This window comes from Streptomyces sp. NPDC006332, from assembly GCF_040612855.1.
GTDB lineage: Bacteria > Actinomycetota > Actinomycetes > Streptomycetales > Streptomycetaceae > Streptomyces.
On the sequence record NZ_JBEXRA010000010.1, the window covers coordinates 1 to 205,730 of the forward strand.

At 70.7% G+C, this 205,730-nt stretch carries 184 protein-coding genes, 1 tRNA gene, 2 pseudogenes and 1 riboswitch; of the genes and pseudogenes, 78 read left to right on the plus strand and 109 right to left on the minus strand.

Going from position 1 to position 205,730, the window contains the following annotated elements; all coding sequences use genetic code 11:
• The 5 genes from ABZ027_RS11600 to ABZ027_RS11620 form a co-directional block, all read right to left on the minus strand.
• A partial coding sequence (locus ABZ027_RS11600) for a TerC/Alx family metal homeostasis membrane protein (RefSeq protein ID WP_356766895.1) occupies positions 1–755 on the minus strand: 755 nt, incomplete at its 3' end.
• A 225-nt stretch (positions 756–980) separates the two neighbouring features.
• Positions 981–3,050: a TerD family protein gene (locus ABZ027_RS11605; RefSeq protein WP_356766897.1), complete on the minus strand. Its 2,070-nt coding sequence runs from the start codon at positions 3,048–3,050 to the stop codon at positions 981–983.
• A 53-nt stretch (positions 3,051–3,103) separates the two neighbouring features.
• A complete protein-coding gene (locus ABZ027_RS11610) occupies positions 3,104–3,670 on the minus strand; it encodes a TerD family protein (protein ID WP_356767242.1) in 567 nt (188 codons plus the stop codon).
• Positions 3,671–3,874: 204 nt separating this feature from the next.
• A complete protein-coding gene (uvrB, locus tag ABZ027_RS11615; protein WP_356766899.1) occupies positions 3,875–6,007 on the minus strand; it encodes an excinuclease ABC subunit UvrB in 2,133 nt (710 codons plus the stop codon).
• 107 nt (positions 6,008–6,114) lie between these two features.
• A complete protein-coding gene (locus ABZ027_RS11620; protein ID WP_356766901.1) occupies positions 6,115–6,984 on the minus strand; it encodes an MHYT domain-containing protein in 870 nt (289 codons plus the stop codon).
• 280 nt (positions 6,985–7,264) lie between these two features.
• On the opposite strand from ABZ027_RS11620, the gene ABZ027_RS11625 reads away from it, so the two are divergent.
• Positions 7,265–8,140, plus strand: a complete 876-nt coding sequence (locus ABZ027_RS11625; RefSeq protein WP_356766903.1) for a glycerophosphodiester phosphodiesterase family protein — start codon at positions 7,265–7,267, stop codon at positions 8,138–8,140.
• Positions 8,141–8,223: 83 nt separating this feature from the next.
• Positions 8,224–8,778, plus strand: a complete 555-nt coding sequence (locus ABZ027_RS11630) for a methylated-DNA--[protein]-cysteine S-methyltransferase (protein ID WP_356766905.1) — start codon at positions 8,224–8,226, stop codon at positions 8,776–8,778.
• 55 nt (positions 8,779–8,833) lie between these two features.
• Here ABZ027_RS11630 and ABZ027_RS11635 read toward each other — a convergent pair whose 3' ends face one another.
• On the minus strand, positions 8,834–9,262 hold the full coding sequence (locus tag ABZ027_RS11635) for a VOC family protein (RefSeq protein WP_356766907.1): 429 nt from the start codon (positions 9,260–9,262) through the stop codon (positions 8,834–8,836).
• Positions 9,263–9,360: 98 nt separating this feature from the next.
• Here ABZ027_RS11635 and ABZ027_RS11640 point away from each other — a divergent pair, with 98 nt between their 5' ends.
• Both ABZ027_RS11640 and ABZ027_RS11645 read left to right on the plus strand, forming a co-directional pair.
• Positions 9,361–10,269: a pseudouridine-5'-phosphate glycosidase gene (locus ABZ027_RS11640; protein ID WP_356766909.1), complete on the plus strand. Its 909-nt coding sequence runs from the start codon at positions 9,361–9,363 to the stop codon at positions 10,267–10,269.
• Positions 10,270–10,346: 77 nt separating this feature from the next.
• Positions 10,347–11,288, plus strand: coding sequence for a sugar kinase (locus tag ABZ027_RS11645; RefSeq protein ID WP_356767244.1), 942 nt, complete (start codon positions 10,347–10,349; stop codon positions 11,286–11,288).
• Here ABZ027_RS11645 and ABZ027_RS11650 read toward each other — a convergent pair.
• Positions 11,285–12,079 carry a methyltransferase gene (locus tag ABZ027_RS11650; RefSeq protein ID WP_356766911.1) on the minus strand — a complete coding sequence of 265 codons (795 nt, stop codon included), beginning with the start codon at positions 12,077–12,079 and terminating at the stop codon, positions 11,285–11,287. The genes ABZ027_RS11645 and ABZ027_RS11650 overlap by 4 nt on opposite strands.
• 242 nt (positions 12,080–12,321) lie before the next feature.
• On the opposite strand from ABZ027_RS11650, the gene ABZ027_RS11655 reads away from it, so the two are divergent.
• Positions 12,322–13,449, plus strand: coding sequence for a magnesium and cobalt transport protein CorA (locus ABZ027_RS11655; RefSeq protein WP_356766913.1), 1,128 nt, complete (start codon positions 12,322–12,324; stop codon positions 13,447–13,449).
• Positions 13,450–13,519: 70 nt separating this feature from the next.
• On the opposite strand, the gene ABZ027_RS11660 is transcribed toward ABZ027_RS11655, so the two are convergent.
• The gene (locus ABZ027_RS11660) at positions 13,520–13,951 is read right to left on the minus strand and encodes a CBS domain-containing protein (RefSeq protein WP_356766915.1); all 432 of its coding nucleotides are present in this window, start codon (positions 13,949–13,951) and stop codon (positions 13,520–13,522) included.
• A 121-nt stretch (positions 13,952–14,072) separates the two neighbouring features.
• The gene (locus ABZ027_RS11665; protein WP_356766917.1) at positions 14,073–14,705 is read right to left on the minus strand and encodes a uridine kinase; all 633 of its coding nucleotides are present in this window, start codon (positions 14,703–14,705) and stop codon (positions 14,073–14,075) included.
• Positions 14,706–14,834: 129 nt separating this feature from the next.
• Here ABZ027_RS11665 and ABZ027_RS11670 point away from each other — a divergent pair, with 129 nt between their 5' ends.
• From ABZ027_RS11670 to ABZ027_RS11690, 5 genes are all read left to right on the plus strand, one after another.
• Positions 14,835–15,548: a DUF2293 domain-containing protein gene (locus ABZ027_RS11670; RefSeq protein ID WP_356766919.1), complete on the plus strand. Its 714-nt coding sequence runs from the start codon at positions 14,835–14,837 to the stop codon at positions 15,546–15,548.
• Between the two features lie 117 nt (positions 15,549–15,665).
• A complete protein-coding gene (locus ABZ027_RS11675) occupies positions 15,666–15,812 on the plus strand; it encodes a hypothetical protein (RefSeq protein WP_356766921.1) in 147 nt (48 codons plus the stop codon).
• Positions 15,809–16,288 carry an anthrone oxygenase family protein gene (locus tag ABZ027_RS11680; protein ID WP_356766922.1) on the plus strand — a complete coding sequence of 160 codons (480 nt, stop codon included), beginning with the start codon at positions 15,809–15,811 and terminating at the stop codon, positions 16,286–16,288. Before ABZ027_RS11675 ends, ABZ027_RS11680 begins: the two co-directional genes overlap by 4 nt.
• Before the next feature lie 269 nt (positions 16,289–16,557).
• Positions 16,558–18,045: a glutamate synthase subunit beta gene (locus tag ABZ027_RS11685; RefSeq protein ID WP_356766924.1), complete on the plus strand. Its 1,488-nt coding sequence runs from the start codon at positions 16,558–16,560 to the stop codon at positions 18,043–18,045.
• An 88-nt stretch (positions 18,046–18,133) separates the two neighbouring features.
• Positions 18,134–19,594, plus strand: coding sequence for a PLP-dependent aminotransferase family protein (locus tag ABZ027_RS11690; RefSeq protein WP_356766926.1), 1,461 nt, complete (start codon positions 18,134–18,136; stop codon positions 19,592–19,594).
• Between the two features lie 116 nt (positions 19,595–19,710).
• Here the strand turns inward: ABZ027_RS11690 and ABZ027_RS11695 are convergent, their stop codons facing one another.
• The 3 genes from ABZ027_RS11695 to ABZ027_RS11705 all read right to left on the minus strand — a co-directional run bounded on the left by ABZ027_RS11695 (position 19,711) and on the right by ABZ027_RS11705 (position 21,734).
• On the minus strand, positions 19,711–20,523 hold the full coding sequence (locus ABZ027_RS11695; protein ID WP_356766928.1) for an SAM-dependent methyltransferase: 813 nt from the start codon (positions 20,521–20,523) through the stop codon (positions 19,711–19,713).
• Between the two features lie 95 nt (positions 20,524–20,618).
• A complete protein-coding gene (locus ABZ027_RS11700; protein WP_356766930.1) occupies positions 20,619–20,873 on the minus strand; it encodes a DUF397 domain-containing protein in 255 nt (84 codons plus the stop codon).
• Complete coding sequence (locus ABZ027_RS11705; RefSeq protein ID WP_356766932.1) at positions 20,874–21,734, minus strand: helix-turn-helix transcriptional regulator; 861 nt, start codon at positions 21,732–21,734, stop codon at positions 20,874–20,876.
• A 252-nt stretch (positions 21,735–21,986) separates the two neighbouring features.
• Here ABZ027_RS11705 and ABZ027_RS11710 point away from each other — a divergent pair, with 252 nt between their 5' ends.
• From ABZ027_RS11710 to ABZ027_RS11720, 3 genes are all read left to right on the plus strand, one after another.
• Positions 21,987–22,766, plus strand: coding sequence for an ATP-binding protein (locus tag ABZ027_RS11710; protein ID WP_356766934.1), 780 nt, complete (start codon positions 21,987–21,989; stop codon positions 22,764–22,766).
• Complete coding sequence (locus ABZ027_RS11715) at positions 22,757–23,200, plus strand: hypothetical protein (RefSeq protein ID WP_356766936.1); 444 nt, start codon at positions 22,757–22,759, stop codon at positions 23,198–23,200. Before ABZ027_RS11710 ends, ABZ027_RS11715 begins: the two co-directional genes overlap by 10 nt.
• A 331-nt stretch (positions 23,201–23,531) precedes the next feature.
• A complete protein-coding gene (locus ABZ027_RS11720) occupies positions 23,532–25,427 on the plus strand; it encodes an ABC transporter ATP-binding protein (protein ID WP_356767246.1) in 1,896 nt (631 codons plus the stop codon).
• A gap of 25 nt (positions 25,428–25,452) precedes the next feature.
• Here the strand turns inward: ABZ027_RS11720 and ABZ027_RS11725 are convergent, their stop codons facing one another.
• The 3 genes and pseudogenes from ABZ027_RS11725 to ABZ027_RS11735 all read right to left on the minus strand — a co-directional run.
• Positions 25,453–25,635, minus strand: coding sequence for a hypothetical protein (locus tag ABZ027_RS11725; RefSeq protein ID WP_356766938.1), 183 nt, complete (start codon positions 25,633–25,635; stop codon positions 25,453–25,455).
• Positions 25,636–25,919: 284 nt separating this feature from the next.
• Positions 25,920–26,702 (minus strand): annotated as a pseudogene (locus ABZ027_RS11730) (amidohydrolase family protein); the annotation flags it as partial.
• 198 nt (positions 26,703–26,900) lie between these two features.
• A pseudogene (locus ABZ027_RS11735) lies at positions 26,901–27,473 on the minus strand (amidohydrolase family protein); the annotation flags it as partial.
• 136 nt (positions 27,474–27,609) lie between these two features.
• Between ABZ027_RS11735 and ABZ027_RS11740 the strand changes: the two are divergent.
• A complete protein-coding gene (locus tag ABZ027_RS11740) occupies positions 27,610–28,560 on the plus strand; it encodes an endonuclease/exonuclease/phosphatase family protein (RefSeq protein ID WP_356766940.1) in 951 nt (316 codons plus the stop codon).
• Between the two features lie 45 nt (positions 28,561–28,605).
• Here ABZ027_RS11740 and ABZ027_RS11745 read toward each other — a convergent pair whose 3' ends face one another.
• Positions 28,606–30,573, minus strand: coding sequence for an FUSC family protein (locus ABZ027_RS11745; protein ID WP_356766942.1), 1,968 nt, complete (start codon positions 30,571–30,573; stop codon positions 28,606–28,608).
• 311 nt (positions 30,574–30,884) lie between these two features.
• Here ABZ027_RS11745 and ABZ027_RS11750 point away from each other — a divergent pair, with 311 nt between their 5' ends.
• Together ABZ027_RS11750 and ABZ027_RS11755 are read left to right on the plus strand one after the other, a co-directional pair.
• Positions 30,885–31,256, plus strand: a complete 372-nt coding sequence (locus tag ABZ027_RS11750) for a DUF4440 domain-containing protein (protein WP_356767248.1) — start codon at positions 30,885–30,887, stop codon at positions 31,254–31,256.
• Positions 31,257–31,371: 115 nt separating this feature from the next.
• Positions 31,372–31,812, plus strand: a complete 441-nt coding sequence (locus ABZ027_RS11755; RefSeq protein WP_356766944.1) for a RidA family protein — start codon at positions 31,372–31,374, stop codon at positions 31,810–31,812.
• Positions 31,813–31,827: 15 nt separating this feature from the next.
• Here the strand turns inward: ABZ027_RS11755 and ABZ027_RS11760 are convergent, their stop codons facing one another.
• Positions 31,828–32,574 (minus strand): aspartate/glutamate racemase family protein, encoded by a 747-nt coding sequence (locus ABZ027_RS11760; protein WP_356766946.1) that lies wholly within the window; start codon positions 32,572–32,574, stop codon positions 31,828–31,830.
• Positions 32,575–32,578: 4 nt separating this feature from the next.
• Positions 32,579–34,057, minus strand: coding sequence for an NCS1 family nucleobase:cation symporter-1 (locus tag ABZ027_RS11765; RefSeq protein ID WP_356766948.1), 1,479 nt, complete (start codon positions 34,055–34,057; stop codon positions 32,579–32,581).
• Between the two features lie 140 nt (positions 34,058–34,197).
• Between ABZ027_RS11765 and ABZ027_RS11770 the strand changes: the two genes are divergently transcribed.
• The gene (locus ABZ027_RS11770; protein WP_356766950.1) at positions 34,198–34,866 is read left to right on the plus strand and encodes a GntR family transcriptional regulator; all 669 of its coding nucleotides are present in this window, start codon (positions 34,198–34,200) and stop codon (positions 34,864–34,866) included.
• Between the two features lie 206 nt (positions 34,867–35,072).
• On the opposite strand, the gene pip is transcribed toward ABZ027_RS11770, so the two are convergent.
• Positions 35,073–36,035 carry a prolyl aminopeptidase gene (gene pip / locus ABZ027_RS11775; RefSeq protein ID WP_356766952.1) on the minus strand — a complete coding sequence of 321 codons (963 nt, stop codon included), beginning with the start codon at positions 36,033–36,035 and terminating at the stop codon, positions 35,073–35,075.
• Positions 36,036–36,125: 90 nt separating this feature from the next.
• Complete coding sequence (locus tag ABZ027_RS11780; RefSeq protein WP_356766954.1) at positions 36,126–36,881, minus strand: uracil-DNA glycosylase; 756 nt, start codon at positions 36,879–36,881, stop codon at positions 36,126–36,128.
• Positions 36,882–37,065: 184 nt separating this feature from the next.
• On the opposite strand from ABZ027_RS11780, the gene ABZ027_RS11785 reads away from it, so the two are divergent.
• Complete coding sequence (locus ABZ027_RS11785; protein WP_356766956.1) at positions 37,066–37,665, plus strand: RNA-binding S4 domain-containing protein; 600 nt, start codon at positions 37,066–37,068, stop codon at positions 37,663–37,665.
• Between the two features lie 8 nt (positions 37,666–37,673).
• Here the strand turns inward: ABZ027_RS11785 and ABZ027_RS11790 are convergent, their stop codons facing one another.
• Together ABZ027_RS11790 and ABZ027_RS11795 are read right to left on the minus strand one after the other, a co-directional pair.
• Positions 37,674–38,351 (minus strand): class I SAM-dependent methyltransferase, encoded by a 678-nt coding sequence (locus ABZ027_RS11790; RefSeq protein ID WP_356766958.1) that lies wholly within the window; start codon positions 38,349–38,351, stop codon positions 37,674–37,676.
• 117 nt (positions 38,352–38,468) lie between these two features.
• Positions 38,469–39,383, minus strand: a complete 915-nt coding sequence (locus tag ABZ027_RS11795) for an acyltransferase domain-containing protein (RefSeq protein WP_356766959.1) — start codon at positions 39,381–39,383, stop codon at positions 38,469–38,471.
• 97 nt (positions 39,384–39,480) lie between these two features.
• Between ABZ027_RS11795 and ABZ027_RS11800 the strand changes: the two genes are divergently transcribed.
• Positions 39,481–39,747: a DUF6343 family protein gene (locus ABZ027_RS11800; protein WP_356766961.1), complete on the plus strand. Its 267-nt coding sequence runs from the start codon at positions 39,481–39,483 to the stop codon at positions 39,745–39,747.
• A gap of 132 nt (positions 39,748–39,879) precedes the next feature.
• On the opposite strand, the gene ABZ027_RS11805 is transcribed toward ABZ027_RS11800, so the two are convergent.
• The 4 genes from ABZ027_RS11805 to rpsA all read right to left on the minus strand — a co-directional run bounded on the left by ABZ027_RS11805 (position 39,880) and on the right by rpsA (position 43,628).
• Positions 39,880–40,260, minus strand: coding sequence for a tetratricopeptide repeat protein (locus tag ABZ027_RS11805; RefSeq protein WP_356766963.1), 381 nt, complete (start codon positions 40,258–40,260; stop codon positions 39,880–39,882).
• Positions 40,261–40,310: 50 nt separating this feature from the next.
• Positions 40,311–40,928, minus strand: coding sequence for a dephospho-CoA kinase (gene coaE / locus ABZ027_RS11810; RefSeq protein WP_356766965.1), 618 nt, complete (start codon positions 40,926–40,928; stop codon positions 40,311–40,313).
• A gap of 55 nt (positions 40,929–40,983) precedes the next feature.
• The gene (locus tag ABZ027_RS11815) at positions 40,984–41,922 is read right to left on the minus strand and encodes a PAC2 family protein (RefSeq protein WP_356766967.1); all 939 of its coding nucleotides are present in this window, start codon (positions 41,920–41,922) and stop codon (positions 40,984–40,986) included.
• A 197-nt stretch (positions 41,923–42,119) separates the two neighbouring features.
• Positions 42,120–43,628 (minus strand): 30S ribosomal protein S1, encoded by a 1,509-nt coding sequence (gene rpsA / locus ABZ027_RS11820; RefSeq protein WP_356766969.1) that lies wholly within the window; start codon positions 43,626–43,628, stop codon positions 42,120–42,122.
• A 318-nt stretch (positions 43,629–43,946) separates the two neighbouring features.
• Here rpsA and ABZ027_RS11825 point away from each other — a divergent pair, with 318 nt between their 5' ends.
• The gene (locus ABZ027_RS11825) at positions 43,947–44,816 is read left to right on the plus strand and encodes a class I SAM-dependent methyltransferase (RefSeq protein WP_356766971.1); all 870 of its coding nucleotides are present in this window, start codon (positions 43,947–43,949) and stop codon (positions 44,814–44,816) included.
• Between the two features lie 46 nt (positions 44,817–44,862).
• Positions 44,863–47,394, plus strand: a complete 2,532-nt coding sequence (gene hrpB / locus ABZ027_RS11830) for an ATP-dependent helicase HrpB (RefSeq protein WP_356766973.1) — start codon at positions 44,863–44,865, stop codon at positions 47,392–47,394.
• On the opposite strand, the gene ABZ027_RS11835 is transcribed toward hrpB, so the two are convergent.
• The 3 genes from ABZ027_RS11835 to ABZ027_RS11845 form a co-directional block, all read right to left on the minus strand.
• Positions 47,384–48,379 carry a DUF3068 domain-containing protein gene (locus tag ABZ027_RS11835; protein WP_356766975.1) on the minus strand — a complete coding sequence of 332 codons (996 nt, stop codon included), beginning with the start codon at positions 48,377–48,379 and terminating at the stop codon, positions 47,384–47,386. The two genes, hrpB and ABZ027_RS11835, sit on opposite strands and share 11 nt — an antisense overlap.
• Before the next feature lie 21 nt (positions 48,380–48,400).
• Positions 48,401–48,535, minus strand: coding sequence for an SPW_0924 family protein (locus tag ABZ027_RS11840; protein WP_356766977.1), 135 nt, complete (start codon positions 48,533–48,535; stop codon positions 48,401–48,403).
• A gap of 137 nt (positions 48,536–48,672) precedes the next feature.
• Entirely contained in the window at positions 48,673–50,469 is a 1,797-nt protein-coding gene (locus ABZ027_RS11845; protein ID WP_356766978.1) for a lytic transglycosylase domain-containing protein, read from the minus strand.
• A 317-nt stretch (positions 50,470–50,786) separates the two neighbouring features.
• On the opposite strand from ABZ027_RS11845, the gene ABZ027_RS11850 reads away from it, so the two are divergent.
• Positions 50,787–51,641: a DUF4184 family protein gene (locus ABZ027_RS11850; RefSeq protein WP_356766980.1), complete on the plus strand. Its 855-nt coding sequence runs from the start codon at positions 50,787–50,789 to the stop codon at positions 51,639–51,641.
• A gap of 72 nt (positions 51,642–51,713) precedes the next feature.
• On the opposite strand, the gene polA is transcribed toward ABZ027_RS11850, so the two are convergent.
• Positions 51,714–54,440: a DNA polymerase I gene (gene polA / locus ABZ027_RS11855; protein ID WP_356766982.1), complete on the minus strand. Its 2,727-nt coding sequence runs from the start codon at positions 54,438–54,440 to the stop codon at positions 51,714–51,716.
• 231 nt (positions 54,441–54,671) lie between these two features.
• On the opposite strand from polA, the gene ABZ027_RS11860 reads away from it, so the two are divergent.
• The 7 genes from ABZ027_RS11860 to ABZ027_RS11890 all read left to right on the plus strand — a co-directional run bounded on the left by ABZ027_RS11860 (position 54,672) and on the right by ABZ027_RS11890 (position 64,166).
• The gene (locus ABZ027_RS11860; protein WP_356766984.1) at positions 54,672–56,975 is read left to right on the plus strand and encodes an FdhF/YdeP family oxidoreductase; all 2,304 of its coding nucleotides are present in this window, start codon (positions 54,672–54,674) and stop codon (positions 56,973–56,975) included.
• 76 nt (positions 56,976–57,051) lie between these two features.
• Entirely contained in the window at positions 57,052–57,540 is a 489-nt protein-coding gene (locus tag ABZ027_RS11865; RefSeq protein ID WP_356766986.1) for a hotdog fold thioesterase, read from the plus strand.
• A gap of 961 nt (positions 57,541–58,501) precedes the next feature.
• Positions 58,502–59,722, plus strand: coding sequence for a branched-chain amino acid ABC transporter substrate-binding protein (locus ABZ027_RS11870; protein WP_356766988.1), 1,221 nt, complete (start codon positions 58,502–58,504; stop codon positions 59,720–59,722).
• Positions 59,723–59,834: 112 nt separating this feature from the next.
• Complete coding sequence (locus ABZ027_RS11875) at positions 59,835–60,767, plus strand: branched-chain amino acid ABC transporter permease (RefSeq protein ID WP_356766990.1); 933 nt, start codon at positions 59,835–59,837, stop codon at positions 60,765–60,767.
• Between the two features lie 5 nt (positions 60,768–60,772).
• Positions 60,773–62,560 carry a branched-chain amino acid ABC transporter permease gene (locus ABZ027_RS11880; RefSeq protein WP_356766992.1) on the plus strand — a complete coding sequence of 596 codons (1,788 nt, stop codon included), beginning with the start codon at positions 60,773–60,775 and terminating at the stop codon, positions 62,558–62,560.
• Positions 62,557–63,453 carry an ABC transporter ATP-binding protein gene (locus tag ABZ027_RS11885; protein ID WP_356766994.1) on the plus strand — a complete coding sequence of 299 codons (897 nt, stop codon included), beginning with the start codon at positions 62,557–62,559 and terminating at the stop codon, positions 63,451–63,453. The genes ABZ027_RS11880 and ABZ027_RS11885 overlap by 4 nt, the downstream gene beginning before the upstream one ends.
• The gene (locus ABZ027_RS11890; RefSeq protein ID WP_356766996.1) at positions 63,450–64,166 is read left to right on the plus strand and encodes an ABC transporter ATP-binding protein; all 717 of its coding nucleotides are present in this window, start codon (positions 63,450–63,452) and stop codon (positions 64,164–64,166) included. The genes ABZ027_RS11885 and ABZ027_RS11890 overlap by 4 nt, the downstream gene beginning before the upstream one ends.
• Positions 64,167–64,246: 80 nt before the next feature.
• On the opposite strand, the gene ABZ027_RS11895 is transcribed toward ABZ027_RS11890, so the two are convergent.
• A complete protein-coding gene (locus tag ABZ027_RS11895; protein WP_356766998.1) occupies positions 64,247–64,903 on the minus strand; it encodes a response regulator in 657 nt (218 codons plus the stop codon).
• Between the two features lie 101 nt (positions 64,904–65,004).
• On the opposite strand from ABZ027_RS11895, the gene ABZ027_RS11900 reads away from it, so the two are divergent.
• A tRNA-Leu gene (locus ABZ027_RS11900) sits at positions 65,005–65,090 on the plus strand.
• Between the two features lie 84 nt (positions 65,091–65,174).
• Positions 65,175–65,963, plus strand: coding sequence for a helix-turn-helix domain-containing protein (locus tag ABZ027_RS11905; RefSeq protein ID WP_356767000.1), 789 nt, complete (start codon positions 65,175–65,177; stop codon positions 65,961–65,963).
• 8 nt (positions 65,964–65,971) lie between these two features.
• Here ABZ027_RS11905 and pyk read toward each other — a convergent pair whose 3' ends face one another.
• Together pyk and ABZ027_RS11915 are read right to left on the minus strand one after the other, a co-directional pair.
• Positions 65,972–67,402 (minus strand): pyruvate kinase, encoded by a 1,431-nt coding sequence (gene pyk, locus ABZ027_RS11910; RefSeq protein ID WP_356767002.1) that lies wholly within the window; start codon positions 67,400–67,402, stop codon positions 65,972–65,974.
• A 178-nt stretch (positions 67,403–67,580) separates the two neighbouring features.
• Positions 67,581–68,297, minus strand: coding sequence for an SIMPL domain-containing protein (locus ABZ027_RS11915; RefSeq protein WP_356767004.1), 717 nt, complete (start codon positions 68,295–68,297; stop codon positions 67,581–67,583).
• 153 nt (positions 68,298–68,450) lie between these two features.
• On the opposite strand from ABZ027_RS11915, the gene ABZ027_RS11920 reads away from it, so the two are divergent.
• Complete coding sequence (locus ABZ027_RS11920) at positions 68,451–70,268, plus strand: 5'-nucleotidase C-terminal domain-containing protein (protein WP_356767006.1); 1,818 nt, start codon at positions 68,451–68,453, stop codon at positions 70,266–70,268.
• An 89-nt stretch (positions 70,269–70,357) separates the two neighbouring features.
• Here ABZ027_RS11920 and ABZ027_RS11925 read toward each other — a convergent pair whose 3' ends face one another.
• From ABZ027_RS11925 to ABZ027_RS11955, 7 genes are all read right to left on the minus strand, one after another.
• Positions 70,358–71,782, minus strand: coding sequence for a SidA/IucD/PvdA family monooxygenase (locus tag ABZ027_RS11925; protein ID WP_356767008.1), 1,425 nt, complete (start codon positions 71,780–71,782; stop codon positions 70,358–70,360).
• The gene (locus tag ABZ027_RS11930; protein WP_356767250.1) at positions 71,779–73,137 is read right to left on the minus strand and encodes an aminotransferase class V-fold PLP-dependent enzyme; all 1,359 of its coding nucleotides are present in this window, start codon (positions 73,135–73,137) and stop codon (positions 71,779–71,781) included. The genes ABZ027_RS11925 and ABZ027_RS11930 overlap by 4 nt, the downstream gene beginning before the upstream one ends.
• A gap of 131 nt (positions 73,138–73,268) precedes the next feature.
• A complete protein-coding gene (locus tag ABZ027_RS11935; RefSeq protein WP_356767009.1) occupies positions 73,269–74,102 on the minus strand; it encodes an NAD(P)H-binding protein in 834 nt (277 codons plus the stop codon).
• Between the two features lie 106 nt (positions 74,103–74,208).
• The gene (gene pepN, locus ABZ027_RS11940; protein ID WP_356767011.1) at positions 74,209–76,710 is read right to left on the minus strand and encodes an aminopeptidase N; all 2,502 of its coding nucleotides are present in this window, start codon (positions 76,708–76,710) and stop codon (positions 74,209–74,211) included.
• A gap of 56 nt (positions 76,711–76,766) precedes the next feature.
• A complete protein-coding gene (locus tag ABZ027_RS11945) occupies positions 76,767–77,318 on the minus strand; it encodes a response regulator (RefSeq protein WP_356767013.1) in 552 nt (183 codons plus the stop codon).
• Between the two features lie 178 nt (positions 77,319–77,496).
• The gene (locus ABZ027_RS11950; protein ID WP_356767015.1) at positions 77,497–77,838 is read right to left on the minus strand and encodes a chorismate mutase; all 342 of its coding nucleotides are present in this window, start codon (positions 77,836–77,838) and stop codon (positions 77,497–77,499) included.
• Between the two features lie 11 nt (positions 77,839–77,849).
• Positions 77,850–78,737 (minus strand): AraC family transcriptional regulator, encoded by an 888-nt coding sequence (locus ABZ027_RS11955; RefSeq protein ID WP_356767017.1) that lies wholly within the window; start codon positions 78,735–78,737, stop codon positions 77,850–77,852.
• 238 nt (positions 78,738–78,975) lie between these two features.
• On the opposite strand from ABZ027_RS11955, the gene ABZ027_RS11960 reads away from it, so the two are divergent.
• Positions 78,976–79,854, plus strand: a complete 879-nt coding sequence (locus ABZ027_RS11960) for a hypothetical protein (protein WP_356767019.1) — start codon at positions 78,976–78,978, stop codon at positions 79,852–79,854.
• A gap of 236 nt (positions 79,855–80,090) precedes the next feature.
• Here the strand turns inward: ABZ027_RS11960 and ABZ027_RS11965 are convergent, their stop codons facing one another.
• Together ABZ027_RS11965 and ABZ027_RS11970 are read right to left on the minus strand one after the other, a co-directional pair.
• A complete protein-coding gene (locus tag ABZ027_RS11965; RefSeq protein ID WP_356767021.1) occupies positions 80,091–80,996 on the minus strand; it encodes an SDR family oxidoreductase in 906 nt (301 codons plus the stop codon).
• A 1-nt stretch (position 80,997) separates the two neighbouring features.
• Positions 80,998–81,738, minus strand: coding sequence for an SDR family oxidoreductase (locus ABZ027_RS11970; protein WP_356767023.1), 741 nt, complete (start codon positions 81,736–81,738; stop codon positions 80,998–81,000).
• Positions 81,739–81,792: 54 nt separating this feature from the next.
• On the opposite strand from ABZ027_RS11970, the gene ABZ027_RS11975 reads away from it, so the two are divergent.
• From ABZ027_RS11975 to ABZ027_RS11990, 4 genes are read left to right on the plus strand one after another with little or no spacing between them, the layout of a single operon-like run.
• Entirely contained in the window at positions 81,793–82,560 is a 768-nt protein-coding gene (locus ABZ027_RS11975; RefSeq protein ID WP_356767025.1) for an enoyl-CoA hydratase family protein, read from the plus strand.
• Entirely contained in the window at positions 82,561–83,478 is a 918-nt protein-coding gene (locus ABZ027_RS11980) for a CoA-transferase (RefSeq protein WP_356767027.1), read from the plus strand.
• Entirely contained in the window at positions 83,475–84,206 is a 732-nt protein-coding gene (locus ABZ027_RS11985) for a CoA-transferase (RefSeq protein ID WP_356767029.1), read from the plus strand. The genes ABZ027_RS11980 and ABZ027_RS11985 overlap by 4 nt, the downstream gene beginning before the upstream one ends.
• Complete coding sequence (locus ABZ027_RS11990) at positions 84,206–85,255, plus strand: nitronate monooxygenase (RefSeq protein ID WP_356767031.1); 1,050 nt, start codon at positions 84,206–84,208, stop codon at positions 85,253–85,255. Before ABZ027_RS11985 ends, ABZ027_RS11990 begins: the two co-directional genes overlap by 1 nt.
• A gap of 6 nt (positions 85,256–85,261) precedes the next feature.
• On the opposite strand, the gene ABZ027_RS11995 is transcribed toward ABZ027_RS11990, so the two are convergent.
• Genes ABZ027_RS11995 through ABZ027_RS12005 form a run of 3 tightly spaced genes read right to left on the minus strand, consistent with a single transcriptional unit; the run spans position 85,262 to position 87,902 of the window.
• Positions 85,262–86,419, minus strand: coding sequence for an acetyl-CoA C-acetyltransferase (locus tag ABZ027_RS11995; RefSeq protein ID WP_356767033.1), 1,158 nt, complete (start codon positions 86,417–86,419; stop codon positions 85,262–85,264).
• A gap of 35 nt (positions 86,420–86,454) precedes the next feature.
• Positions 86,455–87,090: a TetR/AcrR family transcriptional regulator gene (locus ABZ027_RS12000; protein WP_356767035.1), complete on the minus strand. Its 636-nt coding sequence runs from the start codon at positions 87,088–87,090 to the stop codon at positions 86,455–86,457.
• A 26-nt stretch (positions 87,091–87,116) separates the two neighbouring features.
• Positions 87,117–87,902: an SDR family oxidoreductase gene (locus ABZ027_RS12005; protein ID WP_356767037.1), complete on the minus strand. Its 786-nt coding sequence runs from the start codon at positions 87,900–87,902 to the stop codon at positions 87,117–87,119.
• A gap of 59 nt (positions 87,903–87,961) precedes the next feature.
• Between ABZ027_RS12005 and ABZ027_RS12010 the strand changes: the two genes are divergently transcribed.
• Positions 87,962–89,101, plus strand: a complete 1,140-nt coding sequence (locus tag ABZ027_RS12010; RefSeq protein WP_356767039.1) for an acyl-CoA dehydrogenase family protein — start codon at positions 87,962–87,964, stop codon at positions 89,099–89,101.
• On the plus strand, positions 89,101–90,126 hold the full coding sequence (locus ABZ027_RS12015) for an acyl-CoA dehydrogenase family protein (RefSeq protein WP_356767041.1): 1,026 nt from the start codon (positions 89,101–89,103) through the stop codon (positions 90,124–90,126). The genes ABZ027_RS12010 and ABZ027_RS12015 overlap by 1 nt, the downstream gene beginning before the upstream one ends.
• Here ABZ027_RS12015 and ABZ027_RS12020 read toward each other — a convergent pair.
• Positions 90,114–91,772, minus strand: coding sequence for a cytochrome bc complex cytochrome b subunit (locus ABZ027_RS12020; protein ID WP_356767043.1), 1,659 nt, complete (start codon positions 91,770–91,772; stop codon positions 90,114–90,116). The genes ABZ027_RS12015 and ABZ027_RS12020 overlap by 13 nt on opposite strands.
• A gap of 246 nt (positions 91,773–92,018) precedes the next feature.
• Here ABZ027_RS12020 and ABZ027_RS12025 point away from each other — a divergent pair, with 246 nt between their 5' ends.
• A complete protein-coding gene (locus ABZ027_RS12025; RefSeq protein ID WP_356767045.1) occupies positions 92,019–92,969 on the plus strand; it encodes a chitosanase in 951 nt (316 codons plus the stop codon).
• A 17-nt stretch (positions 92,970–92,986) separates the two neighbouring features.
• On the opposite strand, the gene ABZ027_RS12030 is transcribed toward ABZ027_RS12025, so the two are convergent.
• Positions 92,987–94,024 (minus strand): hypothetical protein, encoded by a 1,038-nt coding sequence (locus tag ABZ027_RS12030; protein WP_356767047.1) that lies wholly within the window; start codon positions 94,022–94,024, stop codon positions 92,987–92,989.
• Positions 94,021–95,874 (minus strand): polysaccharide deacetylase family protein, encoded by a 1,854-nt coding sequence (locus ABZ027_RS12035; protein WP_356767049.1) that lies wholly within the window; start codon positions 95,872–95,874, stop codon positions 94,021–94,023. The genes ABZ027_RS12030 and ABZ027_RS12035 overlap by 4 nt, the downstream gene beginning before the upstream one ends.
• Positions 95,875–96,168: 294 nt before the next feature.
• Between ABZ027_RS12035 and ABZ027_RS12040 the strand changes: the two genes are divergently transcribed.
• The 4 genes from ABZ027_RS12040 (at position 96,169) to ABZ027_RS12055 (ending at position 99,659) form a co-directional block, all read left to right on the plus strand.
• A complete protein-coding gene (locus tag ABZ027_RS12040; RefSeq protein ID WP_356767050.1) occupies positions 96,169–96,396 on the plus strand; it encodes a hypothetical protein in 228 nt (75 codons plus the stop codon).
• Positions 96,386–97,630: a glycosyltransferase family 2 protein gene (locus ABZ027_RS12045; RefSeq protein ID WP_356767052.1), complete on the plus strand. Its 1,245-nt coding sequence runs from the start codon at positions 96,386–96,388 to the stop codon at positions 97,628–97,630. Before ABZ027_RS12040 ends, ABZ027_RS12045 begins: the two co-directional genes overlap by 11 nt.
• 149 nt (positions 97,631–97,779) lie before the next feature.
• The gene (gene wecB / locus ABZ027_RS12050) at positions 97,780–98,943 is read left to right on the plus strand and encodes a UDP-N-acetylglucosamine 2-epimerase (non-hydrolyzing) (protein ID WP_356767053.1); all 1,164 of its coding nucleotides are present in this window, start codon (positions 97,780–97,782) and stop codon (positions 98,941–98,943) included.
• Positions 98,940–99,659 carry a calcium-binding protein gene (locus tag ABZ027_RS12055; protein WP_356767054.1) on the plus strand — a complete coding sequence of 240 codons (720 nt, stop codon included), beginning with the start codon at positions 98,940–98,942 and terminating at the stop codon, positions 99,657–99,659. Before wecB ends, ABZ027_RS12055 begins: the two co-directional genes overlap by 4 nt.
• Before the next feature lie 196 nt (positions 99,660–99,855).
• Here ABZ027_RS12055 and ABZ027_RS12060 read toward each other — a convergent pair whose 3' ends face one another.
• The 3 genes from ABZ027_RS12060 to ABZ027_RS12070 all read right to left on the minus strand — a co-directional run bounded on the left by ABZ027_RS12060 (position 99,856) and on the right by ABZ027_RS12070 (position 107,015).
• Positions 99,856–101,319, minus strand: a complete 1,464-nt coding sequence (locus ABZ027_RS12060) for a glutamate synthase subunit beta (protein WP_356767056.1) — start codon at positions 101,317–101,319, stop codon at positions 99,856–99,858.
• Entirely contained in the window at positions 101,312–105,913 is a 4,602-nt protein-coding gene (gltB, locus tag ABZ027_RS12065; protein ID WP_356767252.1) for a glutamate synthase large subunit, read from the minus strand. The genes ABZ027_RS12060 and gltB overlap by 8 nt, the downstream gene beginning before the upstream one ends.
• A gap of 370 nt (positions 105,914–106,283) precedes the next feature.
• Positions 106,284–107,015 (minus strand): VIT1/CCC1 transporter family protein, encoded by a 732-nt coding sequence (locus tag ABZ027_RS12070; RefSeq protein ID WP_356767058.1) that lies wholly within the window; start codon positions 107,013–107,015, stop codon positions 106,284–106,286.
• 258 nt (positions 107,016–107,273) lie between these two features.
• Here ABZ027_RS12070 and ABZ027_RS12075 point away from each other — a divergent pair, with 258 nt between their 5' ends.
• From ABZ027_RS12075 to ABZ027_RS12100, 6 genes are read left to right on the plus strand one after another with little or no spacing between them, the layout of a single operon-like run.
• A complete protein-coding gene (locus ABZ027_RS12075) occupies positions 107,274–108,347 on the plus strand; it encodes an ADP-ribosylglycohydrolase family protein (RefSeq protein WP_356767060.1) in 1,074 nt (357 codons plus the stop codon).
• Complete coding sequence (locus ABZ027_RS12080; RefSeq protein ID WP_356767062.1) at positions 108,344–109,633, plus strand: ADP-ribosylglycohydrolase family protein; 1,290 nt, start codon at positions 108,344–108,346, stop codon at positions 109,631–109,633. The genes ABZ027_RS12075 and ABZ027_RS12080 overlap by 4 nt, the downstream gene beginning before the upstream one ends.
• Positions 109,634–109,641: 8 nt before the next feature.
• Positions 109,642–110,817: an ADP-ribosylglycohydrolase family protein gene (locus ABZ027_RS12085; RefSeq protein WP_356767064.1), complete on the plus strand. Its 1,176-nt coding sequence runs from the start codon at positions 109,642–109,644 to the stop codon at positions 110,815–110,817.
• Positions 110,805–112,205, plus strand: coding sequence for an ADP-ribosylglycohydrolase family protein (locus ABZ027_RS12090; RefSeq protein ID WP_356767066.1), 1,401 nt, complete (start codon positions 110,805–110,807; stop codon positions 112,203–112,205). Before ABZ027_RS12085 ends, ABZ027_RS12090 begins: the two co-directional genes overlap by 13 nt.
• A complete protein-coding gene (locus ABZ027_RS12095) occupies positions 112,202–113,419 on the plus strand; it encodes a CoA transferase (RefSeq protein ID WP_356767068.1) in 1,218 nt (405 codons plus the stop codon). Before ABZ027_RS12090 ends, ABZ027_RS12095 begins: the two co-directional genes overlap by 4 nt.
• On the plus strand, positions 113,416–114,246 hold the full coding sequence (locus tag ABZ027_RS12100) for a CoA ester lyase (protein WP_356767070.1): 831 nt from the start codon (positions 113,416–113,418) through the stop codon (positions 114,244–114,246). The genes ABZ027_RS12095 and ABZ027_RS12100 overlap by 4 nt, the downstream gene beginning before the upstream one ends.
• Before the next feature lie 67 nt (positions 114,247–114,313).
• Here ABZ027_RS12100 and lgt read toward each other — a convergent pair whose 3' ends face one another.
• The 10 genes from lgt to hisI all read right to left on the minus strand — a co-directional run bounded on the left by lgt (position 114,314) and on the right by hisI (position 123,461).
• Positions 114,314–115,303 (minus strand): prolipoprotein diacylglyceryl transferase, encoded by a 990-nt coding sequence (lgt, locus tag ABZ027_RS12105; protein ID WP_356767072.1) that lies wholly within the window; start codon positions 115,301–115,303, stop codon positions 114,314–114,316.
• Positions 115,304–115,396: 93 nt separating this feature from the next.
• The gene (locus tag ABZ027_RS12110) at positions 115,397–116,173 is read right to left on the minus strand and encodes a thioredoxin domain-containing protein (protein WP_356767074.1); all 777 of its coding nucleotides are present in this window, start codon (positions 116,171–116,173) and stop codon (positions 115,397–115,399) included.
• A gap of 89 nt (positions 116,174–116,262) precedes the next feature.
• A complete protein-coding gene (gene trpA / locus ABZ027_RS12115; RefSeq protein ID WP_356767076.1) occupies positions 116,263–117,081 on the minus strand; it encodes a tryptophan synthase subunit alpha in 819 nt (272 codons plus the stop codon).
• Positions 117,078–118,367 (minus strand): tryptophan synthase subunit beta, encoded by a 1,290-nt coding sequence (gene trpB / locus ABZ027_RS12120; RefSeq protein WP_356767078.1) that lies wholly within the window; start codon positions 118,365–118,367, stop codon positions 117,078–117,080. The genes trpA and trpB overlap by 4 nt, the downstream gene beginning before the upstream one ends.
• A 328-nt stretch (positions 118,368–118,695) precedes the next feature.
• Positions 118,696–119,505 carry an indole-3-glycerol phosphate synthase TrpC gene (trpC, locus tag ABZ027_RS12125; RefSeq protein WP_356767080.1) on the minus strand — a complete coding sequence of 270 codons (810 nt, stop codon included), beginning with the start codon at positions 119,503–119,505 and terminating at the stop codon, positions 118,696–118,698.
• A gap of 175 nt (positions 119,506–119,680) precedes the next feature.
• A complete protein-coding gene (locus ABZ027_RS12130; protein ID WP_356767082.1) occupies positions 119,681–120,136 on the minus strand; it encodes a DUF2752 domain-containing protein in 456 nt (151 codons plus the stop codon).
• A gap of 104 nt (positions 120,137–120,240) precedes the next feature.
• Positions 120,241–120,492 carry an HGxxPAAW family protein gene (locus ABZ027_RS12135; RefSeq protein ID WP_356767084.1) on the minus strand — a complete coding sequence of 84 codons (252 nt, stop codon included), beginning with the start codon at positions 120,490–120,492 and terminating at the stop codon, positions 120,241–120,243.
• 363 nt (positions 120,493–120,855) lie between these two features.
• Entirely contained in the window at positions 120,856–121,494 is a 639-nt protein-coding gene (locus ABZ027_RS12140; protein ID WP_356767086.1) for a TIGR02234 family membrane protein, read from the minus strand.
• 69 nt (positions 121,495–121,563) lie between these two features.
• Positions 121,564–123,051 (minus strand): anthranilate synthase component I, encoded by a 1,488-nt coding sequence (locus tag ABZ027_RS12145; RefSeq protein WP_356767088.1) that lies wholly within the window; start codon positions 123,049–123,051, stop codon positions 121,564–121,566.
• Between the two features lie 11 nt (positions 123,052–123,062).
• Positions 123,063–123,461, minus strand: coding sequence for a phosphoribosyl-AMP cyclohydrolase (gene hisI / locus ABZ027_RS12150; protein WP_356767090.1), 399 nt, complete (start codon positions 123,459–123,461; stop codon positions 123,063–123,065).
• 83 nt (positions 123,462–123,544) lie between these two features.
• Here hisI and ABZ027_RS12155 point away from each other — a divergent pair, with 83 nt between their 5' ends.
• Together ABZ027_RS12155 and ABZ027_RS12160 are read left to right on the plus strand one after the other, a co-directional pair.
• Complete coding sequence (locus tag ABZ027_RS12155; RefSeq protein WP_356767092.1) at positions 123,545–124,180, plus strand: TIGR03085 family metal-binding protein; 636 nt, start codon at positions 123,545–123,547, stop codon at positions 124,178–124,180.
• 11 nt (positions 124,181–124,191) lie between these two features.
• Positions 124,192–124,590, plus strand: a complete 399-nt coding sequence (locus ABZ027_RS12160; protein WP_356767094.1) for a VOC family protein — start codon at positions 124,192–124,194, stop codon at positions 124,588–124,590.
• A gap of 36 nt (positions 124,591–124,626) precedes the next feature.
• Here the strand turns inward: ABZ027_RS12160 and ABZ027_RS12165 are convergent, their stop codons facing one another.
• From ABZ027_RS12165 to hisD, 10 genes are all read right to left on the minus strand, one after another.
• Complete coding sequence (locus tag ABZ027_RS12165; RefSeq protein WP_356767096.1) at positions 124,627–125,874, minus strand: MFS transporter; 1,248 nt, start codon at positions 125,872–125,874, stop codon at positions 124,627–124,629.
• A gap of 15 nt (positions 125,875–125,889) precedes the next feature.
• Entirely contained in the window at positions 125,890–126,471 is a 582-nt protein-coding gene (locus tag ABZ027_RS12170) for a helix-turn-helix domain-containing protein (RefSeq protein ID WP_356767098.1), read from the minus strand.
• A 146-nt stretch (positions 126,472–126,617) separates the two neighbouring features.
• Complete coding sequence (hisF, locus tag ABZ027_RS12175; protein WP_356767100.1) at positions 126,618–127,373, minus strand: imidazole glycerol phosphate synthase subunit HisF; 756 nt, start codon at positions 127,371–127,373, stop codon at positions 126,618–126,620.
• Complete coding sequence (locus tag ABZ027_RS12180) at positions 127,370–127,768, minus strand: RidA family protein (protein ID WP_356767102.1); 399 nt, start codon at positions 127,766–127,768, stop codon at positions 127,370–127,372. The genes hisF and ABZ027_RS12180 overlap by 4 nt, the downstream gene beginning before the upstream one ends.
• Complete coding sequence (gene priA, locus ABZ027_RS12185) at positions 127,765–128,514, minus strand: bifunctional 1-(5-phosphoribosyl)-5-((5-phosphoribosylamino)methylideneamino)imidazole-4-carboxamide isomerase/phosphoribosylanthranilate isomerase PriA (RefSeq protein ID WP_356767104.1); 750 nt, start codon at positions 128,512–128,514, stop codon at positions 127,765–127,767. The genes ABZ027_RS12180 and priA overlap by 4 nt, the downstream gene beginning before the upstream one ends.
• The gene (gene hisH, locus ABZ027_RS12190; RefSeq protein ID WP_356767106.1) at positions 128,514–129,167 is read right to left on the minus strand and encodes an imidazole glycerol phosphate synthase subunit HisH; all 654 of its coding nucleotides are present in this window, start codon (positions 129,165–129,167) and stop codon (positions 128,514–128,516) included. The genes priA and hisH overlap by 1 nt, the downstream gene beginning before the upstream one ends.
• Entirely contained in the window at positions 129,158–129,322 is a 165-nt protein-coding gene (locus ABZ027_RS12195) for a hypothetical protein (RefSeq protein WP_356767108.1), read from the minus strand. Before ABZ027_RS12195 ends, hisH begins: the two co-directional genes overlap by 10 nt.
• Positions 129,319–129,912, minus strand: coding sequence for an imidazoleglycerol-phosphate dehydratase HisB (gene hisB, locus ABZ027_RS12200; protein WP_356767110.1), 594 nt, complete (start codon positions 129,910–129,912; stop codon positions 129,319–129,321). Before hisB ends, ABZ027_RS12195 begins: the two co-directional genes overlap by 4 nt.
• On the minus strand, positions 129,909–131,027 hold the full coding sequence (locus tag ABZ027_RS12205; protein ID WP_356767112.1) for a histidinol-phosphate transaminase: 1,119 nt from the start codon (positions 131,025–131,027) through the stop codon (positions 129,909–129,911). The genes hisB and ABZ027_RS12205 overlap by 4 nt, the downstream gene beginning before the upstream one ends.
• Entirely contained in the window at positions 131,024–132,346 is a 1,323-nt protein-coding gene (hisD, locus tag ABZ027_RS12210) for a histidinol dehydrogenase (RefSeq protein WP_356767114.1), read from the minus strand. The genes ABZ027_RS12205 and hisD overlap by 4 nt, the downstream gene beginning before the upstream one ends.
• A gap of 190 nt (positions 132,347–132,536) precedes the next feature.
• Here hisD and ABZ027_RS12215 point away from each other — a divergent pair, with 190 nt between their 5' ends.
• The 4 genes from ABZ027_RS12215 to ybaK all read left to right on the plus strand — a co-directional run bounded on the left by ABZ027_RS12215 (position 132,537) and on the right by ybaK (position 136,653).
• Positions 132,537–134,114: an oxidoreductase gene (locus ABZ027_RS12215; protein ID WP_356767116.1), complete on the plus strand. Its 1,578-nt coding sequence runs from the start codon at positions 132,537–132,539 to the stop codon at positions 134,112–134,114.
• A 154-nt stretch (positions 134,115–134,268) separates the two neighbouring features.
• Positions 134,269–135,366 (plus strand): hypothetical protein, encoded by a 1,098-nt coding sequence (locus ABZ027_RS12220; RefSeq protein WP_356767118.1) that lies wholly within the window; start codon positions 134,269–134,271, stop codon positions 135,364–135,366.
• Positions 135,367–135,377: 11 nt separating this feature from the next.
• Entirely contained in the window at positions 135,378–136,118 is a 741-nt protein-coding gene (locus tag ABZ027_RS12225; RefSeq protein ID WP_356767120.1) for an LON peptidase substrate-binding domain-containing protein, read from the plus strand.
• A 34-nt stretch (positions 136,119–136,152) separates the two neighbouring features.
• The gene (ybaK, locus tag ABZ027_RS12230) at positions 136,153–136,653 is read left to right on the plus strand and encodes a Cys-tRNA(Pro) deacylase (protein WP_356767122.1); all 501 of its coding nucleotides are present in this window, start codon (positions 136,153–136,155) and stop codon (positions 136,651–136,653) included.
• Between the two features lie 57 nt (positions 136,654–136,710).
• Here the strand turns inward: ybaK and ABZ027_RS12235 are convergent, their stop codons facing one another.
• From ABZ027_RS12235 to ABZ027_RS12250, 4 genes are all read right to left on the minus strand, one after another.
• On the minus strand, positions 136,711–137,415 hold the full coding sequence (locus ABZ027_RS12235; RefSeq protein ID WP_356767124.1) for an AAA family ATPase: 705 nt from the start codon (positions 137,413–137,415) through the stop codon (positions 136,711–136,713).
• Positions 137,416–137,449: 34 nt separating this feature from the next.
• A complete protein-coding gene (locus ABZ027_RS12240) occupies positions 137,450–138,271 on the minus strand; it encodes an ABC transporter permease (protein ID WP_356767126.1) in 822 nt (273 codons plus the stop codon).
• An 82-nt stretch (positions 138,272–138,353) separates the two neighbouring features.
• Positions 138,354–139,328 (minus strand): ABC transporter ATP-binding protein, encoded by a 975-nt coding sequence (locus ABZ027_RS12245; RefSeq protein ID WP_356767128.1) that lies wholly within the window; start codon positions 139,326–139,328, stop codon positions 138,354–138,356.
• Positions 139,329–139,452: 124 nt separating this feature from the next.
• Complete coding sequence (locus tag ABZ027_RS12250; protein ID WP_356767130.1) at positions 139,453–140,676, minus strand: NYN domain-containing protein; 1,224 nt, start codon at positions 140,674–140,676, stop codon at positions 139,453–139,455.
• Between the two features lie 222 nt (positions 140,677–140,898).
• Between ABZ027_RS12250 and ABZ027_RS12255 the strand changes: the two genes are divergently transcribed.
• Positions 140,899–141,063 carry a hypothetical protein gene (locus tag ABZ027_RS12255; protein ID WP_356767132.1) on the plus strand — a complete coding sequence of 55 codons (165 nt, stop codon included), beginning with the start codon at positions 140,899–140,901 and terminating at the stop codon, positions 141,061–141,063.
• Positions 141,064–141,182: 119 nt separating this feature from the next.
• Here ABZ027_RS12255 and dnaE read toward each other — a convergent pair whose 3' ends face one another.
• The gene (gene dnaE / locus ABZ027_RS12260) at positions 141,183–144,722 is read right to left on the minus strand and encodes a DNA polymerase III subunit alpha (protein ID WP_356767134.1); all 3,540 of its coding nucleotides are present in this window, start codon (positions 144,720–144,722) and stop codon (positions 141,183–141,185) included.
• Between the two features lie 276 nt (positions 144,723–144,998).
• Between dnaE and ABZ027_RS12265 the strand changes: the two genes are divergently transcribed.
• From ABZ027_RS12265 to ABZ027_RS12280, 4 genes are all read left to right on the plus strand, one after another.
• The gene (locus ABZ027_RS12265; RefSeq protein ID WP_356767136.1) at positions 144,999–146,339 is read left to right on the plus strand and encodes a DUF2252 domain-containing protein; all 1,341 of its coding nucleotides are present in this window, start codon (positions 144,999–145,001) and stop codon (positions 146,337–146,339) included.
• A gap of 79 nt (positions 146,340–146,418) precedes the next feature.
• Positions 146,419–147,117, plus strand: coding sequence for a hypothetical protein (locus tag ABZ027_RS12270; protein ID WP_356767138.1), 699 nt, complete (start codon positions 146,419–146,421; stop codon positions 147,115–147,117).
• Positions 147,118–147,249: 132 nt separating this feature from the next.
• On the plus strand, positions 147,250–148,059 hold the full coding sequence (locus ABZ027_RS12275) for a thioredoxin domain-containing protein (protein ID WP_356767140.1): 810 nt from the start codon (positions 147,250–147,252) through the stop codon (positions 148,057–148,059).
• 93 nt (positions 148,060–148,152) lie between these two features.
• Positions 148,153–149,823, plus strand: coding sequence for an alkaline phosphatase D family protein (locus tag ABZ027_RS12280; protein ID WP_356767142.1), 1,671 nt, complete (start codon positions 148,153–148,155; stop codon positions 149,821–149,823).
• Between the two features lie 32 nt (positions 149,824–149,855).
• On the opposite strand, the gene ABZ027_RS12285 is transcribed toward ABZ027_RS12280, so the two are convergent.
• On the minus strand, positions 149,856–150,425 hold the full coding sequence (locus ABZ027_RS12285) for a dienelactone hydrolase family protein (RefSeq protein ID WP_356767144.1): 570 nt from the start codon (positions 150,423–150,425) through the stop codon (positions 149,856–149,858).
• 143 nt (positions 150,426–150,568) lie between these two features.
• Here ABZ027_RS12285 and ABZ027_RS12290 point away from each other — a divergent pair, with 143 nt between their 5' ends.
• The gene (locus tag ABZ027_RS12290) at positions 150,569–151,708 is read left to right on the plus strand and encodes a mechanosensitive ion channel domain-containing protein (RefSeq protein WP_356767146.1); all 1,140 of its coding nucleotides are present in this window, start codon (positions 150,569–150,571) and stop codon (positions 151,706–151,708) included.
• A 118-nt stretch (positions 151,709–151,826) separates the two neighbouring features.
• Here ABZ027_RS12290 and ABZ027_RS12295 read toward each other — a convergent pair whose 3' ends face one another.
• From ABZ027_RS12295 to ABZ027_RS12315, 5 genes are all read right to left on the minus strand, one after another.
• A complete protein-coding gene (locus ABZ027_RS12295) occupies positions 151,827–153,416 on the minus strand; it encodes a Na+/H+ antiporter (RefSeq protein WP_356767148.1) in 1,590 nt (529 codons plus the stop codon).
• A gap of 119 nt (positions 153,417–153,535) precedes the next feature.
• Positions 153,536–154,006: a GNAT family N-acetyltransferase gene (locus ABZ027_RS12300; RefSeq protein ID WP_356767150.1), complete on the minus strand. Its 471-nt coding sequence runs from the start codon at positions 154,004–154,006 to the stop codon at positions 153,536–153,538.
• Positions 154,003–154,947: an RluA family pseudouridine synthase gene (locus tag ABZ027_RS12305; RefSeq protein ID WP_356767152.1), complete on the minus strand. Its 945-nt coding sequence runs from the start codon at positions 154,945–154,947 to the stop codon at positions 154,003–154,005. Before ABZ027_RS12305 ends, ABZ027_RS12300 begins: the two co-directional genes overlap by 4 nt.
• 75 nt (positions 154,948–155,022) lie before the next feature.
• Entirely contained in the window at positions 155,023–155,634 is a 612-nt protein-coding gene (lspA, locus tag ABZ027_RS12310) for a signal peptidase II (RefSeq protein WP_356767154.1), read from the minus strand.
• 70 nt (positions 155,635–155,704) lie between these two features.
• Positions 155,705–156,814, minus strand: a complete 1,110-nt coding sequence (locus ABZ027_RS12315) for a TraR/DksA C4-type zinc finger protein (protein WP_356767156.1) — start codon at positions 156,812–156,814, stop codon at positions 155,705–155,707.
• 599 nt (positions 156,815–157,413) lie between these two features.
• Between ABZ027_RS12315 and ileS the strand changes: the two genes are divergently transcribed.
• Entirely contained in the window at positions 157,414–160,551 is a 3,138-nt protein-coding gene (gene ileS / locus ABZ027_RS12320; RefSeq protein WP_356767158.1) for an isoleucine--tRNA ligase, read from the plus strand.
• Between the two features lie 165 nt (positions 160,552–160,716).
• Here the strand turns inward: ileS and ABZ027_RS12325 are convergent, their stop codons facing one another.
• The 16 genes from ABZ027_RS12325 to rsmH all read right to left on the minus strand — a co-directional run bounded on the left by ABZ027_RS12325 (position 160,717) and on the right by rsmH (position 178,796).
• Complete coding sequence (locus tag ABZ027_RS12325; RefSeq protein WP_356767160.1) at positions 160,717–161,913, minus strand: DivIVA domain-containing protein; 1,197 nt, start codon at positions 161,911–161,913, stop codon at positions 160,717–160,719.
• A gap of 52 nt (positions 161,914–161,965) precedes the next feature.
• Entirely contained in the window at positions 161,966–162,256 is a 291-nt protein-coding gene (locus ABZ027_RS12330; RefSeq protein WP_356767162.1) for a YggT family protein, read from the minus strand.
• 71 nt (positions 162,257–162,327) lie between these two features.
• Positions 162,328–162,987 carry a cell division protein SepF gene (sepF, locus tag ABZ027_RS12335; RefSeq protein WP_356767164.1) on the minus strand — a complete coding sequence of 220 codons (660 nt, stop codon included), beginning with the start codon at positions 162,985–162,987 and terminating at the stop codon, positions 162,328–162,330.
• Between the two features lie 129 nt (positions 162,988–163,116).
• Positions 163,117–163,836 (minus strand): YggS family pyridoxal phosphate-dependent enzyme, encoded by a 720-nt coding sequence (locus ABZ027_RS12340; RefSeq protein ID WP_356767166.1) that lies wholly within the window; start codon positions 163,834–163,836, stop codon positions 163,117–163,119.
• A 6-nt stretch (positions 163,837–163,842) separates the two neighbouring features.
• Positions 163,843–164,574 carry a peptidoglycan editing factor PgeF gene (gene pgeF, locus ABZ027_RS12345; protein ID WP_356767168.1) on the minus strand — a complete coding sequence of 244 codons (732 nt, stop codon included), beginning with the start codon at positions 164,572–164,574 and terminating at the stop codon, positions 163,843–163,845.
• Between the two features lie 10 nt (positions 164,575–164,584).
• Positions 164,585–165,787 (minus strand): cell division protein FtsZ, encoded by a 1,203-nt coding sequence (ftsZ, locus tag ABZ027_RS12350; protein ID WP_356767170.1) that lies wholly within the window; start codon positions 165,785–165,787, stop codon positions 164,585–164,587.
• A gap of 283 nt (positions 165,788–166,070) precedes the next feature.
• Positions 166,071–166,865 (minus strand): FtsQ-type POTRA domain-containing protein, encoded by a 795-nt coding sequence (locus tag ABZ027_RS12355; RefSeq protein ID WP_356767172.1) that lies wholly within the window; start codon positions 166,863–166,865, stop codon positions 166,071–166,073.
• A 25-nt stretch (positions 166,866–166,890) separates the two neighbouring features.
• Entirely contained in the window at positions 166,891–167,988 is a 1,098-nt protein-coding gene (murG, locus tag ABZ027_RS12360; RefSeq protein WP_356767174.1) for an undecaprenyldiphospho-muramoylpentapeptide beta-N-acetylglucosaminyltransferase, read from the minus strand.
• Between the two features lie 6 nt (positions 167,989–167,994).
• Positions 167,995–169,350, minus strand: a complete 1,356-nt coding sequence (ftsW, locus tag ABZ027_RS12365) for a putative lipid II flippase FtsW (RefSeq protein WP_356767176.1) — start codon at positions 169,348–169,350, stop codon at positions 167,995–167,997.
• 90 nt (positions 169,351–169,440) lie between these two features.
• The gene (murD, locus tag ABZ027_RS12370; RefSeq protein ID WP_356767178.1) at positions 169,441–170,889 is read right to left on the minus strand and encodes a UDP-N-acetylmuramoyl-L-alanine--D-glutamate ligase; all 1,449 of its coding nucleotides are present in this window, start codon (positions 170,887–170,889) and stop codon (positions 169,441–169,443) included.
• A complete protein-coding gene (gene mraY, locus ABZ027_RS12375; RefSeq protein WP_356767254.1) occupies positions 170,871–171,959 on the minus strand; it encodes a phospho-N-acetylmuramoyl-pentapeptide-transferase in 1,089 nt (362 codons plus the stop codon). The genes murD and mraY overlap by 19 nt, the downstream gene beginning before the upstream one ends.
• Positions 171,959–173,380 carry a UDP-N-acetylmuramoyl-tripeptide--D-alanyl-D-alanine ligase gene (gene murF, locus ABZ027_RS12380; protein WP_356767180.1) on the minus strand — a complete coding sequence of 474 codons (1,422 nt, stop codon included), beginning with the start codon at positions 173,378–173,380 and terminating at the stop codon, positions 171,959–171,961. Before murF ends, mraY begins: the two co-directional genes overlap by 1 nt.
• Before the next feature lie 4 nt (positions 173,381–173,384).
• Complete coding sequence (locus tag ABZ027_RS12385) at positions 173,385–174,968, minus strand: UDP-N-acetylmuramoyl-L-alanyl-D-glutamate--2,6-diaminopimelate ligase (protein ID WP_356767182.1); 1,584 nt, start codon at positions 174,966–174,968, stop codon at positions 173,385–173,387.
• Between the two features lie 207 nt (positions 174,969–175,175).
• Positions 175,176–177,155 carry a penicillin-binding protein 2 gene (locus ABZ027_RS12390; protein ID WP_356767184.1) on the minus strand — a complete coding sequence of 660 codons (1,980 nt, stop codon included), beginning with the start codon at positions 177,153–177,155 and terminating at the stop codon, positions 175,176–175,178.
• Positions 177,152–177,754, minus strand: coding sequence for a hypothetical protein (locus tag ABZ027_RS12395; protein ID WP_356767186.1), 603 nt, complete (start codon positions 177,752–177,754; stop codon positions 177,152–177,154). The genes ABZ027_RS12390 and ABZ027_RS12395 overlap by 4 nt, the downstream gene beginning before the upstream one ends.
• Before the next feature lie 85 nt (positions 177,755–177,839).
• Complete coding sequence (gene rsmH / locus ABZ027_RS12400) at positions 177,840–178,796, minus strand: 16S rRNA (cytosine(1402)-N(4))-methyltransferase RsmH (protein WP_356767188.1); 957 nt, start codon at positions 178,794–178,796, stop codon at positions 177,840–177,842.
• A gap of 497 nt (positions 178,797–179,293) precedes the next feature.
• On the opposite strand from rsmH, the gene ABZ027_RS12405 reads away from it, so the two are divergent.
• The 4 genes from ABZ027_RS12405 to ABZ027_RS12420 all read left to right on the plus strand — a co-directional run bounded on the left by ABZ027_RS12405 (position 179,294) and on the right by ABZ027_RS12420 (position 184,917).
• Positions 179,294–179,842 (plus strand): carbonic anhydrase, encoded by a 549-nt coding sequence (locus tag ABZ027_RS12405; RefSeq protein ID WP_356767190.1) that lies wholly within the window; start codon positions 179,294–179,296, stop codon positions 179,840–179,842.
• Positions 179,843–180,131: 289 nt separating this feature from the next.
• Entirely contained in the window at positions 180,132–181,166 is a 1,035-nt protein-coding gene (locus ABZ027_RS12410; protein WP_356767192.1) for a MoxR family ATPase, read from the plus strand.
• Positions 181,166–182,530 (plus strand): DUF58 domain-containing protein, encoded by a 1,365-nt coding sequence (locus tag ABZ027_RS12415; protein WP_356767194.1) that lies wholly within the window; start codon positions 181,166–181,168, stop codon positions 182,528–182,530. Before ABZ027_RS12410 ends, ABZ027_RS12415 begins: the two co-directional genes overlap by 1 nt.
• Positions 182,527–184,917, plus strand: coding sequence for a DUF3488 and transglutaminase-like domain-containing protein (locus tag ABZ027_RS12420; RefSeq protein ID WP_356767196.1), 2,391 nt, complete (start codon positions 182,527–182,529; stop codon positions 184,915–184,917). The genes ABZ027_RS12415 and ABZ027_RS12420 overlap by 4 nt, the downstream gene beginning before the upstream one ends.
• 256 nt (positions 184,918–185,173) lie before the next feature.
• On the opposite strand, the gene ABZ027_RS12425 is transcribed toward ABZ027_RS12420, so the two are convergent.
• From ABZ027_RS12425 to ABZ027_RS12435, 3 genes are all read right to left on the minus strand, one after another.
• Entirely contained in the window at positions 185,174–185,563 is a 390-nt protein-coding gene (locus ABZ027_RS12425) for a DUF3040 domain-containing protein (protein WP_356767198.1), read from the minus strand.
• 286 nt (positions 185,564–185,849) lie between these two features.
• Entirely contained in the window at positions 185,850–186,620 is a 771-nt protein-coding gene (locus ABZ027_RS12430) for a methyltransferase (protein ID WP_356767200.1), read from the minus strand.
• A 146-nt stretch (positions 186,621–186,766) separates the two neighbouring features.
• Positions 186,767–187,333 (minus strand): SAV_6107 family HEPN domain-containing protein, encoded by a 567-nt coding sequence (locus ABZ027_RS12435; protein ID WP_356767202.1) that lies wholly within the window; start codon positions 187,331–187,333, stop codon positions 186,767–186,769.
• A 171-nt stretch (positions 187,334–187,504) separates the two neighbouring features.
• Between ABZ027_RS12435 and ABZ027_RS12440 the strand changes: the two genes are divergently transcribed.
• From ABZ027_RS12440 to ABZ027_RS12460, 5 genes are all read left to right on the plus strand, one after another.
• Positions 187,505–188,242: an ATP-binding cassette domain-containing protein gene (locus ABZ027_RS12440; RefSeq protein WP_356767204.1), complete on the plus strand. Its 738-nt coding sequence runs from the start codon at positions 187,505–187,507 to the stop codon at positions 188,240–188,242.
• Complete coding sequence (locus tag ABZ027_RS12445; RefSeq protein ID WP_356767206.1) at positions 188,214–190,298, plus strand: YhgE/Pip domain-containing protein; 2,085 nt, start codon at positions 188,214–188,216, stop codon at positions 190,296–190,298. Before ABZ027_RS12440 ends, ABZ027_RS12445 begins: the two co-directional genes overlap by 29 nt.
• A gap of 47 nt (positions 190,299–190,345) precedes the next feature.
• Entirely contained in the window at positions 190,346–190,975 is a 630-nt protein-coding gene (locus ABZ027_RS12450; protein WP_356767208.1) for a TetR/AcrR family transcriptional regulator, read from the plus strand.
• Positions 190,976–191,375: 400 nt separating this feature from the next.
• Positions 191,376–191,990, plus strand: coding sequence for a DUF4126 domain-containing protein (locus ABZ027_RS12455; protein WP_356767210.1), 615 nt, complete (start codon positions 191,376–191,378; stop codon positions 191,988–191,990).
• Positions 191,991–192,057: 67 nt separating this feature from the next.
• On the plus strand, positions 192,058–193,569 hold the full coding sequence (locus ABZ027_RS12460; protein WP_356767212.1) for an NAD(P)/FAD-dependent oxidoreductase: 1,512 nt from the start codon (positions 192,058–192,060) through the stop codon (positions 193,567–193,569).
• A gap of 27 nt (positions 193,570–193,596) precedes the next feature.
• Here ABZ027_RS12460 and ABZ027_RS12465 read toward each other — a convergent pair whose 3' ends face one another.
• The 6 genes from ABZ027_RS12465 to ABZ027_RS12490 form a co-directional block, all read right to left on the minus strand.
• Positions 193,597–194,556, minus strand: a complete 960-nt coding sequence (locus ABZ027_RS12465; protein WP_356767214.1) for a hypothetical protein — start codon at positions 194,554–194,556, stop codon at positions 193,597–193,599.
• A 56-nt stretch (positions 194,557–194,612) separates the two neighbouring features.
• Complete coding sequence (gene metF / locus ABZ027_RS12470; protein WP_356767216.1) at positions 194,613–195,536, minus strand: methylenetetrahydrofolate reductase [NAD(P)H]; 924 nt, start codon at positions 195,534–195,536, stop codon at positions 194,613–194,615.
• Between the two features lie 128 nt (positions 195,537–195,664).
• A complete protein-coding gene (gene thiE / locus ABZ027_RS12475) occupies positions 195,665–196,318 on the minus strand; it encodes a thiamine phosphate synthase (RefSeq protein ID WP_356767218.1) in 654 nt (217 codons plus the stop codon).
• A 117-nt stretch (positions 196,319–196,435) separates the two neighbouring features.
• On the minus strand, positions 196,436–196,807 hold the full coding sequence (locus ABZ027_RS12480) for an Rv2175c family DNA-binding protein (RefSeq protein ID WP_356767220.1): 372 nt from the start codon (positions 196,805–196,807) through the stop codon (positions 196,436–196,438).
• 113 nt (positions 196,808–196,920) lie between these two features.
• On the minus strand, positions 196,921–198,162 hold the full coding sequence (locus ABZ027_RS12485) for an FAD-dependent oxidoreductase (protein WP_356767222.1): 1,242 nt from the start codon (positions 198,160–198,162) through the stop codon (positions 196,921–196,923).
• Between the two features lie 32 nt (positions 198,163–198,194).
• Positions 198,195–198,566 carry a hypothetical protein gene (locus ABZ027_RS12490; protein WP_356767224.1) on the minus strand — a complete coding sequence of 124 codons (372 nt, stop codon included), beginning with the start codon at positions 198,564–198,566 and terminating at the stop codon, positions 198,195–198,197.
• Positions 198,567–198,618: 52 nt separating this feature from the next.
• A riboswitch (TPP riboswitch) is annotated at positions 198,619–198,730 on the plus strand.
• On the opposite strand from ABZ027_RS12490, the gene thiO reads away from it, so the two are divergent.
• From thiO to ABZ027_RS12515, 5 genes are all read left to right on the plus strand, one after another.
• A complete protein-coding gene (thiO, locus tag ABZ027_RS12495) occupies positions 198,728–199,954 on the plus strand; it encodes a glycine oxidase ThiO (RefSeq protein WP_356767226.1) in 1,227 nt (408 codons plus the stop codon). Its footprint overlaps the riboswitch before it by 3 nt.
• On the plus strand, positions 199,951–200,151 hold the full coding sequence (thiS, locus tag ABZ027_RS12500) for a sulfur carrier protein ThiS (protein ID WP_356767228.1): 201 nt from the start codon (positions 199,951–199,953) through the stop codon (positions 200,149–200,151). Before thiO ends, thiS begins: the two co-directional genes overlap by 4 nt.
• A gap of 3 nt (positions 200,152–200,154) precedes the next feature.
• On the plus strand, positions 200,155–200,949 hold the full coding sequence (locus ABZ027_RS12505; RefSeq protein WP_356767230.1) for a thiazole synthase: 795 nt from the start codon (positions 200,155–200,157) through the stop codon (positions 200,947–200,949).
• A 144-nt stretch (positions 200,950–201,093) separates the two neighbouring features.
• Positions 201,094–203,028 (plus strand): Stk1 family PASTA domain-containing Ser/Thr kinase, encoded by a 1,935-nt coding sequence (gene pknB / locus ABZ027_RS12510; protein ID WP_356767232.1) that lies wholly within the window; start codon positions 201,094–201,096, stop codon positions 203,026–203,028.
• Between the two features lie 34 nt (positions 203,029–203,062).
• A complete protein-coding gene (locus ABZ027_RS12515) occupies positions 203,063–203,995 on the plus strand; it encodes a deoxyribonuclease IV (RefSeq protein ID WP_356767234.1) in 933 nt (310 codons plus the stop codon).
• A gap of 28 nt (positions 203,996–204,023) precedes the next feature.
• On the opposite strand, the gene ABZ027_RS12520 is transcribed toward ABZ027_RS12515, so the two are convergent.
• Positions 204,024–204,671: a sulfite oxidase-like oxidoreductase gene (locus ABZ027_RS12520; RefSeq protein WP_356767236.1), complete on the minus strand. Its 648-nt coding sequence runs from the start codon at positions 204,669–204,671 to the stop codon at positions 204,024–204,026.
• Between the two features lie 175 nt (positions 204,672–204,846).
• On the opposite strand from ABZ027_RS12520, the gene bfr reads away from it, so the two are divergent.
• On the plus strand, positions 204,847–205,326 hold the full coding sequence (bfr, locus tag ABZ027_RS12525) for a bacterioferritin (protein WP_356767238.1): 480 nt from the start codon (positions 204,847–204,849) through the stop codon (positions 205,324–205,326).
• Between the two features lie 11 nt (positions 205,327–205,337).
• On the opposite strand, the gene ABZ027_RS12530 is transcribed toward bfr, so the two are convergent.
• Positions 205,338–205,580, minus strand: coding sequence for a (2Fe-2S)-binding protein (locus ABZ027_RS12530; RefSeq protein WP_356767240.1), 243 nt, complete (start codon positions 205,578–205,580; stop codon positions 205,338–205,340).
• Between the last annotated feature and the right edge of the window lie 150 nt (positions 205,581–205,730).

The window sequence follows — 205,730 nt, forward strand, 5'->3', positions numbered from 1 at the left end:
TTTTTCAGCAGCCCGCCGATGAGGAAGTACAGCTGCCTGAGCCCCATCAGGGCGAACGCGTTGGCGGTGAACACGATGTACGGGTCCTGGGTCAGGCCGAAGATCGCGGGGATCGAGTCGAGTGCGAAGAGCACGTCGGTGGTACCGATCGCGAGCATCACGACCAGCATCGGGGTCATGACCCGCTTGCCGTTCTCCACGATCCACAGCTTGGTGCCGTGGTAGCGGTCGGCCACACCGAAGCGGCGCTCGGCGGCCTTGAGCAGCTTGTTCTCCTCGAATTCCTCGTCCTCGTCGTCGGCGCGTGCCTCCTGGATGAGCTTCCAGGCGGTCCAGATCAGGAAGGCACCGAAGATGTAGAAGACCCAGGCGAAGCTGGCGAGGATGGCGGCGCCCGCGGCGATGAAGATCGCCCGCAGGACCAGGGCTATGAGGACGCCGACGAGGAGCACCCGCTGCTGGTACTGCGAGGGCACCGCGAACTTCGCCATGATCAGGACGAAGACGAAGAGGTTGTCGACGCTCAGCGATTTCTCGGTGATGAAGCCGGCGAAGAACTCACCGCCGGCCTGACCCCCGCCGAAGATGAGCAGGCCGAGTCCGAAGATTCCGGCCAGCGCGATCCAGACGATCGTCCAGATTCCCGCTTCCTTGATGGACACGTCGTGCGGTTTGCGGCCGATGAAGAAGTCGACCGCGATCAGGGCTGCGAGGCCCACGATCGTGAGGACCCACAGGGTCAGGGAAACATCCACTTGCGCCTCCGACATACGTAACGGCAGGAACCAGCGTCGTCGCGCTGCCGGAGGTCTCTTCCACCCAGGATGGGCCGACGCCCCGGGATCAGGCCTGATCCGTATTGACGGGAACGCCGCAGTCGACAGGGAGTACTCCCCTCCGTGAGGAAAACGGTACCCCAATCACCAAGGAAAGGTAAAGCGATTGGCAAAAGAAGAGTCAAAATAGCTGGTCAGGCGACTTTACGTGCCCTTGGTGCGGGCGGCGGCCACCTGGTTGAGCACCTGCTGGAGCACCTGGCTGCCGACGGGCACGAGAGCGGGCTCGTACGTCCAGGCGTGTCCGACCCAGGGGTCGGCGAGGTGGTCGTCGGGCACCGGCGTGAGCCGCAGCAGCGAACGCCACAGCGGGTCGAGCAAGGGCCCGTAGGCGGTGGCCTCCTCACGGTCCGCGACCATCATGAGGTGAACGCCGACGGCCGGGCCCTCGTCCGCGAGGTAACGCAGTTGGTTCACCGCTCGGTCGTCAAAACCGTGCGGGAAGTCGTTGACGATCAGCAGTTGCCCGGCGGGGTCGAGGTCGGGCGGGAGCGAGTCGGTGGCGCCGCCGCGCACCGCCATCTGCACCAGGTCGACGCGCTGGGTCAGTCGGGCCAGGACCTGCGCCACCCCCGCCGCTCCGGTCGCGGGCGGCGCGGCGAGGACGCCGGCCCGCACCAGCGGGACGAGCGGCTGCGCACCGGACCCGGCGGGATCGATGACATGCACGGTGAACTCGCCCGCCGGGTGGACCGCGAGCAGCCGGGCCGCGTGCGCCACCGCCGTCTCCATCGCGAGGCGCCTCAGGTCGTGGGTGTCGGTGAAGCCGTCGAACGAGCCCATAGCCCCGCTGTCGATCCACAGGCCACGTTCCAGCGGCAGCCTCACCAGCATCGGAACGCGCAGGTCAGGAGCCTCGGGGAGATGTAGGTCGCCCAGACGCGCCGCCATCGGGATCTCCATCGGCACCCGATAGGCGTGCCACCCGGGGTTGTCCCAGCGCGCGAAGGCCGGCGGCAGCGCGGGCTCGACGACCTCGGCCTCGGCGGTGAGCTGGGCGAGATCCCGGTCCAGGGCGGCCCTGGCCCGGTCGACGAGCTGGGCGTGCTTGGCTTGGGCCGCCTCCCGTGCGGCGTCGCCCTGCCCGCCGATCCGACTGCGCGGATCGGACAGGGCCTGGTCGAGTTCCTGCTCCATCCGCGAGTCGGCGAAGTCGACGGCGCTGCGGTACGCGGCCACGGTACGCGCCAGGTCCTCGAACATGCCCCACACCTGGTTGTAGAGCCGCTCGTCCATCGACCAGCCGGTCGCGTCACCCGCGACCGGCGCCGCGGGCTGCCCGGGCGGGGCGGGGGGCGCTGCGGGCGGGGGCGGGGGCGGCGCCGCGTTCTGCCGACGCGGATGGCTGTAGTCGATCGGAGCGCCCGAGGCGGTGGGACCGGTGGGCTGGGTGTCGGGGACCGGGTCGACGTAGGGGTTCGTTGTTCCGGCCGCGGGTGAGGTGGGCGATGGCGGTGCGCCCTGCGGGACGTACGGCGAGGCGGGGTGCTGCGGTATGCCGGGGGCCGGGCTCCCGTACGGAGGCATCGGCTGCGGTGATACGGGACCGGAGGTGCCCGGAGGCGGCGGTCCGCCCTGGTCCGTGCCGGACGTCGGCGCGGCCGGCTGACGGGAGCGGTCGACATCCGTCGGGCGCGACGGGGCCGGGATCGAGCGGGACAGCCCCTGGGTGACCGCTTCGTTGATACTGCTCGCGAGGTGGTGGGCCTGCGGCAGACCCTGGTCGGTGAGGAGCTCGGCGAGGCCGCCCGCGTATCCCTGACCGACGGCCCGTACCTTCCAGGCGCCCTGCCTGCGGTACAGCTCCACGGCGACCACGGCCGACTCGGCGTCCAGCCCCGTGATCGTGTAGTTGGCGATCTCGGTGCCGTCGAGACCGGTGACCGCGACGAACGGGGCGGCGACGGCACCGAAGCGGAGGGGGCCCCCGGCGCCCGGCGCGGGCAGGGCCAGCAGCACGCTGACCCGGTGCCCGTCCTCCGGCATGGCATCGAGGTCGACGGCGAGACGGTGGTCGGCCGCCGCCTGCCGGGAGACCTCCAGCCCCGGCAGGGTGGGCGCGCCCGGATGGGCCACCCACTCGACCCCATGCACCTTGCCGTGCTCGTCGCCGACGGTGGCTCCCGCCACGACCGGTGTGCCGGCCGAGACCCTGATCTCCAGGCGGACCTGGGAGAGCGGGTGGTTCTGTCCCCGCGCCAGCTCGGCCGTCATCGCCTTCTCCCCCTGCTGTGTCGCTGTGTGGTGTCGGCGCCCCCCCGGCGCGCCTAAAGGTGCGGCAGGATCGCCGGCATCAGGTCCTGGAAGGTGCGGCCGTTGGCCGGGGTACCGAGTGCCGTCATCGTCCAGCCGGGACCCGTGCGGTGCACCTTGGCCATGATCTGGGCCGTGTAGGCGCCACCGCCCGCGAGCGTGTACCGGGCGAGCTCCTGGCCGTTGGTCTCGTCGACCAGACGGCAGAACGCGTTCTGCACTTCCTGGAAGGTCTGGCCCGTGAACGAGTTCACGGTGAAGACGATCTGGTCGATGTGGACCGGCACCCGCGACAGGTCGACCAGGATCGCCTCGTCGTCGCCCCCCTGGCCGACACCGCCGACGAGGTTGTCACCGGTGTGGCGCACCGAGCCGTCGTCGCTCACCAGATGACGGAAGAAGACGACGTCGAGCGGCTGCTTGTCCGCGAACAGCACCGCGGACGCGTCGAGGTCGATTTCCCGGGTGCGGGAGCCGAAGAGGCCGCGCCGGGGGGCTGCCTGCCAGCCGAGGCCCATGCGCACGGCGGTGAGGCTGCCCCCGTCGTTCTTCTGCAGGCTGATGGCCTGACCCTTGGTCAGATTCACGCCGCCGGGCGCGCCGCCCTTGGATACGTCCACCACGCGCTGGTCCCTTCTCGTGTTTCCCCTGTTGCCGCGGTATCCGCGGATGTCCAGAACCCTACGCAGGGACACTGACGGTGACGCACCCTCGTCCGCACTTTGTGTCGGTCTTGCAACACAGCGAGTACGCTCCGCAGGTCCGAGTGCGTCGCCCGGCGTCGGTCAGGCCAGCCCGGCCTCCCGCATCTGACGCAGCTCCTTCTTCATCTCGGAGACCTCGTCGCGCAGTCGGGCCGCGATCTCGAACTGCAGGTCGGCGGCCGCGGCGCGCATGCGCGCGGTCATCTCCTCGATCTGTTCGGCGAGTTCGGCCGCCGGACGGTCGGTCGGAACCGGTTCCTGGCCCTTGGCGGCCTTGGCACCCTTGGCCGCCTTGGTGGCGAGTGCCGGCACCGGCGCCTTGGCACCCTTGCCGTCCTTCGACTTGCGGTAACCGGAGCCGAGCAGCTGCTCGGTGTCGACGTCCTCGCGTGCGATCTGGGCCACGATGTCGTTGATCTTCTTGCGGAGCGGCTGGGGGTCGATGCCCCGCTCCGTGTTGTACGCGACCTGCTTCTCCCGGCGGCGGTTGGTCTCCTCGATGGCCTTCTCCATCGCCGGAGTGATCTTGTCGGCGTACATGTGGACCTGTCCGGAGACATTGCGCGCCGCCCGGCCGATGGTCTGGATGAGGGAGGTTCCGGAGCGCAGGAACCCCTCCTTGTCCGCGTCGAGGATCGCCACCAGGGACACCTCGGGCAGGTCGAGGCCCTCACGCAGGAGGTTGATGCCGACGAGGACGTCGAACTCGCCGGAACGCAACTCACGCAGCAGTTCGACACGGCGCAGGGTGTCGACGTCGCTGTGGAGGTAGCGCACCTGGATGCCGAGTTCCAGGAAGTAGTCGGTGAGGTCCTCGGCCATCTTCTTGGTGAGCGTGGTGACCAGTACACGCTCGTCCTTCTCGACGCGCTCGCGGATCTCGTGCACCAGATCGTCGATCTGGCCCTCGGTCGGCTTGACGACGACCTCCGGGTCGATCAGACCGGTGGGGCGGATGATCTGCTCGACGGTGCCGTCCGCGCGCGAGAGCTCGTACTTGCCCGGGGTCGCGGAGAGATAGACGGTCTGTCCGACGCGCTCCTGGAACTCCTCCCACTTCAGCGGGCGGTTGTCCAGGGCGGAGGGCAGCCGGAAGCCGTGGTCGACGAGGGTGCGCTTGCGGGAGGCGTCGCCCTCGTACATGGCACCGATCTGCGGGACGGTGTTGTGCGACTCGTCGATGACCAGCAGGAAGTCGTCCGGGAAGTAGTCGAGCAGGGTGTTCGGCGGGGATCCGGGCGAGCGGCCGTCGAAGTGCATCGAGTAGTTCTCGACACCGGAGCAGGATCCGATCTGGCGGAGCATCTCCAGGTCGTAGGTCGTACGCATGCGCAGTCGCTGGGCCTCCAGGAGCTTGCCCTGCTTCTCCAGATCGGCCAGCCGCTCCCCCAGCTCCTTCTCGATGTCGTTGGCGGCCCGCTCCAGGCGCTCGGGTCCCGCCACGTAGTGGGAGGCCGGGAAGATGTACAGCTGCTGGTCGTCGCTGATGATCTCGCCGGTGAGCGGGTGGAGGGTGGACAGCGCCTCGATCTCGTCGCCGAACATCTCGATCCGCACGGCGAGTTCCTCGTAGACCGGGAAGATCTCGATGGTGTCGCCGCGGACGCGGAAGGTGCCGCGGGTGAAGGCCAGGTCGTTGCGCGTGTACTGGATGTCCACGAAACGGCGCAGCAGCTGGTCCCGGTCGACCTCGTCGCCGACCCGGAGCGGGACCATGCGGTCCACGTACTCCTGGGGCGTGCCGAGACCGTAGATGCAGGACACCGAGGCGACCACCACGACGTCACGCCGGGTGAGCAGCGAGTTGGTCGCCGAGTGGCGCAGCCGCTCGACCTCCTCGTTGATCGAGGAGTCCTTCTCGATGTAGGTGTCCGACTGCGGAACGTACGCCTCGGGCTGGTAGTAGTCGTAGTACGAGACGAAGTACTCGACGGCGTTGTTCGGCAGCAGCTCGCGGAACTCGTTCGCCAGCTGGGCGGCCAGTGTCTTGTTCGGGGCCATCACCAGGGTGGGGCGCTGGAGCTTCTCGATCATCCACGCCGTGGTGGCGGACTTGCCGGTGCCGGTGGCGCCGAGCAGGACGACGTCCTTCTCACCGCCCTCGATGCGTCGGGCCAGGTCGGCGATGGCCGTTGGCTGGTCGCCGCTGGGTCGGTAGGGGCTGACGACCTCGAAGGGCGCCACCGTGCGTTCGATGTGAGAAACGGGCCGCATGTCATCCACCGTACGACTCGGCACTGACAACGCGGCCCGATCAGCGGTTTTGCGTGGAGACGGGACCAGGACGTGCCGGGGCGACGGTGGTGACGGTGATGACGCCGTCAGCGGTTCTGGGGGGTGCGGGAGGTGTGGTGGTCGCTGTGGCGACGTTCGCGGAGGACGGGGTGGCGGGTGGTGGCGTACGAGACGAGTTCGCTCGCGGGTATGCCCGGCTTGTTCTCCGCGGGTGTCCAGACCGGCTTCCCCATGACCATCAGGGGGTCGAACAGCACCACGACGCCGGCCAGCAGCAGGAAGGCGAGCGGGCCGATCATCATGGGCGCGAGCAGCGAGGCGGGCGAGTCGCCCGAGGTGGGGGCCGCCGTGCCGTGGAGGTGGACGCTGAGGGAGGCCATGCCCGTGTAGTGCATGCCGGTGACGGCGAGCCCCATGATCATGCTCGCGACCACGGTCCACATGAAGCCCTTGACCTGACCGGCCGACCACAGGGCGGCAGTGGCGGCGACCACGGCTATCACCACGGACACGGCGACGGTGACCGTGTTGTACTCCAGGTTGCCTTCGAAGCGCATTCCGGCCATGCCCATGTAGTGCATGGTGGCGATGCCCAGTCCGGTGACGGCGCCCCCGGTCATCAGGGCCGCGCCCCTGGCTCCTCGGTACCCGACGATGAAGATCCCGACGCCGACCATGACGATGGCGACACCCAGGCTCGCGTAGGTGGTGACCCTGTCGTAGTGGATCGGGGCCTGATCGATCTTGAAGCCCATCATCGCGATGAAGTGCATGGTCCAGATTCCGGAGCCGATCGCGGCCGAGCCGAGGGCCAGCCAGCCCAGGCGCCAGGAGTTGCCGACGAGCATGGACCGGGTGGTGCAGCGCAGCCCGAGGGCGCCGCCCAAGCAGGCCATGAGATAGGCCACCAGCGGTGTGACGAGTCCGTAGCTGAATCCGTCGACCGTGCCTTGCATGCGCGGCTGCCCTTCCGCCTTCTTACGTCCCGGAATTTTCCGATGTGCACCCCTTCCCAGGACCACGTGGGTGGTCAGGGCTGAGGCAGAGAGTATGACCCCCACCGGAATGGTCGAACGATTTTCCGGCAAAGAAACACGGCCTTGCCTCAGTTGTGCCGTACCAGTGAGCGGAGTTGGGGCAACCGCGTTCAAGTTGTGGTCATCCTGTACCCGTCCGCCGTTGACCCTCTGCTGTCAGAGTTGTGCTGTACGTGTTCGCTCGTCGCGAGGAGTACGCATGCACGCGCGCGCCATTGCCGCCACGACCACCGCGCTCGTGGGGACCGCGGCCCTCCTGCTTCCGCTCTCCCACGCCCGGGCCGGCGAGGACGGGGGGCGGCCCGCGGTCGTCGCCCACCGGGGCGCCTCCGCCCAGGCGCCGGAAAACACTGTGGTCGCCGTCGACAAGGCGGCGGAGCTGGGCATCGCCTGGGTCGAGAACGACGTCCAGCGCACCCGGGACGGAGAGCTCGTCGTCCTGCACGACGACAGCCTGCAGCGCACCACCGATGCCGAGGAGGTCTTCCCCGGGCGGGCGCCCTGGAAGGTGAAGGACTTCACCGCGGCCGAAGTCGCGCGCCTGGACGCGGGAAGCTGGTTCGCTCCGGCGTACGCGGGCGCGCGCGTGCCGACGCTCCGGCAGTACGTACGTCGTGTGGAGCTGCACCACCAGAAGCTGCTCCTGGAGGTCAAGAATCCGGAGCTGTATCCGGGCATCGAGAAGCAGACCCTGAAGCTCCTGAGCAACGAGGGCTGGCTCGACCAGCGGCATCTCGCGGACCGGCTGATCGTGCAGAGCTTCAGCGCGGACAGCGTGCGGGCCGTCCATCAGCTGAAGCCCGGCGTCAAGACCGGCTTCCTCGGTACACCGTCCGTGGCGGACCTGCCCGCGTACGCCGCCTTCGTCGACCAGATCAACCCGTCGTACGGCTCTGTCTCCCGTGAGTACGTCTCCGCCGTGCACGCCCACACAGGGGCGCACGACAGGCCGCTGGAGGTCTTCACCTGGACCGTCAACGACGCGAGCACCGCCCGGCTGGTCGCGTCGTACGGCGTCGACGGCATCATCAGCAACAAGCCCGACGTGGTGCGCGACGCGCTGCCCGCCGCCTGACCCGGGTGTCGCCCGGGGAGCCGGCGTGGGTGGCATCCGGCGCTCCCCGGGCGTTGTCAGTGGTGGGTCGTACGGTGGGTCGCATGAACAGCCAAGGGCACAACGAGCAGCGGGTCGTGTGGACCGTCGTCGCCACCGACATCGGTCCGCTGCTGCTGGCCGCGACCCGCGACGGCCTGGTCAACGTCGTCTTCCACGCCACGGACCCGGTCCGTGACAAGGCACTCGACCGGCTCGGGTCCCGGCTGGGCGGTGAGCCGGTCGAGGCACCGGACTCCCCGCTGCTGGCGGAGGCGATACGCCAGCTGCGGGCGTACTTCGCGGGCGAGCGGCAGGACTTCGAGCTGGCCCTGGACTGGTCGCTGATCTCCGGCTTCAACCGGCAGGTGCTGCGGGAGCTGGCGTCCGGCGTGCCGTTCGGCACGGTCGTCGGGTACGGCGATCTGGCCGGCCGGGTCGGCCAGCCTGGTGGCGCCCAGGCGGTAGGGGTGGCGATGGGCTCCAATCCGCTGCCGGTCGTGGTGCCCTGTCATCGGGTCGTCGAGAGGGACGGCGGCATCGGCGGTTTCGGGGGCGGGCTGGAGACCAAGCGGAAGCTGCTCGCGCTGGAGGGAGTCCTTCCCGAGCCGCTGTTCTGAGCCTCCAGCCGCCGACGTCGGGCATTCCGGCGTCACCGCGCCGCGCTGCTCCTCGCTAGTCGTAGTGTCGTGCCTCGAAGACGTTGCCGTCGGGGTCGCGGAAGTAGAAGCTGCGGCGGGCCGTTCCGCGGGCGCCGAAGGAGTCGTAGGAGATGTCCGAGACAGGGACCGACCGTTCTTCCAGGCGGGCGCGCAGTGTCTCGAATTCGTCGCCGGGCATGGCCAGGCAGACGTGGTTGACCGGGTGGCCGGCGCTGTCGGCGGCCCCGGGCACCATCTTCATGTGCTCCGCCGTGGAGAGCGGCATGAGATCCAGGATGGTCTCCTCATTGAGCCGTACGGAGGGGAACGGGGCCGCCCCCGCGGCGAAGTCGGTGAGCCTCACGGGTTCCATGCCGAGCGTCTTCTCGTAGAAGTCCGCCGACGCCACCGGGTCGTGCACCCAGAGGACGACGTGGTCGAGTCGTGTCGTATTGGCCGTCATGCGGCCAGGCTGGTGGCGTCCTCCACCGGGCGCAAGTGTTTGACCGGGCGTGCCGCCCGCCAGAGATGAGGGAAGACCGACCGAGAGGAGGCAGACTCGTGGTGCTGGTGCTGTCCGAAGAAGTGCGGGACGCGATCAACGCGCGTCAACCGGTGGTGGCCCTGGAGTCCACGATCATCGCGCACGGTTTGCCGCGTCCGCGGAATATGCAGGTGGCGCTGGAGCTCGAGGACGTGGTGCGGCGGGAGGGTGCGGTTCCCGCGACCATCGCCGTGCTGGACGGGCGGCCCCATGTCGGCCTGGACAAGGAGCAGTTGGAGCGGGTCGCGAACGAGGACGGCATCCGCAAGCTGGGCCACCGGGACCTGCCGCTCGCGGTGGCCTCCGGAGCGAGCGGGGCGACGACGGTGTCGGCGACCGCGCTGCTTGCGGCTCTGGCGGGCGTACGGGTGTTCGCGACGGGTGGGCTCGGCGGGGTGCACCGGGAGTGGACGGTGACCCAGGACGAGTCGGCCGACCTCGGGCTGCTGGCACGCACCCGGATCACGGTGGTGTGCGCCGGCGTGAAGTCGATCCTGGACGTCCCGGCGACCCTGCAGCGGCTGGAGACCCTGGGCGTCGCGGTGGCCGGATACGGCACGAACCGGTTCCCCGGCTTCTACCTGTCCGACTCCGGGCATCCGGTGGAGTGGACGCTGGACACCCCCCGGCAGGTGGCGGACGTCATGAGAGCTCAGGACGCGCTCGACGGCCCCGGGTCGGCACTGATCGTCGCCAATCCGGTGCCCGAGGCGGAGCAACTGGATCCCGACCTGCACGCGCGGGTCCTCGCCGAGGCGCTGCACGCGTGCGGCGAGGAGGGGATCACCGGTCAGGCGGTCACGCCGTTCCTGCTCGACTACCTGGTACGGCACACCGACGGGGCCTCGCTGAGCGCCAATCTGGCGGCGGTGCGCGGAAACGTACGGCTGGCGGGGCGGATCGCGGCGGCCTGGGCAGGCACGTGACCGCGAAGCGTCCCCGGCCCGGTGCGGTCGGCGCGGCGGATCACCGGTCTTCCCGAGCAGTCCGTCCCGAGGGCGCGCTGCTGGTCGCGGGGGACGTCATCACGGACGTCGTCGCCCGGCACCAGGGGCCCCTCACCTCAGGCACGGACACCGTCGCGACGATCCGGACGGTGCCGGGCGGCGCGGGCGCGAACGTGGCGTGCTGGGCCGCTCACCAGGGGCGCTGCGAGGTGCGGCTGGTCGGGCGGGTGGGCGCGGACTCGGCCGCCTGGCACGAGCGGGAACTGGTCGCCTGCGGGGTGCGGCCCGCACTCGTCGTGGATCAGCGGGCTCCGACCGGGACGGTGATCTGCCTCGTCGACGTCGATGCGGCGGCGGAGCGGACCTTCCTCACCGACAGCGGGGCCTCGTTGCGGCTCGCGCCCGAGGACTGGTCGGACACGCTGCTCGACGGGGTCGCACGCCTGCATCTGTCGGGCTATCTGCTGTTCTCCGAACCCAGCCGGGCGCTGGTGACGGTGGCCCTGGCGGCGGCACGCGCGCGAGGGGTGCCGGTGAGCCTGGACCCGGCGTCGGCCGGTTTCCTGGCGGCGTTGGGAGTGGATCGTTTCCTCGCGCTCGTCGAAGGCGTGGACCTGCTGTTGCCCAGCCGGGACGAGGCCTGCCTGCTCACCGGGTTGTCCGATGCGGCGGACGCGGCGGCCGAGCTGAGCCGTCACATCCCGTTGGTGGTCGCCAAGCAGGGAGCGGAGGGGGCGCTGGTGGCCCGGTCGGGCGCCGTCGTCGCCCGGGTTCCCGCCGTAGCGGCGACTCCCCGCGACACCACCGGAGCCGGTGACGCCTTCACCGGCGCCTTCCTGGCGGCTCTACTCGTGGGCGCCACCCCCGAGGAGGCGGCGGCGGAGGGCTGCCGGGCGGGGGCGGTTGCGGTGGAGGGGGTAGGGGGGCGGCCGTCCGAAGTGGGGCGGAGGGACGGCGGGCCACCGGGCCACCGGGCCGAACTTCCGCCCCTCTCCTAGCCCTTGCGCCCCCACGCAGAGATCATCGGGGCGGTGGCGAGGTCCATGGCGCCGGTGGCGACGTTCGCGAGGTGGCGGTCGATGTCCTGGTCCGTGGCGATGCCGGCGGTGACGAGCCGGTCGCGGATCTGGCGGACGGTGGCTGATTCCAGGGCGGCGCAGGCGGGCGAGCTGACCGGGAAGTAGGCATCGGCCTCCACCCCGCGCAGACCGGCCTCGCGAAGCAGCCGCGGAAGCCTGCGCCCGTAGGCGAGATCGGCGCCCCGGTCGGCGAGAAGTTGGCGAAATCCATTCCTCAGCCGGTTCGCGAGTTGCTGCTCGGGGCCGTGCTCGTCGGGGCAGAGCAGCGGCTGGAGGGCAGGGTCGGCGTCCTCGACCAGGAGTCGCCCGCCCGGTCGCAGGGCCTTGATCATCGACCGCAACGCCCTGTCGCGGTCCGGCACATGGACGAGGACCAGCCGGGCGTGCACCAGGTCGAACCCCTCCTCCGGCGGGTCCTCGGCGCCCACGTCGTGCACCCGCACATGCACCGGCTGGCGGGCGGCCGCGGCAACCCGTGAGGTGTCGATGTCGGTCGCCAGGACCCGTCCGGTCGGGCCCACCTTCTTGGCCAGCCAGGACACCACGGAGGTGCCGCCGGCACCGACCTCCCAGCAACGCCAGCCGGGTCCGACGCCGAGGCCCTCGAGGTGTCGGAAGGTCGTGGGGTCGAAGAGCGCGGCGAAGGCGTCGAAACGTTCCCCCGCCTCGGTCTGCCGGTTGTCGAGGAGGTACCGGTCGGTTCGCGTCATACCGCGATCATCCCAGTTGCCCGGCTTGTCCGAAGCGGTTGACGCGACTTGACTCCTACGACGAGATGGCCGCGCTCCTGCGCCGCACGGCCCGTGTCCAGGCACTGAGCCGTTGTCCACAGCAGGGAACCAAGCGGAACGTTCCGCTCCCACAGGCTTACCCGCCACTCACCCCGAGCTGGCAAACTGGCACGCCAGGGCGCGGGAACGCGGTACGGGGAGATCCACGCAAGGAGATCCAGATGTCCATGGCAGGGAATCTGCGGAAGGTCACGAGCTTCGGCAGGGTTGGCGGCCTCCGCAAGGTGGCACGGCTGGCCCGGCGACGTCCTCGCGTCGACCTGAGCCATCCGGCCCGGTCTCCGCTGGGCTCCTCCGTGGTCAACTGCGTGGCTTATCGGGAGGGTGTCCGGATTCCCGCCGGCAGAGATCTCGTCGACGCGGTGGAACGGGTGCGCAAGAATCGCGACGGATTCGTCTGGCTGGGCCTGCACGAGCCGACGGACCAGGAGTTCGCGGGTGTCGCCGAACTCTTCGACCTGCACCCGCTGGCGGTCGAGGACGCCGTCGAGGCGCACCAGCGCCCGAAGCTGGAGCGCTACGGCGAGACGGTGTTCGCGGTGTTCAAGACGGTCTGCTACGTCGAGCACGAGGAGCTCACGGCGACCAGCGAAGTGGTCGACACCGGCGAGATCATGGTGTTCGCCGGCGAGGATTTCGTGATCACGGTGCGCCACGGCCGGCACGGCTCACTGGGGCCGCTGCGCGAGTCGCTGGAGGCGTCTCCCGAGCAGCTCTCCAAAGGCCCCGCCGCGGTGTTGCACGCGATCGCTGACCATGTGGTCGACGACTACCTGCACGTCACCGACTCGGTGCAGGAGGACATCGACCAGGTCGAGATGGCCGTGTTCGCGGAGAACGGCGCCCGGGTGGACGCGGGGCGCATCTACCAGCTCAAGCGGGAGCTCCTGGAGCTCAAGCGGGCCGTCGTGCCGCTCGGGCGTCCGCTCGAGGAGCTCGCCACCCGGCCGATGCGGGTGGTCGCTCCGGAGATACAGGCCTACTTCCGTGACGTCTCCGACCACCTGCTGCGGGCCAAGGAACAGATCGCCGCCTTCGACGAGCTGCTCAACTCCATCCTCCAGGCGCATCTCGCGCAGGTGACGGTCGCGCAGAACGAGGACATGCGGAAGATCACGGCGTGGGCCGCCGTGGTCGCCGTACCGACGATGGTGTGCGGCGTGTACGGCATGAACTTCGAGTACATGCCGGAGCTGCACTGGCGGTACGGCTACGGCCTGATCATCGGCGTGATATCCGTCGCCTGTGTGCTGCTGTACCGGGGTTTCCGGCGCAACGGCTGGATCTGACACCGGAAGGACGGAGTCCCGCAGGGGTCACCCGGTACCCGGTCAATCGAGCATGATCCGGTCAGGTCGGTCAGTGACCGCCTGTCGTCCGGGCGTAGACACTCTCGGCCCAGGACGCGATCTGGTCCTCCGTGAGGTGCTGGGCCAGGTCGGACTCACTGATCATGCCGACCAGGCGCTTGTCGTCGATGACGGGGAGCCGGCGGATCTGGTGCTCCCGCATCTCCTGGAGCACCTCACTGACATCGGCGCTCGCGTCGATCCAGCGGGGTGTCCCCTGGGCCATCTCACCCGCGGTGACCCTGGCCGGGTCGCGGCCGATGGCGACACAGCCGACGACGATGTCGCGGTCGGTGAGGATCCCGCAGAGCCGTTCGTTCTGGTCGCTGATCGGCAGGGCGCCGACATTGAGGTCGCGCATCAGTTGGGCGGCGCGGTCCAGGGTCTCCTGGGCGGGGATCCACTGTGCGCCACGGTGCATGATGTCTCCGGCTGTGGTCATGGAGTACCTCCCGGTGCCGGACGGCCGGCGCGGAGCAAGGGGGCACCGCGAGTCCCGGCATCAACCATTCTCGCGGCGTCCTTCGGGACACGCCCCCGGAGCGGGCCGGAGCCGGCCCTGGTCAGCCGTTCCAGGCCGGGTGGCGTGGGTCGTCGGCACGTACCAGGACATCGGCCGTGCCGGCCGGGTCGGTCTCGTTCTCGTAGCGCTCGAAGGCGGGCAGCTGCCAGTGGTCGGACTCGGGGGTGCGGCGGCGCAGGGCACCCGGGGAGAGAAGTACGTGGACGGTCAGATCGAAGGGGAACCAGTGGTGCAGCAGGAGGGGGCCGTGCAGCAACAGGTGACCGCCTGGCGGGAGTTGGACGTACGGGCTGCGAGTGGCACGGTCGGTGGCGGGGTCCCACAGGTCGGGCAGGACCCGGCCGTCACCGCCGGGTTCGAGGGGACCGAACACCTCGCGCCACAGGGCGCCGCTGTCGAACCAGCCGGTGAAGTAGGCCTCCGGGTCCTGGTGGCCGTATTCCAGGCGGAGGGAGGCGGGGCGCAGGAAGCCCTGTGTCCCGACGACCAGCGAGGCACGGCCGCGCACCCGGAGCGCCCCCGCCACCCGTTCGGCGAGGTCGCCCGGGCGGGCGGCGGGGGCCCCGTCGAAGGCGACGCGCGGCCAGGGGCTGCCGTCGGCCGGCTTCAGGTCGAGCAGTCGTTCGGCGAGCTGGTCGCCGAGCCGGTCCCAGGTGATCGCTTCGAGTCGCACACGGCCCATGATGCGTCAGGTGGTGTTCAGGACGTGTCGTGCCCAGGGGTGCTGCCGCCGCCCCGCCTCGGCGGACCAGGACGGGTGGAGGGCGTAGTTCCAGGGGCTGGAGACGGGAATGAACCCGGTATGGCGCGCCTCGCAACTCCCCCTTCCGGTACCGGATCCCGAACCGGGCCTATCGTCATTCAGCCGCTGCGCAGACGGCACTGCGCGGAGTGCCGGGGCGGACCGTTGTCGCTGCTCGTCGTCGAGGGCGGCACGCCTCGGTGCCTCGACTGCGCCGATCTGGGGCATCTGGTGTTCCTGCCACGGGGCGACACCGCGTTGACGCGCCGGTCCCGGGAGGAGAGCACCTTGGCGGCGGTGGTCGTGCGGTTCAACCGGCGCAAGGGGCGCTACGAGCGCCAGGGCGTCCTCGTCGAGGAGGCGGGGCTCGCCCGGGCCGAGGCGCGGTGCCTCGCCGACGCGGAGGCACGGCGCCGACGCCGGGTGCGGGACGCTGCGCGGCGGGCGGCCGAGGACGTGAAGTTCACGGATGCCTTCGCGGCGGAGATAGGGCGCTTGTTTCCCGGATGTCCACGGGCGCGGGCGATCGCCGAGCACGCCTCGGTGCGGGGCAGCGGCCGGGTGGGGCGGAGTGCGGCGGGGCGGGCGTTGTCCGAGGGAGCGGTGACCTCGGCGGTCGCGGCATCCGTACGGCACGTGGACACGCCCTATGACCAGCTTCTGATGAGCGGGGTGGCGAGACATGAGGCCCGGCGGCGGATCGCGCCGTCGGTGGAGGCGGTACTCAGGCAGTGGCGGGAGGACGAGGGCGGGGTGGAGTCGGCGGCCGGGTGAGCGCCGCGCCACGCCTGTCGTGGGGGAACGAGGTTGGGGGGGGCGTAGGCGTGGAGGTTTTTGGACGGGGACGGTGAGTACGGGACGTTCTGCCTGGACGCTCGCGTATGTTCCCGCGTGGTTCAGGCCTGGCCGGGCGCGTTGTGCGGGGATTCACTGGTGGTGACGGTGGTGACGGCGGTGACGGCAGTGACGTTGGTGGCGGTGGTGGCGGTGGATGCCGGGCGGGGGCTCGGCCGGATGCGGGAGTGGGTGTCGGCGTGATCGATGGGCCGTATTTCGTACTGACCATGCTGGGTGTGCTGGGGGCCGGTGTGGTGGCGGGGGTGTTCTACGGGTTCTCGGCCTTCGTCATGCGGGCGCTGGCTGCGTTGCCGCCCGCCCAGGGTGTCGCCGCGATGAAAGCGATCAACGTGACCGCGGTGCGGCCCGCGTTCATGGTCGTGTTCACCGGGTCGGCCGTGGTGTGCGCGGTGATCGCGGTGGTGACGTTCGTCTTGTGGCCGGACGGGGGGACGGTCGAGTTGCTGGTGGGCAGCGCGTTGTACCTGTTCGGGGTGTTCGGGGTGACCGTCGTGGCGAACGTGCCGCGCAACAACGCGCTGGCGCAGCTGGACCCTGGCACCCGGGAGGCGGCCGCGTACTGGCCGACGTATGTGCGCGAGTGGACGATGTGGAACCACGTCCGCGCGGTCGCCTCAGCAGCCGCGGCGGTGATGTACCTGCTGGCACTGACCTGAGCGGGGGCTGGGTCCCAGCTGAGCATGAACCTGTCCCAGCCTGCGAGAAGGCGCCGTCCAGCGCTCTGCGCGGGTGACCTACGGGACGTATCGTGGCCGAAAGACGTACCGGGAGAGGCGCCGACGAACCGAACCCCGTGTACCGGTGGATGTACCGGGCTAGGTATCCAGGAGAGCGCCGAAAGAGTGCCGCCCGATGACGCACGGCCACGTCGGACGCGCATGTGTAGGACGCGAAGGTGTCGCACGCGCAGGCAAGGAACACGGCCATGGCCGACCCCAAGGGATTCATGACCACGCCCCGCCAGGACTGGCCGCGCCGGCCGGTCGAGGAGCGGGTCCGGGACTGGGAGGAGGTGTATGTCCCCGGAGCGTTGCTGCCCATCATCAGCAAGCAGGCGGACCGCTGCATGGACTGCGGTGTCCCGTTCTGCCACGACGCCTGTCCGCTCGGCAACCTGATCCCCGAGTGGAACGACCTCGTCTCCCGGGACGACTGGCGGGCCGCCTCGGACCGGCTGCACGCCACCAACAACTTCCCTGAGTTCACCGGCCGGTTGTGCCCGGCCCCCTGTGAGGCGGGCTGTGTGCTGGCGATCAACCAGCCCGCGGTCACGATCAAGAACGTCGAGGTCGCCATCGCCGACCGGGCCTGGGAACTCGGGCTCACTCCGCCGCGTCCGCCGGAGCGGCTGTCCGGGCGGACGGTCGCGGTGATCGGCTCGGGTCCCGCCGGCCTCGCCGCGGCACAGCAGCTGACCCGCGCGGGGCACACGGTCGCCGTGTACGAGAAGGACGACCGGATCGGCGGGCTGATGCGGTACGGCATCCCCGAGTTCAAGATGGAGAAGCGGCATCTGGAGCGGCGCGTCGAGCAGATGCGGGCCGAGGGCACCAAGTTCCGTACGTCCACCGCGGTCGGGCGGGACATCGGCGCCGCGGAGCTGCGTGCGCGCTACGACGCCGTGGTGATCGCCACCGGCGCGACAGCCTGGCGTGAACTCGATGTCCCTGGGCGGGAGTTGGCCGGTGTGCGACAGGCCATGGAGTACCTGCCACTGGCCAACCGGGTGCGCGAGGGGGATCTGGAGGTCTCGCCGATGTCCGCCGCCGGGCAGCACGTCGTCATCGTCGGCGGCGGGGACACGGGCGCCGACTGCCTGGGTACGGCGGTGCGGGAAGGGGCCGCGTCCGTGACCCAGTTGGACATCTATGCCCAGCCCGGCGCCGAGCGCGACGAGGACGCGGAGCCCTGGCCGACGTATCCGAAGCTCTACCGGCTGTCGGCCGCGCACGAGGAGGCGCGGGAACTGCGGACGGCGCCGGCGGCGGACGCCGACGCGCGGCTGTTCGCGGCGTCCACGCTCCGCTTCACCGGGGACGCCGACGGACATGTGCGGTCGCTGCACCTCGTGGAGGTGGACGCGCGGCGACGGCCGGTGCCGGACAGCGGACGCAGCCTCCCCGCCGACCTCGTGCTGCTCGCGCTCGGTTTCTCGGGGCCGGACCTCAAGGACGGGCTCGTACGTCAGTTGGGGCTGGACCTGGATGCGCGCGGGACTGTCGCGCGGGACGCCGGGTTCGCCACGAACGTCCCCGGTGTGTTCGCCGCGGGGGACGCCGCGCGGGGGCAGTCGTTGATCGTGTGGGCGATAGCGGAGGGGCGGGCGGTGGCGGCGGCCGTCGACCACCATCTGACGGGCACGTCGCGCCTGCCGGCACCGATCGGTCCGTATGACCGCCCCATGGCCGTTTAGCGGTACGGCCCGGTACAGAAGATGCGAGGGGTGCGTCAGCGGCGCTCGTCCGTCCTGGCCGCGTTGACCGTCTGTAGGGTGCGTTTCCATGGATGAACCGTGGGTCGATTCCGCGGAGCGGATCGGTGCCGACCTGCATCTGGAGCTGTCCGGCCCGGGCGGCCGGCGGGCCGCGCTCACCGCGGCGCTGCGTGAGGCGGTACGCAGCGGGCGACTCGCCCCCGACACCCGGCTGCCGCCGTACCGTTCACTCGCCGCCGACCTCGGGGTCGCCCGCAACACGGTGGCCGACGCCTACGCGGAGCTGGTCGCGGAGGGCTGGCTGATCGCTCGGCAGGGCTCGGGCACCCGGGTGGCGAAGCGGGCCGAGCCGCTGGGGCACACCGTACGAGTGCCTCGCCAGGGGCCTGCCCGTGCGCGTGGCCCCCGGCATGATCTGCGCCAGGGCACCCCGGACGCGTCGGCGTTCCCGCGCGCGGCCTGGCTCACCTCCTACCGGCGGGCTCTCCAGCAGGCGCCCAGCGAGGTGTTCGGGCCCGGCGACCCTGCCGGCCGCGTCGAGTTGCGGGAGGCGCTCACGGAGTACCTGTCACGCGCGCGTGGTGTGCGCACCGAGCCGGGCCGGATCGTGATCTGCTCCGGTTTCGCGCACGCGCTGCGGCTGCTGTTCGGCCAGGACCGGGGCGGCGGGGGCGACGTGCTGCGCGGCCCGCTGGCGGTGGAGGCGTACGGGCTGGGCTTCCACCGGACGCTGCTCCGGGACGCCGGGGTGCGGACCGTGCCGCTCCCCCTCGACGAACACGGCGCGCGGATCGACGGTCTGCGGGACGAGCGGGCGGTACTGCTCACGCCCGCACACCAGTTCCCGACGGGCGGACCGCTGGATCCCGAACGTCGGGCCGCGGTGGTCGACTGGGCACGCGCCCGCGGGGCGGTGATCCTGGAGGACGACTACGACGGCGAGTTCCGCTACGACCGCAAGCCGGTCGGTGCCGTCCAGGGCCTCGATCCGGAACGTGTGATCTTCATCGGCTCGGTCAGCAAGAGCCTGTCGCCCGCGGTGCGGCTGGGGTGGATGGTGCTGCCGGAGCGATACGTCGACGACGTGCTCGCGGCCAAGGGGGAGCGCGAGGCCTGGGCGAGCGTTCTCGACCAGTTGAGCCTCGCCGACTTCCTGGCCTGCGGCTCCTACGACCGTCATGTGCGGCGCATGCGTCAGCGGTACCGCGCCCGCCGGGACCGGCTGGTCGCGGCGCTCGCCACGCACGCGCCGCATGTCGAGGTCACGGGTATCGCGGCCGGCCTGCACGCGGTGCTCAGGCTGCCGCCGGGTACCGAGCAGTCCGTGGTGAAGGCGGCCGCCTGGCAGGGCGTCGCCCTGGACGGGCTCGCCGAGTTCCGGCACCCGGACACCGACATGGCTGCGAGCGACGGCCTGGTCGTGGGGTACGCGACGCCCGCGGAGCACGCTTACGCGGCGGCGCTGGACGCGCTGTGCGGCACGTTGCCGCCGGTCGCGGTGCCCGGGGCGGATCCTGCGGGCGGATGAGCCAGGGTTTGCGCAGGGGTACGAGCGGCCGGTGACCCCTCGTACGGGCGCACGCGGCGCACGCCACGGGGCGGCGCCACATGACGCTCAAGGCTTCCGTGCCACCGCCCCGTAGCTCAGAGCTTGCGTGCCACAGCCCCGTACCCGGGAATGACCCCGTCGTCCTGACCCGGGACAGGGTCACCCAGCTCGGGGTGCCACAGCTGCGGCACCTCCACGCCGGGTTCGACGAGTTCCAGGCCGTCGAAGAAGCGGGCGAACTCCTCGCGGGAGCGCAGCGCCAAGGTGACGCCGGCCGCTTTCAGCTTCTCGGTGGCCGCCTTCGACTCCTCGGGTGTGAAGTCGGCCGTCGCGTGGCTGACCACCAGGTAGCTGCCCGAGGGCAGCTCGGACAGCAGCCGCGCCACCAACTCGTGGGCGCCGTCCTCGTCGGAGACGAAGTGCAGCAGCGCGATGAGTGAGAGCGCGACCGGCCGGCCGAAGTCCAGGACCTTCCGGGCGCCTTCGAGGACGGCGTCCGGGTCCCGCACGTCGGCCTGCAGGTACTCGGTCGCCCCCTGGTCCGTGCCGCGCAGCAGTGCCGCCGCGTGGGCGAGCACGATCGGATCGTTGTCGCAGTAGACGACCCGCGCGTCGGGGGCGATCCGCTGGGCGACCTGGTGGAGGTTCGGTTCGGTCGGGATACCGGTGCCGACGTCCAGGAACTGTCGGACGCCGTGCTGGGCGAGCCAGCGCGTGGCCCGGTGCATGAAGGCCCGGTTGACCCGCGCCATCACCGGCACCCTCGGGTCGAGGGCCAGCATCTGCCGTCCCATCGCCTCGTCGACGGGGTAGTTGTCCTTGCCGCCGAGATACCAGTCGTACATCCGCGCGGGATGCGGTCTGCTGGTGTCGATCTGGGCGGCGCCCAGGGGCTCCTGACCGGTCATGAGGCACTCCGTAAGACGCAATGGGTGTTCAATTCAGCACCAATAGCAAAGAAGTTCAGCGAGATAGCGCAATCAGTCGATAGGACGGCAACCAGTCAGGAGAGGAGGAAGTCGGCCACCCCCGCCTTGGCGCCCTCGATGAAGGCGGTCATCTCGTCCGTGGTGTAGATCAGCGCGGGGCCGTCCGGGTCGGTGGACTGACGGACGGCGATCCGGCCGTCGGCGAGCTTCATCGCCTCCAGGCAGTTGCCGCCGTTGCCGCCGCTCCAGGGCTTGTGCCAGCCCTCGCTGCCCAACTCCCGCGCGGGCATGCCGTTGTAGACCCGTCGGCGCGGCTTGATGCGATCCATTCACAGCTCCTTGCGGAGATCCCGGAGGATCTCCTTCGTGCGATGTGCAGTAGCGGCCTGCGCCGCCATGCGGTCCATGACCTCGAGGTGGGTCGCCACCTCGGCGCGCGCGTCCAGATAGACCGCGCCGGTCAGGTACTCGCTGTAGACCATGTCCGGGAGTTCCGGCACGGCGAATCGGAAGAGCACGAAGGGGCCGTACGTGCCCGGGTGCGGCCCGTTCGCGAACGGGGCGACCTGCAGGGTGACGTTGGGCAGCTTCGTCGCGTCGAGCAGCTTGTCGATCTGGGCCCGCATCACCTCCGGGGTGCCGACACGGCGGCGCAGCACCGTCTCGTCCATCACGACCCACAGTCGGGGGGCGTCCTGGCGGGTGAGCAGTTCCTGGCGTCGCATGCGCAGGTCGACATGGCGCTCGATGTCGTCGGGGCTGGTCTGCCCGATGGCGCCCGACCTCAGGACGCCCCGCGCGTAGTCCTCGGTCTGCAGCAGGCCGGGGACGAAGTGCGGCTCGTACTGCCGGATGAGGGCGGCTGCCCCCTCCAGGCTCACGTGCATCGAGAACCAGCCGGGCAGGACGTCGTGGAACCGCTGCCACCAGCCGGGTTTGTTGGCGTCCTCCGCGAGTTGGACGAACGCGTCGGCCTCGAGGTCGGAGATGCCGTAGGCCTTCAGGAGCAGTTGGAGGTACGGGATCTTGAGCCCTACCTCGGCCATCTCCATCCGGCGGACCGTGGCGGGGGCGACCCGGAGTATGCGGGCGGCTTCCTCACGCCTGAGCCCCGCGCGCTCCCGCAGGTCCAGAAGACGCCGACCGAGGACGACCTGGCCGACCGTAGGCGCGGACCGCGGCTCGCTCACCCTGCACCTCCACAAAGTCCCTGATCAGACGGCCCTTTGGGAGCGGGCCGGTCACCGCGGCAACTGACAGCCCTGCGGCGCCGTTCGACGACCTGAACGAAGTTCTGTACGGCTACGTACCGATCTACGTCGATCCCAACTGGCGCCGCTCGACGTGCTGTTGCCAGCAGTGTGCCACGGCCCCTCGCCCCGTCACGCAGCACTCTGCATTTTTCAGAGTGACACTTGCCAAGTGTTCATGGCGGGGCGATAGTGGCAAGCGTGATTCCGCCCGCGCCCTTAGGAACAGACGCCGCCGCAGGCCGCCCCCTCGGCCTTGGTGCTGATGGCGTTCCCCCCGCTCGGACCCGTTGGGGAGCGAGCGAGGCAGGGGGACCCGAGTGGTTCGCGGCGAGCGAGGGAGCGGGCCCAGAGCGGTCCGCCGCCGAGCGCCGGTTCCGGTTCGAGCTGGCCGCCCATCCGGGTTCTCCGGCACAGGCCAGACGTCTGACCATGGCCCGGCTGACCGGCTGGTCGGTGTGTGCGGACACCTGCGACTCGGCGGCCCTGGTGGTCACCGAGCTGGTCACCAACGCCATCGTGCACACCGCGAGCCGCCGGGTGATCTGCGAGCTGCACGACGGTGAGGATCTGGTGCGGATAGCCGTACGTGACGAGGGGTGCGCGCCCGGTGAGCCACACCCCTCGGCGCAGCGGCCCGACGAGGAGCACGGGAGGGGTCTGCTTCTCGTCGACGCCCTCTGTCACGCCTGGGGAGCCCAGGAGCACGGCCCCGGCCTGCTGGTCTGGGCGGAACTTGCTCGCCAGGACGACATGTCTCGCGGGGACTCCGGTCCCCGCAACGACCTGGGTTGGGGCGCCCGCCCGAAGCCGGGCCCGTCCGGCAGCCCGGGCAGCGCCGCCACGGCGGGGGCCGGTCTCGGCGTGGATCCGCGGGTGGACGTGGAGCCACGTCACGGCACCGCGCCCGAGATCGAGACCGGTGGCACGGCGGGAGTTCGGCAGCACAAGACGGGGGTCGAATGGGCATAGGGGCGGGGGCCGGCTGCGGCCCGGTACTGAGCCTGGACACGCTGGTCCGCCTCGGACGCGGACCGCGCACCCCGGGAACGACCCGGCGACTGTCCGTGCCCGAGGGCATGACAGCTCCGCTGGGCTGTGACGCCGTGGTGGTGCCCGCGCGGTTCGGGCCCTGGCTGATGCCGCGGCTGCCGCGGGTCGGGTGTGTCTACGCCGACGAGGCGCACTGGTGGTGGATCGTTCCTTCAGACTCCGACTTCGCCCTGGAGTGGCCCGCCCCGGCTCAGTACGCCACCGGTGCGGTAGTACCGGACACTCCGGCAGCTCCGGGCCTGATCCACCGGCCGGAGGGGACCATTCCGTACACCCCGCCGATACCGCTGTATCTGGCCCTGTGCCGACTGACGGGCACGACGCCGACGTGGTCGCGACCGGTCAGCGCGTAGGGCCCCTCCAAGACCTTCGTCGCCAGACCCCCGCCCCCTCCCTCCCCCATTCCCTCCCTTTCCCCTGCGCACCTCTCCCCTCCTCTCGTCCCACCTCGCTCCCCCTCGCCCAGGCGTGCGCTTGCGCCTCGCTCGGTGTGCGCCCGCGTGCTCCGACCGCCGCGGCACACGCCCTGCCCGTGACGAGCCCGCTTCGCGATAGTGGCCGTTCGTCCACGATCAGGGGAGGTCGACGGTGGGAAAGAGGCGCGACGCGCGGCAGGGCGGCGCGGGCACACCGGAGGTGTCCGAGTCGGAGCAGCTGCTCTTCGGCGGACCGTTGCGCTACGACATGGGCTGGAACTCGCACGCGGACGCGTTCCTGGAGCTGAACTTCCGGGCCATGGTGACCCGTCTGCCGTCCCTGCTGACGGCCAGCTTCGGTCTCGCCTGGCAGGCCGACCGACGGGCCGCCCGGACCGTGCTCGCCGCCGAGGTGGGCCGGGGCCTGACCCAGGCCGTGAGTCTCCTCGCCGTCAACAGCGTGCTGGGCCGGCTGATCGGCGGCGGCACCCTGGAGGACCGGTTGCGCGGTGCCGTCCCCGCCCTGGTGGTGATGGCGGCCGCGATGCTGGTCGGGGCAATGCTGCGGGCCGCTTCGACCTACGCCACCGGACGGCTGGAGCCCAAGGTGGAGCGGGTGGCGACCGAGCGCTATCTGGAGCGGGCGGCGACCGTGGAGCTGGCCGCGATCGAGGACCACGCCTTCCACAAGCTGCTGGACACCGCGCAGTACGGCGCCCAGTCCGCCCGGCGGATGATCTCGTACGCCACTCGTGTGGTGAACGCGATGATCTCGCTGATCGCGGCGGCGGGCGTACTGACCGTGCTGCACCCGGCACTGCTGCCGCTGCTGGTGACGATGACCCTGCCGAGCGCCTGGAGCGCGCTGACCATGGCCCGCCGACGCTACGAGTCCTTCCACGCCTGGGTGCAGCACGCGCGCGCGGGCCGGCTGCTCGGCGCGCTGCTGATCGAGCCGGAGGCGGCTCCGGAGATCCGGGTGCACGGTGTGGGCCCCTTCCTGCTGCGGCACTTCCGCGCGATGTCGGAGACGGCGGAGGCGGAGCAGGCCCGCCTCGCCCGGCTGGCGGCCCGTACGGGTCTGATCGCCGCGGCCTGGACGGGCCTGGCCACGGCGGCGACGTACGCCACGCTGGGCGGACTGCTGCTGGCCGGGGCGATGGCGCTGTCGGTGGCGGGGACGGCCGTGATCGCCATCCGCACCGGCTCGCAGAGCCTCGACACGCTGGTCGTCGAGGTGAACGCGCTGCATGAGGAGGCACTGTTCGTCGGTGACCTGCACCGTCTTTACGTGGAGGCGGCCGAGCGGGCGATCCCGGTGGGTGGGGCCGCCCTGCCGGCCGAGCCGCGCGAGATCCGGTTCGAGAACGTCTCCTTCACGTACCCGGGTGACGCGACCCGTCCCGCGCTGGACGACGTGACGCTCAGCGTCCCGCTCGGCAAGATCGTGGCGCTGGTCGGTGAGAACGGCTCCGGCAAGACCACCCTGGTCAAGCTGCTGGCCGGGCTGTACGCCCCCGACGGCGGCCGGATCATGTGGGACGACGTGGACACGGCCACCGCCGACCGGCACCTGCTCGCCGAGCGCGTCGCGATGGTCGCGCAGGACTTCAAGCGGTGGCCGTTCACCGCCCGCGTCAATGTGGCGGTCGGCCGTTCCGCGGCGCCGCTCACCGACGAGGGGATCATGGAGGCGGTCGCGGAGGCCGGGGCCGAGGAGGTGGTCGTGGATCTGCCGCGCGGTCTGGACACCCTGCTGGCCCGTAACTTCAGCGGAGGCCACGAGCTGTCCGGGGGTCAGTGGCAGCGGCTGGGGATCGCCCGGGCCGCGTACCGGCGCGCGCGCATCCTGATCGTGGACGAGCCGACGGCGGCCCTGGACGCCCGGGCGGAGCTGGAGGTCTTCGAGAAGATCCGCGCTCTGGCAGGCACCGGGCAGACCGTCATCCTCATCACCCACCGGTTGGCCTCGGTCCGGCACGCGGACCTGGTGCACGTCCTGGAGCACGGCCGCCTGGTGGAGTCCGGCACCCCGGACGAGCTACTGGCGACCGGCGGGGTCTACGCGGAGTTGTACTCGCTCCAGGCGGAGCAGTTCGCGGCGAAGGTCCCCACGCGGGCGACCGCCCGGACCCCTCAGGTGCCGGCCCCGAAGGCGGGCTGACCCCACCTGACGGCGTAGACCGCCGTCACGCGACGATGTCCGCCTCCCCACCGCGCACGATCACCAGGAACGTGTCCGTCGCGAGGTCCATCACGACCTCGGCGGGCAGTCCTTCAAGCCGCCGCGCGTGCGCGAACTCCTCCGCCGGCCACGAGCCTCGCGGCCCACCTGCGGGAAAGCGTTCGAGCACTGTTCGCCCGTTCACCACCCTGCACCTCCAGAAAGCGTCATGCTTGTAGGAGTTAACGCCTTCCAGGGGCTGAACGGCTCGCTCAGTTGCGGGACTGAGACGTACTCGACACTGGTTCAGCGCGCAGCGTGAGAATTCGGTTACCGAACGGTCACTTCCGCTACCGTTCGTGTCAGTTCTCGCACTCACTGTGATGCCGGGCGCACTCACTCGCCGCAGGCGCCCCAACGCCGACGCGCGCCCCATGGGTTGCTCCCGACGGGCGTCGGCGGGAGGTGCCGTTGGCGCTGTGGGCCTGCGGTTCAGGTGTCGTAGGCCTGGATGCGTCTGCCGTGGCTCCGGTCGACCAGGGCGGGCAGCCGCTCCGCCAACTCCGCCACCACCGCGGGGACGTCGATGGTCAGCAGTTCGCGGTCGCACATCAGGATCCGTCCGTCGACGATCGTCGTACGGACGTCGGCGGAGCGGGCGCTGTGCACGAGGGTCGCGGCTAGGTCGTGGACGGGCTGGGTGTGCGGGCCGGTGAGGTCCACGAGGACGAGGTCGGCCCGCCGGCCAGGCGCGATGCTGCCGACCTGCTCGCCGAGTCCGACCGCCCGGGCACTCTGCAGGGTGGCGTGGTGCAGGGCGCGGCGGGCGGTCAGCCAACGCGGGTCGCCGGTCGCGGACTTCTGGACCAGGGCGGTGAGCGCCATCGACTCCCATACGTCGAGGGAGTTGTTGGAGGCCGCTCCGTCGGTGGCCAGTCCGACGGGCACGCCGATGGCGTGCAGGTCTCGGACCGGTGTGGTGGTGGGCCAGGCGAACTTGAGGTAGCCGCGGGGCGCGGTGGCCACCGCCGTACTGCCTTCGGCGCCCGCGAGGAGCGGAAGGTCGCGTTCGACGATGCCGGTGCCGTGCGCGAGGAGGACGTCCGTGTCGAGGATCCCGGTGCGCTTGAGGACCTCGATCGGGGTGACGCCGTGCCGCGCGAGGCTGGTGTCGGTCTGCTCACGGTTCTCGGCGGCGTGGATGTGCACGGGAAGGCCGTGCGTGTGGGCGAGTTCGGCGGTGGCGGCGAGGTCGGCGTCGTCCACGGTGTAAGGGGTGCTTTCACTATGAGCGCCCGGTGAGGTCGCGTGGTCTGGTGCCGTGCATCGCAAGGCGCCGGAGCGCCCTCGATGGGGGTCCCCCCGCTCGAGCGCAGCCGAGAGTGGGGGAGGAGCCACGTGGGTGGTTCGGCAACGCGGCGAGGTGCGGTGCCAGACCGCGCGACCCGGGCGGGCATAGTGAAAGCACCCCTAAGGGGCGTGCGGGGCGAGGGCGGTGGTGATGCGGCCGTCGGCAGCGTCACGGTGCCGAAGCGCGAACTCCAGTGACCTCTGCCGCCCTTCGGGCCCCTGTGAGGAGAAGTACGCCTGCCCCAGGTGGGCGCGGATCCCGGTCTCGGCGACGACGGCGGCCACCGCGTCCATGGCGAAGTAGTGGTCCGCGAAGCAGGTGACGCCGCCCCGGATCATCTCCGCGCAGGCGAGCCGTGCCCCCAACTCCACTTCCTTCTCGGTGAGGTTGGACTCCATGGGCCAGACGACGTCGTTGAACCACTCCTCGGTGGGGAGGTCCTCGGCGAGGCCGCGCAGGGCGACCATCGGGGCGTGGGTGTGGCAGTTGACCAGCCCGGGCAGGGCGACCTGGCCGCGCGCGTCGAGACGTTCGCCGGCCGGCCGGTCCGCGACCGCGGCGGCGCTCGTCACGCGGACGACGAGTCCGTCCCGTACCACGATCGCGGCGTCCTCCTCGAACCCGATCCGCTCTTGATCGTCGTGCACGAGGACGGTGCATCCGGTAATGATGAGATCAGCGGGAGAGCCACTCATGACGCCAACGTACGACGCGGTAGTCGCCTCGTGTGAGCCGAACCGCATCCCGTCACCGGCTCTGTCGCGTCCTCGGCCGGACCAGCACCCTGGCCTCACCACAGCCCGCCCGACGGCTTCTGGAAAGGAGCCCGGCATGCTCGTAGGCACCTGGAACCTGGAGAACCTCTATCGTCCCGGCGGGCCGTTCGGCCCCAAGGACAAGGCCACATACGAGGCGAAACTCGCCGCCCTCGCCGCCGTGATCACCCAACTCGACCCGGCACTGCTGGGTGTGCAGGAGGTCGGGGAGCCGGAGGCGCTGCAGGACCTGACCGAGATGCTGCACGGCGACTGGACCGTCGCGCTCTCCCAGCACCCGGACGGCCGGGGCATCCGGGTCGGCTTCCTCAGCCGCACGCCGTTGCAGGTGCTGGCGGACAGGAACAGCTTCCCGCCCAAGCTGCGTCCGGTGCAGTCGGACGACGACGGGGCGACGGTGGGACAGGCGGGCCGGGGCTTCCTGGCGGTGGAGGCGGACACGGAGATCGGGCCGCTGCGGGTGGCGGTCACCCACCTCAAATCGAAGCTGCTGACGTATCCGGGCAACCGCTTCCAGCCGCACGACGAGGGCGAGCGGGCACGGTACGGGGCGTACGCGCTCTACCGGCGGGCGGCGGAGGCGACGACCCTGCGGGCCCTGGCCGACGAACTGCTGGCCGGCCACGGCCGTGAGCGGGACGTGGCGGTGCTGGGCGACCTGAACGACGAGGTGCAGGCGGCGACCACCCAGATCCTGGTGGGTCCGCCCGGATCGGAGATCGGCACCGGCGGTTTCCAGACGCCCGACCAGGGCGACGCGGTCCGGTTGTGGAACGTGGCCCCGCTCATACCCGCCGAGCAGCGCTTCTCCCGCATAAACTTCGGCCGCCGTGAACTCATCGACCACGTCCTGGTGAGCCACCGCCTCGTCCACCGGATCACGAAGGCGGGCACGGGTCTGCCGGCCGACGGGACGCCGCGGCTGCCGTCGGTGGGGGCGGATCCGGCGGAGCGGCGCGGGGAACCGGGGTCGGATCACGCGCCGGTGTGGGTGCGGGTGGGGTAGCGGTCCTCAGCTGGTCACCCCTGTCTCGGAGTTGCCCCGCCTCGGTCACCCCGCCGCGGGCAGTTCCGGGATCCGCAGGCGGGCGCGCTCGTTCTCCTTCGCCAGTTCCGCCAGTAGTTCGGTGAGGCGTTGGGTGTGCCGCGGGGTGAGCCGTCCGGTGTCGTCGACGTGCACGGCACAGGCGGTGGTCGTGTCGACGAGCCGTTCGAGGGTGGTGGCGATCTCGTCGGCGCCCTCCGAGTGCCGGGCGAGCGGCGGGAGTTCGGCGGCGGTGAGGGCGATGGCGGTGCGGGCCTCGGCGAGGGCCCGGTAGGCCTCGCGACGCAGCGTCCAGCGGACGGCACGAGTGTCGGAGTCGGTGCCGCTGCCGGTGGTATCGGCTGCGCCGTCGGTGCCGGCGACGGCGGCCTCGGCACCGACGCCCGACCGGTGCGAGCCTGAGTCCTCCACCGCGTGGGCGTCGGACTCGCGCAGGACATGCGCCAGGTACGCCTGTGCCGCGGCTTCCGCCGCCGCGAGCCGGGACCGTACCCCGCCGGCTCGCTGTCCCGGCATCGGCAGGTGGCCCACGATCAGAACGATCGCGCAGGCCAGCAGCGTCTCCCCGATCCGCCCGGCGGAGGCCTGCGGCTCGCCGCCGACCATCACCAGCGCCAGCACGAGGACGGTGACTACGGCGGTCTGCGCGGCGAAGTGCCGTGTGGCGACCGGAATGAGGGCTCCGCTGACGGCCACGAGTGCGATGAGCCCTTCCGGCCGGGGCAGCACCATGGCGAACCCGGCGAACACGAGGGCCCCGAGGACGGTCCCGGCCGCCCGGTTCAGGACACGCGAGGCGAGTGGCCCCAGGTCGGGCTTGACCAGGAAGACGGTGGTGACGGGCAGCCAGTACCAGTGCTCGTGCAGCCCGTACCAGCGGGTCTGGTGCAGGGCCTGGGCGACGCCGACGCTGGCCCCGAAGCAGAGAGCGACCCGCAGCCCGTACTCACGGCCCCCGGCGCCGAACACGGTGCGCAGCAGGGCCCCCGCGCCCCGCCTGCGGGTGTGCAGGTCGGAACCCTTGGTGCGGTCGAATGCCTCGGCGGCGTACAGCAGGGCGTCGTCCAGGGCACGCAGCCCGGGCGCCGACCGGGAGGGCGCCGGCAGCGGCCCGGTGTGCGTGTTCTCCCGTACGGCGGCCGCGAGACGCCGGGGCCCCGCCGAGGACCGCTCGGCGACGTCCTCCCCGGCCCAGGCCAGCGCGGTCGCGGCCTCGGCGAGCGGCAGCGCGGCGGCGTACTGCGCGTGCAGCCGCCGTTCGGCCGCCGAGCTGGCGTAGCGCCGCAGCCGGGGCCCGGCGAGCGCGTCCTGGGCGTGATCGAGCGCGGCGGTGAGTGCCACCCGGCGGGAGGTGGCGTCCGGTGTGCCCGAGGCGTCGAGAAGCGCGGCCACGGCGTCGTAGACGGCGGCGACTGCCTCCCGCTCCCCGTCGAACCGGAAGTCCCCGGTGAGGCCGCCGGGTGTGGGCAGGACCAGCCGCAGGCCGAGCAGCCACCCGGCCCCCACCAGGTAGGCGAGCGCCCGCAGCCATCCCGGCTCGGGCAGCGGCATCCCGGCTCCGATGGCGGCGGTGACGAGCCACTGCGTCCCGGCCGCCGAGGCGACGGGCCCGACGGCGCTGACGCCTCCGGCGACAAGTCCGACCAGGGTGAGCAGCACAGTCAGGGCGACGGCTCCGACCTGCTCTCCGGCGTACGTCCCCATGAGCAGCCCGCAGGCTCCGGCGAGCGCGGGCACCCCGATCCGCCGGACGGAGGCGCGCCGGCTGCCGGGGCGGTCGTTGACCCCGGCCAGCATGGCGGCGATGGCAGCGACGACGCCCAGGGAGGTACGGCCGACGAGCACGGCGACCAGAAGCACCGGCCCGGCGGACAGCGCGCCCCGCACGACCGCGTTCCAGGGCACGGGCCCCCGCTGGGCACGGAAGGCATGGGCGAGCCAGGGCGGGAGGGACAGAGCGGCGGGGCGGGACACGGGGCTCCTGTCGTCTGTACGAGGCGGGGGTGAGCCTGCGGGCGACGGTGGCCGGGCTGTGGGGCGGGGCCGATGTGGGGTGCGGCCCGTGTCTCCACGGTAGAGCGCGGTCTTGGAGGAGATGGGACGGATGTATTTCGGCGATGTGACGATTGGCTGCAGGGACGGTTTCTTTATGAACGCAATTCCTGCCCGGGGCCCTACCGAAACCCTGTTCGCGCACGCCGGCGGTACGAGACGATCAGTCGCGAGTCGTCCCACCATGTGGAGGAGCACCCGTGTCCGACGTCAAGGCCGAACTCGACCAGCTGATGCACGCCTTCCTCGGCGCGTTCACCAACACCGGCGGCGGTCGACCGAACGTCGAGGTCGTCCACGAGGTGTTCATTCCACAAGGAATGATTATCAAGAACGTGGGGGGTGAGCCTGTGATCTACGACCTCGACGGGTTCGTCGAGCCCCGGGAGAAAGTCCTCACCGATGGGACGCTGACGGAGTTCTCCGAATGGGAAGTCGCCGAGCGGACCGAGATCTTCGGGTCGATCGCGCACCGGTTCAGCGAATACCGCAAGTCGGGCTTTTTGGACGGCGAGTGGTTCGAGGGCGCCGGCCGCAAGACCACCCAGTTCGTCCGGACACCTGCCGGTTGGAGGATGAGCTCGATGGCCTGGGACGACGAGTAGGGGCACACCGTCAGGTCACGCCCGACCCGCCGCCCCTGACGGGAAATTCGGATGCGATGCCGGTCGAGGGTCCGGATGATCGACGGGTTGGCCATCACCTGTCCGAGGAGCCCACGTGATCCGGCGCGTCACCGTCCCCACCCTCTTCCCGCCGCCGACCTACTCCCACGTCTCCGTCGTGGAGGCCGGCACGAGGCTCGCGTTTCTCGCCGGGTCGGTACCGCTGGACGCCGACGGGAATGTGGTCGGCGCGGGAGACCCGGTGCGGCAGGCAGAGCAGGTGATCGCGAACCTGCGCGAGCAACTGCGTGCCGTCGGGAGCGAGGTGGAACATGTCGTGTCGACCGAGGTGTACGTCGTGAGCGGTGAGCCGGCGACGCTCTCCGCCGTCTGGGACGTGGTCGAGGCGTCCGCGCTCAGCACCGGGCCGCACTCGTCGACGCTGCTCGGCGTGGCCTGCCTCGGATACACGGGACAGTTGGTGGAGATCACGGCGACTGCCGTGATCCCGGACGGCGGGCCCGCGCGCGAGTCCGGGGAGCACCGGAGCGGGTGACGGAACGCCCCGACGTCACCCCGCCGTCGGCGGTCCCCACGCCCGCCCCTTCGGCAGCGGCTTCGCGTAGCTCCCCGCACGGCTCGTCGTCAGGCCCAGCGTGACCAGGGACTCCGCGAGCTTCACCGCCGCCGCGACCCCGTCGACCACCGGAATCCCCAGCTTCTCCCCCACCGTCCGCTCCAGGCCGGTCATCCCCGCGCAGCCCAGCACCAGCACCTCCGCCCCGGCCCGGCACGCCTGCTCGGCCGCCGCGAGGAACGCCGCCTCCGTGCCCGCCCGTTCCCCGCGCCCGCCCCCCGCTCCGTCACCGAGGTCGAGGACGCTCAGCCCGGTGCCGACGACGGCGGCACAGTTGCGTCCCACGCCCGCCAGTTCCAGGCTGTCCTCGATCTGGCCGCACGACCGTTCCAACGTGGTGACGACCCCGTACCGACGTCCCAGCAGGCAGGCCAGATGGGCCGCGGCCTCGGTGATGTCGACCACCGGTACGTCCACGAGTTCCCGCACGCCCTCCCGTCCGTGCTCACCGAAACCGGCCATGACCACGGCGTCGTACGGCGGGCCCTGGTAGGTGCGCAGCAGGTCGATGACCGCCGCGGCCGACAGGTAGCTGTCGAGCCAGCCCTCCGCGGACTCCGGTCCCCAGGCCGGGGTCAGCCCGGTCACGGTGGTGCCCGGGCCTGCCGCGGCCCGGGCACCTCGTACGATTTCCTCGGTCATCTCCTGCGTGGTGTTGCAGTTGGTGACGACGATCCGCACGTTCTCAGACCTCCAGGGTCTTCTTGGACGCGGCCACGGAGTCGGCCGCGCGGTCGGCGCGGCACAGCGCCACGTACAGTCCGGCGGCCAGCGCCGTCCCGATGAACCAGGAATACGGCGCGACGTCGCTGAACGTCTTGACCAGCGCGAACACCGCCGCGACCGCCGCCGAGGGCAGGAAGGCCCACAGCGCCTTGGGGTTGACGCCCTTGGCGTAGTAGTAGCGCGATCCGGGACGGCCGTCGAACAGAGCGTCGACGTCGATGCGGCCTCGCTTCACCCAGTAGTAGTCGACCATGATCACGCCGAACAGCGGGCCGAGGAAGGCGCCGAGGCCGCCGAGGAAGTAGTTGACGACCGTGGGGTTGGAGAAGAGGTTCCACGGGGTCACCACCAGTGCGACGACGGTGCTGATCATGCCGCCGATCTTGAATGTGATCTTCTGCGGCCAGACATTGGCGAGGTCGTACGCCGGGGAGACGAAGTTGGCGACGATGTTGACGCCCATCGTGGCGACGGCGAAGGTCAGCGCGCCCACCACCAGCACCCACGTGTTGCCGATCTCGGCGACGAGGTAGGCGGGGTCGGTGATCTCCTTGCCGAACACCTCGTAGGCACCGGCGGTGACGATGACCGACACGATCACGAAGGCCGTCGAGTTGACGGGCAGTCCCCAGAAGTTGCCGCGCCGGACCGTGCGGTAGTCGGGGGCGAAGCGGGAGAAGTCGCAGAAGTTGAGCATCAGGGTGCCGTAGGTGGCGAGGATCAGGCCGACCGCGCCGAACCACTGCCGCCACTGTTCCCCGACGGAGACGGGATGCGGGGTGCCGGTGAGCGAGATGGTCCAGCCCGCCTTGGCCAGGATCCACACGGCCAGCGCGATCATCACGACCCAGATCGCCGGGCCGCAGAAGTCCTGGAACTTGCGCACCGACTCCATGCCCCGGCTGATGATCGCCGCCTGGACCAGCCACAGCGCCACGAACGACACCCAGCCGAGGGCGTCGAGCCCGAGGAACGAGTTGTGCGTCCAGGACTCCAGGCCCGGCCAGGCCGCCAGCAGCATCACGTTGACGGCGACGGAGGCGAGGTAGGTCTGGATGCCGTACCACATGATGGCGATGACGGCCCTGATCAGAGCAGGGATGTTGGCGCCCCAGACACCGAAGGCGATACGGCTGACCACCGGGAACGGGACGCCGGTGCGCTGCCCGACGCGGCCCATCATGTTCATCCCGGCGTAGATGATCACGAAGCCGACGAGCAGGGAGGTGAAGATCTGCCACACGTTCATGCCCAGGAAGAGCAGGCCGGCGGCGAAGGTGTAGTTGCCGAGGTTGTGGACGTCGGACATCCACATGGCGAAGAGGTCGAAGACCTTCCAGTTGCGCTTGCCCGCGGGGGCGAGGTCTTCGTTGGTGAGCCGGGGATCGGGGACGAACGCTGGTGTGCCGGTGGCTTCGGCGGATTCGGCGAGGGACACGGGGCCTCCATGAGCGAGTGGAGCCGGCGACGCGTTTGGTATACCAAACTGCGGACATGGTCCCCGCGTCAACCGTTCTGACCGATGTCGCTGTTGTTAACGCTCGGTAAAAGACCCTCGGAGTCGGCGAAGATGGGCCCATGAGCTCAATGACGAAGATCGAGCCCCTCGGCGCGGTGCGCGAACGCGTCCTGGCCACTCTGCGCCAGGAGATCATCGCGGGCCGTCTGCGCCCCGGCGACCGACTGGTCGAGCGGGAGCTGGCCGAGCGCTTCGGCGTCTCGCGCGTCCCGGTGCGGGAGGCGGTCCGCGCCCTGGTCGCCGAGGGCTTCGTCCACTTCGAGACCCCGCGTCGCACCGTCGTCCGCCGACTGACCCCGAACGACGTCAAGGAGCTCTTCGAACTGCGCGAGGCCTTGGAGGTCTACGCGGCCCAACTCGCCGCGACCCGCGCCACACCCGAGGACCTTGTCGAGGTCGAGGCACTCCTGGACGTGGCCGCCGCCGCGACCGAGGCGGGCGACGCCGAGGCCATCACCGACATCAACAGCCGTCTGCACGACCGCATCACGGCGATGGCGGGCAACACCCTGCTGATCGAGGCCCTGGAACCGGTGGCCGGCCGCCTGCGCTGGATGACCCGACGTAACGAGGAGTGGCCCCAACTTCTCGTCGAACACCGCGAGTTGTACGAGGCGATCGCCTCCGGCGACCCGGAGCGGGCACGCGCCCACGCCCTCACCCACGTGCGGACCAATTACCGCTCGACGATCCGGCAGTTGTTCGAGGACACCAGCGAACTCGGCTAGGGCGTGTTGCGAAAGTCCCGTCGTTCGCCCGAAGGGCGGGCCTCGCGGCGTCAGGTGCGTGCTCTCGGCGTGCCGGGCGGAAGCCCTCGTACTGGATGTACTTGGGCTTTCGCCCGGTGCGGCGAGTGGGGGCACCTCCCACGCCCTTAGGGCAGTGGGGGAGCGTGCATGGCGTCGCGAGGCAGGCGGGACTTTCGCAACACGCCCTAGCGGAGCGCGTACTTGTCCGTCGCGTGCACCAGCGCCGCTGCCATGCTCGGCGCTCCCGCGTTGTGACCGACGTCGTCCACGAGGACCAGCTCACTCCCCGGCCAGGCGTGGTGGAGCCGCCAGGCGATGCCGAGCAGGTTGCCGAGATCGAGGCTGCCCTGGACGAGGGTGCCCGGGATCCCCTTGAGCAGCGGCGCGTCACGCAGGACGACGCCCTCGTCGTTGCCCTCGCCCAGAAAGTGGTCGTTGCCGAAGTAGTGGGTGACCGTCCGGGCGAAGGCCAGGCGGAACACCGGGTCCTCGTACCGCGGGACCGAACGCGGCGGTGCGGGGACGATCGCCGTCTCCCAGTCGGTCCACGCCCGCGCGGCCCGTTCCCGCACCGCGGGGTCGGGCGACTCGATGAGCCGGTTGTAGGCGGCGGCGAGATTGCCGGACCGCTCGCCGTCCGGCAGTCCGGCCAGGAACCTCTCGAAGCCCTCCGGGAAGATCTTTCCGAGCCCCCTGGTCAGCAGGGTCACTTCGGCGTCGGAACCGGTGGCGACTCCGGTCAGTACCAGCTCGGACACGGCTTCGGGATGCGTCTGCGCGTACCTCAGCCCCAGCACCGACCCCCACGACACGCCCCACACCAGCCATCGCTCGATCCCGAGGTGGCGCCGCAGCAGCTCCAGGTCGGCGATGAGATGCGGGGTCGTGTTGACGCTCATGTCTGTCTCGTACACGCCGGCGTGCGGCGTCGAACGCCCGCAGCCGCGCTGGTCGAGCAGCACGATCCGGTACACGGCGGGGTCGAACAGCCGCCGGAAGTAGGGCGTACAGCCGGATCCCGGCCCGCCGTGCAGCACCAGCGCGGGCTTGCCGCGCGGGTTCCCGCAGGTCTCCCAGTAGACGCGGTTGCCGTCGCCGACGTCGAGCATGCCGTGGTCGTAGGGTTCGATCTCCGGGTAGAGGGCCATCCGGGGACCCTAACCCTCGTACCCGTCCCCGTCGCCGCATTTTCAGCGCCGCAGGCGGGGTCCCCTCACGGCGCGCCGGTTCGGCCTGCCTCAGGCCGAACCGGGCAGTCCGGCCGCCTCGGCCGCCGTCTCCAGCACCTCCCGCAGCATCGCGGGCGTGAGCCGACCGGTGAAGGTGTTGCGCTGGCTGACGTGGAAGCAGCCGAAGAGCTCCAGGCCGTCGAGCGGAACGTGCGTGCCGTGGCCGAAGACGGGGCGCGGCCGGGGCACCCGCCAGCCCGCCTCGGCGAACGCCGGAAGCGCGGCCTGCCATCCGAAGGCGCCCAGCACCACCACGGCTCGCAGGGTCGGCCTGAGCAGGTTCAGCTCCTGCACGAGCCAGGGCCGGCACGTGTCCCGCTCCTTCGGGGTGGGCTTGTTGGCGGGCGGTGCGCAGTGCACCGGCGAGGTGACCCGCACCCCGTGCAGCTCCAGGCCGTCGTCGGCGGAGACCGAGGTGGGCTGCGAGGCGAGCCCCACGTCGTACAGCGCCTCGTACAGCACGTCCCCGGAACGGTCGCCGGTGAACATCCGGCCGGTCCGGTTGCCGCCGTGCGCGGCCGGGGCCAGCCCGACGATCAGCAGCCGGGCGTCCGGCGGGCCGAAGCCCGGTACCGGGCGGCCCCAGTACGTCCAGTCGGCGAAGGCGGCGCGCTTGACGCGGGCCACCTCCTCCCGCCAGGCGACCAGCCGAGAACAGGCCCGACACCCCGCGACCCGCTCGTCCAGCCCGCGAAGCCCACCGACGCCCCCGGGCCCCTCGGGGCCGCCGGGTCCGCCTGGTCCGGAACCGCCGCTGGTGTTCATGTCTCCACCGTACGGAGCCCTGCCCGCCGCCCCGCCGCCACCCCGCCCTGGCCCGGTCCCGTCCGTACGGTCCGCACCGGTCCGCCCCGCTCCGGTCCTCCCCGGCCTGGTCCGATCCGTCCGGTTCCGGTCCGGCGGGAAAACCCGTCCGTGCCGCCCGACCCGGCGTACTAAGGTCGCAAGCATGGCTGTGGAGCACGCGGACGACAAGAAGACGAGCGGGACGACCGGCCCGGACACGACCCGCAGGACCAGCGACGCCGACGCCACACGGGCGACCGGCGGCGAAGGAACCAGCCCCGAGCCCACCCCCACCCCGGGTGCGGGCCCGCAGGACGTGGACACCAAGATCGCCGCCGCGGTGGCCGCCGCGGAGGCCGCCGCTCCGAAGACCGGCGAGACCGTGCGTCTCGACAGCTGGATCTGGGCGGTCCGGCTGGTCAAGACCCGTTCCATGGGTGCCACCGCCTGCCGGGGCGGCCATGTCCGGGTGAACGGCGAGCGGGTGAAGCCCGCCTACACCGTGCACGTCGGCGACGAGGTGCGGCTACGCGGCGAGGGCCGGGAACGGATCGTGGTCGTCAAGCGGTTGATCCGCAGGCGGGTCGGCGCCCCGGTGGCCGCCCAGTGCTACATCGACAACAGCCCGCCGCCCCCGCCCCGTGCGGCCGTCGCCCCGGCCGGTGTCCGTGACCGCGGCGCGGGCCGCCCCACCAAACGCGACCGCCGCGAGCTGGAACGCCTGCGGGGACTGTTCGGCCAAGGCAACCCCGAGGAGCAGTGAACGCCGACTCATCGCCGTACGGCGCGCACCCAGATCCGGTCGTCCGTCAGATATCTGTCCACCTCCAGCCCGGCCTCCGCGAGCGCCTCCTCGAACTGTTCCTTCGTCATCGGACGGGCCCGGAACGTCTGGGTCCAGGTCGCGTCCGGAAAGTCGTACTCCGCGCGGACCACGTTGACCCCGTCGCCGAGGGGCTCCGATGAGGCGATCCGTACGGTGAAGCCGCCGGGGTCCATTCGTTCGCGCGGCACGTTGGTGTGGTAGTCCTCGCCCTCGCGTTGGATCAGCACGCAGCCGCCTGGTGCGACATGCCGGACGCAGGTACGCAGCAGCCCCTCCCGCACCCGGACGTCTCCGGTGTGGACGAGGAACGACGCGAGCAGCACCACGTCGAACGTCTCGCCCAGGTCGAGGTCTTCGATGGTGCTGTGTATGGTGCGCGCCCCGTGGACGCGCTCCAGCATCTCGGCGGACTCGTCCACCGCCGTGACCGTGAAACCACGCTCCAGCAGGGGGTGGGTCATGCGCCCGACCCCGCTGCCCAGTTCCAGGATGCTCGCCCCCGCCGGCACGGCACCGGCGATGATGTCCGGCTCGGGCCCCACCGGAAGTCGTGCGTAGAACTCGACCGCGCAGCCGTCCGGGGTGATCGCCCCAGGACCGGTCCCCTCGTGTCCCGCTCGCATTTTCAGCTCCATGCCCGTCCAACGGCCCGTATGCGCACGCCCGTTCCCGACTCGCACACATTCACCCGTCCGAGTGGCATCCGGGGGCGGCCGGCGCGTCGCGGAACCAACTCGCCCTCAAGGAACGGTGGTTGGCAGGGGAAACCAGCCGTGCCCGATGTACCAGTGCCCGCCGGCCCGCAGGTGGTCGCCGACGGCCCGCTCCACGGACGTCCGGCGGGGCAGGCTCTCGACCGGCAGTTCCGGGTCGCCGAACACGAACTGGACCGGTTCGGTGTCCGCCGGCTCCCTGTCCGCGCGGGCGACCCGGAAGCGCTCCTGGAACCGGATGACGTTGGAGTCGTCGGGCAGGTAGCTCTTCAACTGCGGGTCGAGCAGGCAGGAGTGGCAGAGCGCGGCCCGGTACGTCTCCCCGGGGTAGTGCCGCGCGAAGAACTCGCCGGCCAGCGCCAGCGAGCGGTCGCAGGCGGCCGGCGACAGCGGACCGAGGAAGTCGGGAACGTGCAGGTTCAGACAGGGCGTGCCCGGGGCGACGTCCAGTCCGGCCGCCGTGAGCCCCGCAGCCGTACGCGCCCCGTGCCGTGCCCGTTCGAACTGCAATCGGCCCAGCTGGTACAGCTCACCCCGGAAGTGGTGGATGAGCCACCACGGGGCCTGCACACCGGCTCGGCCATGGCGCCTCCGGTACACCGCCATGTTCCGCCCGAGGTCGGCGAGAGTGCGCCGGGAGACCTCGTCGGGGATGCCCCGCTCACGGTGATGGGCGCGGGTGTGCGGCAGCGCGGCCACGAACACGTACGCGGGGAAGCACCGCCGCAGGGCGCCCTCGGCCCAGTCGAGCTCCGGCAGGTCGACCGCGCCGCCGATCTCCCCCATGTCCCGGACGAGTTCCTCGACCGACGCCTCCAGGAACCGTCGCAGCTCCGGGTCATCGGTGACTCTGCGGCCCATCCGGACCAGGTCGTTGATGTCCTCGTGCGGTACCGCCAGGTCCAGCAGCACCTCGGCCAGCTCATCGGCATCCGGAAGCACGCGACGACCCCCTGTCGGGACCTTGTGGTGAACGGTTCGGACGCGGTGGTGCACGTCCGTTCCGAAGGGTACGTTGCAGAGAGGAACGGTGATCTGGATGCGTACGGGCAGTGAGCCGACGACCGCGCGCAGTGCGCTGCGAGCGCGGTTCTGGCTGAGCCTGTGGGGTGTCGTCTGGACGGTCCTCGGTACGGCCGCGTTCGCACTGGCCGGGCGCCCCGGCTGGGCGATCGCCTGCGGGGTGCTGTGGTTGGTGATCACCGTCGATCTGGCCCTGATCGTCAGGCACATGCACCAGGGCCCGCACTTCCAGCCGGGCCCTGACATCCCGCCGTACCCGCCCCCGGACAGTCGTCGCCGCTAGGGTCTCTCGTTCGGATCACGTCGGCTCGCGGTCCCTGTCCGGCCCGATCCAGACGAAAGACCCCAGGCCGCCTCGCCGACGAACAGACCCGCCCACGAGTTCCCGCTGCCCGGGCCGTGCGGGGCGACCGTCTCACTCCTCGAAGCGGGCCGCCTTCAGGAACTCCGGCTTCGGGTCCAGCGCGGCGGCCAGCCGGAAGTGACGCCTGGCCTCTTCGGGCCGGCCCTGACGCTCGTAGGTCCGGGCGAGCGCGAAGTGCGCGAACGCGTTGTCCGGCTCGCGCTCCAGGACGATGGTGAACTCCAGCTCCGCGGGTCTCAGTTGCGCGGCGGCGAAGAAGGAACGCGCGCGCAGCAGCCGGGCCGCGGTGTTCTCGGGGTGCGCGGCGATCACCGAGTCGAGCAGCTTCACCGCGCCCCGTGGGTCCCGCGCGGCGAGCAACTGCTCGGCGGCACGGAAGTCGATGACATGCGTCTCCGGAGTACGTCCGGTCGATCCGCTGGTGTCGGGCACGGCTGAGTCCTTCCCTCACTCCTAGGGTTCAACGCCCGGGCGGGGGGCCGCTATTTCTGCGGGCCCGGTGCCGCGTGGGCTCGGCGGACGAGGTCGGTCCATACGTCCAGGACCCTTCGCCGCAGGTCTTCCAGGGGAACGTCGTTGTCGATGACGACGTCCGCGATCTCCAGGCGCTTCTCGCGCGTCGCCTGGGCTGCCATGCGGGCGCGCGCGTCCTGCTCGGTCATGCCACGCAGCCGGACGAGGCGGTCGAGCTGGGTCTCGGGGGCGGCGTCGACGACGACCACGACGTCGTACAGCGGGGCGAGGCCGTTCTCGGCGAGGAGCGGCACGTCGTGGACGACGACGGCGTCCTCGGCGGCGGCGGTCTCCAGTTCGCGGGAGCGGGCGCCCACCAACGGGTGGACGATCGAGTTCAGGACGGCGAGCTTCTCCGGATCGGAGAAGACGATCGAACCGAGGCGAGGCCGGTCCAGGCTTCCGTCGGCGGCGAGCACGTCGGTGCCGAAGGCCTCGACGACCGACGCGAGGCCCGGCGTTCCCGGCGCGACGACCTCGCGCGCGATGCGGTCTGCGTCGACCAGCACGGCACCGCACTCCACGAGCAGCCGTGACACCTCGCTCTTACCGGCACCGATGCCGCCGGTCAGGCCCACCTTCAGCATGAGCGGTAGCTTAGGGCCTGGCACCGACAACGCGCCCTTTGGGCCTCGGCCCGGTTCAGCCGTCACCCTCCCGTTCCGCCAGGAACTTCTCGAACTCGAGGCCGATCTCGTCGGCCGAGGGGATCTCCACGGGCTCGGCGAGCATGTTGCCGCGGGACTCGGCGCCGGCGGCGGCGTCGTACTGGTGCTCCAGGCCCTGGACGAGGGCGACCAGTTCCTCGTCGCCCTCCTGGACCTGGCGGTCGATCTCGGTCTGCGTGCGGTGCGCGTCCGTGCGCAGGGCGTGCGCGATGCCCGGGAGGACCAGGCCGGTCCCCGCCGTGATGGCCTCCAGGACGGTCAGCGCCGCGTCCGGGTACGGGGAGCGGGCGATGTAGTGCGGGACGTGCGCGGCGACGCCCAGGACGTCGTGGCCGGCCTCCATGAGGCGGTACTCGACCAGGGCCTCGGCGCTGCCGGGCACCTGCGCCTCCTCGAAGGGGCTGCGGTGGCCGGGGACGAGCTCGGTGCGGTTGCCGTGCGGGGTGAGGCCCACCGGGCGGGTGTGCGGGACGCCCATGGGGATGCCGTGGAAGTTCACCGACAGGCGGACGCCGAGCCGCTCCACGATCTGCTGGACGGCCGCGGCGAAGCGTTCCCACTCCACGTCCGGCTCGGGCCCCGACAGCAGCAGGAAGGGCGCGCCGGTGGCGTCCTGGACGAGCCGCACGTCAATGGTGGGCTCCTCGTACTCGGCCCAGCTGTCGCGCTTGAACGTCAGCAGCGGGCGGCGTGCGCGGTAGTCCACGAGCCGGTCGTGGTCGAATCGGGCGACGACCTGGTGGGGCAGCGAGTCGAGGAGCCGATCGACGATCTGGTCGCCGGTCTCGCCCGCGTCGATGTAGCCGTCGAAGTGGTAGAGCATGACAAGTCCGGCCGACTCCTGGGCGAGCGCCATGTCTACGACGGCGAGGCCCTTCGGCTCCCATGCGTACAAACCCTGCGGATCAAGCACTGTGACCGCTCCTCCTCGTGTTCGTACTCGACAACACGGCGCAGGACATGGGCATTCCCGTCCGGGGCCCTGATCAGGCACACCGGGCCGGGTTTATATGAAACGACGTCGAGGAGCCGCCCGCCCCGGGCAACGCTGAGGGGCCGCACCTCGAAAGGTGCGGCCCCTCAGTCACCGGTCAAACCCAGCGGAGAGCGTCAGCTCTGGCCGCCGGCCAGCTTCTCGCGCAGTGCGGCGAGCGCCTCGTCCGAGGCCAGCGCGCCGGACGTGTCGGCACCCTCGGAGGAGTACGAACCGCCGCCGCCGCCGGAGCCGGACGCCGCCGGAGCCGCGGCTTCGCCGCCACCCTCGGCAGCGGCCTTCTCGTCCGCCTCACGGGACTTGATGACCTGCTGCTGGTGCTGCTCGAAGCGGGTCTGCGCCTCGGCGTACTGGTTCTCCCACACCTCACGCTGCGCCTCGAAGCCCTCGAGCCAGTCGTTGGTCTCGGGGTCGAAGCCCTCGGGGTAGATGTAGTTGCCCTGGTCGTCGTACGACGCGGCCATGCCGTACAGCGTCGGGTCGAACTCGACCGAGGCCGGGTCGGAACCGAAGGACTCGTTGGCCTGCTTCAGCGAGAGGCTGATGCGACGGCGCTCGAGGTCGATGTCGATGACCTTGACGAAGATCTCGTCGTTGACCTGGACGACCTGCTCCGGGATCTCCACGTGGCGCTCGGCCAGCTCGGAGATGTGCACCAGACCCTCGATGCCCTCGTCCACGCGGACGAACGCACCGAACGGAACCAGCTTCGTGACCTTGCCGGGCACGACCTGGCCGATCTGGTGGGTGCGGGCGAACTGCTGCCACGGGTCTTCCTGGGTCGCCTTCAGCGACAGGGAGACGCGCTCGCGGTCCATGTCGACGTCGAGGACCTCGACGGTGACTTCCTGGCCGACCTCGACAACCTCGGAGGGGTGGTCGATGTGCTTCCAGGACAGCTCGGAGACGTGGACCAGACCGTCGACGCCACCCAGGTCCACGAAGGCACCGAAGTTGACGATCGAGGAGACCACACCGGAGCGGACCTGACCCTTCTGGAGGGTCGTGAGGAACGTCTGGCGGACCTCGGACTGGGTCTGCTCCAGCCAGGCACGGCGGGACAGGACCACGTTGTTGCGGTTCTTGTCCAGCTCGATGATCTTCGCCTCGAGCTCCTTGCCCACGTAGGGCTGGAGGTCGCGGACGCGGCGCATCTCGACCAGGGAGGCCGGGAGGAAGCCACGGAGGCCGATGTCGAGGATGAGACCACCCTTGACGACCTCGATGACGGTACCGGTGACGATGCCGTCCTCTTCCTTGATCTTCTCGATGGTGCCCCAGGCGCGCTCGTACTGGGCGCGCTTCTTCGAGAGGATCAGGCGGCCTTCCTTGTCCTCCTTCTGGAGAACAAGGGCCTCGATCTCGTCACCGACGGCGACGACCTCGTTCGGGTCGACGTCGTGCTTGATCGAGAGCTCGCGGCTCGGGATAACACCTTCGGTCTTGTAACCGATGTCGAGCAGGACCTCGTCCCGGTCGACCTTCACGATGACGCCGTCGACGATGTCGCCGTCGTTGAAGTACTTGATCGTCTCGTCGATCGCGGCGAGGAAGGCTTCCTCGTTACCGATGTCGTTGACCGCAACCTGCGGGGTCGTTGCGGTGGTCTCGGTGCTGCTCGTCATGTGGGAAAGGGCTCCGGTACGGACATTGAAGTCGTAGGTACTGCTTACGCCGGGAGCCCGTTTCGCTCTGAAGAAGCCGGACAGCCAAGGAAGCGCCACACCAGGAACTCTGGCGGCGCCTCGACAACCGAGGGGACATACAACAGATGCGAGCGCAGCCTGCTAGGTCTGAGGAGCGCAAGCTCGCAGCGCAACTTGTAGCATACGGGGGCAGCCGGACAGGGTCAATGCGCGAAGGCGCACACCAGGGGCGGATCGCCGCATACCCGGCACAAAACCTGTCTCACGAGGCCACGCGGGCCCGATGACGTCCCATTCGTGGCGTCACCGCGACGGCGGGGGCGGACGAGCCCGCACATTAATACGAGGGAGCCGATCATCCAAGAGCCCGAAACGTCCGAGCCGGAAGCCACCCGGCGCACGGCCGGTGTCACGGAGAGTTCCCGGGCCAACCGGGGCTGGTGGGACCGCAACGCGGACGAGTACCAGGTCGACCACGGCACGTTCCTGGGCGACGACCGCTTCGTGTGGTGCCCCGAGGGTCTGGACGAGGTGGAGGCGGAGCTGCTGGGCCCGCCGGAGGAGCTGAAGGGCAAGGACGTACTGGAGATCGGCGCCGGCGCCGCCCAGTGCTCGCGCTGGCTGGCCGCCCAGGAGGCCCGTCCGGTCGCCCTGGACCTCTCGCACCGCCAGCTCCAGCACGCGCTGCGCATCGGCGGCTCCTTTCCGTTGGTGTGTGCCGACGCGGGTGCGCTGCCCTTCGCGGACGGTTCCTTCGATCTGGCGTGCTCGGCGTACGGGGCGCTGCCGTTCGTCGCCGATCCGGTGCTGGTCCTGAAGGAGGTGCGCCGGGTGCTGCGTCCCGGCGGCCGCTTCGTCTTCTCGGTGACCCACCCGATCCGCTGGGCGTTCCCGGACGAGCCGGGCCCCGAGGGGCTGTCGGTCGCCTCCTCGTACTTCGACCGCACCCCCTACGTCGAGCAGGACGAGGAGGGGAACGCGGTGTACGTCGAGCACCATCGCACGATCGGCGACCGGGTCCGGGACGTGGTGGCCGGGGGCTTCCGCCTTGTCGACCTGGTCGAGCCGGAGTGGCCGGCCTGGAACACGTCCGAGTGGGGCGGCTGGTCACCGCTGCGCGGGAACCTGATCCCCGGCACGGCGATCTTCGTGTGCGAGCGGGACTGACGCGCACCCGCGGGGAGGCTGTGCGCGGGCGTACGACACTTAGGGCGTGATCCGTTACGACGCTCTGGACGCCCTTCCCGTACGCGGGGCCCTGCCCGGTCTGAACGACGCGCTGGAGGGGCACGGCACCGCTGTGCTCGTCGCGCCGCCCGGTACCGGCAAGACGACGCTGGTGCCGCTTGCCCTGGCGGGCCTGCTGGGCGAGGGGTCCGCGCGGCGGGTGCTCGTGGCCGAGCCGCGGCGGATCGCGGCGCGGGCGGCGGCGCGGCGGATGGCGTGGCTGCTGGGCGAGAAGGTCGGCGGGAGCGTCGGGTTCACCGTGCGCGGGGAGCGGGTGGTCGGGCGCCACACGCGCGTGGAGGTCGTCACGACGGGTGTGCTGCTGCAACGGGTGCAGCGGGACCCGGAGTTGGCCGGGGTCGACGTGGTGGTGCTGGACGAGTGCCACGAGCGGCATCTGGACGCGGACACGGCGGCGGCGTTCCTGTGGGACGTGCGCGAGACACTGCGGCCGGAGTTGCGGCTGGTGGCCGCGTCCGCGACGACCGACGCGGACGGCTGGGCGCGGCTGCTGGGCGGGGCGCCGGTGGTCGAGGCGGCTGGTGTCTCGTACCCGGTGGAGGTGGTGTGGGCTCCGCCGGTGCGGCCGGTGCGGCCGCCGCACGGCATGCGGGTCGATCCGGTGTTGCTGACGCATGTGGCGTCGGTGGTGCGGCGGGCGCTGGCCGAGCGGGAGGGGGACGTGCTGTGTTTCCTTCCCGGGGTGGGTGAGATCGCTCGGGTCGCCGGGCAGTTGGGCGGTCTCGGTGCGGTGGACGTGCTCCAGGTGCACGGGCGGGCGCCGGCGGCCGTGCAGGACGCGGTGCTGGCTCCCGCTGGGCGGCGTCGGGTGGTCCTCGCGACGTCGGTCGCGGAGTCCTCGCTGACGGTTCCCGGGGTACGGGTGGTCGTCGACGCGGGGTTGGCGCGGGAGCCGCGGGTGGATCACGCGCGCGGGTTGAGCGCGCTGACGACGGTACGGGCGTCGCAGGCGGCGGGACGGCAGCGGGCCGGGCGGGCCGGGCGTGAGGCGCCGGGGGCGGTGTACCGGTGCTGGGCCGAGGCGGAGGACGTGCGGTTGCCGCGCTTCCCCTCGCCGGAGATCAAGGTGGCCGATCTGACGGCGTTCGCCCTGCAGGCGGCGTGCTGGGGGGACCCGGACGCGTCCGGGCTGGCGCTGCTGGATCCGCCGCCGGGTGGGGCGATGACGGCGGCGCGGGACGTGTTGACGGCGATCGGGGCGGTCGACTCCGCCGGGCGGGCCACCGAGCGGGGCCTGCGGCTCGCGCGGCTGGGGCTGCACCCCCGACTGGGGCGCGCGTTGCTGGACTCGGCCGCGGTGGTGGGGGTGGAGCGGGCGTCCGAGGTGGTGGCGTTGCTGAGTGAGGAGCCGCCCCGGGAGTACGGGGACGACCTGGCGGCCGCGGTGCGGGCCGCGCGGCGTGGAGGCGACGCCTACGGGGGGCGGTGGCGAGCGGAGGTCCGGCGACTTCGTGCCCTCGCCGAGCAGGCCGCCACGGAGCCCGCCCGGGTCTCCCCTCCGGCGGGTCCTGCGGTGAACGCCGGGGAGGACGGTCTCGTCGGGTTCGTCGCCGCGCTGGCGTTCCCGGAGCGGGTCGCCAAGGCTGACGGTGCCTCCTACCTCATGGTCTCCGGCACCCGCGCCGAGGTCGGCGAGGGCACCGCTCTGCGCGGCGCCCCCTGGATCGCCGTCGCGGTCGCCGATCGGCCCGTCGGCAAGGGGCACGCGCGCGTGCGGCTCGGGGCCGCCGTGGACGAGGGTGTGGCCCGGCTCGCGGCGGGCTCACTGGCGGATGCGCGGGACGAGGTGCGCTGGGCGGACGGGGATGTCGTCGCGCGGCGGGTGGAGCGGCTGGGGGCCGTCGAGCTGACCGTGCGTCCGATGCGCGACCCTGACGCCGGGCTCGTACGCGACGCGCTTGTCGAGGGGCTGCGGCTCGAAGGGCTCGGCCTGTTGCGGTGGTCGGACGACGCCGTCGGCCTGCGGCAGCGGCTCACCTTCCTGCGGTCGCGCCTCGGGGAGCCGTGGCCCGACGTGTCCGACGAGGCGCTGCGGGCGCGGGTGGACGAGTGGCTGGAGCCCGAGTTGGGCCGGGCGCGGCGGCGCGCCGACCTCGCGCGGATCGACGCCGGTGCGGGGCTCGCGCGGCTGCTGCCCTGGGCGTCCGGGGACGCCGCCCGGCTGGACGAGCTCGCACCCGAGCGGATCGCCGTGCCGAGCGGGTCCAGGATCCGGATCGACTACCGGGATCCCGCGCAGCCGGTGCTTGCGGTGAAGTTGCAGGAGATGTTCGGGTTGCAGGAGTCGCCGCGGGTCGCGGGGGTGCCGTTGCTGGTGCACCTGCTGTCACCCGCCGGGCGGCCGGCCGCCGTCACCGCCGACCTGGCGTCGTTCTGGAAGGACGGTTACCACGGCGTACGGGCGGAGTTGCGCGGCCGGTATCCGAAGCATCCGTGGCCGGAGGACCCGGCCGTCGCCGAGCCGACGCGGCACACCAACGCGCGGCTCAGGCGGTGACCGGTTCCGGTTCGGTCGTCTCGGCCGGGGCCGCGTCGCCGGGGCGCCGGCCGCGGGCCTCCAGATACAACGACAGGGACAGCAGCAGGAAGCCCAGCAGCAGGAAGCCCCAGGGCAGGTACGAGGTGAGCAGCAGGACGAGGGTGCGGTTGGACTTGACCAGGTCGACGGTGTGCTCGATGTAGTCCTCGCGCATCTTCACGTGCCCGGCGAACGCCGTCACCTTCTCCCGGCCGCCCAGCAGGGTGCCGCCACGCAGTTCCTCCTTGTGGATCTCCTCGCCGTAGACGGGGGCACCGGTCAGCGGTTCGACCCAGAACTTGCGGACGGTGGTGTACCAGCGGGTGGTGCCGGTCTTGGCGACCGTCTCGGGGGTGATGCCCGCGACGGGCATGGCCTTGGGGAACGCGACCTTGGTCCAGGGGATGGTCTGTTCGAAGTAGTAGACCTCGACGCCCCGGAAGTTCCGGGTGCCCCGGTAGTGGATGGGGGACGTCACCCGGGCCTGCGCGTCGAAGTACTCGTAGTCCCTCTTCTCCGTCAGGAAGGGCCACTTGAACTCGATGCCCTCGCGTTTGACCGGGTCGCCGTCGACCATCTCGCCGGTGGCGTGGACGGGTTCCTGGCTGTGGGCGTCGAAGATGTACCGCTCGGGGATCCTGGACACCATCTTGCCGTCGGGCCCCTGGACGTAGGACAGACCGTCCCAGACCACGACGTCCCTGCCCGCCGTCTTCTCGATCCGTTCGGAGGCCTCCACGTTGCCCTTGAGCGTCTGCACGATGGTGACCTTGGAGACCTTCTTCTCCTTCATCTGGTCGCCGTAGTCGAGCAGGGTCGCGTTCTTCGCCTCCAGCACCATCTCCTGGTACTGGTTCGCCGGGATCTTGGCCAGGCGCGGGAAGGCGTACCAGCGCAGCAGCGGGGACAGCGCCGCGAAGAACACGGCGAGGGCGAGCAGGACGAGACTGGTCTTGCGGCGCATCTCGGTCTCCCTCCCGGATCGTTACGGGTGTGCGGGCACCGTCGTCAGCATGGGTTTCGGGGATGTGCTCCCGGTCGGGGAGCCCATGGCCGTGATGGTCAGGACCAGGGCGAGCGCGACGGCGAGGCCGGTCGCGGCGGCGATCAGTGCGCGCATGCCTGCCTCCGGGCGAGCTGGAACTGATGCATCGTCAGGTCCGGCACCGTAGCAACGGGCGGGTGAGATGAGAACACCGCGCACACACAACGGCGGCGCCCGTCCGAAGAGGGGCGCCGCCGTGCCGGTCGTAGGTGCTATGCGCTCGGACTGGCCGAACTGTCGGCCGAACCGCTGTCCGAACTGCTTGCGGACGGGGACGGGCTCGGCGACGACGTCTCGGGCGCCGCGACGGTCAGCGGGACGTTGAGGGAGGCGCCGCCCGCGGTGGTGATGCGGAGCATGTACGAGCCGGCGGTGTCGTCGGCGTACAGCTTCGGCAGTTTCAGCAGGCCCTTCGCGTCCGTCTTCAGGCCGGTGAGGGTGCGTACCGTCTTGCCGTCCGCGTCCTTGAAGTAGGGACCCTTATCGTTCACGGTCGGGTCGAGTGCCGACTTGACCAGGGTGGCGGTGACCGCGACCTGGTCGGCGATCTCGCCCTGGTCGGTGGCCTTCACCTCGACCTGGTCGGCGAACTCGCCGCCCGGGATGCAGGTCAGCGCGGTGTCGCTGGTGCGGGTGAGGGCGTCGGCGGTGCGCTCGGTGACCGTGGCCTTGTAGTCGGGTGCGCTGATCGAGCGGCCGACGACGGTGGCACGGACAGTGAAGTCACCCGTCTTCTCGCCCGCCTTCAGCGCGGGCGCCACGGCCACGCCGGTGGTGTTGGTGACGACCGTGGCGACGCTCTCGCCGCCGGTGAAGGTGGTGTCGGTGTCGCCGACGATGGTGAAGCGGACGCGGACCTTGGCCACGGCTACGCCGAGCTTGGTCTCGGCACGGGTGCGGATCTTCTGGGTGAACGTGTCACCGGCGGTCGCGGTGAGCTTGCCGGTGCCCGCGTCCTCCAGGCGACCGACCGACTCGGTGGGGGTCTGCGGGGTGGTGGGCGGCGTGCTCGGCGGGGTGGAGGGGGGCGTGCTCGGCGGCGTGGTCGCGGGCGGAGTCGTCGCCGGTGGGGTCGTCGCGGGCGGGGTGGGGCTCTGGGTGCCGCGGCCCGGCCGGCTGCCGGGGTTGGTCGCCCCGGCCGAGGACGGCGGGGTCCACCCGGGGCTCGAACCGGTGTTGCCGTCGCTGCGGTTGCCGGGCACGGTGCCGGTGCCGTCGGGGATCTCGTGGGTGCCCTTGCGGTAGTACTCCAGCCACGACAGGACCGTGTTCAGGTAGTCCTGCGAGTTGTTGTAGCTGAGGATCGCGCTGTCACGGTCGGCGTCGGTGGACAGGTCCCAGTCGAAGCGGCACAGGTAGTGGCCGGCCGCGAGGGCCGCGTCGTAGACGTTGTTGGGGTCCTTCTTGCCGTCGTCGTTGCCGTCGCGGCCCGCCCACGCCCAGGTGGACGGGATGAACTGCATGGGACCGATGGCCTGGTCGTACGTGCTGTTGCCGTCGAAGGCACCGTTGTCGGTGTCCTTGATCAGCGCGAAACCGTTGCCGTCGAGCTGCGGGCCGAGGATCGGGGAGAGCGTGGTGCCGGTCGCGCTGACCTTGCCGCCGCGGGCCTGGCCCGACTCGACCTGGCCGATGGCCGCGAGGAGTTCCCAGGGCAGGTTGCAGCCGGGCTTGGACCCCCGCAGTTCGGCGGCGGCCTTCTTGTAGGCGTCGAGGACGGTCGCGGGAACGCCGGCGGTGGTGCCGCCCTGGGCGGCGGGCGGCCCGGCGCTCGGCGAGGGGTTCGGGCTGTTGAGCGGCGGCAGGTCCGTGTAGTACGGGGAGTTGCCGGTCGCGCCGTCGTCGGCGGTCGCGTCGGGGGCGGTCTCGGCGCCGGTGGCGGCCGGTCTGCCCTGATCGTCGGCCGTCACCCCCGGGGCCTGAGAGGCGGACAGGGCCGCGACCGCGGCCGCGGCCACGGCCGTGGTTGCCGCACCCTTGTACAGCCTCCTGCCGAATTGCGCCGCCATAGAGTGAACCCCTCCCGTGAACGCCCGAGCGTCCTTCTTCGTCTGCCGGTCTCGACCTGTGTGACGATCGACCCGCGGTGCGGGTTGCCCTCATTCCGCTTTTGCGTGCTTTGTTCGCGTGTTCGGCCGTGCGCCCGCACGGCGACCCAGGCGACCCTACGACAACTTCCTTTGCGCGAACACCGGTTCGTGCCCGATTTTCACCAGTTGGCCACGTGCGGTGGCGCCTCGTTGCCTGCTCGCCATGTCCCGCATACTGGGCCTCGCTGACCACCAGGCCTTTCCGGACCTGCCAACACCTGCTGTGAGGAGCCCCGTTGCCGTTCACTTTGAGCCACGCGGCGGCCGTACTGCCCGCCGTGCGCGGTGACGGGAGCGGCCGTGGGTCACTGGTGCCGGCCGTGCTGGTGGCGGGTTCCTTCGCGCCCGACTTGACCTACTACGCGGCGAGTGCGGTGTCCGGGGCCATGGAGTTCGGCGAGGTGACCCACTCGTTTCCGGGCGTCTTCACCATCGACGTGCTGCTCGCCTGGGCGTTGGTCGGGCTGTGGCTGCTGGTGCGTGAACCACTGGTGGCGCTGCTGCCACGGGCACGGCAGGGCCGGGTGGCGGAACTCCTGCGCTGCGGGGCGCCACGCGCACGGGTGGCGCCGTCCGTGGTGCTGCGGTGGTACGTGTCCGCCGCCCTCGGCGCGCTGACCCATGTGGTGTGGGACGCGTTCACGCATCTCGACCGGTGGGGGATGCGACTGTTCCCCGTCCTGGGGCGGGAGGCGGGAGGCTTCCCCTGGTACTGGTATCTGCAGTACGGCGGCTCGGCGGTCGCCGCCGTCGTCATCGCCGTGTTCGTGGTGCGAGCGCTGCGGCGGGCGCCCGGCACGGCCCCGGTGACGGGGGTCGCCGCGCTCTCGGGACGGGACCGCTGGTCGGCCGGTGCCGTGATCGGTGGCTGTGCGGTGGTCGCCGCGGCGCAGCGGGCGACGCGTTGGTGGGACTACTGGGGGTCCACCGCGAAGCCCTGGGAACTGATTCCGACGCTGTGCTTCGGAGCGGGCGCGGGGCTCGTGCTGGGCGTACTGCTGTACGCCGTGGGGGTCAGGGTGTGGCGTCCGGTCCGGGTCGCTCGTGATCCCGGAACGGCTGCCGGGGAGCGGAGCCGCGCCGCTCGCTGACGGCGGCGCCCACCGTGGGGGCGGGCAACGCGCCAACCCATGACGCATGACCCGCCCCGGCACACCTCTGATCTAGTGGGCCGCCGATTCCCAGTCGGCGCCCACGCCCACCGACACGCCCAGGGGGACCGTCAGGTCGACGGCGTCCGCCATTTCCCGGCGGACCAGTTCCTCTGTGGCCGCGCTTTCGCCGGGCGCGATCTCCAGGACGATTTCGTCGTGGACCTGGAGCAGCATCCGGGACTTGAGGTCCGCCTCACGCAGGGCCCTGTCCACGTTCAGCATGGCGATCTTGACGATGTCCGCCGCCGTGCCCTGGATGGGGGCGTTGAGGGCCATCCGCTCGGCCGCCTCCCGGCGCTGGCGGTTGTCGCTGTTGAGGTCGGGGAGGTAGCGGCGACGCCCGAAGAGTGTCGCCGTGTAGCCCGTCGCCCGCGCCTCGTCGACGGCCCGGCGCAGATAGTCCCGTACCCCGCCGAACCGCTCGAAGTACGCGTCCATCAGGGCACGCGCCTCCGCCGCCTCGATGTTCAGCTGCTGGGAGAGACCGAACGCCGACAGGCCGTACGCCAGTCCGTACGACATCGCCTTGATCTTGCGCCGCATCTCCGCGTCGACCGCGGTCGGCTCGACCGCGAACACCTGCGCGGCGGCCGTGGTGTGCAGGTCCTCGCCGGAGGTGAACGCCTCGATCAGGCCCGCGTCCTCGGACAGGTGCGCCATCACCCGCAGTTCGATCTGGCTGTAGTCGGCTGTCATCAGCGACTCGAAGCCCTCACCGACGACGAAACCACGGCGGATAGCCCGGCCCTCGTCCGTGCGGACCGGGATGTTCTGGAGGTTCGGGTCCGTGGACGACAGGCGGCCGGTCGCGGCGACCGTCTGGTTGAAGGTGGTGTGGATACGGCCGTCCGCGGCGATCGTCTTGATCAGGCCCTCGACGGTGACGCGCAGCTTCGCCTGCTCGCGGTGCCGCAGCATTATCACCGGCAGTTCGTTGTCGGTCTGGGCGGCCAGCCACGCCAGCGCGTCCGCGTCGGTGGTGTAGCCCGTCTTGGTCTTCTTCGTCTTCGGCAGTCCGAGCTCACCGAAGAGGACCTCCTGGAGCTGCTTGGGCGAGCCGAGGTTGAACTCGTGGCCGGCCGCCGCGTGCGCCTCCTTCACGGCCTGCTGAACGGCACCCGCGAACATCTGCTCCATGGCCTCCAGGTGGGCCCGGTCGGCGGCGATGCCGTGCCGCTCCAGCCTTGCCAGCAGCGCCGAGGTGGGCAGCTCCACGTCACGCAGCAGACCCGCGGCGCCGACCTCCTGGAGGCGGGCCTCGAAGGCCTCACCCAGGTCGAGGACGGCACGGGCCTGGATCATCAGGGCCTCGGCCTCGGCACCGTCGTCCGCGCCGAAGGCGAGCTGGCCGTCGGCCGTGGCCGCGGGGGCCAGCTCACGGTGCAAGTACTCCAGGGACAGCGCGTCCAGGTCGAAGGAGCGACGGCCCGGCTTGACCAGGTAGGCGGCGAGTGCCGTGTCCATGCTGACGCCCGCGATCGTCCAGCCGTGCTCGGCGAAGACCCGCATCGCGCCCTTGACGTTGTGGAAGACCTTGGGCCGGTCCGCGTCGGCGAGCCAGGCGGCGAACGCCCTCTCGTCGGCCTCGTCCAGCTGCGACGGGTCGAACCACGCCGCCGCTCCCCCGGACGCGGCGAGCGCCACCTCGGCCACCGAGCCGGTGCCGAGCGCCCAGGTGTCGACGGTGGCCACACCGAGGACGTCGGTGGCGTGCTCGGTCAGCCACCCAGCCAGCTCGCCGGTGCCGAGCACCGTGCCGTCGAGCTCCACGCCGCTGTCCACGACCGGCGTCGACTCGGCCTCCTCGGAGCCGGGGTCGACGGCGAGCAGCCGCTCACGCAGCGACGGATTGCGGATCTCCAGGGTGTCCAGGACCAACGCGACCGCCTTGCGGTCGTACGGATCGCGCCGCAGGTCGGAGACCGTCCTGGGCAGCTCGACGGTGCGGACCATCTCGGTCAGCCGCCGGTTCAGCTTCACGGCCTCCAGGTGCTCGCGGAGGTTCTGCCCCGCCTTGCCCTTGACCTCCTCCACCCGCTCGACCAGCTCCGCGAACGAACCGAACTGGTTGATCCACTTCGCGGCCGTCTTCTCGCCGACACCCGGGATGCCCGGCAGGTTGTCCGACGGGTCGCCCCGCAGAGCCGCGAAATCGGGGTACTGCGCCGGCGTCAACCCGTACTTCTCGAAGACCTTCTCCGGAGTGAACCGGGTCAGCTCGGAGACGCCCTTCGTCGGATACAGCACGGTCGTGTGCTCGCTGACCAGCTGGAAGGAGTCACGGTCACCGGTGACGATCAGCACCTCGAACCCCTCGGCCTCCGCCTGGGTGGCGAGGGTGGCGATGACGTCGTCCGCCTCGAAACCGTCGACGGCGAAGCGCTGCGCGTGCATCGCGTCGAGCAGTTCACCGATCAGCTCGACCTGGCCCCTGAACTCGTCCGGGGTCTTGGAGCGGTTCGCCTTGTACTCCGTGAACTCCTCGGAACGCCAGGTCTTGCGGGAGACGTCGAACGCCACCGCGAAATGTGTGGGCGCCTCGTCGCGCAGGGTGTTGGCCAGCATCGACGCGAAGCCGTAGATCGCGTTCGTCGGCTGGCCCGTCGCGGTCGTGAAATTCTCCGCGGGCAGCGCGAAGAACGCACGGTAGGCCAGCGAGTGCCCGTCCATGAGCATCAGGCGGGGGCGCTCGCCCTCGGCGGTCTTGTCGGTCTTCTTCGATGCTGTTTCTGCCACGACCCCGATCCTGCCACGAGCCACTGACAGTGCGGCCCGCCCGCCCCCGACGCTCACCCCCGGACGACACCGTCCGCCCCGCTCGTCGCTCACGCCACCGGCCACCGCCCGGCCTCGATCGCTGTCACATGCACGTGCGAGGATTCGGCGAAGTGCGGGCGACCGGGGGACCACCCGGAACCGACGGACACCGCACAGGTGTACGCGGCCAGGGAAGAAGGAGAGCGCGCGATGGCAACGAAGCCGCCCAAGGCAGATCCGGTCCAGGACGCACCGCAGATCGCCGAGCCCAAGCACGCGGCCGCGGGGATCCCAGCCATCGGACACAGCCTGCGCATGGCCCAGCAGCAGATGGGCGTCAAACGCACCGCGCTGACCCTCCTGCGCGTGAACCAGAAAGACGGCTTCGACTGCCCCGGCTGCGCCTGGCCGGAGCCGGAACACCGGCACGCGGCGGAGTTCTGCGAGAACGGCGCGAAAGCGGTTGCCGAGGAGGCCACCCTGCGCCGGGTCACCCCGGAGTTCTTCGCCGCGCACCCCGTCGCCGACCTGGCCACCAGGAGCGGCTACTGGCTGGGACAGCAGGGGCGGCTCACCCACCCCATGTACCTGCCCGAGGGCGGCACGCACTACGAGCCGGTGACCTGGGAGCGGGCCTTCGACATCGTCGCCGAGGAGATCACCGCCCTCGGCTCACCCGACGAGGCCCTCTTCTACACCTCCGGCCGCACCAGCAACGAGGCCGCGTTCCTGTACCAGCTCTTCGCCCGCGAACTCGGCACCAACAACCTGCCGGACTGCTCCAACATGTGCCACGAGTCGTCCGGCTCGGCCCTGTCGGAGACGATCGGCATCGGCAAGGGCAGCGTCCTGCTGGAGGACCTCCACAAGGCCGACCTGATCATCGTCGCCGGACAGAACCCGGGCACGAACCATCCACGCATGCTCTCCGCCCTGGAGAAGGCCAAGGCCAACGGCGCGAAAATCATCAGCGTCAATCCGCTGCCCGAGGCCGGCCTGGAACGCTTCAAGAACCCGCAGACCCCCAAGGGCCTCACCGCCGGCACCGCCCTCACCGACCTGTTCCTGCAGATCCGGATCGGCGGCGACCAGGCCCTCTTCCGCCTCCTCAACAAACTGATCCTCGCTGAGTCTGACAGCGCCTCCGGCGCGGGCTCAGGCGCGGTCGACGAGGAGTTCGTACGCGAACACACCCACGGATACGAGGAGTTCGCGGCGACCGCCCGCGCCGCCGACTGGGACGAGACACTCACCGCGACCGGCCTGTCCCAGGGCGAGATCGAACAAGCCCTGCGCATGGTCCTCGCCTCCGAGCGCACCATCGTGTGCTGGGCGATGGGCCTCACCCAGCACAAGCACTCCGTGCCGACCATCCGCGAGGTCGTCAACTTCCTCCTCCTGCGCGGCAACATCGGCCGTCCGGGCGCGGGCGTGTGCCCGGTGCGCGGCCACTCCAACGTGCAGGGCGACCGCACGATGGGCATCTTCGAACGCCCCGCGCCCGCCTTCCTGGACGCCCTGGAGAAGGAGTTCGGCTTCGCGCCGCCCCGCGAGCACGGCTACGACGTCGTCCAGGCCATCCGCGCCCTGCGCGACGGCGAGGCGAAGGTCTTCTTCGCCATGGGCGGCAACTTCGTCGCCGCCTCCCCCGACACCGACGTCACCGAGGCGGCCATGCGCCGGGCCCGGCTGACCGTGCACGTGTCGACCAAGCTCAACCGCTCGCACGCCGTCACCGGCGCGCGGGCCCTGATACTGCCGACGCTCGGCCGCACCGAACGCGATCTCCAGGACAGCGGTGAGCAGTTCGTGACCGTCGAGGACTCCATGGGCATGGTGCACGCCTCCCGAGGACGCCTCCAGCCCGCGAGCACCCATCTGCTGTCCGAACCGGCGATAGTGTGCCGCCTCGCCCGCCGGGTCCTCGGCGACAACAGCAAGACGCCGTGGGAGGAGTTCGAGAAGGACTACGCCACCATCCGCGACCGCGTGTCCCGCGTGATCCCCGGCTTCGAGGACTTCAACACGCGCGTGGCACACCCCGGGGGCTTCGCGCTCCCCCACGCCCCCCGCGACGAGCGCCGCTTCCCGACCGCCACCGGGAAGGCCAACTTCACCGCCGCGCCGGTCGAGTACCCGAAACTGCCCGAGGGCCGCCTGCTGCTGCAGACCCTGCGCTCGCACGACCAGTACAACACCACCATCTACGGCCTCGACGACCGCTACCGGGGCATCAAGAACGGCCGCCGGGTGGTCCTGGTGAACCCCGACGACGCGCGGGCCCTGCACCTCACCGACGGCTCGTACGTCGACCTGGTGAGCGAGTGGAAGGACGGCGTGGAGCGGCGGGCACCGGGCTTCCGGGTCGTGCACTACCCGACCGCACGGGGCTGCGCGGCGGCGTACTACCCCGAGACCAACGTGCTCGTGCCGCTGGACTCCACGGCGGACACCAGCAACACCCCGGCCAGCAAGTCCGTCGTCGTACGTCTGGAACAATCGGCGACCGACTGAGCGTTTGCTCAGCGAGGAGCCGTACGGCCGCCCGCGCGCGGACGCGTACCGACCACATCGAACGGAGCCGGACCCCATGGGCGAGCACCAGCACGTGAAGTTCCCGCAGGAGGTCATCGACGAGTACGCCGCACTCGGCGTCGACCTGCAGGCCCTGTTCTCCGCCGGACACCTCGGCACGCGCATGGGCGTACAGATCGTGGAGGCGTCCCCGGAACGCGTCGTCGGAACCATGCCGGTGGAGGGCAACACCCAGCCCTACGGACTCCTGCACGGCGGCGCCTCCGCGGTGCTCGCCGAGACACTCGGATCCGTGGGATCCATGCTCCACGGAGGCAGCTCCAAGATCGCCGTCGGCGTCGACCTCAACTGCACCCACCACCGCGGCGCCCGCTCCGGACTGGTCACCGGCGTGGCCACCCCCGTGCATCAGGGACGCTCCACGGCCACGTACGAGATCGTGATCAGCGACGAGGACGGACGACGGGTGTGCACCGCCCGCCTGACCTGCCTGCTCCGCGACGTGAACCCGGGCGACCAGAAGGGGCCGGGCGCCGCCGGCTGAGCCCGCCCCGCCTGGAAGGCCGCCGGCGCCCGACCGCCCGCACCGCCCAGCACCCGGCCGGGCGCCGCCGGACGCCCCACCGCACCCACGACCGGGATCCGAGCTCGGCTGCGGGCAGGTGTCGGCATTCCTCGCGGGCAGCCTCGCCGCAAGGTGCGGGACATCGGCCTCCGCGGGCGGCACAGCAGCCGAAGGACCGCGTCCACAACGGCATCCGCGTCGCCGCCGATTGCTTACTGAGGCTCCGCAGCGGGGCCGCCCGCGCCCACGGGACACCACGGAGCCACTGAACTCCCCAGCATCGCACCACAGTTCGGACGGACATCTCGCCCACTGGTACGCCCGACACCGGCGCCCCGTTCTCGTCGCGGCGCCGACCGCGGCCCTCCTCGCCGGCAACGGCCGACTCCACGCGCCCGGCCGCAGAAGCCGGCGCGCCCCTGACGTCGGCCCCCGGTCCGCCTTGCGGACGAAGGCCTCAACAGCCGGAACAACGTCCTCGCCCTGCACGTGACGGACCGTCGGACAGCCCGAAGGACACCGGACAGCCTTTCCTGGGCGTAACTCTACGTAATACACCTGCAATGAAAGACCACCGTCACCACCCCGGCCCAGCATCTTGGGCAGCACCTCTTCATAGCCCTACAAGTCGCCTGCGGCAATAAATTTCGGTCATGACCAAAACACCCGAGACACCTGAACCACCCTGCGCGAGTCCTGCAGGTTCTCACTATGCGGACAGGGCGAATCAGCCCGAATTCCGCTGTTCCGCCCATCGGGCACCGCTCCGCATTACGCCGTGTCATAACAAGAGCGTCACAGCCTCCCCCAGACCCTCCTCCAGGTTCCCCACACCCGCTTAGAGTCACGGCCAGTCACCGCGCCACCGTAAGTCACTCCGGGCCAGGCGCCGACTCGGTCTCTTCCACGGGGGAGGGCCGCCCACGGAAAGGACTGGAACGTGCGTCGACGTTCACTCATCGCCATCACCGCTGCACTGTCCGCCGGAGCACTCACGCTGACCGCATGCGGTTCGCGCGACGACGGCGGAGACAAGAACAGCGACAGCAAGACCGAGATCATCATCGGCGTTGACGCTCCGCTGACCGGCCAGAACTCCGCTACCGGCCTCGGCATCCAGGGCGGCGTGCAGATCGCCGTCAACGACGCCAACAAGAACAACACCGTCCCTGGCGTCACCTTCAAGGTCCAGGCGCTCGACGACAAGGCCATCCCGGCCAGCGGCCAGCAGAACGCCACCGCCCTCGTCAACAACGACAAGGTGCTCGGCGTCGTCGGCCCGCTGAACTCCGGTGTCGCCACCCAGATGCAGCAGGTCTTCGCCACCGCCAACCTGGTCGAGATCTCGCCCTCCAACACCGCGCCCGAACTCACCCAGGGCAAGAACTGGCAGACGTCGAAGTCCCGTCCGTTCAAGACGTACTTCCGTACCGCCACCACCGACGCCCTGCAGGGCGGCTTTGCAGCCGAGTACGCGACCAAGACGCTCAAGAAGAAGAACGTCTTCATCGTCGACGACAAGCAGACCTACGGCGCAGGCCTGGCCAAGCTCTTCAAGGCCGGCTTCATCAAGGACGGCGGCAAGGTCGCAGGCGAAGACCACATCAACGTCGGCGACACCGACTTCTCCGCCCTCGTCACCAAGATCAAAAACTCCAAGGCCGACCTGGTCTACTACGGCGGCCAGTACGACGAGTCCGAGAAGCTCACCAAGCAGCTCAAGGACGGCGGCGCAAAGATCCCCCTGTTCGGCGGTGACGGCATGTTCACCCCGACCTACATCGAGAGCGCCGGCGCGACCTCCGAAGGCGACCTCGTCACCTCCGTCGGCGCACCCGTCGACTCCCTGCCCACAGCTGCCGACTTCATCAAGAAGTACAAGGCCGCCGGCCTCAAGGGCGACTACGGCACCTACGGCGGCTACTCCTACGACGCCGCCACCGCCATCATCAAGGCGATCGGCAACGTCGTGAAGGACGGCAAGATCCCCGACGACGCCCGCGCCAAGATCGTCGACGAGGTCCAGAAGACCAAGTTCGACGGCATCGCCGGCCCCGTCGCCTTCGACCAGTACGGCGACACCACCAACAAGCAGCTCACCGTCTACCAGGTCGTCTCCGGCAAGTGGAAGGCCGTCAAGAGCGGCACCTTCAACGGCTGATCCACTCCGCCGCTAGCTAAACCCCCGGGCCGCGCGGCCAAGACCACACGTCACCGCGCGGCCCGCTCCATATGCCCCCGTCCACTCTCCACACCCACATGGAGGCCATGCGGTGAACACCCTGCCGCAGCAGCTGGCCAACGGGCTGTTCCTCGGCTCGATGTACGGGCTGATCGCCATCGGCTACACGATGGTGTACGGCATCGTCCAGCTCATCAACTTCGCCCACGGCGAGATATTCATGACCGGAGGCTTCGGCGCACTCACGGTCTACCTCTACGTCCTGCCCGACGGCACATCCATGTGGATAGCCCTCCCAGCGATGCTCATCGGCGGCGGACTCGTCTCCGTCCTCATCGCCGTCGGGGCGGAACGCTTCGCCTACCGGCCACTACGCGGCGCACCACGCCTCGCCCCACTCATCACCGCCATCGGCCTCTCCCTCGCCCTCCAGCAGGCCGTCTTCAACTGGTACCCCAACGCCAAGACCGACCGCAACTTCCCCCAACTGGACTTCGGCCCCTGGCACCTGGGCTCCATCAGCATCAGCAGCGGCTCCGTCTTCGTCATCGTCGCCGCCCCCCTCTGCATGGCAGCCCTCGCCCTCTTCGTCAGCCTCTCCCGCACCGGCCGCGCCATGCAGGCCACCGCACAAGACCCTGACACCGCCCAGCTCATGGGCATCGACACCAACCGCATCATCGTCATCGCCTTCGCCATCGGCGGCTTCTTCGCCGCCGTCGCCGCCGTCGCCTACGGCCTGCGCTACGGCTCAGTCAAATACGACATGGGCTTCCAGATGGGACTCAAAGCCTTCACCGCCGCCGTCCTCGGCGGCATCGGCAACATCTACGGAGCCATGATCGGCGGCCTCGTCCTCGGCCTCGCCGAAACCATGGCCACCTCCTACATCGACGGCATCCCCGGCATGCAACAACTCGGAGGCGGCGGCTGGGCCTCCGTCTGGGCCTTCGTCCTCCTCATCCTCGTACTGCTGTTCAGGCCACAAGGCCTCGTCGGCGAACGCGTCGCGGACAGGGCGTGAACACCATGGCAACCACAGACAACAACACCCCTGCCACCACGGCGAACACCACCCGCGGCCTCGTCCCGCTCCCCGAAAACGTCGCCCGCATCCTCATCGCCGTCGGCGCCATCGGCACCATCGCCAGCACGTTCATGTCATGGACCTACACCGCCGACTTCCCCGGGGACCTCACCTACTACGGCTCCCCCGCCGGACTCCAGGTCCTCGCCCTCGTCGCCGGCGCCCTCACCCTCCTGTACGCGCTCACCCTCTGGAACGTCCGCGGCCTGCGCTGGCTCAACCCAGCAGACGCCCCAGCGCCCATCCTCCTCGCCGCCGCCTCCGCCTTCTCCGTCAGCTGGTTCACCGCAATCGCCATCGCCGTCGACCTCAAGGGCCTCGTAGCCCTTGACCCCGGCGCCTACATCGCGGCCATCGCCTCCCTGCTCGCCCTCACCGGCGCCCTCGCGCTGCCGCACCCCGGCAAATCCTTCAAAGATCTGGTCGCCAAAGCCGAGAACCTCCCCCCGGCCACCACACTCCCCGGCTGGGCCGAACGCCTCGTCATCACCGCCGCCACCGCCGCAGCCCTGATCGTCTTCACCTACGGCATCGGCGTCGACCCCGACGCCAGCGAAACCTTCATCGGCTACCTGCTGCTCGTCATCTTCGGCACCTGGGCACTCCAGACCGCCGGACTCTTCGACCGCTTCGCCACCCTCAACGCCCACCACAAGGGCTTCGCCACCTCCATGGCGTTCCTCGCCGCGGCGATCTTCCCCTTCGTCGAAGGCAACGAACACAACGCCAACCTCGGCGTGAACATCCTCGTCGTGGCCACCGTCGCCCTCGGCCTGAACATCGTCGTCGGCCTCACCGGACTCCTCGACCTCGGATACGTCGCCTTCCTCGGCGTCGGCGCCTACGCCGCAGCCCTCGTCTCCGGCTCCGAGTTCTCCCGGTTCTCCGGCGTCCAATTCCCGTTCTGGGCCGCCATGCTCACCGGCATGGCCGCATCGCTCGTCTTCGGCGTCCTGATCGGCGCCCCCACCCTGCGACTGCGCGGCGACTACCTCGCCATCGTCACCCTCGGCTTCGGAGAGATCTTCCGCATCACCGTCAACAACCTCGACGGCTCCTCCGGACCGAACATCACCAACGGCCCCAACGGCATCTCGATGATCCCCGACATGAACCTCTTCGGGTTCAACCTCGGCAACGCCCACGACATCGGCGGAATCACCCTCGGCCGCTTCGCGAACTACTTCCTGCTGATGCTGATCATCACCGGCATCGTCGTCGTCGTCTTCAACCGCGCCGCCGACTCCCGCATCGGCCGCTCCTGGATCGCCATCCGCGAAGACGAAACCGCCGCCACCGCCATGGGCATCAACGGCTTCCGGGTCAAGCTCATCGCCTTCGCACTCGGCGCCTCCCTCGCCGGCCTCGCCGGCACCGTCAGCGCCCACGTCGGCTACAGCGTCAACCCCGCCCCCTACCAGTTCGCCGGATCCGTACCCCCGAACTCCGCCTTCCTCCTCGCAGCGGTAGTCCTCGGAGGCATGGGCACCGTCAACGGCCCCATCCTCGGCGCCACCCTGCTCTACCTCCTCCCCGAGAAGCTCGGCTTCCTCAAGGAGTACCAACTCTTCGCCTTCGGCATCGCCCTCGTGCTGCTCATGCGCTTCCGCCCCGAAGGCATCATCGCCAACCGACGCCGCCAACTCGAATTCCACGAGACCGGCCAACTCGACATCCCCGAACAAGGCCTGCCCGCCTCCACCGTCGGCGTCACCAAGGCAGGGGCGTGACCCACATGACCACCACCACCGCCACCAGCCCCGTCCTCGAAGCCAGCGGCGTCACCATGCGCTTCGGAGGCCTCACCGCCGTCCGCGGCGTCGACCTCACCGTCAACACCGGCGAAATCGTAGGACTCATCGGCCCCAACGGCGCCGGCAAAACGACCTTCTTCAACTGCCTCACCGGCCTCTACGTCCCCACCGAAGGCAAGGTCTCCTACAAAGGCACCGTCCTCCCACCCAAACCACACCTCGTCACCAGCGCAGGCATCGCCCGCACCTTCCAGAACATCCGGCTCTTCGCCAACATGACCGTCCTGGAAAACGTCCTCGTAGGCCGCCACACCAGGACGAAGGAAGGCCTCTGGTCCGCCCTGCTGCGAGGCCCCGGCTTCCGCAAGGCCGAAGCCGCATCCCGCGAACGCGCCATGGAACTGCTGGAGTTCATCGGCCTCGCCCACAAAGCCGACCACCTCTCCCGCAACCTCCCCTACGGCGAACAACGCAAGCTCGAAATCGCCCGCGCCATGGCCAGCGAACCCGGCCTGCTCCTCCTGGACGAGCCCACCGCAGGCATGAACCCCCAGGAAACACGGGCAACAGAAGACCTCGTCTTCGCCATCCGCGACCGCGGCATAGCCGTCCTCGTCATCGAGCACGACATGCGCTTCATCTTCAACCTGTCCGACCGCGTCGCCTGCCTCGTCCAAGGCGAGAAACTCGTCGAAGGCACCTCCGACGTCGTCCAGGGCGACGAACGCGTCATCGCCGCCTACCTCGGCACACCGTTCGAGGGCGCACCCGGCGCCGAGGAAGCCGCCGAAGTCGAAGCCGCCGAAGTCGAAGCCGCCACCCACGACGCCGCGGAGAGCCCCACCAGCAAGGAAGGAAACGCCCAGTGACCGCACTGCTCGAGGTCCACGACCTCAAGGTCGCCTACGGCAAGATCGAAGCCGTCAAGGGCATCTCCTTCTCCGTCGAAGCCGGTCAGATCGTCACCCTCATCGGCACCAACGGCGCCGGCAAAACCACCACCCTCCGCACCCTCTCCGGGCTCCTCAAGCCCACAAGCGGCCGCGTGATCTTCGACGGCAAACCACTCAACGGCACCCCCGCACACAAGATCGTCGCCCTCGGCCTCGCCCACTCCCCCGAGGGACGCCACATCTTCCCCCGGCTGACGATCACCGAAAACCTCCAACTCGGAGCCTTCCTGCGCACCGACAAGGCCGGCATCGAAAAGGACATCCAGCGCGCCTACGACCTCTTCCCCATCCTGGGAGAGCGCCGCAAGCAGGCCGCCGGCACCCTCTCCGGCGGAGAACAGCAGATGCTCGCCATGGGCCGCGCCCTCATGTCCCAGCCCAAACTCCTCATGCTCGACGAACCCTCCATGGGCCTCTCCCCGATCATGATGCAGAAGATCATGGCGACCATCGCCGAACTCAAGTCCCAGGGCACCACCATCCTGCTCGTCGAACAGAACGCCCAAGCAGCCCTCTCCCTCGCCGACCACGGCCACGTCATGGAGGTCGGCAACATCGTCCTCTCCGGCAGCGGACAGGACCTCCTGCACGACGAGTCGGTACGCAAGGCGTACCTCGGCGAGGACTGAGTCCGGCCCTCCCGCCATACGTCGAGGCCCGCACCCCCTGTCCGGGGGCGCGGGCCTCGACGGCGTTCAGGGGCAGGGCGTCAGCCCTTGCCGCCCTTCTTCTCGTCGGCATCCGCGATGACCGCCTCCGCCACCTGCTGCATCGACATCCGACGATCCATCGACGTCTTCTGAATCCACCGGAACGCCGCCGGCTCCGTCAACCCGTACTCCGTCTGCAGAATCGACTTCGCCCGATCCACCAGCTTCCGGGTCTCCAACCGCAGAGTGAGATCAGCGATCTCGTTCTCCAGCTCCCGCAACTCCGTGAACCGTGAGACGGCCATCTCGATCGCCGGAATCACGTCACTCTTGCTGAACGGCTTCACCAGATACGCCATCGCACCAGCGTCCCGCGCCCGCTCCACGAGGTCACGCTGCGAGAACGCGGTCAGCATCAACACCGGGGCGATCCGCTCCTCCGCGATCTTCTCCGCCGCGGAGATACCGTCCAGCTTCGGCATCTTCACATCGAGGATGACGAGGTCCGGCTTGTGCTCACGGGCCAGCTCCACGGCGCGCTCACCGTCACCGGCCTCGCCCACGACGTTGTAGCCCTCCTCCTCCAGCATCTCCTTGAGGTCGAGCCGGATCAGGGCCTCGTCCTCGGCGATGACGACACGGGTCGTCAGCGGAGGCACGTGCGACTTGTCGTCGTCGGGCGCGTCTACTGGCTGGGGCGACTCGGGGGCGGTCACGGGGGCTCCTCGTTACGGGCCGGGCACGTACTGCTGCCTATGCAGCCTACCTAGAGGCGGGTGGCTGCGGTGACCCGGTATGATTCCGAACAGCCAGTCCTGCCGGGTTGGTGGAATGGCATACACGGATGTCTCAAACACATCTGCCCGAGAGGGCTTGCGGGTTCGAGTCCCGCACCCGGCACCATTGATCCAGAAGCGGATGCTCACGTTCTCGTGAACACCCGCTTTTTACTGCATTCAGTCACGATCAGTGACGCAGAGTGTCCATATGAACTTTCATGGCACTGAAGTACGACAGAAAGCCCTCACCCTCCTGCGCAGCGGCACCAAAAACGCCGAGGTCGCACGGCGTCTGAACGTGCCCCTCGGCACGGTCGGCTACTGGAAGCATCTGGACCGAGCGAAACGCGGCGAGTGCCCTGGCAAGCACGATCCCAAGTGCCCCCGATGCGACGGACGGGACCTCGATGAACCCGCGTACGGCTACCTGCTGGGCCTCTATCTCGGCGATGGCCACATCAGTCACTACTCCGAGCATCGAGTGCCCAACCTCATGATCACCTGCACTGAGTCATGGCCCGGCCTCATGGACGACTGTGAGCAGGCCATGCGCGCGGTCTTCCCGTACAACTCGGTGTGCCGCGTCCGCAGAACCGGCTGCAGCAACGTGAAGGTCTACTCGAAGCACCTGCACTGCCTGTTCCCTCAACACGGGCCGGGCAGGAAACACGAGCGCACCATCGCCCTCGAACCCTGGCAACAAGCCATCGTCGACGCGCACCCCTGGGAATTCGTCCGCGGTCTCATCCACTCCGACGGATGCCGCATCACCAACTGGACCACTCGCCTCGTAGCCGGTGAGCGCAAGCGGTACGAGTATCCCCGTTACTTCTTCACCAACGTCTCCGACGACATCCGCCAGCTCTACACCGAGACCCTCGACAGGCTCGGGATCGAATGGACGCATTGCTCCCGGAACGGCAACCCGTACAACATCTCCGTCGCCAAGAAGGCCTCCGTCGCCCGCCTCGACACCCACGTAGGCCCCAAGCACTGACCGCCGACCTACTTGTCGTCCTCGCCGATGTGGTGCACCCGGACGAGGTTGGTCGAGCCCGAGACGCCGGGCGGGGAGCCGGCGGTGATGACCACGACGTCGCCCTTCTCGCAGCGGCCGTACTGCAGGAGCAGCTCGTCCACCTGGTCGACCATGGCGTCGGTGGATTCGGCGGTGGGGCCGAGGAAGGTCTCGACGCCCCAGGTGAGGCTGAGCTGGGAGCGGGTGGCCGGCTCGGGGGTGAAGGCGAGGAGGGGGATCGGGGAGCGGTAGCGGGAGAGTCGGCGGGCGGTGTCGCCGGACTGGGTGAAGGCGACGAGGTATTTCGCGCCGAGGAAGTCGCCCATTTCGGCTGCGGCTCGGGCGACGGCGCCGCCTTGGGTGCGGGGTTTGTTGCTGTCGGTGAGGGCGGGGAGACCTTTGGCGAGGATGACTTCTTCGGCGGCTTCGATGATTTTCGCCATGGTGGTGACGGTTTCGATGGGGTATTTGCCGACGCTCGTCTCGCCGGAGAGCATCACGGCGTCGGTGCCGTCGACGACCGCGTTGGCGACGTCTGAGGCTTCGGCGCGGGTGGGGCGGGAGTTCTCGATCATCGAGTCGAGCATTTGGGTGGCGACGATGACCGGTTTGGCGTTGCGTTTGGCGAGTTTGATGGCGCGTTTTTGGACGAGTGGGACTTGTTCGAGGGGCATTTCGACGCCGAGGTCTCCGCGGGCGACCATGATGCCGTCGAAGGCGGCGACGATGTCGTCGATGGCTTCGACTGCCTGGGGTTTTTCCACTTTGGCGATGACGGGGAGGCGGCGGCCTTGTTCGTCCATGATGCGGTGGACGTCGTGGATGTCGTGGCCGCTGCGGACGAAGGAGAGGGCGACGATGTCGAAGCCGGTGCGCAGGGCCCAGCGGAGGTCGGCTTCGTCCTTGTCGGAGAGGGCGGGGACGGAGACGGCGACGCCGGGGAGGTTGAGGCCTTTGTGGTCGGAGACCATGCCTCCTTCGATCACGGTGGTGTGGATGCGGGGGCCGTCGATGGCGGTGACTTGGAGGCAGACTTTTCCGTCGTCGACGAGGATGTGTTCGCCGGGGGTGACGTCGGTGGCGAGGCCTGGGTAGGTGGTGCCGCAGGTGTGGCCGTTGCCTGGGGTGTTTTCTTCGACGGTGATGGTGAAGGTGTCGCCGCGTTCGAGGAGTACGGGTCCTTCGGTGAAAGCGCCGAGGCGGATCTTCGGGCCTTGAAGGTCGGCGAGGATGCCGACGCTGCGGCCGGTCTCGTCGGCGGCCTTGCGTACGTGGTGGTAGCGCTCCTCGTGTTCGGCGTGGGTGCCGTGGCTGAGGTTGAAGCGGGCTACGTCCATTCCGGCTTCGACCAGGGCTTTGATCTGGTCGTACGTGTCGGTGGCGGGGCCCAGGGTGCAGACGATTTTCGCTCGGCGCATGAGGTGACCCTAGGCCTTACCGGTGGGTAGGGAATTGGGTGTGCATGGCTTCTCGACAACCTTTGGGTGACGAGCTATTGACAAGTGTTGAATTGTGCGCAGGGATGCTCCGATGAGCATTCGGTGGCCGAATTCTTGTGCGGTCATGGCTGTGGTTGCGCCCTCGGAACCAGGTGGTTCACAGCTGTGGGGGTGCCATGGTGAATCGGGCGTTGACCTGGGCGTGGACGTGTTGGCGTTGGGGTTCGAGGTCGAGGGGGGCGGCGGCTGTGTCTGCGGGGGCGCCGTAGGCCATGGAGCGCATGCGGCCGCCGGGTGCGGCGGGGTAGGCGGGTGGGGTGTTCTCGGCGCCGATGTCGGCGAGTTCGACGAGGGCGGCGAGGGTGGTTCCGAGTGCTTCGGCGTATTCCCTGGCGCGTTGTACGGCTTCTCGTACTGCTTGTTGTCGTGCTGTGCGGTGGGCGGGTGAGTTGGGGCGTAGGGCCCACCAGGGGCCGTCGACGCGGGTGAGATCGAGGTCGGCGAGGCGGGTGGTGAGTTCGCCGAGGGCGGTGAAGTCGGTGAGTTCGGCGGTGATGTGGACGCGGCCGTGGTGGGCGTGGATGCGTTCGCCGCGGCCTTCTTTGAGTTGGGGGGTGATGGAGAAGGTGCCGGTTTCGATGCGTTCGACTGCTTCGCCGTAGCTTTTGAGGAGGTTGAGGGCGGTGGTGTTGCGGTGGGTGAGGTCGTCGAGGGCGGTGCGGCGGTCTTTTCCGCGGGAGGCGACGGTGATGCTGATGCGGGCGATTTCGGGGTCGACTTCGAGGTGGGCTTCGCCGCGGACGGCGATGCGGGGGGCGTCGGGGGTGCCGTAGGGGACGGCGGGGTGGGGGTCGTGGGGTGTCGGGGTGGTCATGTGTCCCACTCTGTCAGGTGGTTCTTGGTCGGGGGGCGTGGCTGGTCATCGGATCGCAACCTGTGGGGGCTGTTGCGTTGTGGCGTGGGCGGGTCAGAATCTACGCGCGTCGTTGACCGTGGCGCGTTGGCCGTTGCCTGAGGGGATCGAGACATGCCGTTGAATCGCCGTAAGTTTCTGAAGAAGTCCGCTGTGACCGGGGCGGGGGTGGCGTTGGTGGGGGCGGCGGCTCCGGTGGCTCAGGCCTCTGACGCGCGGGCCGCGGTGGCGGGGAAGGGGCATCGGCCGGTGAAGCGGTATGCGCTGACGGTGATGGGGACGACGGACCTGCATGGTCATGTCTTCAACTGGGACTACTTCAAGGACGCGGAGTACGCGGACGCGGCGGGTAACGCGCAGGGTCTGTCGCGGATCTCGACGCTGGTGAATCAGGTGCGTGCGGAGAAGGGCCGTCGGAACACGTTGTTGCTGGACGCGGGCGACACGATTCAGGGCACGCCGCTCACGTACTACTACGCGAAAGTGGATCCGATCACAGCCAAGGGTGGTCCGGTGCATCCGATGGCGGCGGCGATGAACGCGATCGGGTATGACGCGGTGGCGTTGGGCAACCATGAGTTCAACTACGGCATCGAGACGTTGCGCAAGTTCGAGGAGCAGTGTGATTTTCCGCTGCTGGGGGCGAACGCGCTGGACGCGAAGACCTTGAAGCCGGCGTTTCCGCCGTACTTCATCAAGAAGTTCCATGTGAAGGGTGCGCCGCCGGTGAAGGTGGCGGTGCTGGGGTTGACGAACCCGGGGATCGCGATCTGGGACAAGGCGTATGTGCAGGGGAAGTTGATGTTCCCGGGTCTTGAGGAGCAGGCGGCGAAGTGGGTGCCGAAACTGCGGTCGATGGGTGCGGATGTCGTCGTGGTGTCGGCGCATTCGGGGTCGTCGGGTACGTCGTCGTACGGTGACCAGTTGCCGTATGTGGAGAATTCGGCGGCGCTGGTGGCGCAGCAGGTGCCGGGGATCGACGCGATTCTGGTGGGGCACGCGCATGTGGAGATTCCCGAGTTGAAGGTGACCAACACGAAGACGGGCAGGACGGTGGTGCTGTCGGAGCCGTTGGCGTATGCGGAGCGGTTGTCCCTGTTCGACTTCGAGTTGGTCTTCGACAGAGGCCGCTGGTCGGTGGAGTCGGTGAAGTCGTCGGTGTTGAACTCGAATTCGGTGGCGGACGATCCGGAGATCACCAGGTTGTTGAAGGCTGATCACGATGTCGTGGTGGCGTATGTGAATCAGGTGGTCGGTACGGCGACGGAGACGTTGACGACGGTGGAGGCGCGGTACAAGGACGCGCCGATCATCGACTTGATCACGAAGGTGCAGGAGGACGTGGTCAGGGCGGCGTTGGCGGGTACGGAGTACGCGTCGTTGCCGGTGATCGCGCAGGCGTCGCCGTTCTCGCGGACGTCTGAAATCCCGGCGGGTGAGGTGACGATCCGGGATCTGTCGAGTCTGTATGTGTACGACAACACGCTGGTCGCGAAGTTGATGACGGGGGCGCAGGTCAGGGCGTATCTGGAGTACTCGGCGCAGTACTTCGTGCAGACGGCGTCGGGTGCGGCTGTGGATGTGGAGAAGCTGACGAACGCGGGGGGTCGTCCGGATTACAACTACGACTATGTGTCGGGGTTGTCGTACGAGATCGATATCGCCCAGGCGTCGGGTTCGCGGATCAGGAATCTGTCGTTCGGTGGTGCCGCGTTGGATGATGCGCAGCAGTTCGTGTTGGCGGTGAACAATTATCGTGCCAATGGTGGTGGTGCGTTCCCGCATGTGGCGTCGGCGAAGGAGTTGTGGTCGGAGTCGACGGAGATCCGGACGCGGATCTCGGAGTGGGTGACGGCTAAGGGTGTGCTGGATCCGAAGGACTTCGCGTCGGTGGACTGGAAGTTGACGCGGGAGGGTACGCCGGTGTTCTGAGTTTCGGCGCCCCGGTTTTGTGGGGTGTCGGGTCGTGTGTGTGAGGGACGGTGGGAGTTTTTCCCGTCGTCCCTCTGTTTTTTACCGTTTTACCGGCCGTCGATGAGGGGGGTGAGGGTTCGGGGGGCTTGGCGTGCGTGGGGCACTTGGGGTTGGTGTTGGTGGAGGCCGAAGGTGGTGAAGGCGGTGCGGGTGGGCAGGGGGTAGGGCTGTTGGGGGGTGAGGGTGTTGAGGATGGTGGCGCTGCGCCAGGCGGCGAGGCCGAGGTCGGGGGTGCCGATGCCGTGGGTGTGGCGTTCGGCGTTCTGGACGTAGGCGGCGCCGGTGACGGAGGGGTCGAGGACGAGGCGGAACTGTTCGTCGATGCGGGGGCGTTCGCGGTTGTCGCGGCGTAGGTAGGGGTCGAGGCCGGCGAGGATGCGGTCGAGGGGGCGTTCGCGGTAGCCGGTGGCGAGGACGACGGCGTCGGTGGTGAGGCGGGAGCGGGTGTTTTGCTGGGTGTGTTCGAGGTGGAGTTCGATTTGAGTGGTGGCGATGCGGCCGGCGGTGCGGACGTGGACGCCGGGGGTGAGGACGGCGTCGGGCCAGCCGCCGTGCAGGGTGCGGCGGTAGAGCTCTTCGTGGATGGCGGCGATGGTGTCGGCGTCGATGGCTTTGTGCAGTTGCCATTGGGTGGTGACGAGTCGGTCGCGGACGATTTCGGGGAGGGCGTGGAAGTAGCGGGTGTAGTCGGGGGTGAAGTGTTCGAGGCCGAGTTTGGAGTACTCCATGGGGGCGAAGGCTTCGGTGCGGCCGAGCCAGTGGAGTTTTTCGTGGCCGGTGGGGCGGTTGCGGAGCAGGTCGAGGAAGACTTCGGCGCCTGACTGTCCGGAGCCGATGACGGTGACGTGGTCGGCGGTGAGGAGGGTGTCGCGGTGGGTGAGGTAGTCGGCTGCGTGGAGGACGGGTACGCCGGGTGTCTCGACGAGGGGTTTGAGTGGGTCGGGGATGTAGGGCTCGGTGCCGATGCCGAGGACGATGTTTCTGGTGTAGGTCCGGCCTAGGGCTTCGGCTTCCCCGTCGGTGTCGAGTTGGGTGTAGTCGACTTCGAAGAGGTCGCGTTCGGGGTTCCAGCGGACGGCGTCGACCTGGTGGCCGAAGTGCAGTGTGGGGAGGTTCTCGGACACCCAGCGGCAGTAGGCGTCGTATTCGGCGCGTTGGATGTGGAAGCGCTCGGCGAAGTAGAAGGGGTAGAGCCGGTCGCGGGCTTTGAGGTAGTTGAGGAAGGTCCAGGGGTTGGCGGGGTCGGCGAGGGTCACCAGGTCGGCGAGGAAGGGGACTTGGACGGTGGCGTGGTCGATGAGCAGGCCGGGGTGCCAGTCGAAGGTGCGGCGCTGTTCGTAGAAGACGGTGTCGAGGTCGGGGAGGGGGTGGGCGAGCGCGGCGAGGGAGAGGTTGCTGGGGCCGATGCCGATGCCGACGAGGTCGCGGGGTGCGTCGGGTTGGTGGTGTGGGGGGTGGGGCGTCGGGGTCATCGGGGGGTGGTTCCTTCCACGAGTTTCAGGAGCCCGGTGAGGTCTTCGGGCCGGGTGTGGGGGTTGAGGAGGGTGGCCTTGAGCCAGAGCCGGCCGTCGAGGCGGGCGCGGCCGAGGACGGCTCGGCCGTGGTGGAGCAGGTGTCTGCGTATGCCGGCGACGGTGTCGTCGGTGGCGCCGGTGGGCCGGAACAGGACCGTGCTGATGGTGGGCCGGTCGTGGAGTTCGAGGGTGGGGTGGTCGTGGATGAGGTCGGCGAGTGTGTGGGCGTGCTCGCAGACCTGGTCGACGAGGGTGGCGAGGCCGGTGCGGCCGAGGGTTTTGAGGGTGACGGCGATCTTGAGGATGTCGGGTCGGCGGGTGGTGCGCAGGGAGCGGCCGAGGAGGTCGGGGTAGCCGGTTTCGGTGTCGTCTTCGGCGTTGAGGTAGTCGGCGTGGTGGTTCAGGGCGGTGAGGTCGTGGGGGTTCTTGACGGTGAGGAGGCCCGCGGGGATGGGTTGCCAGCCGAGTTTGTGCAGGTCGAGGGTGATGGTGTCGGCGGCTTCGAGGCCGGTGAGTTTGGTTCGGTGCCGGTCGCTGAACAGGAGCCCTCCTCCGTAGGCGGCGTCGATGTGGAGGCGGGTGCGGTGGGCGGCGCAGCGGGCGGCGATGTCGGGGAGGGGGTCGATGAGTCCGGCGTCGGTGGTGCCGGCGGTGGCGGCGACGAGCAGGGGCCCGGGGACGGTGGTGAGGGCTTCGTCGAGGGCGGCGGGGTCGAGGGTGCCGGCGGGGGCGGGGACGACGACGGGTTCGGGCAGGCCGAGGAGCCAGGCGGCGCGGGGCAGTGAGTGGTGGGCGTTGGCGCCGTGGACGAGTCGGACGCCGGGGCCGTGTGTCTCGCGGGCGAGGAGGAGGGCGAGTTGGTTGGATTCGGTGCCGCCGGTGGTGACCAGGGCGTCCGTGGCGCCTGTCTCTCGGGCGAGGGCGGTGGTCGCCAGCTTTTCCAGTTCGGATGCGGCGGGGGCTTGGTCCCAGGAGTCGAGGGACGGGTTGAGGGCGGACGCGGCGAGGTCGGCGGCGGTGGCGACGGCGAGGGGTGGGCAGTGCAGGTGGGCGGCGCAGTGGGGGTCGGCGGGGTCGGCGGCGCCTTCGGTGAGGGCGTGGACGAGGCGTCGTAGGGCGTCGGGGTCGCCTTGGGTGGGGAGGATGTCGCCGACGGCGTCGCGTAGGCGTGCGGCGACGGCACCCGGTCCGCCGGCGGGGAGGGGGCCTTGGCGGGCGCGGGTGCCGGAGTGGAGGGCGTCGAGGACGGTGTGGAGCAGTGGCCGCAGGGCGTGGGGGCCTTCGGGTCCTGAGGCGAGCGGTGGTGTGCTGATCGTTGTCCTCCGGGGCGCTGGGCGAGGCGAGTTCCAGCTTGAGCGCGGTGGCCCGGGCGCGCCCGGGGAGTTCAACGATTCAGACCCGAACGGGGGTACTCCCGTGCGGGGGGAACGTGTTGGTCGGGTTTTCAGCCGCGGAAGTGTTCGGCGTGGTCGTGTGCCCAGGTGTCGAAGGTGCGGGCCGGGGTGCCGGTGATCTGTTCGACGGTGGTGGTGATCTCCGGGGGTGTGCCGACGGTGGCCGCGAAGGACTTCAGCAGGCCGGCGAGCAGGTGCGGTGGGACGTGGGGGAAGAGGTCGGGTCCGGCCTGGTCCGGTGGGACTTCGACGAAGTCGAGGGTGCGGCCGAGGGCGTGGCCGAGGGCGGTGACCTGTTCGGCGTTGCTGAGGGCTTCGGGGCCGGTGAGGCGGTGGGTGGCGCCTTCGTGGCCGTCGTCGAGGAGGGCGTGTGCGGCGACGGCGGCGATGTCGTCCTCGTGGATGGGGGCGCTCAGCCCGTCGGCGAAGACGCCGCGGACGGTGTTGCCGGTGCGGATCTGCGGGGCCCACTGGTAGGCGTTGGTGGAGAACGCGTTGGGGCGTAGGAAGGTCCAGGTCAGGCCGCTGTCGCGGATGTGTTGTTCGACGGTGGCGTGCATGACGTGGATGGGGTGGGTCTCGTCGGCGCCGTCCTGGATGATGCCGGAGGACAGCAGGACGACGTGGCGGACGCCGGCCCGGCGGGCGGCGTCGAGGAGTAAGCCGGTGGTGTCGCCGGCGGCCTGGGCGTAGAGGAAGAGCCGGGTGACGCCGTCGAAGAGGGCTTCGGGGTCGTCGAGTTGGAAGCGGACGGTGTCGGCCTGCTCGGGCAGGGCGGCTCGCTGGGGGTCGCGGGTGAGGGCCCGTACGGGCCGGCCGGCCGCGAGGAGACGGTGGACGAGGGCGCGGCCCACGTTGCCGGTGGCGCCGGTCACTGCGATCACGGGTTTTCTCCTGGGGTGGGGGTTGATCAGGTCCCCGCGAGCCTAGGAAGCGTGCTTGGCCCCGCGCATCGTCCGCGGGGACCAGCCGTGTCCTACGTCCCTGGTACTACTCCCCTCGGACGCGCAACGCCCTTGCCAGGTCGTCGAGTTGGTCGGCGAGTTTGCGGCGCAGGGCGGGGATGGGGTCGGTGTCGCGCAGGCAGGTCTGGCCCTGCTGCAGGGTGTCGGTGTCGACGGCGTGGGTGGGGAAGGCCCAGCGTCCGGCTGCGTCGGCGATTGCGGGGCCGCGGCGGGCGGCGACGGCGACGGCGTCCTGGAAGTAGCGCGGTACGTATTCGTGTACCAGGTCGGCCTGTTCGGGTTGCCAGAAGCCCTGGGCGGTGGCGGTGAAGAGGTAGTTGGAGAGGTCGTCGGTGGTGAACATCGACGCCCAGGCCTTGGCCTTGGTGTCCGGGTCGGGCAGTGCGGCGCGGCAGCGGGCGGCGCCTTCCTGGCCGGTGGCGCTCGGGTCGCGTTCCAGTTCGGCGGCGATGGCGGCTTCGTCGGTGGCGCCGAGGGCGGCGAGTCGGGCGAGGACGCGCCAGCGCAGTTCGGGGTCGAGTTCCGGGCCTCCGGGCACGGTGCCGTCGGCGAGCCAGGCGGCGATGGTGTCGGGGTGGGCGGCGACGTCGATGTGGTGGCGTACGGCGATCAGGCGCAGGCCGGGGTGGTCGCCGTCCTCGGTGCGGCGGATGAGGTCGCGGCACAGGGCGGTGAGGGTGGCGAGGGCGGCGGGGCGTTGTTCGGGGGTGAGGTAGCGGTCGGTGATCTGGGTGGAGGCGAAGGCGAGGACGCCTTGGACGAGGGCGAGGTCCGTCTCGTGGGGGAGGTGGGTGCGGGCGGCTTCCAGGTAGGCGGTGGGCGGCAGTTCGGCGTCGCGGACGGCGTCCCTCAGGGCGTTCCACACGACCGCGCGGGTGACTGGTTCGGGCAGGCCGGCGAGGGCGGCGCCGGCGGTCCGGAAGGACTCGGTGTCGAAGCGGATCTTGGCGTAGGTGAGGTCGCCGTCGTTGAGGAGGAGCAGGGCCGGGCGTTTGCCGATGGGGTGGGGTTCGGCGGTTCGGGTCTGCGGGATGTCGAGGTCGAGGCGTTCACGCAGGGCGAGGTGGTGGCCGTCGTCGGCGATGTCGCGGTCGTAGAGGCCTACGGCGACGCGGTGGGGGCGGCTGCCGGTGTGTTTGACGGTGAGGGTGCAGGTGCCGCCGTCGGTGGTGATGTGCGGGGTGAGGGTGTCGACGCCGGTGGTGCGCAGCCAGGCGTCGGCCCAGGCGTGGACGTCGCGGTCGGTGTGGGCGGCGAGGGAGTCGATGAAGTCGGCGAGGGTGGCGTTGGCGAACTTGTGGCGGGTGAAGTGGGTGTTGATGCCGGCCAGGAAGTCCTTCTCGCCGAGCCAGGTGACGAGTTGGCGGAGGGCGGAGGCGCCCTTGGCGTAGGAGATGCCGTCGAAGTTGAGGAGGGCGGAGGCGGTGTCGTCGACGTTCTCGGGGGCGACGGGGTGGGTGGAGGGGCGTTGGTCGGCGTCGTAGCCCCAGGCTTTGCGGGTGACGCCGAAGTCGGTCCAGGTGTCGGTGAAGCGGGTGGCTTCGGTGAGGGTCTGGTAGCCCATGTACTCGGCGAAGGACTCGTTGAGCCAGATGTCGTCCCACCAGCGCAGGGTGACGAGGTCGCCGAACCACATGTGGGCCATCTCGTGGGCGATGACCATGGCGCGGGTCTGGCGTTCGGTTTCGGTGACGGCGGAGCGGTAGACGAACTCGTCGCGGAAGGTGACCAGTCCGGGGTTCTCCATGGCGCCGGCGTTGAATTCGGGGACGAACGCCTGGTCGTAGGAGTCGAAGGGGTAGGGCTCCTGGAACTTCTCGTGGTAACGGTCGTAGCACTGGCGGGTGATGTCGAGGATTTCGTCGGCGTCGGTGTCCAGGTACGGGGCGAGGGAGCGGCGGCAGTGGATGCCGAAGGGCAGGCCGCGGTGTTCGGTGCGTACGGAGTGCCAGGGGCCGGCGGCGACGGCGACGAGGTAGGTGGAGATGAGGGGGGTGGGGGCGGCCTGCCAGCGGCCTTCGCCGAGGTGTTCGGTGATGCCGTTGGCGAGGACGGTCCATTCTTCGGGGGCCTTCACCGACAGGTCGAAGACGGCTTTGAGGTCGGGTTGGTCGAAGGCGGCGAAGACGCGCTGCACGTCGTCCATGAAGAGCTGGGTGTAGAGGTAGGTCTCGCCGTCGGTGGGGTCGGTGAAGCGGTGCATGCCTTCGCCGGTGCGGGAGTAGCGCATGTCGGCGTCGACGCGCAGTTCGTGTTCGCCGGGGGTGAGGTTCTTCAGGGGCAGTCGGTTCTCGTCCAGGGTTTCCGGGTCGAGGGGTTGTCCGTCGAGGGTGACGGAGCGCAGTGCGGCGGGCTTGACCTCGACGAAGGTGTCCGTGACGTCCTGGTCGGCGCGAACGGTGAACCTGATGACGGTGCGGGAGTCGAAGGTGTCGTCCCCGGCGGTCAGATCGAGGTCGATCGTGTAGCGGTGGACGTCGATGAGCCGGGCACGGGTCTGCGCTTCGTCGCGCGTCAGTACGGACATGGTGGCCATGCTGCCTGATGGTGATGGCATGGCACAGAGGCGGATCGGTACGCGCCCTATGTCCGGTCCTGTTCGAGCTCCCCGGTGTGCGCCCCTTGTGCGCGCGGGAGCGGGACCCTGGTGTTCGGGTGGGGCGGGGTGCGGTGGGGTGGGGTTTCCTCGGTTTCGGTGTGGTCCTTGATGAGGGCGCGCAGTTCGCGGACCTCGTGTTCGAGGGCGAGGTGGCGTTGGTGGGTGTCGAAGAGGTAGCGGACCTTGGTGCGCAGCGCCCAGGGGTCGACGGGTTTCATGACGAGGTCGGCGACGCCGAGTGCGAAGGCGGCGGAGGTCAGTTCGTGGTCCGGGCCGAAGCCGGTGAGCAGGATGACGGGGATGTGCTGGGTCTGTTCGAGGCGTCGCATGTAGCGCACGACGTCGACGCCGCTGACGCCGGGCATGCGCACGTCGAGCAGGAGGAGGCCGACCTGGCCCCGCAGTACCTGCTTGAGTGCCTCGTCGCCGCTGGTGGCGCGGCCCAGCAGGTAGCCCAGGGGGGCCAGGGCGCTCTCCAGCGCGTACAGGGTGTCCTCGTGGTCGTCGACGATGAGGATCCTGGCATCCGACGGCATGGTCCGGCGTCCCTCCCTCGTGGACAGACCAGCTTATGTCCGATGAGCTGACGGGGAGTACTCGTCAGCTGACAAGGAGTGCACAGCGCAGCATGCCGCTCGGTGGCCCTCGTGTCACGTCCTCGGGGGCGCCCACCGGGGTCCGTTCGAGGCCTGTTCGAGATGGAGGGCGGTTCGCCTACCGTGTCGAGCCGTTCACGGTGTCCTCGGCGATGCTCTCGTGGTGTCTGATCACCTCGGCGATGATGAAGTTGAGGAACTTCTCGGCGAACGCCGGGTCGAGTTTCGCGTTCTCGGCGAGGGTGCGCAGTCGTTCGATCTGGCGGGCCTCGCGGGCCGGGTCGGCGGGCGGGAGTTGGTGGCGTGCCTTGAGGTGGCCGACCTGTTGGGTGCATTTGAAGCGTTCGGCGAGCATGTGGACGACGGCGGCGTCGATGTTGTCGATGCTGTCGCGCAGCCGGGCGAGTTCCTCGCGGACGGCGGGGTCGACGTCGCCGGCCGGGGTGTTGCTGGTGGTCATGGGCGACCACATTACGGGGCGTGCGGGCGTTCGATCATGGGTGGATCGTCGGGGTCGGGGACCTGGTTGCTCCAGCCGCCGGGGACGGTGCGGCCCTGCTGGGCGCGGAAGCGGACGGGGGCCATGCCGACGCGGCGGGTGAACAGGCGGGAGAAGTAGGCGGGGTCGTCGTATCCGACGCGGCGGGCGACGGCCGCGACGGGCAGTTCGGTGGCGGCGAGGAGTTCCTTGGCGCGGCCGAGCCGGATGCCGAGGAGGTAGTCCTTGGGGCTGCAGCCGGCGCCGCGGCGGACGGCGGTGCGCAGTTCGGCGGGGGTCATGCCGTGCCGGGTGGCGTGGTCGGCGACCGACAGCGGCAGGCAGGCGTCGCGGGCGAGGGCCTTGAGGACCTGGTCGCCGTCGGGGGTGAGGTCGGCGCGGGCGCGACGCAGGGCGACGAGGAGTTCGTGGACGGCGGCCCCGGTCTCCACTTCCAGGAGGGGGTTGTCGCGGCGGGCGGCGCGGGCGATGCGGGCGACCACACCGCGTGGGGCTGCGGTGTCCGTCAGGGGCACCACGGGGCGGTCGGGCTCGATGTAGCCGAGTTCGGTGTACGTGGCGGTGGCGGGGCCGGTGAAGTCGACGAAGCCCTCGTCCCAGCCGCCCGGGTCGGGTGCGTAGTGGTGTGGGACGCCTGGGGTGAGCCACAGCAACGCGGGCGCTGTGACGGTCGTACGGCGGCCGTCGGGGCTCAGGTACCAGCCGGTGCCGGTGCTGATGACGACGGCGACGTGGTGGTCGAGGGTGCGGGGGCCGACGGTGGGCAGGGCGCCGTGCTGGAGGCCGACGCCGAGGCAGACGAGGCCGAGGCGGTGGTGGGCGGGGCCGGGCGTGAGGAACCGCATCCAGGTGTGGTACATCCGCGGCCCTCCCGGTTTCGTGTTCTCCGCTTCATCCAAGCAGCGACGATCTTCACCCATGGACGTGATCACCGCCAGGGGTCGAGTCCGGCTGCTGCACGCACCCGCCCCCTCCCCCTCCCCCTCGCCCCCGCACCCGCACCCGCACCCGCCCTCAGGGCACACAGACCGACCGGAGAGGTTCCGACCGTGTCCCCGTAGAGTGGAATCAAGTTCAGGGCGTCTTGGGGGTACGGGCGTGGCGAACGACGGACCGGTCGAGCACGGCTACCCGCACCTGGAGACAGTGCGGGCCGCCATCAACGCTTTGTACAAACGTTTGTCGTACGACACCGTGCAGACGTTCGCGACCAGCGTGGTCCCCGCCGACGTGGCCTTCGGCGACACCGACGACCTGTATCTGGGGGCGCAGCGGGTGGCCCGCGAGCTGGTGCGGCACTACCGCCTGCCGGACGCGCGGCTGGTGGTGAGCTTCCGCGAGATGCGGCACGCTGCGAACGTCGAACTCACCGCCGGGCCGGAGTACTTCGTCGAGCTGAACGACCGGTTCCGCACCCACCGCCGGGACATCGGCGCGGCCCTGGCGCACGAGGTGATGCACGTCTATCTGCACCGCCTCGACCTGTCGTTCCCCGGCACCCGGGACAACGAGATCCTCACGGACACGGCGGCGACCTACCTCGGCGCCGGCTGGCTGCTCCTCGACGCGTTCCGTCAGGACGCGGCGTCGTCACAGAAGCTGGGGTACCTCACCCCGGAGGAGTTCGGTTACGTCCTCGCCAAGCGCGCCCTCGTCTTCGGCGAGGACCCCTCGGTGTGGTTCACCAGCCCGCAGGCCTACACAGCGTATGTGCGGGGCATGTCACTGGCCCGGCAGGACGAACAGACTCCACCGCTGACTGCCGCAGGCTGGGCGGGCCGCCGACGCTACGCCCGCGACCGACGCCACGCCCCCGCCCCACACCCCGGCGTCCCCTACTCCTTCACCCCCGACGGCACCGGCCTGCGGGTCTCCTTCCCCTGCCCGACCTGCCATCAACGCATCCGGATCCCCGTACGCGGAAGAGTAAGAGCGCGCTGCGCACTGTGCCGAACCGTCCTGGAATGCGACACATAGGCCCCACGCTCCCGCGCCCGCGCACGGCGGCAAGGGGACGCGTCGGAGGGTCCCTCTCCCCCGGGACTCCCGCACCCGGACACGGCGGCAAGGGGACGTGTCGGGGGGTGTCCGCCCGCAGCGGTTGTCGCGTCAACACCGTCAAGTTGGTAACCGACCGATTCCGCGACGTTCCGAGGACGGACACCCCCCGACGCGGCCCCGACCCCACCCGCACGGTCGGCCCGAGTACCCGCTCAAGCCCCGTACACGATTCCCGGCACCTCCGCCTCCCCCAACAGCTTCAGCACCGCCTCCCCCACCTCCCCCGGCCTCCACCGCGTGCCCTTGTCAACCCTGGGCCCCGCCCGCCAGCCCTCCATCACCGCGATCCGCCCGCCCTCCGCCTCGAAGACCCGCCCAGTGACACCGACGCTCGCCGACGAGCCCAGCCACACGACCAGCGGAGAGACGTTCTCCGGGGCCATGGCGTCGAAGCCGACAGCAGGCGCGGCCATGGTCTCGGCGAACGTACGTTCCGTCATCCGGGTCCGGGCCGCAGGCGCGATGGCGTTGACCTGGACGCCGTAGCGCCGAAGCTCCGCCGCGGCCACCAGGGTCAGCCCGATGATCCCGGCCTTCGCCGCGCTGTAGTTCCCCTGCCCGAGCGAGCCCAACAGCCCCGCTCCGCTACTGGTGTTGACGATCCGCGCCTCGGGTGTGCGGCCCGCCTTGGTCTCGGCACGCCAGTGTGCGGCGGCGTGTTTCAGGGGCAGGAAGTGTCCCTTCAGATGGACCCGCAGGACGGCGTCCCAGTCGTCCTCGTCCAAGTTGACCAGCATCCGGTCACGCAGGAAACCGGCGTTGTTGACGAGGGTGTCCAGACGGCCGTACGTCTCCACGGCGGTCGCCACCAGGGACGCCGCCCCCTCGCTCACGGCGATGTCGCCGCCGTGCGCGACCGCCTCACCGCCCGCCGCGCGGATCTCCGCCGCCACCTGCTCGGCAGGGTTGCCGGCGCCCGGCGCGCCGTCGAGGCCGACGCCGAGGTCGTTGACGACGAGCCGGGCGCCCTCGGCGGCGAACGCCAACGCGTGGGCGCGGCCGAGTCCGCGGCCCGCGCCGGTGACGACGACGACCCGTCCGTCACACAGTCCGCTCATCTCACGTCTCCTTGTTGACGGTTGCCGCGTCCAGAAAGGCGGGCCGCTCCCCGCCACCGTGGACGAGCAGGCTCGCCCCGCTGATGTAGGCGGCGGCGTCCGAGGCGAGGAAGACCGCCGCCGCTCCCACGTCCGACGGCTCGGCCAGGCGCCCGAGGGGGACCGTGCGGGAGACGGCCGCGACGCCCTCGTCGTCCCCGTAGTGCAGAGGTGACCGCTCGGTACGGACCATGCCGACGACGAGGGTGTTGACGCGGATGTCCGGCGCCCACTCGACGGCCATCGAGCGGGCGAGGTTCTCCAGCCCCGCCTTGGCCGCCCCGTACGCGGCGGTGCCGGGCGAGGGACGGCCGCCGCTGACACTGCCGGTCATCACGATCGACCCCCTGACCCGCTTGAGGTGGCCGTACGCGGCCAGAGACACCGTCAGCGGCGCGAGGAGGTTCAACTCCAGGACCCGCACGTGCCGTTCGGGCTCGGCCTGGGTGAGCAGGCGGTAGGGGGCGCCGCCCGCGTTGTTGACGAGGACATCCACCCGGGGCAGCCCGGCGAAGAAACGCCGTACGCAGTCACCGTCCCGTACGTCCAACGCCACGAACTCCGTCTTCGGGAGGGGAACGTCCGGTGGTCTGCGCGCACAGACGATCACCTCGGCCCCCGCCCCCACGAAGGACCGCGCGATCCCGGCACCGACACCGCGGGTCCCGCCGGTGACGACCACGACCTTCCCGTCCAGGTCCATTCGCCGCTACCCTTCACCTAACAAACGTTTGGTGGAAAGGTAGCTGATGCGCCCATGGGTGTCTCCACCTCGTTCCTGGAAAAAGAACCCGGAAACACCGGAAACACCGGCATCGCCGTCGTCACGGTCGACTTCCCCCCGGTGAACGCGTTGCCGGTGCACGGCTGGTTCGCTCTGGCCGACGCCGTGCGCGCGGCCGGCCGCGAGCCGCAGGTGCGGTGCGTGGTGCTGGCGGCCAAGGGGCGCGGCTTCAACGCGGGCGTGGACATCAAGGAGATCCAGTCCCGCGGGCACAGCGCGCTGCTCGGCGCCAACTCCGGCTGCGCGGAGGCCTTCGCGGCCGTGTACGAGTGCGAGGTGCCGGTGGTGGCGGCGGTGCAGGGCTTCTGCCTGGGCGGCGGCATCGGCCTGGTGGGCAACGCGGACGCGATCGTGGCCAGCGAGGACGCCACCTTCGGGCTGCCCGAGCTGGACCGGGGGGCGCTCGGCGCGGCCACCCACCTGTCCCGGCTGGTCCCCCAGCACCTGATGCGGGCGCTGTACTACACCTCCCGCACGGCGACCGCGGCCGAGCTGCACGCGCACGGCTCGGTGTGGCGGGTGGTACCGGGCGATCAACTTCCCGTGGCCTCCCTGGAGTTGGCGGGCGAGATCGCCGCGAAGGACGGCCGGCTGCTGCGTATGGCGAAGGCGGCCATCAACGGTATCGACCCCGTGGACGTGCGGCGCAGCTACCGCTTCGAGCAGGGATTCACCTTCGAGGCCAACCTCAGCGGCGTGGCCGACCGCGTCCGCGACAACTTCCGGAAGGAAGGTGCGTAGGTGAGCGACAAGACGATGACCGCCGACGAGGCCGTCTCCCGCCTCACCAGCGGCATGACCCTCGGCATCGGCGGGTGGGGCTCCCGGCGCAAGCCGATGGCCCTGGTCAGGGCGCTGCTCCGGTCGGACGTCACCGACCTCACCGTCGTCTCGTACGGCGGTCCCGACGTCGGCATGCTGGCCGCCGCCGGACGGATCCGCAAGCTGGTCACCGCCTTCGTCACCCTCGACTCGATCCCTCTCGAACCGCACTACCGAGCGGCCCGCGAGCGCGGCCTGCTCGACCTGACGGAGATCGACGAGGCGATGTTCCTGTGGGGCCTGCAGGCGGCCGCGAACCGGCTGCCCTTCCTGCCGGTGCGGGCCGGTATCGGCTCGGACGTGATGCGGGTCAACCCCGGTCTGCGGACGGTGACGTCGCCGTACGACGACCACGAGACGTTAGTGGCGGTGCCGGCGCTCAGGATGGACGCCGCCCTGGTGCACATGAGCCGCGCGGACCGGCAGGGCAACGGCCAGTACCTGGGCCCGGACCCGTACTTCGACGACCTGTTCTGCGAGGCGGCGGACGCCGCGTACGTGTCCTGCGAGCGGCTGGTGGACACGGCCGACCTGACGAAGACGGGCGCGCCGCAGACCCTGCTGGTCAAACGCCACACGGTCACCGGCGTGGTCGAGGCCCCGAACGGCGCCCACTTCACGTCCTGCGCCCCCGACTACGGCCGCGACGAGGCGTTCCAGAAGCGGTACGCGACCACGCCGTGGGCGCAGTTCGCGGCGCGGTTCCTCGACGGGGACGAGCAGGCCTACCAGTCGGCCGTCAGGGCCGCCGGGGCCGCCGGGGCCGCCGGGGCCGCCGGGGCCGCCGGGGCCGCCGGGGCCGCCGGGGCCGCCGGGGCCGAAAAGGAGGAGGCATGAGCACCATCAGCCGCGCCGAGTACTGCGTGATCGCCTGCGCGGAGGCCTGGCGGGAAGCCGGTGAGATCCTGGCGAGCCCGATGGGCGTGATCCCGTCCATCGGTGCCCGGCTGGCCCGCCGCACCTTCGCGCCGGACCTGTTGCTGACCGACGGCGAGGCGATGCTCGTCGGCCCGGACGGCACCGTCGAGGGCTGGCTGCCCTACCGGCAGCACCTCACCCTGGTCACCGGGGGCAGACGGCACGTGATGATGGGCGCGAGCCAGATCGACCGGTACGGCAACCAGAACATCTCCTGCATAGGCGACTGGGGCCGCCCCACCCGGCAGCTGCTCGGGGTGCGCGGCGCGTCGGTCAACACCCTGAACAACCCGACCAGTTACTGGATCCCGAGACACTCCCGACGGGTCTTCGTCGAGCGCGTCGACATGGTGTGCGGGGTGGGCTACGACCACGCCGCCGACCATCCGGGAACGGCGCGCTACCACCGTGTCCCCCGGGTCGTCTCCGACCTGGGCGTCTTCGACTTCGCCACCCCCGACCACTCGATGCGACTGGCGTCGCTGCACCCCGACGTCACCGTGGACCAGGTCAGCGAGGCCACCGGCTTCGAGCTGACCGTCCCGGACGAGGTGCCGTACACCCGTGAACCGACGCCCGGGGAACTGGCGCTGATCCGCGAGGTGATCGATCCGGGGAACACCCGGGCCCTGGAGGTCGCGGCCTGATGGACACGGCACTGACCCGGCTGACCGGGGTGCGGCATCCGGTCGTGCAGACCGGGATGGGCTGGGTCGCCGGGCCGCGGCTGGTGAGCGCGGTCGCTCAGGCGGGGGCGCTCGGCATCCTGGGCTCGGCGACGATGACGGTGGACGGGCTTCGGGAGGCGGTCCGGGAGGTGAAGTCCCGTACGGACGCGCCGTTCGGGGTGAATCTGCGCGCGGACGCCGCGGACGCCGGGGACCGGGTACGGATCGTCGTCGAGGAGGGGGTGCGGGTGGCGTCGTTCGCGCTGGCGCCCTCGCGGGAGCTGATCGCTCAGCTGAAGGAGGCCGGCGTCGTCGTCATCCCGTCCGTGGGGGCGCGCAGGCACGCGGAGAAGGTCGCGGCGTGGGGCGCGGACGCGGTGGTCGTACAGGGCGGGGAGGGCGGCGGGCACACCGGTGAGGTGGCGTCGACGGTGCTGCTGCCGCAGGTGGTGGACGCCGTGGGCATCCCGGTGGTGGCGGCCGGGGGCTTCTTCGACGGACGGGGGCTGGTCGCGGCGCTGGCCTACGGGGCGGCGGGGGTCGCGATGGGCACCCGGTTCCTGCTGACCTCGGACTCGACGGTGCCGGACGCGGTGAAGGCGCGCTATCAGGCGGCGACGGTGAAGGACGTCACGGTCACGCGTGCGGTGGACGGCCTTCCGCACCGCATGCTGCGCACGGATCTGGTGGACTCTCTGGAGCGTTCGGGTCGCGCGCGGGGGCTGCTGCACGCGGTCCGGCACGCGGCGGCCTTCCGCAGGCTCTCCGGTCTCACCTGGCCGCAGCTGGTCCGTGACGGCCTCGCCATGAAGCACGGCAAGGAGCTGTCCTGGAGCCAGGTGCTGCTCGCCGCGAACACGCCGATGCTGCTGAAGTCCGCGATGGTCGACGGCCGTACGGATCTCGGTGTCATGGCGTCCGGGCAGGTCGCCGGGGTGATCGACGACCTGCCGTCGTGCGCGGAACTGGTGGAGCGGATCATGAAGGAGGCCGAGCAGGTCAGGGAAAGACTCGCGGCCTCCCCCTGAACGCCCTCACAGCCTCTCGATGATCGTCACGTTGGCCTGTCCGCCGCCCTCGCACATCGTCTGGAGGCCGAACCGGCCGCCGGTGCGCTCCAGTTCGTGCAGCAGGGTCGTCATGAGCTTGACGCCCGTCGCACCCAACGGATGCCCGAGAGCGATCGCACCGCCGTTGACGTTGACCTTCCCCGGGTCCGCGCCGGTCTCCTTCAGCCAGGCCAGCACGACCGGCGCGAAGGCCTCGTTGATCTCGACGAGGTCGATGTCGTCGATCGACAGGCCGGTCTTCTTCAGGGCGTGCGCGGTGGCCGGGATCGGCGCGCTCAGCATGCGGATCGGGTCCTCGCCGCGCACGGACAGGTGGTGCACGCGCGCCCGGGGCCGCAGCCCGTGTTCACGCACCGCCCGGTCCGAGGCCAGCAGCATGGCCGCCGACCCGTCGGAGACCTGCGAGGAGCAGGCCGCGGTGATGGTGCCGCCGTCGATGACCGGCTTCAGCCCGGCCATCTTCTCCAGGGAGGTGTCCCGGCGCGGCCCCTCGTCGACGGTGACCTGGCCGTACAGCACGATCTCCCTCTCGAACCGGCCCTCGTCGATCGCCGCCAGTGCCCGCCGGTGGGAACGCAGCGCGAACTCCTCCTGGTCCTGTCGGCTGATGCCCCACTTCGCGGCGATCATCTCGGCGCCGGCGAACTGGTTCACCGCCCGGTCCCCGTACCGGGCCCGCCAGCCCTCGCTGCCGGCGAACGGGCCCTGGGTGAAGCCGAGCGGCTCGGCGGCCTGCCGGGTCGCGTAGGCGATCGGGATCTGCGACATGTTCTGCACACCGCCCGCGACGACCAGGTCCTGCGTCCCGGACAGCACGCCCTGCGCGGCGAAGTGCACGGCCTGCTGCGAGGAACCGCACTGCCGGTCCACCGTCACCCCGGGCACCTCCTCGGGCAGCCCGGCCGCCAGCCAGCAGGTCCGGGCGATGTCCCCGGCCTGCGGGCCCACGGCGTCGAGGCAGCCGAACACGACGTCCTCCACGGCGGCCGGGTCGACGTCGGCCCGGGCCACCAGCTCCTTGAGCACATGCGCCCCCAGGTCGGCCGGGTGGACTCCGCTCAGTCCTCCCCCGCGCCGCCCGACAGGCGTACGGACCGCTTCGACGATGTAGGCCTCGGCCATGGCAACTCCCTCACAGGAAAGGACGGACGAAAGGGCTATGCGCGTACGGCGATCCCGTCCAGCACCATCGACAGGTACTGCCGGGCGATCTCCTCCGGGCTGTGCTGTCCCCCGGGCCGGTACCAGGACGCGGCGACCCACACGGTGTCGCGCACGAACCGGTAGGTGAGGCGGACGTCGAGGTCGGACCGGAACACCTCGGCGGCGACCCCGCGCTCCAGCGTCGACAGCCACGCCGTCTCGAACCTGCGCTGCGACTCGGCGAGGAACGCGAACCGCTCCTGCGCGACGAGTTGCTTGCTCTCCTTCTGGTAGATCGCGACGGCGGCGCGATGCCGGTCTATTTCCCGGAACGACTCGGTGACCAGCGCTTCGAGGGTCTCGCGGGGGCCGAGCTGGGCGCCCAGGACGGCGTCGTAGCCGTCCCAGAGCTCGTCGAGGAAGGTCCGCAGGATCTCCTCCAGCATCGATTCCTTGGAGTCGAAGTGGTAATAGAGGCTGCCCGCGAGCATGCCCGCGTGGTCTGCGATCTTGCGCACGGTGGTGGCGTTGTAGCCCTGGTCGGCGAAGACCTCGGCGGCGGTGTCGAGGAGTTCGCGACGGCGGGCCCCGGCGGCGGCCGCCGCGGGTTTCCGGACGGCGGTCACCTGGGGCTTCTTCTTGGTCGGCACGGTTCCATTGTGGTCTGCTTCGCTCGTCAGGCGTGCTGGCTGCTGACGGAGACGACCTCTCCGGTCAGGTACGAGGAGTAGCCCGACGCCAGGAACACGATCACGTTGGCCACCTCCCAGGGCTCGGCGTACCGCCCGAAGGCCTCGCGTGCGGTCAGCTCCTCCAGCAGGTCGGGGGATGTCACCTTCACCAGGTGGGGGTGCATGGCGAGGCTGGGCGAGACGGCGTTGACACGGACCCCGAACTCGGCCGCCTCGATCGCCGCGCACCTGGTCAGCGCCATCACGCCCGCCTTCGCGGCGGCGTAGTGCGCCTGTCCGGCCTGGGCGCGCCAGCCGACGACGGAGGCGTTGTTGACGATCACGCCGCCGGTGTCCCTCATCCGTCTCAGCGCTGCTCTGGTGCATCGGAACGTGCCGTTCAACGTCACGTCCAGGACCCGCGACCACTGCTCGTCAGTCATCTCCACCAGGGCGGAGGTCCCGCCGAGGCCGGCGTTGTTGACCACCACGTCCAGTCGGCCGTGTTCCCGTACGGCCTGGTCGAACAGCTCCCGCACCTGCCCCTCGTCGGTGACGTCGCACGGCACCGCGGACACCAGGTCCGCGCCGAACTCCTCGGCCAGCCGGGCCTGGTACTCCTTGAGTCGCCGTGTGTGCGTGTCGCTGATCAGTACTCGCGCGCCTTCTTCCAGGAAGCGGCGGGCGGTCGCGCCGCCGATCCCGGCGCCCGCGGCGGCCGTGATGACGGCCGTACGTCCGCTCAGCAGCCCGTGCCCGGGCACGTACTCCGGAGTCTCGACGCCTGTCATGGAGCCACGCTAACCTACCAAACACTTGTTAGGGAAGTGCCGTCGAAGGGCTGCCGCCGATGGATCTCGCCTTCACGCAGGAAGAAGAGGCCTTCAGGGCCGAGGCCCGCGCCTGGCTGGGGGCCCATGTACCGTCCGCTCCGCTGCCCTCCCTGGAGACGGAGGAGGGCTTCGCCGCGCACCGCGCGTGGGAGGCGGAACTCGCCGCGGACCGCTGGTCGGTGGTCGACTGGCCGGCGCGCTACGGCGGGCGGGACACGGGCCTGGTCCGCTGGCTGCTCTTCGAGGAGGAGTACTACGCCGCGGGCGCGCCGGGCCGGGTCGGTCAGAACGGCGTCAGTCTGCTCGCGCCGACCCTCTTCGACCACGGCACCGAGGACCAGCGCGCGCGTGTGCTGCCGCCGATGGCCACCGGTGAGGTGGTCTGGGCGCAGGCCTGGTCGGAGCCGGAGGCGGGCTCGGATCTGGCGTCCCTGCGCTCCAGGGCCGTCCGCACCGCCGGAGGCTGGCTGCTGAGCGGCCAGAAGACCTGGTCCTCGCGGGCGGCGTTCGCCGACCGCGCGTTCGGCCTGTTCCGCAGCGACCCGGAGCCGGCCAAGCCGCATCAGGGCCTGACCTACGTGATGTTCGACCTGCGGGCGCCCGGTGTCACCGTCCGCCCCATCCGCCGCCTCGACGGCCGACCCGCCTTCGCCGAACTGTTCCTGGACGAGGTGTTCGTGCCGGACCAGGACGTGATCGGCGAACCCGGTCAGGGCTGGCGGGTGGCGATGTCGACGGCGGGCAACGAGCGCGGGCTCACGCTCCGCTCCCCCGGCCGTTTCCTGGCGGGCGCCGACCGGCTGTACGCGCTGTGGCGGGACCGGGGCAGCCCGGATACCGTGCGGCATCGGGTGGCGGACGCCCTGATCGGCGCCCGCGCCTACCAGCTGTTCACCTACGCCGCCGCCTCCCGGCACCTCGACGGAGCGTCGCTCGGTCCGGAGTCCAGCCTGAACAAGGTGTTCTGGTCGCAGTACGACATCGCGCTCACCGAGACGGCCCTCGACCTGCTGGGCGCGGCGGGCGAGGCGGCCGACACCGAGTGGGCCGAGCGGTATGTGTTCGCCCTCGCCGGCCCCATCTACGCCGGCACCAACGAGATCCAGCGGGACATCATCGCCGAACGCCTGCTGGGCCTGCCGAAGGGACGCCGGTGATGCGGTTCCTCCCGACCACCGAGCAGCGTGCCTTCGCCGACTCCCTGACCGCCCTGCTGACGGCCGCCGACACCCCGGCCGTGGCACGGGACTGGAGCCGCGGGGAGCACACCGGCGGACGCGCGCTGTGGTCCCGTCTCGCCGAGGTGGGCGTCTTCGCCCTGGCGGTCCCGGAGGCGTACCAGGGGATGGGGCCGCGTCCCGTGGAACTCGCCGTCGCCTTCGTGGAGTTGGGGCGGCACGCGGTGCCGGGGCCGCTGGTGGAGACGGTGACGGCGGCGACGCTGCTGGCGGCGCTGGACGACCCGGGCCCGGCCAAGCGCCTGCTGCCCGCCCTGGCCGCGGGCGAGTCGGTGGCCACCGTGACCCACGGCGGATACGCGCTGGACGCGGACGCGGCGGACGTACGGCTGAGCGTGCGGGAACCGGAGGGCGCCGCGGCTGCGACCCGAGCGGCGCCGTCCGCCACCGAGCTGAGGCTGGCCCCCGCGCCGGGTCCCCCGCGTCCCTGCCTCGACCCCGCGCGCCGGCTCTTCCCCCTCCCGCCGGGCGGGGACCTCCTCGCCACCGGGCCGCAGGTCACCGCGGCCATGACGCGGGCCGTCCAGATCGCCCGGCTGACCACGGCCGCCCAGGCCCTGGGCGTCGGCCTCGCGCTGCTCGACCAGACCGTCGCGTACGTCAGGCAGCGCACCCAGTTCGGTGTTGCGATCGGCTCGTTCCAGGCCGTCAAACACCAGCTGGCGGACGCCAGGATCGCCCTGGAGTTCGCGCGGCCCCTGGTTTTCGGTGCCGCGCTGACCATGACCGGGCAGGACATCGCCGCCGCGAAGGTCACGGCGTGCGAGGCGGCGTACGCCACCGCCCGGACGGCTCTCCAGCTGCACGGCGCGATCGGCTACACCGCCGAGTACGACCTGTCGCTGTGGCTGACCAAGGCCCGCGCCCTGCGGGCCGCCTGGGGCAGCCCCGACGAGTGCCGGGCCACCGTCCTCGGTGCCGGTGATCGCCCTCAGTGGTGGTGATCGCCGCTGGTGACCTCCCGGTACTCCTCCACCGTCGGCTTCTCCACCCGGGTCTCCGGGCCGAACATCGCCCGCGCCAGCCGGGCCCGCACCCGCTGGGATACCTTCACCTGCCGGCGTACCCCGTTCTCGTCCACGAGCGGCCCGATCTCGTACGCCTGTGGCTGTTCGTGCTGGGTGAGGGTGAACAGCTGCCCCTGCGAGAGGGGTTCGTGGACCTCGACGTACTCGCCGTGCGGCAGGCGCTTGATGGTGCCGGTCTCCCTGCCGTGCAGCACCTTCTCCCGGTCCCGGCGCTGCAGACCGAGACAGACGCGATGGGTGACGAGGTAGGCGAGCACCGGCACCACGAACACCGACACCCGTACGAACCAGGTGATCGCGTTGATGGACAGATGCAGATGGGTGGCGACGATGTCGTTGCCGCCGCCGATCAGCAGCACCGCGTACAGGCTCAGCCAGGCCACTCCCAGGCCGGTGCGCACGGGCACGTTGCGCGGCCGGTCCAGGATGTGGTGCTCGCGTCGGTCGCCGGTGACCCATGCCTCGATGAACGGGTACAGGCCGATGGCGAGCAGGATCAGCGGGAAGAGGGAGAAGGGGATGAAGACGCCCAGTTGCAGGGTGTGGCCCCAGGCGTTGATCTCCCATCCCGGCATCACCCGGATCAGTCCCTCGGAGAAGCCCAGGTACCAGTCGGGCTGGGCGCCCGTGGTCACCAGGTCCGGGCGATACGGGCCGAAGGCCCACACGGGGTTGATGCTGGCGATGCCGCCGATGATCGTCAGAACGCCGAAGACCAGGAAGAAGAAGCCGCCCGCCTTGGCCATGTAGACCGGCAGGAAGGGCATGCCGACCACCGACTTCTCGTCGCGGCCGGGCCCGGGGTACTGCGTGTGCTTGTGGTAGAAGACCAGGATCAGATGCGCGACCACCAGGCCCAGCATGATCCCCGGCAGCAGCAGCACATGGATCGGGAAGAACCTCGGAATGATGTCGTGCCCGGGGAACTCCCCGCCGAAGAGGAAGAAGGACAGGTACGTCCCGACGATCGGGACGGACAGGATGGCGCCCTGCGCGAAGCGGACGCCGGTGCCGGACAGCAGGTCGTCGGGGAGCGAGTAGCCGGTCAGGCCGGTCAGGATGCCGAGGAACAGCAGGGTCCAGCCGAACATCCAGTTCAGTTCGCGGGGCTTGCGGAACGCGCCGGTGAAGAACACCCGCATCATGTGCACGAGCATGCCGGTGACGAAGACCAGTGCCGCCCAGTGGTGGATCTGCCGGATCAGCAGCCCGCCGCGCACATCGAAGCTGATGTCGAGCGTCGACTCGTACGCCCGCGTCATGATGACGCCGTTGAGGGGCTCGTACGTGCCGTTGTAGACGACCTCGACACCGCTCGGTTCGAAGAACAGCGTGAGGTAGATCCCGGTGAGGATCAGGACGAGGAAGCTGTACAGGCAGACCTCGCCCAGCATGAAGGACCAGTGGTCCGGAAAGACCTTGCGCATGTTGGCCTTCGCCAACGCGTATAACCCGAGCCGGCCGTCGGCCCAGTCGGCGAGTTTCTCACCCTTGCCAGGAGCCTCCCCGCGTGCCGGAACCACCCGCCCCGCTCCCCCGTTCACCGATCGTGCGCCGTTCATGCCGCGTCGCCTCCCCGTCGGATCAACCCCCAAGGTGACACGACAGTACGACCAAGCCCGTGGGGCGGCCAGTCAGGGGGGCCGGACGATTTTCCGCGTCCGCGCCGACGTCGGCCACCGCAGCGACTCGTCCACGACAGGGTCGACAGCCCGGGATGGAGCATCCGGCGGAGATCCGCGCGCTTCCCCGCACGCACCGACCCGGCCACCGCTGCCGCGGCACCGGGCGACCGTACGCTGGGCGGCATGAAACGTGCCGGTCTCCTGCTGCTCGGCGCCGTGCCCCTCGTGGTCGCGGCGACGGTCTACGCCTCGACGGCACCCACCTCCGAGGTGGACGGGAAGGCACAGGGGAGGACGGGTCCGACGGCCGCGCCCCGTACGTCGGTCGCGCGTACCCCGGCCGTCCGTACCCCGGCCGTCCGTACACCGGCCGCGGTCACGCAGGCGGTGGGTACCCCGACCGCCCGGAAACCGGCCGCCAGGCCCGCGAGCCTGGCCGACCCCGGCAAGAAGGAACTGGCCCAACAACTGGTGGCCAGCGCCGAGAACTCCACCCTCGACTGGCGTGCCGCCTACGCCTACATCGAGGACATCGATGACGGGCAGGGCTACACGGCCGGCCTCATCGGTTTCTGCACCGGCACCCACGACCTGCTCACCCTCGTCCAGGCGTACACCGAGGAGCACCCCGGCAACGGTCTCGCCCGCTACCTCCCCGCCCTGCGCGCGGTCGACGGCACGGACTCCCACGCGGGCCTGGACCCGGGTTTCACCGCGGCCTGGAAGGCGGAGGCCGCCCGCCCGGCGTTCCGCAGGGCCCAGGACGAGCAGCGCGACCGCCTCTACTTCGACCCCGCGGTGCGCCGGGCCGAGGAGGACGGGCTGGGTGTCCTCGGCCAGTTCATCTACTACGACGCGATGGTGTACCACGGCCCCGGCCAGAGCCCGACCAGTTTCGGCGGCATCCGCGCCGCGGCCCTGCGCCGGGCGGCCACCCCCGCCCGGGGCGGCTCGGAGAAGACGTACCTCGCGGAGTTCCTCGACGTCCGCCGCGCCGCCATGACCGCCCTGCACCCCGGCACGGACACCAGCCGCGTCGACACGGAACAACGCCGCTTCCTGAACGAGGGCAACCTGCGGCTTGCCACTCCGCTGGAGTGGAAGGTGTACGGGCAGACCTACAAGGTTCCCTAGGGGGTGCTGACCCGGCGTCAGGACCCGCCCCACCTCTCCCGCAGCACCCGCTCCGCCGGCTTGCCGTGCGGTGTGTAGGCCAGCGCGGCCGGGGTCTCGCCGCTGTCCGGCCAGTCGTCCCACATCCACCAGCACACCCCGGCCCACCACGGGCGGCCGGTGAAGGTGTCCAGTAACGCCCGGTAGGCGGCGGCCTGTTCGGCGTCGCCGGTGCGGCGGCTGATGTCCCAGGCGTAGGGCGCCGTGGTGGAGCCGTGCTGGCTGACGTACCCGGCCTCGGTGAACAGGATGCGCCGGTCGTGGCGTCGGGAGAAGGCGGCGAGTTCCTCGCTGATCGGTCTCCAGGCGCGGCGCAGCCGTGCGGTGTCGGCGGTGGGGCTGTCGGACAGGGGCCAGTAGGCGTCGATGCCGATGAGGTCGAGCTCCTTCCAGAAGCCGACCCTGGTGTACTCGTCGTAGTTGGCCGCGTAGGTCAGCGGGCCGTCGTAGTGCTCGCGGACGGTGTCGACGACCCGGGTCCACGCCTCGCGGTCGCCGGAGACCCCGGCGAGTTCGGTGCCCACCGCGAACTGCTCGGCGCCGGTGTCGGCGGCCAGGTCGGCGTAGTGGGTGATGAAGCGGCGGTAGGAGGTGAACCAGGCGGCGCGGTCGCGGGGGCGGATCTCGGCGCGGTCGGCGTCGCCGGGCAGGTCCACGTGCGGCTTGATCATCACCTTGAGGCCGGCCCTGTGGGCACGGCGCACCATCCTTTTCAGGCTCGCGTCGCTGGCGGTCTCCTCGGTGGGGTGCATGGCGGAGTCGGTGCGCCGGTGCTGGTACCAGGTCGGGGTGAAGGTGACCCAGCGTGCCCCGGTGGCCCTGATGTCCCGCAGGTACCGGCGGGCGGCGGGGCTGTCGTAGTCGGTGCGGTACCAGGAGGGCAGGGTGATGCCCCGCATGGTTCCTTTCGGTTCCTTCTCACCGGAGGAGCCGGTGGCTGTGCACCCTTCGGCGCCGAGGAGGACCGCCACCGCGGCAGCGGCGACGGTCCTCCTGCGCAGGGCGGGTTCTCTCACAGGCTCGACGGGCTGACGAAGCTGTAGCCCAGGGCCTTGATGCCGTCGATGGTGTCCTTGAGCGGCTGGGTCGGGTAGTAGGGGTGGTAGAAGAAGCTGGCGAACCCGTCCCGGACGGCCAGGTTGGCCTTCGCCGAGGCGATCAGGTCGGCCGGCAGGCGGGCCGGGTGGTTGTTGTACGCCTCCGGCTCGTAGTTGCCGATGTTCTCGGGCAGCACCTTCGTGCCGTACACGTCCTTCACCACGTACGGGAAGAACTGGCCGATGAAGGAGTTGGGCCCGGCGGAGGTGCCGCTGAGGGTTCCCGAGAAGTACAGCGAACGCTCCAGGCGCGCCGAGAAGTTGGAGCCGAACACCTTGTAGTCGGCGGCCGAGGCGGCGTAGTGCGGGGTGGTCCACAGTGTCGGTTTCGGCAGGCCCGCGGCGGTGAAGGCGGCCAGCGCGCTGGACACCCGGCTCTGTGCCCAGAGGGTGGAGTCCTCGGCGACGGGGCCGTCGTAGACGACGTTGTTCGAGGCGTCGACGTGGGCCCGGTAGAACTCGAAGTCGTCGCCGGTGACGCCGTTGTACGGGTTGGCGACGTTGCTGTACTGGTGTGTGTAGCCGTGGTCCATGAGGACCGCGCCCCTGGCCAGCATGTACTTGAGGGCGCTGACGACCTTCGGACGCTGGGCGAGCGTGATCGTCTGTGCGACACCGTTGTTGTAGGTCCCGTTCGGGTCCTTGTAGACAGGGATCACGTTGATGCCGTAGGGGATCTTCTGGGAGTACAGGTAGTCGGCCATCGTCCGCAGTTCGGTGGGATCCGAGTCGGGGCTGATGTCCTCCAGGCGCAGCAGTGCGCGGTGCCGATCGACGGTGGCCGGGGCGAGGGCGTCGAAGAGGAGGTCCTCCAGGACGATGATCCGGTCGCTCTCGGAGACGTAGGCGAAGGGGATCTCACCGAGGTAGGTCAGGTTGGACGACCGGATCGCCCATCCGAAGGTGTGACCGTTGGAGGTGTCCAGTCCTTCCGCAAGCCGGGTGACGGCCGGGTAGCCGGGGCCGGTGAGGACATTGGGGCGCAGCACGCCGCCGTCCTGACCCGCCGGGATCTTCCGGGTCAGGACCTGGTTCTTGTAGGTCACCTGCGTCACGGTCCCGACCGAACTGCCGTCCACGTAGTAGGACGACGTCGGGTCCCAGCCGTACTTCTGCGTGAACTGGGTGACGCCCACCGCGTTCGCCATGTTCCAGATGTTGTCACCCATCCAGATCACGGGCTTGGTCGTGGTGGACACGTCCTGGTAGAAGGCGGCCGGGATCGCGTCCGGGATGTCACAGCAGTAGTAGGTCGAACCGATGTAGATCACGGCAGAGTAGGAGTCGACCATGCCGGCGGTGTACTGCTGGACGGGCTTGGCCGTCACGCTGCCGAAGTGTCCCGCGAGGTTGGCCACGCCCATGGCGTAGAGCTCGCCCAACTGCCCGTATGGGCCTGCCGTGTCGTAGAGGACGAGGGCGCTCGGGTCGGCCGCGGCGGCGGCGACGGCTCGGGGCAGGGACACCTGCCGGGTCAATGACGCCTGCCGGGTCACGGCCGCCGCGGTGGTGGCGGTGCCGGTCCGGTAGACGGCCGAGGTCGTCAGATGGGCCACGGACGATGTGTGACGCGACTTGTTGTGGCGTGCTCGGTCGGAGCTGAGCCGTTCTCGGTCGGAGGTGAACTGGGCCTGCGCCCAGCCCTTGAGGTCGATCCGGCCCAGTCCGGACTTCTTGGCGACGGCTTCGTGTCCGGGCCGATGTCCCCTGGGGCCGGCCTGCGCTCCCGTGGCCAGAAGAGTGCCGCTGACCAGAGCGACGAGGACCAAGAGGACAAGGTAGAGCTTGGGAATTCGATGTCTTCGGCTGTAAATCACTGATCTCACGATGACTCCCCCCCTTTTGCCAATCCTTGGCAAAGGCTTTCCCCAACAGCAAGGGGACCGATTCTTCTGAGGGTGACGACTGGGTGTCAATGGGCCGAAGGGTTAATTCCCGGAGTGCCATGAGACCCTACTGGATGGTCGGACATGTCAGTTTTTCAAATTGTCTTCTGGGGCCCCTGGACGTCTGCTACGTTCGCCTCGCGCTGTGGGGACGCGCATTCGAATGTGGGGGGCACCATGTACGGACGACCCGCGCTGGGGGCACTACTGCCTCTCGCAGGGGCGATGGCCGCGCCCGAAGCCCTGCCCGGGCTGCGGCTGGCCAAGGCGTTGCAGGCGACGGCCGGCGCCGGGTTCCTGCTCTACTGTCTGACCGCCTGTCTGATCCTGCTGGTCCGGATACGCCTGCGCCGCCTCGCACAGAAGGTACGGGCAGCCGAGGCCGGGAGCAGCCATGATCACTGACCTGCTCCTGTGGTCGAGCATCACCCTGATCGTGATGGCCGGCTGCTACAACACGAGTCTGTTCGTGCTGTCGAGACGCAGAAAGCGCCGTACCCGAACCGAGCGGGCGGAGCGGTTCTACGTTTTTCTGCTTGCCTGCCTCAACGAGGAGCAGGTGCTCTCCGAGAGCCTCGCGCGCATCACCTCGCTGCCCAGCCGGAATTTCATGGCGCTGGTGATCGACGACGGCTCCGAGGACCGCACCGCCGAGATCGCCCAGGCCGCCGACCCGGACCTGGTCCGGCTGCACCGGCGCACCCTGCCGAACGCGCGCAAGGGCAAGGGCGCCGCGCTCAACGACGGAGTGCGCTACCTCAGGGAGTCCGGTGTGCTCGCCGGCCGTGCCCCCGAGGACGTGGTCCTGTGCGTGGTCGACGCGGACGGGCGGCTCGACCCGCACGTGGTGCAGTCGGTCGACCCGTACTTCGACGACCCTAGAACGGGCGCGGTCCAGGTCTGCGTCCGGATGTACAACCGGCACCTCGGACTGCTGGCCCGTATGCAGGACATGGAGTTCGTCGTCTACGGCGACGTCTTCCAAAGCGCCCGCCGCTTCATCGGCAGTGTGGGGATGGGCGGGAACGGGCAGTTCATGCGGCTCGCCGCCCTCAACACCCTGGAGGGCGACGGGCCTTGGAGCGACAGCCTCACCGAGGACCTCGACCTCGGCGTCCGGCTGATCGCCAAGGGCTGGACCAACCAGCACTGCACCGCCGCCGCGGTCTCCCAGCAGGCGGTGCTGAGCCTCAGGCGCCTGATCCGCCAGCGATCCCGCTGGTTCCAGGGCCACCTGCAGTCGGCCGGCCTCGTCCCGCTCATCCTCAGGGACGTACCGACCCGGGCGGCGCTCGACCTCCTGTACCACCTCTCCAGCCCGGTGCTGATCCTGCTCACCTCGCTGCTTCCGCTCTCCTTCCTCGTCGCCCTGGGCGCCACCATCGTGGGCTCGGTCCAGGCCGGCCACTCCCTCGTCTCGCCGATGTGGCTGCTCGGCCCGTACCTGCTCTCGTTCACGGCCGCCTACGCGTACGGCTTCGTGTACGCCAAGCGTGAGCGTGACCTCGGGCTCCTACGTTCCGTGCTGATCGCCCACGTCTTCGTCTTCTACGGCTACATCTGGTTCGCCGCCGGATGGTGGGGCTTCTGGCGGATGCTCACCGGTCAGCGGGGCTGGCTCAAGACCGCGCGCACCTGAGGACGTTCAGGCCGCGCCGAGCCCGCGCGGGCCCTCAGCTCTCCATCTCCCTCTCTCACCGCACCGCCGTCTGCATCTCTCATCCGCAGTACCTCTCATCACCTCACGTGATCGCTGCGTCGATCACGCATGCCCATAGGGGGGCACCCATGTCCACACACTCGTCAGCCGCGCCCGTACGCGCCATGCTCGTGCTCGGCACCCGGCCGGAAGCGATCAAACTGGCGCCCGTGGCGCGGGCGATGGCCACCGCCGCGCAGTTCGAGCCGATCGTCGTCACCACCGGCCAGCACCGCGAGATGCTCCACCAGATGCTCGACCTGCTGGGCGTCGACGCGCGTATCGCACTCGACGTGATGCGCAGACGGCAGCAGCTGTCCGACCTGACCGCCCGCCTCGTCCAGGAGCTCGGCCAGGCCATACGGGAGCAACGCCCCGACCTGGTCGTGGTCCAGGGAGACACCACGACCGCGCTGGCCGGCGCCCTGGCCGCGTTCTACGAGAAGATCCCGGTCGCCCACGTCGAGGCCGGACTGCGCACCGGTGTCATGGACAACCCCTTCCCGGAGGAACTCAACCGCTGCCTGATCAGCCGGATGACCCGCTGGCACTTCGCCCCGACCTCGGCGGCCGCCCGGCACCTGACGGACGAGGGAATCGCGCCGGAGCAGGTGTTCACCACCGGCAACACGGTCATCGACAACCTGCTGTGGGTGCTCGCCGAGGGCACCGGCTCCTCCGCCTTCCGCACCGGCGCCAAGCGGGTCCTGGTCACCCTGCACCGCAGGGAGAACCAGGGCGAGCGGATGCGCGGCATGGGTCGGGCGCTGACCAGGCTCGCGGCGCGCGGCGACGTGGAGATCGTGCTGCCGCTGCACAAGAGCCCGGCCGTGCGGGACGTCCTGCTGCCCGAACTCGACGGCCACGAGGGCATCCGGCTCGTCGAGCCGCTCGGCTACCTGGACTTCGCGGCCACCCTCGCCGAGTGCGACCTCGTCCTCACCGACTCCGGCGGTATCCAGGAGGAGGCCCCGAGCCTGAGCAAGCCCACGCTCGTCCTGCGGACGACCACCGAGCGGCCCGAGGCGGTCGAGGCCGGCGCGGCCCGGCTGGTGGGCACCGACCCGGAGGCGATCCTGACCTGGGCGCAGAAGCTGCTGGACGACCCGGTGGAGTACAAGCGCATGGCCACCGCGGGCAACCCGTTCGGCGACGGCATGGCGACCGCCCGGATCCTGGCCCAGCTGGCCGAGGACTTCGCCGCCGACGTCCCGGTCGATCTCACGGCATCCGGGCCATACTCGACGGCATGACACCGTCACCCCTGCGCTCCCGCCGAAGAACGCCTCCGGTTTCGCGGGGGCTTCGGGCGGGGCGCGGGGGCCGTGCCGTCACCGGACTGGCGCTGGTCCTCGCGCTCGCGGCGGTCGCCGCGATCGTGCTGAGCCAGTGCCGGTCCGACGCCCCGCCGCCCAAACCCTGGATCGACGGCACCACCCACGGCCGCTGGCTGTCGGTGTTCAACGGCATGGGCAAGAACACCGGTGACGACGGGTCGCTCACCCTCTCCCCGCTGGCCGCCGAGGAGCCCGGGACCACGCACGCCGGGCTGGTGGTGAGCACCGCCTCCTACACCGACGTGCGCTACGAGGCACGGATGCGGACGGTGGAACAGCTGCGCTCACCGAAACCGAACCCGTGGGAGGTGCCCTGGCTGGTGTGGGCGTACACCGACCCCGAGCACTTCTACTACGTCACCCTCAAGCCGAACGGCTGGGAGCTGGGCAAGCGCGACCCCGCCTATCCGGGCGGCCAGCGCTTCCTGGCGACCGGGCGGACGACGTACCCCGTGGGGGGCTGGTACGACGTGCGGGTCGAGCAGCGGGGGGCGTTGCTGTCGGTGTCGGTGGGAGGGACGCCGCTGGTGCGGTTCACCGACGTCGAACGGCCGTACAACCGGGGCCGGGTGGGCGCGTACACGGAGGACGCGACGGTGGAGTTCGAGGGCCTGGTGGCGAGTTCGGGCTGAGGGGTCTTCCCACTCGGACAGGGAAGGACGCCCATGAGCTCCGGGGAAGACGACGGCGCCTGCCCTGTCGTCCGGTCGGGGACAAAGGGGCAGGCGCCGTCTCGGGGGGTCCGGGGGCCCGCGGCTCGGCCGCTGATGGTGCCCCCGGATATCCCGCCCGTACGCCGTTGTACGGGAGACCTGTCGATCCTGCGGATCAGACCATCAGCGAGCGGTCCGTCGGACGGATCGGGGCGTGCAGGTCGCTGTCGCCGGTCAGGTGGCGGTCGACCCCGCGGGCGGCCGAGCGGCCCTCCGCGATGGCCCACACGATGAGGGACTGGCCGCGGCCGGCGTCACCGGCGACGTACACGCCCGGCACATTGGTCTGGAAGTCGGCGTCGCGGGCGATGTTCCCGCGCTCGTCGAGGTCCAGGCCGAACTGCTCGACCAGGCCGTTGTCCCGGTCGGTGCCCGTGAAGCCCATCGCGAGGGTGACCAGCTGGGCGGGGATCTTGCGCTCCGTGCCCGGCTTCTGGGTCAGCTTGCCCTCGACGAACTCCACCTCGGCCAGGTGCAGCCACTGGACGTTGCCGTCCTCGTCGCCCTCGAAGTGGGTGGTGGAGACGGAGTAGACCCGCTCGCCGCCCTCCTCGTGCGCGGAGGTGACCTTGTAGAGCATCGGGAAGGTCGGCCACGGCTGGGAGACCGGGTTCCGGTCGTCGTTCGGGCGGGGCATGATCTCCAGCTGCGTGACCGAGGCCGCGCCCTGGCGGTGGGCGGTGCCCACGCAGTCGGCGCCGGTGTCGCCACCGCCGATGACCACGACGTGCTTGCCCTCGGCGGAGATGGGGGGCGCCACGAAGTCGCCCTCCTGCACCTTGTTGGACAGCGGCAGGTACTCCATGGCCTGGTAGATGCCCTGCAGTTCACGGCCGGGGACCGGGAGGTCACGCGCGGTCGTCGCACCGGCGGCGATGACGATCGCGTCGTACCGCTTCTTCAGGTCGCTCGCCTTGAGGTCGCGGCCGATCTCGATGCCGGTGCGGAAGCGGGTGCCCTCCGCGCGCATCTGCTCGATACGGCGGTTGATGTGCCGCTTCTCCATCTTGAACTCGGGGATCCCGTACCGCAGGAGGCCTCCGATGCGGTCCGCGCGCTCGTAGACGGCGACGGTGTGGCCGGCCCGGGTGAGCTGCTGGGCGGCGGCGAGTCCGGCCGGGCCGGACCCGATGACCGCGACGGTCTTGCCGGACAGCCGCTCCGGGATCTGCGGGGCGACGTCACCGGTCTCCCACGCCTTGTCGATGATCGAGACCTCGACGTTCTTGATGGTGACGGGCGGCTGGTTGATGCCGAGCACACACGCCGACTCGCAGGGGGCGGGGCACAACCGGCCCGTGAACTCCGGGAAGTTGTTCGTCGCGTGCAGCCGCTCGGAGGCGGCCGCCCAGTCCTCGCGGTAGGCGTAGTCGTTCCACTCGGGGATCAGGTTCCCCAGCGGACAGCCGTTGTGACAGAACGGGATGCCGCAGTCCATGCAGCGGCTGGCCTGCTTGCTGATGATCGGCAGCAGGGAACCGGGGACGTAGACCTCGTTCCAGTCCTTCTTGCGCTCTTCGACGGGACGGGTCCTGGCGACCTCACGGCCGTGGTTCAAAAAGCCCTTCGGGTCAGCCATTGATCGCCGCCTCCATCATCTTCTCGGTGATCTCGGTCTCGGTGAGACCCGCTCGCTCGGCGGCGTCCTTGGCGGCGAGCACTGCCTTGTACGTGCTGGGGATGATCTTGCTGAAGCGCTCCACGGACACGGTCCACTCCGCGAGCAGCTTCTCGGCGACCGTCGAGCCGGTCTCCTCGGCGTGCCGGCGCACCACGTCGTGCAGCCACTGCTTGTCGGTGTCGTCCAGTGCCTCGACCGCGTCGACGTTGCCCACGTTGACGTTGTCGCGGTTCAGGTCGATGACGTACGCGACGCCACCGGACATGCCGGCCGCGAAGTTGCGGCCCGTCTCGCCGAGGACGACCGCGTGACCGCCGGTCATGTACTCGCAGCCGTGGTCGCCCACGCCCTCGGAGACCACCGTCGCGCCGGAGTTGCGGACGCAGAACCGCTCGCCCGTGCGGCCGCGCAGGAACAGCTCGCCGCCGGTCGCGCCGTACGCGATGGTGTTGCCCGCGATCGTCGAGTACTCGGCGAGGTGGTCGGCGCCCCGGTCGGGACGGACGATCACCCGGCCGCCGGAGAGGCCCTTGCCGACGTAGTCGTTGGCGTCGCCCTCCAGGCGCAGCGTGACGCCGCGCGGCAGGAAGGCGCCGAAGGACTGGCCGGCGCTGCCGGTGAAGGTGACGTCGATGGTGTCCTCGGGCAGGCCCGCACCGCCGAACTTCTTCGTCACCTCGTGGCCGAGCATGGTGCCGACCGTGCGGTTGATGTTGCGGATGGCGACCTGGGCGCGCACCGGCCGGGCCTCGGCCTGGGAGTCCGCGGCGAGGGCGTCGGCGGCGAGCTTGATCAGCTCGTTGTCGAGCGCCTTCTCCAGGCCGTGGTCCTGCTCGATCACCTGGTGCATCGCGGCGCCCTCGGGCAGCTCGGGCACGTGGAACAGCGGAGCGAGGTCCAGGCCCTGCGCCTTCCAGTGGTTGACCGCGCGGGTCACGTCGAGGGTCTCGGCGTGACCGACGGCCTCCTCGATGGAGCGGAAGCCCAGCTCGGCGAGGATCTCGCGGACCTCCTCGGCGATGAACTGGAAGAAGTTCACCACGTACTCGGCCTTGCCGGTGAAGCGGTCCCGCAGCGTCGGGTTCTGGGTGGCGATGCCGACGGGGCAGGTGTCCAGGTGGCAGACGCGCATCATGACGCAGCCGGAGACCACGAGCGGCGCGGTCGCGAAACCGAACTCCTCGGCGCCGAGCAGCGCGGCGATCACGACGTCCCGGCCCGTCTTCAGCTGGCCGTCGGTCTGCACGACGATGCGGTCGCGCAGGCCGTTGAGCAGCAGGGTCTGCTGGGTCTCGGCGAGACCGAGCTCCCAGGGGCCGCCCGCGTGCTTCAGCGAGGTCAGCGGGGAGGCGCCGGTACCGCCGTCGTGGCCGGAGATGAGCACCACGTCCGCGTGCGCCTTCGACACACCCGCCGCGACCGTGCCGACGCCGACCTCGGAGACCAGCTTCACGTGGATCCGCGCCTGCGGGTTCGCGTTCTTCAGGTCGTGGATCAGCTGGGCCAGGTCTTCGATGGAGTAGATGTCGTGGTGCGGCGGCGGGGAGATCAGACCGACACCGGGGGTGCTGTGCCGGGTCTTGGCGACCCAGGGGTACACCTTGTGGCCGGGCAGCTGGCCGCCCTCGCCGGGCTTGGCGCCCTGGGCCATCTTGATCTGGATGTCGTCGGCGTTGACCAGGTACTCGGAGGTCACACCGAAGCGGCCGGAGGCGACCTGCTTGATGCTGGAGCGGCGCGCCGGGTCGTACAGCCGGTCCGCGTCCTCGCCGCCCTCACCGGTGTTGGACTTGCCGCCCAGCTGGTTCATGGCGATAGCGAGCGTCTCGTGGGCTTCCTTGGAGATGGAGCCGTACGACATGGCGCCGGTGGAGAAACGCTTGACGATCTCGGACGCCGGCTCGACCTCGTCGATGGAGATCGGCTGGCGGTCCCCCGCCTTGAAGCCGAACAGGCCGCGCAGCGTCATCAGGCGCTCGGACTGCTCGTTCACGCGCTCGGTGTACTTCTTGAAGATGTCGTACCGGCCGCTGCGCGTCGAGTGCTGGAGGCGGAAGACCGACTCCGGGTCGAACAGGTGCGGCTCGCCCTCGCGGCGCCACTGGTACTCGCCGCCTATGTCGAGGGCGCGGTGGGCGGGCGCGATGCCGCTGGCCGGGTACGCCTTCGCGTGACGGGCGGCGACCTCCTTGGCGATGACGTCGATGCCGACGCCGCCGATCTTGGTGGCCGTGCCGCTGAAGTACTTGGTGACGAACTGCTCGTCGAGGCCGACCGCTTCGAAGACCTGGGCGCCCCGGTAGGAGGCGACCGTCGAGATGCCCATCTTGGACATGACCTTCAGGACGCCCTTGCCGAGGGCGTAGATCAGGTTGCGGATGGCCTTCTCGGCCTCGATGTCCGACAGGAAGGTGCCGGCGCGGACCAGGTCCTCGACCGACTCCATGGCCAGGTATGGGTTCACGGCGGCGGCGCCGAAGCCGATGAGCAGGGCGACGTGGTGGACCTCGCGGACGTCACCGGCCTCGACCAGCAGGCCCACCTGGGTGCGCTGCTTGGTGCGGATGAGGTGGTGGTGGACGGCCGCGGTGAGCAGCAGCGACGGGATCGGCGCGTGCTCGGCGTCCGAGTGGCGGTCCGACAGGACGATCAGGCGGGCGCCGTTCTCGATGGCGGCGTCGGCCTCGGCGCAGATCTCCTCGATGCGCGCGGCCAGGGCGTCGCCGCCGCCGGAGACGCGGAAGAGACCGGAGAGGGTCGCGGCCTTCATGCCCGGCATGTCGCCGTCGGCGTTGATGTGTATGAGCTTGGCCAGCTCGTCGTTGTCGATCACCGGGAAGGGCAGGACGACGCTACGACAGGAAGCCGCGCTCGCATCCAGCAGGTTGCCCTGGGGGCCCAGCGACGAGCGCAGGGAGGTGACGAGCTCTTCGCGGATCGCGTCCAGCGGCGGGTTGGTGACCTGCGCGAACAGCTGGGTGAAGTAGTCGAAGAGCAGCCGCGGGCGCTCGGACAGCGCGGCGATCGGCGAGTCCGTGCCCATCGAACCGATCGGCTCGGCACCGGCCTTGGCCATCGGCGCCAGGATGACGCGCAGCTCCTCCTCGGTGTAACCGAAGGTCTGCTGGCGGCGGGTGACGGAGGCGTGCGTGTGCACGATGTGCTCGCGCTCGGGCAGGTCGGACAGCTCGATCTCGCCGGCCTCCAGCCATTCCCCGTAGGGCGCCTCGGTGGCGAGCTGGGCCTTGATCTCGTCGTCCTCGATGATGCGGTGCTCGGTGGTGTCGACGAGGAACATGCGGCCGGGCTGCAGCCGGCCCTTGCGGACGACCTTGGCGGGGTCGATGTCGAGGACGCCGACCTCGGAGCCGAGGACGACGAGGCCGTCGTCGGTGACCCAGTAGCGGCCGGGGCGCAGTCCGTTGCGGTCGAGGACCGCGCCGACCTGCTTGCCGTCGGTGAAGGTGACGCAGGCCGGGCCGTCCCAGGGCTCCATCAGGTTGGAGTGGAACTGGTAGAACGCGCGTCGGGCCGGGTCCATGGAGTCGTGGTTCTCCCACGCCTCCGGGATCATCATCAGCACGGAGTGCGGCAGTGAACGGCCGCCCAGGTGCAGGAGTTCGAGGACCTCGTCGAAGGACGCCGAGTCGGAGGCCTCGGGCGTGCAGATCGGGAAGACCCGGTCGAGGGCCTTCTGGTCCGCTCCGAACAGGTCGGAGACCAGCTGGGACTCGCGGGCGGCCATCCAGTTGCGGTTGCCCTTGACGGTGTTGATCTCACCGTTGTGCGCGACGAAGCGGTACGGGTGCGCGAGCGGCCAGCTCGGGAAGGTGTTCGTCGAGAACCGCGAGTGGACCAGCGCGATCGCGGAGGCGAAGCGGCGGTCGGACAGGTCCGGGAAGAAGGGCTCCAGCTGGCCGGTGGTCAGCATGCCCTTGTAGACGATCGTCCGCGCGGACAGCGAGGGGAAGTAGACGCCGGCCTCGCGTTCGGCGCGCTTGCGCAGCACGAACGCCTTGCGGTCGAGGGCGATGTCCGTCGAGGAACCGTCGGTCACGAAGATCTGCCGGAACGCGGGCATCGTGGACCGGGCGGTGGCGCCGAGGAGTTCGGGCGCGACCGGCACCTCGCGCCAGCCGAGAACCGTCAGGCCCTCGTCCGCGGCGATCGTCTCGATCTGGGAGACAGTGGCCTCGGTGCCGTCCTCCGGCATGAAGGCGATGCCTACGGCGTACGCACCGGCCGCGGGCAGCTCGAACCCGGCGACCTCACGGAAGAAGGCGTCCGGCACCTGGGACAGGATGCCCGCTCCGTCGCCCGAGTCGGGCTCGGAACCGGTGGCACCCCGGTGCTCCAGGTTGCGCAGGACCGTGAGCGCCTGCTCGACCAGCGCATGGCTCGCCTCGCCGGTGAGGGTGGCCACGAAGCCGACGCCGCAGGCGTCGTGCTCGTTGCGGGGGTCGTACATACCCTGCGCAGCAGGGCGAGCATCCATGAAGGACCACTTCTGGCCATTCGTGGAGTGCTGGGACGGCTGGCGCGGCGTACGCATCGGCTCTCCCGTCGTCGTCATGTGGCATATGCAGATTGCCGAGGGACGACGTTGGCCCTCTGCGTGAGTGCAAAATTTCGTGCAGGTTACATGATGGAGCGGTTCTCGGGAACCGGGATGCTCCGTTCCAACATGCGGACGCCACGTGGGTGCGAGGGATGCCGCACACGTGGCTTGAAATATGTGGTGACCGAGCGGGACAGATCAGTGTCCGTCGATCCAGGGGGCGTAGTGAGCGTCGTCGCCCACCCCGCGAGTGCGCCGCAGGCGTCATTGCCCACAGCGCTTACGGCTCATGCCCGGTGGTTAAGCATTCGAAACCAGCGAGTAACGGCTACTTATGCGGCTCAACGCATACCTTGCAGCCGAGCTATCCTACGGCCGTTCCGAACAGGCTGCCCAGGGCGTACGTCACACCGGCCGCCGCGCCCCCGAGAGCGAGCTGCCGCAGCCCGCTGAACCACCAGGTCCGCGCGGTCACCCTGGCCACGACGGCCCCGCACGCGAACAGCCCGAGGAGCGCGAGCAGCACCGCGGGCCACAGCACGGTGGCGCCGAGCAGATACGGCAGCACCGGCAGCAGCGCGCCCAACGCGAACGCCCCGAACGACGAAACGGCCGCGACCAGCGGCGACGGCAGGTCGCCGGGGTCGATCCCGAGCTCCTCCCGGGCGTGTATCTCCAGCGCCTGCTCGGGATCGCGGGACAACTGCCGGGCCACCTCACGCGCCAGCCCGGGTTCGACGCCCCGCCCCTCGTACAGCGCGGCGAGCTCGGCCTCCTCGTCCTTGGGGTGCTTCCTCAGCTCCCCGCGCTCCACCTCCAGCTCAGCCTCGACGAGCTCGCGCTGCGAGGCGACCGAGGTGTACTCACCGGCGGCCATGGAGAAGGCGCCGGCGGCGAGTCCCGCGAGGCCGGTGATGACGATGGTCTGGTGCCCGACCGAACCACCCGCGACGCCGGTCATCAGAGCGAGATTGGAGACCAGGCCGTCCATCGCACCGAAGACGGCGGGGCGCAGCCAGCCACCGTTGACATCCCGGTGCGTGTGGTTGTCGCGGTGCGCCTCGTGCAGCGCGGCCTCGGTTTCGATGAGCGCCATTCCGGTCCCCCAGCAGCTTCTTTGGACTGATTCCACTTTTCGACAACGCCCACAGTACGCCTTCGAATTCCCGCCCACCAGCAAGGAAAGGCTCGGCTAACCTGCGGCTTTACCCTCGGACGCTCATTCGATAGATGCCCCGCACAGATGTCGACCGGGTGATGATGAAGCTCCCGAGGCTCCGGCGAACCACTCCGGTGGGACACATCCGCAAAGGGTTTAGCGCCCTGTGCGAACCCCCCGTAGAGGAGGCCGCGGATGGCATCCATCGCCTGCATTCCCTCGACCCCGGCGCCCGCGAACACCGCCGACCTCCGCGAGCGGGCCCGCGGCGCGCTGCTCGGCCTGGCTGTCGGGGACGCCCTCGGAGCCCCCGCGGAGAACATGAAGCCCTCCGAGATCCGCACCCGCTGGGGCCGCATCACGGGCTACGTCACCGACACTCCCGCCGGCACGGACGACACCGAGTACGCGATCTTCTCCGGCCTCCTCCTGGCCCGGCACGGCTCCGCGCTCACACCGGCACACGTGGAGGCGGCCTGGCACCTGTGGATCGCGGACCGCGCCGAGGGCCCCTTCCGGGGCGCGGGCTTCAGCGAACGCGGCACCTTGGAGAACCTGCGGCGGGGCCTGGCCGCCCCGATCTCCGCCCAGCACCGCCACGCCTGGAGCGACGGCCTCGCCATGCGTGCCGCGCCCTTCGGCGTGTTCGCCGCGGGCCGCCCCGCCGAGGCCGCCCGTCTGGTCGCGATCGACGGCTCGGTGAGCCACGACGGCGAGGGCATCTACGGCGGTCAGGCGGTGGCGGCCGGGGTCGCGGCGGCGATGGCGGGCGCCCCGGTCATCGCGGTGGTCGCCTCGGCCCTGGCGGTCATCCCCGACGACTCCTGGACGGCCCGCTCACTGCGCCGTGCCGTGACGGCGGCCCACCGCGGTGAACGCGCGGTCCGCGCCGCCGTCGTCGTCGGCGGCTACCCCTGGACCGACCTGGCCCCCGAGGCGGTCGCCCTCGCCTTCGGGGCCTACGCGTCGGCCGACGGCGACTTCGTCCAGGCGGTGCTGACCGCCGTCAACATGGGCCGCGACGCGGACACCACGGCGGCGGTGGCGGGCGCCCTGGCCGGCGCGACCCGGGGGGCCGCGGCGATCCCCGCCGACTGGGCCTCGGCCATCGGCCCGGCCCGGGGCAGTTGCCTGCCGTCGATGGCGGGCCACCACGTCCTGGACGTGGCGGAACTACTGACTCCGGGCGAGGACGGCAGGTGGGGCGCCGGGGGATTCGTACCGAGCGAGGTCGCGCGGGCGAACGACGGGACAGAGGTGGTCTCATGACGCCGCCCGTCCCCTGGGACGAGACAACACTCACGCTCGGCACGATCGAACCCGCGGCCGCCGACGGCCAGGACCCCCCACCAGGGCCACCCGCACCGGACAACGAAAGCCGCACGGGCGGTGCGGATGGGAACAAAAAAGCCGAAGGCGAAGCCGAGGCCGCCCACACCACAAGCCACCGCACCGAAGGCCTCCTGCTGGGCCTAGCCGCAGGCGACGCCGCCGGTTGGCCCGCCGCCCGCCACCGAGCCTCCCGGATGCCCGACTGGACCCGCCGTCTCACCCGCGAACTCGACACCTTCGCCGAACAGAACGCGACCACGACCCTCCCCGTCCCCATCGCACTCAACCAGCCCCCTGAGCCCCTGCGCCTGGGCCCCTCCGACGACGCCGAGTGGGCGGCCTTCGCCGCGGAGGCCCTGCTGCGGGCCGGTGACGACAGCGCCCTCGGCGACCTGAGCCGACAGCGCCGCACCCGCGCCGCGATCGACCTCACCTGGAACGCCCTCGCGAGCGAGGTGGCCGCCGCCGCGAACCGCGCGCCCGAGATCGAGTCCGCGGTCCTGCCCCTGCGCGCCCGCATCTCGGTGCGGGCCGGCCTCGGCAACCTCGCCGCCGGCCTGCGCCCGCCCGCCACCGGCCACGACAACCCGCACTACTTCGACGACGCGGCCTGCGTCCGGGCCTGCGTCCTCGCCGTGGCCCACCCCGGCGACCCCCGGCTCGCCGCCGACCTGGCCGAGTTCGACGCCCGCTACACCCAGGACGGCGACGGCGTGCACGGCGCCAGGGCGATGGCGGCGGCCCTCGCCCTGGCCCTCACCGGAGCCGACGTCCACACCTGCGCGACCGCGGCCCTCGCGGAACTCCCCGAGTCCACCGAGATCGGACGCAACGCCCGCCACGCCCTCACGCTGGCTGCCGGCGCCGACAGCACCTTCGCCCTGATCCCCCTGCTGGAACACCAGATCGTCGACCACGTCTACAGCTACGGCATCGCCGCCGCGGAGACCGTCCCGGTCGCCCTCGCGCTGGCCACCGCCGCGAACGGCCGGATCGCGGAGGCGGTTCCGGCGGCGGCCTGCCTGTCCCGGGTCGCGGACTCCGCCCCCGCCCTGGCCGGCGCTCTCACCGGCGCCCTGGGCGGCGGCGCGTCGATCCCCGCCTCCTGGCGCGCCGCCTGCCGCACGCTCTCCGGCTGCGCACTGCCCCGGCTCACCGGCACGGACCTGGTGGAACTCGCCGAACTCCTGGAAGCCGCACAACCCGCCCCACCAGAGGGATGATTCAGGGCATGACGCCCAAAAGTGAAGAAACCCGAGCAGTGGGCCTGGATGAGCGCATCGCCGGCGCCCTGGTCGGCGCGGCCGTCGGCGACGCGCTGGGCGGTCCCGTCGAGGGCTACTCCCCTGAGCAGATCCTGGAACGCCACGCCGGCCGCGTGCACGGCGTCGTCGGCCCCTGGAACGGTGACTCCTGGCGCACCGCCCGCCCCATCGCGCCGTACCACAAGGGCGACGGCCACGTCACCGACGACACGTTGATGACGCACGCGCTGGTGCGGGTCTACGCCCAGGTCCGCGACCACCTGGACGCGTACGCGATCGCGGAGCACCTGGTCCCCGACCTGATGACCACCCCGCGCTGGATCCCGGAGCTGGAGGCGGAGGCGCTGCCCCTGCACCGTGTCTTCCTCGCGGAGAAGTGGCTGGTGACGAGGCTCCACTACGGCCATGCCGACCCGCGCGAGGCCGGCGTCGGCAACATCGTCAACTGCGGTGCCGCGATGTACATGGCCCCCGTCGGCCTGGTCAACGCGGCCAACCCCCGGGCGGCCTACGCCGAGGCCCTGGACATCGCGGGCGCCCACCAGTTCTCGTACGGCCGTGAGGCGGCGGCCGTCCTCGCGGCGGCGGTGGCCGCGGCGGCCACACCGGGCGCCGACCCGGACTCGGTCGTCGCCGCCTGCCTGTCGCTGGCGAAGGACGGCACCCGGGAGGCGATCGAGAAGGTCTGCGACACCGCGTGCCGCCACAGGGACTTCGAGTCGGCGCTGGGTCCGCTCCGCGAGGCGGTCGCGCCCTACGACACGGTGGGCCCCGACTACCGTGCCCCCTCCCTGGGCGCCCGCCGCCCGTCGCGTCTGCACGCGATCGAGGAACTTCCGATCGCGCTGGGCATGATGCTGGTCGCAGGCGGCGACTACCGTCACGCGGTCCTCGGCGCGGTGAACTACGGCCGCGACTGCGACTCCATCGCGACGATGGCCGGCGCGCTGACGGGCGCCCTGGGCTCCGCGGTCCCGGAGGACTGGTCGAAGCAGGTCTCCGAGGCGAGCCGTCTGGACCTGTGGGAACCGGCGGCCACCCTGGCGGCCGTCACCCGGGAGATCTTCGCAAAGGACGTCCGCCGACGCCGCGCCCATGAGCAGGCCCTGACCCTCCTCGGAGGTTCCGGGTGCTGCGCCTGACCTGGGTCCAGCCGGAAGACCTCGTCGGCCACGAACTCCGTCAGGCAGCCGAGGACGGCCGTGATCCCTCGGCGATCGCGTCCCGCTGGAAGGCAGCCGGAGGCCGCAAGGCCCCGGTGACGGCGGGCGCCTCCCCCGAACCCGCCTCCCGCAGCCTGCGCCTCCTCGCGGTGGACCTGCTGGACGAACTGGCGGCCCTGCCAAGCCCGTTGGCGGACCTTGAGCCGACGGACCTGGACCAGATCAAGTCGCTGTGCCCCGACTGGCCGCAGCAGAAAGCCGGGCACGGCCACACCGATGTCGCCGCCCACCCCGCCACCCCCGCCCGGGCCCGCCTGGAAGCCGCCTGGCTGGGCCGAGCCGCCGGCTGCCTGCTGGGCAAACCCGTCGAGAAACTCCCCCTGGAAGCCATCCGTCAACTGGCCAAATCCGCTGGTAACTGGCCCCTGACCAGGTACTTCACAGCACGCGGAGTCCCCGCCGCCCTGCTGGCGGCACACCCCTGGAACCGCCGCTCGGCCGCCACCTCCCTCGCCGAGAACATCGACGGAATGCCCGAGGACGACGACCTCAACTACCCCCTCCTCAACCTCCTCCTGCTGCGACGTCACGGACCACGCTTCACCACCCGCGACGTGGCGGCCCTCTGGCTCGACGAACTCCCCGCGGGCCGCACGTTCACCGCCGAACGCGTCGCCTACCGCAACCTCCTCACCGGCCTGGAACCCCCGCACACCGCCCGCCACCACAACCCCTTCCGCGAATGGATCGGTGCCCTGATCCGCGCCGACGTCCACGGCTGGACCAACCCCGGCGACCCGGCCGCAGCCGCCGAACAGGCCCACCGGGACGCCACCCTCACCCACACCGCCAACGGTGTCTACGCGGCGATGTTCATCGCGGCCACCATCGCCCGGGCGGCCACCGGCACCACCGACGTCCACACCGCGCTGCGCACCGGCCTCACCGTGGTCCCACCGGACTCCCGCCTGGCCCGAGCCGTCCAGCACGCCCTCGAACTGGCCCGCGGCCACCAGGACTTCGACACCGTCGTCGACGAACTGCACGCCACCCACGCGCACACCCACTGGGTCCACGCCATCCCCAACACCGCGCTGATCGCCGCCGCCCTCACCCACGCGGACGGCGACTTCACGGGCTCCATCTGCCGTGCCGTGTCGGGCGGTTGGGACACCGACTCCAACGGCGCCACCGCCGGCAGCGTCGCCGGTCTGCTCGCCGGCACCCCGTCCGCCCTGCCCGAACGCTGGACCAGCCCGCTGAAGAACCGCCTGTCCACCACGGTCGGCGACTTCAACGGCGTCGGCTTCGACACGCTCGCCCACCTCACCCGCACACTCACCCGCCCGGAGGGACCCCGCCCATGACTCCCAGCGCCGCGGGGCACGACAAGCCCCAGAGCCCTCTCACCGGCCTCCGCGTCCTCGACCTCGCCACCCTCTTCGCGGGCCCGCTGGCCGCGACCATGCTCGGCGACTTCGGCGCGGAGGTCATCAAGATCGAGCACCCCACCAGGCCCGACCCCTCCCGCGGCCACGGCCCGTCGAAGAACGGCGTGGGCCTGTGGTGGAAACTCCTGGCCCGCAACAAGCGCACCATCACCCTCGACCTCGCCACGCCCGGCGGTCGCGCCACCCTTCTGCGCCTGGCCGCCACCGCCGATGTCGTCATCGAGAACTTCCGCCCCGGCACCCTGGAGAAGTGGGACCTCGGCTGGGAGGAGCTGTCCTCCGCCAACCCGCGCCTGGTCCTCACCCGGGTCACCGGCTTCGGCCAGTTCGGCCCCGCCGCCCACCGCCCCGGCTTCGGCACCCTCGCCGAGGCGATGAGCGGTTTCGCCGCGATCACCGGCGAACCGGACGCCCCGCCGACGCTCCCGCCCTTCGGCCTCGCCGACTCCATCGCGGGCCTCGCCACCGCCTACGCCGTCATGACGGCCCTGGCCGCCCGCGACCGCACCGGCGAGGGCCAGGTCGTCGACATGGCGATCATCGAACCGATCCTGACCGTGCTGGGCCCGCAACCGACCTGGTACGACCAGCTCGGACACGTCCAGCCCCGCACCGGCAACCGCTCCCAGAACAACGCCCCGCGCAACACGTACCGCACCGCGGACGGCACCTGGGTCGCCGTCTCCACCTCCGCCCAGTCGATCGCCGAGCGGGTGATGCGGCTGGTGGGCCGCCCGGAACTGATCGACGAGGCCTGGTTCGCGACCGGCGCCGGCCGGGCCGCCCACGCCGACGTCCTGGACGAGGCGGTCGGCACCTGGATCGCCGCCCGCACCCGCACCGACGTCCTGGCCGCCTTCGAGAAGGCGGAGGCGGCCGTCGCGCCGATCCAGGACGTCCGTGACGTGATGACCGACCCGCAGTACCAGGCCCTGGACACCGTCACCACGGTCGACGACCCCGAGCTGGGCCCCGTCCGTATGCAGAACGTGCTCTTCCGACTGTCCGCGACGCCCGGCGCGATCCGCTGGGCGGGCCGCCCGCACGGCGCGGACACCACGGAGGTCCTCACCGAACTGGGCCTGACCGAAGCGGAACTGGCCGCCCTGCGCGAGGCGGGCGCCGTATGACAGCGCCCCCACTCACCTGGCTGTACGCCCCCGGCGACCGCCCGCACGTCGTCGCCAAGGCCCTCACCGCGGGTGCCGACGTGGTCGTGGTCGACCTGGAGGACGCGGTCGCCCCCGACCGCAAGGACTACGCCCGCGCGGCCACCGCGGAACTCCTCACCGAGCCGCAGCCGTCCCCGGTCCACGTGCGCGTGAACGCCCTCGGCACGCCCGGCGCCGACGCGGACCTGAAGGCGGTCGCCGCGCTCCCCGGCGTGCGCGGACTGCGCCTGCCCAAGGTGACCTCCCCCGAGCAGATCGTCCGCGTCGCCGAGGACACAGCTCCCGCCGAGGGAGGCGCACCCCCGCTGTACGCCCTGCTGGAGTCGGCCCTGGGCATCGAACGGGCGCACGCGATCGCCTCCTGCCACCCCGCCCTGCGCGGAATCGCCCTGGGCGAGGCGGACCTCGCCGCCGACCTGGGCGTACGTGGGGACGCGGGCCTCGACTGGTCCCGCTCCCGGGTGATCGTGGCCGCACGGGCGGCCGGCCTGCCCCCGCCCTCCCAGTCCGTCCACCCCGACATCCGCGACCTGGAGGGCCTCGCGGCCTCCTGCGCCCACGGCCGCACCCTGGGCTTCCTCGGCCGGGCCGCCATCCACCCGCGCCAGCTCCCGGTCATCGAACGGGCCTACCTCCCCACCCAGCGGGAGATCGAGCAGGCGGAGACGATCATCAAGGCGGCGACCACGGAACAAGGCGCCCAGGCGTTGCCGGACGGCAGGTTCATCGACGCCGCGGTGGTGTCGGCGGCCCACCGCACCCTGTCACTGGCCCGCCGGAACTGACCTGCGCCCACACGCGATGAGGGCGCCCCGGAGTCCCGGGGCGCCCTCATCGTCGTACGGCGTGACGTCAGCTCTTCTTCGCCGACCCGGCCTCGTTCTTCACGTCCGCGTCGGTGTCCGCGTCCTTGTCCGGGCCCTTGTCGGCGTCCGCCTCAGCCTTCTCGTCGGTCTTCGTCCTGGCCTCGGTCTCCTCGCCGGAGGCGTCGTCCGCGTCGTCCGCGCCGTCGGCCGTGTCGTCGGCGACACCCGGTTCCACGACGGTCTCACGCCCCGGCCGCTTCTTCGCCGAGAGCACCATGTACACCACCGCGAGCACGAACACGATCAGCGCGGTCCAGTTGTTCAGCCGCAGGCCCAGGATGTGGTGGGCGTCGTCGATGCGCATGTACTCGATCCAGAACCGGCCCACGCAGTACGCCGCGACGTACAGCGCGAACGCCCGCCCGTGTCCGAGCTTGAACCGGCGGTCCGCCCAGATCACCAGCGCCGCGACACCGATGCACCACAGCGACTCGTACAGGAACGTCGGGTGGTAGGTGCCCGGCACCCGCCCGTCCGTGGACGACGTGATCTTCAGCGCCCACGGCAGGTCGGTGGGCTTGCCGTACAGCTCCTGGTTGAACCAGTTGCCCCAGCGGCCGATCGCCTGTGCGAGGGCGATACCGGGGGCGAGGGCGTCGGCCCAGGCCGGCAACGGGATGCCCCGGCGCCGGCAGCCGATCCACGCGCCCACCGCGCCGAGCGCGATCGCGCCCCAGATGCCGAGGCCGCCCTCCCAGATCTTGAAGGCGTCCACCCAGTCACGGCCATCGCTGAAGTACAGCTCGTAGTCCGTGATCACGTGATAGAGCCGGCCGCCGACCAGGCCGAACGGCACGGCCCAGACCGCGATGTCGGCCACCGTCCCGGCCTGACCGCCCCGGGCGATCCAGCGCCGGTTGCCGAGCCAGACGGCTACGAAGACGCCGATGATGATGCAGAACGCGTAGCCGCGCAGCGGAATGGGGCCGAGGTGCAGCACCCCGCGCGACGGGCTGGGAATGAAGGCAAGTTCCATGGCAAGGTCGACGCTACCTTGCCGGGCCGCGAGCACGGCAGGCAGCCCGGCTACGGGTCCATAACAGGCGGGGTGAAACCCCTCCGCCGACGCTTACCCCTGGTCCGCCTGCCGGACCAGCTGCTTCAGCTTCGCCGGGGTCATCGTCCGGTCCTGGTAGATGCTCTTGCCGTTGAGAAGCACCGTCGGCGTGCCGGTGAAGCCGCCCTTGCGGAAGGCCGCCGCGGACTTGTCGACCCAGCTGCCGTGCGTTCCCTTCTCGACACACGTGCGGAACGCGGGCGTGTCGAGTCCGTCGACCTTGGCGGCCAGCTCGATGAGCTTGCCGTTGTCGGCGTAGCCGTCGTCGGTCTCGGCGGGCTGGTTGTCGTAGAGCACGTCGTGGTACGCGGGGAACTTTCCGACCTCCTGCGCGCAGGCCGCGGCGTTGGCCGCGTTGCGGGAGCCGGTGCCGCCCAGGTTGCCGTCGATGATCGTCGCCAGGTGGTACTCCGTCTTCAGCTGCCCGGCGGCGGTCAGCTCGTGGATGGCGGGCCGGTACGCCGTCTCGAAGGCCTTGCAGGCCGGGCAGCGGAAGTCCTCCCAGACCGTGAGCGTCGACTTGGCGCTCTCCTTGCCGACCGGGATGGCCAGGCTGTCCTTGCCCTGCGCCCCCGAGGGCGCCACCACCGGGCCGGCGGCCTTGCTGCCGTCGTCCTTGCCCGCGTTGGCCGCGACGACGCCGATCACCGCCGCGAGACCCAGGACGCAGACCACGCTCGCGCCCACGATCAGGACCCGGCGGCGCCGCTCCGCGGACTTCTGCTTCTCACGCTCGACCGCCAGCCGCTCCCGGGCGGTGCCTTTTCTCTCTCGATTCTTCTCGCTCACATCCCGCAGAACGAACCGGGGAGGCGCACCGCGCCTCCCCGGTCCCAGGTCCACCCGTTCGAGTGACCCGCACGATATGTCCCGTTGTGTTACGCCTTTCCGCGCACGCCCTGGGCGAGCTCACCGGCGAGCGCACGGACCGCCTCGACTCCGGCCGCGTGGTCCGGCGCGTCCAGCATCCGCTTGACGAAGGCCGAGCCGACGATCACGCCGTCGGCGAATCCGGCCACCTCGGCGGCCTGTCCGGCGTCGGAGACCCCGAGGCCCACACAGACGGGCAGGTCGGTGCCGGTTGCCCGGGTCCGCTCGACCAGGTCCTGCGCCTGCGCGCCGACCGACGCGCGGGTGCCGGTGACCCCCATCAGCGAGGCGGCGTAGACGAACCCGCTGCCCGCCGCGGTGATCTCGGCGAGCCGCTCGTCCTTGCTGCTGGGCGCCACCACGAAGACGGTCGCCAAGCCGTGCTTCTCCGCATGCTCCCTCCACAGCGCCGACTCCTGCACGGGCAGGTCGGGCAGGATGCAGCCCGCGCCGCCCGCCTGGGCGAGTTCGGCGGTGAAGCGCTCGACGCCGTAGCGGTCGATGGGGTTCCAGTACGTCATCACGAGCACCGGCTTCCCGGTCGCCTCGTGGGCCTCCCGGACGGTCCGCATGACGTCGGCGATCTTGACGCCGCCGCGGAGGGCGATGTCGTCGGCGGTCTGGATGACCGGTCCGTCGAGGACGGGGTCGCTGTGCGGCAGGCCCACCTCGACGACGTCGGCGCCGCCGTCGAAGACGGCCTTGATCGCCTCGATGCCGCCGTCCACGGTCGGGAACCCGGCCGGGAGGTAGGCGATCAGCGCGGAACGCCCTTCCGCCTTCGCGGCGGCGAGGGTGTCCGTCAACAGCTGGATGGTGCCGCTCACTTGGCGTCCCCCTCGATCTCGGCGGTGTCGGCCGCGTTGGCTGCGACCTCGGCGTCGGCGGCGCTGTCGTAGAGGCCGAAGTAGCGGGCGGCGGTGTCCATGTCCTTGTCTCCGCGGCCGGACAGGTTGACCACGATCAGGCCGTCACTGCCGAGTTCCCTGCCGACCTCCAGGGCGCCGGCCAGCGCGTGCGCGCTCTCGATGGCCGGGATGATGCCCTCGGTGCGCGACAGCAGACGCAGCGCCTGCATGGCCGCGTCGTCGGTGACCGCGCGGTACTCGCCGCGGCCGCTGTCCTTGAGGTAGGCGTGCTCGGGTCCGATGCCCGGGTAGTCCAGACCCGCCGAGATCGAGTAAGGCTCGGTGATCTGGCCCTCCTCGTCCTGCAGGACGTAGGAGCGCGAGCCGTGCAGGATGCCCGGCTCGCCCGCGGTGAGCGTGGCCGCGTGCTCGCCGGTCTCGACGCCGTGCCCGGCGGGTTCGCAGCCGATCAGGCGGACGGTCTCGTCCGGGATGAAGGCGTGGAACAGACCGATGGCGTTGGAGCCGCCGCCGACGCAGGCCACCGCGGCGTCCGGCAGCCGCCCGGCCTGCTCCAGCAGCTGGCGGCGCGCCTCGACGCCGATCACCCGGTGGAAGTCACGGACCATGGCGGGGAAGGGGTGCGGTCCGGCGACCGTGCCGAACAGGTAGTGGGTGCGGTCGACGTTGGCGACCCAGTCGCGGAACGCCTCGTTGATCGCGTCCTTCAGCGTGCGGCTGCCGGACTTCACGGCGATGACCTCGGCGCCGAGCATGCGCATCCGGGCCACGTTCAGCGCCTGCCGCTGGGTGTCGATCTCGCCCATGTAGATGGTGCACTCGAGACCGAACAGCGCACAGGCGGTGGCCGTCGCGACACCGTGCTGACCGGCGCCGGTCTCGGCGATGACACGGGTCTTGCCCATGCGCTTGGTGAGCAGCGCCTGGCCGAGCACGTTGTTGATCTTGTGCGAGCCGGTGTGGTTGAGGTCCTCGCGCTTGAGGAACACCCGGGCGCCGCCCGCGTGTTCGGCGAACCGCGGCACCTCGGTGAGGGAGCTGGGCCGGCCGGTGTAGTGCACGAGCAGATCGTCGAGTTCGCGGGCGAACTCGGGGTCGTGCTTGGCCTTGTCGTACTCGACGGCCACCTCGTCCACGGCGGCGACGAGGGCCTCCGGGATGAACTTGCCGCCGAACGCGCCGAAGTAGCCTTCGGCGCTGGGGATCTGACCGTCCGGGTCGGGGATGAAGAAGTCGCTGGGCATGCGGAAACCTCACGGTGAGTTTGGGACGTACCTGATCGCCGTGGGGGCGGGGCTTGTTCGACGGCTTACGGCCGTCAGTGGCTTGTCGCGCCCGCGCGGCGGTAGCCGCACGTCGAACGCAGTCCCGCGCCCCTAAAAGGGGCGCTGCCATCGCCGCCCGTTGACTTGCCCCGGCTCGTCTCCGATGACGTATCGCACCCGGCGGCCGTGTACCCGCCGCGCGGGCGCGCGGCAGCCTCGGGGCCGGCAGCCGCGCGCGAGGCGGGCGTACCGGTCCACGGTCGTCACGGTGAGCGAGGGAGTCATCGGGGCCAACTCTAGCGGGAGATCAGCCGCGTCCGTGGCGCAGTGCGGGGTGCTCGCCCGCCGCGACCAGGTCGGAGACCGCCGTCTTCGGGTCCTTGCCGGTGACCAGGGACTCGCCGACCAGGACCGCGTCGGCGCCGGCGTTGGCGTAGGCGATGAGGTCGTGCGGGCCGCGGACACCGGACTCGGCGATCTTGACGATGTGGTCGGGGATCTCCGGAGCGATCCGCTCGAACGTGCCGCGGTCGACTTCCAGCGTCTTCAGGTTGCGCGCGTTGACGCCGATCACCTTCGCGCCCGCGTCCACGGCGCGCTCGATCTCGTCCTCGTCGTGCACCTCGACGAGGGGGGTGAGTCCGATGGACACCGCGCGCTCGATGAGGGACTCCAGGGCCGACTGCTCGAGGGCCGCGACGATCAGCAGCGCGAGGTCGGCCCCGTAGGCCCTGGCCTCCCAGAGCTGGTAGGAGGTGACGATGAAGTCCTTGCGCAGTACGGGGATGTCCACCCGCGCGCGGACCGCCTCCAGGTCGGCCAGCGAGCCGCCGAAGCGGCGCTGTTCGGTGAGGACCGAGATGACGGCCGCGCCGCCCTCCTCGTAGTCCGCGGCCAGCCCGGCCGGGTCGGCGATCGCGGCCAGTGCGCCCTTGGACGGGCTGGAACGCTTGACCTCGCAGATCACCTTGACGCCGTCGCCGCGCAGCGCGGCCACCCCGTCCTTGGCGGCGGGGGCCTTCGCCGCGCGTTCCTTGAGCTCGTCGAGGCTGACGCTCGCCTGCCGCTCCGCGAGGTCGGCACGGACTCCGTCGATGATCTCGTCGAGCACACTCACGCGAGCGGCCCCCTTCCAGACGGTTGACTGTTCACGGTTCGGCTTTCGTCACCGGTCCGCCCCATCGGGCGCGGACGAGAAGAAAACCGATGGTCACTGCGATGGTATCCGGAGGAAGGCGTAGGCCTCACATCCGGTTGACGTCGGTCCCACTACCTGGACCTCCGACAGTTGATCAAGGGTGGAGCCAGCCACCGAACGGCAGGTTCCGGACAATCGTGAAGACCACCAGCAACGCGCCCAGCGTCCAGACGAGCGCCGGGGCGGGATCGATCCGCAGCGGGCGTCCGCGCACGGCGTGCGCCACCCAGACCGTCCACAGGACGGCGAACCCCAGATAGCCGACGACGGCCGGGGCGTTGTCGTGCAGCGCCGTCAGGAAGTTCCCGTGCACGAAGGCGTGCGCGCTGCGCAGCCCGCCGCAGCCCGGGCAGTACAGGCCGGTGTAACGCAGCAGCGGGCAGACGGGGTAGTGGCCGGGCTGGTTGGGGTCCACGGTCCCCACGTACGCGAAGGCCCCGGCGACCGCGGCGAGGGTCCCGGCGGGCACCGCCAGCCGGGCCGCCACGCCCCGGGCGCCGGACCGTGTCCCTGTCGCCCCGTGGAGGCTGTCGGCGTTCACGTCTGGCATTGTGCCGCGCCCCGGTCGTGCGCGCGCGGGAGGGGCGGCCCCGGCGGCATCGCCGGGTCGCCCCTCCATGACCGTACGGGCGCGCTGGTCGCGCCGCAGGGGGTTCAGCTCTCGGCGCCGGCCGGTTCGCGCTGCTCGGCGTTCTGGTGCACCGGGTGGGTCTGCTTCGGCATGCCCAGGCCCATGGCGCTCATGATCCAGCCGACCACGCCGCCGAGGACCGTGATCGCCATACCGGCCCAGAAGCCCGCGGGCTCGGCCAGCACCATGAAGGCGCCCGCCACGCAGAAACCGATGAAGACGATCGTGACACCGGTCCAGGCGGCCGGGGTGTGACCGTGGCTGCTGCCCGCCATGACTTGCTCCTCGTTGCTGTGTACGTGTCTGAGCCGGACGCTCAAGGTCCATCATCCCGTACGCGCGCGGGCGGCCTGTTCGGGGGTCGCCCTCGTGCGCCGGGCCACCGGACCACCGGCCGCCGGGGCCTGCCCTGCGGGTGTCCCGACGGGGCGGAAGACAGCGCCGCGGCAGACGACGTTCGCCCCCTCGCGACGCCCGGCACGCTCCCCCACTGCCTTGAGGGTGTGGCAGGTGCCTCATCTCGCCGCACCGGCCGAAAGCCGCCTGCCCGGCCGAGCATGCCGCGGACGCGGGGCTTGGCGCCCGTCTGCGGCGAGGGGCAACGCCCATTTCCTGCGACGTGATCCGCCGGACAGGCGCTACGCCCCGGTGGGGTCCTCGCCCCGGTCGAGGGCCTTCCACAGTTCCTCGGGCCGGTCGGGGTCGGCGGCGGCCGTACGCCGGGGGCGGGGGGCGCCCGAGCGTTCGTAGCGGCCGGACATCGCGGGCCACAGGCGGCCGTAGCGCAGGGCGAGCAGTCCGGCGAGCAGCAGCAGGAGGCCGCCGACGGCCGCGACGTACGGCCAGGCGGTGTGGGTCAGCGAGTCCACGGTGGCCGAGGTGTCCCCGGAGGCCTGGGCGGCCTTCTCGTCGAGCGCGGCGGTGTCGGAGGCGCCGAGCAGGGCCGCGGCGATGGTGCCGGCCCCGGAGAGCGCGAGCAGGGCGGCGACGGCGAAGCGACCGGCCCGGCGCACCGCGAAGACGGCGACGAGCGCGGCGAGGCCCACTATGGCGAGGGCCGCGGGGACGCCGGTGACGTCGCTGCCGGTGGCGGTCAGCGGGAAGTCGCCGCCGGCCACCGTCGCGGTGCCCTGCGACCACTGCTGGCGGGTGGCCAGCAGTGCCACGGCAGCGCCGAGCGCGCCGGACAGCAGAGCTACGGCAAGGCTTCGGCGGCCGCCCCGGGCGGGGCCGGCGGCTTCGGAACGGGGGTGCGGTACAGCAGTCACGTACCCCACTATCGCCTGAACCCCGGGCGAACGGTCACCCGGGGCGGAGTGAGAAGCGCCCCATTGCGGCGAAGCGCCCTACTTGCCCAGCCGGTTGGCCGTGTGCACCGCGCGCAGGACCGCCGCCGCCTTGTTGCGGCACTCCTGGTCCTCGGCGACCGGGTCGGAGTCGGCGACGATGCCCGCGCCCGCCTGGACGTACGCGGTGCCGTCACGCAGCAGGGCCGTGCGGATGGCGATGGCGGTGTCGGAGTCGCCGGCGAAGTCCAGATAGCCCACGCAGCCGCCGTACAGGCCGCGCCGGGAGGGCTCCAGCTCGTCGATGATCTGCATCGCGCGGGGCTTGGGCGCGCCGGAGAGGGTGCCCGCCGGGAAGCAGGCGGTGAGCACGTCGAAGGCGCTGCGCCCCCCGGCGACCTTGCCGGTGACCGTGGAGACGATGTGCATGACGTGCGAGTACCGCTCGACGGACATGAAGTCGACGACCTCGACCGAGCCCGGCTCGCAGACCCGCCCCAGGTCGTTGCGCCCCAGGTCGACGAGCATGAGGTGCTCGGCGCGCTCCTTGGGGTCGGCGAGCAGTTCGTCGGCCAGGGCCTGGTCCTCCTGCGGGGTGGCGCCGCGGTGCCGGGTGCCGGCGATGGGGTGGACCATCGCCTGTCCGTCCTCGACCTTCACCAGGGCTTCCGGGCTGGATCCCACGATGTCGAACCCGTCGAGACGCAACAGGTACATGTACGGCGAGGGGTTGGTCGCCCTCAGCACCCGGTAGACGTCCAACGCGCTCGCGGTGCAGGGCGTTTCGAAGCGCTGGGAGGGGACGACCTGGAAGGCCTCGCCCGCGCGGATGCGTTCCTTGACGTCCTCGACGGCCTCCTGGAAGTCGGGGCCGCCCCACAGGGCCGTGTACTCGGGGAGTTCGGAGGGCGGGAGGACCGCCGGGGGCTGGGCCACCGGGCGGGAGAGGTCGGCCTCCATGGCGTCCAGGCGGGCCACCGCGTCGTGGTAGGCCTCGTCGACGCCGGTGGCGAGGTCGTTGTGGTTGATCGCGTTGGCGATCAGGAGGACCGAGCCCTCCCAGTGGTCCATCACGGCCAGGTCGCTGCTGAGGAGCATGGTCAGCTCCGGCAGCCGCAGGTCGTCCCGCTCGCCGGGGCCGATCTTCTCCAGGCGGCGCACGATGTCGTAGCCCAGGTAGCCCACCATGCCGCCGGTGAAGGGCGGCAGGTCTTCCTGGTGGGGGGTGTGCAGGGCCTCGATGGTGGCGCGCAGGGCGGCGAGGGGATCGCCGTCGACGGGGACGCCGACGGGCGGGGTGCCGAGCCAGTGCGCCTGTCCGTCGCGCACGGTGAGGGTCGCGGCGCTGCGGACGCCCACGAAGGAGTAGCGGGACCACTGGAACGCCGTGCGGCCGTTCTCCGCGGACTCCAGCAGGAAGGTGCCGGGGCGCTCGGCGGCGAGCTTGCGGTAGAGCGCGACCGGGGTGTCGCCGTCGGCGAGGAGTTTGCGGGTGACGGGGATGACCCGGCGGTCGATGGCCAGCTTGCGGAACGTCTCGAGGTCCATGGCGGCTGACCTTACTGAGCGGAGGGCGCCGCGTCGGAATCGGCGCCCTCGACGGCCTTGAGGACGTCCTCGTCGAAGCAGGTGCGGGCGCCGGTGTGGCAGGCGGCGCCGACCTGGTCGACCTTGACCAGCACGGTGTCCGCGTCGCAGTCGAGGGCGACGGACTTGACCCACTGGAAGTGGCCGGAGGTGTCGCCCTTGACCCAGTACTCGCGGCGGCTGCGGGACCAGTAGGTGCAGCGGCCGGTGGTGAGCGTGCGGTGCAGCGCCTCGTCGTCCATCCAGCCGAGCATCAGCACCTCGCCGGTGTCGTACTGCTGGGCGATGGCGGGCAGGAGGCCGTCGGCGCTGCGCTTGAGGCGCGCGGCGATCTCTGGGTCGAGGTTGCCGTGGGCGGGCTTGCTGGTCATGGGTGCCATTGTGCCGCGCGCCACTGACAGTGACGGCGGGGCGTCCACTGGGCGGACCCGCTGGGCGGTCGTAGGCTGACTGCATGTCCACTTTCGCCAAGCGTGAACGGCTCCTGCTCGCCGACCTCTTGGAAACCGCGGGTCCCGAGGCACCGACCCTCTGCGAGGGCTGGCAGACCCGGGATCTGGCCGCGCACGTGGTGGTGCGCGAGCGCCGCCCCGACGCCGCCGGCGGCATCCTGATCAAACAGCTCGCGTCCCGTCTGGACAAGGTGATGGAGGAGTTCGCCGCCAAGCCGTACGAGGAACTGATCCAGCTGATCAGGACCGGCCCGCCGCGTTTCTCACCCTTCCAGCTCAAGCAGCTCGACGAGGCGTCGAACACGATCGAGTTCTACGTCCACACCGAGGACGTCCGCCGTGCCCAGCCGGACTGGACGCCGCGCGAGCTCGACCCGGTCTTCCAGGACGCCCTGTGGTCCCGGCTGGAGCGCACCGCCCGGCTGATGGGCCGCGGCGTCCCGACCGGCCTGGTGCTGCGTCGCGCGGACGGTCGTACGGCGGTCGCCAACCGGGGCACGCCCGTCGTGACGGCGACCGGGGAGCCGTCGGAGCTGCTGCTGTTCCTGTACGGCCGGCAGGACGCCGCCGACGTGGAGCTGGACGGGGAGAAGGACGCGATCACCAAGCTGCACGGCGGAAAGCAACTCGGGATCTGAGAGAACCGGTCATGATCAAGGTCGCGATGACGAGTGTCTATGTCGACGACGTCTCCAAGGCCCACGCCTTCTACACGGAGGTGCTGGGCTTCGAGACCCGTATCCACATGGACCTCGGCGGCGGCACGCTGTTCGTCACGGTGGGCGCAGCGGAGGGCGCCCAGCAGGACCTCCAGTTGCTGCTGGAGCCCGGCCAGGGCCCCATCGCCGACCCGTACCGCAGGGCGGTCCGTGAGGCGGGCCTGCCCTGCATCGTGTTCTCCGTCGACGACATCGAGGCGGAGTACCGGCGGCTGCGCGGGCTCGGCGTCGAGTTCACCCAGGAACCCCGGGGGCAGGGGCCGGTCGTCGCGGCCGTGCTCGACGACACGGTGGGCAACCTCGTGCAGCTGGTGCAGCCGAAGGACTGAGGGCCAGGACTGACGCGGTGGCCAGGACTGGCGAGGTCAGCGGGGCAGTTCGGCGCGGCGCAGGTCGCGGACGCACAGGGCGACCACGCCGCCCAGGGCGCACACGGCGGCGCTGACGACGAAGACGGGGCCGGTGCCCCAGGCTCCGATGGCCGCGGCGGACAGGGGCATGCTCAGTGGGGCCAGACCGAGGCTGACGAGGCTGGCGACAGCGGTGACGCGGCCGAGGAAGGCGGGGTCGGTCTGGGTCTGCAGCAGGGCGTGGCACATGGCGCCGCTGAGCCCGGCGAGTAACCCGATGAGCAGGGCTGTGCCGACGGCCGCGACGACGTTCGGTACGTAGGCGAGGGCGCCGATGGCGACGCAGCCCGCCAGGAGGGCGGAACCGGCGACCTGGCCGGCGTGCGGCAGCCGTCCGCGCACGGTCAGCAGGAGCGAGGCGGTCCCCGCGCCGGCGCCGAACCCCGCGAGCACCCAGCCCATCCCGGCGGCACCCCAGCCGCGCTCGTCGGCCAGCAGGGTCAGGCCCACGTTGAGCGGTCCGACGAAGCCGAGGTCACCGAAGGCTATGGCGAGCATCAGGGGGGCGAGGACGCGGTGGCGGCGGATGTAGCGGAGGCCCACCACCAGGTCGCTCCAGGCGGTGGTGGCGGGTGCCGCGCTGTCGTCCTGGGGCAGTTCCCGGACCCGAACGGAGATCAGCAGCGGCACCGACACGGCGATCAGCAGCCCGGCGACCCCGAACGCGGCCGCCGCGCCCCCGACCGCCACGCCGAGTCCGCCGAGCGGGGCTCCGACGACGGCGGCGAACCGGTAGGCCAGCCCCCGCATCCCCTGAATCCGGGCGAGCTGTCCGCTGCCGGTGATGCGCGCGGGCAGCGCGCCCACGGCGGGCACGAACACGGCGTCCACGGTGCCGAAGACCAGGGCGAGCACGGCCAGCGGCCACAGCCCCGGGCTGGTGAGGAACAGCAGCGCCGCCACGGCGAGGACGGCGGCGCAGCGCGCGGCGTCGCTGCCGATGACGACCCGCCGCGGACCGAAGCGGTCGGCGATCACGCCCCCGCCCAGCATCAGCACGGCGCGTGGCAGCGCGCTGACCGACATCACCAGTCCGGCCTGGGACGGCGTGCCCGCTTGTACGGCGGCCCAGGACAGGGCGATGTAGTAGACGCCGTCGCCGGCCATCGACGAGGCGTACGCGGCCAGCCAGCGCAGGACATTGGGGTCGCGATGGGCGGGTCTGTCGGTGACGGACCCCGGGCGGACGGCGGTGGTGGACATGCGTGACGGGCCCTCTCAGGTGCGGAACGGGAAGCCGTACGTGTACACCGCGACGTTCTCGCGGCCCTCGGTGTCGTCGGCGGCACGCCCGCGTTCCTCGTACCTGCGAACGAGGGCGTACATCTCCTTCGACAGCTCCGACAGTTCGTCCGGTGTGAGCCTGAGCAGCCACTCGGAGGAGTCGGAGGCGGTCGTCCACGCGTCGCTCCAGTGCGCGCGCTCGTCGAGGTAGCGCCGGTACATGTCGGCGCGCTGCTCGAGGAAGAGCCTGCTGGCCGCGGTGTGGGCGGCGGCCTTCTCGGGGGCGTCGCGGAAGTCCTCGTCGCGGATGCTCACCCCCTCCGAGGCCGGCTGCCACCACCGCTCCCGGCCGTCCGCGCTCTGCGCCTCGGCCTCGTCGATGAGGCCGTGCTCGGCCAGTTTCCGCAGGTGGTAGCTGACCAGCGAGACGGCCTCGTCCACCTGGTCGGCGAGCTGGGAGGCGGTCGCCGAGCGGGCGATGATCAGCCGTCGGTAGAGCTGCGCCCGCAGCGGGTGCGCGAGTGCCTTCAGCGTCCCGACGTCGGTGATCCGACGGTCTCTCTCCTTGCCTGCCATGCGGCCTCCTTGCCTGTCGTGCCACCCACCGTAGACAGGAAAGTAAAATTGCACAATATTTTTTGCGCAACTTCTCTTTCGTATCACCGCGTAGAGAAACCCCGGCCGCCCTGAGGCAACCGGGGTTCACATCGCAGCCGACCAGGTCACCTCACCGGATGCCCCGACTCCCGCAGCGCGTCCTTGACCTGCCCGATCCGCAGATCACCGAAGTGGAACACGGAGGCCGCGAGCACCGCGTCCGCGCCCGCCGCGACGGCCGGCGGGAAGTCCGCCAGCTTTCCCGCGCCGCCGGAGGCGATCACCGGGACCGTGACGTGCTTGCGGACGGCGGCGATCATCTCCAGGTCGTAGCCGTCCTTGGTGCCGTCCGCGTCCATCGAGTTGAGCAGGATCTCCCCCGCTCCCAGCTCGGCGGCCCGGTGCGCCCACTCGACGGCGTCGATGCCGGTGCCCTTGCGGCCACCGTGGGTGGTGACCTCGAAGGAGCCGGACTCGGTACGGCGCGCGTCCACCGAAAGCACCAGCACCTGACGGCCGAAGCGTTCGGCGATCTCGCGGATCAGGTCCGGGCGGGCGATGGCCGCGGTGTTCACGCCCACCTTGTCCGCGCCCGCCCGCAGCAGCTTGTCCACGTCCTCGGCGGTGCGGACTCCCCCGCCGACCGTCAGCGGGATGAACACCTGCTCGGCGGTGCGGCGCACCACGTCGTAGGTCGTCTCGCGGTTGCCCGAGGAGGCGGTGATGTCCAGGAATGTCAGTTCGTCGGCGCCCTCGGTGTCGTACACCTTGGCCATCTCGACGGGGTCGCCCGCGTCGCGCAGGTTCTGGAAGTTGACGCCCTTGACGACCCGGCCGCCGTCCACGTCCAGGCAGGGGATCACTCGTACGGCGAGGGTCATGCGGTGCCCTCCCTGCGGAACGCCTCCACCTCGACCTCGACGACCAGGCTGGGGTCCACGAAGCCGGAGACGATGATCATTGAGGCGGCGGGCCGGACGGTGTCGAACAGCTCCTTGTGAGCGCGTCCGACCTCCTCCACGTCCCGGGCGTGGGTGAGGTACAGCCGGGTCCGCACGACGTCCTCGCGGCCGAGCCCCAGTTCCCCGAGCGCCGCGAACGCGACGTTGAAGGCGTTGACCGTCTGCTCGTACGGATCGCCGCCGGCGATCTCGCCGTCCACTATCGAGGTGCAACCGGAGACCAGGACCAGGCCGTTGGGCAGTTCCACCGCGCGGGAGTACCCGAAGGTCTCCTCCCAGGGCGCGCCGGTCGTGACGCGTCGCAGATCGCTCACTTGGCTACCGCCTCCAGGGCTTCTTCGAGGGTGAACGCCTTCGCATACAGCGCCTTCCCGACGATGGCGCCCTCAACACCGAGAGGTACCAGTTCGGCGATGGCCCGCAGGTCGTCAAGCGACGACACACCACCGGACGCCACGACCGGCCGGTCCGTCGCCGCGCACACGTTCCGCAGCAGCTCCAGGTTCGGGCCCTGCAGCGTGCCGTCCTTCGCGATGTCGGTCACCACGTAGCGCGCGCAGCCCTCCTTGTCGAGCCGCTCCAGCGTCTCGTAGAGGTCGCCGCCGTCACGGGTCCAGCCGCGTCCGCGCAGGGTTGTCCCCCGTACGTCGAGACCGACCGCGATCTGGTCACCGTGCCGGGTGATGACCTCGGCGACCCACTGGGGCGTCTCCAGGGCGGCCGTGCCGAGGTTGACCCGGGCGCAGCCGGTGGCCAGGGCGGCGGCCAGTGTGGCGTCGTCGCGGATGCCGCCGGACAGCTCGACCTTGACGTCCAGGTCCTTCATGCGCTCGGCGACCTCGCCGATCAGGGCGCGGTTGTCGCCGGTGCCGAACGCGGCGTCCAGGTCGACCAGGTGCAGCCACTCGGCGCCCGAGCGCTGCCAGGCCAGGGCGGCCTCCAGCGGGGAGCCGTACGAGGTCTCCGAGCCGGACTCGCCGTGCACCAGCCGGACCGCCTGGCCGTCACGGACGTCCACGGCGGGGAGGAGTTCGAGCCGTCCCGGGGGGTTGGAAGACATCAGAGGGTTCCGATCCAGTTGGTGAGCAGCTGCGCTCCGGCGTCGCCGGACTTCTCGGGGTGGAACTGGGTGGCCCACAGGGCGCCGTTCTCCACGGCGGCCACGAAGGGCTTGCCGTGCGTCGACCAGGTCACCAGCGGGGCGCGCATCGCCGGGTTCGCGGTCTCCAGGCTCCAGTCGTGCACGGCGTAGGAGTGCACGAAGTAGAAGCGGGCGTCCGCGTCCAGGCCCGCGAACAGCTCGGAGCCGGTGGGCACGTCCACGGTGTTCCAGCCCATGTGGGGCACGATGTCGGCCTCCAGCGGCGCGACCGAGCCGGGCCACTCGTCCAGGCCCTCGGTCTCCACTCCGTGCTCGATGCCGCGCGCGAACAGGATCTGCATGCCGACGCAGATGCCCATGACCGGACGGCCACCGGACAGCCGACGGTCGATGATCCAGTCCCCGCGGGCCTCCCGCAGGCCCTTCATGCAGGCGGCGAAGGCCCCGACGCCCGGCACCAGCAGGCCGTCCGCGTTCATGGCCCGGTCGAAGTCACGCGTGATCTCGACGTCGGCGCCCGCGCGGGCGAGGGCCCGCTCGGCGGAACGCACGTTGCCGAAGCCGTAGTCGAAGACGACGACCTGCCGCTTGCCGACGGAGCTCAATTCCACACCTCCAGCCTCATGACACCGGCGACCAGGCACATCGCGGCGCCGATGGAGAGCAGCACGATGAGGTTCTTCGGCATCTTCTGCTTGACGAACGAGTAGATGCCGCCGAGGAGGAAGAGCCCGAAGACGATCAGGATGGTGGACAGCCCGTTCACAGCGCGCCCTTCGTGGAGGGGAGAATCCCGGCCGCGCGCGGGTCGCGCTCACAGGCGTACCTGAGGGCCCGGGCGAGCGCCTTGAACTGGCACTCCACGATGTGGTGCGCGTTGCGCCCGTAGGGCACGTGCACGTGCAGCGCGATCTGTGCCTGGGCGACGAACGACTCGAGGATGTGCCGGGTCATCGTGGTGTCGTACTCGCCGATCATCGGCGCCATCTTCTCGGGCTCGGTGTGCACGAGGTAGGGGCGGCCCGACAGGTCGACGGTGACCTGGGCGAGGGACTCGTCCAGGGGGACCGTGCAGTTGCCGAAGCGGTAGATGCCCACCTTGTCGCCGAGGGCCTGCTTGAAGGCGGCGCCCAGCGCGAGGGCGGTGTCCTCGATGGTGTGGTGGGAGTCGATGTGCAGGTCGCCCTCGGTCTTCACGGTCAGGTCGAACAGACCGTGCCGGCCGAGCTGGTCGAGCATGTGGTCGTAGAAGCCCACGCCCGTGGACACCTCGACCTTGCCGGAACCGTCGAGATCGATCTCGACGAGGACCGAGGTCTCCTTCGTCACCCGCTCAACGCGGCCTACGCGGCTCATGCGCTCTCCTTCTTCAACTCACGGACCGCGTCGAGGAACGCGTCGTTCTCTTCGGGGGTTCCGGCGGTCACCCGCAGCCAGCCGGGTACGCCGTTGTCCCGGACCAGGACACCCCGGTCGAGGATCCTGCGCCACATCGCATGCGCGTCGTCGAACCGTCCGAACTGGACGAAGTTGGCGTCCGACGCGGTGACCTCGTAGCCGATCGCCAGCAGTTCGGCGACCAGCCGGTCCCGCTCGGCCTTCAGCTGCTCGACGTACCCGAGCAGGGTGTCGGTGTGCTCCAGGGCGGCCAGCGCGGTCGCCTGGGTGATCGCCGACAGGTGGTAGGGCAACCGTACGAGCTGGACGGCGTCCACGACCGCGGGGTGCGCGGCGAGATAGCCGAGGCGCAGGCCGGCCGCTCCGAACGCCTTGGACATCGTCCGCGAGAGGACGAGGTTCGGCCGGCCCTCGATGAGCGGCAGCAGCGAGTCGCCGTGGCTGAACTCGATGTACGCCTCGTCGACCACGACCATCGCCCCGGCGCTCGCGGACCTCGCGGCCTGCGCGGCCTCGTACAGCGCGAGGACGGTATCCGGCGGGACCGCGGTGCCGGTGGGGTTGTTGGGGGTGGTGACGAAGACGACGTCGGGCTGGTTCTCGGCGATGGCCTTCTCGGCCGCGGCGAGGTCGATCGTGAAGTCGTCGTTGCGGGGGCCGGAGATCCAGCCCGTGCCCGTGCCGCGCGCGATCAGGGCGTGCATCGAGTACGACGGCTCGAAGCCGATCGCCGTGCGGCCCGGTCCGCCGAAGGTCTGCAGCAGCTGCTGGATGACCTCGTTGGAGCCGTTGGCCGCCCAGACGTCGGCCAGGCCGACCTCGTGGCCGGACGTGGTCGTCAGGTACTCGGCGAGCCGGGTGCGCAGCTCGACGGCGTCACGGTCCGGGTAGCGGTTCAGGTTCCGCGCCGCCGCGCGCACCCGCTCGGCGATCCGCTCGACCAGCGGCTCGGGCAGCGGGTAGGGGTTCTCGTTGGTGTTCAGCCGTACCGGGACATCCAACTGGGGCGCGCCATAAGGTGACTTGCCGCGCAGCTCGTCCCGTACGGGGAGATCGTCGATTCCGAAGCTCACTTGCTCGCCGGTACCTTCCAGCCGAACCTTGCCTTGATCGCCGCGCCGTGTGCGGGCAGATCCTCCGCCTCCGCCAGCGTGACCACGTGATGCGCCACGTCGGCCAGCGCGTCCCGGGTGTAGTCCACGATGTGGATGCCGCGCAGGAAGGACTGGACGGACAGGCCCGAGGAGTGGCAGGCGCAGCCGCCGGTGGGCAGCACGTGGTTGGACCCGGCGGCGTAGTCGCCGAGCGAGACCGGCGCCCAGGGCCCGACGAAGATCGCGCCGGCGTTGCGCACCCGGTCGGCCACCGCGGCCGCGTCCGCGGTCTGGATCTCCAGGTGTTCGGCGCCGTACGCGTCGACCACCTTCAGCCCCTCGTCGATCCCGTCGACCAGCACGATCGCGGACTGCCGGCCGCGCAGCGCCGGGGAGATGCGGTCCTGCACGTGCTTGCTCGCGGCGACCTGCGGCTCCAGTTCCTTCTCGACGGCGTCGGCGAGCGCGACGGAGTCGGTCACCAGCACGGCGGCGGCCAGCGGGTCGTGCTCGGCCTGGCTGATCAGGTCGGCGGCGACGTGCACCGGGTCGGCCGTGTCGTCGGCGAGGATCGCGATCTCGGTCGGGCCGGCCTCGGCGTCGATACCGATCTTGCCGGTGAAGTAGCGCTTGGCGGCGGCGACCCAGATGTTGCCAGGGCCGGTGACCATGGTGGCCGGCGGGCAGGACTCGGTGCCGTACGCGAACATCGCGACGGCGGTCGCGCCGCCCGCGGCGTACACCTCGTCGACGCCGAGCAGGGCGCAGGCGGCGAGGATCGTCGGGTGCGGCAGCCCGTCGAAGTCGGACTGCGCGGGGGAGGCGAGCGCGATCGACTCGACGCCGGCCTCCTGCGCGGGGACCACGTTCATGATCACGGAGGACGGGTAGACCGACCGGCCGCCGGGCGCGTACAGCCCGACCCGGTCGACGGGGACCCATTTCTCGGTCACCGAGCCGCCGGGCACGACCTGGGTGGTGTGGGCGGCGCGCCGCTGCTCCCGGTGGACGAGCCGGGCGCGGCGGATGGACTCCTCCAGGGCCGCGCGCACCGCCGGGTCCAGTTCCGCCAGGGCCCGGGTGAGTGCCTCGGCCGGGACCCTGATCGAGGCCAGGCGCACGCCGTCGAACTTCTCCGCGAAGTCGATCATCGCCGCGTCGCCCCGATGATGCACGGCCTCGCAGATCGGGCGCACCTTCTCCAGGGCGGCCTGAACGTCGAACTCGGCTCGGGGCAGCAGGTCGCGCAGGGCGGGGCCCTCGGGGAGGGCGTCGCCGCGCAGATCGATGCGGGCCATCGGGGAATGTTGCAGCACGCGGTCAATTCTCTCAGACCCGGATCGGGCACTGTTCGCGCGTATCAATGGCTGATACGAATCCCGGAGGAAACCTGGAAGATCGCCTTCACGCTGGGCGTTCGGGGCGTCACTCAGCGGGCATGAAAGGTTGTATGAGACAAGGAAACGCCACTGAGGAGGAAGAGAACCGGTGAGCGAGGGGGCCGGTGTCCCGGACGGGGACCTGCCGGGTGATCTGACCGCCGCCGAGGCCGGCATGTGGCAGGCCTTCCGCAACGGCAGCGTGTACGACCTGAGCAGCGGCGACACCGTCGTCGACGATCCGCACGGGGGCCATCCCTGGGGCGCCGACCGGACCGTGCGGGCACGGATCGTGTGCTGGCTGCTCCTGGACGGCCCGCCGGCGCTCGCGGGCCGAGTGTCCTCCCTGAAGCTCGTGGGCGTGCAGATCAGCGGCGCCCTGGACCTCGCGGGCGGCACGGTGGTGCCCTACGTCGAGATGCGCGAGTGCCGCTTCGAGCGGGACGTCCTGCTGCCGGAGGCCCGCTTCACGACCCTGCGGCTGGTGGACTGCTCGGTGCCGCGCCTGGAGGCCGCCCGGGTGCACACGGAGGGCGATCTGCACCTGCCGCGCTGCCGCTTCCACAACGGCGTCCGGCTCACCGACGCGCAGATAGGCACCGACCTGCTGATGAACCAGGCGATCGTCTACCGCGACCGCAGCGGCCGTTCGATCGCCGCCGACGGCCTGACCGTCGGGCAGGACCTCCAGGCCGAGATGCTGGAGTCGCACGGCGAGCTGAGTCTGCGCAGCGCCAAGATCGGCGTCTCGCTGAGCCTGCGCGGCGCCCGGCTGGTCAACCCGTACACCCGGCTCGCCCTGAACGCCCCCCAGCTGACCGTGGAACGCTCGCTGTACCTGACCCCGGCCGGCGTCGGCGGCCTCCAGCTGAGCGGGACGACGCCCGCGCGCGGGACGCGCATCCAGCGCTTCGAGTGTCAGGGCGGGCTGCGCCTGGACGACGGACGGTTCGGGGACGCCGTCGATCTGGAGCGGGCCCGGTTCACCCTCACCGACGAGCAGGAGCTGTCGCTGCGCCGCGTACAGACGCCCGAGCTGCGCTTCCTCGGGGAACGGCCGGCCCGGGGGGCGGTGGTGCTGTCGGGGGCGCGGGTGGTCAACCTGATGGACCGGGCGGACGCCTGGCCGGGGCCGGGCCGGCTGCACATGGGCGGCTTCACCTACGAGAACCTGGTTCCGCGCGGCCCGTTCCCGCTGAACGAACGGCTGGAGTGGGTGGCGGCGGCGACCGCCGAGTACAACCCGGAGCCGTACGAACTGCTGGCCGCCGTGCTGCGGGCCGGAGGCGAGGACGAGGACGCGCGCGAGGTGCTGCTCGCCAAACAGCGCCGGCGTCGGGAGAGCCTGCCGGTCGCCGGCAAGTTGTGGGGGTACGTCCAGGACTGGACGGTGGCCTACGGATACCGGCCGGGCCGGGCCGCCGTGTGGATGGCGGTGCTGTGGGCGGCGAGTTCGGTGGCCTTCGCGCACGCCGACCACCCACCACTCAAGCGCGGCGAGCATCCGCCGTGGAACCCCGCGCTGTTCGCGCTGGATCTGCTGCTTCCGGTCATCGACCTCGGCCAGGTCGGGTTCTGGCAGCTGCGCGGCGGCTGGCAGTGGCTGGCCGCCGCGATCATCCTGCTGGGCTGGATCCTGGCGACGACGGTGGCGGCGGGCGCGACGCGGCTGTTACGGCGCAACTGAGATCGTGAGATCTGTCCGGGCAGGTGAGACAGGTGAGGCTGGTGATGCCCAAGTTGTTGAACGGTCACCATTTTACTTTCCCTTTTCCTCGGCGGGCACAACTTTCCGCGAGTTGGCCGTTCCCGCTGGCGTCCGCGTGACCTGCGGTCTTTCAATGGTCGTCACCATGGCTCTGCTGCCCCCGTTCAACCGGGCCTCTCGGACCACCTCGCGTCAGGCCGGCGGACTGTCCGCCGACGACGAGGTGCTGCTCGACGCGCCCGACGACCGGCTGGGCCCCGCGCTGGTCGCGGCAGCCCAGGGCGAGTACGGCCCCGCGTCGGCGCTGCTGAGCGCCACCCGGGCGAGCGCGGAGTGGGAGATGCGGGACCGCTACCTGCGCAGGCTCGCGGCCTTCGCCCGTTCGCGCGACGAGTGGTACGAGGCCTGGCGCACGGCCGCCCCGCACGATCCGGACGCACTGCTGGTGGGCGCGCAGCTCGCGGTGGACCGCGTCTGGCGGTCGCCGGCGCGGGCGGAACTGCTGCGCGAGGTGAGCCCGTCGATCACCGCCGCCGCCCGCGGCGACCTGCGCGATCCGGTGCCGTGGCGGATCGCGCTGGACCACGCGCGCGGCTCGAGCGCCGGCCACAGGTACTTCGAGGAGCTGTGGGAGGCGGCCGTCCGCCGTGCCCCGCACCACTACGGCTGCCATGTCGCGGCGATGCGGTACCTGGCCTCGTCCTGGCGGGGCTCCCTGCCCGCGTGTTTCGACTTCGCCGAGCTGGCCGCGCACGATGCCCCGGCCGACTCGCTCGTCCAGGCGCTGCCGGCCCGGGCGGCCTTCTCCTGCCTGACCGTCGGTCTGATCCACGGCCGGGCCGACGGACCCGCGGACGGACCGGCCGACGGCCGCGGCCCCGAGGTGACGCGGGAACGCCTGGACGCGGCCGCCGACCGGGCGATCGCGCTCTCCGCCCGCTTCCCGGCGGCCGACCCGTGGCCCGCCGAGGTCCGCAACAAGCTGATGTACGTCCTGGTGCGGCTGGAGCGCTGGACGGACGCCGCGGAGCAACTGCGCCAGATCGGCCCGTACGCCGCCTCGTTCCCCTGGGACCGGTTCTCGGACGATCCGCTCGCCAAGTTCCTGGAGATCCGCCACGAGATCTGGTCCCGGATCCGGGACCAGAACCGGGGCGAGACCCGTCGGCGAACCCCTTCCGTCCATCCACGGAGTGAGCACGGCGAACGTGCCCACTCCGGCGACCACTAGGCTCTTGCGTCGTGACCACCGTGCGGCTCCCGCTCTTTCCCCTGAACTCTGTGTTGTTCCCGGGGCTCGTGCTTCCTCTGAACATCTTCGAGGAGCGCTATCGCGCCATGATGCGCGAGCTGGTGAAGACCCCTGAGGACGAGTCGCGACAGTTCGCCGTCGTGACCATCCGCGACGGCCACGAGGTGGCGACGACCTCCCCGGGCCTGCCGGACCAGACGGCCGTGCCCGAGCGCGGACCGGCGGCAGGCTTCGGCGACGACCCGATCAAGGCGTTCCACGGTGTCGGCTGCGTCGCGGACGCGGCGACCATCCGGGAACGGGCCGACGGCACCTTCGAGGTCCTGGCCACCGGCACCACGCGGGTGCGCCTGCTGTCCGTCGACGCCTCCGGTCCGTTCCTGACGGCCGAGCTGGAGGAGCTCGCGGAGGATCCGGGCGACGAGGCGGGGGCGCTGGCCGAGGGGGTGCTGCGGTCCTTCCGCAAGTACCAGAAGCGGCTCGCGGGCGCCCGTGAGCGGTCCCTGTCGACCGGCTCGGACCTGCCGGACGAACCGTCCGTGCTCTCCTACCTGGTGGCCGCGGCGATGATGCTGGACACCCCGACCAAGCAGCGCCTGCTCCAGGCCCCGGACGCCGCGTCCCGGCTGCGCGACGAGCTGAAACTCCTTCGCTCGGAGACGTCGATCATCCGTAGTCTGCCGTCGTTGCCCGCGGCGGAACTGACGCGGGGCCCGATGAGTCTCAACTGACGCACGACCTCAAAACAGGCGGGATCAGGCCGCGATGGCGAAGAAGGCGAAGAAGCAGCAGTCGGGCGGCACGCCCGCGACGGTGGCCCTGACGGCCGCAGGGGTGTCGTACACGGTCCACTCCTACGACCACGACCCCTCCCACCCGTCCTACGGCGAGGAGGCGGCCGCGGCCATGGGCGTGTCACCGGAGCGGGTGTTCAAGACGCTGGTGGCGGACGTGGACGGGGCCCTGACGGTCGCGGTGGTCCCGGTGGCGGGCCAGCTGGACCTCAAGGCGCTGGCGTCGGCGGCCGGCGGCAAGCGGGCCACCATGGCCGACCCGGCACTCGCCGAACGCACCACGGGGTACGTACGCGGCGGCATCTCCCCGCTCGGGCAGCGCAGGAAGCTGCCCACGGTCCTCGACGCGTCGGCGTCCGCCCATCCGACGATCTGTGTCTCGGCGGGCCGCCGCGGCCTGGAGGTGAAACTCTCCCCGTCGGCCCTGGCCGACCTCACGGACGCGGTGGTGGCGCCCATCGGGCGTGCGTGACGGCGGTGCCGTTCGATCAACCCCGGTCCGGGCCCGCGGGGCCCGGCACGGTCCGGCTCACGCCTCCGGGGCGCCGTAGGGGTCCTTCGGGGCGGGGTCCTGCTCATAGGGGCCGTGCGGCTCCGGATCCCGGGGCCCGAACAGGGCGGTCAGGCCCAGGTGCACCACCAGGGCCGCCAGCGACCACGTCAGCAACGCCCCCTTGGCGCCCAGCTTCAGCGGCGCGGAGAAGGTGACCTGCCTGCCCGCGGACTTCGCGTGGGCGATCACGTCCTGGGTCGGCCCGAGCCACACGCCGAGGCGCCAGGCCAGCAGCGATCCCAGCAGCCCTCCGACGCCGAGCGCCACCACCAGCGGCACTCCCCCGCGCCGTCGCAGCAGGAAGACGACGAGCGCGCTCAGCGCCCCGAAGGCCAGCCCCAGCAGAGTGAACGTTCCATCGACCCCGACCGCCTGCTCGCCCTCGGACTCCTTGAGGTAGACGACCCAGCTCTTGTCGACCACGTCACCCACCAGCGGGACGTGCGGGGCCAGCCACCACCACAGCACGCCCAGCAGCACCCCGGCGAGGGCCACCGCCACCGTGATCACGGCGGCTTCCCGCACTTCGGTCTTCATCCCGGGCCCATCCTGTCCGTACGAACCGTTCGTGCCGTACGTCGGGTCCGGCACGGGAGCCACATACCCGGGAGGCGACCCCGGCCACGCACGGTGCGCGGGCTGTTCGTGGGGCGGTGGAGGAGGAGTCAACGGTGCGGTCACTCTGACATCGTGCCAGGCGCGCCTGTGCGGCGCGTCACCGGACGGCCGCCCGGCGGTACGCCCAGGTGGCGACGGCCAGCGAGACCACGCCGACTCCGCCGCAGACGGCGAGATCACCGAGGACGAAGGCCCAGTCGGGGTGCGGCCCGAAGGTACGCGCGAAGGCCTCGACGCCGTACGTCGACGGCAGCAGATCCCGGGTGAAGCGCACCGCCTCCGGCATCCGGTCCGCGGGCAGGACCCCCAGCAGCAGCGCCGCCGACATGCCGAGCTGCCCGAGCAGCGTGGCCAGTTCCGGACGCGGCGCGAGCAGTCCCAGCGCGGCCCCGAGCCCGGCGAGCGCGGCGCCCGCGAGCGGGATGACGGCGACGAGGATCCACAGGTGCGTCAGCGGCAGCCCGAACAGCACGGACCCGAACACCGCGGTCACCACGGTCCCCGGCACGGTGAAGGACGCGTACGCGCCCGCCGCGCCCAGCACCACGGCGGCCGGCGGCACCGGCAGCGTGGCGTAGTGATCGAGCCCGCCACTGCCCCGCAACTGCCCGAAGTACTGCGCGAGCAGGTTCAGCGCGACGAAGGCGACGACGAGGACCGACGACCCGGCCACCACCGCCTGCGCCTCACCGCCGCCGTCGACGACGCCCCGCATCAGGATCATGATCCCGATCGACTGGAAGGTCGCCACGAACAGCAGCGGGATGCGCGCGACCCGTGCCCGGGACAGCTGCGCCCGGTACACGGCCACCAGCGCCGGCCACAGCCGCGCGCGTGGACCGAGCTCGGCCGCCTCACGGACCGGCTCCTCGGCGGCCAGGGCACTGCCCGGCACCACCTCGGCGGGTACGACACTCACCTCGTGCGGCTCCCCTCACTCGGTCTCACTGCGGCGTTCGTCCTGGTGCGTACGGATGCGACGGTCCGCGTACTCAACGTGCTCACGCCTTCACCAGCCCCTGCTGCGCCGCGCCGCCCAGGGCGAGGTACACGTCCTCCAGGCTGGGCGTGGCGAGCGTGAAGTCGTCCAGCGCGGCGAACGCGGCCCCGCCGGTGACGGTGGCGACGACCGTGCGGGCCTCGTCCGGGGCGAGTCTGAGGGTCCAGCGGCGCCCGGACTCCACGGACCGCTCGCGCAGCGCGGCGACCTCGGGCACGTGCAGCGGAGCCGTCTCGCGCCACACCAGGTCGACCCGCACCTCCCCGGCGACCTGTTCCTTGAGGCCGGTGGGGGTGTCGCAGGCGATCACCCGGCCCCGGTCGAGGACGGCGACCCGGTCCAGGACGGTCTCCGCCTCGATGACGTTGTGGGTGACCAGCAGGACGGTCGCGCCGTGTTCGGCGCGGCGCCGGTCGACGGCGCCCCAGACCGCGCGGCGCGCCACGGGGTCCATTCCGGTGGTCGGCTCGTCGAGCACGAGCAGCGGCCGCCGGCCCACCAGCGCGGTGGCGAAGCAGGCCAGTCGGCGCTGCCCGCCGGACAGCTTCTTCAGCGGCCGCCCGGCGAGCGGCGCGAGGCCGAGTTCGTCCAGTACGGCGTCCCGCTCGGCCCGGGCGCCCCGCGCGTCCAGTCCGCGCAGCCGACCGGTGGTCTCGGCGGCGAGTGACACGGTGAGTTCGTCCAGGGCGGAGGACTCCTGCCCCAGGTAGGCGAGGAGTCGGGCGGCCCGCTCCGGGTGACGGACGATGTCGTGTCCGAGGATCTCGACGCTCCCCCGGTCGGGCCGCATCAGCCCGGTCAGCTGCCGTACGAGGGTGGTCTTCCCGGCGCCGTTGGGGCCCAGCAGCCCGAAGATCTCACCGCGCCGGATGTCCAGGCGTACGTCGTCGGTGGCTCTCACCTCGGAGGTCGCGGGAACGCCGCGCCGACCCCGTACCGCCGGATAGGTCTTGGTCAGCCCGCGCACGGCGCACACGACATCACCACTGTGCCGAAGTGCCGGTGTCGCGCGCGTACTCACAAGTGACGAGACTACGTGGTCCGCCGCCCCGGCCGGTTCCCGGGGCGGCCCATAAGGGGGAATCCGGGGGGTAACGATCTCACTCGGCCGCGGGGGCGTGCCCCGCCGCCGTCCGTAGGTCGATCTCCCGCCAGAACCCGGCCCGGATGGCGTAGCGGTCGTGCTCGTCGATCTGGTCGTCCTTGTGGGCGAGCAGCCCGAACCGGGCCGCGTACCGCAGCAGCTCGCCGTCGATGCGGTGCGGGACCCGCGGATACATCTGGGACAGCTTCTGCAGGTTGGCGCCCTGGTCCCCGAGCCGCTCCATCCATCTCCTGGCGAACACCTGTCCGACCTCGAACGGGTCCCCGCCGACCGTGGTGATGTCCTCCTCCCGGTCGGCCCACCGCTGCTCCGCCGTGGTCAGCTGCGCCAGCGTCGGCATGGACGCCACCTCGGGAGGTTCGGAGGCGGCGCCGGGCCGGTCGACCCAGCCCTTGTCGGAGGACCACCGCAGGGTCGCGGTCTGGGGCGGCTGGGCGGGCTGGACACCGGGAGCGCGCAGCGCGGCCAGGTCCTTCGGCGTGGGTACGCCCTTCGTGGCCGGCGTTCGTTCCTCGGTGCCGTTCTCCGAGGAACCGGCCACCGTGGCGTGCTCGGCCTCCTCAGTGGAACGCTCGGCCGCCGAGGAGAGCCCGGACTCGGGCAGCGGCGCCGACAGGATCGCGGCGATCTCGGGACGTGGCGCGGGCGGCGGAGCGCAGACCCCGCCGAGGTCCTTGGCGCGTACGGCCTTGGTGATCCACGTACGGTCGAGCACGCGCCGCTCGTCGGCCTCGGCGACCAGGTCCTCGGACTGGTTGTAGTCCCCGTCGGCGGCCTGCACGGCCCACAGGTGTACGGCGACCCCGTGTTCCTTGGCCGCCATCATGCCCGGGAGCAGATCACCGTCTCCGGTGACCAGGACGACGTCGGAGCAGGCACGGTTGCGGGCCAGCTCGGTCAGCTCGGCGTGCATCGCGGCGTCCACGCCCTTCTGGGCCCAGCGTCCGTCGCTGCGGGTCAGGGCGCCCAGCCGGACGGTGACCCGGGGCATCACGCGCAGCCTGCGGTGTTCGGGCTGCGGGACGCGGTCGGGGGCGCCGTCGAACCAGTAGATGCGCAACAGCGGCCGTTCGGTGTCGGACTCGGCGCGTTCGCGCAGCCCCTGGATGAGGGCGGCGTGGTCGACGGTGATACGGGATCGCGAGGGTTCCCCGGCAAGGAGACTGGCGGCGGCCCCCAGCAGATACCCGGCGTCCACCAGGACGATGCAGCGGTCCACACGACTCACCCTCTTCCCGGGAGGTTTGCTTCGGGCTTGCTTCGAGTCTGCCCGACCGCGCGGGGGTTAACGGCCCGAACTCGATCTTCGGCGTGGCGTTTCGGCTCCTCGCGCTCCGACAAGCCCTGTCACACACGGTAATTATCCGACATGCGCTCTTTGTCAGCCTATGTGAATCTGGTCCCGGCCCTGGCCCCTAGACCCCCCACAGGAGGCAGCACCATGGCCAAGAACAAGAAGCAGGACCGTAAGCAGCCCCAGTCCGAGCGCGGTCAGCAGGCGGCCCGCCCGTCGTCGATGGAGACGCAGGGCGAGGAGCACTCCCCGCAGGTGAGTCCGGGCGACATGGCCCGCAAGGGGCGTCACAAGCGCTTCGGTCACAACTGACTTCAGGTCACAACTGACATCCGGGTGACGGGCTGTTGACGCCCACCGAGACACCATCGAGACACCGAGGGGCGCATCCGAGACCGGATGCGCCCCTCGCGCACGTCGACCGCCTGCTTTCAGCCCGCCAGGCAGGACGGGCCCAACAGCACCTTCAGGTCGCCGAACAACGCCGGGTCGGGCTTGACACGGTGCCGGTCCAGACGCAGCACGGTCGTCTTGCGCGGGCCCTGGAGTTTGATCCGGACCTCGCTCTCGCCCTTGTGGTGCGTGAGGATCTCACCGAGGCGGCTGACCATGGGCGGAGTGACCCGGGTGGCCGGGATGGTGAGGATCACCGGCGCGTTGGTGCCCGCGTTCGACAGGTCCGGCACCTGGAGCTCCATGGCGACCAGGCGCGGCACGTCCTCGCGCTTGTCGAGGCGGCCCTTGACGAACACCACGGCGTCCTCGACGAGTTGGGTCGAGATGAGCTGGTAGGTGGCCGGGAAGAACATGCACTCGATGGAACCGGCCAGGTCCTCCACCGTGGCGATGGCCCAGGCGTTGCCCTGCTTGGTCATCTTGCGCTGGAGGCCGGAGATGATGCCGCCGATGGTGACGACCGCGCCGTCCGCGTGCTCACCTCCGGTGAGCTGGGCGATGCCGGCGTCCGCCTTGTCGGACAGCACGTGCTCCAGACCGAAGAGCGGGTGGTCGGAGACGTACAGGCCGAGCATCTCCCGCTCCTGGGCGAGGAGGTAGGTCTTGTCCCACTCGTCGGTGGTGAACTCCACGTCGAGTCCGAAGCCGGGCTCGCTGGTGTCCTCCTCGCCCATGCCGCCGAAGAGGTCGAACTGCCCCTCGGCCTCCTTGCGCTTGACCGCCACCACGTTGTCGATCATCGGCTCGAAGTGCGCGGTGAGGCCCTTGCGGGTGTGCCCCAGGGTGTCGAACGCGCCCGCCTTGATCAGCGACTCCGTGGTGCGCTTGTTGCACGCGACCGCCTCGACCTTGTCGAGGTAGTCGGGGAAGGAGCTGTACTTGCCCTTGGCCTTACGGCTCTTGATGATCGACTCGACCACGTTCGTGCCGACGTTGCGCACGGCTTCGAGGCCGAAGAGGATCACGTCGTCGCCCTGCGCGGCGAAGTTGTGCAGCGACTCGTTGACGTTCGGCGGGAGCACCTTGATGCCCATGCGCCGGCACTCGTTGAGGTAGACGGCCGACTTGTCCTTGTCGTCCTTGACCGAGGTCAGCAGCGCGGCCATGTACTCGGCGGGATAGTTCGCCTTCAGATACCCGGTCCAGTACGAGACCAGGCCGTACGCGGCGGAGTGCGCCTTGTTGAAGGCGTAGCCGGCGAAGGGGACCAGCACGTCCCACAGGGCCTGGATCGCCTCGTCGCTGTAGCCGTTCTTGCGGGCGCCCTGCTGGAAGAGGACGAAGTTCTTCGCCAGTTCGTCGGGCTTCTTCTTGCCCATCACGCGGCGCAGGATGTCGGCCTCGCCGAGCGAGTAGCCGGCGATGATCTGGGCGGCCTTCTGCACCTGCTCCTGGTAGACGATCAGGCCGTAGGTGACGTCCAGGACCTCCCTGAGGGGCTCTTCGAGCTCCTTGTGGATGGGGGTGATCTCCTGGAGCTTGTTCTTGCGCAGCGCGTAGTTGGTGTGCGAGTCCATGCCCATCGGGCCCGGACGGTAGAGCGCGGAGACGGCGGAGATGTCCTCGAAGTTGTCGGGCTTCATCAGGCGCAGCAGGGAGCGCATGGGGCCGCCGTCGAACTGGAAGACGCCGAGGGTCTCACCGCGCTGGAGCAGTTCGAAGGTCGTCGGGTCGTCGAGCGGCAGATCGAGCAGCTGGAGGTCGATGCCCTTGTTGGACCGCACCATCTTGACGGCGTCGTCCATGATCGTCAGGTTGCGCAGGCCGAGGAAGTCCATCTTCAGCAGGCCGAGCGACTCGCACTGCGGGTAGTCCCACTGCGTGATGGTCACGCCGTCGGTGTGCCGGGTCCACAGAGGGGCGTGGTCGACGATGGGCTCGCTGGACATGATGACGCCGGCGGCGTGCACACCCATCTGCCGGACCAGGCCCTCGACGCCCTTGGCGGTGTCGATGACCTTCTTGACGTCCGGCTCGTTCTCGTACATCGCGCGGATCTCGCCGGCCTCGCTGTAGCGGGGGTGCGAGGGGTCGGTGATGCCGTTGAGGTCGATGCCCTTGCCGAGGACGTCGGCGGGCATCGCTTTGGTGAGGCGGTCGCCCATGGCGTACGGGTAGCCCAGCACGCGCGCGGAGTCCTTGATGGCGTTCTTCGCCTTGATCTTGCCGTACGTGCCGATCATGGCGACCTTGTCGGCGCCGTACTTCTCCGTGACGTACCTGATCACCTCGACGCGCCGACGCTCGTCGAAGTCGATGTCGACGTCGGGCATGGAGACGCGCTCGGGGTTGAGGAACCGCTCGAAGATCAGGCCGTGCGGGATCGGGTCGAGGTCGGTGATGCCCATGGCGTACGCGACGATGGAACCTGCGGCGGAACCACGGCCGGGTCCGACCGCGATGCCCTGGTTCTTGGCCCACATGATGAAGTCGGCGACGACCAGGAAGTACCCCGGGAACCCCATCTGGATGATGACGTCCATCTCGTACTCGACCTGCTTCTGGCGGTCCTCCGGCACGTTGCCGGAGAAGCGGCGCTCCATGCCGCGGCGGACCTCCTCCTTGAACCAGGTGACCTCCGTGTAGCCCTCGGGGATGTCGAACTTCGGCATGAGGTTCTTCGCCTCGAACATGCCGGCGGTGTCGATCTGCTCGGCCACCAGGAGGGTGTTGGCGCAGCCCTCCTGCCAGGCGTCCGAGGAGTCGATGGCGTACATCTCGTCCGTGGACTTCAGGTAGTAGCCGGTGCCGTCGAAGCGGAAGCGGTCCGGGTCGGAGAGGTTCTTGCCGGTCTGGATGCACAGCAGGGCATCGTGCGCGGTCGCCTCGTGCGCGTAGGTGTAGTGCGAGTCGTTGGTGACCAGCGGCGGGATGCCGAGTTTCTTGCCGATCTCCAGGAGGCCGTCGCGGACCCGGTGCTCGATGTCGATGCCGTGGTCCATCAGCTCCAGGAAGTAGCGGTCCTTGCCGAAGATGTCCTGGTACTCGGCGGCGGACTTCAGGGCCTCGTCGAACTGGCCGAGGCGCAGCCGGGTCTGGAGCTCGCCGGAGGGACAGCCGGTGGAGGCGATGAGCCCCTCGGACCACTGGGAGATGGTCTCCTTGTCCATCCGGGGCCACTTCTGCAGCCAGCCCTCCGCGTACGCGTCCGAGGAGAGCTTGAAGAGGTTGTGCAGGCCCGTCGAATTGGCCGCCCAGATCGTCTTGTGGGTGTAACCACCCGAACCGGAGACGTCGTCCCGCTTCTGGTGCGGCTGGCCCCACTGGATCTTGCGCTTGTTGCGGCGGGACTCGGGCGCGACATACGCCTCGATGCCGATGATCGGGGTGACCCCGGACTTCTTCGCGGTGTGGAAGAAGTCGTACGCGCCGTGGAGGTTGCCGTGGTCGGACATGGCGATGTGGGTCATGCCCATTTCCTCGCACGCCTTGAACATGTCCTTGAGCCGCGCGGCACCGTCCAGCAGCGAGTACTGGGTGTGGACGTGCAGGTGCGTGAACGGCGGCTTTGACACGGCTGCGGCCTCCAAGAGAAAAGTGTGGCGCGAAGCGCCTCGTTGAGGGGCGGTGGTCGGGCGACGGGCGGGCAAACGTCGACGGGCGTCCCACCGGCTGCGGGCAGTCCGGGGGACAGCGTCGAAGTCTATGCCTCGACACTGACACCGAGCCGGTTCCCCCGCGTACCTTCATGTGAAGAAGAACGGGCACTCCCGCCGGCCGCCGCACGTTGGTCCGGGCGGGAGGTCCGGTCCCACTCGTCACGCACCATCCGCACCAGGAGGCACCCAGCGATGTCGGTCCCGCAGCTCAACGACGAGCACCGCGGCGAGGAGATCCTCGCCGTCTTCGACACCGCCTTCGGACGGCTGCTGGCCGCCGACCCGGCCGCGTTCCGCGTGAAGTTCCGCAAGATGGCGGCCTCGGCCTTCGCGTTCTACCGGGGCACGGCCGCCCTCTTCTACCACGACCTGACTGCGAACAATCAGTTCGGCTCGAAGCGGGGCGGCCCGTACCTGGACGAGCGCACCTCCCGCGTGTGGATCCACGGCGACCTGCACGCGGAGAACTTCGGCACGTACATGGACGCCAACGGCCGGCTGATCTTCAACGTGAACGACTTCGACGAGGCGTACGTCGGCCCCTTCACCTGGGACCTCAAGCGCTTCTCCGCCTCCATCGCGCTGATCGGGTACGCCAAGGCGCTCGGCGACGACCAGATCACCGAGCTGGTGGAGGTGTACGCGGGCGCGTACCGCGAGCGCATCCACGCCCTGGCCACCGGCGCGAAGAGCGACGAGGTGCCGCCCTTCACCCTGGACACCGCCCAGGGCCCGCTCCTGGACGCGTTGCGTGACGCCCGCTCGCTGACCCGCTTCGGGCTGCTCGACTCGATGACGGAGATCCGTGACTTCGAGCGCCGCTTCGCCCCGGGCGGCGGCTCCATCGAGCTGGACGCGGCCACCCGCTACAAGGTCCTCGCCGCCTTCGACGGCTATCTGGAGACGCTGCCGGCCACGTCACTGGCCCGCCCCGACTCGTACCGCGTGAAGGACGTCGTCGGCCGCCGCGGCATCGGCATCGGCTCGGCGGGCCTGCCCTCGTACAACATCCTGCTGGAGGGCCACAGCGACGCCCTGGAGAACGACGTCGTGATCTACATCAAGCAGGCCCAGACCCCGGCCGTCTCGCGCCACATCACCGACCCGGAGATCCGGGACTACTTCCAGCACGAGGGGCACCGCACGGTGATCTCCCAGCGCGCCCTCCAGGCGCACGCCGACCCGTGGCTCGGCTGGACCGAGCTGGACGGGGCGGGCCAGCTGGTCGCGGAGGTCTCGCCGTACGCCGTGGACCTCGACTGGGGCGACATCGACGACCCCGAGGAGATCGCGGCGGTCGTCGCCGACCTGGGCCGGGCCACCGCCACCATGCACGCGGCGGCGGACGACCAGTCCGGCGAGTCCCTGGTGCCGTTCTCCACCGAGCGCGCCATCGACGCGGCGATCGCCGCCGACGAGGAGGGCTTCGCGGGCCTCCTGGTCGACTTCGCACACGAGTACGGCGCACGCGCGCGGGCCGACCACCAGACCTTCGTGGACCTGTTCCGCAACGGCCGGATTCCGGGTCTGTGACGATCCGCTGTCGGTAGGCCCGCTCACAGGGATCTTTTAAGGGTCCCTTACCGGCCCACGTGACAGACTCGTCTTCGCTATGGACATATCCGGGACTCAGCTCAGAGCCGTACGCGCGGCACTGTTCACGGCACTCGTCGTGACACTCAGCAGCGCGTCGCACGTGCTGCTGTCCCGGGTCCCGCTGCCGCTGAACACGGTGGCCGCGATCGCGGCCGTCGTGTTCGCGGTCGCCTACGCCCTGGCCGGCCGGGAGCGCGGCTTCGGCCGGATCGCGGCCCTGCTGATCCCGCTGGAACTGGCCGCCGACACGGTGTTCACCACCGGCCAGCACGTCTGTTACGGCGCGGCCGGCGGCCCGGTCACCGGCCCCCTGCGCTCCGTCGGCTTCGACGTCCTGTGCGGCGGCGGCACCGGCCTGGGCGCCCCGCTGACCCGGGTGACCGGCAGCGGCACCGACCGGCTCGCGGGGCTGCTCGCCCACGCCGACCCGGCGACCACTTGGCTGCTGCTGGCCGCGCACGTCGGCGTCGGACTCCTCGCCGCCGCCTGGCTGCGCCGCGGCGAGCGGGCGCTGGCCCAGCTGCTGCGGGCGGTGGCCGCGACCACGTTCCGCCCGCTGCTGCTGGCGGTCGCGGCCGTGACGGTACGCACGGCCCCCGCGGCGCTCCCCGCGCGGCACCCCGGCCCGCGTACGACCACCGCGCGCGAGCGGCTCCTCGTGCACTCCCTGGGACGGCGCGGACCGCCGTGCCCGGTCGCGTTCGCCCACGCCTGAGCCCGAGCGGGGCTCGGCCACAGGGCCCTTCTGATGGTCCTGGCACCGAACAGCGGCTGAGCACCAGCCGGACCCCATACGTATCCCGCACACGCCCACGTCGTGTGCGCGTCCCCTACGGAGAACACCACCATGAGCAAGCGGAACAGCCAGGCAGCGAAGACGGCCGCCCGGGAGAGGCTGCGCGCGGAGCGCGAGCGGGAGGCCAAGCGGGCCAAGGTCAAGCGGCAGGCCATCGTCGCCGGTTCGGTCGTCGCCGTGCTGGCGCTGGCCGGCGGCATCGGTTACGCCGTCGTCCAGTCGCAGAAGCCCGGCCACTGGGAGGCCATGAAGGACGCGAAGGTCGTCGCCCCGGCCAACACCACCGGCACCGACGGCACCACCGTGGTCATAGGCAAGAGCAGCGCGAAGAAGACCCTCAAGATCTTCGAGGACCCGCGCTGTCCGATCTGCGCCCAGTTCGAGCAGACCGTCGGCCCGACCGTGAAGAAGGACATCGACGACGGAAAGTTCAAGTTCCAGTACGTCGGCGCCACGTTCATCGACAACAAGGACAACGGCGAGGGTTCCAAGAACGCGCTGAGCGCCCTGGGCGCCGCGCTGAACGTGAGCCCCGAGGCGTTCCTCGAGTACAAGGCCGCGATGTACTCGACGAAGTGGCACCCGGACGAGACGACCGACAAGTTCAAGGACGACGCCTACCTCATCAAGGTCGCGAACACCGTCTCCGCGCTGAAGAACAACACGAAGTTCCAGGACGCGGTCAAGAAGGGCACCTACGACGCCTGGGCGATGGCGATGTCGAAGACCTTCGACGACAACAAGGAAGGCGTGACCGGCACCCCGGGCTTCGTCATGGACGGCAAGCAGCTCAACGACGGCAAGCCTCTGATGACGGTGGCGGACTTCGACAAGGTGGTGGGCGAGGCTCTCAAGGGCTGACACCGGCGGGAACTCCTGCCGCCACGTGAAGAGCGGGCGAACTTTCCGAGTTCGCCCGCTCTCGGCTTATACCGATCAGTAACCTGATCGGTCGTGACCAGTCGATACAGATCATCCGAGAGCGCCGGTTCAGCCAACTCCCTGTCCCCGCGCCGCCGTACGGTCGTCAAGGCCGCAGCCGCCTCCGCGGTGCTGGCCGGTCCGCTCGTCGCCGCCCTGCCCGCGCGGGCCGACGCCGACTCCCCCGCCTTCCTCCACGGTGTCGCCTCCGGTGACCCGCTTCCCGACGGCGTCCTGCTGTGGACCCGGGTGACGCCCACCGCCGAGGCGGTACCGGGCTCCGGGCTCGGCCCGGACACCCCGGTCGACTGGGTGGTCGCCAGGGACAAGGCGATGACCGCCATCGTCGCCAAGGGTTCGGTCACCGCCACCGCGGCCTCCGACCACACCGTGAAGGCCGACGTGCGGGGCCTGGCGCCGGCGACGGACTACTGGTTCCGCTTCTCCGCCGGGGGCACCGACTCCCCCGTCGCCCGCACCCGCACCGCGCCCGCCGCCGACGCCACCGTGGCGAACCTCCGCTTCGGGGTGGTCTCCTGCGCCAACTGGGAGGCCGGCTACTTCTCGTCGTACCGCCATCTCGCGGCCCGCGGCGACCTGGACGCCTGGCTGCACCTGGGCGACTACATCTACGAGTACGGCACCGGCGAGTACGGCACCCGGGACACCGTCGTACGGCCGCACGCACCGTCCCACGAGATCCTCACGCTGGCCGACTACCGCGTCCGGCACGGGCGTTACAAGAGCGACGCCGATCTCCAGGCGCTGCACAGCACCGCGCCCGTGATCGCGATCTGGGACGACCACGAGTTCGCCAACGACGCCTGGTCCGGCGGGGCCGAGAACCACACCGAGGGCGCCGAGGGCACCTGGTCCGCCCGCCAGGCCGCCGCCAAGCAGGCCTACTTCGAGTGGATGCCGGTGCGCACGGCCGTCGCCGGCACCACCTACCGGCGGCTGCGCTTCGGCAGGCTCGCCGACCTCTCGCTGCTGGACCTGCGGTCCTTCCGTTCGCAGCAGGTCGGCGTCGGCAACGGCTCGGTCGACGACCCGGACCGTACGCTCACCGGACGCGCCCAACTCGACTGGCTGAAGGCCGGGCTGAAGGCGTCCGACACCGCCTGGCGGCTGGTCGGCAACTCGGTGATGATCTCGCCGTTCGCCATCGGCTCCCTCTCCGCGGACCTCCTGAAGCCGCTCGCCAAGCTGCTGGGGCTGCCGCAGGAGGGCCTCGGCCTCAACACCGACCAGTGGGACGGCTACACCGACGACCGCCGTGAACTGCTGGCCCACCTGCGCTCGAACGCGATCCGCAACACCGTCTTCCTGACCGGCGACATCCACATGGCGTGGGCCAACGACGTGCCGGTGGACGCCGGCACGTACCCGCTGTCCGCCTCCGCCGCCACGGAGTTCGTGGTCACCTCGGTGACCTCCGACAACCTCGACGACCTGGTGAAGGTCCCCGAGGGCACCGTCTCCGCGATCGCCTCGCCGGTCATCCGCGCCGCCAACCGGCACGTCCACTGGGTCGACACCGACCGCCACGGCTACGGCGTCCTGGACATCACCGCCGACCGGGCGCAGATGGACTACTACGTCCTGTCCGACCGCACGAAGGCCGACGCGACGTCGGCCTGGGCTCGTTCGTACCGCACCCGCACCGGCACCCAGAAGGTGGAGCGCGCCTACGACCCGGTGTAGATCACCGTTCCGGACGCGTCCGGGGGATCCAGCTACAGCGAGTCGAGGAAGCCGAGCGCCACCCGCCAGGTGGCCTCGGCGGCCTCCTCGTCGTAGTCCGGCAGTTCGGGGTCGGTGTACAGGTGGCCCGCTCCGGCATACCGGTAGACCTCGACATCGGCGCCCGTTCTGCGCATCTGGAGATACCAGGCGCTCAGCCAGTCGTCCGTCTCGAAGGGATCCGGCTCGGCCACATGCAGTTGGACGGGCAGCTCGTCCACCTCGGCGTTGGCCGCGATGTCCGACGTGCCGTGCAGAAGGAGCAGACCGCGGGCCTTGTCGTCGCCCAGCGCGAGCGTCTGCGCGATGGAGGCACCGAGTGAGAAACCGGCGTACACGAGCCCCCGCTCCGAGTAGGGCGCGGCGGCCAGTACGGCCCGCTTGAGCAGTTCGTCCTTGCCGATCTCGTCCTTGAAGGTCATGCCCTCCTCGACGGTGTCGAACGTGCGGCCCCCGAAGAGGTCCGGCGTCCACACCTGGTGTCCGGCGGCGCGCAACCGGTCCGCCGCCGCGGCCACGGCAGGTCTCGGACCGTAGGTCGAATGGAAGAGCACGATGTTCATGAGGCCATGGTGCCAGCCGGGTACGACACCGGTGATCCCGCGGCCGATCAGACCGCGGATCCCGCCTCGCGAGCACCGCCCTACCCACATCGCGTCGGAAGTCACATGTTCATGAACGCCCGAGGACGGTTACGTTCGGAGGCATGGAGAACGTACTCCGCCCACTGATCGTGGTCGGCGGCTCGGTTCTGCTCACGCTGTTCATCGGCTGGGCAACCGACCTGCTGCTGCGCAAGGCCGACGAACGACATCACGAGACCCCCCTGTGGGGTCTGCTGCGTCGTGGTCGGATTCCCTACCAGCTCGTACTCTGCGCGGCCCTGTTGAGAGGGTTTTACGACGAGGCGCAGCTGTTGCCGCGGCACCAGGCCGGGATCGGCCGGATCCTCACGCTGGTCCTCATCGGAGCCACCGCCTGGCTGGTGATCCGCATCGCCGCCGCGGTGGTGGAGACGACGTACAGCCGCTACGCGCGCGCCCACCGGGACGCCGCCCGGGTCCGGCGCGTGCGCACCCAGGTGACGTTGATCATGCGCGTGGTGTCCGCGGTGGTCGGTGTGGTGGCGGTCGCCGCGATGCTCCTGACGTTCCCCGCGTTCCGCGCCGCGGGCGCCTCACTGCTGGCCTCCGCCGGAATCCTCGGCATCGTCGCCGGTGTCGCCGCGCAGTCGACGCTCAGCAACCTGTTCGCGGGACTGCAGATCGCGTTCGGCGACATGGTGCGCATCGGTGACACGGTCGTGGTGGACGGCGAGTGGGGCACGGTCGAGGAGATCACCCTGACCTTCCTGACCGTGCGGACCTGGGACGAGCGCCGGATCACGATGCCCGTCTCGTACTTCACCTCCAAGCCGTTCGAGAACTGGTCGCGCGGGACCCCGCAGATGACCGGCATCGTGTACTGGCACCTCGACCACATGGCGCCCATGGACGCGATGCGCGAGAAGCTGCGCGACATCCTGCGCCACTGCCCGGCCTGGGACGGCCGCGCCTACGGCCTGGACGTCACGGACACCACCCCGAACACCATGCAGGTACGGGCTCTGGTGACGGCCAAGGACGCGGACGACATCTGGACGGTACGGGTCAACGTCCGCGAAGGCATGATCCGCTGGCTGTCCGAGGAACACCCGTACGCCCTCCCCCGCGTCAACACGGCCGACGCGGCTGTACCCCGAGGCCGGAGCAACGGCAGCCCGTCCCTCGACGAGGCCACTCCCTCCCGGGACCGCACCAGCTCGCGCCGTCTTCACGAATCACCACGAACCGGACCGGGCCGCTGAACCTGACCCCTCCGCGGCAGCCCCACCACGAACAGACGGAGGCCCGCCGAGCCCGGCGCCGCCATACAGGACGGCGGCGGGCGGTGGGCCCGGGCCACCGGACCGCCGGGCCGAACCCTCACCTCAAGCTGCGCACATCAAGATGCCGCAGCACCCGGTCCACCACCTCCGGATCCGCTCCGGGCTCGTTCCGCGCCGCCAACACCTCGTGCCGCGCCGCGCTCAACATCTCCCCGTGGATCCGGCGCACCCGCTTGAGCCTGCGCACCCGCTGCACATGCGCCTCCCGCCGCTCCTCCTCCCCCAGGTCCGGACTGATCCGCACGCCGATCTCGAAGGCCCGCCGCACCATCTGCTCGGACAGCTCCTCCGGCAGATCCTCCACCGTCTCGATCTCCCGGAGCCTCTGCTTCGCCGCCTTCGCCGCCCGAACCGCCAACGCCTTCTCGAACTGCTTCTCCCGATCCGTGTCCGCGCGCACCCCCAGCCGCTTCACGAGCCACGGCAACGTCAACCCCTGAAGCACCAGCGTCGCCATGATCACCCCGAACGCGATGAACACGATCTCGTCCCGGTTCGGGAACGGCGCACCCTCGTCCGTCTTCAGCGGAATCGCCAGCGCCAACGCCACCGAGGCCACGCCCCGCATCCCCGACCACCACATCACGACGGTCTCCCGCCAGCCCACCGGGATCTCCTCGTCGTGGTCGTCACGCCGCGCGTGCAACCGCTTGGTCAGCCACGTCGCCGGCAGCAGCCACAACAGCCGTACGAGCACGACGACGCCCACGATCGCCACCGCCCACCCGAGCATCTCCCCCCACCGGCCGGACGCCGTCCTGATCGCGTTGTGCAGCTCAAGGCCGATCAGTCCGAACGCCACCCCCGTGACCAGCGTGTCGACGATGTCCCAGAAGGTGTGCCCGGCCAGCCGGGTCAGCACGTCGTCGGCGTCGGTGGCGTACTCGGCGAGGAACAACGCGGTGGTGAGCACGGCGAGCACCCCGGACCCGTGGAACTCCTCCGCCAGCACGTACGAGACGTACGGCACCAGCAGCGTGAGCCCGATCTGCAGGGTGGCGTCGTCGAGCAGGTCCATCAACTTGTTGGCGCCCCAGCCCAGCGCCAGCCCGACCGCGACCGCGACGACGGCGGACAGCACCAGGTCGAGCCCGGCCTTCCACGGCGAGAACGCCCCGCTGATGGCCGCCGCGATCGCCACGTGGTACAGCACGATGGCCGTGACGTCGTTGAAGAGCCCCTCGCCCTCCAGAATGGACACCAGCCGACGCGGCAGCCCGAGTTGCCCGGCGACGGCGGTCGCGGCGACCGGGTCGGGCGGCGCCACCAGCGCGCCCAGCGCCACCGCGGCGGCGATCGGCAGCCCGGGCACGATCGCGCTCGCGACGACGGCCACGGTCAGCGTGGTGACGAAGACCAACGCCACGGCCAGCAGGAGGATGGGTCGTATGTTGGCCGTGAACTGCCGCCATGACGTGCGTCTCACGGCGGCGTAGAGCAATGACGGCAGCAGCGCGGGCAGGATGAGATCCGGCGGGATGTTGACGTTCGGCACGAAGTCGAGCAGGGCGAGGACTATCCCGAGGAGTGTCATCAGCACGGGCGCCGGCAACCCGAACCGCTCTCCCACCGGGACGCTCACCACGGCCCCGAGCAACAGTATGAACAACAGGGCCAACTGATCCACGGTCAGTGCTCCGGGAGGTCTCGACGTTCACACAGCGGACCTCAAGCCTGCCACGCCCCCGTGCTCACCTGCCCTTCCGTACCTCTCTGGTCACAGAAGTACCTGCCCGAAGCCCCTGGTCACAGAACGCGGCGCATGGCCCGGTGCGGGATCCCCGCGTCCGGGAACTCCGGGCCGTAGGCCACGTATCCCAGCCGCTCGTAGAACCCCGTGGCCTGGGTCTGCGCGTGCAGGTCCACAGCGGTGAGTCCCCGCGCGCGGGCCGCTTCCTCGATGGCCCCGACCAGCGCCGCCCCGACCCCGAGCCCCCGCGCGTCCTTCGTCACCGCGAGCCGCCCGAGCGACCCCACGGACAGATCTCCGCCGGTCTTCGCCGCGGCCGTCTCGCCGTGCAGCAGCCGCCCGGTGCCGAGCGGTACGCCGTCCTCCCGGATCGCCAGGACATGCACGGCGTCGGCGTCGTACGCGTCGTACTCGATGTCCTCGGGGACCCCCTGCTCGCCCACGAAGACCTCCTTGCGCACCCTGAAGCAGGCCTCCCGGTCGGCGGGGTCCTGAGCGACACGCAGCGCGTACGACGTCGGGCTCACGCGTAGGTCTCCTCGCGGACCTGGTCCAGGGCCTGCTGCAGGTCGTCCGGGTAGCCGCACTCGAACTCCACCCACCGCCCGTCCCCGGGGTGCTCGAAGCCGAGCCGGACCGCGTGCAGCCACTGACGGGTCAGCCGCAGCCGCTTGGCGAGCGTGGGGTCGGCGCCGTACGTCAGGTCGCCGACGCAGGGATGGCGGTGGGCGGCCATGTGCACGCGGATCTGGTGGGTGCGCCCGGTCTCCAGCTTCACGTCGAGCAGGGAGGCGGCGCGGAACGCCTCGATGAGGTCGTAGTGCGTGACCGACGCCTTCCCTTCCGCGGTGACCGCCCACTTGTAGTCGTGCTGGGGGTGGCGGCCGATGGGCGCGTCGATGGTGCCGCTGGTCGGGTCGGGGTGGCCCTGGACGAGCGTGTGGTACCGCTTGTCGACCGTGCGCTCCTTGAACTGGCGCTTGAGCGAGGTGTACGCGTACTCCGACTTGGCCACGACCATCAGGCCGGAGGTGCCCACGTCCAGTCGGTGCACGATGCCCTGACGCTCGGCGGCGCCCGAGGTGGAGATGCGGTACCCGGCGGCCGCGAGCCCGCCGATCACGGTCGGCCCGGTCCAGCCCGGCGAGGGGTGCGCGGCGACACCGACCGGCTTGACGATCACGACCACGTCCTCGTCGTCGTGCACGATCTCCATGCCCTCGACCGGTTCGGCGACGATCTGCACGGGCGCGGGCGCCTGCGGCATCTCGACCTCCAGCCAGGCCCCTCCGTGCACCCGCTCGGACTTCCCGACCACCGACCCGTCGACCATGACCTTCCCCGCGGCGGCGAGTTCGGCCGCCTTCGTCCGGGAGAAGCCGAACATGCGGGAGATGGCGGCGTCGACGCGCTCGCCCTCCAGGCCGTCGGGCACGGGCAGGGTACGGATCTCGGGAATGGTGCTCACCCGTCGAGTATGCCGGACGGGCCGGACCGCCCCGTACGGAGCCTGTGGACAACTCCTCCCCACAGGTCCGGCGGGTCAGTCCTTGTGGACGGTGCCGTCCGGGTCGAGCCCCCTGAACGACAGCAGCACGATCAGGATGCCGCCGCACACGATCGCCGAGTCGGCGAGGTTGAAGACCGCGAAGTGCTTGGGCGCGATGAAGTCGACGACCGCGCCCTCGAACACGCCCGGCGAACGGAAGATCCGGTCGGTGAGGTTGCCGAGCGCGCCACCGAGCAGCAGACCGAGCGCGATCGCCCAGGGCAGGCTGTAGAGCTTGCGGGCGAGCCGGGCGATGACCAGGATCACGGTCGCCGCGATCATCGTGAAGATCACGGTGAAGGCCTCACCGAAACCGAAGGCCGCGCCCGCGTTGCGGATGGCCTCGAACCGCAGCCACTCCCCGACGATCTCGATCGGCGCGTGGTGCTCCAGCTTGGCGACCACGATCATCTTGCTGATCAGGTCGAGGGCGTAGGCGAACGCCGCGACCGCGAACAGGACGAGGATCCGCCGCTTGCCCCTGGGTCGCGCGCCCGCGTCCTGCTGCCCCGCCGAACCGGAATCCGGACCGGACGACTGGTCCGGCTCGGCCCCAGCCCCCTCCGGGGATTCCGGCGTACCGATGATCCGCTCCGCCTCTGCCACGTGAGTCCCTCAACCTAGGTACCTGACTGAGGACGAGAGTACGGCACGCCCACCGGCACCCGGGTACTGGTCAGTACCGGCGTTCCTGCTTCTGCTTGCACTCGACGCACAGGGTGGCCCGCGGGAATGCCTGCATCCGGGCCTTGCCGATGGGGTCGCCGCAGTTCTCGCACAGGCCGTAGGTACCCGCGTCGAGCCGCCCGAGGGCGCGCTCGGTCTGGACGAGCATCTCGCGCGCGTTGGCGGCGAGGGCAAGCTCGTGCTCGCGCGTGATGTTCTTCGTACCGGTGTCCGCCTGGTCGTCGCCGGCGCCGTCCCCGGAGTCCCGCATCAGGCCCACCAGGGACTCCTCGGAGGCGGTGATCTCGTTGCTGAGTCTCGTCGCCTCCGACTGCAGTTCGGCGCGGGCCTCCGCGACCTCGTCCGGGGTCCAGGGGTCCTCACCGGGACGCACCGCGAGCTCACCGGGCTCGGCGGCGACGCGCAGGCGCGCCTTGGGTACGGCGGTCTTCGCCGCCGTGGTCTTCTTCGCAACCACTGTCGTGGCTCCCGTCTGCTCCGCGGCCTGGGCCGCGCCCGCCTTCTTGGACGTGCTCTTCCTGGCCGCAGTCGTCTTGGCTGCGCCCGTCTTCTGGGCGCTCTTCGAAGCAGCGCGTTTCGCCCCCGTCGCGGAAGCGCCCTTCTTGGTCACGCCCTCCTTGGTCGCACCCTTCCCAGACGCACCCCGCTTGGTCGCCCCCCTCGCAGAAGCCGACTCCGTGGAAGCACCCTTCCCAGATCCACCCCCTTGGGAAGCACCCTTCCCGGTAACAGCCCCCTTCGAAGCCGTAGCCGCCTTCCCGGAGGCAGCCTTCCCGGAGGCAGCCCTCCCGGAGGTCTTCTTCCCCGAGGCCGCTTTCCGAGAGGCCGCCTTCCCCGAGCCCTGCTTCCCGGCGGCCTTCCCCGCGGCCTTCCCGGCGGCAGCCCTCTTCCCAGGAGCCCGCTCCACCGCTGCCGCCTTCTCCCCCGTGCCGCCCACGGTCGGACCCGCCGCCGTCGGCATCGTCCTCACGGCCTTGACGTCCCCCTCGGCCGCGCCCCGCCGCACGCTCTTCTTGCCCCCGACGTCCTTGGCCGCACCGCCTGGGGCGCCCGGTGACCCGGGCGCCGACTGCTGTACGGCGGTCTTCTTCGCCACCATGGCCGCGGCCCCTTCACATACTGTGATCTTGCACGCGAATCGTGCTGGGACGATAAATCGACTTCAGCCCCGCGGCAACGGGGCATACCGTACGATTCACCACCTCGCGGAAGTCGTGCGGCAAACCTGCATGCGTTGTGCCCAGCTCTCCGCCGGGTAATCCGCCAGGTTGACCGTCCCGGGTTCCGAACGGACGCACCTCGCCATTCGGGTCACCCAGGGCGCCGCCAGGCCCCGCCCGGCGGCACCGGAAAACCGGTCGGCCGCTGTCCTTCCGGCGCCGTACACTGGGCGGAGCGAAAAGCATGGATGGGGACGAGTAGCGGCGTACGCAGCCCAGAGCGACCCGGGGACGGTGGAAGCCCGGGGGCGAGCGCGACGTGAAGATCACCCCGGAGCGCCGGAAGAAAGCCGCACGGACGCACCAGCGGCGAGTAGAACCGGCATCGCGACCCCAATGAGGGGGCTCACCGGCGTGCACTGCACACCGGAGGGCCAAGGAGGGTGGTACCGCGGGAGCGCGCCGAAAGCGGCGCAGGAAGACACAGCTCTCGTCCCTCCGGACGGAAGGCAGCAAGTCCGCCGGAGGAAGCCCGCTGATGACAACGCCGACGTACCGCCAGGTACCCGCCCAGGTCGACCTGCCCGCGCTCGAGCACGCGGTGCTCGATTTCTGGCGCGAGCAGAAGATCTTCGCCAAGAGCCTGGAGCAGTCCGAGGGCCGCCCCGAGTGGGTGTTCTACGAGGGCCCGCCCACCGCCAACGGCATGCCGGGCGCCCACCACATCGAGGCCCGCGTCTTCAAGGACGTCTTCCCCCGCTTCCGCACCATGCGCGGCTACCACGTGGCCCGCAAGGCCGGCTGGGACTGCCACGGCCTGCCCGTCGAGCTGGCCGTGGAGAAGGAGCTCGGCTTCAGCGGCAAGCAGGACATCGAGGCGTACGGCATCGCCGAGTTCAACGCCAAGTGCCGCGAGTCCGTGACCCGGCACACCGACGCGTTCGCCGACCTGACGACCCGCATGGGCTTCTGGACCGACCTCGACGGCGCCTACCGCACGATGGACCCGGCGTACATCGAGTCGGTCTGGTGGTCGCTCAAGGAGATCCACGGCAAGGGCCTGCTGGTCCAGGACCACCGCGTCGCCCCCTGGTGCCCGCGCTGCGGCACCGGCCTGTCGGACCACGAGCTGGCGCAGGGCTACGAGACGGTCGTGGACCCGTCCGTGTACGTCCGCTTCCCGCTCACCTCCGGCCCCCTCGCCGGCCAGGCCGCACTCCTGGTCTGGACGACGACCCCCTGGACGCTGGTCTCCAACACGGCCGTCGCCGCGCACCCCGAGGTCACCTACGTCGTCGCGACCAACGGCGAGGAGAAGCTCGTCGTCGCCGAGCCGCTCGTCGAGAAGTCGCTCGGCGAGGGCTGGGAGACCACGGGCCAGACCTTCACCGGCGCCGAGATGGAGCGCTGGTCCTACCAACGTCCGTTCGAGCTCGTCGAGTTCCCCGAGGCGGCCCACTTCGTGGTGAACGCCGAGTACGTCACCACCGAGGACGGTACCGGCCTGGTCCACCAGTCCCCCGCCTTCGGTGAGGACGACCTCAAGGTCTGCCGCGCCTACGGCCTTCCGGTCGTGAACCCGGTCCGGCCGGACGGCACCTTCGAGGAGGACGTCCCGCTGGTCGGTGGCGTCTTCTTCAAGAAGGCGGACGAACGGCTCACCGAGGACCTCCAGCAGCGCGGCCTGCTCTTCAAGCACATCCCGTACGAGCACAGCTACCCGCACTGCTGGCGCTGCCACACCGCGCTCCTCTACTACGCGCAGCCGTCCTGGTACATCCGCACCACCGCCGTCAAGGACCGTCTGCTCCAGGAGAACGAGAACACCAACTGGTTCCCGGACACGGTCAAGCACGGCCGGTACGGCGACTGGCTGAACAACAACATCGACTGGGCGCTGTCCCGCAACCGCTACTGGGGTACCCCGCTGCCGATCTGGCGCTGCGAGGACGACCACCTCACCGTCGTCGGATCCCGCGCGGAGCTCACCGAGCTGACGGGCACCGACCAGTCCGGCCTGGACCCGCACCGCCCGTACATCGACGACGTCACCTTCGCCTGCCCGCAGTGCGAGAAGACCGCCACCCGCGTGCCGGAGGTCATCGACGCCTGGTACGACTCGGGTTCGATGCCGTTCGCCCAGTGGGGCTACCCGCACAAGAACAAGGAACTGTTCGAGGCGCGCTACCCGGCGCAGTTCATCTCCGAGGCCATCGACCAGACCCGCGGCTGGTTCTACACGCTGATGGCGGTCGGCACCCTGGTCTTCGACAAGTCGTCGTACGAGAACGTGGTCTGCCTGGGCCACATCCTCGCCGAGGACGGACGCAAGATGTCCAAGCACCTCGGCAACACCCTCGAGCCGATCCCGCTGATGGACCGGCACGGCGCGGACGCGGTCCGCTGGTTCATGGCGGCCGGCGGCTCCCCGTGGGCGGCCCGCCGGGTCGGCCACGGCACGATCCAGGAGGTCGTCCGCAAGACGCTCCTGACGTACTGGAACACCGTCGCCTTCCAGGCCCTGTACGCGCGCACGTCCGACTGGGCGCCCAGCGAGGCGGACCCGGCCCCGGCGGACCGCCCGCTGCTGGATCGCTGGCTGCTGTCCGAACTGCACGCCCTCACCGACCAGGTCACCCAGTCCCTGGAGGCCTACGACACCCAGCGCGCCGGCAAGCTGCTCTCGGCGTTCGTCGACGACCTGTCCAACTGGTACGTACGCCGCTCCCGTCGCCGCTTCTGGCAGGGCGACAAGGCGGCGCTGCGCACGCTGCACGAGGTCGTGGAGACGGTCACCAGGCTGATGGCCCCGCTGACCCCGTTCATCACCGAGCGGGTCTGGCAGGACCTGGTGGTCCCGGTCACCCCGGGAGCCGTTGAGTCGGTACACCTGACGGCGTGGCCGGAGGCGGACCTCACCGCGATCGACCCGGAGCTGTCCCAGCAGATGCTCCTGGTGCGTCGACTGGTGGAGCTCGGCCGTGCCACCCGCGCGGAGTCGGGCGTCAAGACGCGCCAGCCGCTGCGGCGGGCGCTGATCGCGGCGACGGGCTTCGGCGCCCTGAACCCGGAGCTGCACACGCAGATCACGGAGGAGCTGAACGTCGAGACGCTGGCGTCGCTGAGCGAGGTCGGCGGCAGCCTGGTCGACACGACCGCCAAGGCCAACTTCCGGGCCCTGGGCAAGCGGTTCGGCAAGCGCGTCCAGGACGTGGCGAAGGCCATCGCGAACACGGACGCGGCGGCACTGTCGCTGGCGCTGCGCGCCGGCACCGCGTCGGTGGAGGTCGACGGCGAGACGGTCACCCTGGCTCCCGACGAGGTGATCATCACCGAGACCCCGCGCGAGGGCTGGTCGGTGGCATCCGACTCGGGTGCGACGGTGGCCCTGGACCTGGAGATCACGGAGGAACTCCGGCAGGCGGGCCTGGCCCGTGACGCGATCCGCCTGATCCAGGAGGCCCGCAAGAACAGCGGCCTGGATGTCGCCGACCGTATCGCCCTGCGCTGGACGGCGACGGACCCGGCGGTGATCGCGGCCCTGACCGAGCACGCCGGCCTGATCGCCGACGAGGTTCTCGGCACGGACTTCGCCCAGGGCGAGGCGGACGACACCTACGGCACTCCGTTCACGGACGAGGGCCTGACACTGACGTTCCGCCTGCGCAAGGCGTAGATCGAACCCGCGACGGCCCGGTCTCCCGTTCGGGAGGCCGGGCCCTCGTGCGTGGCACCACCGTCAGACGCGCAAAGAGCGGGGCCCCGGATCGAAATCCGGGGCCCCGCTCTGAACGCTCCCGACATCTACGTCGTACTACCAACCGTCAGTTGTCCACCAACATCAGTTGTCGTCCTCGTCGATCAGGAAGCCACGCATCGGCGAGGGAGCCTGGCCCATCGACGACGGGCCCTGCGGCCGCACCGGCGCCATCGGCTGAGTCATCGCCGGGGACATCTGCTGCTGACCGCCGTAGGACGGAGGAGCAGGAGACGGTCCGCCGCCCATCGTCTGGTTGCCGCCGTACGACGGCGCGCTCGCACCGGCCGGAGCCATCGACGGCGCCGGGGACGGCGGCAGCGACGCGGCAGCCGGAGCACGCGGCGGGGCCAGCGAGTCGTCGGCCTGGGTCTCCAGCTGACGCAGCTGCGACTCCAGGTACGACTTCAGACGCGTGCGGTACTCGCGCTCGAAGCCACGCAGGTCCTCGACCTTGCGCTCCAGCGTGGCGCGGGCGGACTCCAGGGAGCCCATCGCGACGCGGTGCTTCTCCTGCGCGTCCCGCTCCAGGGCGTCGGCCTTGGCACGGGCGTCACGCTCAAGACCCTCGGCACGCGAACGCGCCTCGCCGACGATCTTGTTGGCCTCGGAGCGGGCCTCGGCGATCGCCTGGTCGGCGGTCTGCTGGGCCAGCGAGAGGACACGGGCGGCGCTGTCGCCACCGGGGCCCTGACCGGGGCCACCCATCGGGCCGCCCATGGGGCCACCCATCGGTCCGCCCATCTGCTGCTGCATGGGGGGCTGGCCACCCATCGGACCCTGACCCATGGGGCCCTGACCCATCGGACCCTGACCCATCGGACCGGGACCCTGCGGGCCGCCCTGGCCACCGCCGGAACCGGCGGGCAGCTGCGGTGCACCGCTCGGCAGCTGGGGCGGGCCACCCATGGGGCCACCCATCTGCTGCTGCGGCGGGCCCGATATGCCGGCCGGGACCGGAGCGCCGGGACCTCGCATGCCCTGCTGCGGCATTCCTTGCTGCGGCATTCCCTGCTGAGGCGGCATGCCCTGTTGCTGTTGTTGCTGCTGCTGCTGCTCCTGCGGCGGTTCCGGAGGCTTGCGCATGTTCTGCTGGTTCTGGGCAGCAGCTCGCGTGGCCGCGGCCAACTTCGCGCGCAGGTCCTCGTTCTCGCGGAGCAGTCGGGTCAGTTCGGCTTCAACCTCGTCGAGGAAGGCATCGACCTCGTCCTCGTCATAGCCTTCTCGGAGGCGGACGGTCGTGAACTGCTTGTTCCGCACGTCCTCGGGGGTCAACGGCATCTCTTCACCTCAACGTAGTCATCGGCAGTCGGCAAGACCGTATCGTCCACAGTCACCTCGCGAGATTGCCCACGACGGAGATCAGGATGTAGACGATGATCATCAGGACGAAGAAGGACAGGTCAAGCGCCACGCCCCCGAGACGCAACGGCGGGATGACCCGCCGCAGGAGCTTGAGCGGTGGATCAGTGACAGTGTAAGTGGCCTCCAGAACGACCACCATCGGCTTGCCGGGTTGCCACGAGCGGGCGAACTGGAAGACGTAGTCCATGACCAACCGGAAGATGAGCACGATCAGGAAGCACATCAGCGCGACGTAGATGACCTGCAGGACCACGCTCATTGCTGGTGTTTCCCTCTCCCCTGTTCCGTGCTGCCGGGTACTGCTTGTACTGCCGTTTCCGGTCGTGCGCCTCAGCTCTGGTTGAAGAACCCGCCCTCTGCGATGCGGGCCTTGTCCTCCGCCGTGACATCGACGTTAGCAGGCGACAACAGGAACACCTTCTGCGTCACCCGTTCGATGCTGCCGTGAAGACCAAACACCAAACCGGCCGCAAAGTCGACAAGTCGCTTCGCGTCCGTGTCATCCATCTCGGTCAGATTCATGATCACCGGGGTGCCTTCACGGAAGTGTTCCCCGATGGTACGGGCCTCGTTGTAGGTTCGAGGGTGAAGTGTGGTGATCCGGTAAGGCTCTCGTTCCGACACGACCTTGGGCATGATCACCGGTGCGTTCTTCTCCAGACTTGCGCGTTCTTGTGTGATGGATGCCACGGGCGCGATGCGCGCCGGGCGCCCGGATTCCGCGGCTAGCGAAGCGGGTCGGGGCACCGGCTCACGCGGCACCGAAGGCTGTACCACTCGTACCGGTTCATCCCTTTCAGGCTGAAGCGCCTGGTGGGGCTGGTGCGAACCGTGCGACTGGTGTGACGGCTCATGCCGTCGACGGTCCCGCTCGGGCTCCGGGTCCAGTTCGGGTTCGAAGTCGTCATCGGGGTCAAATCCGCGACCGTCGTACCCATCGTCCTCCACGAGGCCGAGGTAGACCGCCATCTTGCGCATCGCGCCGGCCATGCTCTGAGTCCTCCGCTCTGTGGTGGATCGACTGACTACTGCCAAGTGCCCGCGATCCACGAGGTCGTTATGCCCGCTTTCCAGCGGTAATGACCATATTTTCTGCTGTGGTCCGACTTCCTGGCGACGTTACCCGAGCCTGGGGCGGACTCCGAGTACCGAGGTGCCAACGCGTACATGTGTCGCTCCGGCCATCACGGCCTCTTCGAGATCCGCACTCATCCCTGCCGAGACCATGGTGGCAGCCGGATGGGCTCGGCGCAGGTCAGTCGACAAATACATCAACCGCTCGAATGCCGCCTGTTGACGCCCCGCAAACTCCCCGGTGAGCGGCGCGACGGTCATCAGTCCGTCGAGCCGCAGACCCGGGGCCCCGGCGAGGAGGTCGGCCAACTCCGCGATCCCGCCCGGCGCCACACCACCTCGCTCCCCTCGCTCGTTCTCACCCGCGTCGAGGGCGACCTGGATCAGACAGCCCACCTCGCGCCCGGCCCGTACGGCTTCCTTGGACAGGGCCGTCACCAGCTTGGAACGATCGACGGACTGCACAAGATCCGCGTAACCGACCACGGATCGCACTTTGTTGGTTTGCAACTGTCCGACGAAATGCCAGGAAAGCGGCAGATCGGTACATGCGGCAGCCTTGGGCGCCGCGTCCTGGTCACGGTTCTCGGCCACGTGCCGCACGCCGAGTTCCGACAGCATCCGCACGTCGCTCGCGGGATACGTCTTGGTGACCACGATCAGGGTCACCTCCGCGCGCTCCCGCCCGGCGGCCGCGCACGCGGCGGCGATGCGCTCCTCCACATTCGCCAGATTCGCGGCGAGTTCGTCCTTACGTTCCCTCATGCACCATCAGTCCAGCCAGACATAGCTCGCGAGCCGTCCCGTGGTCCGGTCGCGGCGATACGAGAAGTGGTCCCCCGACTCCAGCGTGCACACCGGCGACTGCACCCGGTCGCGCACCCCGAGCCGTTCGAGTTGCGCGTGCACTCCGGCGGTCACGTCCACCGCCGGTGTGCCCCAGCTCGTCTCCGCGTGCGCCGCCGGTTCGACGGCGGCCACCTCGGCCCGCATCTCCTCGGGCACTTCGTAGCACCGGCCACAGACCGCGGGTCCGGTGCGGGCGACGATCCGGGACGGTTCGGCGCCGATGTCGATCATGGCCCGGACGGCCGCCGGGACGACGCCGGCGACCATCCCGGGCCGACCCGCGTGGACGGCGGCGGCCACCTGGGCGACCGGGTCGGCGAGCAGGACGGGTGTGCAGTCGGCCGTGAGTACGGCGAGGGCCACTCCGCGCCGGGCGGTGACGACCGCGTCGACCGTGGGGACCGCTGAAGCGGAGCTGACGGGTCCGTCGACCACCAGGACGTCCGCCCCGTGCACCTGGTTCATCCAGACCACCTGGGCCGGGTCGAGGCCGAGGGACTTGGCGGCCAGGTCACGGTTGGTCCGCACGGCGTCGAGGTCGTCGCCGACCGCCGGGCCGAGGTTGAGCTCCTCGTACGGAACGGCGCTCACCCCGCCCCACCTGTCGGTGAAGGCGAAGTGCGCGCCGCTCACGGTGTCGCGCTGTCTTATCACGTCAGGATGATCACTTGAGGAAGTCCGGTACGTCCAGTTCCTCGGCCGCGCTGTCCGTGTAGGAGCGGGACGGCGGAACCGGCGGGGAGACCTGGATGTCGGCCACGGGCTCCGGAACGGGCTCCTCCTCCTTCGGCGTGACGCTGCCGAGCGAGCCGAAGCTCGGACGGCTCTCCTGCCGGACCGGAGTGGCCTCGTCGCGGCGGGCCGGGGCCGACGAGGAGGACGACGCCGAGCCGAGGACGTTCTCCCGGCGGGCCGGCGGCTGGCCGCCGTCGAAGCCGGCCGCGATCACGGTGACCCGCACCTCGTCGCCGAGAGCGTCGTCGATGACCGCGCCGAAGATGATGTTGGCCTCGGGGTGGGCCGCTTCGCTGACCAGCTGGGCGGCCTCGTTGATCTCGAAGAGACCGAGGTCGCTGCCGCCGGAGATGGACAGCAGCACGCCCCTGGCGCCGTCGATGGAGGCTTCCAGCAGCGGCGAGGAGATCGCCATCTCGGCAGCCGCCACCGCGCGGTCGTCGCCGCGGGCCGAGCCGATGCCCATGAGGGCCGAACCGGCCTCGGACATGACCGACTTCACGTCGGCGAAGTCGAGGTTGATCAGGCCGGGGGTGGTGATGAGGTCAGTGATGCCCTGAACACCGGAGAGCAGGACCTGGTCCGCCGACTTGAACGCGTCGAGGACGGAGACCTGGCGGTCCGAGATGGACAGCAGCCGGTCGTTCGGGATGACGATGAGGGTGTCGACCTCTTCGCGGAGTTCGGCGATGCCGTCCTCGGCCTGGTTCGCGCGGCGCCGTCCCTCGAAGGTGAACGGGCGCGTGACCACGCCGATGGTGAGGGCGCCGAGCGTGCGGGCGATGTTGGCCACGACGGGCGCGCCGCCGGTGCCTGTGCCACCGCCTTCACCGGCCGTCACGAAGACCATGTCGGCCCCCTTGAGGACCTCCTCGATCTCCTCACGGTGATCCTCGGCGGCCTTGCGGCCGACGGCCGGGTTGGCTCCGGCGCCGAGTCCTCGGGTGAGTTCACGGCCGACGTCGAGCTTGACGTCGGCGTCGCTCATCAACAGCGCCTGCGCGTCGGTGTTGATGGCGATGAACTCAACACCCTTGAGACCGACTTCGATCATCCGGTTGATGGCATTGACACCACCGCCGCCGACACCGATGACCTTGATGACTGCGAGGTAGTTCTGCGGTGCTGCCACGTCGAAGGCCTCTCGCCTCGAATTACGTTGTCGCCGCCTCACGGGTGTGAACCCGTGGTCCGACGACAGATGCCGAATGGGACGGTCCATAACGCCGACCCGAACCCTAACGCTGAAGTTTAGGGTTACCAGTGTGTCTGTTCCCTGGAGTCTTCTGAACAGGACACTAAGTCGACAAGTGGCGCGCGTTCAACGAACACGCCGAACCTCCCGTTTTTCTTTTCACCCTATGTGATCAGGCGTAGCGCTGCCCAACCAGGGTGCTGGCCTGCGCGGATGTGCGTCAACTCCCCGATGACGCAGGCGCGGTGGGGGCGCTGACATCGAAGTGCCGCGCGCCGGGGGTGGCTTTCATGAGAGCTGTGAGCGTACGGGCCTTGACGGAACCCTGCTCTCCGCTACCCCACGCGACGGTGCGACCGCCGCCCAGGTCCAACGAGATGTCGTCGTACGACAGCACCTTGACGGTTCGGGTGTCGCGGGCGACGGCGTCCGGAAGCGCGCCGGCGACCCGGACCGCCTCACGCACCAGCCGGCCCTCGCCGAAGCGGCGCAGGCTCGCGGCGCGCGAACCCGGCCGAGAGAGCGTCAATTCGAGTACCGGGACACCCTTAGGAGCCCGCGGAACGGTGGCGAATCGGACGCCTCCTTCGTCCACTTCAACGAAGTTTCGACCCTTTTGGACAAGGAGAACCGGAGTGCGCTCAGTCACGTTCAGCTGGATTTCATGGGGCCAGGAACGCACTACCTCAACCGCGTCAATTCGGGGCAATTTCCGGCGCAGTCGTGCCTCAATCGCGTCGGTTTCGACGGAAATCAATGGCTCCCCGACGGGAACGTCGGCTGCCTCGCGCACCTGCGCGGGGGTCAGCACCCGGGTCCCGGAGACGGACACCTCTTCCGCGCGCAGCCACTGCGAGCCGTACAACAGCCAGACGGTGCCCGCACCGAGGAGGACCAGCGCGAGGGCGAGGATGATGATCATACGAAGGCGGGGCGGTGTGAACCTCCGGAGGGGCGGCGGGCCGGACGACCTCTGCTGGCGTTCACCGCGCTCGGCGGTCGTCGATCCGGCCACGCTCCCTGCCTTCCCTCATACGTGCCTAGCGGCGTGCACGACTGGCGTTGATCGCCTCGTACACCATGCCGACGAGCAGGTCGTCGGCGTCCCGGCGGCCGAACTCGGCGGCGGCGCGGGACATCTGGTACAGCCGGTGCGGGTCGGCGAGCACGGGCAGGACGTTCTGCTGGACCCACTGGGGGGTCAGTTCCGCGTCGTCGACCAGCAGTCCGCCGCCGGCCTTGACCACCGGCTGGGCGTTCAGCCGCTGTTCGCCGTTGCCGATGGGCAGCGGGACGTAGGCGGCCGGGAGTCCGACGGCGGAGAGTTCGGCGACGGTCATCGCGCCCGCGCGGCACAGCATCATGTCGGCCGCGGCGTACGCGAGGTCCATCCGGTCCACGTACGGTACCGGGATGTACGGGGGCATCCCAGGCATCTGCTGCACCTGCGGCAGTTCGTTCTTCGGGCCGACCGCGTGCAGGACCTGGATCCCGGCCTGCTGGAGCCAGGGCGCGACCTGCTGGACCACCTCGTTGAGCCGGCGGGCGCCCTGCGAACCGCCGGAGACCAGCAGCGTCGGCAGGTTCGGGTCGAGCCCGAAGGCGGCGCGGGCCTCGGGGCGTACGGCCGCCCGGTCGAGGGTGGCGATGGCCCGGCGCAGCGGGATGCCGATGTAGCGGGCGTCCCGCAGCTTGCTGTCGGGGGTGGAGACGGCGACCTTGACGGCGTACCGGGAGCCGATCTTGTTGGCGAGGCCGGGCCGGGCGTTCGCCTCGTGGATGACGATCGGCACGCCCAGGCGCTTGGCCGCGAGATAGCCGGGCAGCGCCACGTAGCCGCCGAAACCGACGACGGCGTCCGCCCTGGTGCGCTCCAGGATCTGCTCGGCGGCCTTGATCGTGCCGCGCAGCCGGCCCGGGACGGTGATCAGCTCAGGGGTGGGCTTGCGTGGCAGCGGCACCGCGGGAATGAGCGCGAGGTCGTAGCCCCGCTCCGGTACGAGCCGGGTCTCCAGGCCGCGCTCCGTGCCCAGGGCCGTGATCCCCACGGTCGGGTCCTGCCTGCGCAGGGCGTCCGCGAGGGCGAGCGCGGGCTCGATGTGGCCGGCGGTCCCCCCACCGGCGAGTACGACATGCACCGAAATTCACCGCTCTCCGGACGAGCGCGCCGCCGAGGCACGCCGTCGCATCGTGTTCCATCTCCGAGGCCCCCGCACAGGGCCCCCCGCGCGCTTTCTACCAAAGCGGCTCTGCCGCATGGAAAGCGCCATCCGCGCAGCGGGGTCCTCACGCGCGAAGGCGATCAGGAGCCCGATGGCGAACATGGTCGGCAGCAGGGCGGACCCCCCGTACGAGAACAGCGGCAGGGGGACACCGGCGATCGGCAGCAGGCCGAGCACCGCACCGATGTTGATCACCGCCTGCGCGGTGATCCAGGTGGTCACACCTCCCGCGGCATACCTCACGAAGGGGTCCTCCGTGCGTCCGGCCACGCGGATACCCGCATAGCCTAGAGCCGCGAAGAGGGCGAGCACCGACAGCGTCCCCGCCAGGCCCAGTTCCTCACCGGTCACGGCGAAGATGAAGTCCGTGTGCGCTTCCGGGAGTTGGCCCCATTTCTCCACACTCGCACCCAGCCCGGACCCGAAGAGCCCGCCGCTGGCCAGGGCATAGATGCCGTGCACGGCCTGCCAGCAGTCGGCCACTCCGGACTTCGGTTCGGTGGCCCCGATGCACTGGAGCCGGGCCATCCGGTTGGGGCTGGTCTTGATGAGGATCACACCGAGGGTGGCGGCGACCGACAGGACCCCGACGAACAGCCGGGTCGGGGCGCCCGCCAGCCACAGCACGCCGAACAGGATCGCGGTCAGGATGATCGCCGTACCCATGTCACCGCCGAGCATGATCAGTCCGAGCAGCATGAAGGCGACCGGCACGAGCGGCACCAGCATGTGCTTCCACTGGGACAGCAGCTTCCTGTCCTGCTTGCGGGCCATCAGGTCGGCGCCCCACAGCACCAGGGCGAGCTTGCCGAACTCGCTCGGCTGGATCTGGAAGGAGCCGCCGAGCGAGATCCAGTTCTGGTTGCCGTTGACCGACATCCCTATCCCGGGCACCTGCACCAGAGCCATCAGGAAGACGGCGCCCGCCAGGATCGGGTAGGCGAGCGCCCGGTGCAGCTTCACCGGCATCCGGGAGGCGATCAGCAGCAGCACACCGCCCATCACGGCCGCCAGGAGCTGCTTGCGAAAGAAGTAGGAGCCCGGCAGGGACATCTGCAGCGCCGTGATCTGGGAGGCCGAGTAGACCATCACCAGACCCAGCACGGTGATCAGCAGACTGCCGCCGAGGATCAGGTAGTACGCGGTGAGCGGCCGGTCCCAGGCGCGGCGGGCCCGGGTGTACAGACTGAGGAACGGGTTCTCGCGCACCGTACGGGGAGCGGCGGGCCGCGCCACCCGCCGCTGCACGGGCGGCCGTCCGGTACGGCTACCGGACATCGGCGTCCTTGCCGTACGTCCGCCACGTGTGCGTGGCGGGGTTCGCGAGTCCCACGCGTCCCTCCCAGGGTCGCCCGGCAGGCGGCCGGGTCATAGGGGGTGTCTGGCGCTCCCGGAGCCGAGCTCGCGAACCGCCTCCGCGAACGCGTCACCGCGCTTGTTGTAGTTGGCGAACATGTCCATGGAGGCACAGGCCGGGGCCAGCAGAACCGTGTCGCCCTCGACCGCGAGCCGCTGCGCCTCCTGGACTGCCTGGAGCATCGCCCCAGTGTCGGTCCGGTCGAGGTCGACGACGGGTACTTCCGGGGCGTGTCGCGCGAGGGCTTCGCGGATGAGGCCGCGGTCCGCGCCGATCAGGACGACCCCTCGAAGTCGCCCTGCCGACCTGGCGACCAGCTCGTCGAAGGACGCGCCCTTGGCCAGCCCGCCGGCGATCCAGACGATCGACTCGTACGCCGCCAACGAGGCTTCCGCCGCGTGGGTGTTGGTGGCCTTGGAGTCGTCGATGTACCTGACCCCGGCCACGTCGGCGACGTGCGCGATGCGGTGGGCGTCCGGGGTGAAGGCCCGCAGGCCGTCCCGTACGGCCGCGGCCGGCACCCCGTAGGCACGCGCGAGAGCGGCCGCCGCGAGGGCGTTGGCGATGTTGTGCGGGACCGGCGGGTTGATGTCGGAGATCTCCGCCAGCTCCTGGGCGTTCTTGTGCCGGTTCTCCACGAAGGCCCGGTCGACCAGGATGCCCTCCACCACACCGAGTTGGGAGGGGCCGGGCGTGCCGAGGGTGAAGCCGACGGCTCGGCAGCCCTCCTCGACGTCGGCTTGGCGCACCAGGTCCTCAGTGGCCTTGTCGGCGACGTTGTAGACGCAGGCGACCTGATTGCCCTCGTAGATACGGCCCTTGTCGGCGGCGTACGCCTCCATGGAACCGTGCCAGTCGAGGTGGTCGGGGGCCAGGTTCAGGACGGCGGCGGAGTGGGCGCGCAGCGAGGGGGCCCAGTGGAGCTGGTAGCTCGACAGCTCCACGGCGAGGACGTCGTACTCCTCCTCGCCGAGCACCGCGTCCAGCAACGAGACGCCGATGTTGCCGACGGCTGCCGTGCGCAGGCCCGCCGCCTTGAGGATCGAGGCGAGCATCTGGACGGTGCTCGTCTTGCCGTTGGTGCCGGTGACTGCGAGCCAGGGAGCTGCCGGCCGTCCTTCCCGGCCGCGCAGCCGCCAGGCGAGTTCGACGTCACCCCACACCGGGACCCCGGCCTGCGCGGCGGCCGCGAACAGCGGCTTGTCCGGCTTCCAGCCGGGTGTGGTGACGATGAGTTCGGTGCCCTGCGGCAGGGTCGCGCCGTCGCCGAGGCGCACCGTGATGCCCAGGGCCTGAAGTTCGGCGGCCTGGGCACGGGCCCGCTCGTCGTCGCCGTCGTTGACGACCGTGACGACGGCGCCGAATCCGTGCAGCACCTTGGCCGCCGGGATGCCGGAGACGCCGAGCCCGGCGACCGTGACGCGTTTTCCCTGCCAGTCGGTCACTTTTCCGCCGCCCATCCCGCGTAGAAGAGACCCAGTCCGACAATCACACAGATGCCCTGGATGATCCAGAAGCGGACCACGACAAGGACTTCGGACCACCCCTTGAGTTCGAAGTGGTGCTGGAGTGGCGCCATTCGGAAGACCCGCTTGCCGGTGAGGCGGAACGAGCCGACCTGGATGACCACCGACATGGTGATGAGCACGAACAGGCCGCCCAGCAGGGCGAGCAGCAGCTCGGTGCGGGAGCAGATCGCGAGGCCGGCGAGCACACCGCCGAGCGCGAGCGAACCGGTGTCCCCCATGAAGATCTTGGCGGGCGAGGTGTTCCACCACAGGAAGCCGAGGCAGGCGCCCATCAGCGCGGAGGCGACGACGGCGAGGTCGAGTGGATCACGCACCTCGTAACAGGCGCCCGGGTTCGTCAGGGTCTCACCGTTGGCGCAGGACTCCTGGTACTGCCAGACACCGATGAACGTGTAGGCGCCGAAGACGAGCACCGAAGCGCCGGTGGCCAGGCCGTCGAGGCCGTCCGTCAGGTTCACGCCGTTCGACATCGCGAGGATCATGAACAGCGCCCAGACCACGAACAGCACGGGGCCGATCGTCCAGCCGAAGTCCGTGATGAAGGACAGCTTGGTGGAGGCCGGCGTCTGTCCCCGGGAGTCCGCGAACTGGAGCGAGAGCACCGCGAAGGTGATGCCGACGATCAGCTGGCCGGCCATCTTCGCCTTGGCCCGCAGACCGAGCGAACGCCGCTTGACGATCTTGATGTAGTCGTCGAGGAAACCGACCATGCCCATGCCGACCATCAAGGCGAGGACCAGGACACCCGAGAAGGTCGGAGGGGGCGTCTTGGCCTCCCCGAGGCCGGTGAACACCTTGGACAGGAAGTAGGCGACGACCGTCGCGATGATGAAGGCGATACCACCCATGGTCGGCGTACCGCGCTTGCTGCCGTGCGTGCGCGGGCCGTCGTCACGGATGTACTGCCCGTACCCCTTGCGGGCGAGGAGCTTGATCAGCAACGGGGTGCCGACCAAGGTCAAGAAGAGGCCAATGACTCCTGCGAACAGGATCTGCTTCATCATCGGGCGGAAACCTCACCCTCGGCACCGGTCTCGACGAGCGCCTGCGCCACGCTCTCGAGCCCGACCGACCGGGACGCCTTCACGAGTACGACGTCCCCCGGGCGCAACTCGCTGCGCAACAGGTCGATCGCCGCCTGTGCGTCGGACACGTGCACCGACTCCTCACCCCACGAACCCTCGTTATATGCGCCCAGTTGCAGCCAGGACGCTTCCCTGCCCCCGACCGCGACGAGCTTGCCGACATTGAGCCGGACGGCCAGCCGTCCGACCGCGTCGTGCTCGGCGAGCGCCTCGTCCCCGAGCTCGGCCATCTTGCCGAGCACCGCCCAGGTCCGGCCCCCCTTCGCCTGTGAGGCTTTGCCCATTGCGGCGAGCGCACGCAGGGCGGCTCGCATGGACTCGGGGTTCGCGTTGTAGGCGTCGTTGACGATCGTCACGCCGTCCGGGCGCTCGGTGACCTCCATACGCCAGCGGGAGAGGGAGCCCGCCTCGGAGAGCGCGGTGGCGATCTCAGCTGCGGACATGCCCAGTACGTGGGCGACGGCGGCCGCGGCGAGCGCGTTCGACACGTGATGCTCACCGTACAGGCGCATAGTCACATCGCTTGCACCGGAGGGTGTGTGAAGCCTGAAGGCGGGCTGTCCGTTGTCCGTGAGTCGCACGTTCTCGGCGCGTACGTCCGCTTCGCCGGACTCTCCGAAAAGGATCACCTTCGCCTTCGTACGGGACGCCATGGCCCGTACGAGTGGATCGTCGGCGTTGAGGACCGCGGTGCCGTCCTCGGGCAGGCTCTCGACGAGTTCGCCCTTGGCCTGCGCGATCTGCTCGCGGCCGCCGAACTCACCGATGTGCGCCGAGCCGACATTGAGGACGAGGCCGACCTTCGGCGGAGTCAGGTCGGCGAGGTAGCGGATGTGGCCGATGCCGCGGGCGCCCATCTCCAGCACGAGGAACCTGGTGTCCGCGGTGGCGGACAGGGCGGTCAGCGGCAGCCCGATCTCGTTGTTGAGCGAGCCCGGCGTCCACACCGTGGGCGCCTCGCGCTGGAGCACCTGGGCGATGAGGTCCTTGGTGCTGGTCTTGCCCGCGGAACCGGTCAGCGCGACCAGGGTCGCGCCGAGCCGTCGTACGACATGACGCGCGAGGGCGCCCAGTGCCGTCTGGACGTCGTCGACGACGATCGCGGGTACGCCGACGGGGCGGGACGCCAGTACGGCGACCGCGCCCGCTTCGACGACCGCGTGTGCGAAGTCGTGGCCGTCCACCCGCTCGCCCGCGAAGGCGACGAAGAGGCTGCCCGGCTCCACCTCACGGGAGTCACGGACGACCGCTCCGGTGACCTCGACGGACGGGTCCGGTATGTCGTGCGTCTGCCCGCCGACGACTGCTGCGATCTCGGCGAGGGAGAGGGCGATCACAAGTTCATCCCTGGGTCTTCTGGATAGCTTCGCGAAGCACCTGGCGGTCGTCGAAGGGACGGACCACGCCGGCGATGTCCTGGCCCTGCTCGTGGCCCTTGCCCGCGACCAGCACGGTGTCCCCGGGCCGCGCGCGGGACACCGCGGCGGCGATCGCGGCGGCCCGGTCCTCGAAGACCTGGACCTCGCCGCGTTCGTGTGCCGGTACGGAGGCCGCGCCCTGAAGCATGGTCGCGAGGATCGCGAGGGGGTCCTCGGAGCGGGGGTTGTCGGAGGTCAGCACCGCCGTGTCGGCGTGCCGGGCCACGGCGGCGCCCATCGGCATCCGCTTGGTCGTGTCCCGGTCGCCGCCGCAGCCGAGCACCACGTGCAACTGCCCCTCGGTGACCTTGCGCAGGGCCCGCAGGACGGATTCGACGGCGTCGGTCTTGTGGGCGTAGTCGACGACCGCGAGATACGGCTGCCCGACGTCCACCCGCTCCAGGCGGCCCGGTACGCCCGGCACGGCGGCGACGCCGTCGGCGGCGGTCTGTGGGTCGAGGCCGGCGGCGGCCAGGGTGACGATCGCGGCGAGGGTGTTGGCCACGTTGAAGGGCCCGGCGAGCGGCGAGCGGGCGGTGATCCGCTCCTCCTTGGGGCCGACCACGGTGAACGTCGAGTCCAGGGGCCCGACTTCGACGTCCTCGGCACGCCAGTCGGCGTCCGGGTGGCCCTCGGCGGAGAAGGTGACGACCGGGACGGTGGCTTCCTTGACCAGCCTGCGCCCGTACTCGTCGTCGAAGTTGACGACGCCGAGCCTGCTGCGTTTCGGCGTGAACAGCTGCGCCTTGGCCTGGAAGTAGTCCTCCATGCCGGAGTGGAACTCCATGTGTTCCGGGCTCAGGTTGGTGAAGACACCGAGGTCGAAGACACAGCCGTCGACCCGCCCCAGAACCAGGGCGTGGCTGGAGACCTCCATCGCGACCGCCTCGACGCCCCGCTCGCGCATGACCGCGAACAGGGCCTGGAGATCGGTGGCTTCGGGGGTGGTGCGCTCGGACTTGATGCGCTCGTCGCCGATCCGCGTCTCGACGGTGCCGATCAGGCCCACCCGATGCTCTCCACCGCCCTCCACCGACGACGCCTCGCGCCGGTCCCTCTCGCCGGTGGCCCAGGCCGTCCGCAGGCCGCCCTCGACGAGGTAGGCGGTGGTGGTCTTGCCGGAGGTGCCGGTGATGCCGATCTGGAGCAGATCGCGGCCCGGGTGGCCGTAGATCGTGGCCGCCAGTTCGCCCATCAGCGCCCGCGGGTCCGCGACGACCAGCACCGGCAGTCCGGTGGCGGCGGCGCGCTCGGCGCCCGTCGGGTCGGTCAGCACGGCGACCGCGCCGAGGCCGGCGGCCTGGGTGACGAAGTCGGCGCCGTGCAGGCGGGCGCCGGGGAGGGCGGCGTACAGGTCGCCGGGGCGCACGGCGCGCGAGTCGTGGGTGATGCCCGTGACCTCGGCGTCGGCCGGGCCGGCCGGCATGTCGGCACCCAGTTGATCGGCGAGCTCCGCGAGGGGTGTGGCGGAGACCTGGACCGGGCGGGGCGGTCCCAGATATGTCACGGGTGCGCCCTTCTGGGTGGTTCGGGGCTGATCAGGGTGTGGCACGGCGGTGAGCGTACCGGGCGCACCGGCCTCGGAGCGAAGTGAGGGGCCTGGCGTTGCCTGGTTCCCGGGATCGGGGGTGATCGTTGTCACGAGGTGGTTCCTGGGTGCTCGGTGCTGATCAGGACGTGGGGTCCTGACTGGTCGGACCAGGGGCCCGGCCGGTCAGGGTTTGTAGGTGACCGGGAAGCTGACGGCCTTGGCCCCGGTCGGCGGGACCTGCAGCGACTTCAGGGCGAACTCCATGACCTGTTTGTAGACGGGTCCGCAGATCTGGCCGCCGAAGTAGCTTCCCTTGGTGGCGTTCTGGATGGCGCAGTAGACGGTGACGCGGGGCTTGTCGGCGGGCGCGAATCCGGCGAACGAGGAGGTGTAGCCCTTGTACTTGCCGGTGGCCGGATCTACGCGGTTGGCGGTGCCCGTCTTGCCCGCGACCCGGTACCCCGGGATGCGCGCCTTGATGCCGGTGCCCTCCTCGTCGTCCACGACGGACTCCAGCATCTTGGCGAGGGTCTTGGCCGTCCTGGCGCTGACGACCCTTGTCTCCTTGGGCTTCGCGGCGGGGGTGAAGCGTCCGTCCGGCCCCTTCGTGCCGCGTACGAGGGAGGGTTCGAGGCGTACACCGCCGTTGGCGATGGTGGAGTAGACGGAGGCGGCCTGCACCGCGTTGAGGGACACGCCCTGGCCGAAAGGAATCGTGTACTGCTGCGAGGTCGACCAGGTGCCGGGCGGCGCGAGGATGCCCTTCGTCTCGCCGGGGAAGTCGAGTCCGGTGTAGCCGCCGATGCCGAACTTGCGCAGATAGGAGTAGAGGACCTGGTTGGCCTGCCGCTGTGTCTTGCCGAGCTGGCCGGTGGCGAGGATGGTGCCGATGTTGCTGGACTTGGCGAGCACGCCGTTGAGCGTGAGGTACCAGGTCGGGTGGTCGATGTCGTCCTTGAACAGCCGGTCGCCGCGGTGCAGGCGGTTGGGCACGACGACATGCGTCTGGGGGGTGGCGGCGTGCTGCTCCAGGACCGCGGCCATCGACATGACCTTGGCGGTGGAGCCCGGCTCGTAGGCGTCCTGGAGGGCCGCGTTGCCCATGTTCACCGAGCTGGCCTTGGACAGGTCGTTCGGGTCGAAGCCGGGCGAGTTGGCCATGGCGAGGATCTCACCGGTGCGGGTGTCCTGCACCACCACGTAGCCGCGGTCCGCCCCGGACTCCTTGACCTGCTCCGTGATCGCGTTCTGCGCGGCCCACTGGATGTCCCGGTCGACGGTGAGCTCGACATCGCTGCCGGGCACGGCGGGCGTCTCGGTGGAGCCCACGGTCGGCACCTGGCGGCCCCCGGCCTGGGCGTAGCGGATCTTGCCGTCCTTGCCCGACAGCAGGCCGTTGAGCTGCTGCTCGACACCTCCGGCGCCCTTGCCCTCGGCGTTGACCCAGCCCAGTATCCCGGCGGCGAGATCTCCGTTCGGGTACACCCGCTTGCTGGTGGGGACGGCGAGGACGCCCGCGAGGGCGTTGACGGTGCCCGGGTCGGTCTCCGCCTTGTCGGCCAGCGCCGTCTTCAGGTCCTTGATCTGCTTCCAGACCTGCGGGGTCTGGCGGTAGGCGAGCACGGTGTAGCGCAGGTTCGGGTTCGCGGGCCTGAGTTTCCTGACGAGCGTGTCCTGTTCGACCCCGAGGATCGGGGCGAGGAGGGCGGCCGCCTGCTCGGGCCCGTCGTCGACCTTCAGCTGCTTGCGGGTGAACAGCGTGGGGTCGGCGGTGATGGTGTACGCGTCCACGCTGGTCGCGAGGGCCACGCCGGCGCGGTCGGTGATACCGCCCCGGTCGGCGGCCAGGGTGTAGCCGACGTACCGGTTCTGTTGGGCCTTGGCGGCATACGTGCTCGCGTCCACGGCCTGCACCTGGAGCAGTCGTACGACGAAGGCGATGAGGACCAGGGCGAGGGCGAGGCCGACCATGCGCAGCCGTGGGCGGGGGCTGCCCAGCCGGATGGCGTTGGGGGCCGCGGGGCGGGGCGCCGGTCGGCGGGCCGGGCGGGCGCCGGAGCCCGAGCCCTGGCCGCGCCGGGCGACGGGACGGGCGGGTCGTTCGGGACGGGCGGGGCGGGGCACGCGGCGGCGCGGCGGTTGCCTGTCGGACACTTCCGTCACCTGCCGGGGGTCGGAGTCGGGTTCGTGAGGGACGGGACCGCCGGGGCCGGCCCGGCCTGCTGCGCGGGAACGGCCGGCCCGGCGGGGGCCGGGGCGACGGGCGTGGGCGTCCCGGTCGGCGCGGTGGCCGTCGGGGCCGGGGTGCCGTTCGCCGGGGGAAGCCGGTGTTCCAGGCCCATCGCTTCGGGGGCCGGCGCGAGCGGGACGCGTACGGAGGCCGGTTGGGCCTCGGCGGCGGGGCTCGGTACGCCCTTGACGGTGCCATCGGGGTTCAGGAAGGCGGGGTCGCCGCCTGGCACCATGCCGAGTTCGCGGGCTCGGCGCTGGAGCGCTTCGGGGGCCGAGTAGGCGTCGATGTCCCGTTGCAGAGCCTGTTCCTCGTCGGTGAGGTCCGTCGTCCCCTTCTGCACGTCGTCGAGTTTGAACGAACCTTCGGAAAGGGCGGAGTTCAGCACCAGCAGCCCGATCAGGCCACCGCCGAGCAGGAGCACCACCAGCAGGACGAACGGGGTGCGGGCGGCCTGGCCGGAGCCCGCCGAGACCGGGATGAGCCGTGCGAGCCGGGCGGCCCTGCCCCTCAGTTGGGGTTTCCTGCTCACTCGCCCTCCCCCTGAGTCCCGATGTCCGACCTGCCCGCCCCCGGGCCCGGGCCGCACACCGGGCGGCCCCGCCCCTGCGTCTGCCTCACTCGACGTCCTCCCTGACGCGCTCGGCTCCGCGCAGTCGCGCCGGTGCCGCCCGCCGGTTCTCGGCGATCTCTTCCTCGGTGGGAAGTTCGGCACCACGCGTGAGCAGCTTGAGCCGCGGCTGGTAGCGCTCGGGGACGACGGGCAGCCCGGGCGGCGCGGTGGTGGCGGCGCCGGCCGCGAACACCTGTTTGACCAGCCGGTCCTCCAGCGAGTGGTACGACAGGACGGCGATCCGTCCGCCCACGTCCAGCGCCTTCACCGCGGCCGGGATCGCCCGCTCCAGGACGGAGAGTTCACCGTTGACCTCGATGCGCAGGGCCTGGAAGGTGCGCTTGGCCGGGTTGCCGCCGGTGCGCTTGGCGGCCTGCGGCAGGCTGTCCCGGATCAGCTCCACGAGCCGCGCGCTGTTGCTGAACGGCTCCTTGTCGCGCTCCCGCACGATCGCGGACACGATCCGCTTGGCCTGCTTCTCCTCGCCGTACGCCCGGAGGATCCGGACGAGTTCGCCGGGCGGATAGGTGTTGAGGACCTCGGCGGCGCTGATCCCGGTCGTCTGGTCCATGCGCATGTCCAGCGGGGCGTCCTGGGCGTAGGCGAAGCCCCGGTCGGCCTCGTCGAGCTGCATGGAGGAGACACCGAGGTCGAACAGGACGCCCTGGACGCGCGGCACACCGAGCCGGTCCAGGACCTCGGGCAGCTCGTCGTACACCGCGTGGACGAGGTCGGCGCGTTCCGCGTAGGGCGCGAGCCGCTCGCCGGACAGGCGCAGGGCCTCCTTGTCCCGGTCCAGGGCGACCAGGCGGGCCTCGGGGAACCTCGCCAGCAGGGCCTCGCTGTGGCCGCCGAGGCCGAGTGTGCAGTCGACGACCACCGCTCCCGGCCGCTCCAGGGCGGGCGCCAACAGGTCCAGGCACCGTTGGAGCATCACCGGGACGTGTCGGCCGGCTCCCACCTGTCGCCCACCACCGCCCTTGCTCGAATGCGCTTCGCGCCCCATCGAATCTGGGCCCTCTCAGGTCCGGCGCGGGCCGCACGCACCGCCGGGTCCCCGCCCTCCCCCAGGTTCGCCGGGGGGCGACCCCGGTGAAGGGGGGAGGCCTGCCGGCGCCGGGAGCGTCAGCCGACCGGGAGCGGGAGGAGGCCGAGCCGTACGTACGCGCCGCGCACGTGGGGAGATCTCCGGAAAATCGCCGGGATCTCCAGGGAAAACAGTCCGCAGGGAGACCTCGCCTCCCGCTTCGCGTCACTTTAGTCCACGGCCTGGCACGGTCAATCAACCGGCCTGCGCGTCGCGCTGGGGGGCGGCGTCGATACGGCGAAACGGGAAGAATCACTCGTACGGTCACACTCGCGCCCCCCGTGTGGGTTAGCTCACAACAGAACTCAATGGCGTTCTTTGTCCACTCTCACGCCGGGCCCGGATCGAGCGTGACCAGTACGGTGATGGCTATGACGACTTCCGCATCGGTTCCCGCAGGTCCCGAAGCCGCCACAGTGACTGGCGGCACCATCACCGACCGTCTCGTCGAGGCGAACGAGCGCTACGCGGCCGACTTCACCGACCCCGGTATGGACGCCCGGCCCGTTCTGGGCGTGGCAGTCGTGGCGTGCATGGACGCACGACTCGACCTGCACGCCGCGCTCGGCCTGGAACTCGGCGACTGCCACACCATCCGCAACGCCGGTGGTGTCGTCACCGACGACGTGATCCGCTCACTCACCATCAGCCAGCGCAAGCTCGGCACCCGCAGCGTCGTCCTGATCCACCACACGGGCTGCGGCCTGGAGGCGATCACGGAGGAGTTCCGCACCGACCTGGAGATGGAGGTCGGCCAGCGTCCGGCCTGGGCGGTGGAGGCCTTCCGGGACGTCGAGCAGGACGTACGGCAGTCGATGCAGCGCGTGCGGACCTCACCGTTCCTGCAGCACACCGACGACGTACGCGGTTTCGTCTTCGACGTGAAGACCGGACTGCTGCGCGAGATCGACCCCGCGTAGGCGTCCAGCGGGCCCCGCGCGGACGTCCGGCGGACCGCGCGAACCCTCGCGACCGACCGACGCAGCTGTCGTTTCGCTGTTAATTCCCGGCCCTCGCGCACTCAAAAGACCGCAAGCCCTGACATATCGCGGGCGGTTATCCACAGGCGAGTGACACGAAACGGTAACGGCAGCAAGAATGCGGGTGTGACGTCACGCGGAACTTTCCTCGTGTGGTGTCCGTGTTCCGGGGTGGGCCAGTCGCGCATCGAGTGCGTCGGCCCGGAAAGAACGGGCCGAGGAGGGCCGGGTGACGACCTATGACGATCGAGCGAGCCTCACTGATCTGACCGCCACTGTGGAGCGTGTCCGCAGTTCGGTGGAGGGTGTGATCGAGGGCAAGCCCGAGGTCGTACGGCTTTCGCTGACCGTACTGCTCGCCGAGGGACATCTTCTGATCGAGGATGTCCCCGGCGTCGGCAAGACCATGCTGGCCAAGGCACTGGCGCGGTCAATCGACTGCTCCGTGCGACGGATCCAGTTCACGCCAGACCTGCTGCCCTCGGACATCACCGGGGTGTCCATCTGGGATCAGCAGCGCCGGGACTTCGAGTTCAAGCCGGGCGCGATCTTCGCGCAGATCGTGATCGGCGACGAGATCAACCGGGCCTCGCCGAAGACGCAGTCGGCGCTCCTGGAGTCGATGGAGGAGCGCCAGGTCACCATCGACGGGCAGACCTACGAGCTGCCCGGCCCCTTCATGGTGGTCGCCACGCAGAACCCGGTCGAGATGGAGGGCACCTACCCGCTGCCGGAGGCCCAGCGCGACCGCTTCATGGCGCGCGTCTCCATCGGCTATCCGAGCGCCGAGGCCGAGCTGCAGATGCTCGACATCCACGGCGGGGTCAACCCCCTGGACGACCTCCAGCCGGTGGCGCACGCGCACGAGATCCTGAAGCTGATCGACGCCGTCCGCGGCGTCCACGTCGCCGACCCGGTCCGCCGGTACGCGGTCGATCTGGTCGCCGCCACCCGCACCCACCCCGACCTCAGACTCGGCGCCTCCCCGCGCGCGACGCTGCACCTGCTGCGCGCGGCGAAGGCGTCCGCCGCGCTGAGCGGCCGGGAGTACGCCCTGCCGGACGACGTGCAGGCACTCGCCGTCGCGGTCCTGGCCCACCGTCTGCTGCCGACCGCGCAGGCCCAGCTGAACCGCCGTACGGCCGAGCAGGTCGTGCAGGAGATCCTGCAGCGCACCCCGGTGCCCTCCGCGCCCCAGCAGGGCGGCATCGGTCTGGGTCGCGGCGCGACCGCGCTGGGCTCGCAGCCGCCCCGGAGGCTGTGATGACCTCCGGGGGAACCGGGCCGGCGGAGGCCGACCACGGCGAGAAGGGCGGGATCCGCACCGCGCTGGCCGGGCTGACCACCCGTGGCCGCTCCTTCTTCGCCGCCGGTGTGGCCGCGGCCATCTGCGCGTACGTTCTCGGGCAGAGCGACCTGCTGCGGGTCGGGCTGCTGCTGGCCGCGCTGCCGCTGATCTGCGTCACCGTGCTCTTCCGCACCCGCTACCGGGTGGCCGGCAGCCGCCGGCTCTCCCCCGCGCGCGTACCGGCCGGCAGCGAGGCCCGCGTCCACCTGCGGATGGACAACGTCTCGCGGCTGCCCACCGGACTGCTGATGCTCCAGGACCGGGTGCCGTACGTGCTGGGTCCGCGTCCTCGTTTCGTGCTCGACCGGGTGGAGCCGGGTGGCCGCCGCGAAGTGTCCTACCGGGTCCGCTCCGACCTGCGCGGCCGCTATCCGCTCGGCCCCCTGCAACTTCGCCTGACCGACCCGTTCGGGATGTGCGAGCTGACCCGGTCCTTCTCGACGTACGACACCCTGACGGTGATCCCGCGCGTGGAGCCGCTGCCGCCGGTGCGGCTCAGCGGTGAGGCGACGGGGTACGGCGACGGGCGGCACCGCTCACTGGCGCTGGCCGGCGAGGACGACATCATCCCGCGCGGCTACCGCTACGGCGACGACCTGCGCCGGGTGCACTGGCGCTCCACCGCGCGCTACGGCGAGCTGATGGTGCGCCGCGAGGAGCAACCGCAGCGCGCCCGCTGCACGGTCCTGCTGGACACCCGGGGCCTCGCCTTCGAGGGCGCGGGCCCCGACTCCGCCTTCGAGTGGGCGGTGTCGGGCTCCGCGTCGGTCCTGGTCCACATGCTGGAACGGGGTTATTCGGTACGGCTGCTGACGGACACCGGCAACTCGGTGCCCGGCGAGGGCGCCGACGGGTTCGCGGGGGTGAGCCAGGGGACGGCGGACGCGGCCGGGCTGATGATGGACACCCTCGCGGTGATCGACCACTCGGACGGCGCGGGTCTGTCCCGGGCCTACGACGTGCTGCGCGGCGGCAACGAAGGACTGCTGGTGGCCTTCTTCGGCGACCTCGACGAGGAGCAGGCCGCGATCGCCGGCAAGATGCGGCAGCGCAGCGGCGGAGCGGTCGCCTTCCTGCTGGACAGCGCCGGCTGGGTGCGGGAGCCGGGCGAGGGGTCCGACCCGTCGGACCGGGGCGGGGAGCGGCTGCGGATGTTGCGCGAGGCGGGCTGGACTGCGCTGAATGTGCCCCGGGGCGTCTCGCTGGAGGACCTGTGGCGCCAGGCGGAGCGGGAACGCACCGGGGTCGGTGCGTTCGGCACCGGGGAGGGGTGGTCATGAGCGGGCGGGTACGACTGGCGCTGTGCGCCTGGGCGGCCACACTCATGTCCGCATGCGCCCTGCTGCCGCTGGTCCGGCCGACCACCTGGATCCTGCAGGCCGCACTCCTGCTGGCGGTGCAGTCGGGCGTGGGGGCGGCGACCCGGCGGGTGCCGCTGGCCCGGCCGCTGACCGTCGCCGCACAGGCCCTGGTCGCGCTGTTTCTGCTGACGGTGACCTTCGCGCGCGAGCAGGCCGTCGCCGGGCTGGTTCCCGGCCCGGACGCCTTCGTACACTTCGCCGACCTGCTGCGACAGGGCTCGGACGACATCGCACGGTACGCGATCCCAGCGCCGCTGGAGTCCGACGGCATCCGGCTGATGCTGGTCGGCGGAGTGCTGATCATCGGGCTCGCGGTGGACGCCCTGGCGGTCACCTTCCGCAGCGCGGCCCCGGCCGGCCTGCCGCTGCTGGCGCTGTACTCGGTCGCCGCGGGACTGTCCGACGGCGGCACCGACTGGCTCTGGTTCCTGGTGGCGGCGGCCGGCTATCTGCTGATGCTCCTGGCCGAGGGGCGGGAGCGGCTGTCCCAGTGGGGCCGGCTCTTCGGCGGGGCGGCACGCGTTCCGGGCGAGGAGTCCGGGACGGTGGCGCCGGTTCGCACCGGGCGCCGCATCGGTGCGGTCGCGCTGGGCGTCGCCCTCGTGGTGCCGTTGGCGCTGCCCGCGATGAACGGCGGCCTGCTGGACGGCACCGGGGCGGGCGTGGGCTCCGGCCGCGGGGGCGGCGGCACCATCTCCGCGGTCAACCCGCTGGTCTCCCTGCGCGACAGTCTGAACGTGGACGAGGACCGGCAGGTGCTCTCCCTGCGCCCCGAGGCCGACACGGACATCTCCAACCTCTATCTGCGGATCGTGTCCCTGGACGACTTCGACGGCACGACCTGGAAGCCCGCCAAGCGGTCCATCACCGCCGTACCGAGGGGCGGGTTCCCGACCCCCATCGGCCTCGGACCCGACGTCAAGCGCACCGAGATCGAGACGACCATCACGGCGGCCGACTGGTACGCCCAGGACTGGCTGCCGATGCCGTACCCGCCCAGCGGGGTGCGGATCGGGGGTAACTGGCGCTACGAACCCGAGGGAATGACGCTCGTCGGGGACCACGGCCAGAACACCCGTGGTGTGACGTACGAGGTGAAGAGCCTGGACGTACAGCCGACGGCCGAGCAGCTCGCCTCGGCGCCGGCTCCCCCTCCGGCCCTGACCCGCGAGTTCACCGATTTGCCGGACTCGCTGCCGCCCGTGGTGGCCGCCACGGCCCGCAAGGTCACCGGGAACGCGACGAACCCGTACGAGCAGGCGGTCGCGCTCCAGGACTACTTCGCCGTGACCGGCGGGTTCGAGTACGACACCCAGGTACAGGTCGGCAGCGGCTCAGAGGCGATCGCCCGCTTCCTGAAGGACAAGCAGGGCTTTTGCGTGCACTTCTCCTTCGCGATGGCGGCGATGGCCCGTTCCCTGGGCATACCGGCGCGGGTCGCGGTGGGCTTCGCGCCCGGCTCCCCGCAGGCGGACGGGTCGGTGGCGGTGGGACTGAAGGACGCCCACGCCTGGCCCGAGCTGTACTTCGAGGGCGTGGGCTGGACCCGCTTCGAGCCGACCCCGAGCCGGGGCACGGTGCCGTCGTACACCGTCCCGGACACCTCCAGCGGTACGCTTCCGGACCCCTCGCAGCCGTCCGAGTCGGCGAGCACGGCGCCCTCCGCCGCCCCGTCTGCCAGCCAGGCCTGCACACCGCAGCAGCGGAAGCTGGACGGCTGCGCGAGCCAGTCCCCGCAGGCCGCTGTCGCCGGGAACGACGACGGTCCGAGGTGGTACGTGCTGCTGGCGTGGGTCCTCGGTGGCCTGGCCGCCCTGGCGATCCCCATGGCGCCGATGTTGTGGCGGCTGCGGACCAGAGCGGTACGGCTGGGCGGTCACGGCCGCGGTGAGGCCGATGTGGCGGTGACCACTCTGGCGGTCTGGCAGGAGCTGACCGACACGGCGTGGGACGTCGGGATCGAACCCGACGAGTCGCAGACCCCGCGCACGGCGGCCGCCCGGATCGTCCGGCTCGGACGTCTCGACCCGGCGGCGGCGGCCTCGGTGCACCGGGTGGCGGACGCCGTGGAACAGGTCCTCTACGCGCCGCGGCCGCGCCCGACGACGGGTCTCGCTCAGGACGTCCGCCGGGCGGTCGTGGGGCTGCGGAGCACGGTCAGTGGGAGCACAAGACTGCGGGCGGTGGTGGCCCCGCGTTCCGCCATACGGGTGGTGTGGACGTTGTCGGAGTGGTGGGCCGGTCTCGTGGCCCGTGTGGCGGCGGTTCGGCCGAGCCCGCGCAAGCCGTCGGGGCAGGAGAGCTGAGGCTGTCGGCCGTCTCCTGGGGTCCCCTCGGCTGAGGGGGCTCCGCGGCCCAGGCTCCACAGCACAGGAGCGGGCCCCGGGTCGATGTGGCCCGGGGCCCGCTCCTGTGCGTCCGAAGAGGCTCAGCCGTCCGCATCCGTGACGAGGTCGCTGTGCGCCCGATGCCGACCGGGCTGCTTGCCGCGGGCATACGTGAGGGGGTGACCACCCGTCGGATGGTCACCCCCTCACCTGTCTGTGAGAGCTGTTTCTCGAGCTAATGGCCCTGTTCGTCGCGGCGCCGCTGCCAGCGCTGTTCGATCCTGTCCATCATGGAGCGCCGTTGCCGTCCCTGGCGGCGGGCCTGTGGTCCACCAGCGGGCTGTTCGCCCGGCTTGGGGGCCTTGCGCCAGCCGGTCACCGCGAGCACCGCACAACCAAGCATGACCAGGAAGCCCACCACACTGAGCCAGACCTGCTTGGCGACCATTCCTGCCATGAGGAGCGCGATACCCACGAGGAAGCCCGCGACCGCCTGGTAGACCCGTCGCCGGGTGTACGTGCGCAGCCCGCTTCCCTCAAGCGCTGTCGCGAACTTGGGATCTTCGGCGTACAGCGCTCGCTCCATCTGCTCGAGCATTCGCTGCTCGTGCTCCGAGAGCGGCACGGAGTCCTCCTCATCGTGCAGTCGCCGGGGCGACTAGGGGGTCCCTTCAGGATAGGCAGGGAATCGCCCCCGTGAAACCCGCCCCTCTGCGCCAATTGGCCAACCGGATCCCGCCATGAAGTCCCGGCTCGCTGAAGATTCCATTCCCCAGCGGCCGACCCGTCATGCCGGACGGTCTCCCTCGATCATACGGCGCGGCGCGCACGATCGGGGGGCCTGTGGCGTACTCCATGTGCACTCAAGTACCTGATCAGCGAGGCGGCCCTCGCCCCGTGCGCGGGACGGCTCAGGCCTCGTCGGCCCCGCGGGTCTCGCCGAGCACATGGAGCTGGGTGGCCACGGAGTGGAATGCGGGGAGCTCGGCCGCGGCTTCCTCCAGCTTGAGCAGGGCCTCCAGGGCACCTGGGTCTGTGTCCACCAGCACACCGGGGACGAGGTCGGCGAAGACCCGTACGCCGTGCACCGCGGCGACCCGGAGGCCCGCGCCCTCGACCAGGCCGGTGAGCTGCTCGGTGGTGAAGCGGTGCGGTACGGGGTCGCCTTCGCCCCAGCGGCCGTTCGGATCGCCGAGGGCCCGCTGGGCCTCCTTGAAGTGGCCCGCGAGGGCCCGCGCCAGCACGGCGCCGCCCAGGCCCGCGGCGAGCAGGCTGAGGACGCCCTCGGCGCGCAGGGCGGCCACCGCGTTGCGGACGCCCTCGGCGGGGTCGTCCAGGTACTCCAGGACGCCGTGGCACAGCACCGCGTCGTAGCCGGCGCGCTCGACCACGTCGAAGAGGCCGTGGGCGTCGCCCTGGACGCCCCGCACCCGGTCGGCGACGTCCGCCTCGGCGGCGCGGCGCTCCAGGGCGAACAGCGCGTTCGGGCTGGGGTCGACGACGGTGACACGGTGCCCGAGGCGGGCCACGGGCACCGCGAAGTTGCCGCTGCCACCTCCGGTGTCGAGGACGTCCAGCGACTCCCGACCCGTGGCCTTGACCCGACGGTCGAGGGCGTCCTGGAGGACCTCCCAGACCACGGCGGTACGGAGGGAGGCGCGGGGGCGCATCGGGTCCGACACGGCAGTTGACTCCTCGGCGCGGCACCGCCTCTTGCGCGGCGGAGCGAACGGGGCGCCTTCCCGCCCCGGAGCACGGGAGAAGGAAGGCTTCAGGCCTTCCCCACCCTATTGCCTCCCGTCACACCTGGCGGCGCGCGGTCCTCGGATCAGCCGGCGTCCGGGAAGTCACGGTCGGCCCGGTCCTGGTCCGCCGGCTGGTCCGTGTCCTGGCGGGGCTGCGGAAGGACGGGCTGGAGCACCAGCGTGCGCTCGACCAGGCGCAGGAACATCGCCGCGTCCCGTATCAGGTCGTCGGCGTCCCGGCGGCTGGCCGCGCCCTGGATGCCCGCCTCGGCCCGGGCGCGGCGCCGGGCCCCGGAGGCGAACAGCGCGCTCCACTCGGTGAGTTCGGGGGCTATTTCGGGGAGCACCTCCCAGGCGCTGCGGATGCGGGCCCGGCGTCGGGGCGTGGTCTCCGGGCGCCCCCGGGCGGCGAGCACGGCCGCGGCGGTACGCAGGGCCGCGAGGTGGGCTGTCGCGTAGCGCTCGTTCGACGTTTCCAGGGCAGTGGCCTCGTCCAGTCCGGCGCGGGCCTGGGCGAGCAGATCCAGGGCGGCGGGCGGGGCCGTGGCCCGGCGCAGCACAGGGTGCACGTCGCTCGCCGGGCCGGCCAGTGAGGGGGCAGGGCCGGTGGCGCGGCGCCGCTGCGCGGCTGCTGCGTGAGAGGTGGCCATGACGAACCTCCTGTCGTCTGTGTGACGGCACGCCCTGATACGGGATGCCGTATGGGCCCATCGTGCGGTATGGCACTGACAATCCGTTCCGACCTGGGCTTTTGCTTCAAACGGAGGTTCGAGCTACTTTTGCACTGACCAGTCAGTTCAAAAACGGAAGCAGGGGGAACTGTGGGCGGCATCCGCGTCACAGCCGAGGGCTTCGGCCTCAGGGGCCCTCGCGGTTGGGCCTTCCAAGGCGTCGGCGTCGACGCGGACCCCGGGTCGCTGCTCGCGATCGAGGGCCCCTCGGGCTCCGGCCGCACGAGCCTCTTGCTCGCCCTCACCGGACGCATGAGGGCAACCGAGGGCACGGCGGCCGCGGGAGCGGCCCGGCTGCCGAAGCAGTCGGCGGCCGTCCGCCGGGTCAGCGCGCTCGCGCACGTCCACGGAGTCACCGACCTCGAACCGGCCCTGACCGTCGGCGAGCACCTGCACGAGCGCGCGCTGCTGCAGCGGCGCTACGGCGGGTCGTTGCGGGGGCTGTTGCGTCCGCGGGCGGAGCGGGCGAGCGAGTCGAGGACGCTCATCGACACGGCGCTCGCCCTGGCCGGACTCGACCTGGAGGGCCTGCCCAAGGGCGCCCGAACCGCCGTACGCGATCTGGAGCGGGTCGAGGCGCTACGGCTGTCGGTAGCGCTGGCGCTCGTCGGGCAGCCGGGACTGCTCGGGGTCGACGACGTCGACCTGAAGCTGTCCGAGGCCGAACGCGCCGAGGTGTGGGCCCTGTTGACGTCGATCGCCGAGGCCGGGACCACCGTCCTGGCGGTGTGCTCGCGGGCCCCCGAAGGCACCGTCACGGTGTCCACCCGTACGTCCGACGACCCGGAGGTGAAGGCGGATGCGCTCGCCGAAACTGGCCGCGCTTGAGTTGCGCCGCTTCGGCAGGGGGAGGCTGCCGCGCGCGGCGCTGGTCGCGTTGCTGGTGCTGCCGCTGCTGTACGGCGCCCTGTACCTGTGGTCCTTCTGGGATCCGTACGGTCGACTCGACCGCATCCCGGTCGCCCTGGTGAACGACGACCGGGGCGCGAAGGCCGACGGAACGGAGCTCAGGGCCGGCGAGGACATCACCGAGGGCCTGCGCGACAGTGACACCTTCGAGTGGCACGAGGTGAGCGCCGCCGAGGCACGCGCGGGCGTGGAGGACGGCAGGTACTACCTGTCCCTGACCATGCCGGCCGACTTCAGCCGCCGTATCGCCTCCAGTTCGGGCGACTCCCCCGAGACGGGTGCGCTCCAGGTCCGCACGAACGACGCGAACAACTACATCGTCGGGCAGATCTCGCGGACGGTGTTCAGCGAGGTGCGGTCGGCCGCCTCCACCAAGGCGTCGCGCTCCTTCCTGGACCGGATCTTCATCTCGTTCTCGGACATCCACGGCGAGACGGTGAAGGCCGCGAAGGGGGCCGACGACCTGGAAGGCGGCATCGGCAAGGCGGAGAAGGGCTCCAAGGACCTCGCCGACGGCCTGAAGGACGCCAAGAAGGGCAGCGGCAAGCTGTCCGGGGGGCTGACCCGGCTCAACACCGGCGCCGGCGACCTGGAGGACGGCTCACGGAAGGTCGCGGAGGGCACCCGGACCCTCGCCGACCGGGTCGACGGGGTCGCGGACACGGTGCGCCCCTTCCTCGACGACAACGAGAAGACCATCGGTGACACCGCCCAGTTGGTGGCCGACTCCGCCGGGACGATCCGGCACAACCTCGACAGGCTGGTCGAGACGGCCCCGACGGCCGCCAAGGGGGCGCACTCGGCCTCCGACACCCTGGACGGCATCTACCGGACACGCTGCGAGGACCCCGTCCTGCCGGACGCCGCCTGCGCCGACCTGAAGAAGGCCCGCCAGGCCGCCGCCGACGTGGCGAGGGTCGCCGACGACCTCAACACGCTGGTCGCGGACCAGCACGGCGACCTGAAGAAGCTCGACGACCACCTCGGCACCCTCCAGGAGCAGGCCCAGGCGCTCGCCGACCGGGCGCCGCATCTCTCCGAGGACCTCGATGACGCCGTATCGAAGATCAACAAGCTGAACGAGGGGGCCGGCAAGGTCGCCGCCGGCGCGAAGGAGCTGCACAAGGGGCTCGGCACGGCCGAGACCGGCGCGTCGGACCTGGACTCGGGCGTCGGCGCCCTCAGGACCGGCGCCGAGGACCTCAGCGGCGGCATGTACAAGCTCGTCGACGGCTCCGGGAAGCTCTCCGACGGCCTGCATGACGGAGCCGGGCAGATCCCCGACTACGACAAGCGGGACCGCGACCGGCGCACCGACGTGATGGCGGACCCGGTCCAGCTGGTCTCCAGGGACCTGCACAAAGCGCCCAACTACGGCACCGGTTTCGCCCCGTACTTCATCCCGCTGTCGTTGTGGGTGGGCGCCATGGTGGCGTACATGCTGATCACGCCGATGAACCGGCGTGCCCTGGCCGCGGGCGCCCCGGCCTGGCGGATCGCGCTGGCGGGCTGGCTGCCGGTGGTGGCGATCGGCGTGCTGCAGACCGTGGCCCTGATGTCCGTGCTGCACTGGGCGGTCGGCCTGGAGATGGTCCGGGCGGCCGGCACGGTGGGCTTCCTGTTCCTGGTGACGGCGTGTTTCGCGGCGATCGTGCAGTGGCTGAACGCACGCTTCGGGGCGGCGGGGCGGATCCTCGTGCTGGCTCTGCTGATGCTCCAGTTGACGTCCGCGGGCGGCACCTATCCGGTGCAGACCAGCCCGGGCTTCTTCAACGCCCTGCACCCCTTCCTGCCGATGAGCTACGTCGTGGAGGCCCTGCGCAGGCTCATCACCGGCGGCGGGCTGGGTCCGGTGTGGCAGGGGTGTGCCGTTCTGACGGCGTTCACCGCGGCAGCCCTGGCGCTGACCGCCCTGTCGGCCCGCCGGCGTCAGGTCTGGACCCTCGACCGACTGCACCCGGAGCTGACCCTGTGAGTCCTTCGGTCACTCCTCGGGTCCCGGCTCCTGTGAGAATCAGGACCATGGAAAGCAGCAGCACCACGCCGGGTGTCAGCACACGCCGCGAGGCCACCCGGCAGAAGCTCTACGAGGCGGCCGTCACGCTCATCGCCGAGCAGGGGTTCTCCGCCACCACCGTGGACGAGATCGCCGAACGCGCGGGGGTCGCCAAGGGCACGGTGTACTACAACTTCGCGAGCAAGTCGGTCCTCTTCGAAGAGCTGCTGCGGCACGGAGTGGGCCTGCTCACCGCCTCCCTGAGGGAGGCGGCCGAGCGGACCGAGCAGGACGGCGGCAGCAAGGTGGACGCCCTGGACGCGATGGTCCGCGCGGGTCTCGTCTTCATCCAGCGCTACCCGGCCTTCACCCAGCTGTACGTGGCGGAGTTGTGGCGCACCAACCGCGCCTGGCAGTCCACCCTCATGGTGGTCCGCCAGGAGGCGGTGGCGGTCGTCGAGGGCGTCCTGCGCGAGGGCGTGGTCAACGGCGAGTTCAGCGACGAGGTCGATGTGCAGCTCACCGCCGCCGCCCTGGTCGGCATGGTGCTGGTGGCCGCCCTGGACTGGCAGGCGTTCCAGCCGGAACGCTCCCTGGACGACGTGCACGCGGCGCTGTCCCGGCTGCTCCAGGGGCGGGTGAGCGGACGCCGCTGAGGAGGGCCGCCGCCCCTGCGCCGAGCACACGAGAACGCCGGTTCGATGTGGCCGCGTCCCCCGCGGGCCACCTCGAACCGGCGCTCCCTGGTGCTCCCCCGTGCTCCCCCGATTTTTCCCGTGCCCCCGCTGGGCCCCCGTTCGGTCGTCTTTCCGGGTCCCCCGTGCCTCGCTCCCGCCGACACCGGCCGGCGGAAGGAGCGGATCCGGGGCCGGCTCCGTTCCGGCGCCCCGTGTCGCCGGTGCCGGAGCCGCGCCCCTTTTCCGTGCCTCCACTCTCTCGTTCACCGAGGCCGGCCCCCATCCGCGCGGGTACTCAACTCACCCCCTAGGTACGCGTACTCAGACCTGCGCACTCAGCCCCAGGCCGCCGTGTCGCCGACTGGATACGATCGCGTCCGTGTCCGTACTCCCCTTGGTCTTCACCAGCGGCTGGGCCAGCGGCGTCAACGCGTACGCGGTGGTGGTACTGCTCGGCCTGTTCGGCCGGGCGGGACTGAGCGACGACGTCCCGCAGACGCTGCAACGCCCCGAGGTGCTCCTCGTGGCGGGCCTGTTGTTCCTGTGCGAGGCGGTCGCCGACAAGATCCCGTACGTCGACTCGGCGTGGGACGCGGCGCACACCGTGATCCGGCCGGTGGCCGGTGCGTGGGTCGGGGCGCTGCTGGCCGGGCAGAGCGGTTCGCTGTCCGATGTGGCGGCGGGCCTGATCGGCGGTTCGACGGCGCTGGCCAGCCACACGGTGAAGGCCGGCACGAGGATGGCGGTCAACGCCTCCCCGGAGCCGTTCAGCAACATCGTGGTGAGTCTCGCCGAGGATCTCGGGGTCGGCGCGATCGTCACGTTCGCGATGTTCCATCCGCAGGCGGCGGCGATCATCGCGGGGGTGGCGCTGCTCGCCGGACTCGCCGTGCTCTGCTTCCTGGTCTCCAGGATCCGGCGGTTCCTGCGCCGCAGGGCCCGGCGGCGCGAGGAGCGGCGGCTCGCGGGCGAGGCCTGGCAGCCGCCCCGCTGAGCCGGGGAACATCGCTGGTCACAGGCTCGTGACAGGAATGTCGGTGGCGGCCGATAGAGTCGCGTTCATGGCACGGATTGCGGTGATCGGCGCCGGGACGGGCGCGATGGCGGCCGCCGCCCGGCTGGCCGTCGCGGGCCACCGGGTGGTGGTGTACGAGCGTACGGAGACGTACGGCGGGGCGGTGCGCCGCTTCGAGCGGGACGGCTTCTCCTTCGACACGGGCCCGGGGCTCCTCCCCCTCCCCGCGGTCTACCGCGACCTGTTCCTCAAGACCGGCAAGGAACCACTGGAGGCCTGCGTCGAGCTGGTCCAGGTCGACCCGTCGGCACGGCACGTCTTCGCGGACGGCACCCGGCTGTCCGTGCCCAACGCCTCACGCGCGGGCGTCGTCACGGCGCTGGACGAGGCGCTGGGGTCGGGCGCCGGGCAGCGTTGGGGCGACTTTTTGGTCCGGGCTCGGGAGGCCTGGGACCGGACCCGGCGGCCGCTCCTGGAGGAGCCGCTGTGGCCGAACTGGTCGGTGCTGGCCGACCGCGAGCCCTATCCGGCGGTCCCCCACAAGCGCCTGCTGCGCACCCGCAGGGCCACGACCCTCGCGGAGATCGGCGCTTGGGAACTGCGCGACCCCCGTCTCATCGCCCTCCTGGAGAGCCACGCCCTGGCGTTCGGCCTCGACCCGCGGGTGGCCCCGGCGAGCGCGGCCGTGCTGCCGTACCTGGAGCACGCCTTCGGTACCTGGTATGTCCGCGGCGGCATACGGGAGTTGGCGCGCGCGGTGTACGAGCGGTGCGTGGCCAGGAGGGTCGAGTTCGTCTTCGGCGCCGAGGTCACCGGGGTGCTGGAGAAGGACGGCCGGGCGGCGGGAGTGGAACTCGCGGGCGGCGCGGTGGCGGAGGCCGAGTTCGTGGTCGCCGGCGTCGCGCCGGAGGTGCTGAGCCGCGTCGTCGGCCACGCGGCGGCGCGGGGCGCGGACGAGGTGCCGCCGCAGCGCGGGCTGCCGAGCCGGATGACGGTGCTGCTGGCCCTGCGCGGCGGGCGTCCGAAGGAGGCGGCGCACCGGACCGTGGTGCACGCGCCCCACCGCGAGAGCGAGTTGGACGGGCTGTTCGCCACGGCTCCCGCGGCTCCCACGGCTTCCTGGCGTCCGACGGTGACGGTACTGCGGCCGGACGATCCCGAACTCGTCCCGGACCCGGAGCACGAGGCCGTCACGCTGACCTCCGTGGTCCCGGCGGGGCGGCCCGAGCCCGAGGTCGTGGACGCGTACACCGAGGCCATGATGAGGGCCGCCGAGCAGGTTGTACCGGAGCTGCGAGAGCGCCTGCTGTGGCGCGAGGTCCGTACCCCGGCCGACATCGCGGACGCGACCGGGGCGGAGGGCGGCGCCGTGCCCGCACCGGCGCTCGCCGCGGGGGACGGCCGTCTGCTGCATCCCTCCAACAGCACGGCGATACCAGGCCTGTTCACGGTCGGCGGCTGGTCACATCCGGGCGGCGGTCTCCCGCACGCCGGAATGTCGGGCGCGCTCGTCGCCGGACTGATCGTGGAGGGACCGGAGTTCCGGGGCTCTCAGTGACCGCGCGCGACCGTCCTGAGGAACGCCTCAGAAGCGGTACTGCTCGTCGAACCCTTGGCCCTGGTTCTGCTCGTGGCCCTGCTGGCCGTACTGCTGCTGCTCCTGCGGGAAGTCTCCGTACGGGTCGTCGGTGCTGCGCTGTTGCGGCACCCACACCCCGCCCGCCGGGGTCTCGCCGTAGCCACCGGTGGCGTACTGGTCCTGGCTGTAGCCCTGTTGCCCGTACTGCTGCTGGCCGCCGTAGGAGGCGTCGTACCCGGCGCCGTCGTAGGTCTGGGTGCCGATGTACGGGTCGGAGTAGGCGGCGTACTGCTGCTGTCCGGATGCGTCGTAGCCGTACTGCTGCTGGTCGTAGCCGGTGTAGCCGTCGTAGGAGTACGACTGGTCGGCGGCCGCCGTCGCGTACTGGTCCTGGGTCTGCTGCCCGGCGGCGGCGTAGGTTCCGTCGGCGGCGGCGTACCCGGAGCCGTATATGCCGTACGAGCCGGTTTCGTCGGGCATCGGCTGCGGCTCGTACACGGAGGTGGTCTCGGCGGCCGTCGGGCCGACGGGGCGGGCGGGCGTGAACACGTCGTCACGGTCGTACTCGTCGTCGCCGTAGGCACCGGTGTGCCGGCCGAAGTCGGCGTCCTGCCCGTAGTCGGCGTCGGCCGCCTGGACGTCGGTGACCCCCAGGGCCGGATCCGGACGGTCGTCGTCCTTGCCGCGGCGCCGCTTGCTGACGTCGGCGCCCGGGCGGCTGACCGCCCAGCCGGACGCGAAGCCGCGACGGAAGGAGAGGGTGACGTAGGTCTGGCCGGTCGCGAAGGCGACCGCACCGAGTGCGATGACGGCCACCGACGGGATCAGCACGCCGAGCACGACGCCGAGAAAACCGGCGAAGGCGAGCAGCCGCCAGCGCAGGCGTGCCTTGTACTGCAGCAGCACCTCGCCCAGCAGCCACAGCGCGACGACGCCGAACGCGATGTAGAGGACCGTCCAGCCCATGTACGCCCCTCTCACAGTGGCCGTTACGCAGTGTGTCGTATGCCGGTGCGACCGGTCTAGGCCTGCGGCGGGTTGTGCAGCCCCAGGTTCTCGTAGATCTCCAGCGTCGCCGTGGAGTTGTTGAGCGTGATGAAGTGCAGTCCGGGCACTCCCTCGGACAGCAGCCGCGCACAGAACTCGGTGGCGAACTCGATACCAATGGAGCGTACAGCCGCCGGATCGTCTTTGACTGTGAGGATCCGCTCTTTCAGGGCGGGCGGGAAGGACGCGTTGGTGAGGGACGGGATCCGGGCCAGCGTCTTCGCGCTGCCGATCGGCATGACCTCGGGAATGATCGGGGTCTCGCAGCCCGCGGCCGCGACCCGGTCACGCAGTCGCAGGTAGTCCTCCGGCTGGAAGAACATCTGCGTGATCGCGTAGTCCGCGCCGGCGCGGCACTTGTCGACGAAGTTGCGGACGTCCACGTCCCAGTCGGCGGAGCGCGGGTGCATCGCGGGGAAGGCCGCGACCCCGACGCAGAAGTCGCCGGACGACTTGATGAGTTCGACGAGTTCGGCGGCGTAGGTGAGGCCGTGCGGGTGCGGCACCCACTCGCCCATCGGGTCGCCGGGCGGGTCGCCGCGCAGGGCCAGCATGTTGCGGATGCTGGCGTCCGCGTACTGCCCGATGATGTTGCGCAGATCGGCCACCGAGTGGTCGACCGCGGTGAGGTGGGCGATCGGGGTGAGCGTGGTGTTGGAGGCGATCGCCTCGGTCGCCTTGACCGTGCCCGCGCGGGTGGAGCCGCCCGCTCCATAGGTCACGGAGACGAAGTCGGGTGCCACGGCCTCCACCCGGCGCAGCGCGTTCCAGAGGTTCCGCTCGCCCTTCGGGGTCTTCGGGGCGTAGAACTCGAACGAGTACGTCGTCTTGCCGGTCGCGAGCATGTCACGCACGGTGCGTGCGTGGTCCGACCTGGTGGATGCGGTGCCGAGGGCCATACCCGCAGGTTAGTCAGGGTGCGGCGGTCCCCCAACCGGATCACGGATTTTTGACCGATTTGTCTATTTACTGTCCACCCATTGGACGGACAGGTAGGACAAGCTGATCGGATGGTCGCCGTGCGGCCTCACGAGGCCTGGCGCAGTCGCTTCGCGAACTCGGCGGCCGCCGCTCCCGGGTCGTCCGCCTCCGTGATCGCCCGGACGACCACAACCCTGCGGGCGCCCGCCTCCAGCACCTCGTCGAGGTTGCCGAGGTCGATGCCGCCGATGGCGAACCAGGGCCGGTCGGTGCCGAGTGAGGCGGTGTAGCGGACCAGGTCGAGACCGGGGGCGTGGCGGCCGGGTTTGGTGGGGGTCGGCCAGCACGGGCCGGTACAGAAGTAGTCCACGCCCTCCTGGACAGCGGCCGCGGCGGCCTCCGGCCCGGCGTGCGTCGAGCGGCCGATGAGGACGTCGTCGCCGAGGATCGCGCGGGCGGCGGGGACCGGAAGGTCGCCCTGGCCGAGGTGCAGGACGTCGGCGCCCGCGGCGTGGGCGACGTCCGCCCGGTCGTTGACGGCGAGGAGCCTGCCGTGCCGGGCGCAGGCGTCGGCGAACACCTTCAGGTGCTCCAGCTCCTGGGCCGCCTCCATGCCCTTGTCCCGCAGCTGCACGATGTCGACCCCGCCGACCAGGGCGGCGTCCAGGAACTCCGCGAGATCGCCCTGTCGCTCACGGGCGTCCGTGCAGAGGTACAGCCGGGCGTCGGCGAGCCGGGCGCGGGCGGTGCTGTCGGGCATGCGGAGGTCCCCCCGGTGGTGGATGGCGTACGGGCCAAGGCCGTGGTCGGCCGCGGCCGTGGCTGCGCGAGCCACGGCCCGTACGTCGGCGATGTTCGGATCGGTGGCGTGCTCGGATCAGACGGCGAGCGCCTGGGCGCGGCGCTTCACCTCCGTGCCGCGATTCTCGCTCAGCGCCTCGGCGGGGGTTCCGGGCAGGCTCGGGTCGGGCGTGAAGAGCCACTCGAGCATCTCTTCGTCGGTGAAGCCGTCGTCCCGCAGGAGCGTCAGGGTGCCGGTGAGGCCCTTGACGACCTTCTGCTCGGCCCCGTCGATGAAGGCGGCGGGGACGTGCAGCGCGCGGTTCTCACCACGGCGTACGGCGATGAGCTGGCCCTCCTTGACCAGCTGCCGCACACGCGTCACCTCGACATCGAGCATCTCTGCGATGTCGGGGAGGGTGAGCCAGGCGGGGACGAGAGCATCGATCTTTGCGTCAATCTCGGTCACGGGACAAGCGTGCCATCTCGCACTGACAGTCGGAAGTCAGGAGCGCCGGACCTGCGGTTTTCTCCTGGGAGGGAAGGGAAGATCCTGGCCGGGCCAAGATCCGCGGTTCCCTCCTACGCCGTGGCCGCCTTCAGGGGCCTGGCCGAGTCGGCCAGCAGCGTGGGATCCATGAGCGCCCCCGCCTCGATCAGCCGCCGTCCCTGCGCCAGGTCCCGGGGGCGCCCCACCGCCAGAAGGGCGACCAGGCGGTTCTCCCGCAGCCAGCACACCGACCAGGCGGGGCCGGACGGGTCGCCGCGCCACAGGGTGGTGTCCGCGGACGCGTGGTGGCCCGCGTACTGCACGAAGCGCCCGAACTGCTCGGACCAGAAGTACGGGACCGGGTCGTAGAGCGCCGGGGGCTCGTCGGTGGCCTCGCCGACGATGTTCGCGGCCACGGTGCGCGGCCCCTGCAGGGCGTTGTCCCAGTGGTGGACCAGCAGGCGCTCGCCGTACCGCCCCGAGGGGAAGGAGGCGCAGTCGCCGACCGCGTAGACGTCCGGTTCGGAGGTGCGCAGGCGCTCGTCGGCGACGACCTCGCCGTGGGCGCCGAGGGTGATGCCGGAGCCGGACAGCCAGGCCGTGGCGGGGCGGGCGCCGATGCCGACGACCACGGCGCCGGCCGGCAGCCGCGAGCCGTCGTCCAGGAGCACCGCCCCGGGCTCGACACGCGCCACGCGCGCGTGGGTGCGCAGAACGGCGCCGGCGTCGGCGTACCAGGAGGCCATCGGGGCGGCCACCTCGGCGGGCAGCGCGCCGGCCAGCGGACGGTCCGCGGCCTCGACGACCGTCACCGCGCAGCCGGCCTCGCGGGCGGCCGTGGCGAACTCGGCGCCGATCCAGCCCGCGCCGACGACCACGATGTCGTCCTGCCGGGCCAGTACCGGGCGCAACCGCTCGGCGTCGTCCAGGGTGCGCAGCAGGTGGACCGAGGGCACGCCCTCGGCGCCCGGCAGCCGGATGGGTTCGGCGCCGGTCGCGAGGACCAGGACGTCGTACGGCACCGGCCCCTCGGCGGTGTCCAGTCGGTGCTCGCCGGGGTGCACGCCCACCACCTCGCGTCCGAGCCGCAGTTCGATGCCGAGAGCGTCGAAGTCGACGTCGAAGGCCGTGCTCTCGGCCTTGCCGAGCAGCACGGCCTTGGACAGCGGTGGGCGGTCGTACGGCTGGTGGGGCTCCGCGCCGATCAGGGTCACCGTGCCGGTGAAGCCCTGTTCCCGTAAGGCGACCGCGGTCTGCACCCCGGCCATGCCCGCGCCCACCACGACGACCCGCCGGTTCGCGGAGGTTCCCTGGTCCTGCGTCTGCTCGCTCACGTGATCACCTTAGACAACTGACGAACAGTCAGTCAGGGGGTGTGCTCCGTGAGCTGCTCCACAACGCTCGTTCCGCTACCGGTCTGCGACTCCCACTCCCAGTTCTCCTCCAGCCGCACGCGACCGTCGGGCAGCTCGACGACCGCCGACACACAGTGCCCCGAGGACGTCGTCCCGTCGTGCTTGAGCTGTACGTACCGGAAGTCCAGGCGGTCGCCCTCCCGCGTCCCCACGAGGTGGCCGCGGACGACGTCCCCGCCCGCGTACTCGGCCCAGATCTCGCCGTCCTTCTCGTGGTACGTGAACCGGGTGCGGGTGCCCACCTGACCTGGGGCCTGGTCGGCGACGGGGGCCAGGACGAGTCCGTCGAGAGATCTGCGGGGCGGGGCGGGCGGGCGTGGCACGGGCAAAGGCTCCCTTACTGAGGGGGACGAGGTCGGGCTAGGGTGGCCAACGTAAAGCACTCGCGGGAGCCCGGACGCACCGGGCTGAGAGGGAGGCTGGCGGCCTCCGACCGTACGAACCTGATCCGGGTCATGCCGGCGAAGGGAGGGGCTGGACGCCCATGTCGCGTACGCCAGATCCATCGGCCACCTCAGACGTCCCGTCAGACACCCCGGGCACCTCCGACGCCAGGTCGGGCGCCTCGGACGTCCTGGTCGTCGGGGGCGGCATCATCGGCCTGGTCACCGCGTGGCGAGCCGCGCAGCGCGGGTTCGCCACGGCCGTGGTGGACCCCGAACCGGGCGGCGGCGCCGCCCGGGTGGCGGCCGGGATGCTGGCCGCCGTCACCGAACTGCACTACGGCGAGCAGACCCTGCTCGGCCTGAACCTGGAGTCGGCCCGCCGCTATCCGGACTTCGCCGCCGAGCTCACCGACCTCACCGGCCGCGACCTCGGCTACCGCCGCAGCGGCACGCTCGCCGTCGCGCTGGACGCCGACGACCGCGCCCACCTGCGCGAACTGCACGCCCTGCAACGGCAGTCGGGGCTGGACTCCGAGTGGCTGTCGGGGCGGGAGTGCCGCCGCCTGGAGCCGATGCTGGCGCCGGGTGTGCGCGGCGGGCTGCGCGTCGACGGTGACCACCAGATCGATCCGCGGCGGCTGGCCGACGCCCTGGTGGCCGCGTGCGAGCGGGCCGGGGTCGCCTTCCACCGCACCTGGGCCGAACGGCTGTCGGTGGTACGGGAGCGGGCGAGGGGTGTCGTCACGCGCGAGGGCGTGACGCTGGGCGCCGGACAGGTGGTGCTGGCGGCCGGCAGCCTCAGCGGGCGCCTCGCGGGGGTCCCCCCGGACGTCCTGCCGCCCGTGCGGCCGGTGAAGGGGCAGGTGGTGCGGCTGACGATGCCCGAGCGGTACGCGCCGTTCCTGAGCCGGACGGTGCGGGCCGTGGTCCGCGGCAGCCAGGTCTACCTGGTGCCCAGAAGCAACGGCGAGCTGGTCGTCGGCGCCACCAGCGAGGAACTGGGCTGGGACACCACGGTGACCGCGGGCGGTGTGTACGAGCTGCTGCGGGACGCCCACGAGCTGGTCCCCGGGATCACCGAGCTGCCGCTCACCGAGACCCGGGCCGGGTTGCGCCCCGGGTCCCCCGACAACGCGCCGCTGCTCGGCCCGACCGGTCTGGACGGGCTGCTGCTGGCCACCGGGCACTATCGCAACGGCGTGCTGCTCACCCCGGTCACCGGCGACGTCCTGGCGCACGCCCTCGTCACCGGTGAACTCCCGGACGAGGCCCGCCCCTTCACGCCCAAGCGCTTCAGCGCCGTCCGAACGGAGCTGCCGGTATGAACGTCTCGGTCAACGGCGAGCCGCGCGAGCTCGCCCCGGGCACCGCCCTGGACACGCTCGTGCGCTCCCTCACCGTGGCCCCCTCCGGAGTGGCCGCCGCCCTGAACGAAACCGTCGTCCCGCGCGCACGATGGTCCTCGACGTCCCTCGCCGAGGGAGACCGCGTCGAAGTCCTCACCGCCGTCCAAGGAGGCTGACCCATGGCCGACGACCCCTTTGTCCTCGGTGGTACGTCCTTCACGTCCCGTCTCATCATGGGTACGGGCGGCGCGCCCAGCCCGGAGGTCCTGGAGCGGGCGCTGGTCGCGTCCGGGACGGAGCTGACGACGGTCGCGATGCGCCGGGTCGATCCGGGCGTGCACGGCTCGGTGCTGTCGGTGCTGGAGAAGCTCGGCATCCGGGTGCTGCCGAACACCGCGGGCTGTTTCACGGCCGGTGAGGCGGTGCTGACGGCTCGGCTGGCGCGGGAGGCGCTCGGGACGGACCTGGTCAAGCTGGAGGTCATCGCGGACGAGCGGACCCTGCTGCCGGATCCGATCGAGTTGCTGGACGCCGCCGAGACGCTGGTCGACGACGGGTTCACGGTGCTGCCGTACACCAACGACGATCCGGTGCTGGCGCGCAAGCTGGAGGACGTCGGGTGCGCGGCGATCATGCCGCTCGGGTCGCCCATCGGATCCGGGCTGGGCATTCGCAACCCGCACAACTTCCAGCTGATCGTCGAGCACGCGGGGGTGCCGGTGATCCTGGACGCGGGGGCCGGTACCGCCTCGGACGCGGCGCTGGCGATGGAGCTGGGGTGTGCGGGTGTGATGCTCGCCTCGGCCGTGACCCGGGCTCAGGAGCCGGTGCTGATGGCCGATGCCATGCGGCACGCCGTCGAGGCGGGCAGGCTGGCGCGGTTGGCGGGCCGGATTCCGCGGCGGCACTTCGCTGAGGCGTCGTCTCCGACGACCGGCCTGGCGGCGCTGGATCCGGAGCGGCCGGCGTTCTGAGCGGAGCGCGGCCGTGGGAACCTCACCGCTGGTGCCCCCGATGGCCGCTGTGACGTGGTGGGTTGCGTCACAGGTCCGCTGCAGTACCGCCTCGATCCCGGCCGAACCGGGTGCGTGTCAGTCACGGCTCGTAGACTCACCCGCGTGGATACGACCCTTCAGGACCCTCTGGTCGGGCAGGTGCTCGACGGCCGCTATCGCGTCGACGCGCGGATCGCGGTCGGTGGGATGGCCACGGTCTACCGGGCCCTGGACACCCGCCTGGACCGGGTTCTCGCACTCAAGGTGATGCATCCGGCGCTGGCCGCTGACGGGGCGTTCGTCGAGCGGTTCATCCGGGAGGCCAAGTCGGTGGCCCGGCTCGCGCACCCGAACGTGGTGCAGGTCTTCGACCAGGGCACCGAGGGGTCGTACGTCTACCTCGCGATGGAGTACGTCGCCGGCTGCACCCTGCGCGACGTGCTGCGTGACCGCGGGGCGCTGCAGCCGAGGGCCGCGCTCGACATCCTGGAGCCGGTGCTGGCCGCGCTCGGCGCCGCGCACCGCGCGGGGTTCGTGCACCGGGACATGAAGCCGGAGAACGTCCTGATAGGGGACGACGGTCGGGTCAAGGTCGCCGACTTCGGGCTGGTGCGGTCCGTGGACACCGTCACCAGCACCACCGGGGCCGTGCTCGGCACGGTGTCGTACCTCGCCCCCGAGCAGATCGAGCAGCCGGGCGCCGCCGATCCCCGCGTCGACGTGTACGCGTGCGGTGTCGTCCTGTACGAGATGCTCACCGGCGAGAAGCCGCACGACGGGGACTCCCCCGCGATCGTGCTCTACAAGCACCTCCACGAGGACGTGCCGCCGCCCTCGGCCCTCGTGCCGGGGCTGGCCTACGAACTCGACGAGCTGGTCGCCTCCGCGACGGCCCGTAATCCGGACATCCGCCCGTACGACGCGGTCGCGCTGCTCGCGCAGGCGCGCCAGGCACGTGCCGCGCTCGGCGCGGAGCAGCTGGACGCCGTGCCGCCGCAGGCGCTCTCGGGGGCGCACGACGGCGCCGAGGACCGGACGAGCGTGATCCCGCGCTCGCTGGCCGTGCCGCGCCCGCTGCCGGTCAACGAGGACGACGACGCCCAGGCCGGGTTCCAGCGCACCAGCCGCCTGGAGTCCGGGCCGCCGCTGCCCCCGCGGGGCCGTTCCCGCCCGCCGCGCCGACTGGTCGCGATCATCGCGGCGGTCCTGCTGGTCCTCGGGGTCGGCGCGGGCGTCTGGTACATCAACTCCGGTCAGTTCACCAAGGTCCCGACGGTGCTGGAGAAGACCGAGACCCAGGCCCGGGACCGGCTGAAGGCGGCCGGGCTGGACGTCGGCAAGGTCGACCACGCGTACAGCGACACCGTGAAGCGGGGCACGGTCGTGAGCACCGACCCGGAGCCGGGCGCCCGGATCCGGGACAACGACTCGGTGCGGCTCGTCATCTCCGACGGTCCCGAGACCGTGAAGGTGCCCGACGTGGCGGACTACCGGCTGGACAAGGCCAGGTCCGTGCTGAAGGGGGACGGGCTGCAGCCGGGCATGGTCACCCGGGAGTTCAGCGACGAGGTGGAGCGGGGCTTCGTCATCTCCACGGAGCCGGGGGCCGGCACCGAGCGGCGCGCCGGTTCGGCGATCGCGCTCACCGTCAGCAAGGGCAGCCCGATCGACATCCCGGACGTCACCGGCGAGTCCCTCCAGGACGCGAGGGCGGACCTCCAGGAGGCGGGCCTGAAGGTGGAGGTCTCCGCCGAGGAGGTCAACTCCTCCGACTACGACAAGGGGCAGGTCGCCCGGCAGACACCGCGGGACGGCGCCACCGCCGCCGAGGGCGACACCGTGACGCTGACGCTGTCCAAGGGCCCGGTGATGGTCGAGGTCCCGGACGTGGTCGGTGACAGCGTCGATGACGCGCGGAGCGAGCTGGAAGCCGCCGGCTTCGAGGTCGACGAGGACCGCGGGCTGCTCGGGCTCTTCGGCGACACCGTCAAGAAGCAGTCCGTCGAGGGCGGCGAGAGCGCGCCCAAGGGGTCGACGATCACGATCACGATCCGCTGACCGGGCGCACCCGGCCGCGTGACACCCTGGGTGGGTGAAGAGTCAACAGGCCGGCACCGGCCCCGAAACGGCCGGTACGGTGCGCAACCCCGTCGGCGGTCATGTCCCGGTGGCGGGCGGTCTCCACTCGGTAGGCCTGTCGTACGCCCGTGACCTCGGGGCGGAGACCGTGCAGGTCTTCGTCGCCAACCCGCGCGGCTGGGCCACGCCCGTCGGGAACCCCCGGCAGGACGAGGCGTTCCGTGCGGCGTGCGCGGCCGAGTCGATCCCGGCGTACGTGCACGCCCCGTACCTGATCAACTTCGGGTCGCACACAGAGGCGACCGCGGAGAGGTCGGTGGAGTCGCTGCGGCACTCCCTGCGGCGCGGGCGGGACATCGGGGCGCTGGGCGTGGTCGTGCACACCGGCAGCGCGACCGGGGGCCGGGACCGGTCCGTGGCGCTGAAGCAGGTGCGGCGGTATCTGCTGCCGCTGCTGGACGAGCTCACCCACGACGACGACCCGTACCTGCTGCTGGAGTCGACGGCCGGGCAGGGCGCCTCGCTGTGCTCGCGGACCTGGGACTTCGGGCCGTACTTCGAGGCACTGGACGCCCATCCCAAGCTGGGCGTGTGCCTGGACACCTGCCACATCTTCGCGGCCGGCCACGACCTGACCGGGCCGAGCGGCATGCACCAGACACTGGACCTGCTGGTGGACACGGTCGGCGAGGGCCGGCTGAAGCTGATCCACGCCAACGACTCCAAGGACGTGGTCGGCGCCCACAAGGACCGGCACGAGAACATCGGCTCCGGCCACATCGGCGAGGACCCGTTCCGCGCGCTGATGACCCACCCGGCCACCGAGGGCGTACCGCTGATCATCGAGACGCCCGGCGGCAAGGAGGGGCACGCGGCGGACGTGGAGCGGCTGAAGAAGCTGCGGGAGGCCGAGACGGTCGGTCCGCGCGAGGGTGAGGGGCGCTGAGCCCGCCGGTGCGCGGGCACCCGGTGGTTCAGAGCTCGGGGCCGTCCCCCGGCACCTCCTGGTAGGAGTAGCGCTGTTCCTTCCAGGGGTCGCCGACGTTGTGGTAGCCGCGCTCCTCCCAGAAGCCGCGGCGGTCGGCGGTCATGTACTCGACGCCGCGGACCCATTTGGGGCCCTTCCACGCGTACAGGTGGGGGACGACGAGGCGGAGCGGGAAGCCGTGTTCGGCCGTCAGCAGTTCGCCGTCCTTGTGGGTGGCGAAGATCGCGCGTTCGTCCGCGAAGTCCGCCAGGCGGAGGTTGGAGCTGAAGCCGTACTCGGCCCACACCATCACATGGGTGACGGTGGACGCGGGCGGGGCGAGGTCCAGGACGGTCCGGGCGGGGACGCCGCCCCATTCGGCGCCGAGCATGCTGAACTTCGTGACGCAGTGCAGGTCACCCGTGACGCTGGCGTACGGGAGGGCGGTGAACTCCTCGTGGGTCCAGCAGTGCTTCTCACCGTCCGCGGTGGCGCCGAAGACCCGGAACTCCCAGCGCTCGGGCCGGAACTTGGGGACCGGGCCGTAGTGCGTGACCGGCCAGCCGCGCTGGACCCGCTGCCCCGGCGGAAGATCGGAGTGTGCGGCTGGTCCAGAATCGCGCTCTCCCGACTCGCGTTCCACCGGCTGACCCATGTGTCCATCCTGACAGACCCGGGGCAGTGCACATGACCAACCCCCATCCAAATCGGGCAATTAGAACTAAGTGTGCCCTTACTTACTAAGTGAAGACTTACTGGACGATCTTCGTAGCGGGTGGAATCATGCGGCGCAACCCGCCAGTTCCCCCCGGTCGGAAGGAGCCTCTGCGATGCAGGGCGACCCCGAGGTCATCGAATTCCTCAACGAGCAGCTGACCGCCGAGCTCACCGCGATCAACCAGTACTTCCTGCACGCGAAGATGCAGGAGAACTTCGGCTGGACCAAGCTCGCGAAGTACACGCGAAGTGAGTCCTTCGACGAGATGAAGCACGCGGAGGTGCTCACCGACCGGATCCTCTTCCTGGAGGGGCTGCCGAACTACCAGCGCCTCTTCCATGTGCGCGTGGGGCAGACGGCCCAGGAGATGTTCGAGGCCGACCGTCAGGTCGAGGTCGAGGCGATCGACCGGCTCAGGCGTGGCATCAGGGTGATGCGGGAGAAGGGCGACATCACCTCGGCCAACATCTTCGAGTCGATCCTGGCGGACGAGGAGCACCACATCGACTACCTCGACACCCAGCTGGAACTCCTGGAGAAGCTCGGCGAAGCGCTCTACCTGGCCCAGCTGATCGAGCAGCCGGAGAGCTGAACCGACCGGGCCTAGGCGGCTTCCTCGAGCTCCTTCGCGCCCTCGGACTCGGCCAGCACCGGCCCGCCCTGGTAGGCAGGCTCATGACGAGGACACGCCCGCCGACCGAGGATGGCCTGGATCCGACGGACACAGGACCCGCAGTCCGTACCCGCCTTGCAGGCGGAGGCGATCTGGCGGGGGGTGCTGGCGCCGTCCTCCGCGTGCCGCTGGACCTGCGCCTCGGTCACCCCGAAGCAGTGGCAGACGTACACGCGGACTCACCTCCCGTCGAGATCAATAAGGCTAACCTAACCTTACCCATCGCGCCGGATCCACAAAAGTGGGGTGGGGCGCGGATCGTGTGTGACTGCTCCTGCTCACCATAGGTATCAAAGCCAGGAACCCGACCGTCAGTTCTCTCG

Bases quoted from the DNA above. Each gene is read 5' to 3' on its own strand.
- ABZ027_RS11990 (WP_356767031.1), top strand. From the start codon at position 84,206: ATGGACACGGCACTGACCCGGCTGACCGGGGTGCGGCATCCGGTCGTG.
- ABZ027_RS12270 (WP_356767138.1), top strand. From the start codon at position 146,419: ATGGACATATCCGGGACTCAGCTCAGAGCCGTACGCGCGGCACTGTTC.
- ABZ027_RS11965 (WP_356767021.1), bottom strand. From the start codon at position 80,996: ATGAGCGGACTGTGTGACGGACGGGTCGTCGTCGTCACCGGCGCGGGC.
- hisB (WP_356767110.1), bottom strand. From the start codon at position 129,912: ATGAGCCGCGTAGGCCGCGTTGAGCGGGTGACGAAGGAGACCTCGGTC.
- ABZ027_RS12220 (WP_356767118.1), top strand. From the start codon at position 134,269: ATGGTCGTCACCATGGCTCTGCTGCCCCCGTTCAACCGGGCCTCTCGG.
- ABZ027_RS11685 (WP_356766924.1), top strand. From the start codon at position 16,558: ATGGCCGACCCCAAGGGATTCATGACCACGCCCCGCCAGGACTGGCCG.
- ABZ027_RS11750 (WP_356767248.1), top strand. From the start codon at position 30,885: ATGCACGCCTTCCTCGGCGCGTTCACCAACACCGGCGGCGGTCGACCG.
- ABZ027_RS12290 (WP_356767146.1), top strand. From the start codon at position 150,569: ATGGAGAACGTACTCCGCCCACTGATCGTGGTCGGCGGCTCGGTTCTG.
- ABZ027_RS12080 (WP_356767062.1), top strand. From the start codon at position 108,344: ATGACGCCGCCCGTCCCCTGGGACGAGACAACACTCACGCTCGGCACG.
- ABZ027_RS11770 (WP_356766950.1), top strand. From the start codon at position 34,198: ATGAGCTCAATGACGAAGATCGAGCCCCTCGGCGCGGTGCGCGAACGC.
- ABZ027_RS12315 (WP_356767156.1), bottom strand. From the start codon at position 156,814: ATGGTGGCGAAGAAGACCGCCGTACAGCAGTCGGCGCCCGGGTCACCG.
- ABZ027_RS12445 (WP_356767206.1), top strand. From the start codon at position 188,214: ATGCGCTCGCCGAAACTGGCCGCGCTTGAGTTGCGCCGCTTCGGCAGG.
- thiE (WP_356767218.1), bottom strand. From the start codon at position 196,318: ATGCCCGACAGCACCGCCCGCGCCCGGCTCGCCGACGCCCGGCTGTAC.
- ABZ027_RS12450 (WP_356767208.1), top strand. From the start codon at position 190,346: ATGGAAAGCAGCAGCACCACGCCGGGTGTCAGCACACGCCGCGAGGCC.
- wecB (WP_356767053.1), top strand. From the start codon at position 97,780: ATGTCCACACACTCGTCAGCCGCGCCCGTACGCGCCATGCTCGTGCTC.
- pepN (WP_356767011.1), bottom strand. From the start codon at position 76,710: ATGTCCGTACTGACGCGCGACGAAGCGCAGACCCGTGCCCGGCTCATC.
- ABZ027_RS11695 (WP_356766928.1), bottom strand. From the start codon at position 20,523: ATGACCGGTCAGGAGCCCCTGGGCGCCGCCCAGATCGACACCAGCAGA.
- ABZ027_RS12075 (WP_356767060.1), top strand. From the start codon at position 107,274: ATGGCATCCATCGCCTGCATTCCCTCGACCCCGGCGCCCGCGAACACC.
- ABZ027_RS12145 (WP_356767088.1), bottom strand. From the start codon at position 123,051: ATGGACCTCGAGACGTTCCGCAAGCTGGCCATCGACCGCCGGGTCATC.
- ABZ027_RS12505 (WP_356767230.1), top strand. From the start codon at position 200,155: ATGGCCGACGACCCCTTTGTCCTCGGTGGTACGTCCTTCACGTCCCGT.
- thiO (WP_356767226.1), top strand. From the start codon at position 198,728: ATGTCGCGTACGCCAGATCCATCGGCCACCTCAGACGTCCCGTCAGAC.
- ABZ027_RS12340 (WP_356767166.1), bottom strand. From the start codon at position 163,836: ATGAGGGAACGTAAGGACGAACTCGCCGCGAATCTGGCGAATGTGGAG.
- ABZ027_RS12255 (WP_356767132.1), top strand. From the start codon at position 140,899: ATGGCCAAGAACAAGAAGCAGGACCGTAAGCAGCCCCAGTCCGAGCGC.
- ABZ027_RS11970 (WP_356767023.1), bottom strand. From the start codon at position 81,738: ATGGACCTGGACGGGAAGGTCGTGGTCGTCACCGGCGGGACCCGCGGT.
- ABZ027_RS11835 (WP_356766975.1), bottom strand. From the start codon at position 48,379: ATGCGCCGCAAGACCAGTCTCGTCCTGCTCGCCCTCGCCGTGTTCTTC.
- ABZ027_RS12040 (WP_356767050.1), top strand. From the start codon at position 96,169: ATGTACGGACGACCCGCGCTGGGGGCACTACTGCCTCTCGCAGGGGCG.
- ABZ027_RS11715 (WP_356766936.1), top strand. From the start codon at position 22,757: ATGGGCATAGGGGCGGGGGCCGGCTGCGGCCCGGTACTGAGCCTGGAC.
- gltB (WP_356767252.1), bottom strand. From the start codon at position 105,913: ATGCGTACGCCGCGCCAGCCGTCCCAGCACTCCACGAATGGCCAGAAG.
- ABZ027_RS11845 (WP_356766978.1), bottom strand. From the start codon at position 50,469: ATGGCGGCGCAATTCGGCAGGAGGCTGTACAAGGGTGCGGCAACCACG.
- ABZ027_RS12465 (WP_356767214.1), bottom strand. From the start codon at position 194,556: ATGGGCTGGACGGTCCTCTACATCGCGTTCGGCGTCGTCGCGCTGTGG.
- ABZ027_RS11920 (WP_356767006.1), top strand. From the start codon at position 68,451: ATGCCGTTGAATCGCCGTAAGTTTCTGAAGAAGTCCGCTGTGACCGGG.
- ABZ027_RS11950 (WP_356767015.1), bottom strand. From the start codon at position 77,838: ATGACCACCAGCAACACCCCGGCCGGCGACGTCGACCCCGCCGTCCGC.
- hisD (WP_356767114.1), bottom strand. From the start codon at position 132,346: ATGGCCCGCATCGATCTGCGCGGCGACGCCCTCCCCGAGGGCCCCGCC.
- lgt (WP_356767072.1), bottom strand. From the start codon at position 115,303: ATGGAACTTGCCTTCATTCCCAGCCCGTCGCGCGGGGTGCTGCACCTC.
- ABZ027_RS11660 (WP_356766915.1), bottom strand. From the start codon at position 13,951: ATGACCACAGCCGGAGACATCATGCACCGTGGCGCACAGTGGATCCCC.
- ABZ027_RS11865 (WP_356766986.1), top strand. From the start codon at position 57,052: ATGGGCGAGCACCAGCACGTGAAGTTCCCGCAGGAGGTCATCGACGAG.
- ABZ027_RS12160 (WP_356767094.1), top strand. From the start codon at position 124,192: ATGATCAAGGTCGCGATGACGAGTGTCTATGTCGACGACGTCTCCAAG.
- ABZ027_RS11650 (WP_356766911.1), bottom strand. From the start codon at position 12,079: ATGACGCGAACCGACCGGTACCTCCTCGACAACCGGCAGACCGAGGCG.
- ABZ027_RS12095 (WP_356767068.1), top strand. From the start codon at position 112,202: ATGACTCCCAGCGCCGCGGGGCACGACAAGCCCCAGAGCCCTCTCACC.
- ABZ027_RS12460 (WP_356767212.1), top strand. From the start codon at position 192,058: ATGGCACGGATTGCGGTGATCGGCGCCGGGACGGGCGCGATGGCGGCC.
- ABZ027_RS12170 (WP_356767098.1), bottom strand. From the start codon at position 126,471: ATGGCAGGCAAGGAGAGAGACCGTCGGATCACCGACGTCGGGACGCTG.
- ABZ027_RS12045 (WP_356767052.1), top strand. From the start codon at position 96,386: ATGATCACTGACCTGCTCCTGTGGTCGAGCATCACCCTGATCGTGATG.
- ABZ027_RS11690 (WP_356766926.1), top strand. From the start codon at position 18,134: ATGGATGAACCGTGGGTCGATTCCGCGGAGCGGATCGGTGCCGACCTG.
- hisF (WP_356767100.1), bottom strand. From the start codon at position 127,373: ATGACCCTCGCCGTACGAGTGATCCCCTGCCTGGACGTGGACGGCGGC.
- ABZ027_RS12020 (WP_356767043.1), bottom strand. From the start codon at position 91,772: ATGAACGGCGCACGATCGGTGAACGGGGGAGCGGGGCGGGTGGTTCCG.
- ABZ027_RS12085 (WP_356767064.1), top strand. From the start codon at position 109,642: ATGACGCCCAAAAGTGAAGAAACCCGAGCAGTGGGCCTGGATGAGCGC.
- ABZ027_RS12165 (WP_356767096.1), bottom strand. From the start codon at position 125,874: ATGTCCACCACCGCCGTCCGCCCGGGGTCCGTCACCGACAGACCCGCC.
- ABZ027_RS12520 (WP_356767236.1), bottom strand. From the start codon at position 204,671: ATGGGTCAGCCGGTGGAACGCGAGTCGGGAGAGCGCGATTCTGGACCA.
- ABZ027_RS12415 (WP_356767194.1), top strand. From the start codon at position 181,166: ATGACCTCCGGGGGAACCGGGCCGGCGGAGGCCGACCACGGCGAGAAG.
- ABZ027_RS11605 (WP_356766897.1), bottom strand. From the start codon at position 3,050: ATGACGGCCGAGCTGGCGCGGGGACAGAACCACCCGCTCTCCCAGGTC.
- ABZ027_RS11790 (WP_356766958.1), bottom strand. From the start codon at position 38,351: ATGCGAGCGGGACACGAGGGGACCGGTCCTGGGGCGATCACCCCGGAC.
- ABZ027_RS11670 (WP_356766919.1), top strand. From the start codon at position 14,835: ATGGCGCGCCTCGCAACTCCCCCTTCCGGTACCGGATCCCGAACCGGG.
- ABZ027_RS11700 (WP_356766930.1), bottom strand. From the start codon at position 20,873: ATGGATCGCATCAAGCCGCGCCGACGGGTCTACAACGGCATGCCCGCG.
- rpsA (WP_356766969.1), bottom strand. From the start codon at position 43,628: ATGACGAGCAGCACCGAGACCACCGCAACGACCCCGCAGGTTGCGGTC.
- ABZ027_RS12060 (WP_356767056.1), bottom strand. From the start codon at position 101,319: ATGGCTGACCCGAAGGGCTTTTTGAACCACGGCCGTGAGGTCGCCAGG.
- ABZ027_RS11800 (WP_356766961.1), top strand. From the start codon at position 39,481: ATGCGTACGGGCAGTGAGCCGACGACCGCGCGCAGTGCGCTGCGAGCG.
- sepF (WP_356767164.1), bottom strand. From the start codon at position 162,987: ATGGCCGGCGCGATGCGCAAGATGGCGGTCTACCTCGGCCTCGTGGAG.
- ABZ027_RS11985 (WP_356767029.1), top strand. From the start codon at position 83,475: ATGAGCACCATCAGCCGCGCCGAGTACTGCGTGATCGCCTGCGCGGAG.
- hisI (WP_356767090.1), bottom strand. From the start codon at position 123,461: ATGACCAGCAAGCCCGCCCACGGCAACCTCGACCCAGAGATCGCCGCG.
- pyk (WP_356767002.1), bottom strand. From the start codon at position 67,402: ATGCGCCGAGCGAAAATCGTCTGCACCCTGGGCCCCGCCACCGACACG.
- ABZ027_RS11655 (WP_356766913.1), top strand. From the start codon at position 12,322: ATGTCCATGGCAGGGAATCTGCGGAAGGTCACGAGCTTCGGCAGGGTT.
- ABZ027_RS11945 (WP_356767013.1), bottom strand. From the start codon at position 77,318: ATGCCGTCGGATGCCAGGATCCTCATCGTCGACGACCACGAGGACACC.
- murD (WP_356767178.1), bottom strand. From the start codon at position 170,889: ATGGGCGGCGGAAAAGTGACCGACTGGCAGGGAAAACGCGTCACGGTC.
- ABZ027_RS11880 (WP_356766992.1), top strand. From the start codon at position 60,773: ATGGCAACCACAGACAACAACACCCCTGCCACCACGGCGAACACCACC.
- ABZ027_RS11860 (WP_356766984.1), top strand. From the start codon at position 54,672: ATGGCAACGAAGCCGCCCAAGGCAGATCCGGTCCAGGACGCACCGCAG.
- ABZ027_RS12285 (WP_356767144.1), bottom strand. From the start codon at position 150,425: ATGAACATCGTGCTCTTCCATTCGACCTACGGTCCGAGACCTGCCGTG.
- ABZ027_RS11840 (WP_356766977.1), bottom strand. From the start codon at position 48,535: ATGCGCGCACTGATCGCCGCCGCGACCGGCCTCGCCGTCGCGCTCGCC.
- ABZ027_RS11925 (WP_356767008.1), bottom strand. From the start codon at position 71,782: ATGACCCCGACGCCCCACCCCCCACACCACCAACCCGACGCACCCCGC.
- ABZ027_RS11625 (WP_356766903.1), top strand. From the start codon at position 7,265: ATGCACGCGCGCGCCATTGCCGCCACGACCACCGCGCTCGTGGGGACC.
- ABZ027_RS11785 (WP_356766956.1), top strand. From the start codon at position 37,066: ATGGCTGTGGAGCACGCGGACGACAAGAAGACGAGCGGGACGACCGGC.
- ABZ027_RS12275 (WP_356767140.1), top strand. From the start codon at position 147,250: ATGAGCAAGCGGAACAGCCAGGCAGCGAAGACGGCCGCCCGGGAGAGG.
- ABZ027_RS11720 (WP_356767246.1), top strand. From the start codon at position 23,532: ATGGGCTGGAACTCGCACGCGGACGCGTTCCTGGAGCTGAACTTCCGG.
- ftsW (WP_356767176.1), bottom strand. From the start codon at position 169,350: ATGTCCGGTAGCCGTACCGGACGGCCGCCCGTGCAGCGGCGGGTGGCG.
- ABZ027_RS12135 (WP_356767084.1), bottom strand. From the start codon at position 120,492: ATGGCGGGCAGCAGCCACGGTCACACCCCGGCCGCCTGGACCGGTGTC.
- ABZ027_RS12155 (WP_356767092.1), top strand. From the start codon at position 123,545: ATGTCCACTTTCGCCAAGCGTGAACGGCTCCTGCTCGCCGACCTCTTG.
- pip (WP_356766952.1), bottom strand. From the start codon at position 36,035: ATGGCCCTCTACCCGGAGATCGAACCCTACGACCACGGCATGCTCGAC.
- ABZ027_RS12405 (WP_356767190.1), top strand. From the start codon at position 179,294: ATGACGACTTCCGCATCGGTTCCCGCAGGTCCCGAAGCCGCCACAGTG.
- thiS (WP_356767228.1), top strand. From the start codon at position 199,951: ATGAACGTCTCGGTCAACGGCGAGCCGCGCGAGCTCGCCCCGGGCACC.
- ybaK (WP_356767122.1), top strand. From the start codon at position 136,153: ATGGCGAAGAAGGCGAAGAAGCAGCAGTCGGGCGGCACGCCCGCGACG.
- ABZ027_RS11905 (WP_356767000.1), top strand. From the start codon at position 65,175: ATGAACTTTCATGGCACTGAAGTACGACAGAAAGCCCTCACCCTCCTG.
- ABZ027_RS12015 (WP_356767041.1), top strand. From the start codon at position 89,101: ATGCGGTTCCTCCCGACCACCGAGCAGCGTGCCTTCGCCGACTCCCTG.
- metF (WP_356767216.1), bottom strand. From the start codon at position 195,536: ATGGCCCTCGGCACCGCATCCACCAGGTCGGACCACGCACGCACCGTG.
- bfr (WP_356767238.1), top strand. From the start codon at position 204,847: ATGCAGGGCGACCCCGAGGTCATCGAATTCCTCAACGAGCAGCTGACC.
- ABZ027_RS11620 (WP_356766901.1), bottom strand. From the start codon at position 6,984: ATGCAAGGCACGGTCGACGGATTCAGCTACGGACTCGTCACACCGCTG.
- ABZ027_RS12330 (WP_356767162.1), bottom strand. From the start codon at position 162,256: ATGAGCGTGGTCCTGCAGGTCATCTACGTCGCGCTGATGTGCTTCCTG.
- ABZ027_RS12130 (WP_356767082.1), bottom strand. From the start codon at position 120,136: ATGCCAGACGTGAACGCCGACAGCCTCCACGGGGCGACAGGGACACGG.
- ABZ027_RS12435 (WP_356767202.1), bottom strand. From the start codon at position 187,333: ATGGCCACCTCTCACGCAGCAGCCGCGCAGCGGCGCCGCGCCACCGGC.
- ABZ027_RS12005 (WP_356767037.1), bottom strand. From the start codon at position 87,902: ATGACAGGCGTCGAGACTCCGGAGTACGTGCCCGGGCACGGGCTGCTG.
- ABZ027_RS11955 (WP_356767017.1), bottom strand. From the start codon at position 78,737: ATGTACCACACCTGGATGCGGTTCCTCACGCCCGGCCCCGCCCACCAC.
- ABZ027_RS11975 (WP_356767025.1), top strand. From the start codon at position 81,793: ATGGGTGTCTCCACCTCGTTCCTGGAAAAAGAACCCGGAAACACCGGA.
- trpB (WP_356767078.1), bottom strand. From the start codon at position 118,367: ATGCCCAGCGACTTCTTCATCCCCGACCCGGACGGTCAGATCCCCAGC.
- mraY (WP_356767254.1), bottom strand. From the start codon at position 171,959: ATGAAGCAGATCCTGTTCGCAGGAGTCATTGGCCTCTTCTTGACCTTG.
- coaE (WP_356766965.1), bottom strand. From the start codon at position 40,928: ATGCTGAAGGTGGGCCTGACCGGCGGCATCGGTGCCGGTAAGAGCGAG.
- ABZ027_RS12010 (WP_356767039.1), top strand. From the start codon at position 87,962: ATGGATCTCGCCTTCACGCAGGAAGAAGAGGCCTTCAGGGCCGAGGCC.
- ABZ027_RS12055 (WP_356767054.1), top strand. From the start codon at position 98,940: ATGACACCGTCACCCCTGCGCTCCCGCCGAAGAACGCCTCCGGTTTCG.
- ABZ027_RS12025 (WP_356767045.1), top strand. From the start codon at position 92,019: ATGAAACGTGCCGGTCTCCTGCTGCTCGGCGCCGTGCCCCTCGTGGTC.
- priA (WP_356767104.1), bottom strand. From the start codon at position 128,514: ATGTCTTCCAACCCCCCGGGACGGCTCGAACTCCTCCCCGCCGTGGAC.
- ABZ027_RS12265 (WP_356767136.1), top strand. From the start codon at position 144,999: ATGTCGGTCCCGCAGCTCAACGACGAGCACCGCGGCGAGGAGATCCTC.
- uvrB (WP_356766899.1), bottom strand. From the start codon at position 6,007: ATGCGGCCCGTTTCTCACATCGAACGCACGGTGGCGCCCTTCGAGGTC.
- ABZ027_RS11630 (WP_356766905.1), top strand. From the start codon at position 8,224: ATGAACAGCCAAGGGCACAACGAGCAGCGGGTCGTGTGGACCGTCGTC.
- ABZ027_RS12100 (WP_356767070.1), top strand. From the start codon at position 113,416: ATGACAGCGCCCCCACTCACCTGGCTGTACGCCCCCGGCGACCGCCCG.
- ABZ027_RS11995 (WP_356767033.1), bottom strand. From the start codon at position 86,419: ATGGCCGAGGCCTACATCGTCGAAGCGGTCCGTACGCCTGTCGGGCGG.
- ABZ027_RS11780 (WP_356766954.1), bottom strand. From the start codon at position 36,881: ATGAACACCAGCGGCGGTTCCGGACCAGGCGGACCCGGCGGCCCCGAG.
- ABZ027_RS11740 (WP_356766940.1), top strand. From the start codon at position 27,610: ATGCTCGTAGGCACCTGGAACCTGGAGAACCTCTATCGTCCCGGCGGG.
- ileS (WP_356767158.1), top strand. From the start codon at position 157,414: ATGACAACGCCGACGTACCGCCAGGTACCCGCCCAGGTCGACCTGCCC.
- ABZ027_RS11635 (WP_356766907.1), bottom strand. From the start codon at position 9,262: ATGACGGCCAATACGACACGACTCGACCACGTCGTCCTCTGGGTGCAC.
- ABZ027_RS11915 (WP_356767004.1), bottom strand. From the start codon at position 68,297: ATGACCACCCCGACACCCCACGACCCCCACCCCGCCGTCCCCTACGGC.
- ABZ027_RS12420 (WP_356767196.1), top strand. From the start codon at position 182,527: ATGAGCGGGCGGGTACGACTGGCGCTGTGCGCCTGGGCGGCCACACTC.
- ABZ027_RS12325 (WP_356767160.1), bottom strand. From the start codon at position 161,913: ATGCCGTTGACCCCCGAGGACGTGCGGAACAAGCAGTTCACGACCGTC.
- ABZ027_RS12070 (WP_356767058.1), bottom strand. From the start codon at position 107,015: ATGGCGCTCATCGAAACCGAGGCCGCGCTGCACGAGGCGCACCGCGAC.